Source organism: Neobacillus sp. plas4 (genome assembly GCF_057221695.1).
This window is the reverse complement of sequence record NZ_CM170152.1, coordinates 4813137-5043822: the sequence shown is the minus strand read 5'-3', so window position 1 is coordinate 5043822 and position 230686 is coordinate 4813137. Positions and strand designations below refer to the sequence as shown.

Below are 230686 nucleotides of genomic sequence, written 5' to 3'. Positions count from 1 at the left end.
TAGGTTTTTTTCTGTTTGTCATTAATGCGATAACGCTTGAAATCACCGATTATTTAATGGGCGATGCCTTTGAGATTTCAGGTTTTGGGATGGCATTACTTGCTGCCATCATTATGTCAATCATAACTCTGGTTTTAGATAAAACGATACTTAAATCATCAAAAGAAAAATAAAGGCTGTTCTAAGAAAATGAGCCTAAAAAAAGAAGCAATTGGCCGGGAGGGCTAATTGCTTCTTTTTTTATCGTTTCATGGTATGAATAAAGCGATAGCGGTCGGCACGAAAAGTGGATTTAACCAATTCAAAAGGTGTTCCATTGGCTAAATAAGAAATACGTTCGATTAAAAGGATAGGGTCACCTTCCTGAATCGCCAATCCTTCTGAGACATGACGATCTGCAATCGACGCTTCTATTTCCTGGATAGCTTCACTAATAGAAAGTAAGAGATTCTCCTCAATGTATTGGTAAAGGGAGAGGTTGCTATTCTCTTCTGTTAATCCGGGAACGATTTCAATTGGAATATAGGCAGTTTCAAGTGCCAATGGAGCACCGTCCGCTAAACGAATCCGCTTGATTTTATATACAGCAGAATTTTCATTTATCCTTAGCTTTTGGGCTACTTTGTTGACAGCAGGGATGATTTGAAAGGATAAAAGGTTACTGCTTGGCTGCATTCCCCTCGAAAGCATGTCCTCCGTAAAACTCGTCATTCCTAGAAGCTCTTGTTCCACCTTTTTCTTATTAACAAACGTTCCTCTGCCTTTTTGCCTCTTTAAATAACCTTCGGAAACCAAATTATTGATTGCCTGTCTTACAGTCATGCGGCTTATGTGAAACGTTTGTGCATATTCCCGCTCGGAGGGAATGAGTGCTTCTTCCTCTAGTGAACCATTATTGATTTGTTGTTTAATGATTTCTTCTAGTTGGTGATAGATTGGAATGGGTGAATTTTTATTAATCATCCTGAAAACTCCTTGCCCAGAACGCTAGATAAATTTACATGCGGCCCTATCTGCAATCACAGTGACTTGATGATGATTTTTTAAGGCAGACGCTGGGAAATCTTCGCTTATTTCTCCGTTCATGAACTTTAAAAGTGCTTCTGCTTTATTTTCTCCTGATATGAGGAGAAGAATTTCCTTACTTTCGAGTATGGTAGCGATCCCCATGGTTATTGCATGTGTTGGCACTTCGTTAATGGAGTTAAAAAATCTTGAATTGGCCTCCCTTGTATCTTGTGCAAGAGTGACGATATGTGTCCGGCTGGAGAAGGGAGTTCCTGGTTCATTAAAACCAATATGCCCGTTCTGACCAATACCGAGTATTTGGAGGTCGACTCCGCCTAGATCCTTAATCAGCTGTTCGTATCGCTGACATTCTAGCTTCAAGTCAGAAGCTGTTCCGTTTGGAATATGAGTATGAGCTTCGCTTATTTCAAGATGTTGGAATAAATTTTCTCTCATAAAATAATGATAGCTATTAGAATCTTCAGCAGGGAGGCCAATATATTCATCTAAATTAACCGTTTTGACCTCTCTATAGGAGGTGCCATTTGACTTATGGTCATGGATTAAATAATCATAAGTACCTTTTGGGGTGCTTCCTGTAGCCATCCCTAAAGTTATAGCAGGATTAGAGCGGATTTTTTCTACAATTATTTTTCCTGCTTCTAAGCTCATTTCTGTATAATCTTCTGTACGTATTAGTTTCAACTTCATTACCCCTTTTTAAATGCCGTTTCCTCACGGCAAAATGTCAATTAAACTTGATGGACTTGATGTCCCCAATAAAAATCGAAAAATCAGATTCTTTTCCTAATAGAAAGGCAAAACTTGATCACCATAAAATAAGTACACATGCGTTTATTATAATCTCTAGTGGTTTAGTTGTCTATACCAGCTGTGGATTGTCTTCTTATTTATTTTACCAATAAATGAGGAATGTAGTATTCGAATAACTTCCATGTTGGTATGAAATATAAATAGTGCTAAAATAAGAGGAAATTGAAATAAAATAAACATTGATTACTGTCTAGCAGCAGCGCCCAAGCGCTTCCGCTTTTCGAATAAGGAGGAAATCATTTGCCAAAGGTACGTACAAAAGATATTTACGAGAGATTTCATCTAGAACTTATTAGCGGTGAAGAAGGAATAAATCGTCCGATTACTATGAGTGATATTTCAAGACCAGGAATTGAATTGGCAGGATACTTTGAATATTATCCAGCTGAACGAATCCAATTATTAGGTAAAACAGAGCTGTCCTTCTTTGCGGAATTGTCTGACCATGAACGTGTGTCCAGAATGGAACGGTTATGCACCGATATCACTCCTGCGATTATTATTACAAGAGGATTAGATGTGCCGGAAGAGCTAATTGAAGCTGCAGAACGTGAATCTGTCCCAGTGCTGCGTACGAATATGAAAACAACGCGTTTTTCAAGCAGGCTCACAAACTTTTTAGAAAGCAGGTTAGCCCCAACTACGGCTGTCCATGGAGTATTGGTGGATATTTATGGGATTGGTGTCTTAATAACGGGAAAAAGTGGTGTGGGTAAAAGTGAAACGGCGTTGGAATTAGTTAAACGTGGACATCGGCTTGTAGCGGATGATTGTGTGGAAATTCGTCAGGAAGACGAGGACACACTTGTTGGAACCTCACCAGATTTAATCGAGCATTTATTAGAAATTCGCGGGCTAGGCATTATTAATGTCATGACCCTTTTTGGAGCTGGAGCTGTTCGCAGTAATAAACGAATTACTATGGTGATTAACCTAGAGATTTGGGATGCCGCGAAGCAATATGACCGCCTAGGACTAGATGAAGAAAAAATGAAAATCATTGATACTGAAGTTACAAAAATTACCGTTCCAGTTCGTCCTGGACGAAACCTGGCCGTCATCATTGAAGTAGCAGCCATGAATTACCGTCTAAAACGAATGGGTGTGAATGCAGCACAGCAATTTACAGAACGCCTATCGGATGTCATTGAAGATGGAGACCACGAGGATTAAATAAATAAAGGCTGTTTTCGGATAGATTGTTTTTAAAACTTTAAAGCCGATTTTAACGTGGAAATAGTTGTTTTACCCATAAGAATATTGTTTGCAGGCTCTTTTCTTAATAAGTATTGTTCATAAAAGCAGCAATGGTTAAGATAAGAGCCCTTAAAAAAGAGGAGAAGGGAGAAATGGTATGAATTCATCGATACAACCTCTGGATCCAGTTGCTTTTGCATTAGGACCTGTTCAAGTCCATTGGTACGGGCTGATTATTGGTTCCGGTTTAGCGCTGGCGTTATTTCTAGCGATTAGGGAAGGGGATAAGAGAGGGCTGCCGAAGGATACATTTGCCGATTTAATGCTTTGGGCAATCCCGATTGCGATCCTTTCAGCACGATTATATTATGTTATCTTTGAGTGGGGCTATTATGCTGAGCACCCAGAACAGATCATTCAAATTTGGAATGGCGGTATTGCCATCCATGGGGCCTTAATTGGTTCCGTCGTTACTGCATATGTTTTTGCTAAAAAACGAGCTATCTCATTCTGGAAGATTGCTGATATTGCAGCACCAAGTATAATTTTAGGTCAAGCTATCGGACGCTGGGGGAATTTCATGAATCAGGAAGCTCACGGCGGCGAAGTCACAAGGTCGTTCCTTGAAAACATGCAGCTGCCTGAGTTCATCATTAATCAAATGTATATAAATGGTGCCTACTATCATCCAACTTTCCTATATGAATCAATCTGGAATATCGTTGGGTTTATTCTGTTAATTTTACTGCGCCGTGTGAACCTGCGCCGTGGGGAGCTATTCCTGTCGTATGTAATTTGGTACTCTGTAGGGCGATTCTTTATAGAAGGTTTACGAACGGATAGTTTAATGATTGGCGGCCTTCGGATGGCACAAACGATTTCTATCGTTTTGATTATTGGTGCTGTTATTATTCTGGCTTACCGCAGGAAAAAGAATCTAGCAAAAGATCGATACTTAGACAAAAACAATCAAGCACTTACGCACTAATAAAAGGCTGTTTTCGTAAAGATTGTTGTTAAAATCTTAAAGCCGATTTTAACGTAAAAATATCTATTTTGAGCTTTTGAATTAAGTTTGCAGGCTCTTTTCTTATTAAATTTTTGCTGTTTTCTACGGATTTTTGCGCAATCATAAAATTTGGTTCCAAAAAGCAACAAAGTAAAGAAAAGAGCTTTAAAGGAGAAATTGGAGAAATGATTAACTCAATAAAAAAGGGCTTGCAGGTGGGGATAAAAACAACTTGGACCTTAGGTAAAGTTATTTTTCCAGTAACCCTGATTGTGGCTGTGCTCCAGTATACTCCCGTCTTGCCTTGGATCATTGAGAAAATTGCACCCATGATGAACCTGATTGGCTTATCAGGAGACGCAGCAATTCCACTCGTAATAGGGAATTTTCTCAATCTTTATGCGGCCATTGGAGCCATTTTAACACTCGACCTTACAGTAAAAGAAGTTTTTATTTTAGCGGTTATGCTCTCATTTTCTCATAATTTAATTGTTGAATCGAGCGTAGCCATGAAAGTTGGTATTAAGCTTTGGCTTGTCCTGGTTACGCGGCTGGGACTTGCGTTTGTATCTGCAATCGTCATTAATCTTGTTTGGCAAGGAGGCGGCGAAACTGCGCAATATGGCCTGATTCAAGCAAAAAGTGATGAGCAAGTATCCGGAATAGGATCCATAATCCTTTCAGCGCTTGAAAAAGCCGGACTAGGAATCCTGCAGTTAGCGTTGATTGTCATCCCGCTGATGATTGTGATTCAAATTTTAAAGGATCTGCAATGGTTAAAGAAGTTTTCACAGGGAATGTCCCCTGTTACGAGGAGTTTAGGAATGAATGAAAATACTTCTACTACTATGGCAGCAGGATTATTATTTGGACTGGCCTATGGTGCAGGAGTAGTGATTCAGGCTGTGGAGGAAGATGGAGTCAGTAAAAAGGATTTAACTCTTGCCTTTATTTTTCTCATGTCCTGCCATGCAGTAATAGAAGATACGCTTATCTTTATTCCGCTTGGAATACCGGTCTGGCCGCTCTTTTTGATTCGTCTGGGTGTCGCCATTGCTTTAACTCTGATAGTCGGATTCTTCTGGAGACGTTCAGGTAACCTAGGTAGAAAAGGAGCAGAACCAAATTATGAAAAGTAATATAAATACAATTTTATTCGATTTAGATGGAACGTTGATTGATACAAATGAGTTAATAATTTCAACCTATTTACACACACTTGAAAAGTACTACCCAAGTAAGTTTAAACGAGAGGACGTTCTGCCATTCTTAGGTCCAACCCTTCATGAGGTTTTTGGGAACATGGATCCCGAACGCGTGGAGGAAATGGTACTAGAATATCGGGCATACAATATCGCAAACCATGATGTGATGGTCAAGGAATTTGCTGGGGTTGTTGAAACTCTCGAGATTTTAAAGGAGAAAGGCTACAAACTAGGTATTGTTACCACCAAGCGTCACGATGTTGCGCTTAAAGGCATCCACTTAATGGGACTTGATAAATATTTCGATGTTATTATTGCTTACGACCATGTCAAAAAGGTAAAGCCTGACCCGGAACCTATTTACTTAGCGCTTGAACAGTTAGATTCAAAACCTGATGAAGCCATGATGGTAGGAGATAATTATCACGATGTGCTTGCTGGTCAAAATGCAGGGACAAAAACGGCTGGTGTTGCTTGGACTATCAAGGGCAGGGATTACTTAGCAAAATATGAACCAGATTACATGTTGGAGAACATGGAAGACCTCTTAGCGATTCTCGGAGAGAGGTAAGGATGAGAAGGACAACCCGTTACCCTGTCGAAGGAGCCAATTCCTTATGGCATGTATACAAAACCGTACCTTTCTGGAAAGTTGTCAAAAACTTCATGGTTATTCAACTTGCCCGTTATACCCCATTTCTCGGAGTGAAAAATTGGCTTTACAGGACTTTCTTAGGACTAAAGGTCGGCGAGCAGACATCCTTTGCCTTGATGGTGATGCTGGATGTGATGTTCCCTGAGAAAATCAGCGTAGGACGAAACACAGTTATTGGTTACAACACAACCATTCTAGCCCATGAATATTTAATAAAAGAATATCGACTCGGTCCAGTGGATATCGGGAGTGAAGTGATGATTGGTGCCAATTCTACCATCCTTCCGGGGGTAACGATTGGTGATGGGGCCATTGTCTCTGCTGGAACGCTTGTTCATAAAGACGTACCACCTGGTGCCTTTGTCGGAGGCAATCCCATGCGGGTTATCTATACAAAAGAAGAAATGGATAAACGCTGGGCTGAAGATCCGATTTATAGCAAATAAGAAAAATTGAATGGCAGCCTGGTTTTTAGAACCGGGCTCTTTTTTACATAATAAATGATATTTCGATTGACGAATATTCCACAAACAGGTAAACTTTAATTTATTAGTACATTAGCGAACTAAAGGATTCTGAAAATAAAGGATGATTTGGATGAGCCGTTTATTTATGTTTGAAAAGCCTTTAGGCATGAGAGATACGCTTCCAGAGTTATATGAAAAAAAGCACCATGTCAGGACCTTGATGGAAGAGTCAATCAAACAGTGGGGATATCGATTTATAGATACACCTACACTGGAATATTATGAAACCGTTGGAACCGCATCTGCCATCTTAGACGCAGAGCTGTTCAAATTACTTGATAAGGATGGGCATACTCTCGTCCTTCGTCCGGATATGACTGCACCGATTGCCAGGGTAGCAGCTGCAAGGCTTTTGGATAATGATACTCCACTGCGATTGGCGTATTCCGGTAATGTATACCGCGCACAACAGCGGGAAGGCGGCAGACCTGCAGAGTTCGAGCAAATCGGTGTGGAGTATATTAATGATGATACCGTTTCAAGTGATGGCGAGGTAATCGCATTGCTCGTATCTTCGTTACAAAAAGCCGGGTTGAGTCAATTTCAAGTTTCCGTTGGTCATATCGGTTTTGCACAGGAATTATTTATACAAATTCTAGGAACCAATGGACGGGCAACTGCCCTGAGACGGTTTTTATATGAAAAAAATTATGTTGGTTACCGTGAGCAAGTAAACTCTTATTCTCTATCTTCCATTGATAAACAGCGGCTGCTTCAGCTTCTAGAATTAAGAGGCGGTGAAGAGATCATTGGCAAAGCACTTGATATCATCGAGGATGGCTATGGTAAACAATCCCTTATTCAGCTTAAGGAATTGTGGGAAGTAATTAGCGACTACGGCCTTGAGGAATATGTGAAATTTGATTTTACGATTATGAGCCATATGAGTTATTACTCAGGAATCTTATTTGAAGCGTACGCTGGAAATGTAGGTTTTCCAATCGGAAATGGCGGACGCTATGGCTTGATTGAAAAATTCGGAAAAGATGCGAGTGCCACTGGTTTTGCAGTTCGATTGGATAGACTTTTAGAGGCGCTGGGCTCACAAGACGTTCTGACAACAGTAGAATGTATTTTTTTCAGTCAGGAAAGAAGAAAAGAAGCCTTTCAATTGGCAGAAACACTGAAGGCTGAAGGGAAAAAGGTTGTCCTGCAGGATATTAATGGTGTTAAAAATCTTGATGCCTTTACGAAGAAATTTACCAATACCACCTTTTTAATCGGGGGTGCTAACCAATGAATTCAAGACTAACGATTGCGATGCCAAAAGGTAGGATTTTTGAAGAGGCTTTAGTATTACTGCGTCATGCAGGCTACAAACTTCCGCCCGAATTCGATGATTCACGAAAATTAATTATTGATGTCGAAGCAGAAAATATGCGTTTTATCCTGGCAAAACCAATGGATGTGGCTACATATGTCGAGCATGGTGTTGCGGATGTCGGGATTGCTGGCAAGGATGTATTACTTGAAGAAGAACGAGATGTATACGAACTCCTTGATTTACAAATCAGTGCCTGTTATTTGGCCGTAGCTGGACTTCCAGGGACACCGATGAATGACGTCGCACCTAAAGTAGCAACCAAATACCCGAATGTTGCCGCAGCTTATTTTCGCGAACAGGGCGAACAAGTTGAAATTATCAAATTAAATGGCTCCATCGAGCTTGCACCATTGATTGGATTAGCGGACAGGATTGTTGATATTGTATCAACGGGAAGAACCTTAGTCGAAAATGGACTTGTGGAATATGAAAGAATTAAAGATGTGACATCAAGGCTGATCGTCAACCCGGTTAGCTACAGAATTAAAGACGAACGAATCAATGAATTAGTAAAAAGGTTAAGCGGTGTTGTCTCGTTGGAGGAAAAATAACATGAAAATTGTTAAAGTGAATGATCTTATCTCTATTAAACGTTCAATTGAATCCGGAACAACCGAGCAATTAGCGGTAGTTAAAAATATTATTTCAGACATTCGCAGCCATGGTGATAAGGCATTACGCGAATACACAGAAAAATTCGATCGCGTAATGGTTGAAACCTTCCTTGTAAAGGAAAAGGAAATAGATGAAGCCTATGAGAAAGTTGATTCCGAGTTTATTTCCATTGTTCAAGAGGCTGCAGCTAATATTAGAAGCTTCCATGAAAAACAATTGCGTCCTTCTTGGATGACAACAGAAGAAAATGGAAGTATTCTTGGTCAAAAAATCACACCGCTGGATTCAGTTGGTGTTTATGTACCAGGGGGAACTGCAGCGTATCCTTCCTCCGTGCTTATGAATGTGATTCCGGCGAAAGTAGCTGGAGTGAAAAGAATCGTGATGGTTTCACCTCCTGACTCTGATGGGAAACTGCCTGCAGCCGTTCTAGTTGCGGCTAAGGAAGCTGGAGTAGAAGAAATCTATAAAGTTGGCGGAGCTCAAGCCATTGCTGCATTGGCATATGGGACCGAGTCCATCGCTTCTGTTGATAAGATTACCGGTCCAGGTAATATCTTCGTAGCTTTGGCGAAGCGAGAGGTTTTCGGGGATGTTGATATTGATATGATTGCAGGACCGAGTGAAATCGCGATCATTGCCGATGAAAGTGCACGGGCCGATGAGATTGCAGCTGATTTATTATCACAGGCAGAACACGATCCGCGTGCATGCAGTGTCCTTGTTACTCCATCGCAGCAATTAGCCGAAGAAGTGGCTGCAGAAGTAGAGAGACAATTAGCAGAATTGCCTCGCAGGGATATCGCTTCAAAGTCCATCGCTGATTATGGTGTAATCTATGTGACTTCATCCATAGAGGAAGCAGTTGAAACGGTGAACCAGCTGGCTCCAGAGCACCTAGAAGTCTTAACTGAAAATGGGATTGAACTGCTTGGGAAAATCCGGCATGCAGGTGCCATTTTTATCGGGCGTTATAGTTCAGAGCCAGTGGGTGACTATTTTGCCGGACCCAACCATGTTCTTCCTACCAATGGTACGGCTCGATTTTCCAGTCCGCTGAATGTGGATGATTTTCAAAAAAAATCAAGTGTGATTATATATAGTGAAAAAGCTTTAAAGGATAATGGGGAAAAAATTGCAAAATTTGCCCGTATGGAAGGTCTTGAAGCCCATGCGCGTGCAGTAGAATTACGGCTTAAGAATCAATAAGGCTGTTTTCGCAACGATTATTGTTAAAATCTTAAAGCCGATTTTAACGTGGCAATAGCTATTTCGCGGCTTTGAATTCAGTTTGCAAGCTCTTTTCTTATAAAATTTTTACTGTTTTCGGCGAAAACACAGCACAATCATTGATTTTCGTTATAAAAACAACAAAGTTTAAGAAAAGAGCCATCAATAATTATTTTGCTAGGGGGCCCTTTCATGGAAAGATATGCAAGCATAGAACGAAAAACAAATGAGACTCAAATTAGTTTATCACTTGATATTGATGGCGAAGGAAAATCTGAACTTGAAACAGGGGTTCCATTCATGAGCCATATGCTTGATTTATTCGCGAAACATGGACAATTTAACCTCACTGTTGACGCAAAAGGGGATATTGAGATAGATGATCATCATACCACAGAAGATATCGGAATTGTTTTAGGACAGGCATTGCGCGAGGCCCTTGGCGATAAAAGAGGGATTAAACGCTATGGAAATGCCTTTGTTCCAATGGATGAAGCATTAGCACAGGTTGTGGTTGACCTTAGTAATCGCCCGCATCTTGAAATGAGAGCTGAGTTTCCAAATGCTAAGGTAGGTACCTTTGATACGGAGCTTGTCCATGAGTTTTTATGGAAACTTGCCCTAGAGGCACGCATGAATCTTCATGTCATTGTCCATTATGGACATAATACGCATCACATGATTGAGGCTGTTTTCAAAGCTCTCGGTCGCGCGCTTGACGAGGCGACAACCATAGACCCACGCATAAAAGGAGTTCCGTCAACGAAAGGGATGTTATAAATGATTGGTATTGTCGATTATGGTATGGGCAATCTCTTTAGCGTTAGTAAAGCATTAGAGAGGTTGAATGCTGATTATTTTATTTCAGGTGACCGGGAAGAGTTGTTAAGCGCCGAGGCCTTGCTGCTTCCAGGGGTTGGCTCTTTCCGGGATGCGATGGAAGTATTGCAAGCAGACACCATTAAGGAGTTTGCAGCAAGCGGGAAACCGCTGCTTGGCATTTGCCTTGGCATGCAGCTTCTGTTCGAGGATAGCGACGAAAATGGTTTGACGAAAGGTCTCGGTTTATTACCTGGCAAGGTTCGCCGTTTTCCGGGAAAGACAGCAGATGGGGAAATATATAAAGTTCCTCATATGGGTTGGAATAAACTTGAGTTTGTCCAGTCTTCGCCATTATTGGAAGGATTAGATGAAGACTATGTATATTTTGTTCATTCTTATTATGTAAGTGCGGAAAACTCTGAAGTATTATTGGCAAAGGCAGATTACCATGAAGAGGTTTCTGCTGTTGTCGGCAAGGATAATATTTTTGGAATGCAATTTCACCCTGAAAAAAGCAGTAAGCTGGGGATGGCACTGCTAAATAATTTTCTAAAATTAGTGGAAGAAAGGAAGGCGTTACGATGACTATCACAATATATCCAGCCATTGATATGCGCGGCGGGAATTGCGTACGCCTTCTTCAAGGTGATTACAATAAGGAAACCATATATGGTGATTCTCCTTTTGATATGGCAAAAACTTTTGCTGCAAATGGTGCGGAATGGATTCATATGGTTGACCTTGATGGGGCAAAGGATGGAAAAAGGGTTAATGATTCTTTTGTGATTGAAGCAGCCAAACAGCTGCCGGTAAAAGTCCAGATAGGCGGGGGGATTCGTTCTGAAGAAGATATCCTTCATTATTTGGAAAATGGCGTTACGCGAGTGATCATTGGCAGTATTGCTGTTTCTAATCCAAAGTTTGCGATTGAAATGATTCAGAAATACGGCGAACAAATTGTCGTAGGAATTGATGCGAAAAATGGCTATGTGGCAACTCATGGCTGGATTACCACTTCCGAAGTGAAAGCAGTTGAATTAAGTAAACGATTTGCGGACGCTGGTGCAGAGACGTTTATTTTTACCGATATTGCAACGGATGGTACACTTTCTGGTCCTAATATTTCAGCTGTATGTGAAATGGCTGAAGTAACAGGGAAGAATGTCATTGCCTCAGGCGGAGTAAGCAGTTTAGCAGATTTGCAGGCTCTTAATGCTGAGGGTGTTAAAGGGGCAATTGTGGGGAAAGCCCTATATGAGAATCGCTTTACGTTGAAGGAAGCTCTAGCAATCGGTGAGGTGAAAAGATGACGCTGACCAAACGAATCATTCCATGTTTGGATGTAAAAGAAGGAAGAGTGGTCAAGGGGATTCAATTTGTGCAGCTTCGGGATGCCGGAGATCCGGTTGAATTAGCCAGATTTTATGATGAACAGGGAGCAGATGAACTTGTTTTCCTTGATATATCTGCATCTGTTGAAGGACGAAAAACAATGGTTGAAGTCGTGAAAGCTGTTGCCTCGGAGCTTGCCATTCCTTTTACAGTCGGTGGCGGGATCAATTCATTAGAGGATATGAAACGTATTCTCCGTGCGGGTGCGGATAAGGTATCATTAAATACGGCAGCCGTTTTGAATCCTGCGGTAATTTCTGAGGGAGCAGACTTCTTTGGAACACAATGCATTGTCGTTGCCATTGATGCAAAGTATGATGAAGAAATTGGCACCTGGCGTGTTTATACACATGGCGGCCGGACGCCAACGGAGCGGACTGTAATTGAATGGGCAAAAGAAGCGGCAGAGCTGGGTGCTGGTGAAATATTACTAACAAGTATGGATAGTGATGGCGAGAAAAATGGCTTTGACCTAGAGTTGACAAAAGCGGTAAGTGAAGCTGTGACCATTCCGGTTATAGCTTCTGGCGGTGCTGGAAACGCCGGCCATTTTGAAGAGGCATTTGTAAACGGAAAAGCAGATGCAGCGCTGGCTGCCTCTATTTTTCATTATAAAGAAACATCTGTACACGAGGTAAAAAGCTATTTGCTTGAGAAGGGAGTGAGTGTCCGATGAATATTCGTTTTGATGAAAAAGGCCTAGTACCTGCGATTGTCCAGGATGCCGAAACGAAAGAAGTATTAACATTAGCCTATATGAATCAGGAGTCTCTTACCAAAACACTTGAAACGGGGGAAACATGGTTTTTCAGCCGCTCCCGACAAGAATTATGGCACAAAGGAGCTACCAGCGGCAACACGCAGACAGTCGTGAGTGTGAAATACGATTGTGATCAGGATGCGGTGCTTGTGCTCGTACAGCCAAAAGGTCCGGCTTGCCATACAGGAGCGGTAAGCTGTTTCTCAGAAGGCATTACCGAAAGAAGCAATAGTCTGGCAGACTATCAAATCTTACAAACATTAGAAAAGCTTATTACAGAGCGAGAAAAAGACCGTCCAGAAGGGGCTTATACCACCTATTTATTCGAAAAAGGCGTCGATAAAATTTTGAAAAAAGTCGGTGAGGAAGCTTCCGAAGTCATCATCGCAGCCAAAAACCGCGACAAAGAAGAACTAAAATGGGAAGCCGCCGACCTTCTATACCACCTGCAAGTACTACTAGTCGAACAAGGACTGCCATTCAAAGAAGTACTGCAGACATTAGAAGAAAGACATAAGAGATGATGCTGGTGATTTCACCATTGGTGAAATTACATTGGTGCCTGTCACCATTTATTCAAAAAACGCTGTTTATGCAGCGTTTTTTTGCATGATTTATCCATAGTGTGAATTGTGGTGGATTTCTTCTCGGACCGGCTGCAGTTGTGTTATACTACATAAGTTAGTATTTTTTAGATGGAGGTCCCCATGATAAAAGACAAGAAGGCAAGAAGCCAAAAGGGAAAGATCCTGTCGTTTGTTCCGACTGGGGAATATTATTTCACAAAAGGTATCAAGGTATACCATCGCCGAGATTTCAAAAAGGCAAAAAAGTATCTTCAACGGGCGATGCAGCTGGAGCCTGGTGAACCAATGATAACCTGTCAGCTTGCCATTGTGTTAACAGAACTTGGTGAGTATGAAAATTCAAATCGACTTTTGCATATAGTACTTAATGAACTTGATCAAGATATGAGTGAGTGTCATTATTTTTTAGCCAATAATTATGCCCATATGGGTTTCTTCAAAGATGCTTATCACCATGCGAATATGTATTTGACGTTGGAACCAAATGGTGATTTCAGAGAAGATACAGAAGAACTTCTAGAGATTCTTATGTTAGAAACGGATGGTTTAGAAGAGCCTCCTTATGAACAGGACGATCTTATCCTGAAGCAGGAGCAGGCTCGTGAATTATTAGAATCAGGATATTTTCCTAAAGCTATAGAGTTGTTAAAGGATGTTGTGGAAGAATATCCAGAATATTGGTCAGCTTATAACAATTTAGCTCTCGCTTATTTTTATTTAGGTAAAACAAAAAAAGCAGAATCGATACTCGATGATGTTTTAGATAGAAATCCAGGGAATCTTCATGCTTTGTGTAATCGAATGGTATTTGCTCATTATCAAGGTAAAAAGAAGGTAGTTGCCCAGTTAACGGAATCCTTAAAGAAAATCCAGCCGATTCTAATTGAACATCAATATAAATTAGGGGCAACCTTTGCCATGGTTGGTGAATATCAAGCAGCGTACTACTGGTTGAAAAAATTATATAATATTCGTTTTGATGGTGACGGTCCATTCTATTATTGGCTCGCATATTCAGCGTATTATTCAGGCTATGTTGAATTTGCAGAAACGATATGGAAAATTGCACTTGAGCATTCCCCTGATAAAAAGGGTATGGAACCATGGGTTTTAAAAAGACCTATTAATAGTGAATTTGAAGATCACTCTGGTTCAATTTATCAAAAATTAGAAAGTGATTTTATTGAGGAGCGTTTATTTGCAATATTCTTGGCTTCTATTACAGGAAAAGCAGGAGAAATTTTAATTTCTGAGCGTTTTTATGAAAATCAAAAGCTCACGACAATAGAAAAGAATTATGCTTCGTACCTAAAGACCGGAACACCCTCTGAGTTAAAAGCTGCGCAGGAAATTGCTGAGTTACTTTATAAAAATCATAACCCCTTCGAAACGGTTGAGTCAGGTTTATTCCTTAAGTGGTTTTCTGTTTTTGTTGAAATTTCAAAAACAGGGATGAACTTGAATAACAGACATGCGTGGGCTGGGGCAATAGAATATGTCTGGTATAAGGAAAGCAATGAAAAAGTTTCCCAACAAGAAGTTGCGACCACTTATGATATATCACCAGCAACCATAGGAAAATATGTGAAGCTGCTAAATGATTATCTGTGTCCAGCTCCGCTTTTCGTCGATTAATAAGCAGATAAATGGACTTCAATACAATTGTTTTATACGATTAAGTAGGGAATACTATACTTAATCGTATTTTTTATATATTATATCTAGCTGCAGCGCCTAGGGGCTCGGGGTCATAAGCTTGTCTAGTTGCGGCTCCTTGGGACTCGAGGAATAAGCCACCCCATGAAGAAGGCAAAAAACGCCTTCTTGCATGGTTTGTCTTATTCCTTCGTCCCAGGGCAGTCGCCTCCACATTTCTGACAATCCGTCAAGTAGGTTAAAGGGAGCAACCTTCATGCCGGCTCGTCTTATGCCTCTCGTCCCTGACCAAGGCGCTTCCGCTTTAAATGGAGGATTGATCCTGATGTCTGAGGAAAAAATTTATGATGTAATTATTGCAGGTGCTGGTCCAGCAGGGATGACAGCTGCTGTTTATACTTCTCGTGCCAATCTTTCAACACTTATGATTGAACGCGGGATGCCTGGCGGTCAAATGGCGAACACGGAGGATGTTGAAAACTATCCTGGATTTGAAAGTATCCTAGGCCCGGATTTGTCGACAAAAATGTTTGAACATGCGAAAAAATTCGGTGCCGAATATGCGTATGGTGATATCAAAGAAATCATCGACAATGGAGATGTAAAAACGGTCGTTGCAGGATCAAAACAATATAAAGCCTATTCTGTTATTATTTCGGCAGGAGCCGAATATAAGAAGGTAGGGGTACCAGGCGAAAAGGAACTTAGCGGACGCGGTGTATCGTATTGTGCGGTATGTGACGGGGCATTTTTTAAACAAAAAGAATTATATGTTATTGGCGGTGGGGATTCGGCAGTTGAAGAAGGTGTTTATTTAACACGCTTCGCTTCTAAAGTAACAATTGTGCACCGTCGTGATGAGCTTCGTGCCCAAAAAATACTCCAAGACCGTGCTTTTGCGAATGAAAAAATTGATTTTATTTGGAATCATACCATTAAGTCCATTAACGATAAGGATGGAAAAGTTGGCAGCGTAACACTTGTTTCAACACAAAATGGAGAGGAACAAGAACTTCCAGCTGATGGCGTATTTATTTATATTGGGATGATTCCACTTTCTAAACCATTTGCCGACCTCGGAATCACCAATGAAAATGGCTATATTGAAACGAATGAGCGGATGGAAACAAAGGTAAAAGGTATTTTTGCCGCTGGTGATATTCGTGAGAAAACATTAAGACAAATTGTTACTGCAACAGGTGATGGCAGTATCGCAGCACAAAGTGCACAACACTATGTAGAAGAAATAAAAGAGGAACTAAAAATAAGACAATAAATTTACAAAATTTTCATAAACGTAATCCTCTTTTAACTCTTCTGTAACAGTGGTGAAATAATAATAAGGTAGAATAAAAATTAAGAATTGACCCCCTTTAAAATATTCACTTGGTGCACAGGCTCAGGGAGCCTGTGCTATTTTTTTTACAAAATTTTTTTTTACAAATTTTTAACATGATTGATTTCATTGTGACCGCTTACCAAAAGGAGTATAATGAATAAAATAAATATACGTTATTTAGCTTGTTATATAGAGGGTGAATGTTGTGCAGCGAGTCACCAATTGTGTATTAATTAGAGATAATCAAGTGTTAATGTTAAAGAAACCGCGCCGTGGATGGTGGGTAGCGCCAGGAGGAAAAATGGAGCCTGGTGAATCTGTTCGAGACTCCTGCATACGGGAGTACCGGGAAGAAACCGGAATCTATTTGAAAAACCCAAAATTGAAGGGCATTTTTACATTCATTATCAAAGAAAATGATCAAGTCTTATCTGAATGGATGATGTTTACCTTTTTTGCAACAGACTCTGATGGAATGGGATTAGATGAATCTGAAGAGGGTAAGCTTGAATGGCAGCAGCTCGATCAGGTGAAAAATCTGCCAATGGCGGCGGGAGATTATCATATTATTGATTATATGATTCATGGAAAAGGGATCATTTACGGTACATTTACCTATACAAAAGATTTTCAACTTATTAGTTATCGGTTAGACCCTAGTTGAGGAGGAATAAACGATGAGTACAGGTTCAGCCAGTGAAACTCAAATGGTCATTATTACAGGGATGTCTGGTGCTGGAAAAACAGTTGCCATCCAAAGTTTAGAAGATCTGGGATTTTTCTGCGTAGATAATTTGCCTCCAACATTGCTTCCAAAATTTCTCGAACTTATGAAGGAATCTGGGAATAAAATGAATAAAGTAGCATTAGTAATGGATTTAAGGGGAAGAGAGTTCTTTGACCATTTGTTTAAAGCACTCGATGAACTCGCAGAAACCTCATGGGTTACTCCACAAATTCTGTTCTTAGATGCAGATGACGCTACTTTAGTGCGAAGATATAAAGAAACTCGAAGATTTCATCCACTGGCACAATCTGGTTTGCCGTTAGAAGGTATCAAATTGGAGAGAGAGCTGCTTGATGAGTTAAAGGGGAGAGCCCAGCTTATTTATAACACTTCGCAAATGAAACCGCGTGAATTACGAGAAAAGATTATTACTGAGTTTACAACAAATAAAAAATCAATTTTTACTGTCAATGTCATGTCTTTTGGATTTAAGCATGGAATTCCAATTGATGCTGATCTTGTATTTGATGTACGTTTCTTGCCGAATCCCCATTATATTGATCATATGAGGCCGAAAACAGGATTAGATGAAGAGGTTTCTAGTTATGTGTTGAAATGGAATGAAACGCATAAATTCCTAGAAAAAGTTACAGATTTGCTTAGCTTTATGCTTCCGCATTATAAGCGGGAAGGAAAAGCCCAGCTGGTTATCGCCATAGGGTGTACGGGCGGTCAGCATCGGTCCGTAACTCTTGCAGAATATCTTGCTAAATTCTTTAGTAATGATTACAAGACCCTAGTTTCACACCGTGACATTGAGAGGAGAAAGGACCAGACCACATGAGAGAGTTGGGACAGCCGAGAATCGTCATCATTGGCGGTGGAACAGGATTGCCGGTTTTATTGCGGGGGTTAAAACAATATCCAGTCGATATTACCGCTATTGTTACAGTTGCGGATGATGGCGGAAGTTCAGGAAGACTCCGTGATGACTTGCAAATTCCGCCTCCAGGAGATATCCGTAATGTGTTAGCTGCTTTATCCGATGTTGAACCCTTAGTAGAAGAAATGTTTCAACATCGTTTTAAAACCTCCAATGAATTATCCGGTCATTCGCTGGGGAACTTGATTTTGGCGGCCATGACATCGATAACAGGGAACTTTGTTCATGCTATTCAAGAAATGAGTAAGGTATTAAATGTGCGAGGGAAGGTTCTGCCTGCAGCCAACCAAAGTGTTGTACTTCATGCAGAAATGGAGGATGGGACAGTCGTATCCGGTGAATCTAAAATTCCTTATTCCGGAAAGAAAATAAAAAAAGTTTTTTTAACACCAGAAGTGATCACGCCGCTGCCGGAATCAATACAGGCCATAAGACAGGCGGATTTAATCATTTTAGGTCCGGGGAGTTTGTATACAAGTATTTTACCTAACTTACTTGTACCAAGATTAGGAGAAGAAGTCTGCCGTTCGCATGCTAAAAAGGTGTATATTTGCAATTTAATGACACAGGCAGGAGAAACACACGGATTTACAGCGAGTGACCATGTGAAGGCTATTTATGATCATATGGCATGTGCCTTTATGGATACAATTCTGGTTAACAACAAAGAAATTCCTGAGGATATTCAGCTCCGGTACAATGAAGAACTTGCAAATCCTGTTTATTATGATTTGAACACCATTATGGAACTTGGTCTAGAGGTGGTTCACGCAGATATAGCCATACAGGAAAACGGGGCCCTTAGACACGATCCAAAAAAGGTTGCGAAAATATTGTATAATATCCTTATAAGTGAAACCAAAAGGCGTTATGAAGCGTAATACTATTTGGGATAAAAGGGGGTGAAGGGATGTCTTTCGCTTCGGAAACGAAAAAAGAATTAACGAATTTGGAAATAAAGCCATGTTGTATTCAAGCAGAGCTTTCTGCCCTCATACGAATGAATGGGTCTATGTCCTTTTCTAACCGTAAGTTAATTGTTGATATTCAGACCGAAAATGCTGCGATTGCTAGAAGGATTTATACATTAATAAAAAAGAGCTATGATGTACCTGTAGAACTATTGGTTCGGAAAAAAATGCGTTTAAAAAAGAACAATGTCTACATTGTCCGTCTATCACAGCGTGCGAAGGAAATACTAGAGGATATGAGGATCCTTGGTGAAGGATTTACCTTCATCCATGATATATCCGATGATCTAGTAAAAAAGAAATGCTGTAAACGTTCTTATTTACGCGGTGCATTTCTTGCTGGCGGTTCCGTTAATAATCCGGAGACTTCTTCTTATCATTTGGAAATTGCTTCGCTATATAAGGAACATAACGATTCCTTGTGCGAATTAATGAATAAATTTGGTCTTAATAGTAAAACGCTTGAGCGAAAAAAAGGTTATATTACTTACTTAAAAGAAGCAGAAAAAATTACTGAGTGTTTAAATATCATTGGTGCAGTCAATGCTCTTCTTCGCTTTGAAGATATACGGATTGTACGGGATATGAGAAATTCAGTTAATAGGCTCGTTAATTGTGAAACTGCGAACTTAAATAAGACCATTGGTGCGTCCATTCGTCAAGTTGAGAATATACGATATATTAACAATACGGTTGGATTGCATATTTTACCTGAAAAGTTAAGAGAAATAGCAGAACTCCGGCTCCATTATACGGATGTAACTCTTAAAGAATTAGGAGAAATGGTTAGCGGAGGTACAATTAGTAAATCAGGAATTAATCATCGGTTAAGAAAGATAGATGAAATCGCTGATAAGTTACGCTTAGGCGAAATGGCTTCAAGAAATTAGAGAACAAACGAGGAGGATTTAAAAATGGTAGAGAAACAAGTAGAAGTAAAATTGAAAACAGGTCTTCAAGCACGACCAGCAGCATTATTTGTGCAGGAAGCAAACAGATTTTCATCTGATATCTTTTTAGAGAAAGATGGTAAAAAGGTAAATGCAAAAAGCATTATGGGGCTTATGAGTTTAGCTGTTGGTTCAGGCGTGGCTGTAAATATTGTCGCTGAAGGCGATGATGAAGAAAAAGCAGTTGAAGCATTATCTCTTTTTGTTCAGAATGAACAATAAACCTTGAAAGAGTTTGACCTAAAATTGGTCAAACTCTTTTCCTATATATGGGTAGGGGAACTATGTGGTTCATAGTGACCGAGATGTAAATTTGGATGAATCTGTGTAACTATGGGGGGTTCATAGTGACCGAGATATAAAATTTAGATGGATCTGTGTAACTATGGGGGGTTCATAGTAACCGAGAAATAAAATTTGGATGGGTCTGGGTAACTATGAGGGGTTCATAGTTACCGAGATGTAAAGTTTGGATGGATCTGGGTTACTATGAGGGGGTTCGTAGTGACCGAGATGTAAAGTTTGGATGGATCTGGGTAACTATGGGGGGTTCATAGTGACCGAGATATAAAATTTGGATGGGTCTGGGTAACTATGAGAGTTCATAGTTACCGAGATGTAAAGCTTGGATGGATCTGGGGAACTTTGAAGGTTCATAGTGACCTAAAGAGATTCACTAAATGAGTTTAGGTCACTCGAGCAGCTCTGCAATGCCCGAGAACTTATCCAAGCAACAGTCCGGTCACTCCACCTCAGGCAATAGGCACAAAAAAACAGCCGTCATAAACCAACGGCTGCTCCACTTTTACTTATCTTTCTTTTCTTCTGTAATGCTTCTAGTGATAATATGGTCAACAAGACCGTATTCTTTTGCTCTTTCAGCAGTCATAAAGTTATCGCGGTCTGTATCCTTTTGGATGACCTCTAAAGGCTGACCAGTACGATCGGCTAAGATACCGTTTAATTTTTCACGAAGGAATAAAATACGTTTAGCAGCTATTTCAATTTCAGTCGCTTGACCTTGTGCACCGCCTAGTGGCTGGTGGATCATTACTTCTGCATTTGGTAACGCATAGCGCTTGCCTTTTGTTCCTGCTGCAAGTAGGAAGGCACCCATTGATGCAGCCATACCGATACAAATCGTTTGTACATCCGGCTTAATGAACTGCATTGTGTCATAAATTGCCATACCAGCAGTAATACTTCCGCCAGGGCTGTTAATATAAATGGATATATCCTTCTCAGGGTTTTCAGCTTCAAGGAAAAGTAATTGTGCGACAATGCTGTTCGCAACATGATCGTCAATACCACTGCCAAGCATAATAATACGGTCTTTTAACAGACGAGAATAAATATCGTATGCTCTTTCACCACGGTTTGTTTGTTCAATAACTGTAGGAATCAAATTCATTTTTCTTCCTCCTTTAAGTATGAAAAATATTTACTTATGTATTGTAATCATACACTGATGGTCAATTAAGGTCAAACAATTCGTCTTTAAAATGTTCGACAACTTTCACTACTACAGCATAACCACTGAAAGACAATTTTAACCCTAATCTGTCTTGCAAAATTTCTTGAAATGGCATATAATATATAAGTCGCACATATGCGCTCGTGGTGCAACGGATAGCACGTAAGATTCCGGTTCTTAAAATGGGGGTTCGATTCCCTCCGAGCGCGTCATAAACTTTGTTAATTAAAAAAGTGCCCTACGCTTTATAAAGCATAGGGCACTTTTTTTAATTTTTTTCTGCAATAAAGTTACGCTCACTTATCTCCCTTGAAGCTCGTTAAAGAACTGTATGAAGTGGATAGGATGGGAAAGCAGCAGTTTCTGTATCATTAAAAAAGTACTATTATTCTAACGAGATCTTGAATACTCCCATCTTGAGGACTTCTTGTAAAAACTCGAAGTTCTCCTGTGCTTACAGTTGGTGTTCTGTCAAATGGTAACGTACTGCTGAAATTACCATACTTGGGACCTCCAGCACCCGTCAATGTAAAACGCTCATTGGATACGATCACTCCATTTGCATCTATTAGTTCATGATTAAGAACTGCTTCGAAAGCTCTTGCTTGTCCTTCTATTCGCTGATTGCTAACAACTTTTGTCCCGGGAAGTGGAGTCCATACAACAATATTTCGGGAAGTTGGCAAAGGGAGTATTAAATGAAAATTTGGCCATATTATGTCTTTTTGAAAACCAGGTCTGTCTAGATTTGCTTTGATAATACTAGAAAGCGATATTCCAAATCTACGCGAAATGTCAAAAAGGGAATCCCCGGATTGGATTTCATAGATAAAAACAGGAACCAGAAATTGTTGATCAGGAAAAATAAGGTTAGGGTTCGCCAAGTTGTTGATACCTGATACTAAATCGGTAAATGTGCTAAATCTCGAAGCAATCCCACTTACTGAATCTCCGGATTTTACTACATAAAATACCTTTCCTAATTTTGATAGATTTGGAACGACTAATACATTTCCGGGAAAGATAACCCCAGAATCGGTAACTGGTGAAAATAAGTGGTTTGCTTGTACGATTGCTCTTACCTAGCTTCCAAATCTCCTAGCTATCCGAAAAAGAGTGTCCCCTTTACGAACTGTATAAATAAATTCCTTTTTTGCAACTATTGTCAATTCATACACCGCCTTCTTCTTGTTCAATTAGCTACAATATATGAATTTATAATCAAAATAGATTGGACGAGTTTACCCTGTAAACGATAAAATTGCCGACCGGCCGCCTCCTTTAAAGATTAAACGATAATCAAATTTTCAAATTACATACTAATAAACGTCTGTACTTAAAAATAAAGAGGTATTAAGCCGAAGGTTCACTTCCAGCTGATTGCCTTATGAAAAAAATTAAGAATGAATCAATATAATAATTTTAAAACAATCAATAAATCCTTGTGAAATTCACATTTCCCAGGAGGTTTTTTATTTGTAAATGTTATTTACCATACACGAAACAGCCATCATCATGTAAAATAGAGCAAGGGGGGAATAGTAATGGATCTAAAGGCAGGTTTATGGCAACAGCAAACATTGAAATTGGCAATGACACAGGAATTGACACAAGCGATTGCACTATTACAATATACAGCTCAGGAGCTTTCTTCTTTTTTAGAAAACAAGGCACTTGAAAATCCCCTTTTACAGGTTGAGAATCAAAACATTCAGCCTATTAACCCATTAATAGACCGCAATCGGAGGAAACATACGAACCATACAGAAAAAGAGTGGATTGAACAAATTGCTGCAAAGTCGTTTTCTGTGGAAGAACAACTGATCAATCAACTTACCCTTCATAAATACTCTAGTATTCAATTAAAAGTAATCAAACATCTTATTGAGCATCTAGATGTAAACGGATACTTAACTTCAGAGCCGAAGGAAATTTCCGAACAATTGTCTGTTCCTTTAGAATTGGTAGAAGAGAGCATTATCGTCATCCAAACGCTAGAGCCTGCAGGTATAGGTGCTCGAAACCTTCAAGAATGCTTATTAATTCAAGTAGAACGGGAAAACCTAGAGGATGATTTGGTCATTACCATCCTTACTTCTTACTTCATCCCATTCGCGGAAAAGAAATGGAAGCAAATTGCGAAGGAATTGCAAATCCCTATTCAAAAGATTCAAGAGGTATTTGATACCATCCAGAAGTTGAATCCACGTCCTGGCGCACTTTTAGGTCAGGAAAATGCCTCCTACGTTATCCCTGATGCGATTGTTGAACGATTTGGGGATGGATTTTCAGTCAGACTTTGTGATGACATTATTCCGAAAATCAGCTTTAACAATCAATATTATCAAAAACTCACTGCCAGCCAGGATCATCAGGTAGGTCGTTTTTTACAGGAGAAAGTACAGGATTATCAATGGATAATGAGAAGTATTGAACAAAGGAAGGAAACGTTAATCCGGGTTGTAAGGATGATTGTCGAAAAGCAATCACAATTTTTCGAAAAAGGGCCTGAACACTTAGTTCCCATGACAATGAAGGAAGTAGCAAGTGAACTTGAAATACATGAATCAACCGTCAGCCGTGCAGTAAAAGAAAAATATGTCCAGACACCCATCGGAACTTTCGCATTGAAATCCTTCTTTACCAGCACGATTCAGACGGTTTCAAATGAAAATACTTCATCGAGCCAAGTGAAAAATGCAATCGCTTCCTTGATTGATACGGAAGAAAAACAACGTCCGTTATCAGATCAAGAAATTGTAGAAATACTAAAGAGAAATCAGGGAATTGTGGTTTCAAGAAGGACCGTTGCAAAATATCGAGATCAACTTGGAATCCCATCCTCTTCAAAAAGAAAACGGTTTGATTGAAAGGAAAGAAAAATGCCAGAAACAATAATTACCTTATATACCAGAAAACGCTGTTCACTATGTGAAAAAGCGAAACAAGCAATCCTTGAGTTAAAAGAAGAAAAGTGGGAATTTACTTTAGAGGAAAAGGATATCGATGAAAGCGATGAATTAACAGAATTGTATGGAATAATGATTCCTGTGGTTCATATCAACGGAGAAGAAATTGCTTTTGGGATTATCAACAAATTAGACATACGTAACCGTTTACAAGAAAAATCGGAAAACTTTTAGGTTGAAATAGGTTTTCACTCCTGTTAAAATGAAAATTGTTAGCAGGGGTGATTTTTTTTCGGTGAAGTGGGACATAATTTGTCTAGGGTGGACATTTTACGACCAATTACATATCATAAAGGAGCAAGGTGTAATGCAGTCACTCATCGATATTCAAAAAAGATTATTACCTGATCTCCTTCAAGTGCTACATAAACGATATTCTATCCTGAGGCATATTGGTTTTATGCAGCCTGTAGGAAGAAGGAGTCTGGCTGCCAACCTTGGTTATACAGAACGAGTCCTTCGCGGCGAAGTTGATTTTCTAAAGGAACAAAATCTTATTTCGATTAACAATATTGGAATGAGCTTAACCTCTGAAGGGAAAAATCTGCTAGAGGACTTAGAAGGTCTTATCCGCGAATTAATCGGGATTGATGTAATGGAGCTAGAGTTAAAACACCGCCTTAAGATTCGTAAAGTAGTGGTTGTACCTGGTAATAGTGATGAATCGTTAATGGTCAAAGATGATCTAGGCAAGGCTAGTGCAATTTGTATGAAAAAGTATTTGACTGGGAAAAATATTATCGCTGTTACAGGCGGTTCGACAATGGCGGCTGTCGCAAAAGTACTTACACCAGAGCTAGGCAAAAAGGAATTGCTATTTGTCCCAGCTCGCGGCGGAATTGGCGAGGATGTCCAAAACCAGGCTAACACAATAAGCTCAATTATGTCTAAAAATACGCAGTCAAAACACCGTGTGTTTTATGTACCTGATCAAGTTAGTAACAAAATTTATGAATCCCTTATTAAAGAGCCAGAAATCCATGAAGTGTTAAATTTAATTAAATCTGCAAGCATGGTTCTTCACGGCATAGGGGATGCTATCACAATGGCTGATCGAAGGAACTCTAATCCCGAAATCATGCAGAAGCTTTTAGCGAATGAAGCAGTGGGAGAAGCTTTCGGCTATTATTTTAATGAACATGGTGAAATCGTCCATAAAGTTTTAACCATTGGACTGCAGCTAGAAGACCTTGCACATATTCCTAATGTGATTGCTGTAGCAGGCGGCGCTTCTAAAGCGAAAGCGATTAAGGCATACATGAAACAAGCACCAGCATCGACGATTTTAATTACAGATGAGGGTGCAGCAAGAAAGTTATTAAAAGGTTAATCCCTTTTTAAATAAGGCTATTTTCTAACAAAAGAGCCTAAATAAAAAACCTTTTTTCAAAACAAGGAGGAAATTTAAATGACAGTAAAAGTTGGTATTAATGGTTTTGGTCGTATCGGCCGTAACGTATTTCGCGCGGCATTAGAAAATACAGGAATTGAAATCGTAGCGATTAACGATTTAACTGATGCAAATATGCTTGCACATCTCTTAAAATACGATACTGTACATGGCACTCTTAAACATGACGTTACAGTTGACGGTCAATATTTAGTTGTTGGCAACCAAAAAGTAAAAGTACTAGCTGAACGCGATCCTGCTCAATTAGGTTGGGGAGAATTAGGTGTTGAGGTAGTAGTTGAATCAACTGGACGTTTCACAAAGCGTGAAGATGCAGCGAAACACCTTGAAGCAGGTGCGAAAAAAGTTATTATCTCTGCTCCAGCTTCTAACGAAGATATTACAATTGTTATGGGTGTTAACGAAGACAAATACGATGCAGCTAACCACCACGTATTATCAAACGCATCTTGTACAACTAACTGTCTAGCTCCTTTTGCAAAGGTTTTAAATGATACTTTCGGAATCAAACGTGGAATGATGACAACGATCCACTCTTATACAAATGACCAACAAATTCTTGATTTACCACATAAGGACTACCGTCGTGCACGCGCAGCAGCTGAGAACATGATTCCAACTTCAACTGGTGCTGCTAAAGCAGTTGCATTAGTTCTTCCTGAACTTAAAGGCAAATTAAATGGTATGGCAGTACGGGTTCCAACACCAAACGTTTCTATCGTTGACCTAGTGGCTGAATTAGAAAAGAATGTTACAGCTGAGGAAGTTAATGCGGCATTAAAAGCAGCTGCTGAAGGTCCATTAAAAGGAATTTTAGCATATAGCGATCTTCCATTAGTATCAACTGATTATAACGGTGCAACTGTTTCTTCTACAGTTGATGGATTATCAACAATGGTCCTTGAAGACAATATGGTAAAAGTATTATCTTGGTACGATAACGAAGTTGGTTACTCTAACCGTGTTGTTGACCTTGTTAAATATATCGCTCAAAAAGGACTTTAATCTTAGCTGACGTAGATTGGAAAATTTTTAATCAAAAAGCTATAATGATTTAGGGTATTTCAAAGGGGAGCGGGGAACATTCCCCCTGCCCTTTTTTTGTGTAATTAGCTGTCAATACATAAGGAGGCTTTTCCGCATGAACAAGAAAACATTAAAAGATGTTGATGTAAAAGGGAAACGCGTTTTCTGCCGCGTTGATTTTAACGTTCCTATGCAGGATGGGAAAATTACCGATGAAACAAGAATTCGTGCTGCACTACCTACCATTCAATACTTAGTGGATCAGGGCGCTAAAGTGATTTTAGCGAGCCATTTTGGACGGCCGAAGGGTAAAGTAGTAGAAGAAATGCGCTTAACTCCAGTAGGTGTAAGACTTTCTGAACTTCTAGGTAAAAATGTTCAAAAAGCAGATGAAGCCTATGGCGATTCTGTTAAATCTTTAATTCAATCTATGAATGAAGGCGATGTTCTTCTTCTTGAAAACGTCCGTTTTTATCCAGGTGAAGAAAAGAATGATCCTGAACTGGCGAAATCCTTTGCAGAACTTGCAGATGTATATGTAAATGACGCATTTGGAGCAGCACACAGAGCTCATGCTTCTACAGAAGGTATTGCACATCATTTACCTGCTGTATCCGGTCTTTTAATGGAAAAAGAACTAGATGTATTAGGAAAAGCTCTATCCAATCCTGAACGACCGTTTACTGCGATTATTGGCGGAGCGAAAGTAAAAGACAAAATTGGTGTTATTGAAAACCTATTAGAAAAGGTTGATAACCTCATTATTGGCGGCGGTCTTGCGTATACCTTTGTTAAAGCTCAGGGACATGAAATTGGTAAATCCCTTCTTGAGGCAGATAAAATTGACTTAGCGAATTCTTATATAGAAAAAGCAAAAGAAAAAGGTGTCAATTTCTATATGCCGGTTGATGCAATTGTGGCTGATGATTTTTCAGCAGATGCCAATACTAAAGCAGTTGCTATTAATGAAATTCCAGCTGATTGGGAAGCACTTGATATCGGACCGAAAACGGCTGAAATTTACCGTGATGTAATCCAAAAGTCTAAATTGGTTATTTGGAATGGACCAATGGGTGTTTTTGAAATCGATAAGTTTGCTGGCGGAACAAAGGCAGTTGCCCAAGCACTAGCAGATGCAGAAGGTACATACTCTGTGATTGGCGGCGGAGACTCTGCAGCAGCAGTCGAAAAGTTCAATTTAGCGAAAAAAATGAGTCATATTTCAACAGGCGGCGGCGCTTCACTTGAATTTATGGAAGGTAAAGAACTTCCAGGCGTTGTAGCTTTAAATGATAAATAGAAAAGCGGAAGCGCCTTGACCAAGGAAAAATGCAGTTCAATTTTTCCCAGGGGCGACAGGCATAAGACGAGCCGGCGGGAAGGTTGCTTTTTAACCTTTCTGACGGATTGGCTTATGACCCGAGCCCCTAGGCGCTGCAGCTAGACAAATAATTAAGTAAAAAGGGAAGTGCTAGAAATGCGTAAACCGATTATTGCAGGTAACTGGAAAATGAATAAAACTCATGCAGAAGCAAAAAGTTTTGCAGAAGAAGTAAAAGGATTAGTTCCAGATTCTCAAAAAATCGACTCTGTTATATGTGCACCTGCTTTATTTTTGCAGAATCTTGTAGAAGTAACAGAAGGCAGCGACGTAAAAATTGGAGCTCAAAATATGCATTTCGAAGAGAGCGGGGCATTTACTGGAGAAATCAGTCCAAAACCTCTTTCCGAAATCGGCGTTCAATATGTGATTATTGGTCATTCTGAGCGTAGAGAAATGTTTAATGAAACAGATGAATCTGTTAACTTAAAGACGCTTGCAGCTTTTAAATATAACTTAACACCGATTGTTTGCTGTGGTGAAACGCTAGAGCAGCGTGAAAATGGCGAAACAATGGATTTTGTGGGCACTCAGATTCAAAAGGCACTAGCAGGTTTAACCGATGAACAGGTAAAACAGACTGTCATTGCTTATGAACCTATTTGGGCAATTGGAACAGGCAAATCTTCGACTTCACAAGATGCAAATGATGTATGTGGACATATTCGTCAGGTAGTTGCCGGGCAGTTTAATGAAGAAGTTGCAAATGCTGTTCGCATTCAATATGGCGGAAGTGTAAAACCTGAGAATATTAAAGAATATATGGCTCAACCAGATATTGATGGTGCTCTTGTAGGCGGAGCAAGTCTTGAGGCTCGCTCATTCTTGCAGCTATTGGAGGCAGGAAGCTATGAGTAAGTCTCCCGTTGCCCTCATCATTCTAGACGGATTTGGATGCAGGGATGAACAAAAAGGGAATGCAGTCTATCATGCGAAAAAACCGAATTTTGATCGTTATTGGGATAGCTTCCCGCACTCTCATTTAACTGCTTCTGGAGAGGCAGTTGGACTTCCTGAAGGACAAATGGGTAACTCAGAGGTTGGTCACTTAAATATCGGTGCTGGCCGGATTGTCTACCAAAGCCTAACGCGTGTGAATATCGCCATTCGTGAAGGTGAATTTGAAAAAAATGAAACCATCTGCAGTGCGATGGATCATGTAAAGAAAAATGGAACCAACTTACATTTATTCGGATTATTGTCCGATGGCGGAGTTCACAGCCATATTAACCATATGTTTGCTCTGTTAAAGATGGCTAAAGAAGAAGGCGTAGAAAAAGTCTATTTACATGGCTTCCTTGATGGACGTGATGTTGGTCCGAAAACTGCAGCTAAATATATTCAGCAGACTTTGGATAAAATTAATGAGTATGGCGTTGGTGAATTTGCTACCATTTCTGGACGTTACTATTCAATGGACCGTGACAAGCGCTGGGAACGTGTTGAAAAGTCTTATTGTTCCATGGTTTATGGCGATGGACCAACCTACACCAACCCATTAGATGTTGTTGAAGATTCTTACCAACATGGAATTTTCGATGAATTCGTCATTCCGTCTGTGATTACAAAAGAAGATGGTAAGCCTGTTGCGACGATTCAAGATAATGATGCAGTTATTTTCTATAACTTCCGTCCAGACCGTGCGATTCAAATTTCCAATGTATTCACAAACGAAGATTTTCGTCCGTTTGACCGTGGTGAGAAACATCCAAAGGATTTATTCTTTGTGTGTTTAACGCATTTCAGTGAATCGGTAAATGGGTATGTTGCGTTTAAGCCTTCAAACTTGGACAACACCTTAGGAGAGGTATTGTCGCAAAATGGATTGAAACAATTAAGAATAGCCGAAACCGAAAAATATCCTCATGTTACATTCTTTATGAGCGGCGGCCGTGAGGACAAGTTCCCTGGGGAAGAGCGTCTTCTAATCAACTCACCTAAAGTTGCAACTTATGACCTGCAGCCAGAGATGAGTGCTTATGAATTGACAGACGCCCTGCTTAAAGAAATTCAAGACGATAAATTTGATGCGATTATCCTAAATTTTGCAAATCCTGATATGGTTGGTCATTCAGGAATGCTTGAACCAACAGTTAAAGCGATTGAAACGGTTGATGAATGCTTAGGTAAAATTGTTGATTTGATTCTTGAAAAGGGCGGAACAGCTATTATTACAGCTGATCATGGAAACGCAGATGAGGTTATCACTCTTGAAGGTGAGCCTATGACAGCCCATACTACAAACCCTGTTCCAGTCATTGTGACTAAGAAGGACGTAGAATTGCGTGAAGGTGGAATCTTAGGAGATTTAGCTCCGACAATGTTAAAATTACTGGGTGTCGAACAGCCAGAAGAAATGACAGGAAAAACATTAGTAAAATAATTTTTTTATATTAAAGGAGAGAAATTAAATGCCATTTATTGTAGACGTTTATGCTCGTGAAGTATTGGATTCCCGTGGTAACCCAACAGTTGAGGTAGAAGTATTTACAGAATCAGGCGCTTTTGGCCGTGCTTTAGTTCCAAGTGGTGCATCTACTGGTGAATACGAAGCAGTAGAACTTCGTGATGGAGATAAAGGGCGTTACTTAGGTAAAGGTGTATTAAAAGCAGTAGACAACGTGAACGAAATTATTGCTCCACACCTTGTTGGCGAAGAATTTAGTGTTTTAGATCAGGTTGCTGTCGATCACGCTTTGATCGAACTTGATGGTACTGAAAACAAAGGAAAATTAGGTGCCAATGCAATTCTAGGTGTTTCTATGGCAGTAGCTCATGCAGCAGCTAACTACTTAGATATTCCTTTATATCAATACCTTGGCGGCTTTAACTCTAAGCAGCTTCCAGTTCCAATGATGAACATCGTTAACGGCGGTGAGCACGCGGATAACAACGTTGATATTCAAGAGTTCATGGTTATGCCTGTTGGAGCTCCTAACTTCAGAGAAGCACTTCGTATGGGTGCAGAAATTTTCCACAGCTTAAAATCAGTTCTTAAAGAAAAAGGACTTAACACTGCAGTTGGGGATGAAGGCGGATTTGCTCCAAACTTAGGATCTAACGAAGAAGCACTTCAAACAATCGTTCAAGCAATCGAAAAAGCTGGCTACAAGCCTGGCGAAGAAGTATTCTTAGCAATGGACGCAGCATCTTCAGAATTCTATAACAAAGAAGATGGAAAATACCATCTAAAAGGTGAAGGTGTTGTTAAGACCTCTGCAGAAATGGTTGATTGGTACGAGGATATGGCTACTAAATATCCAATCATCTCTATCGAAGATGGTTTAGACGAAAACGACTGGGAAGGCCACAAACTTCTAACTGAGCGTCTTGGTAAAAAAGTTCAATTAGTAGGGGATGACCTATTCGTTACAAATACGAAGAAGCTTTCTGAAGGTATTGAAAAAGGAATCGGCAACTCAATCCTTATCAAAGTGAATCAAATTGGTACATTAACTGAAACATTTGACGCGATTGAAATGGCGAAGCGCGCTGGTTACACAGCAGTTATCTCTCACCGTTCTGGTGAAACAGAAGATAACACAATCGCTGACATCGCTGTTGCAACAAATGCGGGTCAAATCAAAACAGGTGCACCTTCACGTACAGACCGTGTAGCGAAATATAACCAATTGCTTCGCATTGAAGACCAATTAGGTGAAACAGCACAATACAACGGACTAAAATCTTTCTATAACTTGAAAAAATAATCAACAAAAACTAAGGCACTCATTGACGAATGAGTGCCTTTTTGTTGGCTGGAGTGCCCGACAGTTGATTTGAAGAGATGATGGGGTGCTGGAGTGACCGAAGAGCGGAAAGAAAATACATTTGGGTCAATGCAGAGGTGCTGAAGTGACCGAAGGGCATGAAGAAAATACATTTGGGTCAATGCAGGTGCTGGAGTGACCGAAGAGCATGAAGAAAATACATTTGGGTCAATGCAGAGGTGCTGGAGTGACCGAAGGGCATGAAGAAAATACATTTGGGTCAATGCAGGTGCTGGAGTGACCGAAGAGCATGAAGAAAATACATTTGGGTCAATGCAGAGGTGCTGGAGTGCCCGACGAGCATGAAGAAAACGCATTTGGGTCAATGCAGAGGTGGTGGAGTGACCGGCAAGCATGAAGAAAACGCATTTGGGTCAATGCAGGATTTATCGTGCTTGGCCACTATAATTTCCCTAAAGCTGCCACAAAGACTGTATTGTTAAAAAGGCAATAATATGGTACATTAAAAATACTGTGAAATGTACGAACTAACAGGAGGTAGCTTACATGCACGCATTGGTTGTAACACTATTAGTAATCGTTAGTATTGGACTTATTCTTGTTGTTCTTTTGCAATCAGGTAAAAGTGCCGGCTTATCTGGTGCCATTTCAGGTGGTGCCGAAACATTATTTGGTAAGCAAAAAGCGCGTGGACTTGATTTGATTCTACACCGTATTACCGTTGTTTTATCTGTTCTTTTTATTATCCTTGCAGTTTTAGTTGCATACTTCGAAGTATAATAGAGAATGATCAAAAACCTGGCTTATTTGTCAGGTTTTTTTTATGCTCAAAAACTGAAGGCTTTTTTCTGGAATGTTACCCAATTGTTTGCTTAAACTAAGATATTGGATTCTATTGATTTGAAGGAGTTTTTATTATGAAAATTGCAGTACCGAAGCCCTTTACCTTTAAGGGAGGAAAACGAGCGGTTCTATTGCTTCATGGCTTTACAGGCAATTCTGCTGATGTCCGAATGCTGGGGCGCTTTTTAGAAAAACGGGGATATACTTGCCATGCTCCCCACTATAAAGGGCATGGAGTTCCGCCTGAGGAGCTTGTGCATACTGGCCCCGAAGATTGGTGGCAGGATGTTGTAAATGGCTATAATTTTTTAAAAAATCAAGGCCATGAAGAAATCGCTGTAGGAGGACTTTCGCTCGGCGGCGTATTTTCTTTAAAATTGGGTTACACTGTACCTATAAAAGGCATTTTTCCAATGTGTGCACCTATGTATATAAAAAGCGAAGAAGTCATGTACCAAGGAATTCTCGAGTATGCCCGCGAATATAAGACACGTGAGGGGAAAACCGAGGAACAAATCGAAGTGGAAATGAATGAGTTTGCAAAAACACCAATGAAAACCTTAAAGGCGCTGCAAGAATTAATTTCTGAAGTCCGCGACCATGTAGATATGATTTATGCCCCTACTTATGTGGTACAGGCCCGCCATGACAAAATGATAAACACGGAGAGTGCAAATATCATTTACAATGAAATAGAGTCTGTGGAGAAAGAAATAAAATGGTATGAAGAATCTGGACATGTAATTACGCTAGATAAAGAACGTGATCAACTTCATGAAGATATTTACACCTTTTTAGAAAAATTAGATTGGCAAAATTAACCCTATGAGGAGGGATTTGATTGGAAGATAATATTCAACTGCACGTTGATAAACTATTACAATATATGAGAGATGAGGCTTATAAGCCATTAACCGTTCAAGAATTAGAAGCGGCATTTGGTATCTCTGATTCGAGTGAATTTAAAGAATTTGTAAAAGCACTTGTACAAATGGAAGAAAAAGGATTAGTTGTCCGCACTCGCAGCAACCGTTATGGTTTGCCGCAAAAAATGAATTTAATTCGTGGGAAACTTATTGGTCATGCAAAAGGATTTGCTTTTGTCGCTCCAGATGAGCCTGAGATGGACGATATTTTTATTCCACCAAATGAAACCAATACCGCCATGCATGGAGATACCGTACTTGCCCGCATTTCATCCGAAAGCTCAGGGCAGCGCAGGGAAGGCAGTATTATTCGCATTCTTGAGCGCGGAGTCCAGCAAATTGTTGGTACGTATGTGGAAAGCAAAAGCTTTGGTTTTGTGATTCCAGATGATAAAAAGTTCGCAAGTGATATTTTTATCCCAAAATCAGCATCTAAAGGTGCGGTCGAGGGTCATAAGGTAGTCGTTAAATTAATTACCTATCCAGAAGGCAGAAAGAGTGCGGAAGGGGAAGTCATTAACGTCCTTGGCCATAAGAATGATCCAGGTGTTGATATTCTCTCTGTGATTCATAAACATGGTCTGCCGATGTCCTTCCCAGATGAGGTATTGAAGCAGGCAAATGAAACACCCGATACGATTGATGAAAGTGAATTGGAAAACCGCCGTGATTTAAGAAATGAAACGATTGTTACCATCGATGGTGCGGACGCTAAGGACCTTGATGATGCGGTTACTGTCACAAAACTTGAGAATGGCAATTATAAGCTTGGCGTACATATTGCAGATGTCAGCTACTATGTAAAAGAAGGAACGCCAATTGACTTAGAGGCCGAAGAAAGGGCAACAAGTGTTTATTTAGTAGACAGAGTAATCCCGATGATTCCACATCGTTTATCCAATGGAATCTGTTCACTAAATCCGAATGTGGACCGTTTAGTGCTTTCCTGTGAAATGGAAATCACGGGTGAAGGTCAAGTTGTGAATCATGAGATTTTTCAAAGTGTCATAAAGACAACGGAGCGAATGACCTATTTCGATGTAAATAAGATATTAGTGGATAAAGATGAAGAAACACGTTCCCGATATGAGTCATTAGTTCCTATGTTTGAACAAATGGAGGAACTTGCTCAAATCTTACGTGGGAAGAGAATGAAACGTGGCGCGATTGATTTTGATTTTAAAGAATCAAAGGTTTTGGTAGATGAAGAAAGTAAACCAACAGATGTTGTTCTTCGCGAGCGTTCGGTTGCGGAAAGGCTCATTGAAGAGTTTATGCTGGCTGCAAATGAAACGGTCGCCGAGCACTTTCACTGGATGGAAGTACCGTTTATTTACCGAATCCATGAGGATCCAAAGGAAGATAAGCTAAGAAGATTTTTTGAGTTTATCACCAATTTTGGCTACCTTGTAAGAGGGACAGCGAATGATGTTCACCCTAGAGCTCTTCAGGAAATTATTGAAGCTGTTCAAGGAAAACCGGAAGAAATGGTTATTTCAACTGTTATGCTTCGCTCTATGCAGCAAGCGAAATACGATCCTGAGAGCCTAGGGCACTTTGGATTATCAACAGAGTTTTATACCCATTTCACATCGCCAATTCGACGCTATCCTGATACCATTGTTCACCGGTTAATCCGGACATATTTAATTGAAGGAAAGCTTGATGAGACCACCCGTGAGAAATGGAATGCCAGATTGCCTGAAATTGCTCAGCATTCATCCAAAATGGAACGCCGTGCCGTTGATGCCGAACGTGAAACGGATGAACTAAAGAAAGCTGAATACATGGAAGACAAGATTGGTGTTGAGTATGACGGTATTATTAGCTCCGTCACCAATTTTGGGATGTTTGTCGAGCTGCCGAATACGATTGAAGGTCTCGTTCATGTCAGCTATATGACAGATGATTACTACCGGTTTGACGAGCGCCATTTTGCAATGATTGGTGAACGGACAGGGAATGTGTTCCGAATCGGGGATGAAATTACCGTTAGAGTCGTAAAGGTTAACAAAGACGAGCGTTCTATCGACTTTGAAATCGTTGGTATGAAAGGTACTCGCCGCGAGCGGTCAGAGACACCAAAAGTGGTGATTAGGACTGGCAGCGATACGAAAAAACCGCGTCGTAATAAAACCCAAGAAGGCAAGGGCGGGCAAAAGTCTGAAGGACGTGGCGGCGGATCTGGTCAAGGATCAGGAACGCGTAAGAAAAAGAAGTTTTATGACAATGTTCCTAAAAACAAAAGTACAAAGCGGAAAAATAAAAAGAGATAATATTTTGATTAGGCCTTTATAGCGACCGAAACCTTTGTTTGAATGGGGTTTCGGTCACTATAGGGGCTTTATAATGCCCGTAATCCTGCTTCGGGAGGGGGGTGGATAACTATAGAAGCTTTATAATGCCCCTAATCCGGTTTTGAGAGGAGTTTGGGTAACTATAGAAGGTTTATAATGCCCGTAATCTAGGTTTGAGCAGTATTTCGGTCACTATAAATGTTTTCATGAAAAAGGCATTTTTCCTGTTGTTGGCTTTCAATTGTTATGAGTAACGTTTTCTGCTAAAATTAACCCATAACGAGGTGAGAGACATGCCAAAAGGTATAGGGAAAGTGGTTGCCCAGAATAAAAAAGCATACCATGATTACTTTATTGAAGAAACATACGAAGCAGGAATTGTTCTTCAAGGAACTGAAATAAAGTCCATTCGTGCTGGAAAAGTAAACCTTAAAGATTCCTATGCGAGAATCCATAACGGTGAAATGCATTTATTAAACATGCATGTAAGCCCTTATGAACAAGGAAATCGCTACAATCATGATCCATTAAGACAAAGAAAGCTTTTGCTTCATAAACGGGAAATTAATAAGCTTTTTGGTGAAACAAGGGAAGCAGGGTATGCACTAATTCCTTTAAAGATCTATTTAAAAAATGGATTTGCCAAGGTTTTGTTAGGGTTAGCAAAGGGTAAAAAGAATTATGATAAACGTGAGGTATTAAAGCAAAAAGAAGCTAAGCGCGATATCGAGCGTGCATTCCGCGAGCGTCAAAAAATGTAATTACAAAAACTTACAATTGAAAAAGACGCAAAGTGTGTTATAATAGGTTTGTCGCTAAGGAGCGACGATAACTTTTGCTCAAACTATTGTTGAGCATCCGACGTCTGCAGCTTTAATCTTTAAGTAGATTTCAGCTCATTTTATAATGGGGGCGCTACGGATTCGACAGGGGTAGTTCGAGCTTGGGTTGCGAGTCGAGGGGATCGGCCTCGTTAAAACGTCAACGCCTATAACTGGCAAAACTAACAACAACCTAGCTTTCGCAGCTTAATAACTGCATAGCTGTTCGCCCCTCCATCGCCTATGTGGTAGGGTAGCGGACTCACTCTTAGTAGGCTACGCCGGAGTCCACCGTCTGAGGGCGAAGGAAGAGAACAACCAGACTAGCTGACCGGCCGCCTGTCGATAGGCAAAAGGATCAGCGAAGCGCCAATATGTCGACTACACTCGTAGAAGCTTAAGTGCCGATATCTTTGGACGCGGGTTCGATTAGTAACTTAGTCGCCTTATGTGGTAACACATAAGTGAAAATTCGGCTTTATCGGTGAAACCTACGTCGCCAAACTGGCGATAAGGCAATGCCGAGCGGTATGTGGAGTAATCCAACAGCCGTGTATCGACTTATAGGCTGCCATTTCTAAATGGTAGTACTAGGATGCGAAATCCTACCTAATGAAAGGTAAAAATTATATTTCGCATAATACGCCGAGGGACCTGGTAGTATGCAGGTTCAAGATATAGTCAGTGCCATGACGAAAGCATGGAAACGCACGTCCCGCCGTCTCCACCATACATAAGGTGGATAACAATACCAGTAGAGATGTGACTTGAAACATTTGAAGCATAATATTGCCGCTTTGGCAACGTTATGCTTCAAAAAACTACTGGCAAATATATACTTCAAAAATAAAAAGAACTGTAGTGAAGACTACAGTTCTTTTTATTTTGGGGCTGTTTTCGTATAGTATGAAGCCTCGGATATCACCAACTCAAAGGAAACATAAGTGTATTTATTAAATGACCTCATAAATTACATACATTAGATGATAAAGGACAAGATGTGATTGATTTAACTTACGAGTGGATCGTGACTAAACCTCCAAAACATACGTTATGGACAACAGAAATAATAATGAAAGCTTTGGAATGTTTAAACTGTTTGTTATGTTAAATTAATGAAATGGTGGCGGCGTGTCAATCCTACTATAGTAAAGAATATGTCACTGCTTGATTATTTCCAATTGGAGGCCAAACACATAGGTCAAAAGGAAAATCAGATCCTGGTACCACCCGATCTTCACCTACGCTTTTGATTAAGAAATCCAAACTATCCTGACTCCACAGAACCGAATCATACCAAAAGCGTTTCAAATATTCAGATGGTGGAGCCTGTAATTTAGACGAAACAAGTTCCCATTGTTCAAACCCCTTGTTAAGTCTACCAATCTGATATGGCAGGAAGCCTCCCCCATGGGCAAATAAAATCTTTAAATTAGGGTATTGATCAACGATCCCGCTTAACAAAAGATCAGTTGCGCAAATCGTTGTTTCCCAAGGTACACCAATTAAATTTGGCATCATTCTTCTTTTTAATCTGGAATCCTCACATAATAATGGATGAATGAAAACAATTGCTTTTAGTCGATTCGCTTCTTCAAAAAAAGGTGTAAAAAATTCATCTGATAACATATGATCTGATAATCCAGGTCCGATAATGACTCCTTTTAATCCAGCGCTAATACCATCGCGTAGAACGGCTGCCGCTTTCTCAGGGTTTGTAAGTGGGACAGTGCCTAATGCTGATAGTTTTGTAGGATTTGAATTTGTCCACTGTGCTAAAGAACGATTGTAAACAGTAGAAATATCCGTGCTTATTTCTTCAGGGAAATCATACATGAATAGTTGTGGTATTGGCGATAGTAGTGAATGTGTAACACCTGCTTTTTCCTGCTCGGATATATACAGGTCAGCATCAATAAACGCTTTTTTTAGCTCAAATCCCCATTTATCATTTACTAGTAAGAATTCATCTTTGTTTTCTTCTTTTTTAATCCATTTTGCATTAACAGTATGTTGGTGATCCTTAATCCAGCTGATCACATCAGGAGGAATAAAGTGTGTGTGAAAATCGAACATAACAAATCTCCTTTTTGGTTGAAATTTTTTTTTAGCTCCTATATCCCAACCGAATGGAAATCTCCATCGCGGAGTTCATAACCATTTTTGCATATCCCTAGACTTTTTGCGGCTGGATCCTTGGTCCGACAATTAATAATAGATAAATTACATCTAAATGGTCCAAAGCAGAAATGTGAGCGGTTTCACCTATGGTTTCAACCAGCTTATTAAGGATAGGATAGGCTGGTACTCTTGATATACATCCATATTGTGATTGACGATGCCGCTTAAAAGATAGAATTGACAGGCCTAAACGATATTTCTTTGATTCAGGAGGTTTTCTAAGTTTCATTATAGAAAACAAAGTTGTTCTATAGTACGCAATATATCAAAAAATACACGATTTGAAAAGTGAAAATTATAAATATTTAGACAAATAAGTGAATATTTTGCATTTTTTGAAATTTTTTTATGATTGTTGCATATAGAGAAACTGCAGCGTTGTATGTGAAATTCGTAAGCGTTACCATAATAGTAAGAAAATACAAAAAAATTGTAGATTACTAGGAGGAACATTGACATGCAAGTAGAAACTAGAGTAAGAGCGATTAATTGTTTACATTTTATTAATGGTCAATTTGTTGAATCACAAAACAAGAAAACGTTCGAAAACATCAACCCTGCTTCAGAAGAAGTATTAGGGACAGTTGCCGAAGGCGGGAAGGAAGAAGTAGATTATGCTGTTGCCGCAGCTCGTAGAGCGTTAAATGGAAAATGGAAAGGAATAACTGTCGGAGAACGTTCAAAAATCCTTCGCCGCATTGGTGATTTGATTCTTGAAAGACAAGAGGAATTAGCTCACTTAGAATCGTTAGATACTGGAAAGCCATTCTGGTTAGCCAACAGTATCGATATCCCGCGTGCTGCCTATAACTTCCACTTTTTTGCAGATTACATGATTTCCGTTAACACAGATGCCAATCAACAGGATGATTTGGCGCTCCATTATTCATATCGTCGTCCTGTAGGCGTAGTGGGAATCATTAAGCCTTGGAATCTTCCATTATTACTACTTACTTGGAAATTAGCACCTTGCTTGGCTATGGGGAATACAGCCATTATTAAACCTGCAGAATGGACTCCTATGACTGCAACGGTGTTAATGGAAATTTGTAAAGAAGCAGGAGTTCCAGATGGCGTTGTAAACCTCGTTCATGGATTCGGACCAAATTCTGCTGGTGGAGCGATCACAGAACATCCAGATGTAGATGCTATTTCATTTATTGGTGAGCCAAGTACAGGGACAGCAATTATGAAATCTGCAGCAGCATCATTGAAAAAGCTATCCTTTGAATTGGGCGGTAAAAATCCAAATATTATTTTCGCAGATTCTAATTTGGATGAGGTTATTGAAACAACACTTAAATCTAGTTTTATTAATCAAGGGGAAGTTTGTCTTTGCGGATCACGTATTTATGTTGAGAGACCTGTATATGAAAAATTCTTATCCAAATTTGCTGAAAAGGTAAAAACATTAAAGGTTGGCCATCCTTTGAACAATGATTCCAAAGTAGGAGCATTAATAAGCAAAGAGCATTATGACCGAGTTAATAGTTATATTGAGATTGCTAGAAAAGATGGAGCCACTATTTTGACAGGTGGAAAACGTCCGGACGGCTTTGAAAAGGGATATTATTTAGAGCCAACAATTATTACGGGATTAGATCGGAATTCGCGCTGTGTCCGCGAAGAGATTTTTGGACCTATTGTTACTGTAATGCCATTTGATATGGAAGAGGAAGTAATCATGCAGGCGAATGATACGCATTATGGGTTAAGTGCAACGATTTGGACCAATGACCTAAGACGTGCACATCGGGTTGCCCATCAAATTGAAGCCGGGATTATTTGGGTGAATACATGGTTTTTACGTGATCTTCGTACACCATTTGGCGGGATGAAGCAAAGCGGGATTGGTAGAACAGGCGGTATGCATAGCATTGATTTTTACTCAGAATTATCCAATATCACGATTAAGTTATAGGGAAGGGAGTAAGAAGAGTGACGAATAAAGTACAACAATATGCAGAACAATTAGTCGAAGCAGAAAACACTAGGATAGGTACTGCTCCACTTACAGCAATTGATCCTGACCTTACAGTAAAAGATGCCTATTATATTCAGTTAGAAAATATCAGTAAAAAGGTTACTAAAGGGCAGAAAATTGTTGGAAAGAAAATTGGCTTAACTTCAAAAGCTATGCAAAATTTGCTTGGAGTGGGTGAGCCAGATTATGGACACTTACTAGATAGCATGGTTGTGGAAAACAACGGTAGGATTTCCATTGAACAAGTTCTCCAACCAAAAGTAGAAGCAGAAATTGCCTTTATTTTGAAAAAGGAGTTAAGAGGACCGAATGTAACCACACTTGATGTCCTTCAGGCGACAGAGTATGTCGTTCCTGCACTCGAAATTGTAGATAGCCGAGTGAAGGACTGGAAAATCAAGCTGGTCGATACCGTAGCGGACAATGCTTCATCGGGTTATTATGTCCTTGGTGGTAAACCGACAAAAATTGAGGATATTAATCTTGAACTAATTGGCATGGTATTTACGAAAAATGGTGACATAGTCAATACGGGAGTGGGTGCAGCAGCATTAGGGAATCCAGCAAGCTGTGTCGCTTGGTTAGCCAATAAACTATCAGAATTTGATATTCCCCTTCGAGCAGGTGAAGTGATTTTATCAGGTGCGCTATCAGCAGCCGAGGTTGCAACTGCAGGAGATACGTTTACGGCTAGATTTGCTCATATCGGGCAAGTAAGTGTTAACTTTTAACGGTTTACTAAAATAATTTTAGGAAAGCAATGTGTCTTTGTGTAGGGAGGAACGGGAATGAGTCAATATAGAGATTTAGCGGAATATTTAGTTGCTGCTGAAGTAGAAAAACGGGAAGTAGTAAAGGTTACAGCAAACTTAAAGCCCGATTTAACTGTTGAAGAAGCATACCTGGTTCAACATGAACTTGTTAACATCAAGTTAAATGAAGGTAGAAGAATCGTTGGTCCTAAAATGGGTTTAACCAGTCATGCAAAAATGAAGCAAATGAATGTAGATGAGCCTATCTATGGTTATGTGTTCGATTATATGTTAATAGAAAATGGTGGCCAGGTTCCTTTACATGAGCAAATTCATCCAAAAGTTGAAGCAGAAATCGCTTTTGTGATGGCTGAAGATATTGAAGGTCCAGGTGTGACTGGGGCTCAGGTCTTAGCAAAAACACAATATGTTCTACCAGCATTGGAGATTATTGATAGCCGTTATGAAAATTTCAACTTTACTTTACCTGATGTAATTGCAGATAATGCATCCACCTCGAGAGTTGTATTTGGTACATCATTGAAAAAGCCAGAGCAATTTGAATTGGATTTAGTTGGCGTTACCTTATCCATCAATGGAGAGATAAAGGATTTAGGGGCTGGAGCTGCAGTCGTAGGGCACCCAGCTAATTCTGTTGCAATGCTCGCAAATATGCTCTCAAGAAGAGGGGAAAAGGTACGTAAAGGTGATGTTATTTTAACTGGTGGAATTACCGGTGCAGTCATGTTGAAATACGGAGATGTCGTAAGCGGAAAATTTGATGGTTTAGGTGAAGTTACCTTTACTGTTACTGATTAAAAGAAAGTAGTTTTTGAAAAGGAGGGATTCGGTGCCAATTATCAACGTGCAAATGATGGAAGGAAGACCTAAAGAAAAAGTGGCAGAGGTTATTCAAAATATTACCAATACAGTTTCAGAAACATTGGATGCACCGAAAGAGACTATTAGAGTGATTGTAACCGAGATTTCAAAAACTCACTGGGGAAAAGCTGGAAAACCGATGTCTGAAGTATAGAATGCTAAAAACGAAGGTTGGTAGCATGGCGATATACCCCTGCTACTAACGTCATGTCTAAAAAGGTTAAGAACTATCTTTATATTTATGAAAGCGGTTGCAAAAAAATATATTTTTAGGGAGAATCATATGACGATTGAATTGAGTATGTTGGTCCCACATGTCCCAAGTATTTGCCATGAAAAAGATGTACCTGAGTTTCAAAAGGATATGGTTTCAGCTATGAAAGAAGTGGCCAAGGAGATTGAAACAATAAAACCAGATGTACTAGTGTTAGTTTCATGTCACTGGCCATCAACATTTTTTCATTATGTTGACTGTACTCCTGTCCATAAAGGGATTCTAACTGCATTTGAGGCGCCAGATTTGATTAAAGATGTTCCTTATCACTGGCCAGGTGACGAAGACTTAGCCAATCAATTAGTAAACGCTGGTAAGGAAGCTGGTTTGCAAGTCCAGGGGGTAAATGATCCTTATTATATTTGGGATTATGGAAGTGTCGTACCTTTACGCTATCTTGTTCCAAATGAAGATATTCCGGTTATTAATTTATCTGTTACATTAGCAGCAAGTTTAGAAGAAACCAATAAGTGGGGGCAAGTTATTGCCAAGGTTTTACGAGAAAGTGAGAAAAAGGTAGTATTTGTTTCGAGTGGTGCCTTATCTCATAATTTAGTTCGTGGAAGACACAATAAGCCGACAGTAACGGAACATGCTATGGACAAGCAATTTGTGGAATACATCATGAAAAAGGATTATCAAGCAGCCTATGATATGCTTCCGCAGTATGCAAGGTTTGCAAAGGTTGAATCTGGTGGACGTCACCTAGCAATGCTATTTAGCATGATTGAGGATGGATGGGAACCAACCTATTTAGCGGACGGACAATCTTCTGGAAGTTGGAATGCCATGCTTACTTTTGGGAATAAAGAGTCAGTCAAGATAGAGGCTGAAGCAGATAGCGAATATGTCAAGTAAAGAAAGAGACTGTAGGAACTTACGTAAGTATCTTCCTACAGTCTTTATTATATAGAAGGGATGATTATATGCGTACACAGGTTGGGATTATTGGAGCAGGTCCGGCAGGGCTTTTGCTTTCTCATTTATTACATTTACTAGGGATAGAATCTATTATTCTTGAATCACGGTCACGGGAGGAAATTGAGGGTACCATTCGTGCAGGTGTGTTAGAGCAGGGCACAGTAAATCTATTAAAGGGAACAGGTGTGGGAGAGCGGTTGATGAAGGAAGGTCATGTCCATCGCGGTATTGAATTACAATTTAAAGGTAAACGGCACCGGATTGATTTACATGAGCTTTCAGGTGGAAAAGAAATAACCGTCTATGCCCAGCATGAAGTAATTAAAGATTTAGTAGCCGCTCGTCTCCAAGCTGGTGCAAAAATCTTCTTTAATGTTAGTGATGTTAGTCTACATGATATTGAAACATCTACACCGAAAATTCAATTCTGCCATGGTAATTATTTGCAGGAATTAACGTGTGATTTTATTTCTGGCTGTGATGGTTTCCATGGACCTAGCCGTAAAGCCATTCCAGCTGATGTTCGATCAGAAAAACAAAAAATTTATCCATTCGGTTGGCTAGGAATATTGGCGAAAACAGAACCTGTAAACCCTGAGTTAATTTATACAAATCATGAAAGAGGATTTGCCCTACTTAGCACACGCTCACCTGAAATTCAACGTCACTATATCCAGGTTGACCCGAAGGATAATATCGCAAATTGGTCAGATGATCGAATTTGGACGGAGCTGCATGCAAGAGTTGATATGGCAGATGGCTGGACGTTAAAAGACGGCCCAATTATTCAAAAGAACATTGTTTCAATGCGCAGCTTTGTCTGTGAAACCATGCAATTTGGAAGGCTGTTTTTAGCAGGTGATGCTGCCCATATTGTTCCTCCGACGGGTGCAAAAGGTCTAAACTTAGCGGTGGCTGACATCCAAGTTTTGGCACGTGGGATAAAAGAGTTCTATCAATCGAACCAGGAAGAACTTTTAAATCGCTATTCTGAAATTTGTACACGTCGAGTTTGGCAGGCTCAACGTTTCTCCTATTGGATGACTTCCATCCTACATCGGAATTTCGACCATAGCCCATTTGACGTCGGGATTCAACTAGCAGAATTGGATTATGTCATTTCATCAAAGTCAGCATCAACGAGTCTTGCAGAAAACTATGTTGGATTACCAATGGAATGGTAGAAATAGTAACAGGGTTATAATATTCGATTAACTACACTTTAGCAGGAGATAATCTCTCCTATTAAAATGTAGTTTTTTACTCAACTTTCGCAGAGTGAAATCGGCAAACCTTAAATGAAACCAAAGTTCCCGAACGACCCTAATACCTTATATCTAACCTAAAAATCGCTTATCATACCCCATCCTTTCAGAAGCTTCCTCGCCTGCATTCATAACCTTTTTAGCGATATCCGGCACTTTATAATCCATCATGCGTTGGAGAGGGCCGACCACATTTATGGCTGATACAACCTTCCCAGTATAGTCACGAATAGGTGCTGACACGGATCTTGTTCCTACTGTTAATTCCTCGGTACTAATTGCATACCCTCTTTTTCGGATTAACTCCAATTCCTTCCGTAACTTATCGGGATCTGTAATACTTTTGCTTGTGTATGCATGCAAACCTGCTTTGATTACCTCTTCAACTAGATTATTTTCATCAAAAGCAAGCAGTACTTTCCCAGAACTTGTGCAGTATGTTGGATTTTTTCTCCCCAGATGTGTGAGGATTCGAACCGGGTGGCTGCATTCTTCTTTATGAATATAGATTGTATCCAGACCGTCCAGAACCGATAAATGTGCTGTTTCCCCGGTATCATGCACTAATTTAAATAGTAGTGGTGATACCTCTTTATGGATTTCCAGGTTATTTGTAACAATACCGCCAAGTGTCAAGACTGATATTCCAAGTTTATACCTGCCAGTGTTTTTATCTTTTATAACAAAACCTTCATGAGCAAGTGTAGTAAGTAAACGGCTTACAGTACTTTTTGCAAGACCGAGAGATACTGCGAGGTCACCAACCTTTTGTGTTGGTTCAAATGTAGAAAAACTCTTGAGTATACGAAGTGCATTACTGACGGATGAAAGAATTTGTGGATTATTACTTTTTTCAGACATTTTCCATTCCCCTTTCTTTAGCTGTTCCATATACAGAAACATTTTTGTTATGTTTTGAATATTCTATCATTTCAATATAATAATGTACACATTTTCTGTCATCGCTTACAAAATATTCAATAGAAAATTGCATAGAAGTTCTTTAAGGGTTCACGCAGAGGAATTCACATTCTTTAAAATAATTTGGACTTTTTGAAATTTTCTTAATTTCATTCCACATAGAGGAATTCAGCACTTTTGTTTGCCCCATCGACCCCATATAATTAGAACTAGTTAAAGAGGATATTTTATAGTAAATTATTTGAATTATCGAAATCAATTTCTTCTTTGGATTCATGTAAGCGATTTCCGATATAAAATAATTTACTCAATAGCAAAATAAACACTGGAGGTATGAAAAGATGGCTATATCAAATGCAAAACAAAATGAGGTAGAACTAACTGAACTAGATCTTAAATTATCGAATGTTGCACACATAGGCCACGCATCAATCAATGTGACTAACTTGGAAAGATCTACATGGTTTTTCACAGAGATTCTGGGCCTGCATGTAACCGCAGAGGAAGACGGCAAGGTTTATCTACGAGCATGGCAGGACTGGGATCACCACACATTAGTTCTCAATCAAGCTGAAAAACCTGGACTGGACCATTTTGGTTGGAGAGTTAACTCAGAAAAATCACTTTATGCATTCGAAAAATCGTTAATAGAATCAGGAACTGACTATAAGTGGATAGACGGTGGTACTGAACTCGCACAGGGTGATGCCATCAAATTCTACAGTCCAGCTGGAATTCCTATTGAGCTTTATTGGGAAATGGAAAAGTATTCGAACCCACTGACAGCTTCCAAATTGCCTAGTCACCCAATGAAATACAGTGGGAAGGGTGCTGCGCCTCGCCGCTTTGACCATGTGAATGTGATGGTGAATGATGTTGCACATGAGCAGGAATGGTGGACTAATTTCCTTGGAATACATCATCGTTACTATATTCAAAATGAAGCGGATGTTCGTCTTGGATCATGGTTGAGCAAAACAAATATCGCACATGAAATTGCAATCATGCGAAACGGCAATCAATCAGGTGCACTTCTCCATCATGTAGCCTATTTCTTAGATTCACCGGATGAACTACTGCGTGCGTTGAATATCATGGCTGAAAATGACATCAAAATCGAGTGGGGACCTGGAAAGCATGGTACAAGTGGGGCTCAATTCCTGTATGCATTTGAGCCATCCGGTAATCGGATTGAGCTGTGGACAGGCGGAATGCTTATTTTTGCACCAGACTGGGAGCCGATTGAGTGGCAATCAGGCACGGGACAGTTTGGGCTTGATATGTGGGGAAGCACACCACCTAAAAGCTACTTGACTTATGGTACAGAAATAAAGAAATAGATTTGCAGTTTAGGTGTCTTAAAGAAGGGAGATTTTCAGCTTTGACAAAAAAATTACGAGTTGATTTTCATACACACATCATTTCCGAAGATTTTCCTGACCTGGCAGCAAAATATGAAGATGACCGGTTTCCGATACTTGAAAAGACCTGCAGCTGTGGTGCTGAAATTAAGATACAAGGCAAAACATTCAGGAAGATAACCGACCAGGCATGGGATCCCAAAAAGCGGATTGAAGACATGGATAAGGAGGGTGTGGATATTCAGGTGCTGTCACCGATTCCAGTCACCTTCTCATATTGGTCGGATCCGCAGGCCTGCCTGGAGCTTGCCCAGTCACAGAATGATTTTATCGCTTCTGTGGTAAAAAAGTATCCAGACAGATTTATAGGAATGGGCACGGTTCCACTGCAGGATGTGAAACAGGCGGTAGCAGAGATGGAAAGGGCTGTTAAAGAGCTCGGACTTAAAGGGATTCAGATAGGCTCCAATGTAAACGGACTGAATCTGGATGACGATTCCCTGTATTCATTTTTTGAGGCGGCCGCAGAAATGAATGTTCCACTTTTTGTCCACCCATGGGCAACTCTAGGACGAGAAAGGCTTCAACGTTTCAATTCAATGTATACTGTCGGAATGCCTTCAGAAACTGCGTTAGCAGCCGGAAGCATCATTATGAGCGGGATGCTGGACAAGTTGCCGAATCTGAAAATTTGCTTTGCACACGGAGGCGGGTCTTTGCCATATATCCTTCCAAGAATGGATAAAGGCTGGGAAGTTTGGCCGGATACCCGAAATACAGAAAATCCTCCAAGCTCCTATGCGAAAAAACTGTATTACGATTCACTCGTTTACGACCCAGATAATTTGAAATTCATGATCGAACGTTTTGGTGCAAAGCAAATTATTGCCGGATCTGATTATCCATTCCTTCTGCGCGAAAAGCCGGTAGGAAAGGTCATTGACAACCATGAGGATATTTCAGAAGTCGATGCAAGGTTAATGCTTGGACAAAATGCTTTGGATTTTCTTGGATTGAATAAATTGGTTAAATCCTGATTGTAAACTCTAGGGGAGTGTTTATGGAAACGAAAAATGCTTTGAAAACAGAAAGTCTTTCAAAGCATTTATTGAGCTAGTTTTATAGATTTTTTTCTTCATAAAAATAAGGATAAAATTAAGCAAAAGGTAGACTCGAGATAAGAGTCTACCTTTTTTGGAGCTACGAAACTCCTAAATATTTATGCTGAACATCCTTATTTTCTAACAATTCATCTGGTGCACCATTCCAAACAATCGTACCCTTGTTCATGATTAAGATTTCATCCGCTACCTGGCAGGCAAGTGAAATATTTTGCTCAACCATTAATATCGAAAGTCCGGTCTCTTTCAGCTTACAGACGATCTCACCTACTTGGTCAATAATAACCGGGGCGAGTCCTTCAGATGGCTCATCCATTAACAGAAACTGCGGATTAGTCATCAAAGCCCGGCCAATTGCCAGCATTTGCTGCTGTCCGCCGGATAGCTGCGTACCCATATTATTTTCGCGTTCCTTAAGAATTGGGAATAGCTCATAAACCTTGTCGATATCCCAGTTTACTGCTTGACTATTTCCTTTTCTTTTCCGAGCGGGCATCGTTAAGTTCTCTCTAATGGTAAGGGAAGGAAATATTCTTCTTCCTTGTGGTACTAAGCCAATACCATCACGAGAAATTTGGTGTGTTGGTAAAGTTTGTACTTGTTTATCATTAAAAGTGATGGTACCGCGTTTTGATTTGACCAGACCAGATATAGTATGAATCGTTGTTGTTTTTCCTGCTCCATTTCGTCCCAAAAGTGCGACACACTTTCCCTCTGGAACAGTAAATGTAACCCCTTGAAGGATATGACTTGTTCCATAATAGGAATGAACATCTTGTAACTCAAGCATGTTTTTTCGCACCCCCGCCGAAGTAAATTTCCTTTACCATTTCGCTATTTCTAACTTCTTCTGGAGCACCAGTTAATATTGGCTCACCATGGTGAAGAACAGTAATTCGATCTGCAATCGCAAAGACTACTTCCATATCATGTTCAATTACCACTAACGCCATGGAGCGCGGCAGTCTTTGAATCATCTCGGAAGTTTGAGTTGTTTCTGCCGGAGACATTCCAGATGTTGGTTCATCTAATAAAAGAAGCTTTGGTTTACTAGCCATCGCTAATAGTACTTCTAGTAAACGTTGTTCTCCATAGGATAGATTATTTATTTTCACATCACGGCGATGGGTAATCTTCCATTCATCCAATATCTGATTTGTTTCTTTTTTTATATCAGAACGACTTGTTAGGGAAAACCATACGTCATGACGATATTTTTTCTTGGCAGTTAAGGCAAGATGAATATTTTCTTCTACCGTTAAATCACCAAATAAATTATTCTTTTGAAATGTTCGTGCCATCCCTAAATGAACTAATCTATGAGCAGGAAGATTTGTAATATCTTTCCCTTCAAAATGCACCGTTCCTGAAGTAATAGGAAGATGGTTTGTTATAGAATTAAAAAGAGTCGTTTTCCCAGCACCATTTGGTCCAATAATAACATGGCGTTCGCCTGGCTGTACTTCCAACGATACATCATGTAGTACTTGTAGGGTACCAAATGATTTATTTATTTTATCTACTTTTAGTAAGCTCAACTGATAACCTCCTCCTTTTCTGGTTGAATAGTTGAGGAAACCTTATTATTTTTGGGTTTACTTTTAAAAATCATATCGACACCTAATTTCAACCACTGGATGATTCCGCCTTTTCCAAGAAGGACAAGGAAGATGAGAATGGCACCCAAAATCAATGGCCATCTTTCCGTATAGGTACTAATAAAGTTTTGCAGGAAGATGAATACACCCGCTCCAATGGCAGGTCCAAGCAATGTACCTACGCCTCCAACGATAACCATGATCATTACTTGACCAGAGAACAGCCAAGCAGATAACTCTGGAGAGACGAAAACGTTATAGAAGGAATAAAGTGAACCAGCAAACCCTGCTAATGCTCCGGAAAGGGTATAGGCTAATAATTTATAAACACGAACGTCATAGCCAAGTGCACTCATACGACCTTCATTTTCCATGACGCCTTTCGTAATTTTTCCTGCTGGAGATTCCACGAATAATCTTAGTAAAATATAGACAGCGACAAAAATAATTCCCATCACATAATACATGGTTTGCGGATCAAATATGTCACCAAATCCAAGATTCATAATAGCGGAAACAGACATCCCATCCGCTCCACCTGTCAAATCCTTCATTTGCCAGAATAGAGTAAATATCAATTGGCTAAAGGCAAGCGTAATCATAAGAAAGTAGAATTTAGAAGTACGGATAAATACTGCTCCAGTAATGAATGCAAGCAATCCAGCGATCGCAACCGCTATAATAATGATTAAATACGTATTAGTTACAAACTGCCCGATTAATGCAACAGAATAGGCACCAATTCCAAAAAAGGCAGCATGCCCTAGCGAATCTAAACCAGCATAGCCCATAATTAAGCCCAAACTCATAGCGAACATGGCCATGATAAAAATTTCAGTTGTTAAATTCGTTCCGAAATCAGAAAGTATTTGCGGTACTGCGAAAACGACGAGGAGAAGTAAAACAGCATAAAGTATATTTTTTTTCAATTATGCCACCTCTCTTCCAAATAGACCTTGGGGGCGAATGATTAAAATAACCATCATGATTAAGAATACAATGAGCATGGATAAGGATGGGAACCACACTTTTCCAAATATTTCAAGCACTCCAATAATTAAAGCGCCAATAAACGATCCCTTCCATGAACCTAAACCACCTATTACAACAACTATTAAGGATGTGACAAGGATCTCAGAGTCCATTCCTGTATACATACCTAAGAGTGGCCCACCTAATACTCCACTTAATCCAGCTAAAGCTGCTCCAAAGATAAATACGCCTGTAAATACAGCTCCTACATTAATACCAAGAGAACCAACCATTGCACGGTCATCTACCCCTGCACGAATGACTGCCCCTATACGTGTCTTTGCTTCTAAATACCATAGTAAAACTGCTAATAAACAACCAACAAATACGACAAATAAACGAAATACTGGGAATGCCATATCCCCAATTGGGATGGACACATCAAGCATTGCAGGTGCTGGAATCGTTTGCATTTCTGTTCCCCAAATCCATTTGACAGAGTCAGCAATAACAAGCATTAAACCAAATGTCAGCAACACTTGTTCCAGCACTTTTCCATAAACACGTTTGATTAATACTTTTTCAAGGATAATACCAAATATCCCTACTGAAATAGCGGATAATAGTAGTGCAAACCAAAAGTTAATCCCATTACTAATAAAGGTAAAGGCCAAATAGGAACCTAGCATGAACAGTGCTCCATGAGATAGATTGACAACATTCATAACTCCTAGAATAATCGTTAGCCCTGCTGCAATCATAAAGTACAGCATTCCATATGCAATGCCTGTTATAAGTTGAACTAGAATTATATCCAAGGACTCTCCCCTCTCTTCCTATTTAAAATGTAGTATAATAATATTAATAAATGGGGTTGTCTTTTGGGACAGCCCCATTTATTTAGTTAATCAGAAATTTTTAGTTAAAGGCTCTTTTTTTAAAACTTTGTTACTTTTTATAACAAAAATTAATGATTCTGCTGTATTTTCGTTGAAAACAGCAGAAAATTAATAAGAAAAGAGCTAGCAAACTATATTCGAAGACTCAAAATAACTATTGCAACGTTAAAATCGGCTTTAAGATTTTAACAACAATCGTTACGAAAACAGCCTTATTAAAATGGTGATTTTTCTGGCATTGTTACTTTTTCTTTTGTTTCAAGGATTTCAGGTACAAGTTTGCCGTCCTTCAAAACGTTTTTCGTGATATAGATGTTTTGAATAGGATTATGTGTTTTTTCATCAATCGTAATTGGTCCACGTGGACTATCATAAGAAATACCTGGTAATTCTTTGATTACTTTTTCGGCTTCCACGCTACCTGCTGCAGTTAGAGCTTTGTCAAGAACTGTTGCTGAGTCATATCCATTAACAGAGAACGTATTTGGAAGCTTGCCATATTTCTTTTCATAACCTTCAACAAATTTTTTGTTTAAATCATTCTCCAACCAAGGTGAGTATATAGTTCCAGCAAGAAATCCTTCCGAACCATCTCCAGTAGGCTCTATCATTAGTAAATCACCAAACTCTAATGTTCCAGACATTGGAATTTTATCTTTTAAACCAAATTCCTCGTATTGTTGAATATAACGAATACCGTCACTACCAGCAAAGAAGGAATAGATTACATCTGGCTTTAAGCTAGATGCTTCTTGTAAATAAGTAGAAAAGTCATTTGTTCCTAATTTCGGATAAAGTTCTTTTAATACTTTACCGCCTGCTTCTTCGTAGGCAGCCTTAAAGGATCTTAACACTTCGATACCAGCTGGGAAATCAGAACCCATAATAACTGCATTTTTACCAATATTTTCTGCTACATACTCTGCAAGAGGATTTCCATTTTGCCAGTTAGACCAAGAAACACGGTATACATAATCACTCTTTTTACTCCAATTAAGATCGTCTGCTGCTGCGTTTGGTACAATCATAGGAATTTTATCTTTATTTACTTCATCACGTAATGCAAGAGCAATAGAAGAGTTAGTAGGACCAACTAGAAGATCTACTTTTTCACTGTGGACTAATTGACGATATTTTCTTAGACCTACTTGAGGATTTCCTTCGTCATCTTCAAATTTAAGCTCTACATTTTTACCGCCTAATTTCCCATCATGTTCTTCTAAATAAAGTTCGAAACCTTGTTTAATACCTTCTGATAATGGAGCCAATGGACCTGTAAAGGATAGGACAAAACCAATTTTAATTGTTTCGCCTTCTGCTGATTGAGGTTTTTCCTTAGTTGTGGTAGATTGTTGTTTTGCTCCTTGGCAGCCTGCAACAAAAATCATCATTGATAAAAGTAGCAGGAACATTAATTTCCATTTTAATTTCGTTTGCTTATTCTCCATTTCAAATTCCCCCTATTGTAATTACAGATTGGCAACCATTTCAAAACTACACTTTATTAAGCGTTTACATTTTCGTTTTATGTAATATGACAAATTCCTCCTTTTTCGACACGTTTTCATTTTTTCAAAACGTTCAGAATCTTCTGTCTGAATAGATGTTAATATGAATTTGTTCCTACTGCAACACCTTTGTTCTGCTATACGCAACGTATTATATTTTTTTAATAAAAATATACACCCTAAAACTAGCTGAAAAAGAGGAGGTAGTAAGTAACTAAAAAAGCTACCCTTTCATTCGAGATAAGGATAGCTTTTCTGTCGTACAGTATTTTATTAATGTGTAACTCTTTGAATACGCCCCTCGGCTTTGTATTCAAATGGAGATGGTAATGTTTTGACAAAGTCAACCGTTGCTTGTAGATCTTCTGGACCTACCTCTAAACCAGTTGCCAAAGCACCAATTCCGTAGCTTGCATTACCATACATGTAATTGTTTACTACCACTGAATACTCTTGGGCTGGGTCAATTTTGCTGCCATCCGGTAAGAAAATGTCGACAACCTTACCAGTTCCAGTTGCAACGTCGTATGTGTAGGTATATTTAAAGCCAGCAATATGGTAATCTAGTCCACGTGCTGTGATTTGTTTATTTAATACTTCTTCTAAATCAGCCCCACTTAGGCTAATTTTGTTTAGAACATTTCCAAATGGTTGAATCGAGAATAAATCCCCGAATGTTACTTCACCAGCGTCAAGCTGTGCACGAACACCGCCGCCATTCATTAAGGCGAAGTCAGTGTCCATTGCTGCTTTCATACCATCAGCAATTAAGTTCCCAAGACCGTTATCAGCAAACTCACCAGCTGTTGACGGATAGGCTTTAGCTAATGTAGTTGCAGAGTTACCTACTACTTCCGCTTTTAAGGGCGCAACTAAATCTTCATACTTCTTCATAATCACTGAAACAGCAGGATCTGGCGTGTAATCAGCTTGATATACGGTTACCACTTCTGCTTCTTTTTTCACAATATCCCCTGTTTCAGGATTAATTACTAGATCCACATCAGAGAATGCTGATCCATAGGAATAGGCTTGAACAATTAACTTGTTATCTACTACTTTGTCATTGAAAGCATGGTTATGAGCAGCAAAGATAACATCTACTTCATCATCTACGTTTTCGGCAATTCTTGAAGCATCAAATCCATCTGTGTAGCCTTCTTGACTAGTAGGATTATGCGCTAAAACTACAATGGCTTCAATTCCCTGTTCTTTTAACTCTGCCGTATACTTATTAATTGCTTCCGCTTCGTCAGTAATTTGAAGATTTTCATTTCCTTTCGTCACGATCATATCTGGAGTTTCTTGTGTAACGACGCCGATAAAGCCAATTTTTTGACCAGCAACTTCCTTAACCACGTATGGTGCACCTGTAATTAATTCACCTGTTGATTTGTCAAAAGCATTGGCTGCAATAACGGGGAAATTCATTCCGTCGTAGCCTGTAGTGCCTTTTCCAAGTGGATGTTCACCACCATTGATCATACGGTGCAATTCGGTAATCCCTTCGTCAAATTCATGATTTCCTAGTGTACCGACATCCATGCCTAATGCTTCCATAACTTCAACCGTCGGCTCATCCTGGAACAGTGCCGACAACAACGGGCTGCCGCCAATCATGTCTCCAGCATGAACAAGCAAAGTATTTTCGTTTGTAGCTTCACGCTGCTTGATTGCTGCAGCTGTGTATTCCATACTTCCAGCCAAAACTTCTTGTCCATCTCTTTTTACTTTTGTATCCGTATCCAGCTGACCGTGTAAATCGTTTAAGCCAAGAAGCTGAATATGAACAGGAGTGAAACCAATGTCTAATTTAAAAATTCCAAAGCCAGCTTCATCTTTTTTACCAGAATAGGAAATATTACTTCCTTCTGTAATATACTTTTCAGCAATTGGTGATGTTGTAAAAGTTACGTTCACATCTCCAGCGATTGGTGCAATCGACCAGTTGTTATCTGCAGTTGGCGTAATTTCCTTCATCTCTGTGATATAGTCCATCAAAATTTGACGGTTTTCATCTGCAGAGTCAACGACTAATTCGCTTCCTTTTACTCCTGGGAAGTTACCGCCGCCGCCTGCACGATAGTTATTGGTTACAACAATAAAGTCTTGATTTGGATCAACAGGCTGACCGTTATAAGTTAGGTTCACTACACGGCTGGAATCTGGGTTGATAAGACTTCCATTTGGAGCATATTTAGCTGGAGCTGTAACATCGATTTGATATTGAACTCCATCAATTACATCAAAGTTATAAACAGCGAAAGCTGGATTTAATAATGCTTGTTCTTCCGTTTTATTAGGGTCAATGGTATTGAATTTGCCTGCAGTCATTTCAATCCATTCTTTTACTACAGAGCCTTTAATTTTGATTGCCTTTAATGTATTGTCATACAAATACAAATCGCCTGCACTGCGGATGGTTAAATCACCTTTTTGAATTTCAGTGTATTCTGCAACACCATTACGGCCAGCTTTGAAGGGAGCACCAACTGAAAGGATTGGCAGATCCTGATACTCCGGCTTGCTTTGGGCAATGTACTTTTCCACATACCATTTTTGTGCATTCGTCACTACTTGGATGGAAGGGTCGTCCTGTACAAGTGAAAAATAGCTGTGAATGTCATCCGTTGTTTTTCCGATAGGAGTATTTACGTAAGCTACCGTTGCTTCATGGTCAGCCTTTACTGCATCAACAATGGATTGAACAGGTTTTACTTGTGTTGGCGAAGAAATCTCACGGGTTAAAGATTGTGAGTTTACTACAGACCATTTCCCTTTTTCCTTTTTCAATGAAAGGTCAATAATTCCTAATGAACCGCCGCCGTAACCCGCCTGTACTGCTGGAACTCCGTTAATGGTTCCTTTTGCATTGTCTACACCAGGAAGCGGCAAGCCATCAGCACCCTTGAACAATCCATCAAGTGCAGCAGCGGATTTTGCCGGAAATAATTTATGTGTATGTGAGAAAGTTATCGCGTCAATTCCTTGTACTTCACTTAATGCATAAATGACATCTTCTGAATTGTCTTTATTACCGCTAAATCCGGAGTGCGTCATGGCTACAATAACATCAGCACCTTCTTCTCTCATTTGCGGAATAAATTTCTTTGCCGTTTCAACAATGTCTTTCGTAATTACTTTACCGTCAAGATTCGCCTTGTCCCACTCGTTAATCTGAGGAGGAACGAAACCGATAAACCCAACTTTGATTACATGTTTTTTTCCTTGTTCATCGACCACTTTTTTGTTGATGATTTTGTAAGGAGTAAATTTATTTTCGTCATTATCGGGATTCGTATCATGGTCATCTACATAAACGTTTGCGTTGATAACAGGGAAATTCGCATCATCATATGCCTCATCTAGGAAATCAAGACCATAGTTAAACTCATGATTTCCTAATGTTGCAATATCATAGTTCATTTGGTTCATCGCTTTAAATACTGGGTGAACTTCTCCATCTTTAAGTGGGTCAATTTTTGCTTTATACGTTCCTAATGGAGTTCCTTGAATTAAGTCGCCATTATCTACCAATACACTGTTTGCTGCTTCAGCACGAGCAGCTTCCACGAGAGCAGCTGTACTTGCCAAGCCGACTTTTTGGTAGTCTGCATTTTTGTAATAGTCATAGTTTAGCAGGTTTGTATGTATATCTGTTGTTTCCATAAGACGCAGCTCTAAAACAGGACTTTTGTCTGTTTTCGGTGCTGCGTTTACTTGTGTTGCTGAAAAGAATGGAGATGCAAGAAGTGTTACAGCTAGAGACGATGATAGAATTCTCTTTGCAGTACTTAATTGTGCCTTTTTCTTCAACATGTTCACCTTCCGAGTTATCTAGTATTTTTTCTCCAAGAAACATCCTGGGGGCATTCCTTCCTAATAATAAAAAAATTACTAGTGTTCCGTAAGGGGAATAAGTCATAGGTAAAAACAGGTGGAATTGGATAATTAAAATTAGGTATACACGCAATTAAATATGATTTGTCCTCTGTCCGTGGACAAATGTGTTTCTATGGTGCCTGTCACCATTTATTTTATTTGGATTATTATAATAAAGAATTCTGTTCTTAGAATTGTATGTATTTTTATGGTTCTTTTTACCTGGTTGTACCGAGAAAAAGGTAGGATGGTGTTTTAATAGTTTTGCTATTAAAATAAATAAAAATACATTACTTTGGATAAAAATTACATAATTGGAGGTTAATAATGAAGCAGAAAAAGAAGATTGCAGGCCTTATAGCTGTTAGTTTGCTAACCACTTTACCATGGACTGTGGGGTATGCAGACGCGCCAAAATGGACAAACGTTAATGTATATGAAGAACAGGATGGAAGTAAGTTTAATAGTGAAAACTATGACTTTGTGAAATTCTCGCAAATCGGTACAAAATTGAAAGCCCTTGAGAAACAGTCTAACCGTATTAAAGTGGAAGTTCGAGGTACGTCTGCGGATGGACATCCTCTTTATGTCGTGACGATTGCCGACCCAACAACTCAAGGGAAGTTCGGAAAAATCCAGTCACTCAGAAAACAAATGTTTAAAAATCCTGGGAAGGCTCAAGATTGGATTACCAATAATCCAGATTTTAAAGTGCCTATTATGATCAACGGATCGATTCATGGAACTGAATTTGCCGGAACTGATGCCATTCTGCAGTTAATTGAGCGTTTTGCAACTGAGAATGACCAAGAGACAAAGAACATTTTAGCCAATAACATTCTTATATTTAATGTGGTCCAAAACCCCGACGGACGTGTTGACGCAACCAGATTTAACGGTGAGGGGATTGATTTAAACCGTGATTTCATCACCCAATCTCAGCCGGAAACGAGAGAGACCGTTGAACTGATTAAAGAATGGAACCCGATGGTATTTCTTGATACACATGGATATGTGAAAAATTACAAACCAAATCTACAGGGATTAATTGAACCATGTACACCGCCACATAATCCAAACTATGAGTACGATTTATATAACAAGTGGGCTTATCAGCAGGCAGAGGCAATGGAAGCTCAGATAATGAGCCAAAAGGATAAATTCTCATCGAACACTTTATATCAAAATATGAACGGTGTTTACGTTCCTCAGCGTAATGATAAAGATGGATGGGATGATTATCCCCCAATCTTTACACCTATGTATGCTATGTACCATGGTGCATATGGACATACGTTAGAAACGCCAACAAATGATTGGGACGGCGTACGCTGGATGTATAACGCCATTATCGGCGCACTTAATTTTGCGACAGAGAACAAGCAAGCGATGATAACCGACCAAATTGAAATGTTTAAGCGTGGGATAAATTTTGATCATCCGTTCCACAAGGATGGGTTCTTCCCGAAAGCCTATATCCTTCCAGTTGATGAAAAAGACCCGACTGTAACGCATAAAGCCGTCAATCATTTAATAAATAATGACATTGATGTGGTTCAAGCGCCGAAAGCATTTACAGTGGATGGACAATCATATCCTAAAGGAACATACATCGTTAAGATGGATCAGGCAAAGGCTGGATTAGCCAACACGATGCTTTGGGATGGAGAGGACATCTCGAACGATACGGCTGCAATGTATGATATTTCAGCATGGAGTTTACCTGAGCTTTGGGGCTTTAAAGCAGTGGCAACACAAAGTTCAATTGATGTGACAACAACAAAGGTTAACCAGATTGCTAGTCAAGGTGCGGTTATAGGTAAAGGTCCATACTTGATTCCGAACAGTTCCGTAAAAGCTGTTAATCTAGTAAATACATTGCTTCAACAAGGTGTAGCAGTTAAACGTGATCCAAAAGGTAATTTTTACACAGAAGCAGCGGCGAATACTATCTCGGCAGCCGTAAAAGAATCTGGCTTGCAGATTGAATCGGCAGCTAAAGTACCAGCTGATGCAATGGCCTTATCAAGCTTAAAGGTAGCCATTTTGAAGGATGGAGGCATGGGGAAAGTACAGTCTCACAGCGGAACAAAGCTTGCTCTGAAACGACTTGGTTTCCAAGTAATAGAAGTGACGCCGGTTGAAGTAGCCGAGAACGGCCTTACTGGATTTGACGCTTTTGTTTACAGCGGAACCGAAAATCTCATTTCTACAAATCTATCAGCTTCCAATAAAGAATTTGGCTTGCAGGATGCTGGACAGTTAGATAAATTCAAGGCGAATGTGTCAAAATTTGTGAGTGATGGCGGCAAATATGTTGCTGTTGGTGCCGGGGCATCAAGAGCAACGAAAACACTAGGTCTGACGGATGACACGATTAATACGGGAGGGTCTAACTATAACGGAATCGTAAAAGTGAATTATGAAGGCACTGCTTTAACCGCGGGTTATGACCAGGATGATCTTGGGTTCGTTTACCGTCCAGCATGGTTTACTGGAACTGGGAATGACAAGGTCGTTGCAACCCTAGCAAACTCTGATGACTTCTTTGTAGCTGGCCATTGGAAAAATAGCAGTGCTGCTAAGGGCCAAGCCGTTATCGTGAAAGAGCAGGATAAAGATGTGACCTTGATTGGTTTAGAAGCGGGCTTCCGTGACCATACAGATTACCTATTCCGACTATTATCTAATGCGATTTTTGAAAAATAAAAGTCTGACAGCAAATCGTCTTGGCGGCCTATCAAATTTTTAAAAAGTAATATTGGTGGAGGGAGCCTGGTTCAGCAATGAATCAGGCTTCATCATTGTAGCGAAAAACTTTATCAGTGGCATAATAGAAAGTCTGTCAGTTTAAAGGTACCAATGAAAAAGGAGTTGACCCTGTAAGGCCAACCCCTTGCAAATCGTTATTTTATTGTAAGCGTTACAGAATTATAGTTATTCCCATTACTAAGTGGATTGTAGTTTTTCTCAATGTTTCCTGCGGCGTCTACAGCAAAATAATTGATGGTTGTTGTCTTTTCAATTTTTAATGTTTCTGCAAATTCACGGGTGCCGCTTAATTGAATTTTAGGCGATTGGAAAGTTGGGCGGCTGCCGTCAAGTGTATAGTAGACGGTGGCTGGCTCACTTGTGTCAATCTTAACATCAACCGGACCTGTGTATTTCCCATTTCCAGGTGATGCTTTTGAGGAGGGCGGCTGATGGTCTTTTGAACTATTGTAGGCTACTTTAATTAAGCCAATCAAACCATTGGAAAATTCCATTGCCTCTTCATGTCCCTCTGCAAACGCAGGCTGGAATCCAACTGCCTGCCATCTCTTCGTATCTTTATTCCATAAATCGGCTCCTACTTCAAAGTTCCAGGCGTAAATCCCCTTTTCATACCATAGGTAGTCCGCAGAGTTACCTGCAGCAGAGTATAGTACGTCAGGAATTGGACCTGTACGGCTAGGTAGAATGACAGTTCCGCGGTGGTCTTGAATATCATTTAAGATGTGATCAGAAGCTGCCCAGTAAAACGCTTCTTCACCAGCTGATGGGCGTGGCAATGTTGTACGTTTTGAATCGTAAGCACCAGGGGACCACATGAAGTAGCCGCCATAGCTATGAATATTCATTGCGAACTTTATGTTTGGATTTTTGTCTGCAAGCCAAACAAGGTTTTTGGCTTCTGGCTCGGAGTTTTCAGATGGTCCAGCGTACGTATCACTTCTACAGTTCGTTGCTGATGCACCGATATAGCCGTCAAAGGCGGAGCCGACAGAATGGTTGCGGTTAAGGTCAACTCCCCAAGAATTACGGTATCCTGGATCAGATTCAGTAGGACCACAGTGGTTTGTCATATTTCTACGCTGCATATTGTAATCATTAAAGCTGTAATTGGCTCCATCAGGGTTTACTGAAGGAACAAGGAATATATCAAGATTATCGACAAGCTTTCTTGTCTCACTATCTTGACTATAGTTTCGCAGCAGTCTTTCCGCCGTTTCGATTGTTACGAGTGGGGTCACCCATTCACGGGCATGCTCCTGAGCATAACCAAGAACCCCTGGTTTAGAGCCGTCACGATGCTTGCCGATTCGGATCGCTTTTACTGTAAAAGGATCACGGGAAACATCTGCTGGTGCTTTTAGATTATCTGTTAATTTCGTAGTCGTTGGTGCGACAACACCTGTTCCGGCATTACCGCGATATGTAGTCGCAGTGACAAGTTGGCTAGCATTCTCATTCAGTGCTTTAACCACTTGTGCGGCAGTACTTGTTGCTTTACCTGACGAATCAGTAGCCAACTCTACTAAAATCTTTTTACCATCCACAGTCACTTTTAGTGGTGCATTATTGATTTCAGGATTCTTGAATTCTACCGATACATCATTCCCGCCTTCATGCCCCCACGCTTTTGAGGAAACAACAACTGCGAGATTGGTCGTGCCGCCGATAGTTGCTTGGGCAAGACGTCTGTAACCATTTGTTTTGTTTGGCATATCAATGATTTCTACCAAGTTCGGGAATTCTTTTGCTAGTTTTTCGGCACGCTCATATAATTCCTTTGGTGCCATATAGTGATCAACAAAATCTGTGACATAGTCCGTTTTTGGATGTTTCGGTTCCTTTCCTAGCCATTCGGTGACGGAGCTCGTTGCGGTTCCGCCTAGATTACTATCAATTTTGACAGAAGTAGGTATTGCTGTTACTGGCAACATCAAATAGTGATAGATATATTCTCCGTAATCAACGAATCTAGAAAGTGTTGCTGATTTTTCAACTCCACCCTCGGTCCAAGTTGCTTTAAGTGCTGTACTTGCCGTAGCTCCTGCACTCGATTTCACTTCGAGATACAGGAATGTATCGGATTGATTAGTAAAATGGTTTGCCCGAAGAACCTTAAGTGTATCCTCAGAAGCTGCCAAATTGGCTTCCAGCTGGACAGCAGATTGCCGCTCTGCCACGCGTGTGTTCCATTGGTTTTCAGTGATCAGGGTCTCTTTTACATTGATACCAAAGGTCTTTAACATGGCAATTTCTGTTGGCGTGACAACGGCATCCACTTCATAGACTCCGTCGTGTGCTTCGATTCTGTGGGTAAGGTCAATTCCAAGTTCAAGAAGCTTGTCCTTTGCCTTATCATTTGGTACTACGAGTTGAACAATTGAGACAGATTCTTCCTTAGGAATCGGCAGGTCAGGCTGTTCAACAGCCGAAACCGGTATACTTAGGCTTGGATAAAATGTAGAGAACCCTAGTCCGGTTATGGCAGTCATCACCACTAAATTCCTTTTCCATTTCTGCTTTTTCTTTTTTACCAAAAAACTGCACCCCCAAAATCCAATGAATTTTACTACAAGCTTATTGTAAAATGTTTATTCATAACATTGTGTCGCAAAATCAGAGTTAGAATAATATTCTCTCTACAAAAAAATTTATTGGAATAATAAAATACTTTATTTTAAAAGATTAATTTAATAGGTTGTTTTCCCTATTCAAAAAGTACTGAGCTTCTCGACAAATCTAGTGATTTTTGGGGTCGTAAATTACTAGATTTTATACCATAATATCTTCTGAAAAATGTATGTAAATAATCAGCTATTTATTTGTGTTTAATATTGTTACTTTTTGTGTAGTTTTGTAAAAAGAAAGTTGTCATATATTTCAAGGGGATTGCGGCAACTTGATAAAATCATTAAATGTCTATCAACCTTTGTGCCAATCCAACATTAAATAAAGAAACGAAACATTATTATGAATAAAGATGATGGGAATGGCAAAAAGAAACCGAGGAAAATCAATCAGCTACTTTTGCCTTCAAATGGCAGAGGGAGTAAGTCGGTCATCCGTCGAATATTTATTTTTGGACCGAGTTATTAGCTGACCTAGAATCAAAAAAAGCTTTTAACAATATTTATGACTATAAAATTATTTCCGAGATTATTTATTTTAATAATTTTATGTTGGAATAACAGAGAATACCCTAAAAACAAAAAGCTATCCCTCTCAATGAAGGATAGCTTTTTGCTTTTAATGTGCCATATTGTTATTTGGCATTTGCCCCATATTCTGCCCCATCGGCATTCCTTGCGCTGGTGCGAAGGCATTTCTGTATTGATTCATGTCTGCTTCAGCCAACTGAGGTACTTGGTAGTAGTGATGTTTATTTTGATAAATAGACAGCTCATAGCCCATTTCAATACAATTTGGCACGGAATCTGCTAGCACACGGCGCACAACCGGATTTGTTGCTTCTAGGGCAGCCATTGTTTTCATAGAAGCTCCAGCTTTACAAGAAGAGAGCATACAGTTGGAAATGTATTCATCATTGATTTCAGACAGTGATTGAAAAGGTTTCTTTGGCTGAGCCGGCTTCATACCATAAATAAAGTCATTCCCTTGTGTCATCATATATTTTGAAGTAGGGTGTGAAGGGTTTTGTCCAGTTTTGAAACATTCTAAAGTGATATTATATTCATCAGCCATAAATTTATATTGGCGATCAAGAATATCAAGTAATTCTGGGTCTTTTATGTGTTGACGCAACATCATATACTGATTCATCGTGCCTACCGCTGCCCCTAAAACCTCGTTTAAATCAATTACCTCATGTCCCCCATGATTAAGCTGTGGAGGTACATTCCCTGTATGCATGTTTTGGTGCATTTGTCCTTGCTGCCCTTGCTGGTTTTGCATCATCTAATTTTCCTCCCTAATGGTTTGATAATAGCCATAGTTATTATGTATCAATACTCCTGAGTTATTCATGTAACCTATTTGTTCGAAAGATTGTCATATAAAGGTTTTAGAAAAGAAAATAAACGTCAATAATGACACGTAGTGAGGATTAGGAGGTACAGAAATGCAAGAAGAGTTAAGGGTTTTTTATCAAATTTTTACAACAACCAAAGATGCTATAGAAAAATTTATGAATATGCTGGAACCTGTCATACAAAATGCCACTGATGAACATGAGCGATTATACTATCATCATATTTATGAAGAAGAAGAACAGCGTCTATCCCGTTTAGTCGTACTTATTCCGCTCATTAATAAATTTCAACAAGTAAAAGATGAGGAAGATTTTTCTCCAAGCAACAATGAATTTAATCGACTTTTACAAGAATTGAATCTGGAAAAGTTCGGTTTACATAATTTCGTCGAACACTTAGATTTAGCATTGTTTCGATTTACAGATCCGGAGCGAAGCAGCCTATTAAATAGCCTACGAGAAGTTTCATATAAGGATTACCAACAAGTAAAGCAAATGTTAATTGAAATAAACAGTCGATTTGATACCAATTATGTGGATCCTCATGCCCACCACGATGAACATCATGATCATTTAGATAGATCAGACTCCCCAACTATGGATACACATTTCACATCATCTAAACAAAGAAAAGGCTTTACGGTTGGAAGCTTAATATAAAGGAAAAGAGAGGATAATCAAATGAACAAAATACAATTATACCCGGATGCCCCGTTATCAAATCAGGAATTTTCTCAATTGGATCAAACGGTTATCGAAGCAGCGAGAAGGCAATTGGTAGGGCGCCGTTTTATTGAATTATACGGCCCTTTAGGGAGAGGCGTACAAAGTATTTTTAATGATATTTTTTCAGACAACTTAGAAGCGAAAATGGATTTTCAGGGCTCCTTTGATACGGATATCGAGACAAGTAAAAGGGTGAACTACACCATTCCATTGCTTTATAAAGACTTCGTATTATATTGGCGTGACTTAGATCAGGCCAAAGTATTAGATATCCCGATTGACTTTTCTGCAGCAGCCAATGCAGCCCGAGATGTAGCAATCCTTGAAGATCAAATGATATTCCATGGAACGAGAGAATTTGACATCCCTGGGTTAATGAATGTTCCTGGCCGTTTAACACATTTAATCGGGGAATGGTATGAATCTGGAAATGCTTTTCAAGATATTGTTGACGCAAGAAATAAGCTTCTCGAGATGAATCACAATGGACCATTTGCCCTTGTACTTTCGCCGCAGCTGTATTCACTCGTTCACCGAGTTCATCGTGATACAAATGTATTAGAAATCGAACATATTCGGGAATTGGTTACAGATGGGGTGTTCCAATCACCTGTTTTAAAGGGGAAATCGGGAGTACTGGTTAATACAGGTAAAAATAATCTAGACTTGGCTATTTCTGAGGACTTTGATTCAGCTTACTTGGGTGTTGAAGGGATGAACCATCCATTTCGTGTGTATGAAACAATTGTTCTACGAATTAAACGCCCTTCTGCTATTTGCACATTGGAATCTATGGGGGACTAATGAATAGCCGCGTATTAACAGTAGGCTCTCTTATACCAGGAAAGCTGATGGTAAAACCTCCATCACCAGTACCGCCCGAAAGCAAAAAAACTGAGACAGTAGAAATCGTCGTGGAGCAAAACGGCAGTAAGATTGAAATAACCCCTGTAAAAGGAAAGCTATTGGACGCTGCCCTTAATCAAGGTAAGCCTATTCAATATAAGTGCCGTAAAGGAACATGCGGTCAGTGTACTGTCAAAGTCATAAAAGGTAAGGGGATATCCGTGCCTAACAAGCTGGAGCAGAAAAAGCTGAAGAATGAGATTCCAAATGGATATCGTTTGGCATGTCAGGCTGAAATAGTGTGACTCTCTTTTAATTAGATGTCTTGTCCTTAATCGAGTAACAAGCAAAAGTAAAATAAACGGAGATTTTCCGGTTAAATGCAGAATGAGCTCGTTTCGGGGGAAATAAGGGGAGTTTTTCCGCTTATGGAAAGCAAAAATCCCCTATAATCGAATTTTTCGAGTAAATAGGCGGAATCTCTCCGTCTATTTAAGCTTTTTTTGGTGATAATTACTAATTAAGCGGAATCTCTCCGTCTATTGAACGTCTCGGAATTTCGTAGAAAGCTTGATAAATAAAGAAAAAAAGGCATATGACAATTCATACGCCTTTAATAAGAAAGCACCAAAACGGAACCCTTTACTGCGAAAGGTACCTCGTCTTTATCATGCTAACTTGATGATTTTGTCTTCAACTGGGAATGGAAGTGAAATATTGTGCTTTTGCAATTCATTCACACTGATATCCTGAACGAGCCTTAATGCTTCCTTTTTAAAAGTTTTCGTCACGAATCCAGAATTCACTTCACAAAGCTTTTGTAAATATTGTAGTGTATCATGGACAAGCATTCGTTGAATATAAGTGTTCTTTAACTGGCAGATTAATTTATGTTCCAGCCCTTTAATCACTGCAATTTGATCAACATGAGCAATGATGTTTTGTCCTTCTTCATCAATAAATCCAATAGAAACATACTGACCTTTTGAGAAATCAACATTTGTAAACACTGGGTTTAGGTAGGTCTCACCTGAAGTAAGACGGATAGAGTCTGCCTCGGCAGCACCGCCAATTTTCCGCTGATTTGCAATAACGGTATGAATATCCTTTAACCCAAATAGCATGTTAAACATATGGATGATCCCCCATTTCCGAAGCTGTCTATAGGGTCATTCTATAGATAATGAGAATCATTGTCAATGGAATTCACCCCCTAAATTTGACGGAAATATGAATGTTATTCTATGGAAATGGAACTCAAATACAATATCCATTTATGTGTAAACGAAAGAAATGTAAGAAAGGTCAAACTGGCTGTAATGGAAAGTACAGACTTTATTCGTTCACTTTGAATAAACTGAAATAGAAACGAAGCTATTAAACTAAACCAACCGATAATTGAAAAGGTTATAAAACTATCAAGAACGTAATGAGATGGTTGTCCCAAATAAAAGAGTCCACCTATTAAAACACTTACCAGCAATGGAGCCAAAAAATCCATCCTGTTACTTATTACTGATTTACTTCCATGCAGAAGGGATCTTTTCGAGAGCAGTGGATAGATAAAATAAGGCAATACCAAACCAAAGGAAATGCCGGTGACCAAACGCCGTAAGTTATTCGATTCAAAGAGGTTAGAATAGGAACCAAGTCCATCTAAAATTAATGGAACAAGCATTAATAAAAGTAAAAAGCTTAATTTTATTGAAGGTATCGTAATGCTTTGACTCCGTTTGGTGAAATGTAAATAAATAAAGGTAGAAAAAACACCAATGTAAATGCCAGTATCCCTAGCACAGACAGCAAGGGGTCCGCCAGAAACCAGGAGTGAACGTTCCTCCAATTGATGACAAATTGCTCTCCCAAAAAAATGAAAAATTTCATGCAGCAATCAAATCACCCCTATTTAATTGGAACCCAATCCAAAATGAGAATTGGGTTCACTCTGATTAATAGGTCATAAATGCCGGGATAATGGATAGTGCAGAAGCAGCAAACCAGCAAATGCAACTAAGAACAATCGAAACAATACTGACAATTAAACATGTTTTTCCAACGGTTTTCTTTTCGATATCTTGGTCGTTCATCCAAACAATCCCTAAAATAATTCCGACAACGGGTATAATAAAGGACAAAATATATAATAGTGCTCTTTGACTTCCAGGCAAAAACAATCCCCTCCATTTCGATAATCTCGTTAAGCTTGTAAATTTCACACTCTTTGAATATGTATGAGAAGGAATAGGATTTTTTGCCTGTCTAGCCTTCAGAAATTTCTTTATCAATTTTCTATGACAAATGAATGAATCTTTTTAAAAAGATTCAGACTAAAAAGTAACATTCTGGAGCTTATTTGTTATAATAAAAATATTACATAGTCAGAAGACAAATAATGGGGTTTGGTAAAAAAATATGATAAATAAACTATTTCAAAGCAGCGGTTTTAAGAGGATAGCAATCTTTGTTTTACTAGCATTGGTTCTGTATGGCCTAAAAGATATGATTAATTTGATTTTATTTACGTTCATTTTTACTTTTTTAATGGATCGATTGGTCATCTTCTTAAACAGAAAAATACCTATTAACCGAAAGATACTTGTTATTGCTTCATATTCCACCATTGTAGGTCTTCTATCCTACGGGCTGGTTAAATACCTTCCAATGATTATTGGTGAAATTACTGCATTAATTAAGCAAATAACTTCGTTCTATACTCGAGAGCATGACAATCTGATCTTAAATTATTTGGTCAGCCGCCTTGAGGAAATTCAGATTTCAAGTTATTTGGAGAGAGGTTTTACCTTTGTCATTTCCTATTTCAGTGATATTAGTACATTTAGCTTACAAATACTTATCGCTCTTTTAATGAGCTTATTCTTCTTATTAGAAAAGCCTCGTTTAATTGAATTTACAAGTAAATTTAAAAAGAGTAAAATCGCTTCAATATATGCGGAAATTGAATTTTTTTCATTAAAATTTGTGGGAACATTTGGGAAAGTAATTGAAGCACAACTAATTATTGCGGTTGTTAACTGTATCCTTACTACAATCGCCCTATGGATTTTCGGATTTCCACAACTAGGTGGACTATCCATTATGATCTTTTTCTTAGGTCTAATTCCTGTTGCCGGAGTCATTATTTCCCTTATTCCACTTGCTATAATCGGGTATAGTATTGGCGGCATTATGACTGTATTGTATGTATTTATCGCAATCATGATTATTCATGCTATCGAAGCATACATTTTAAATCCAAATCTCATGTCATCTAAAACCAATTTACCTGTTTTCTATACTTTCTTAGTATTGATCTTCTCTGAACACTTTTTTGGAGTTTGGGGATTAATTGTTGGTATTCCTGTATTTGTATTCATTTTGGATGTATTAGAAGTAACCGATCATCAAAAGGTATAATAAAAGGAACCCATTCTTTTTTGGAATGGGTTTGTGTATGGTTGACTTATACTATCAATTAAGCAAAGGGAGGAAGACCAGAGATGAGCGAATGCAAATTGGATCATTCACAAGAAGATGTTCGAACGAAATATGAATCCCAACTAGAGTTTCTTCCAGAAGATATGAATTTCTTATTTGAACAATTCTTTACAAAAGAACATACGCAGGATCTATTAAATGAAGTGTTTCATTTATTAAAAAAATATGATTTAGTATCTGAAGAAGAAAGAAATGCAAGAAATAATCGGTTGTATCTAGTATTGAAAAACGTATAAAACTAAAAGCCCCCAGTAATGGGGGTTTTCTACTAGCAAATGGCGGTTTTTTTCTTCACGCCAATCTTATCCTTTTGAATCATTTTATCTATATATTGTGTGGCTAATGGTACTTTACAAGCTGTGTTTCCAACATCAACATGAACCTTGCCCATGTTTTCAGCCACTTTGAGTGCCTCTTCATGTAACTCCTTTACGTAGGCTCCAGCACCGATCACAAAGGTATTCATCGCATAACGGACACGATTTCGTTCCTCATGAATTGTTGTTTCTACCTGCTGTAATCGTTCACGAATTTCCTCTAGATCCAACTTTTCGTCTGGAGTAATTGAAATATAGTTTGTATATGTATTCCAGCCGCAAACCGCGATCATTTCATTTTCTGATTCCATCCATTCCTGTGCCAGCTCTAGTGCATAATCACTTTCTGCAGCAACCCCTGCCACTGTGTATTCTGCAGGCATATACCAATAGGCTTTATTTGCCCAGTCCTGTAGTGTTTCTTTTGTCATTAATTTTGGATTTACGGATAGACCTGCTAAATACATGGCATCATGGTTTCCGGTATTGTATAGTGCTAACGCAAGTTCATGATCCTTTTTTACATATTTAACGAGTTTTTTTAAGTCGCCGATTTTCACTCCAAAAAAAGGTTCCTTTACACCATGGTTTTGATAGATTTTTTTTATTTGTTCCGATCCAAGTTCCTCAAGCTTACTCATTATTTCATTTAAGTACATTCTCATTCCTCCTCAGCTCCAATAACCGTTCCTAAAGCCAATTTTACCAGCCTTTCTATCGTTAAGGAAAATTTTACTTATTACGATTGAGTAATTAATCCCAGACTATCTTCATGAAATTTACCCTTTTAGAAGATAGTAAAGATAACGAAAAATGCTGATAGAAAGAAGGAGTAGAATGGGAGAACTATTTCGTTTGTTAAGAAAAGGTAATAAATCGGCTATGATTGCAGCCATTGTCAATACGATTATTGCGATCGCAAAAGGTACTGCTTATATGTTTACCGGGAATGTCGCCATGTTTGCCGAAACCATGCATAGCCTTGGTGACGCGGCTAACCAGTTTTTTGTTTTTGTTGGTTCTGCCTTAAGTAAAAAGTCTCCAACAAACCGTTTTCCCAATGGATTTGGCCGATTAGTGAACTTAGTTTTATTAGGAGCTGTATTGATTGTTGGTATCATGGCATTTGAAACAATTCAAGAAGGCTATCATCATATTCTTCACCCGACCAAATCTGAAGGATTTTTAATCAATATAGGGGTTCTTGCCTTTGCTCTCATTCTTGAGATGTATGTTCTTTATAAAGCAATGAAGGAAGTTTTGCACGAAGTCGGAGCAGAAGCACAAGGACTTAGTGTTATATTCAAAAGTTTTGCCAATTTAGGAAGAGCAAAGCCAGCAACAAAGCTTGTATTTATGGAAGATTCAGTGGCTACAAGCGGCGGCTTGCTGGCAATAATCGCTGTTGTCATTTCTCATTATTCTGGAATCCTTTGGGTCGAGGGTGCTGCCTCTATTCTGATCGGGTTAATGATGTTTTTTGTTGTCGGCAGGGTCTTTTTGGATAATGCAGCGGGTGTTTTAGGTATAGCAGATGAGGAAATGGAAGAAAAAATCGGCAAATTAGTCATTGCTGACCCTGATGTAACAGATATTCAAGACCTGGCTGTAATAAAAGAAGGAGAAGATCTGCATGTGGAGTTGGAAATTGAGATTGATCCAAGCCTAACGGTTGCAGAAGCAGATGATATTAAGGACCGCCTGCAGGAAAAAATCATGGCCGAAAAAGGTGTTGTAGACGTAACGATTGAATTTGATGAGGAAGATGGAATCGAAACATGGAAACCAGGTGAGCCGAAAGAAGTGACCAACAAATAAAAGCAGGCTGCTTAGCAGTCTGCCTTTATTCCCAAGGTTTTTTTGTTGTAAAGTAATTAGCTAATTCTTTGCTGTTCTTTCGGTGTTCTTTGCGTTTTTCTGCTCTTATTTTTCCAGTTTCTTTAAAGCTTTTTTTCTTCCTCTGTTTCGGGGATGATGGCTGGAACTTTAGTAGGCTTTCCTTTTTCATCTAAAGCAACAAAGGTTAAAAACGCAGTTGCAGCGATTTTACGAGTACCTGTGATGAGGTTTTCAGCAATTACTTTTACAAAAACTTCTATTGAACTTGTTCCTGTCCAGGTAACAAAGGATTCGAAGCAGACGGAGTCATCCGGGGTAATAGGGCTTAGAAAGTCAACAGAGTCCGTAGAGGCGGTTACACATTCTCTCCTTGAAAGGCGAGCTGCTGAAATGGAGGCAAGCATGTCCATATCGCTCATTAATTTACCACCGAATAAAGTGTTATGGTTGTTTACATCATTTGGGAAAATTCTACTCGTTCTTACAACTCTCGTTTCATTGCATGTTTTTGAATCCATAAGTATCCTCCGATTACAGTAAAGATGAATTTATTTTTTGCTCTTATCGTATTCTATACTCATTTTGGAGAAATAAAAAGAATCCCGAATTTAAGCCAATATGATTCAAGTATGTTAAATTACTAATATGAATACATAGAATGGAGGTTCAAAGCAAGCAATGCAAAATGAAATTCAACAAACACTGCATGTAAAATCTGAAATAGACCCTAAGGCAGAAATAAAAGATCGAATTAACTTCCTAAAAAATTACTTATTAAAAACCAAAGCAAAAGGTTACGTTCTTGGGATTAGCGGCGGGCAAGATTCAACACTTGCTGGCCGCCTAGCTCAGCTCGCAGTTGAAGAGATGAGAGCGGAAGGTCATGAGGCATTATTTATAGCGGTACGGCTCCCATATGGTGTGCAACAGGATGAGGCAGATGCCCAGCTTGCTTTAGACTTCATTCAAGCCGACCAAGAGTTTAGTTTTAATATTAAACCCGCTGTCGATGCTGTTCAATCCGAGTATAATGCTGTTTCAAAAAATAAACCGTTAAGCGATTATCATAAAGGAAATGTAAAAGCGCGGATGAGGATGATCGCTCAATATGCATTTGGCGGTATGGAAGGATTGCTCGTCATTGGAACAGATCATGCAGCAGAAGCTGTTACAGGGTTTTTTACAAAGTATGGCGATGGCGGTGCGGATGTAGTCCCATTAACCGGACTCACAAAACGGCAAGGTAAAGCTTTATTAAAAGAACTTGGCGCAGATGAAAGACTCTATTTAAAGGTCCCTACAGCAGACCTTTTGGATGTCAAACCCGGTCAAGCGGACGAAACAGAATTAGGCATTTCTTATGATGAGCTCGATGACTATTTAGAAGGGAAAACAGTTTCACAAGAAGTTGCAGAAAAAATTGAACAGCGTTTCTTGGTTACAGCACATAAACGCCAAATGCCAGCATCGATGTTTGACACTTGGTGGAAATAAAGGAGGGAAGCTTTTCCTTCCTTTTTTATTGTCCAGCCCCACAAGAGTAAGCTTCGGAAGCGTTACCTCGCACGAAAGAAAAGCGTTAGCTTTTCTGATGAGCACCCTAGCGGCTAGTGTCCTTCGCTCTCCGCGAGTAAAAATCCCTTCAGGATTTTTACCTACCTACGATAAGTCAAGCACGAATGCGCCTCCGGCTCTTCGTGTTTCCTTTATCTCAGTTGGAGCGCTCCACAAGGAACGCTTCGTCAGCGTGTGCTTCGAACGAAGGAAAAGCGTTAGCTTTTACAAGGAGGCCATACGTCGCTGACCACTAAGGAAAGCTCCTTCGAATAAACATCGCAGGACCAAGCTGCACTTTGGCTTGGTCCGAGGGCGCTTCCGCTTTTCTATTTGTCATAAAACTGATAAATCTTACTCCGATTTATTTCCTTTTAGCGTTTTATAATAATAAATAAAACTTAGGAAAAAAAAGGATGTGAGGGTATGAAATCGTCCATAACTGAAACAAAGTTTATTCTGTCTACGGTTAGCGCCATTTTTCTTTTGATGATGGTACGTGTTTCCCTATTTCAGATTAATAACATATATAGCCCCGTTAGCTACGTTGGTATCCACTCCTTTTTAGAAATTATTTGTATTGCTATTTCCGTAACGATATTCTTATACGGAATAAAAAAGTTTAGGACATCTAAGTCAAATCGTCTTCTGTTATTGGCTTTTACCTTTTTTATAGTAGGAGTAATTGATATCCTCCACACTCTTTCTTACAATGGAATGCCTTTTTTTATAACCCCAAGTTCGGTCCAAAAAGCAACCTGGTTTTGGGTTACAGCAAGAGTAATCCAATCGATATTAATGCTATCATTGTTATTTCTTCCTGATCGGCCATTAAGGAAAGATTATCGATTCTTTTCCGTTGCTTTAGGGATACTGCTAACTTGTACAATTGGATATATTATTATTTTTTATGAAAATAAACTTCCGCTGCTTGTGATCGAAGGGAAGGGCACCACTTTATTAAAAAATAGTTTGGAGTATGGTGTAAGTTTTATTTTATTTGTGTCTCTGATGGTTTCCTTATATCAGTATTATCTTGATAAGAAGGAAGACAAATTATATTTCGCCTTAGCATTTGTGTTTTTGCTGTTGACTGAATTGATCTTTACCATCTATCAAAGTGTTTTTGATCTTGATAACTTTCTGGGACATATTTATAAGGTATTTGGTTTTTACTTTATCTTAAAAGGATTCTACTTCACCGAACTCAACACTGACTCGATAGGATCAAGTCAAGAAAAATTAACGTCCGACCAGCCGGGGTTGTTTTTTAGATTGAAGAAGCAAGGCAATCAATTTATTTGTACAAATATTGAGGGAGAATTGCTGAATGGTATGGAATTTATCCAAGAAGAAATTGTAGGAAAATCTATCTTGGAAATTCTTCCGGCACACGATGCCTCCATAAATGATTATTGCGATTTAACAAAGAAATTTAAAGAGTCCGTCACTTTTGAAATGATATGCCGGAATAAGCACTTATTAATTTCCATTAATCCATCAGTTGACGAATTTGGCGGAGATGTTATACTAGGAACGGCGATGGACATGACGGGAATCTTTCCTAAAAGGTTCAATCCAAAACAATTCAAGACAGAAGAAAATAGAAATGCAAAGATAGTAATGTAATCACCTTAATGGATTGCCTTACTATTTTTTTTTGATGATTGGAGGTTACATCTTTGACGAATTCACATAAATTAGGTTTTTGGGTTTTAACGGCACTAGTCGTTGGAAATATGGTCGGATCTGGAATATTTATGCTTCCACGGACACTGGCTGAAGCAGCAAGTCCTGCTGGAGTTTTGTTAGCTTGGCTTTTAACAGGTCTAGGTGTTTTAATGATTGCGCTTGTTTTTGGTAACCTAGCCATTCGGAAGCCGAATTTAACTGGCGGGCCACAAATTTATGCGAAGGAATTGTTTGACACAGGATCAAAAGCTTCGATTCTATCAGGTTTTATGGCGTCATGGGGTTATTGGATTGGGAATGTAGCCGGAAATGTTGCGATCATTACCACATTTGCGGGGTATTTATCTACCTTTTTTCCTATTTTAACGAGTCAAGCCGATTGGTTTACAATTGGCAGCTATACATTAAAAGTTGGTAACGGGTTAACGTTTATTGTCTGTACTGTTTTATTATGGGGAACCCACTTGATTATTTTACGAGGTTTAGAAAGTGCCGGAAAATTAAATTTTGCAGCAACAGCCGCAAAGGTCGCAGGTTTCCTAGTATTTATCATTGTGGGTCTATTTGCTTTCGAAAAAACAAATATTCTCCCGCTTCTTGAAACGAGAGTGGATGAGTCAGGTCAAGCATTCGGGCTGATGGCACAGGTAAACAATGCGGCATTAATAACATTATGGGCATTTCTTGGGGTAGAGTCAGCCGTTGTCTTTGCTTCACGAGCCAAGAGAAAAATCGATGTAAAGCGGGCAACCATCGTCGGTCTTTTTATAGCTCTATGTATTTATGTTGGAATCAGTACCCTCGTTATGGGGATGTTGGATCAAAATTCGCTTATCTCTTCTGAAAAGCCTTTAATAGATGCCATTCAGACAGTTTGGGGTCCAGCAGGTGGAAAAGTATTAGCAGCTATAGGCTTAATCAGCTTATTTGGTTCATCGATCGGCTGGATTATGCTCAGTGCTGAAGTACCCTATCAAGCTGCAAAGCAGGGACTATTCCTGCCGGCCTTCTTAAAAGAAAACAAAAAGGGATTACCAATATTTTCACTCGTATTAACAAATGGAATCGCGCAAATCTTTATTTTTTCCACGGTTTCAAAGTCCATTTCCGGAGCCTTTGATTTTATTATAGCGATTGCAACTTTGGCATATTTAGTACCCTATTTTATTGCGTCTATGTATCAACTAAAATTAGTTGTAAAGGGTGAGTCTTACCATCATGCAAAGTCTAGAATCATCGATGGTGCTATTGCATGCGCAGCCACCATTTACTCCGTTTGGGTAATTATTTCCGGGACATCAGATATAAAGACCTTTATTTTAGGAATAGTCCTTTTATCAAGCGGAATCTTATTCTCTAGGCCGCTGATGAAAACACGTACAAAAGATCAGTCAAAAAAAGAATTAGTATCTGCCTAATAATTTAGTTAAAACACCTGCCGGACATCTGGCAGGTGTTTTACATTTTAGTTGAAAAGATTGGGAAGGATAATATTATCAGAACCATAAATCTAGAAACCTGGAGGTAATCTTAATGAAGAAATTTCCCGTATTTATTGTGCTCTTACTAAGTTTTATCTTAATTTTGTCGGCATGTGGAAAAGAAGAGAAAGCGGAAGAAAAGAAAAAAGAGGACAATAAGACAGCTGAAAAGAAAGAAGATCAAGATTTATTCGCTAAGATTAAAGATGATGGAAAGTTACGTATTGGAACTGAAGGTACATACGCACCTTTTACGTTTCATGATCAAAGTGGGAATCTAACTGGATTCGATGTTGAGATTGCCACAGAAGTTGCAAAACGTTTAGGGGTAAAACCTGAGTTTAAGGAAACACAATGGGATGCGATCTTTGCAGGACTTGATTCAAAGCGCTTTGATATGATTGCCAACCAGGTCGGAATTCGCCCTGACCGTCAGGAAAAGTACGATTTTTCTGATCCCTACATCACTTCTGCCGCTGTTCTGATTACTCATAAGGATAATAATGAGGTCAAGGCATTTGAGGACATTAAAGGGTTAAATTCTGCACAGTCATTAACAAGTAACTATGGAGAAATGGCAAAAAAATATGGTGCAAATCTTGTAGGTGTCGAAGGGTTTACTCAATCGGTCGAACTGCTTGCTTCTAAACGTGTTGATGTCACGATCAATGATCGGATTACGGTTTTAGATTATTTAAAGCAAAAGCCTGACGCACCGATTAAAATTGTTGATACAAGTGAAGAAGCTTCTGTCAGCGGCTTAATGTTTAGGAAAGATAGTGGAACCCTCGTAGATGAAGTGAATAAGGCTCTATCGGAAATGATTGCGGACGGCACATACACAAAAATCTCGGAGAAATGGTTTGGTGAAGATGTACTTAAATAGTATTTTTGCTGACCCAGAGAGAACAGCCCGATTAATTGATATTGCTCAAAGTTCCTTTCAGCCCCTTCTGAAAGGGGCTATTTTTTATACGATACCATTAACGATCATTACTTTTATCATTGGGATAATCCTAGCGATACTTACTGCCTTAGCCCGGATTTCCCACGTGAAGATTTTTCAACTCATTGCACGGATTTATGTTTCGGTGATACGGGGAACCCCTTTGTTGGTACAGTTATTTATTATTTTTTATGGATTGCCAACCGTTGGTATTATCATCAATTCCTATATTTCAGCTGTAATCGGTTTTTCCTTAAGTGTCGGTGCGTATGCTTCTGAAATTATCCGGGCTGCCATCCTATCCACTCCAAAGGGACAGTGGGAAGCGGGTTATTCGATTGGAATGAGTTATACTCAGGTGTTAAAAAGAATTATCCTGCCCCAAGCAGCTCGCGTTTCCGTTCCACCGTTATCGAATTCATTTATCAGTCTCGTAAAAGATACGTCTCTTGCTTCTCTTGTGTTGGTAACCGAAATGTTTCGAAAAGCCCAAGAAATTGCTGCGAGCAATTATGAATTCTTATTAGTTTATTCTGAAGCTGCCCTCATTTATTGGGTCATCTGTTTTTTCCTGTCAATAGTCCAACAAGCGCTAGAAAAGAGGCTGGAGCGATACGTGTAAAAGAAAGGAGGGGTTATGCGATGATCGCCATTAAAGGATTATATAAACAATTCGGGAAGTTAGAAGTATTAAAAGGAATTGACCTTGAGGTAGAGAAGGGGAAGGTTGTCGTTGTCATTGGTCCGTCTGGTTCAGGAAAAACAACCATGCTGCGCTGCATGAATGTATTGGAAACACCAACAAAAGGGGTGATTTCGATTGAGGACCAGTCCCTTGATTTTTCGCAGACTGTGCAAAAAAAGAACATAGCGGCTTTTCGTCGATTAACTGGCATGGTGTTTCAAAGCTATAATTTATTCCCACATAAAACGGCCATCGAAAATGTCATGGAGGGTCCACTGGTGGTTAAGAATGAGCATAAAGATACAGCTCGAAAAAAGGCAGAGGGATTGCTTGAAAAGGTGGGTCTTGGCGATAAGAAGGATTATTATCCTGCACAGCTCTCAGGCGGACAGCAGCAAAGGGTTGGAATCGCAAGGGCATTGGCAATGGAACCGAAGGTTATGCTTTTTGATGAACCGACATCAGCGCTTGACCCCGAACTTGTGGGTGAGGTGTTAAAAGTGATGAAGGACCTTGCAAATGAGGGAATGACCATGATTGTCGTAACCCACGAGATGCGGTTCGCGAGAGAGGCCGCTGATGAGGTTATTTTCATGGATCAAGGGGTAGTGGTCGAAAGAAGCAAACCAGATAATATCTTTACGAATCCGAAGGAAGAGCGGACTCGGAAATTTTTAAATATGATTCAGTAAGTGCTATGGCAAAAGTCATAGCACTATTTTTATTATTTAGGTAAAATTTAATTATAAATTGTGAATCTTTTCCATAATTCAACCGTATTAAAGGTACAAACATATCGAAGGGAGTGGTGCCAATGGAAGTATTCAATCTGCCATTAGAAACAATCTATTTGTATGGATTAATTGGTGCAGGTATTTTGACCATTTTGTATGTGTTTTTTGCAGATGTTGCTCATTTCGACGGACCCGACTATTTGAATCCGGTCATCATCTTAGCGTTTGTTACGATTTTTTCTGCAAGCGGGTATTTATTTGAAAAAATCACCTCAATTCACTATTTACTAATAATTGGAATTTCAGCTTTACTCGCTATTATCCTTGTTACTTTTTTAAATGTATTTGTACTCATTCCATTGTCGAATGCCGAAGAGTCTTTAGTCTATAAAGAATCTGATTTACGGGGCAGAATTGGTGCAGTAATTACTGCTATCCCGTCAGATGGATATGGTGAGGTAATGATCGAAAGCATTAGCGGTAGGATTGCAAAACCAGCAACAAGCTTTGACCGTGTTCCCATTGAAAATGGTACGAAGGTGCTTGTGGTTGATATAAAAGATGGGGTCCTTTTAGTATCATCCCATCAAGAAGTAGAGACATATTTACTATAGGGAGGTTGGTTTCATGGAGTTAGGTTTTTGGATTGTTATAGGGATTGTTGCATTTATCTTAATTGCTTTAGTTGGTGTTTTTATCACGAAGTATCGGACAGCAGGGCCGGATGAGGCGCTGATTGTGACAGGGAGTTTCTTGGGAAATGGAAATGTTCATGTTGATGAATCAGGGAATAAAATTAAGATTATCCGCGGCGGCGGTAGTTTCATATTACCAGTGTTTCAACAAGCCAAACCCCTAAGCTTGCTTTCTAGTAAACTTGAGGTAACTACACCAGAAGTGTATACCGAGCAAGGTGTACCGGTTATGGCAGATGGTGTGGCGATCATCAAAATCGGTGGTTCGATCAGTGAAATTGCCACAGCTGCTGAACAATTTCTTGGTAAAGCAAAGGATGACCGTGAAAATGAAGCCAAAGAAGTCCTCGAAGGTCACTTACGTTCCATCCTCGGTTCGATGACGGTAGAGGAAATCTATAAAAACCGTGATAAATTCTCACAAGAAGTTCAACGAGTCGCTTCGCAGGACCTCGCCAAAATGGGCTTAGTGATTGTTTCGTTTACGATTAGGGATGTTCGTGATAAAAACGGATACCTAGATTCCCTCGGTAAACCGCGTATTGCTCAAGTGAAAAGGGATGCGGATATCGCTACAGCAGAAGCAGATAAAGAAACAAGAATTAAAAAAGCCGAAGCAGCGAAAGAAGCCAAGCGTTCTGAGTTAGAACGAGCAACAGAAATCGCAGAGGCGGAGAAAATTAATCAGCTAAAAGTTGCCGAGTTCCGTCGTGAACAAGATAGTGCTAAAGCACGGGCTGACATGGCATACGAATTGGAAAGCGCAAGATCGAAGCAGGAAGTAACAGAGCAGGAAATGCAAGTTAAAATTATCGAAAGACAAAAGCAGATTGAACTTGAAGAAAAAGAAATTCTGCGCCGAGAACGTCAATACGATTCTGAAGTCAAGAAAAAAGCGGATGCGGATCGATACTCAGTGGAGCAGGCTGCAGCAGCGAATAAGGCAAAACAAATCGCTGAAGCTGAAGCGAATAAGTACCGTATTGAAGCAATGGCAAAAGCGGAGGCAGAACGAGTTCGTCTAGATGGTTTATCCAAAGCCGAAGCCCAAAAGGCACAAGGTACCGCGGAGGCAGAAATCATCCGCCTAAAAGGTTTGGCGGAAGCAGAAGCGAAAGAAAAGATTGCAGAAGCATTCGAGCAATTCGGTCAAGCAGCTATCTTAGATATGATTATCAAAATGCTTCCTGAATATGCGAAGCAAGTGGCAAGCCCGCTTTCCAATATTGATAAAATCACAGTAGTAGATACAGGCGGTTCCGGTGAAAATGGCGGTGCCAATAAAATTACCGGCTACGCCACCAATCTAATGGCCACTTTACAAGAGTCATTAAAGGCCTCCAGCGGAATCGATGTCAAAGAATTAATTGAGAATTACTCTGGAAAAGGAAATGTTAAAAGCAGTATAGAGGAACTAACATCCACCATCAAAAAAACAGAAGAATAATACCTGGAAATCCTTATCAATTTGATAAGGATTTTTTTATCGTTTATGAAATTATAAATGTCCGAAAATGGGAGGACTTCGGACAAGGCAAGTGCCAATTTATTTGTAGGTGTCCGAAGCTGCCGGCACTAATGATGAAACAAAAAACTAAATCCAAGTTTTTAACTCAATATATTTTTCTATAAGACAATAAATTTGTTTTTTCTCAAAAAAATAAGGATACCCCCACGTTGGGATATCCGTATGTAAAAAAAGAGAGATTAAAATTGGGAGAGCAAGTGGTTAATGTCATCCATAACCTAAAGAGTTAAAAACCTCTTTCATTGCTACAAGTTCATCTTATCGGGAAATATTGTAGATGTTATGAAGAACTTGTGATGAATTTGTGAAGATGAAAAAAGGCAATCCCCGACATGATATATTATAGCTAAGGGGAGTGAGAACGGTGAAAATACTGCTTGTTGATGATGAAAAAAGAATTACAGAAGTTCTTGAAGCCTACCTCGAGAGAGAAGGATATGAAATTCATTGTGCCGATAATGGAATCGACGCATTAAAAAAAGCAAAAACCATAAATCCCGATTTAATTATACTAGATTTAATGCTTCCGGATATTTCAGGTGAAGAAGTTTGCCGCTTAGTTAGAAAAGAATCAGATGTACCCATTTTGATGCTGACAGCTAAGTCGGCAGAAGATGACCGCATAAATGGTATCGTCATGGGAGCTGATGACTATCTAACAAAGCCATTTAGTCCTCGGGAAGTAGTAGTGCGCGTACAAGCAATCCTTAGGCGAGTAAAGAAGGCAGAAAAAATAGAACGAATTGAATTTAATCACAAACAATTAGCGATCGACCTCAGCAAAAAAGAAGTAACGGTTAAAGGTAAGGATGTTATTCTGACTCCGATTGAATATAAGCTGCTTACGAATATGGCACTGAATCCGGGACGCGTATACAGCCGTATGGACCTGCTAGAAAAAATTCAGGATGAAGGTATGTACTATGAAGGATATGAGCGCAGTGTTGATACGCATATTAAAAACCTTCGCAAAAAAATTGAGCTGGATTCTAGGCAGCCAACGTTTGTCCTGACTGTGTTTGGAATGGGTTATAAATTTGGAGGGGTGTTAGATGCTTCAAACACTCCGGTCTAAAATCCTTTTTTATTTATTACTCAGCTCGATGATCGGAATTCTCTTTGTCAGTTTTTTTATGCAATGGGGATTTGAAGAAAGCTTTAAGAATTATTTAGACCGAAACCGAGATAAGCAGATTAGTAGAATTATTACAGAAATAGAAAAAGACTTTAAAAAAAATGGCCATTTTACAAGTGATCCTGTTTTTGGACTACTTCATGAACACGCCATGACGGATCAGCTCTATTTTCAATTATATGATCGTGTGGGACAGCTGCAAATGGATTCATCCAATATCCGAGGGATGCTGAATAGTTTAGGTCTGGCTGAGCCTGAACCGAACGGGGAAAAGTGGCATTCCGCTTCCTATACACTTCGAGTAGATAATCAAATCATTGGCAAGCTTATTGCGATTTACCCGGTTGGCTTAATTGATGATGAATACAATTTTTTAAAAACGATTCAATTATACATTTATGCAGCAGTGTGCTTAACGATTTTATTATCGATTCTATTTAGTATGTTATTTTCGAAAAAACTAACATCTGGTTTAAATAAGGTTTCCTTTGCAGCAACTGAACTGCAGCAGCATAATCTATCCATCCGAATCCCATTAAAGGGATTACCTACCGAGGTGAAACAGCTTGCAATATCCTTTAATAATTTAGCAGAATCATTGGCAAAGGGCGAAATGTTAAGAAAACAATTTACTGGTGATTTAGCCCATGAACTTCGTACACCACTCTCCACGTTAAGAAGTCAAATAGAGGCTTACCAAGATGGGATTTGGGAGCCCACTCCAGCACGCTTACAATCCAGTCATGAGGAGCTTATGCGATTAGTAAGGCTAGTGAATGAACTTGAAAAGCTGCTCGCAGCCGAAAATCCACAAATTCGATTGGAAAAAGTAGAGATAGAAGCTGGAAGCGTACTTGCTGCCTTATGGGAAATGTTTTTACCCTTGTTTAAGCAAAAGGGGGTACAGCTTCATATAGAAGAGCCTAATCAGGAACTCATCTTTCCAGCTGATAAGGACCGCTTAATGCAGATACTATCAAATATTTTAAACAATGCTCTAAAGTATACGCCTGAAGGAAGGAATGTTACCATCTCCGTATTAACCGAAAAAGAAGGGTTTGTTGGTTTTAAAGTCGAGGATGAAGGCTCAGGTATGGCTGAAGATGATATTCCACATATTTTCGAGCGCTTTTACCGCGGGGATAAATCACGTGATCGAAAAACAGGCGGTGCTGGAATAGGGCTTTCCATTGTGAAGGCATTAATGGGAGCACACAATGGTATCATCAAAGTAAAAAGTAGAATAAATAAGGGGACAACCATCATTTTATGGTTTCCGGAAGAAGATTATTAAGGAAAGCCGCTATCTCATCAGTGATAGCGGCTTTTCATTACTAGAACGTAAGGGATAGAATTTCTTCCATTCATTTAGAAATGGAGAAGTAGCGGAATTGGGGTGTTCCAGGACCCTCTGGGTAGGTCCATGCTGCTTAACTTCTCCATTTACAATGATGGCAAGAGAATTTGTTAAATAATTGATTTCCATCAGGTCATGACTCACAAAGGCGGTTGTGGTTCCCGAACGTTCAATAATTCCCTTAAAATCATCCATTAATTTAATTTTCGTAGGAAAATCTAAAGCAGAAAAGGGTTCGTCAAGGAAAAGGATCTCTGGCTCAACAATCATCGCTCGTGCAAGATTTACACGCTGTGCTTCACCGCCAGATAGAAAATGTGCGTTTTTCTTTGCCAAGTGGGTGATTTGAAATTGCTCCATCCATAGATTTACCTTTTCTTTGATGATAGACTTTGGTACTTTTCTGAGCTTTAAGCCAATTGCAATATTTTGAAATACCGTTCCTTCTAAAAGCAGTGATTGCTGCAGGGCAACTGAGAATTTCCTCCGTAGTTCAAGTGAGGGAGTTCCATTTGGAATGACTTGACCGCGGTAGAGAATTTCACCACTGCTAACAGTGTCCAGCAAGGCTATTACTTTTAGCAAAGTACTTTTTCCAGCACCATTGGGACCCATGATTCCCATAAATTCACCGTGTTGAATCTGGAAATTAGGAATGGTCAAAATGCTTTTGTTATGGGCCAGATACGTAATGTTTTTAAGCTCAATCAATGGGTTCATGATAATCGCTTCCTTTGCTGTAACATCGTCAACGCCGCCGTGATAAGTAACGCAACCGTTAATAGAATGAAAGAAATAGCAAGAGCTACATCAAAGTTACCCTTTGATACTTCCATTACGATGGTGGTGGTTAAGATTCTCGTATCACCTTGAATATTACCGCCTACCATCTGCGCGGCACCAACCTCCGCAATAACCCGCCCAAAGCCAGCCATAATGGCAGCTACTATGGCAATTTTTGTTTGTTTTAAGAGAATCATAATGGTTTGTATCTTGGTAGCTCCAAGCGCTTTAATTTGTAAAAGCATTTTATCATTGATTTGTTGAAAGGCTGAACTGGTTAAACCTGTAACGATCGGTAAAGAAACCAAGACTTGTGCCATAACAATTGCCGTCGGGGAATAAAGCAATTGTAAATGCCCCAGTGGACCGGACCGCCATAACAACATGGTAATCCATAATCCCGCAACAACTGGAGGTAAGCCCATGCCAATATTAATGAGTGTTAAAATAACTTTACGCCCTTTAAAGCGATTAAGGCCAAGAAACATACCGAGCGGCAAGCCTATTAGGGAACTGATAAGGATAGCCATAAAGCAGACTCTTAGAGTTAACCAGGTTATCTCAAAAATCTCTCTATCACCGGTAAGGATCATTTGTATCGCTTTCTTCAACCCATCCATAATAAGTTCCATCCCGCTTGCTCCCTTTCACTTTTACATGGTGCTATTCAGTATATTTAATAAATAAAGACTGTCCGAATTCTTCTTTACCGAAGCTTTCAATTACGTCTTGTGTTTCCGGGTTAACCATGAACTCAACAAATTTTTCTGCATCCTTGCTGTTAACCATATCGTGCTTCTCTGGATTAACCTGCATGACATGGTAAATATTGATTAGATCTTTGCCGCCCTCAACAACAATTGTTAGGTTGGTTAGGTTTTTCTCTTGTGCGAGCCATGTAGCACGGTCCGTTAAAATATAGCCATTTTTTTCATTGGCAATTTGTAAAGAAGCACCCATTCCTTGACCTGTTGAGATGTATGTGTCGCCTGTTGGCTGGATATTAGCAGTTGTCCAGATACCAAGTTCTTTTTTATGTGTACCAGAGTCATCGCCGCGCGTAACAAAGTTTGATTTTACCTCAGTAATTTTTTGAAACGCTGCTTTAACGTCGTCACCGCTTACATCTGCTGGATTATCTTTAGGTCCGACTAAAATAAAATCGTTATACATGACGCGTTTCCGATTAACAGCGTCACCGCTGGAAACAAGTTCTTCCTCTGACTTTGGAGCATGGACTAATAGGACATCTGCTTCACCTTTTGTACCCATTTCTAATGCTTGTCCGGTACCAACTGCAATCGTTTTTACTTTCACATTGTTTTCTTCTTCAAAGATTGGCAGTAATTCATCTAATAAGCCGCTGTCCTGAGTGCTGGTTGTTGTAGCAAGGATAAGTTCAGTTGGTTCGGCCTTCGGTTCTGTCTTTTTCTCTTTTGCACCATCTTGCTCAGTGGCATTGTTTCCACAAGCAGATAAAATAAGGAGCATGAATACAAATAGTGTAGCAAAAAAACGATTCCTTAACATGAAATTTCCTCCATACTACTAGTTTTGTAGATTACTTTTCCTAATTCCTGAATTTCATAGCCTTCTAAATCGGTTAAATTGTTTTTAAAACTGTCAGATTGAAGGTATTGAATCAATTGAACTAGACTTTCTTTGTTATCCTTTGTAAATCGAAATACAAGGTCAAATTGTTCCTTTGCCACAGGAATAAAATCGAGACCTAAATGACTAGCAGCGGATTGAATTCCGAAGGCAACATCCGCCATTCCTCTACTTATGTAAGAAGCAGTTGATAAATGGGTCCATTCTTCATTTCCGTAGCCATTAATAGCAGCAGGATCAATCTCTTGTTTGGCGAGCATGGAGTCTAAAAGAAATCTTGTCCCAGCGCCTTTTTGTCGATTAACAAACTGAACATCTTTTCTGGTGAGGTCCTTAAAGTCAGCTATAGCTTTTGGATTTCCTTTTGCTATGATAAAGCCTTGTTCTCTAGAGGCAAAACGAACAACACAAATGGATTCGTAAACAAAAAGCTGATTGATAAATGGCAGATTGTATTCTTGTGATGCAGGGTCTAATAAATGGATGGCTGCTATATCGGATTGGCCGCGATAAAGCATCATTAACCCCTCAAGGCTTCCTATGTACGTTGGCTGGATTTGCAGATGTAATTCTTTGGCTGTTTGTTTTACAAAGTGTTCTACAAGAAAATCGTGGCTGCCGGATATACGAACAGGTAAGGAATTATGTACCTCATGCTGTTCTACTTGGATTTTTTTCGCAGGTGCTTTTGTATTTTCCTTATATCTTTCAATCTCTTCATGTTCGATTCTCATTTTATTGCCGACTTTAAATGCTTGTAATTCACCTCGCTTAATCAACTCATAGACGGTATGTTTGGAGATTTGGAACAGTTGAGCTACTTCATCTGGTGTATATGCTTTTCCTTCCATTCGTAATGCCTCCTTCCTTTTAGCAGTATTAATATAAAATAAATATACAATAATAACTGTGATTTTTGTTAAGTTTTGTTGAGTTTCGTTAAGTTTCATTTGGAATTGTCACTTTTCGTTCACGCTATTCGGAAAAATTCACACTTTCTTCATAAACTTCACTGATTGTTCATCGGTGAACAAGGAAGTTTGTTGTACTATATGGATAGATGATATTTAAATAAAGGATGGGGATCAGATGTCAAAACTTCTATATATTACCGTTAATCCGAAAAATGATATAAAGCTTTCGAAGGGGATGCAGCTGGGTGAGGCTTTTTTAGAAGAGTTTAAAAAACAACGTCCAGAAGTAGAAATTGAACATATGCATTTATATGATATGGATATCCCTCAAATTGATATGGATTTGTTATATGCACGGGCGAAATTATCCTTTATGGGCAAGACATTTGAAGAGTTGTCAGAGGGAGAACAAAAACAAATCACAGCGATGCACGCACTTGCTGACCGATTTATTGCTGCAGATTATTATGTATTTGTTACACCTATTTGGAACTTCGGCTCGCCAGCCATTTTAAAAGCTTTTCTTGATAATTTGTTTATTGTGAACAAAACGTTTACTAATACGCATGAAGGAGCAAAAGGGCTCCTCACCAACCGCAAGGCGCTTCATATCCAGACACGAGGCGGTATTTACTCAACTGGACCAATGGTTGATTTTGAATTCGGCGATCGCTTCTTAACAAAGGTACTAGGTTTCTTGGGAATGGAAGTCATGCCAACTGTGTTTGCAGAAGGTATGGATCACTTTCCAAAGCAAGTACCTGAAATTATGGCAAAAGCAAAAGAACAAGTGATCGAAGCAGCAAGAGAAATGGCAAAAGAAACAGTTACCGTTTAATAGAATAAAAAAATGCGACTCTGACATCGAGTCGCATTTTTTATGAGGATATTCAATTTGATAAATTTAAGAAATAAGCACAAGCCTTTAGAATTATTGAACATATAGTGTTTAACAAAGTGAATAAGCAGTGGGAATAGGAGGTCTATCCTTCGATTACCATAGTTTTTTCATGGACAAAAAAAGGAAGTGTTTCAATGGATTCTAAAGGGCAACACCTTATTGTCGATGCGTTTAATTGTCAGCATGATATTCTAAATGATGCTGAACAATTAAAAGAGGTGCTCATTAAGGCAATTGATGATATAGGTATGGAGATATTATCAGTAAATTTCCATTCTTTTTCCCCTCAAGGAGTAACCGGAGTTATTGGTATTTCAACTTCTCATTTTTCCATTCATACATGGCCGGAAAAGGGATATGCTGCCTTAGATTTGTATACATGCGGTGAGCAGGATATCTGGCCAGCATTTAAAGATATTCTTCAAAAAATAAAAGCGAAACGTGTTGAAGTGTTTGAGGTGAACCGCGGTGAGGAAGTAAATCAATCACCTGTAAGGAAAATACTAAATCTTACATCTGACACTGTGAATGTCGATTTTAGTAACTCAAGCGAGTTATTTCAACTGCGAGACGACCAAGGAAACGTTTGGGACTTGATGCAGTTAAAGGAACTAGCCTTAGGAAAACACGATATACTTTACCATGGTTCTAGTCCATTTCAAGATATATTATTAGTTAAAGCCAATGATGTACGTCTATATTTAAACCAAGAGTTACAATTTTGTTCCTTAGATGAAAGGTATTATCATGAAGCTCTAATCTATCCAGTAATGGAGATGGCTGCTTCTCATGAACGTGTTCTCATTTTGGGCGGCGGGGATGGACTTGCATTACGAGAAGTGCTTAAGTATTCAGGCGTAGAGCATGTTGATCTAGTTGATATTGACCCAGTCATGCTTCAACTTTCTAAAACTGAACCAGTGCTGCTAGAACAAAACAATCAATCTTTTTTTGACGCCAGGGTACATGCCCATACTATGGATGCCAAGAAATATATTACAGGTAATCTAAAACCATATAATGTCATTATTATTGACTTTCCTGACCCTACTGACCCGATTATTAGTGCTTTGTATACAAAGGAATTATTCAGTCAAATTGCTAGCCATTTAACAGATGATGGTGTTTTAGTTTGTCAATCCAATTCACCGGAAGATGCTCCAAAAGCATTTTGGAGTATAGCGAAAACCTTTGAGGAAGCCGGTCTTTTTACGAAACCATATAATATTATCGTTCCTTCCTTTGGTTTATGGGGATTTCATTTAGCATCACATCGAAAATTCACTAAGAAGATTCCGCAAATATCTGTCCCTCACCAAGCGATTCAAAATATGGAACCTTTGTTTGAAATTTCGTCTAATCTCAAGTCCTTTCAGGGTAGTGCAATTGTGAATACTAAAGATAATTTAAGATTACATGAGTTATATCAAGAGGAGATTAATAGTTGGTCTTAATTAAGAGGAATAGGGGGCTGAACCAAAAAGACCCTACAGTGGTCTTAAGGAGCAGTTCCTTTCTTATTTTGTTTAAAATTTAAAGCTGCTTTATGGATAAGGTGATTTTCAGAGTTAGAAGGTGAATTAAATTGAAATTAACAAATGAGTAGGGTGCCCCTTGGGGAGGCTGGAAACAAAGTAATAAAGACATAGCACCTTTAGATTTTACTGAAATCCAAGAAAGGTCTTTGTTTATTGGAGTTAACATTGGATCTAGTTATCACAATGAAACAGATTGTGCGGTACTCCTGTATAAAGATAAAACAAATTGGAAATTGAAAACGAATGATAACGAAGACGCCTTTGAATTTTTGTATAATAATATTAGTTTTTTGTCAAAAAATAGATATAAAAATGCAGATAGTACTTTTTTAAAGGAGTATCTCATTTTTACAATAGGTGCTTGTTTAAGTTCTCCGATAAAACCTGAGTATACTATACGTGATGTCGATGTTGAAAGAAATAATGTAAATAAGATAAATCAAAGATGGGAATCAGAACGTTATCATAAGATAAGTGATTGGCTGAACCATTTTCCGATATCGGGAGCATCTAAGAGAGTTTATTTAGAAACATGCCCTCAAAGTAATTTTCCTTTTGACATAAAGGAAACAAGAGCAATAGTACAGGAAAAGTCATTCTTAGTGGATGCATTAAAAAAAATCAATGAATTTCCAGTTTCTATCCCAAATATACAAGGGTGGAATGAGGAGTATTTTAAGGATGAATATTTTCGAAATGCCTTTGTTTCAATGTTGGTCTCCATTGCATATACGAGATGGAAATCAGTAGATAAATCTGGAAAGCATGACTTCCTAAAAATCATTGCGGATCATGATGGACTATACTGGCTTCTTGATTATGAATCACTTAATCATTGAAACTCTAATTTGTAAAAAGCCTCTTTCAGATGAAAGAGGCTAAATGTTGTTCGAAAAATTTATACGGTATATCTCAATTATCTTTTGAACTCAGGATCTTCATAAGGGTGAGCAACCCAGCCTGATGAATCGATAAACAAGCGAACAGCCACAACTTGGCGGTTTTCCATTAAAGTAAAGAAATGCGGTGTGTTAACGGGAACAGAAATCACATCTCCCGGGGACAATTCTACATCAAAATAACCGGGTTCACCCTTGATTGTGAAAATCCCATTTCCTGCTGTAATAGCACGTACTTCATCCTCTGTATGCACATGTACGTTTTCAAACTTTTTTAATAGCTCGTCCAAGTTTGGAGTTGCATCTGACAATGCAACAACGTCCCATTCAGCATAGCCGCGCCGGGTTGCAAGGGATCTAATTTCGTCATCAAAGGTACTTAGAATTTCTTCTTTGTCCTCATTTGATAGTAAAAATTGATTATGCAGCCTGTTCGATAGCTTGTCCATGTCCCAATGCTCATAAAGGACACCATGTTTATCTAAGAAACTTGTAACCTCTTGTTCTTTTGTTAATCTTTTATTTGTATTACGAATCCGAATATTCGCCATAGTAAACTCTCCTTTTATATGATTTATTTTGACTTTTTTAGGAAATACATATTTATTTGGTATTCAAAAAGAAATTCAAATGCTTCTAAATGACGTTTAGCTGTAAAATCACTATCGCCCCAAACATATATGCCATGATTGCGGATTAATACCCCTGGAACCTCGGGTTGGATTACCTTGCTGATTTCTTCTGCTAATTTTGGAATGGAAAAATAATTTTCTACTATTGGGATGGTTATTGAAGCATCTTCTTTCCAAATATCAAATGCTTTAATAATTTCATGGTTCGTAAAAGTAACTTTTCCTTGATCCGCGTAAAGCTCCGAAATAAGGTTGTTAGGAATCGTATGGATATGAAAAACCGCTTGGCAATTAGGGATTTGTTGATAAATAGAGGTGTGAATTAAAGTTTCAGCTGAAGGTTTTAAATTGCTGGGAAGTACAAGGTTTCCGTCCATATTAACTAAAATATAGTCCTCAGGAGTATGAATAGACTTGTCTTTTCCACTAGAGGTTATGGCGATAATCGACTGATTTTTATCTAATGGGGGACCTTTAACTCGAATGGATAAGTTCCCGCTCGTAGCAGGAAACCATCCTTTTTTCGAGAATGTGTCTTTCACAGTTTGCAGCGTATTAAAGGCTTTTTGAATGGCTTCAAGATTAATTTTTTCCATTTTTTTATAGGTTTCACCTCCTTTCGTTATTAAACTGCTTTAAAATTTCTATTACATCGTAAAATGACACAAATTCTTTATAAGGAAGAGAATGCTCTTGGCATTTCTGTAAAAGAAAATCCCTTGCAATTACAAGATCAGCCATTTTGGATGCGGCCAAATCTGTAATACTATCTCCAATGACAATTTTTATATTATCTATACTTGAATGGGAACGGAGAATACTTGGTTTACACATTCCACAATCCATGCTGCAAAGTGCATCACAAGAATATGGCCAATGAATTTGAATCTGATTTTCGCTAAAATCACTCGAATTACAATATATATCTTGTTTTGGAACAGAATAGCGCGACAAAATTGGGTAGACGAAAAAGTCTATTCCTCCACTAGTAATTAACAGGCGAAGATTATGATCCTGACAAAATTGAATAAACTGATCAAAACCAGGTCGAATAGTTGCTTGCTTAATAGCGTAATTGGTGATTTCTTCTCGGCAGGAGGCAGGTAATAGCCCAAACATGCGTCCTACACCTTTTCGAATACTAATATTCCCAGCTAAAATATCATCCTTGATGGTTTCCCACCCAGGTGGATTATAATACTTCATAATATTAATAATGTTGTCATTTTCAGTGATTGTTCCATCAAAATCACAAAAAATAATCATTTTTTTGACGGTGCACACTGTTATAAAGCACCCCATTTGTCGATCGCCGAACGAAGTTCAACCGAGTTTTGTGCTGCTTGCATTAAAGTTTGGCCTGAAATAGCTGCTTGGATCGAGTCCCTAAAGGCTATTCCTCCAGCTGTTGTGCCTTGGGGGTGGCCATGAATTCCTCCACCTGCATTAATTATGATGTTATGACCAAAATCCCGAATAATGGTTGGAACTAGACCTGGATGGATTCCCGCAGAAGGTGTTGGAAAAGCTGTACGATGAATACTGTTTGGTAATTGAAGTTGATTTGCTATTTCCATAGCTGCATCTTTTGGCATCGCCACCGAACCGTAAGGAGAAGGAAAAAGAACAATGTCAGCACCTGAAAGTCGCATTAATTTACCAATAAGCAGAGAAGCAGATAGCCCAAAGTGAGGTGATGGATATAATGAACCTGTAAACGCAGGATGGGCTATAATTGGAACATTTACATCAGGATCGGCTGAAATTCGATGGAGAACATCAAATCCATAAGGAACCACATTTAGTAACAAACAAGATGCTCCAGCTTTAGAGAATTGTTTTGCTTTTTCAACTAGTTGAGTAACGGGTCCGGTTAGGTTCACTGCATATAATACTCTTTTTCCGGTAATTTCCTGTTGCTGTTGATTATATTTTTCAAATGCATCTATTCGCTTTAGAGCGGGTGCGTAATCATCACGAAAATAAATCTCATCATCTTTTACAAGGTCAACTTGTCCATCAACCTGGTTTTGGTACTCTTTTTCTAGTTCGTGTAGAGGAAGACCAATACATTGTTTAAAGATGCTCATTAATAAGGGACGGTTATGAACTCCTATCATTCTTCTTATTCCCTCTATTCCAAAGCGTGGACCTGGAAATTTCGATAGTAAGGAATCGGGCAGCTTTAAATCCATTAATTTTATCTGACCATCCATTGATAGTTTTCCAAATACGGTTGTTAGGATAGAGGGAATATCTGGATTTATATTAATAATTGGATAGCCGATCATTAATAATGCCTTTGGACTTTCATCTGAATTGTGTTTGAGCACTTTTACTTCGATTACTTTACCTAAATGTGGTATCATCTGTTCTTTTTTTGCCTTTGGGAGATCTGTCCACGTTCCAACAGTAAGCCCTACGGCGATTTCTTGTGCCTTTTTGTAAAAATTAAGATGTCCATGAACTAAATAGGTAGCAATCACAAAATCTTTTTCTATAGTCACAAACATCTCACCTCCTAAAATTAAATAGTAGAGAACATTAAAAGATTGATAGCTTAGAAATCCTCTGCATAGCTTCTCGAATACGTTCCTCTTCGGCAAGCAAGCCTAATCGAACATACCCCTCACCATGCTTTCCAAATCCATTTCCTGGTGCGACAACAACCTTTGCTTTCTCTAATAAGATATCGGCAAATTCGCTTGAAGTGTACCCTTTTGGAACTGGCAGCCAGGCAAAGAAAGATCCTTTAGGAAGTGGAGCACTCCAACCAAGCTTTTTTAGTTCTTCAAATAAGGCATTTCGTCGCGATTCATAGGTATTAACTAGTTTACGAACACATTCTTGTGATGAGGTTAATGCTGTAATGGCTGCATCTTGAATACCGCCAAACAAGCTGACAAAATAGTGGTCTTGTAATTGATTGATTAATTGAATCAGCTCGTGGTTACCAAGAGCGAATCCGACGCGCCATCCTGCCATATTATAGGTTTTTGAGAGTGTATAAAATTCGATGCCAACATCCTTGGCACCCGGACGGGATAAATAGCTGATCGATTTGTGCCCATCAAAGCCGATTGCCCCATAAGCAAAATCGTGGGCTATCACAATATTATTTTTCTCTGCAAAGACAATAGCTTCATCAAAGAAGGTACTAGTAGCGCAAGCTCCTGTCGGATTTGATGGATAATTAAGGAACATTAATTTGGCATGTTTACACTGACTAGATGTTATTTTAGATAAATCCGGGAAAAATCCATTGGAAAAATCTAACGGCATCTGAACCATTTCAGCTCCCGCAATAGCAATTCCAGACCAATAATCAGGATATCCTGGGTCAGGAACGAGTGCAATGTCACCTGGATTCAGTAATATTTGTGAAATTTCTACGAGTCCGGATTTTGTGCCAAATAATATAGCAACTTCTTTTTCTGGATCTAATGTAACTCCATATTCTGTTTGATACCAAGTACAGATCGCTTCCTTCAATTCACTCTTGCCTGTAAACGGTGGATACTTATGGTTGATAGGGTTTAGTGCAGCATTTTGTAACGATTGAATAATATGAGGCGGTGTAGGCAGGTCTGGGTTACCTTGTCCAAGATTAATCACGTCATACCCTGCAGCTATAAAACCATTCACTTTCCCAACTAATGTAGAAAAAAACTGAGTAGGCAAACGCTCCATTTGGTTAGAAGCATTGATCATAAAATTGTTATTTTTCACTAATTAATCACCCCCCTTTAGAAAATAACATATGATGGAATAAACTTTTTAGTGAGTAAACTGTAAAAACAAATGCTTGTCCACTATTGTAACCCTCAATGTTATTACCCTGCACTAGGTCAACATTTAGAGCTTCAATATCTAGATTTTGTATTATATGTAGTGGAAAAAATTTGGACAATCTTTAGAAAAAGAAAATGTGAATTTGGGAGATGAGATAATGTGAATAAAAAGCAAAGTCACCTTTTTACCTCAGAATCGGTTACTGAAGGTCATCCAGATAAAATGTGTGATCAAATTTCTGACGCTATATTAGATGCTATTTTTGAAAAAGACCCAAATGCGCGTGTTGCATGTGAAACTTCAGTTAGTTCGGATTTGATTGTTTTATCTGGGGAGATTACCACGACCGCCTCTGTTGATTTCTTAAGTATAGTAAGAAGCACGATTCGAAATATTGGGTATACAAGCTCAGAGTTTGGACTAGATGCAGATACTTGTAAGATTTTAATAGCGCTGAACAAGCAATCCTCTGATATAGCCATGGGAGTAAACCAAGCGCTTGAAGCCCGTGAAGGTTTAATGACGGAGGATGAAATAGACCAAATTGGCGCAGGTGACCAAGGGCTTATGTTTGGTTTTGCTTGCGATGAAACGGATGAATTAATGCCATTGCCAATTTACCTGTCCCATAAGCTTGCAAGGCGTTTAGCAGAAGTTCGAAAGTATGGTTTGGTTGATTATCTACGTCCGGATGGAAAAGTACAGGTGACTGTGGAATACGAAAATTCAAAGCCTGTTCGAATTGACACCATTATTATTTCGGCACAACATAACCCTGAAGTTGAGCTAGCACAAATCAAAAGAGATTTGCATCGATATGTCATTTCTTACGTAGTACCACCAGAATTGGTTGATGAGAGCACAAAATATTATATTAATCCAACTGGTAGATTTGTGATTGGCGGACCAAAGGGTGATGCAGGGTTAACGGGGCGTAAAATTATCGTTGATACGTATGGCGGATTTTCCCGCCACGGGGGGGGTGCTTTTTCGGGGAAAGACCCGACTAAGGTTGACCGTTCTGCGGCATATGCTGCACGTTATGTAGCTAAAAATATTGTTGCAGCAGGCATTGCAGATAAATGTGAAATTCAATTGGGTTACTCAATTGGAGTAGCTGCTCCTGTTTCAATAGCTGTTGAAACGTTTGGAACTGGAAAAATAGAAGAGTCAAAGATTGTTCAGCTTATAAGAAAATATTTTGACCTTCGCCCTGCAGGGATTATTCGAATGCTAAATCTTAGGAAACCTATTTATTTACAAACTGCTTGCTATGGGCACTTTGGAAGAGCGGATGTTCATTTGCCTTGGGAATACACAGATAAAGCAGGGATGTTAAAAAAGCAGGCAGAGAAAATATCTAAACAGGCGTGAGGCAAAGTAGTCACGGTTACCATAGGAGGTCTATAGTGACCGAAAATCAAAATGAGTAGTAGTCTCGGTCACTATAAGAGTTCTATAGTGACCGAGAATTAAAACGAGCAGGAGTCTCGGTCATTATAAGAGATCTTTATTGACCGAAATCCACAAATTATAACCGTCTTGGTCATTATAAAATAATCAACTTAGAATTTCCCCGTAAACTGAAAGAATAACACCGCAAATCCTAGCACCCATACATAAATCGCAAATGGTTTTAATGATCGTTTCTTTAAAAATCCGATCATCCACTTTACAGCAATATAGCCGAAAAAGGCAGAGGCACAAATTCCGACGAGAAGAGCAGATAAAGAGATTTCTTCACCGGCCCCTCCAGCTAAATCTAAAGATTGAAGCACGACCGCCCCAGCAATAGCTGGTGTAGATAAGAGAAATGAGAAATAGGCTGCCGTTTCCCGGTCTAATTTTCTCCATAAAGCAGCAACAATCGTAAACCCTGAGCGTGAAATCGCAGGAAAAATAGCAGCGGCTTGAAACGAGCCGATAATTAGGGCATCGGTATAACTAATATCATCCATTTTTTTATAGCCATTTTTTGCTAAATCTGCAATCCAGAGGAACAAACCTGTAACTAAAAACTCCCATCCAATGGTAACACCCGTCTTCGAAATTTCCTCAAAGTAGTCTTTAAAAAGCAGACCGATCACAACAGCTGGAATGGTTCCTACAATTAATAGGAAAGTAAGCTTGCTGAATGGATTTTTAATCATTTTTACAAACTCGTCCTTATAAAAAACAAAAACAGCCAGCAATGTTCCAATATGAAGCATTGTATCAAGTAATAATCCTGCTTCTTGTAATCCGAATAAATTCCGTCCTAAATACAAATGACCAGTAGAGCTAATAGGTAAAAACTCGGTTAACCCCTGAATGATTCCTAATATGAGTGCTTCTAATTTACTTAACATAAACAACCTCTCTTTCTGCCCCATAAGCCTGTACATAGTAAAGATATGCACGTAAAACTACATTTAGCCAATAAAAATTTTAAATATTACCAAGGCAAAAAAAGTGCAAAAGAAGCGGAATCTCCCATAAAATAGTAGTAAGGACTTTGGAGAGGAGCAGCACACTTGAAAAACAGCCATCTACATTTCAATACATCCATCGGAGTGAAAAAACCGGAAAATATAAGAAACAAACAGCAAGCATGCCCTTTTTGTGCACGGGAAGAACTGAGAGATCTCATTGAAGTGGATGGACCTATCATACTTTTGAAAAATAAATATCCTGTTTTAGAGAATGCCTATCAAACGGTTATCATTGAAACAGATGATTGCCATGGTGATTTATCTACCTACGAGCTTCCGCACCTACATAGACTACTAAAGTTCTCTATTAGGAATTGGCTTGATTTGGATAATACCAGAAAGTATGAATCGGTGATTTTTTACAAAAATCATGGTCCGTTGTCAGGTGGGACCATCGCTCATCCTCATATGCAGATTATTGGGTTAAATGATATTAACTATAAGGAAAATATAGAAGATGCAGTCTTTAAGGGTATTACAATAGAAGAAAAAGATGGAGTCACACTTACATTATCGACGAAACCGAAGGTAGGTTTTTATGAGTTTAACGTTGATATGGATGATTCTAGTTATAATGAAACTTTTGGTGTCCATCTTCAAAAAACGGTCCATTATATACTAAATAATTTTCCGTTTAAAGCAAGCAGCTACAATCTATTCTTTCATCATTATAATAAAAGAATCATTGTAAAAATTGTTCCGCGCTTTGTGACAACACCGCTTTATATTGGTTACGGAATTCCACAAGTACCCAATAATTTAGAGTGGATGGCGGATGATATTAAAAGTAAATATTTCGAAAAAGGAAGCGCCTAACAAGGGAGCTTCCATTTTTTAATACATGTAAATTAACCCATTCCCTGTTTAGAAGTTGTGCTTTGGGCAGATAAAAAATATAATGAGATAATGTACAAGTTCCTTATTGATGCTCAAACATAGGCTGTTTCGTAGATATTGTTGTTAAAATCTTAAAGCCGATTTTAACATGGAAATAGTTATTTTGTGCCTTTGAATTTAGTTACCATCTCTTTTCTTATTAAATTATATTGTTTTCTGTGATGACACAGCAGAATCATTAATTCTCGTTATAAATAGCAACATAGTGTAAGAAAAGAGCCTCTCATAAAGGAGTGTGAATAATGACATCATCTAAAAATACAACTTCAAAACTTGATTATAGTCTTGTTTTTATCTTACTTTTATTATTTCTTGCCAGCTGTGTATCAATTTACAGTGCGCAAGCAAGCGGTCAATATGTTGGTAACTTTTTATTAAAGCAGATTGTCGTTTATGGGATTGGATGCGGAATTATTGCTGTTGTAATTAGGTTTGATTCGGACCAACTAAAGAAATTATCTTGGTATGCCTATGGAATAGGTATATTCTTGCTCATATTTTTAATTTTTGCACCTGAAAGCATAGCACCAGTCAAAAATGGAGCAAAAAACTGGTTTAGAGTTCCCGGTCTCGGACAACTTCAGCCATCTGAGTTTGTCAAAATCTTTATTATTTTAACGTTAGCAAAGGTCATTGACGATCATCATCAAAAAAATCTGGTTAAAACAATTTCCTCTGATTTTTGGCTGTTAGTTAAGCTCGGCGTTATTACGATGGTTCCCTTAATGCTTATAATTAAGCAGGACTTAGGGACATCGCTCGTCTTTTTGGCTATTCTATTAGGAATGATTTTTATTTCAGGGATATCGTGGAAACTATTGGTACCAATTTTTTCTGTTGGGATAGGACTCATTTCGGTTATTTTTTATTTTGTACTTGTAAAACCAGAAATACTTGAAAAATATTTAGGTGTAAGACAGTACCAATTCAGCCGTATCTACTCATGGCTTGACCCATACAATTTCCAAAGTTCAGCAGGCTATCAATTAACGAGATCTCTTCTTGCCATTGGTTCCGGTCAAACAGGCGGAAAGGGATATGGGAATCGAGAAGTATATTTGCCAGAAAGTCATACTGATTTTATCTTTAGTGTCGTGGGTGAAGAGTTTGGTTTTATTGGTGCAAGTGTACTAGTGAGCTTGTTTTTCTTATTGATTTACCATATTACAAAGGTTGGTATGGAAACGAAGAATAACTTTTATACCTATATTTGTGTCGGTATCATTAGCATGATTACTTTTCACGTTTTCCAAAATATTGGGATGACGATAGGCGTGCTTCCGATTACCGGTATTCCATTACCGTTCATCAGCTACGGAGGAAGTTCGTTGATGGGGAATATGCTGGGAATTGGTTTGATTTTCTCCATCCGCTACCACTATAAAAAATACATGTTTTCAACAAGTGATTAACAAATATGGAACCCGTCGTTTAAGATAGTTGGACTGTATTTTGAAAATGAATAAAGTCATGACAAACTATAAAAGCAAAAAACGCGAGGACATTGTCCCCGCGTTTCTTCTTTTATTATTTCTTTAAAAAGATTTCCTCGATATCATCTAGCATTAAGTTTGCAGCTAGAACGCCGCCAGCCGTATTCCAAATTGTATCACTCACCTTGTGTACTTCCCCTTTTTTGGCTACTTCAAGATTTTTGAAAAGTGGGTCAGCAATCCATTCTTTTTCCAGCTCAGAGCCTTTCCCATCTCCTGTTTCATAAGTAAAATAGAAGAGGATATCTCCTTCCATTGCTGGAATTCGTTCTTTTGTTACGTTTCTTTCTGCAAAATCATCAACATTTTGGCTTTCTGGACGAGCAAATCCAAGGTCCCCCAAAATAACACCAGAGAAAGTATCTTTATGATAAATACGAACCTCGCCAGCCATAAAGCGAACCATTGAAACTTTCATCGCTAGTTTATCGCCAAGCTGCTCTTTTAGATCAGCAATTCGTCCCTCATACTTATCCAGTACTTCTTTACCTTTTTCTTCCTTATTTAATGCTTTTGCGTAAAGTTCAAAGTTTACCTTCCAGTCACCGCGAAGAGTTTCGGCAAAAACAGTCGGTGCAATTGCACTTAATTGATCATAAATTTTTTCTTGGCGCATTTTATTCCCAATAATTAAGTCTGGTTTTAAAGCTGCGATTGCTTCTACATTTACTTCACTTTCAACACCCACCACCTGAGTGTCTTTTAATTGATCTGCAATATGATCATACCAAGGATCACCAGTAAAGGATTTGACTGCACCTACAGGTGTAACACCTAATGCTAAAAGAGCTTCAGTTCCTTCATTCGTTAAAATGACTACTTTTTTAGGGGTACCTTTAATCGTTGTCGATCCCATTGCATGTTCAATACTGTAACTTGTTTCCTCCTTCGGTTTTTCTGTTTCTGGCTTTTCGGTTGTTTTCTCTTCGGCACCACCGCATGCTGCTAGTAATAAAACAGCGATGATTGAAAAAAGTGAAAATAATTTTTTCATATAAGTATGTATCCTCCTTGTTTTGATTGTAAATGATAATCATTTTCAATGACAATCTAATAATAAAATGGAACATAGGAAGATGTCAACGCTTTAATTGAAAATGATTTTCAAAATCAACGACAATTTTGTAAACATATACACATATAATTGAAAATGGTTATCAACCTCATTGACAATCATTATCAATTGAATATACACTTAAAGTAGTTAAATATATTTATAATATTAATTTGTTGAGAAAGGTTTACCCAAAATGCTTTTAAAAAATAGTGCACTGCGATGGATTGGTTTACTAACCTCCGTACTCTTATTATTGTTCTTCATGTGTGCAAGCATCGTTTTTGGTTACACTGAAACAACATTGGAGACGGCCATTGATGCCTTTACTGATTATAATGGCTCAAATGAACATATTATTATTCAAAGTGTAAGACTTCCAAGAGCACTCATTGCTGCCGCAGTTGGGGCAAGCCTAGCGATTGCTGGAACGTTAATGCAAACATTAACCAAAAATCCGCTGGCTTCCCCAGGTATTTTTGGTATTAATGCAGGTGCAGGTTTTGTCGTAGTGGCGGCAGTTACTCTTTTTTCCGTTTCAAGTTTACAGGCATTTAGTGGACTCGCCTTTTTAGGAGCAGCTATTGCAGCAATAAGTGTTTATGCAATTGGCTCTGTGGGACGGGAAGGTTTAACCCCGATGAAGCTGACATTAGCGGGTGCTGCCATCGCTGCCATGTTTTCATCGTTTACGCAAGGATTACTAGTTGTCGACGAGGCAGCACTTGAACAAGTGTTGTTTTGGCTGGCAGGTTCCGTTTCAGGCAGAAAATTAGAAACGCTTACGTCGGTATTACCATACTTGGGAATCGGATGGATCGCATCTATCTTGATAGCGGGGAAAATGAATATCCTCTCCATGGGGGAAGATGTAGCAAAAGGACTTGGTTTAAAAACAGGACTTGTAAAAATCTCTGTTGGTGTGATTGTTATTCTGCTGGCAGGAGGGGCCGTATCTGTTGCCGGACCAATCGGGTTTGTTGGAATTGTGATTCCTCATATTACTAGATCGATAATAGGCATTGACCATCGCTGGGTCATACCAATGTCGGGTATTTTGGGTGCAATTTTATTGGTCGCTGCAGATATCTCTGCACGATATGTTCTTATGCCTTCCGAGGTGCCCGTAGGGGTCATGACCGCCATCATCGGAACTCCATTCTTTATTTACATAGCAAGAAAGGGGTTCAATGCACGATGAGCAAATACAAAAATTTTCGTCTGTTAAACGGAAAAGTATCCTTTCTTTTCGATCGTAAAGCGGGCATAACCTTTACAGTACTAATGATTGTAGCTTTTATTGTTTTTGTGGCAAGCACAGCGATTGGTGAAATGAAAATGAACCCCCTCACTGTCTTGAAAGTATTTGTGGGCATCGGCCCTGAAATGGAAACGTTAATCATAACATCCTTTCGACTGCCTAGAATTATTATTGCACTGCTTGTTGGGATATCCCTTGCTGTTGCCGGTGGTATCCTACAGGGAATGATCAGAAATCCATTGGCTTCACCTGATGTACTTGGTATTACTGGCGGGGCAAGTGTTGCCGTGGTTGCCTTTCTGGCATTGTTCTCCGATGACAGTAATGCACTTACTGTAAGTATCAATTGGCTGCCCTTAGCTGCATTTTTAGGAGCAGGGATTGTGGCTTTCTTGGTTTACTTTTTAGCTTGGAAAAATGGGGTTTCACCTATCAGACTTGTCCTAATTGGGATTGGAATATCAACATTAATGCAAGCCTTAACAACCTTGATGATGATTATGGGTCCTATCTATCAGGCAAGTCAGGCAAACATATGGATTACTGGTACTGTGTATGGATCCAATTGGAGAAATGTTGCCACCTTGCTTCCGTGGGCGGTCATATTTCTATTGATTGCCTTTGCAGCAGCAAGAACGATTAATATTCAAGAGCTTGGTGACGAGGTTGCAACGGGTTTAGGCGGAAAGATTCAAAGACAAAGATTCTTTTTGTTAATGATCAGCACGGCCTTAATTGGCAGTTCTGTTGCCTTTGCTGGCGGAATTGGATTTGTTGGATTAATGGCGCCGCATATGGCAAGAAGACTGGTGGGGTCCTCATTTGGAGCATTACTTCCCGCTTCAGCCTTAATTGGCGGAATTCTCGTTATGCTGGCAGATTTAATTGGGAGAACGATGTTTTCTCCGCTGGAAATACCAGCAGGCGTTTTTACCGCGGGAATTGGTGCACCTTACTTTATATATTTACTTTTTAAAACAAGAAATGCTTAAAGGGGCTGAGAAGATGAAGAGTACGATTGAAACGAAAAATCTGTCACTATCTTACGGGGAGACATTAATAATTGATGATTTAAATATAAAAATTCCTCAAGGTGAAATTACCGTCTTTATTGGAGCCAACGGGTGTGGAAAGTCGACTCTTCTTCGATCAATAGCCCGTCTCCTTAAGCCCAAGTCTGGTACTGTAATATTAGAGGGTGAGGCAATTGCAAGGCTTTCTACAAAAGAGGTTGCCAAAAAAATGGCGATCTTACCGCAGTCACCAACTGCACCCGAAGGATTAACCGTGCTGCAGCTTGTAAAACAAGGGCGTTATCCACATCAATCATGGTTAAAACAATGGTCAGAAGAAGATGAAAGAAAAGTAAATAATGCCCTGAAGGCAACTCGACTTGAGGATTTGAAAGAGCGGCCGGTAGATTCTCTTTCAGGTGGTCAGAGACAGCGAGCCTGGATTGCAATGACGCTGGCACAGGATACAGATGTCATTCTTCTAGATGAGCCAACAACATATTTAGATATGGCCCATCAAATTGAAATTCTTGATCTCCTTTTTGAGCTCAATGAAAAAAGGAAAAGTACCGTTGTGATGGTTCTTCATGATCTTAATTTGGCCTGCCGCTATGCCCACAATATTGTGGCACTTAAGGATAAGAAGGTTTATGCCCAAGGAGAGCCTGAGTATGTGATGAATCGCAGCACTGTCAAAAATGTATTTGGGATGGATTGCGAAGTTATTTTGGATCCTTTATTTGGAACACCCCTTTGTGTTCCTTACGGAAAAGGAAGAAGTATCTCCCAAAAGGCGGCTGTGTCGAATGGATAATCTCCTAATGGAAAATAACCTAACCACTTTGCAAAAATATAGGCTAAGGTCAACTACAGAAAAATCATTTACTGTTGGCGATTTACTAGATAAAACCTATGCCATTGGCTTTATGAAAAATTTAGCTGCTGCGATTGGTGCTCCTTCAGAAAGAACAGCTGCTTCTATTTTTATAAAAAGATATGCTTTTATTGCAGTTATTTCCCTTTTTGCCATGACGACAGGTAATAAGAAAATGAATCTATCTTTGGACAATATTGAGATGGAAGAAGCGGAACGTGGAAAAGATTGGCTCCCAATGATTTCCTTCAAAAATTCGTCCATTGAGGAATGGAATGGTGAAGACCGCAAGGAGTGGCGGAAAAATGTTTATCGTGAACTTTTTGCTAAAAACCTCTATTCACTTATCAGCCATTTTGAAAAAACATTTAAAGTATCAAAACTAGTCCTGTGGGAAAATATTGCTGTATACTTATTTTGGCTTTACGAAACGGAGTTAAAAGAATATGAAAATCCTAATGTAAAAGATGATTTTCGTTTCTTACTTATGGAGGCAGAGGGAAACCTGTTTGGCCGGTATAATCATAATCCAATAACGAAGTATTATGATGAAAAAAAGATCGAAGATGAGGTTCGAATAAGAAAAACATGCTGTTTTACCTATCAGCTCGGGTCAAAACGCTGTAAAACATGTCCGTGTACTCATCTTACTCAGGATGGAAGGTGTTTTGATGGAGAAAGTATTTGCTCAGCAGTTCGAAGCGTTACTTGAAAAATATAGTGAACTGCTCGTCGGAGAGTCGAGTGAAGAGACAAAGGAAAAAGTAAAGGCTTGGGCACTTTATTCGCATATTGCGAAATCAATGCCAGCCCTAGCGAAACACTGGAATGAACTCTACCCGGAGGCCAAAGACGAAATGAAAGTAATTATAAATGAAATTAAACTGCTAAATGAACAGCATCGTAATGAATCGAAAAAATAAAACCGGAGGGCAGCCCCGGTTTTATCTCTATCTAGCTCCAGCGCCTAGGGGCTCGGTTCATAAGCCAATCCGTCAAGAAGGTTAAAAGGCAACCTTCATGCCGGCTCGTCTTATGCCTGTCGCCCCTGAGCACTAAGGAAAGCTCCTTAGAATAATCCTCGCAGAAACAAGCTGTGCTTGTTCCGAAGGCGCTTCCGCTTTTACCTTTTGAATTGGTTGTTTTGACTGTTCACTTTATCTTTCCCTGACTGTTCTCCGCCAGGACCGGCGTTACCTTGTACACTGGCTGCGCTAACGCCTCTTTTAGATGGGTTTTTCTTCATTTTACCCATGTTCATCACCTCGGTAATAGGATGCCCAATTCAACTTATTTATGTAATCTAGAGGAGAAAATCTACTTTGTAAAAAAAAGTTAATTTTTTCCGCATTTTATCATTGCGCAAATTTTTGAAATATTCTATAGTAATAGTTAGCAGGTTCATTCATTTGTGAATTTTTTTTGACATAAAAATGAATGAGTATTCATTCAAAATAAGTTAGGGGGAGACATTGTTGAACCAATTAATCAAAAAAGCAGCTGTTCTCGGGTCAGGAGTAATGGGATCAGGGATTGCTGCCCACCTGGCAAATATCGGTATACCAACATTATTATTGGATATTGTTCCTCGGGATTTAACACAAGATGAAAAAGCTAAAGGACTTACTTTAGAGGATATGCAGGTACGTAATCGTATTAGCACCCAATCCATCCAAAAAATATTAAAACAAAAACCAGCTCCTTTAGCGGTAAAAAAGAATCTTGCCCTTATTGAAGCAGGAAATTTAGAAGACGACCTCGTTAAACTGAGGGATGTAGACTGGGTCATCGAGGTTGTCGTTGAAAATTTAAATGTTAAGAAGCAGGTTTTTGAAAAAGTAGATCAATACCGTAAACCGGGAAGTATTATCAGTTCCAATACATCTGGAATTTCTGTAGAAGCGATGGCAGAAGGAAGGTCAGAGGATTTTAAAAAGCATTTCCTAGGCACACACTTCTTTAACCCGCCAAGATACTTAAAATTACTTGAAGTGATTCCTACTCAATATACCAGCCAAGAGGTCATTTCATTTATGAAAACTTTTGGAGAGGATGTCCTGGGAAAAGGAGTTGTATTCGCCAAGGATACACCTAACTTCATTGCCAACCGCATTGGAACCTATGGTCTTTTAATTACCGTTCAGGAAATGTTAAAGGGCGGCTATAGTGTTGGTGAGGTTGATTCTGTCACAGGACCATTAATCGGACGTCCATCAAGTGCAACCTTCCGTACCCTGGATGTGGTTGGTTTGGACACTTTCGCACATGTAGCAGGTAATGTATATGAGAAAGTTTCTGGCAAAGAAAAGGAAGTTTTTGAAGTTCCAGCATTTATGAAAACAATGCTTGAAAAAGGCTGGCTCGGAAGTAAGTCACAACAAGGGTTTTTCCTAAAAAAAGGGAAAGAGATTCTTGAACTGGACCCAGCGACATTAGAATATATACCTCGTAAAAAGTTATCAACGACAGCAACTGAACTAAGCAAGCAGGAAAAAGGTACTGCGAATAAATTGAAAGCGCTTGTATATGCGAATGACCGTGCTGGCGAGCTTTTGTGGAATATTTTTAGTCCTGTGCTTGTATACTCTGCCCAACTGCTCGGAGAGATAGCAGAAACCGTCGTTGACATTGACTCTGCCATGAAATGGGGCTTTGGCTGGGAAATGGGTCCTTTTGAAACATGGGACGCCATTGGAGTAGAAAAGTCAGTCAAAAAGATGAAAGAGAATGGATTGGAAGTTCCAGAATGGGTAACAGAGATGCTTTCTAAAGGGCATTCCTCGTTTTATGTAGAGGAAAACGGCGAACGTTTCTTTTATAAAAATGGTGAATATCGCTTAGTTGAAAACAATCCAAAAGTGATTGATCTGAAAAAGTTAAAAAAACAAAAGGGTGTTATTAAGAAAAATAGTGGTGCCAGTTTAATTGATTTAGGTGATGGTGTAGCCCTCCTAGAATTCCATTCGCCGAATAATGCGATAGGTCTTGATATTATTCAAATGATTAACTTTGCAATTGATGAAGTGGAGAAGAATTACAAAGGTCTTGTCATCGGAAACCAAGGTAAGAATTTCTGTGTGGGTGCCAACCTCGCCATGATGTTAATGGAAGCACAGGATGACAATATTTATGAGCTTGAAATGGTTATCCGTCAGTTCCAAAATGCGATGATGAAGGTTAAATATAGCTCAAAACCAGTAGTAGCAGCACCATTTGCAATGACGCTTGGCGGGGGCGCAGAGGTTTGTTTACCTGCAGCTCATATTCAAGCATCGGCAGAAACCTATATGGGGCTTGTAGAAGTAGGTGTTGGCTTACTCCCTGGAGGCGGCGGGAATAAAGAGCTATATATTAAACATTTAGAAGGCATGCCAAATGGTGTTACCTTTGATCTTCAAAATGTTGCGAATAAGGTATTTGAAACAATTGCGATGGCAAAAGTATCAACCTCTGGTGCCGAGGCTCGTGAGAATAATTTCTTAGGAGCAGCGGATGGAATTAGTGTGAACGGTGACCACTTGTTATACGATGCAAAGCAAGCTGTTTTGGCATTACATGAACGAGGATATGTACAAAAACCTCGCAGAAAGGTACCAGTGGTAGGTGAAACAGGATATGCAACACTTTTGTTAGGTGCACATTCCATGTTCCTTTCCGGATACATTTCAGAGCATGATTTAAAAATAGCAAAAAAAATTGCCTTTTGTTTAGCTGGCGGAAAAGTACCATTTGGAACTGAAGTCGACGAGCAATATTTATTGGATCTGGAAAGAAAAGCATTCTTAAGCTTAATTGCAGAAGGAAAAACTCAGCAGCGGATGCAGCACATGCTTGTGAAGGGTAAGCCGCTAAGAAATTAAAGAGATAAGCTTTAGCGCCTTTTGGCGCTAAAGCTAGACAAATAGATTGCGACTATAAGAGAAAGAGAGGGAATGAAATGAGAGAAGCGGTAATCGTGGCCGGAGCTCGGACCCCGGTAGGTAAAGCGAAGAAAGGTACGCTTGCCCATGTTCGCCCTGATGATTTGGGAGCATTGGTTGTTAAAGAAACTTTAAAGCGTGCAGGAAATTATGAAGGAAATATTGATGATTTAATCATTGGATGTGCCATGCCTGAAGCGGAACAAGGTAATAATGTGGCACGTAATATTGGTGCATTAGCTGGTCTGCACCATACAGTTCCAGCCATCACAATAAACCGTTTTTGCTCTTCTGGACTTCAAGCTATCGCTTATGCAGCACAAGGCATTATGCTCGGGTCTATCGATACTGCCATTGCGGGTGGTGCTGAATCCATGAGTATGATTCCTATGGCAGGCCATGTAATTCGCCCCAATGTAAAATTAGCAGAAACCGCTCCGGAGTATTATATGGGGATGGGTCATACCGCAGAAGAAGTTGCTAAGAAATATGGAATTACCCGCGAGGACCAGGATGCATTTGCAGTACGCAGTCATCAAAAAGCAGCGAAAGCCATTCAAGATGGAAAATTCGCAGACGAAATTGTCCCAGTTGAAGTTACTTTCCGTTCTGTCGGCAAAGACAATAAGCTAGTCGAAAAAACAATTCAGTTTTCCCAAGATGAAGGTGTCCGTCCTGATACAAACGTGCAATCACTTGCAAAACTTCGCCCTGCCTTTTCTGTGACCGGCTCTGTAACGGCAGGAAATGCTTCTCAAACAAGTGATGGCGCCGCTGCATTAATGATTATGGACCGTGAAAAAGCAGAAGCACTCGGACTAAAGCCATTAGCAAAATTCAGATCATTTGCAGTCGGCGGGGTGCCGCCTGAAATTATGGGCGTCGGTCCGGTGGTAGCAGTACCAAAAGCGGTAAAGCTAGCGGGATTAGAATTAGCTGATATTAATCTTTTTGAATTGAATGAAGCATTCGCATCTCAGTCTCTTCAAGTGATTCGCGAGCTTGGATTGGATGAAGAAAAGGTAAACGTAAATGGTGGTGCCATTGCACTTGGTCACCCACTTGGCTGTACAGGAGCTAAACTCACCTTAACCCTCATTCATGAATTAAAACGCCGGAAAGAACAATTTGGAGTCGTAACCATGTGCATCGGCGGCGGAATGGGCGCTGCTGGAGTATTTGAATTATTATAAAGGGGGAAATTTTTAATGGCACAACAAACTGAAAAAATCATTAAAGGCGGAAGCTTTTTACTCGATGATATCTCATATGACCGCATTTTAACACCAGAAGATTTTAACGAAGAACAACTAATGATAGCTAAAACAGCCGAAGACTTCGTTGAAAAAGAAGTTCTTCCACAGCTTGAACACCTTGAGAACCATGAATTTGATCGCACAGTTAAACTCTTAAAAAAAGCAGGTGACCTTGGCTTGCTGGCTGCCGATGTACCTGAAGAGTTTGACGGCCTAGGACTTGATAAAGTAACTTCTTCACTAGTGACGGAGAAAATGGCTAAGGCTGGTGGCTTCTCACTATCTTATGGCGCACATGTTGGTATCGGTTCATTGCCGATTGTTTTATTCGGAAATGATCAGCAAAAGAAAAAGTATTTACCAGCGCTTGCGTCAGGTGAAAAAATTGCCGCCTACGCTTTAACAGAGCCAGGTTCTGGTTCGGACGCTCTGGGCGCAAGAACAACAGCAAAACTAAATGCAGAAGGCACTCATTATATCCTAAACGGCGAAAAGCAATGGATTACCAATGCAGGCTTTGCTGATGTATTTGTTGTCTATACAAAAATTGATGGCGAACACTTTACGGCATTCATTGTCGAAAGAGATTTCCCTGGGGTTTCTACGGGAGCTGAAGAAAAGAAAATGGGGATTAAGAGTTCTTCGACACGTACCCTTATTCTTGAAGACGTTCCAGTACCAGTTGAAAATCTATTGGGTGAATATGGTAAAGGACACGTGATTGCGTTTAATATATTGAACATTGGACGGTATAAGTTAGCTGTAGGTGTGGTTGGCGGTTCAAAGAATGCATTTGAGTTAACAGTGAAATATGCGAATGGCCGTAAGCAATTTAATACACCAATTTCTCAATTCAATTTAACAAAAGAAAAGTTCGGGAGTATTGGCTCGAAAATTTATGCAGCAGAAAGTTCTGTTTATCGAACGGTTGGTTTGTACGAGGAAAATCAAGGTAAACTTACAACAGAAGAGCAAAAAGACATAAAATTAGTTGCAGGATCTATCGCAGAATATGCGATTGAGTGCTCCGTTAATAAATTCTTTGCCAGTGAAGTATTAGATTATGTAGTGGATGAGGGTGTACAAATTCATGGCGGATACGGCTTTATGCAGGAGTATGCCATCGAAAGAGCATACCGCGATTCGCGTATTAATCGTATTTTCGAAGGAACAAATGAAATCAACCGTCTGCTAGTGCCAGGCACATATATTAAAAAGGCATTCAAGGGGGAGCTTCCATTATTCCAAAAAGCAACGGCGCTTCAAGAAGAAATCATGATGTTAATGCCTGAGGAGCCAGGTGATGAGCCGCTTGCCCAAGAAAAACATTTAGTAAGCAATGCAAAGAAGATTGGCTTATTGGCCGCAGGTTTAGCCGCACAAAAGTTTGGTAAAGCCCTTGATAAAGAACAAGAAATCTTATCAAATATTGCAGATATTGTTTCAAATGCATATGCAATGGAATCTGTCGTTTTACGCACAGAAAAAGCGATCGCTAAGACAGGTCTCGAGAAAAACAAACAAAAACTTCTTTATACTCAAATCTTCTGTCAAGAAGCTTTCAACGAAATTGAACAGCATGCGAAGGAGACCTTGGTTGCAACGGAACAAGGAGATACTCTCCGAATGCTTGTATCGGCACTTCGTAAATTAACACGGCATACGCCAACCAATGTAATTGCAAAGAAACGGGAAGCTGCCGATGTTCTAATTAAGGCTGAACGATATTTCGTTTAATTCAGAAACTTTAGGCTCCCAGCATTTTCATTGGGAGTCTAAAGTTTTTTGTAATATTGCAGGAATTTGCGCAAATTGAGTCGAATTTTTAGATGAACTATTTTAACTTTTTTACATGTTATGTTACTATTCAAGTGACGAATACCGTCACGGATGTTTTGGCAAAGGAGAGTGAAATGGATGTCACTAACTTTTTACTGGTATCCGAAATGTGGTACGTGTAGAAAAGCAAAGAAATGGCTAGATGAACATCATGCTTCCTACAAAGAAATACATATTGTTGAAAATCCTCCATCTCGAGCAGAGCTTCAGCAACTGGTTGAAAAAAGCGGACTTGAATTAAAGAAATTCTTTAATACCAGCGGACAAAAATATCGTGAATTGGGTATTAAAGATAAGATACCCACCGCCTCTCAAGATGAGCTGCTTGAATTGTTGGCATCTGATGGGATGTTAATCAAAAGACCCTTGGTAACGGATGGAGAAAAAGTAACAGTTGGTTTTAGAGAAGAAGAATATGAAAAAATGTGGTTGTAAGCTAATTTTTTAAAATTAATGGAGGGATATTATCATGACAACACCAAAGGAATTGCGTTATTCTAAGGAACATGAATGGGTTAAGAATGAAGGAGAAACAGTTCGTGTAGGAATCACACATTTTGCACAATCTGAGCTTGGGGACATCGTTTTTGTTGAACTTCCTGAAGTTGGCGATGAAGTGACCGCAGATGAGCCATTTGGCAGTGTTGAATCTGTTAAAACAGTATCAGAATTATATGCACCAATCAGCGGCAAGGTTGTAGAGGTTAATGAAGATTTAAGCGACAGCCCTGAATTTGTTAATGAATCTCCATATGAAAAAGCTTGGATGATTGTGGTTGAGCCTTCTAATAGCGGTGAATTGGACAACCTTATGAGTGCAGAGCAATATGAAGAATTAATTAAAGAAGACTAAAGAGCCTCTATGAAACACCTTGATCTCAAGGTGTTTTTTTATGGGAAAAATTTGCACCTTCTATATTCTAAATCTGGGGGACACTAGAATAAACTTTAAAAAAGGGGCTCTTGGTATGACATTGAAACAGCAGAAGATTGACGTTACAGATCGAATCATTGGAAAAATGAAAAATGGAGAAATGGAATTATTCCTTGACAATACTTCCATTGGAAAGATACAACTTCCAGGGGATATGACGTTTCAGCTCGATCAACGATTTGAGGTAGAACAGCGAAAGATCTTTCAAAATGTGACAGTTACGGAGCAGCCTGACGCGAAATATACAGATTGTGATGATGGTGGATGGTGTTAAAGCCTTATCTTTAAGCAAACACCTATTATCAAAAAGATAATCGTGGTATAGTTAACTTGTTCACACGTTATTTACGTTTTCGAATATGTTAACAATAAACAAATAACTTTCTTTCATATAGGTGATGGATGATGAATGACTCGTATGGTGATAAAGTTCTGATTGTCGAAGGAAAATCAGATAAGAAAAAAGTAAAAAGTATCCTGAAGGAACCGATGGAGATCGTTTGCACAAATGGGACCATCAGTATGACGAAATTGGATGAATTAATTGATTCTCTTGAAGATAAAGATGTCTATATTCTCGTAGATGCCGATGATGCAGGTGAAAAACTGCGTAAACAACTGAAAAGGGAGTTTCCAAAAGCGGAACATCTTTATATTGACAGGATGTACCGTGAAGTTGCAACGGCACCCGTGTATCATCTGGCCACGGTCCTCCTAGGAGCAAATATCGATGTTCATTCTGAATTTTTAGAGATGGGATAAAAAATGAACGATTGGAACCTTGATGAGGTATCATCATTTATAAATCATCATTCATCCGGACTTATTTATTTCTATACGCCTTTGTGTGGTACTTGTCAGGTAGCATCGAGAATGCTCCAAGTTATTGAAAAAATGGTTGATGTGAATATAGGAAAAATGAATTTGAATTATTACCCCGAGCTAGCAGAAAAGTTTGAAATTGAAAGTGTTCCCTGCTTGCTATTTATTAAGGATGGAGAATTGGTTGAGATAATTTATGCCTTTCACTCTGTACCTTTTATATATGAAAAAATAAAACAATACTTTTACTAAAACAGATGTTAGCGCATCTGTTTTTTTGTGATTATTTGTCGATAGAATACCAAAGGATTTTTAGCTGGTTTACTTGAATTTAATAATGAATGGAAAGTAAATCGGAGTGATGACAAATGAACGAAATGATAGAGTTATTCCTTTCGGCTATAAAGGAACGTGGCCATGTTCTTAAACTTATTGAACACTTGGATGGTCTAAAAATAAAGCTAGTTTGCGAAGATCATGAGATATTTTTGATTTTTCATCGTGGAGAGGTTTCTGTCTTTGTTGACAATGGTGAGAAGCTCATAACACCTACCATTAGTGGTCAGAAGGAGTCCATTTTTTATCTGCTTCAGGGGAAGGAAACATTAAGAAATCTCATTAGAAATGGACAGCTCGTTGTTAATGCTCCATTTCGTATAGTTCTCCTCATCGAATCTATTTTTTACTTAACCAAACCAAAGGTTCAATTGTCTATTTCTTAAAAACTATTGACGGTATGTATTGATTTGGGGTAATATTTGTTTATAATATTCAAATAATTTTTTGCAATTTAATAGATTCTTATCCAGAGAGGCGGAGGGACTGGCCCTATGATGCCCGGCAACCGGTTAAACAACACGGTGCCAATTCCAGCAGAGTACGTCGCTCTGGTAGATAAGAAGAGAATCCCCTCTTCTTAAAGAGGGGATTCTTTGTTTGTTACTATATAAATATTGAGGAGTGTTTAGGCTATGTCAGAAAATCAAAAAAACTATCGTTTCGAAACCTTGAGTGTACATGGCGGATTGTCACCAGATCCAACAACAGGAGCACGCGCAGTTCCAATCTATCAAAATAATGCGTATCAATTTAAAAATACCGAGCATGCTGCGAATCTATTTGCGTTGAAAGAGCCTGGATACATATATACTCGAATCCATAACCCAACAACAACTGTTTTCGAGGAAAGGGTTGCGTTATTGGAAGGTGGAGTAGGAGCTCTTGCAGTAGCAAGTGGAATGGCGGCCATTACGCTGGCCATCTTAAATATTGCTGAAGCAGGAGATGAAATCGTATCAGCTTCTAATTTATATGGTGGAACTTACAACTTATTCGCAGTTACTCTTCCGAAGTATGGAATTAACGTAAAATTTGTAGATCCAGCAGATCCAGAAAATTTCCGTGCGGCTATCACAGATAAAACAAAAGCTGTGTTTGCAGAGACGATCGGTAATCCGTCTTTAAGAATTCTTGATATCGAAAAAGTAGCAGATATTGCCCATGAGGCAGGGGTTCCTTTGATTATCGATAACACATTCGCTACGCCTTACCTGTGCAGACCGATCGAATATGGTGCAGATATTGTTGTTCATTCGGCAACGAAATGGCTTTTAGGTAATGGAACAACAACAGGCGGGATTATTGTCGACGGAGGAAAGTTTGACTGGAATTCATCTAGGTTCCCTGGTTTTACTACTCCTGACTCAAGCTATCATGACCTTGTATATGCAGAAGCACTTGGTGCTGTCGCTTACATCATTAAAGCACGAGTACAGCTATTACGTGACCTAGGTCCTGCATTAAGCCCGCAAAATGCATTTCAATTCACCTTGGGACTTGAAACCCTTCATGTAAGAATGAAGGAACATATTGCAAATACGAAGGAAGTTGTTGAGTATTTAGTCAACCATCCTGCTGTAGAATGGGTATCTTATCCAGGACACCAATCTCATCCAGATCATGAATTGGCAAGCAAGTATCTTCCAAAGGGCGCAGGATCAATGATTGTATTCGGTATTAAAGGTGGAAGAGAAGCTGGAGCAAAATTAATTGATTCCATCACACTATTTGCCCATGTAGCGAATGTTGGAGATGCGAAAAGTCTAATTATTCATCCGGCAAGCACAACTCATCAACAGCTGGATGCAGAAGGTCTTAAAGCGGCTGGGGTTTCTGAGGATTTAATTCGTCTATCTATCGGTATCGAAAATGTGGAGGATTTAATTGAGGATCTGGAGTCTGCTATTGAAGCTGCAACAGGTGTATCCTCACTTAGAACAAAAGCATAATATATAATTCGAAATTTGTCGAAAATTTAGTTGACACTACTTTTTATCCATGCTAAGATTACTTTTGTACAAAAATAGTTACTTTAATCCATAAACGTATTAATTGAATATAGAATGCTATAGCTCTTATCAAGAGAGGTGGAGGGATGTGCCCGATGAAGCCCGGCAACCGTCAATATTAATTGAAATGGTGCCAATTCACACAAAGCGTAGGCTTTGGGAGATGGGAGAAAGGTTTTTATTTACGATGCCTTTCTGCCCGCTGCAGAAAGGCTTTTTAATTTTTCAATATAAGAATGTTTTTATGAATACAGTCAAACTCTATAACTAAGAAGTACGCGGTAATGGGATTAACGAACTGCAAAATATTTTATTGGATAAAAAGTAGGTGATGGAATGATTTCTATAAAAGATGTAGCTAAAATTTTCCCTTCGAAACATGGTCAGCTAAAAGCAGTTGATGATGTTACCTTAGAAATAAAAGAAGGAGAAATATTTGGCGTAATCGGATATAGTGGTGCAGGTAAAAGTACCTTAATTCGAATGCTTAATGGACTGGAGCTGCCGACACAGGGATCTGTTACCGTAGCTGGACGTGTTATATCAAAAATCAGCGGCCGTGAGCTTCGAAAGGCACGCCAAGAAATAAGTATGATCTTTCAGCATTTTAATTTACTTTGGTCTAGGACCGTTAGCGAGAATATTGCTTTTCCTTTAGAAATTGCTGGGGTAAAAGGTCCTGAAAGACAAAAACGAGTAAATGAACTCATTCAATTAGTGGGCCTTGAAGGAAGAGAAAATGCTTATCCATCTCAGCTAAGCGGGGGTCAAAAACAGCGTGTCGGCATTGCCAGGGCACTTGCGAATAATCCCAAAGTACTACTTTGTGATGAAGCGACATCGGCGTTGGACCCGCAAACTACCGATTCTATTTTGGAGTTGTTAGTGGATATTAATAATAGACTTGGATTAACCATTGTTTTAATCACCCATGAGATGCACGTCATTCGTAAAATCTGTCACAGGGTAGCTGTTATGGAAAGCGGTAGAATTGTGGAACTTGGTCAGGTTTTAGAGGTGTTTAAAAACCCTAAAGAGAAAATTACGAAGCGATTTGTCGAACAGGTTACGGAACCTGAAGAAACGAAAGAAACCGTTGATCATCTACTTGAACTTTATCCACATGGAAAAGTGGTTCAGCTCTCGTTCGTCGGGGAAGCAACAGAACAGCCTTTAATCACAAACATCATTCGTGATTTTGATGTGATTGTTAATATTCTTCAAGGGAAAATTTCACACACTCAAAACGGGTCATATGGAACCCTATTTATTCATTTAGATGGGGAAATTACCGAAATAGAGAAAGCCATTGATTATATTCACTCACAGCAAGTCGGCGTGGAGGTGATCAGTAATGGATAACTTTATGGAAATGGTTCAGTGGGAGAAACTACTATTGGCAACACGTGAAACCATTTATATGACATCTGTTTCAGTGTTAGCTACATTTATTTTTGGTTTACTCTTTGGACTGCTGCTGTTTTTAACAGATAAAGGGAATATATGGGCTAATCGGACTGTTAATGTTATTATTGCAGCATTTGTTAATATTTTCAGATCAATCCCGTTTATTATCTTAATCGTTTTATTAATTCCATTTACAAAATTATTGCTTGGGACTATTCTCGGTGCAAATGCGGCTTTGCCGGCGCTAATTATTGGTGCAGCTCCGTTTTATGCACGGATGGTGGAGATTGCCCTTAGGGAAATCGATAAAGGGGTAATTGAAGCGTCACAATCAATGGGGGCGACACATGGTCATCTCATATTTAAGGTCTTAATACCGGAATCTTTACCGGCATTAATTTCAGGGATTACTGTCACCGCGATTTCACTAGTCGGCTTTACTGCAATGGCTGGGGTCATTGGAGCCGGTGGTCTTGGTCATTTTGCTTATCTCGAAGGTTTTCAACGCAATAGACCCATTGTTACATTAGTTGCAACGATTGCAATATTAATTTTGGTATTTATCATCCAATTTGTTGGAGATTATTTTACAAAGAAAACAGATAAACGATAACTGGAGGAGTTAGAGGATGAAAAAAATAGTTAGTTTTATTTTATTGGCAATTATAGCCATCACAATAACAGCATGTGGCGGTGCAAAGAACGAATCTGCAGAAAAAGAAGATGGAAACAAAAAGTTAGTCGTTGGAGCATCAGCAGTACCACATGCAGAAGTACTTGACGCGGCAAAACCATTATTAAAGGAAAAAGGCATTGATTTAGAAGTTCAAGTTTTTCAAGACTATATTCTTCCAAACGTAACATTAAGGGATAAAGATTTAGATGCCAACTACTTTCAAACACCAGGGTATTTAGCCTTACAAATGGAAGAAAATAAGGACTTTGATTTTGTAAGTGTTGGTGAAATTCATAAAGAACCTATCGGCATTTATTCTAAAGAATATAAAAGTCTGAAAGACCTTCCAAACGGCGCTAAAATTATTATGAGTGATTCACTAAGTGACCATGGACGTATTTTACCGATTTTTGAAAAAGAAGGATTAATTAAACTTAAAGAAGGCGTTGGAGCAAATGCAAGAGTCGAGGATATTGTTGAAAATCCAAAGAATCTTGATTTCTCCACTTTAATTGAAGCAAAATTATTAGCTACTTCATTCGAAAGTGGTGAAGGTGATGCGGTCGTTATTAATACGAACTACGCTTTAGAAGGCAATGTTGACATTGGAAAGTATGGAATTGCCTTTGAAGGTGAAGACGTTGTACCGGCAAACCTTGTAGTTGTCCGTTCAGAGGATAAAGACCGAGAAGAAATCAAGGCTCTTGTTGAGGTCCTTAAGTCAAAAGAAATTCAAGACTTCATTCAAGAAAAATATCAAGGTGCAGTTGTAACGGTTACTGAATAATATATAAATATAAGAAATAGGGAAGTCAGTGAAATTAAACTCACTGGCTTCCTTCTGTTTATTATTTTAGTCACTGTACATGAAACGAATTTAATAGGAAAAAGTAGGGAGGGAACAATATTGCTGATACCTTGGAAAATAAATATAAATACGCTATGATTTTATTCGTAAGTGATTTACATAAAGGTGTCACAAGTATCAATTTTCTAAATTAGTATAGTACAAATACATCTTGTCTTATAAAACATTCTCATTTGGATTGAGTTGAGTGAAAATAAAATTCTTTTTCATTACCAAAAAAGTTATTACTCTTTATGAGTTGCTAACAGATTCTATTTGTTATAAGATTGTAATGAGAATAAAGTGAGAATGAATTTTGGGGCCAAGTGAATTTGGGCTACAAGATACAAAATTATCTTTGCGGAGGTATATATATGGCTGGATCAACATTAACGATCAAAGATTTACATGTAGCAATTGACGGAAAAGAAATTCTTAAAGGTGTAAACCTTGAAATAAAAGGTGGAGAAATCCACGCAATCATGGGACCAAACGGAACCGGGAAATCAACTTTATCTTCCGCGATCATGGGTCATCCAAAGTATGAAGTAACGAGCGGAAATATTACATTAGATGAACAAAATGTACTTGAAATGGAAGTAGATGAGCGTGCACGTGCTGGTCTATTTTTAGCCATGCAATATCCAAGTGAAATCAACGGAGTAACCAATGCTGATTTCTTGCGTTCGGCCCTTAACAGCCGTCTTGGCGAAGGAAATGAAATTTCATTAATGAAATTCATTCGTAAGATGGATAAGCAAATGGAATTCCTTGAAATGGACCTAGATATGGCACAGCGTTATTTAAACGAAGGATTCTCTGGCGGGGAGAAAAAGCGTAATGAAATCCTGCAATTGATGACGCTAGAGCCGAAAATCGCTATCTTAGACGAAATTGACTCAGGATTAGATATCGACGCCCTAAAGGTTGTTTCAAAGGGAATCAATCAAATGCGCGGAGAAGACTTTGGCTGCTTAATTATTACTCACTATCAAAGACTATTAGATTATATCACTCCTGACTATGTGCATGTTATGATGCAGGGCCGTATTGTGAAATCTGGCGGACCAGAACTAGCACAACGCTTAGAAGCAGAAGGATATGACTGGATCAAACAAGAGCTAGGAATTGAAGATGAAACAGTTGGGCAAGAAGCGTAAGAGTTAGCGTTAGGAGGATAATCATGACAACAGAAACGAATTTATCATTTGATAAAGATTTTGTTCGTTCCTTTTCAAAAGAATCGAACGAGCCTGCGTGGATGGAAGAATTTCGTCTAAATGCATTAGAACAGAGCGAAACCCTTCCAATGCCAAGACCTGATAAAACAAAAATTGATAAGTGGAATTTCACACAGTTTGAAACTCATACTGTAGCTAGTCAGGCTTTCACAGCACTATCGGAGCTTCCTGAAGAAGTGAAAACGTTAGTCGGTGTAGATGGAGTTCCTAAAAATTTATATATTCAACGTAACCAAACTCCTGCATATCTTTCTTTAACTGAAGATTTAAAGGAGAAAGGTGTTATTTTTACAGATATTTTTACTGCTGTTCGTGAGCATAGTGAACTGGTTCAAAAATATCTTATGGTTGACGGAGTTAAAAAAGATGAACACCGTCTAACTGCGTTACATGCAGCATTATTAAATGGTGGTGCTTTCTTATATATCCCTAAAAATGTAGAAATTGCTGAGCCAATTCAAGCCATTTATTTACATGATGACGTGGACGCAAACCTTATCAATCATGTTCTCGTTGTTGCAGACAATAATAGTTCTGTTACGTATGTAGAAAACTATATTTCCACTGTAGAAAATGCTAACGGTGTCTTTAATATTGTTACTGAAGTGATCGCAAAGGATGGTGCCAAGGTTCAATATGGTGCTGTTGATACTTTAGCAAAGGGCATCACAACATACGTGAATCGTCGTGGATCTGCAGGAAGAGACGCACGGATTGAATGGTCATTAGGATTAATGAATGAAGGAAATACAATTTCGGAAAATACAACCAATCTTGTTGGTGATGGTGCTATTGGTGATACTAAGACTGTCGTTGTTGGACGTGGCGAGCAGACACAAAACTTCACTACGAAGGTTGTTCACTATGGTAAAAACACTGAGGGCTATATTTTGAAACACGGTGTCATGAAGGATAGTGCTTCTTCTATTTTTAATGGAATTGGTCATATCTTGCATGGTGCTTCAAAATCCAATGCCGAGCAGGAATCACGTGTACTTATGCTAAGCGAAAAAGCACGTGGTGACGCAAATCCGATTCTTCTAATTGATGAAGATGATGTAACGGCTGGCCACGCTGCTTCAGTTGGACGTGTAGACCCTGTTCAACTTTACTATCTAATGAGCCGCGGCATTCCGAAAAAAGAAGCGGAACGTTTGGTTATCCATGGTTTCCTTGCTCCAGTAGTTAACCAGCTCCCAATTGAAGGAGTAAAGAAGCAGTTAACTGCTGTAATTGAAAGGAAAGTACGATAATGAATGTCCATGATATTCGTCGTCAATTCCCTATTTTAGATCAGGAAGTAAATGGAAAACCACTTGTTTATCTAGATAGTTCAGCAACTTCTCAAAAACCTTTCCAAGTCATTGAGACTGTGGAAAAATATTATAAAGAAATCAACTCCAATGTCCATCGTGGTGTTCATACTCTTGGCACAAGAGCAACGGACGCCTACGAAGGGGCAAGGGAAAAGGTTCGTAAATTTATTAATGCAAAATCAACCCAGGAAGTTATTTTTACTAGAGGTACCACTACTTCTATTAATACGGTTGCACAAAGTTATGCGGCCGCAAATCTAACTGCTGGTGATGAAATTGTTATTACGTATATGGAACACCATAGCAACATTATTCCTTGGCAGCAGGTAGCGAGACGTACAGGAGCAGTGTTAAAGTACATCCCGCTTCAGGAAGACGGAACAATTTCGCTTAGTGATGTTAAGGCTACAGTGACATCCAATACGCGAGTGGTTTCTGTTATGCAGGTATCTAACGTACTTGGCGTCATTAACCCTGTTAAGGAAATTGCGAAAATTGCCCATGAAAATGGTGCGATTATGGTAGTCGATGGGGCACAAAGTGTACCCCATATGAAAATAGATGTTCAAGATTTAGATTGTGATTTCTTTGCTTTTTCTGGACACAAAATGTGTGCACCTACGGGGATTGGTGTTCTTTATGGGAAAAAGCATTTGTTAGAAAATATGGAACCGATTGAGTTCGGCGGAGAAATGATCGATTTTGTTCATTTACAAGAATCAACATGGAAAGAGCTCCCATGGAAGTTTGAAGCCGGAACACCAATTATTGCAGGTGCAATTGGTCTCGGTGCCGCGATTGACTTTTTAAATGAGATTGGCTTAGAAAATATTGCAGAACACGAGCACAAGCTTGCTGCCTACGCATTAGAAAAAATGTCTACTGTTCCTGGAATGACTATTTATGGACCTTTGGACGCGGCGAAACGTGCAGGTCTTGTTACCTTTAATATTAGTGATGTACACCCGCATGATGTCGCTACTGTCCTTGACTCAGAAGGCATTGCTGTCCGTGCCGGACATCATTGTGCACAGCCATTAATGAAATGGCTGAAGGCATCTGCAACTGCTCGTGCAAGCTTTTATTTATACAACACAGAAGACGATATTGATAAGCTAGTTGAAGGACTTGTTAAAACAAAGGAGTATTTCAGCGATGTCTTCTAATTTAGATGCACTCTACCGTCAAGTTATTATGGACCACTATAAAAAGCCGCGCAACCGCGGGCTTTTAGAGGATGGCAGTCATACCATCAATATGAATAATCCTACTTGTGGCGATCGAATTCAATTGACCTTTAAAGTTGAAGATGGGATTGTTAAAGAGGTAGGTTTTGAGGGTGAAGGCTGTTCGATTTCGATGTCATCTGCTTCTATGATGACACAGGCGATTAAAGGGAAAAGCGTGGAGGAAGCAATTAAGCTTTCAAAGATTTTTTCCGAAATGATCCAAGGTAAAGATTATGATGATAATATTGATTTAGGTGATATAGAAGCTCTTCAGGGTGTTGCCAAATTCCCAGCACGGATTAAATGTGCCACGTTAGCGTGGAAGGCAATGGAAAAAGGTTTAGGTGAAGAGGAACAACAATAGAACAAAAAGGGAATGATTCCTTTTTTGTTTATGAAATGGAGGAACAGGTCAATGGCGAAAAAAATGCCGGAAATCAGTGATTATAAATACGGTTTTGCCGATAAGGATGTTTCCATATTTCGTTCAAAGCGTGGTTTAACAAGTGATATTGTAAAAGAAATTTCAAAGCTAAAAAACGAACCACAGTGGATGCTTGACTTCCGCTTGAAGTCACTTGAGCACTTTTACAAAATGCCGATGCCGCAATGGGGCGGAGATTTAGCTCCGTTAAACTTTGACGAAATCACTTATTATGTAAAACCATCCGAGAAATCGGAGAAATCATGGGACGAAGTCCCTGAAGAAATTAAAGCAACGTTTGACAAGCTTGGGATTCCAGAAGCAGAGCAAAAGTATCTTGCTGGTGTATCTGCTCAATACGAATCTGAAGTAGTTTACCATAACATGAAGGTAGAACTTGAAGATTTGGGTATCGTTTTTAAAGATACTGATTCTGCTTTAAGAGAGAATGAAGATATCTTCCGTGAACACTGGGCGAAGGTTATTCCACCAACTGATAATAAATTTGCTGCCTTGAATTCGGCTGTTTGGTCTGGTGGCTCATTCATCTATGTACCACCTGGCATAAAGGTAGATACTCCCCTGCAGGCGTATTTCCGTATCAACTCTGAGAATATGGGACAATTTGAGCGTACGTTAATCATTGTTGATGAAGGCGCACACGTGCACTATGTTGAAGGATGTACAGCACCTGTTTATACAACTAACTCACTTCATAGTGCTGTAGTTGAGATTATTATTAAAAAAGACGCTTATTGCCGTTATACAACGATTCAAAACTGGGCAAACAATGTCTTTAACTTAGTTACCAAGCGTGCAGTTTGTGAAGCGAATGCAACCATGGAGTGGATTGATGGGAACATCGGTTCAAAATTAACGATGAAATACCCAGCCGTTATCTTAAAAGGTGAAGGCGCACGTGGTATGACATTATCCATTGCAATTGCAGGTAAAGGCCAGCACCAGGATGCGGGGGCTAAGATGATTCACTTAGCACCAAATACTTCTTCAACGATTGTATCTAAATCAATTTCTAAGCACGGCGGTAAGGTAACTTATCGTGGGGTTGTTCACTTTGGACGTAAAGCAGATGGCGCCCGTTCAAATATTGAATGTGATACGCTGATTATGGATAATCAATCAACATCTGATACGATTCCATACAACGAAATCCTTAACGACAACATTTCCCTTGAGCATGAAGCTAAGGTTTCGAAGGTATCTGAAGAGCAGCTCTTCTACTTGATGAGCCGTGGTATTTCAGAACAAGAAGCAACTGAAATGATCGTAATGGGCTTCATCGAGCCATTCACAAAAGAACTGCCAATGGAATACGCAGTCGAAATGAACCGTCTCATCAAGTTCGAGATGGAAGGTTCTATCGGTTAATAGATTTTGGTCCGCTTGCCCTAGATGGCAAGCGGATTTTTTGTGGTTTGCGCCCCTTTACTCTCGGATGGCGGAGAATACTCGCGGATGGCGAGAAATACTGGCGGATAGCGAGAAATACTGGCGAATAGCGAGAAATACTGGCGGATGTCGAGAAATACTGGCGGATGTCGAGAAATACTGGCGGATGGTGAGAAATACTGGCGGATGGCGAGAAATACTGGCGGATGGCGAGAAATACTGGCGGATGGCGAGAAATATTGGCGGATGGCGAGAAATACTGGCGGATGGCGAGAAATACTGGCGGATAATAAGAAATACTTGCGGATAACGAGAAATACTGGCGAATGGCAAGAAATACTCGCGGATGACGGAAAATACTCTCGTATAGAAAAAACACTCCCGCCTAGCGAAAAAATTTATTAAACGATATGCTATTATTAACAAATAGAGGTGATGAACGTTGATTTACATAGGAGTAACTGGTTGGGGAGACCATGACAGTTTATATCCAAGTCCGATTTCTCCCCGGGATAAATTAAAAGAATATGCTGGGCATTTTCCAACAGTGGAAGTGGATTCGGCCTTTTATGCGATTCAACCTAAAAGGAATGCAGCGAGGTGGATGAAAGATACGCCTGAATCATTTCAATTCATAGTAAAGGCTTACCAGGGAATGACAGGGCACCAGCGCGGTGAAATTCCATTTGCAAACAAACAGGAAATGTTCCATGCCTTCAAGGATTCACTTGAACCATACATAGAAGCAAATAAATTAGCTATGGTCCTTTTTCAATTTCCGCCATGGTATGATTGCAAGCGGGAGAATGTTGAATACTTACGATGGTGTAAAAAAGAAATGGGGCATATTCCATGCGCACTTGAGTTCAGGCACCAGTCTTGGTTTACACCTCGCTACCTGCAGCAAACGCTTGATTTTATGAGAGAAGAAAAGTGGATACATAGTATTTGTGATGAACCTCAATCTGGTGAGGGCTCGATACCAGTAATTTTAGAAGCCATTAACGATGAAAAACTTCTTATCCGTTTTCATGGAGGTAACATTCATGGCTGGCAAAAACGTACAGACGAGAATTGGCGTGAAGTTCGATACTTATACCGATATAATCAACAAGAACTTCAGGAATGGGCAGATTCCATCCGGGAATTAGCCCGGGAGTCTAAAAGCGTCTACGTGCTCTTTAACAACAATTCTGGCGGGGATGCTGCAGATAACGCAAAAGAAATGATTGAGCTATTAGAGATAGAATACGAGGACCTTGCACCTAGACAACTTGATTTATTTTAAATCGTAAATATTTTGTTAAAATCTTAAAGCCGATTTTAACGTGGAAAAGGCTATTTTGCGCTTTAGTATTTAGTTTGCAGGCTCCTTTCTTCTTAAATTTATGCTATTTTCTGCGGAAACTTAGCACAATCATAAAAATTTCTTAAAAATAACAAAGTTTAAGAAAAGAGCCTTAAATAAAGGAGAAATAATATGGAATGGATTGTTTTAGTATTATTAGGGATAGCAGGCAGTTCCTTAGGCAGTTTAATTGGATTCGGCGGGGGAATTGTGATTGTGCCCTCTTTGCTCTTTTTAAGCTCTCTGTCTGCATTTGGTTATATCTCACCACAGACAGCTGTGGGAACCTCTCTGTTCACGATGATTTTTACCGGGCTCTCCTCAACGTTAGCCTATATGAAACATAAAACAGTTGATTACAAAAGCGGCTTTATTTTTCTAATCGGAAGTGGTCCAGGAAGTATTCTAGGAGCATGGGTAACGGAAGCGTTAAATTTGAAATCATTTAACTTGTTTTTTGGAGTTTTTATTATATTTGTTTCCTGTGTACTTTTATTAAAAGATAAACTTAAACCAATTCCTTTCCGTAAAGACAAGGGGATTGTCAGAACCTTTACGGATAACTCCGGTAAAAGTTTTGAATATGGTTTTAACCCGATAATAGGAGTGCTTATTTCTTTTGTTGTTGGATTTTTATCAGGAATACTAGGAATTGGCGGCGGATCGTTAATGGTGCCGACCATGATCTTGTTCTTTTTCTTTCCACCCCATGTAGCAACAGCAACATCTATGTTTATGATCTTACCTACATCCATCCTGAGCTCGATTACCCATATTACACTCGGAAATGTTGATTGGCTTCTTGCATTGGCATTAGTCCCCGGTGCATGGATTGGTGCAAAAGTAGGTGTCTACTTAAACACAAAACTAAAAAGCAAAACAATTGTTTTCATACTACGAACCATATTAATCATCGTTGGAATACGATTAATTTATCAAGGAATTATAGGCTAATAAAGGATGCGAAATATGCATGGAAATCATTCACATATATCATACAAATGACGTCCACAGCCATTTAAAACGATGGCCGCGGATTCAGAATTTCTTAACAAGCAGAAGGCCTTATCATGAAGAAGCAGGAGAAGAGTTTCTTCTTTTTGACATAGGTGACTTTATTGACCGCTGGCACCCGCTTTCAGAGGCAACCCATGGACAGGGAAATATTGAACTGTTAAATAAAAGTGGCTATACTGCTGTTACGATTGGTAATAATGAAGGAATCAATTTCCCATACGAAGTGTTAAACCATTTGTATGACAACAGCGATTTTGATGTGCTAGTTGCGAATCTCTACAATAGCAGGAAACAACACCCATCATGGTTAAAACCTTATAAAATTTATCAGACAAAAGGTGGTACCCGGATTGGCGTTATCGGGTTAACTGCTCATTTTTCTCTGCTATACGAATTACTCGGCTGGAAGCTGACTGAGCCGATAGAAGAGTTAAATAAATGGATGAAACCTTTAAAAGATGAATCTGATATTATCATCCTGCTCTCACATCTCGGACTAAATCATGATGAACAAATCGCTGCGGAATTTCCTGAGATTGATGTAATTCTCGGAGGTCATACCCACCATACTCTTCCGGAAGGCAAATGTGTGGGCAATACGCTGCTTGCCGGTGCGGGTAAGCATGGAAGGTATGTGGGGCATGTTACCCTTCAAGTTCATGACCGGGAACCTATCAGCCAACAGGCACAGTTGTATAATGTGATGGAGCTTCCAGCCATTCCAGCCGAGAAAGTGATCTCCAAGGAGCTTTTTGGGAGAGGAAAAAAATTACTGAATCGGAAAATTACAACACTTAAGGAAGAACTACCCTATGACCCATTTCAAGAAACTGAGCTAGCGCGGATTTTATGCCAAGCACTAAGAGAATGGTGCGATGCGGATTATGCCTTTATTAATGGAGGGCTGATTTTAGGTCCATTGTCAGGAACAGTAACAGCCTATGATTTACTTACCATCTGCCCTCACCCCATCAATCCTTGTAAAATCAAACTAACGGGAAGGGAATTAAAAGAGGTTCTACTTGAAACAAAGGCTGAAAGCTGGCCACAAAGACAAATCGTGGGCCTTGGTTTTAGAGGAAGTATTATGGGAGTCAGTGTTTATAATGGGATCACTTTTAAAGAGAACAACGCCATATATATTAATGAAAAAGAATTAGACTTAGAAAAAAACTATACATTAGCAGTTCCTGATATGTTTACCTTTGGGCATTTTTTCAAAGGCGTATTTCCTAATATGAAAAAAGAGTACTTTCTCCCTGAATTTTTACGTGATTTATTACAATGGAAATTACAAAAGTAGTCCTAAAGTATATACACGCTTTATCTTGCGCTTTCATAAATTGTTAGTGAAGAAAGGAGTGTGTAACTTGATAGAGCTATCGCCGGTAGAGATTAATGGCCATACGTTCTTGGCTGTTACTGTGTTACTGCCAAAAACAACACTGCTCTCTGTAAGCAATGATAAGGGATATATTATGTGCGGTGCTTTAGATGTTGGTTTATTAAATGAGAAGTTAAAGGATCGCAAAATCATAGCCGCCAGAGCGGTGGGGGTAAGGACGATTGAACAGCTCCTTAATGCACCAATGGAGTCAGTAACAGTTGAGGCCGAAAGCTTAGGCATAACGAAAGGAATGCTTGGCAGAGAAGCCTTGCTTAAAATGGTTTAAAAAGCTTGCATGCTTGCAGGCTTTTTATAATTATGAAGGCTAGTTCCCACCTTATACGCATACATATAACATGTAAGGGGGGATCATGTTTGGTTAAGTTTCGTGTTCGTCGCAGAAAAAGGGGACCATTACCTTTTAGATATGTTATGTTATTATCATTTGTTTTCTTTCTTCTCTCTACGGCATTTGGAATATGGCTGGTGAACAAGGGGATAGAACCTTCCTTAATGAGATATGCCGAATCAAAAACAAAACAAATTGCATCGCAGGTAATCAATAAGGCGATTAACAAAAAAACAGTAGAAGTGGGAGATGTCATTGCGGTTGAAGCAGGTCAAAATGGAGCACAGCCAAGTGCTAGTTTAAAGACTGAAGTGATAAACCAGAAATTATCTGAAATTACGAGTGAAATACAGAAAAACCTCAATGCAGCAGAGAAAGGGGATCTAGATTCCTTAGAGAAGCTAACGGACGTTGATATTGAGGTAAATACTAAGGAACAGGATGGAATTATTTGGAATGTTCCATTAGGGCAAGCCACCAACATGGCGTTGTTAGGAAACTTAGGTCCGAAAATACCAGTTAGGTTTCATGCAATTGGTGAAGTTCGGCCGGATGTAAAAATTAACCCGAAGCCAATGGGAATCAACAATACATGGATTGACGTGGCCATCCATTTAGAGGTTTCAGTGCAAATCATTACCCCGTTTGCAACGGAAATTACAAAATTAGAGCAGAATATTCCAGTGGGTGGAAGACTCATTCAAGGGGATGTACCGCAATTTTATAATAATGGCGGCGGTGGGGTTACTCCTTCTATTGAGATACCCAAGCCTGAAAGCTAAAAGGACTGTCAATTGACAGTCCTTATTTTTTCCTCAATGCTTGTCTTTCTTGTTGTTTCCACAATCTTAAATGTGGAGTCGGATCAAAGGACCATTCAGTATAGCCATTATCTTTATACATTCCATAGTGAAGATGTGGAGGGAATTTCCCGGATGTCCCTGGAGGACCATATCCAGAACTGCCGACACCGCCAATCAAGGTTCCTGGCTCAACGATTTGTCCAACTTTTAAATCTTTAGCAAAACCGCTGAGATGAGCAAAATAATGATACGTATTATTAATATCACGAATTCCTACTCTCCAGCCTCCGAACTTATTCCAGCCCTTCATTTCAACGATACCATAGTTGGTAGCACGGACAGGAACGCCATAACCTGCGAATATATCGGTGCCCTCATGAATTCGTCTGCCGCCCCAGCCTCTTGCGTCGCCCCATGTACTGCGATAACTGTGATTGCTTCGTAATGGCAGCGGGAATACATGTGTATCTAAATCTAACCGGCCAAAATGGCGGTACATTTTCGCCTTTCCAGCTATTATGCCCACTGTTTTATCACGGTGATAATAATTCCATAACCCAATTTTTAAATTATCTTCGTCTGTTCCATAGGAAAGAAGATAATTGGCGAAAGTATATAAAACATCTTCATCATTCTTTAAACTGGCCTTTCCATCTCCATCCCCATCTACACCCATACCATTAAAAAGCTGGATAATTGCGGGGTTCTCTTCATTTAGGTTTGGATTGGCTGGCCCTGCCCATTTTTCAGGGGTAAAATATATCCCAATTACACTTTCCGCCTTTGGCAAGTCCTTTCGAACCTGGCGGATATTTCTCTCGTATTGATCAACAGCAGCTAAGTAATACCAAGGAATTTGTGTAATGGTTTCAACCTTTTTGTATAGCTCCATTCTTTCCCGATATTCATCAGGACCTTTAGCATGAGCATCCCTGAGAGAAAAGCTCATTAATAAGAGGAAAGTTCCAATTATCAGAAATGCTCGCACAGGAATCCTCCTTCCGATTATTGTACGCTTTTAGTTTATGATTTCTAGGCAATTTCATTATGGTTAAAAATTGGAAATGTGACACTTGAAGCTGGTCTGCTTGTCCTTGTCACAAAAAGTATGATAAAGTGACCATAGAGCACCTCATTAAGGAGTGGAAACATGACCAGAAGTGAAGAATATTTACGTAAACCTGATTGGTTAAAAATAAAATTAAATACAAATGAACATTATACTGGTTTAAAAAAGTTGATGCGTGAAAAGAAGCTACATACGGTTTGTGAAGAAGCGCGCTGCCCGAATATCCACGAATGCTGGGCTGAGAGAAGAACGGCAACCTTTATGATTCTGGGTGATACCTGTACACGTGCCTGCCGTTTCTGTGCAGTAAATACAGGGCTTCCGACTGAATTAGACTTGCAAGAACCTGAACGCGTAGCAGATTCTGTTCAATTGATGAATTTAAAACATGTTGTGGTAACGGCCGTTGCCCGGGATGATTTAAAAGATGGCGGTGCTGCAGTATTTGCTGAAACCGTTCGAGCGATTAGAAGAAAGAATCCTTTTACAAGCATTGAAGTCCTGCCATCTGATATGGGCGGAAAAGAGGAAAACCTAGCGTTGTTAATGGATGCTAAGCCAGACATCTTGAATCATAATATCGAAACGGTACGCCGACTCACACCAAGAGTTAGAGCACGTGCAAAATATGACCGTTCCCTTGAGTTTTTACGTCGGGCGAAAGAAATGCAGCCTGCCATTCCAACGAAATCAAGCTTGATGATTGGGCTTGGAGAAACAAAAGAAGAAATTATAGAGGTCATGGATGATTTACGAGCAAATAATGTGGATATCATGACGATTGGACAGTATTTACAACCTTCTAAGAGCCATTTAAAGGTTGAAAAATATTATCGTCCAGAGGAATTTGCAGAACTGCGTGAAATTGCTCTATCTAAAGGATTTAGCCATTGTGAGGCTGGACCTTTAGTACGATCATCTTACCATGCAGATGAGCAGGTTAATGCAGCCGCAAAGCATAAGCAATTATTGGGCGAAACAGAAGCAAAAGAAGCATAAGAGAAAAGAGTTCAGTCACAAGGGCTGAACTCTTTTGTTTAGCGATTATTCGTATTCATGGTGTCCTCTTGTGTCGCACCATTTTCATCTTCGGTGTCGCTCATCCTGTTGCCTTGTGGGGATTTTTTCATTTGTGTAATTAAACTGTTGACCGAATTACGAGCATTTTTACTTGTAGAATCCATATTCGCAAGATTTTCCACATCTCGCATTAAGTTAGTATCATCCGTTACATACACATGATAATATCTTGGCACAACGGACATCGCTGTTCTTTTTACCTGATCTGCTGTTTGATTCCGATTCTTTGTGTCGGAACTATAGGCAATTAACACTTCTTGGTCTGTCACTAAAGTTGCTACATCGTTAACATTTGGAATATCTGTACTAAGTTGACTAATGATATTGGCAACTTGTTCACGATCTATAGCCGAATAGTGTTTTGTACCTCCCTGGTCACCTAGAACCGGGCTTCTTTGGTGACGAACAAAGCCATAATCTTCGCTGACATTTCGTACACCACGGCTGCCGCCTTCATTGTATAACTCTTCTCTTTTATTGTTAACATTAATGGTATCTCCACTTTCTTCATACACATCGCGATTTGCCATATCCTTTGAGCAGCCTGCTGCTGTTAAGAGCAAACAAAATCCAATGATTATCGACCACTTTTTCAATTAAAGCACCTCCTTTTTTTATAATGGCCAAATAACTGATTTTTTTTCTTAGTAATTGATGGTGAATCGGTTATAATGAAAGAAAGATTTACTGGTAAAATTTGAGGTGATTACATGATCAGTATCAACGGTTCCACATATGAAATGGTGCAGGAATATAGAGAAGGTTTTAATGAGGAAGCTCTCAAGGCGAGGTACAGTGATATATTATCTAGATATGATTATATTGTCGGAGATTGGGGATATGGACAGCTTCGGCTCAAAGGCTTTTTTGAGGATCAAAATCAAAAAGCTACATTTGATACCAAAATCAGTACATTAAGTGAATATTTGTTTGAGTACTGTAACTTTGGCTGTGCCTATTTTGTTCTAAAAAAAGTAAAAAAATAAAGAAGCCCGCCAATGGCGAGCTTTTTTATTTTATTGATTATATGGAGCTTGTCCATCACTCTCAGGGTCATCATGTGTGGGATGCGCACCTTCCATTTGTCGAGGAATATTCTGATGAAATGTTTTATCCTCATAATTAAAATTACTATAATAGCGCTGCCCTTCCTGCCATGGAGTGCTTTTGTTCTCGACCGGTTCGTCTTGGCGTATAGGCGATCCATATGGACCATCTGGAAATTCCTCAGCAGTTAGGAAGTTCTTTTGTTTTTCGACATTCGATAAATCAAAATAGTTTCTTGACTCTTTCTCAACCATTTATATCACTCCTTTATAGTAGTATGTAAAAAGGAGTGGTAAAAAATTAAATGGTTTCTAATAAAAAGCTGCGTAGTTCCTCAGCATCCTCTTCATTTAATTGAAAAGCGTATTCTAGGTACCCTTCCTCTTTTAAATCATCCTCACCAATTATAGCAAAGCGATTTCCTTGCAGGTCCATTATCAGCTGCTTTCCAAAATGACGATCGGTTTTAACAATGGCCAAATCGAAACGTTGGTTATCACCAACAAAGCTAACGAATCGAGTTTTAGTGTCCTCTGTATCATCGTATAAGAAAAAACGTTCTTTCATTGTAATGTTCTCCTTTAGTTAAATTATTCAACCTCTTTATCTTACCAAATAATACGTCCCCGGGGGAGACTTGCTTTTAATGGCTATCTTCGTAACGATTGATGTTAAAATCTTAAAGCCGATTTAACGTGGAAATATTTACTTTGCCCCTTTGAATTAAGTTTGCAAGCTCTTTTCTTATTAAATTTGATTTTTCCCACTAAAACACTGCATAATCATTATTTTATATTATAAAAAGCAACAAAGGTTAAGAAAGCGCCTTATTAATAGAATATTGTTAAAAATTTACTCAATGAAAACCGGAATCTGTCATATTGTGTTACAATATACTTATTGTTGTCGTATGGTGCTTCTGAGAGGGATGGATTGCATGGGCTGTCGTTACATGAAAAAGATTAAGAATGTAATGAAATGGGGAAAGATTATTTTACCGCTTTCGTCGATTCGCTATTACCCTCCTCAATTTATTTTGCGCAGCCCTTTAGAAGAAGGAGTAACGGACGCATTTGAGTCTGGGTATGAGGTTTGTGTAATCGTGTTTAAGATAGGAAATTGTAACGGTTTGATGGAAGAGATTACAATAAAGGAACATGCCAAATTAATGAAAAATATGAAAAGGCTGTTTCAAACTGCGGTGGAAAAAGAAGTGAACCCCATGGAAGTACTGACCTTGCATGATTATTTTGGTGAAGGTATCAGTCTTTTGTTAAAAGTCGATCATGACCGACATTCTATATCGAATATTGACGTTATTATAAAGAAGATAACCAGTGATGTGGAACAAAAATTCAGCAAGCTTTATTCTTCTGTTTATCCCGTTTTTGAAGTCGGATATATGTTTATAGAAAAAAATAATTATTCGATCGAAGCGTCAATCGTAAGGGCGCACAGACAAGCGATTGCAATGGCAGAAAAGAGGCAGCAGTCAGAGATTAATGAAATGATATTAGCGATTAACAAGATTGTTACCCAAAAGGCTATCACCCTTTTAGCACAGCCCATAATAGATGTAGCAACGAACGAGATACGTGCATGGGAGCTGCTTACACGCGGTCCAAAGGGGACTGAATTGGAATCTCCTCTTCAGCTTTTTACTGTTGCGAGACAATCGGGACGTTTGTACGAATTAGAAATGATTGTGCTGGAGAAAGTGCTTCAACAAATAAAAGCTTCTCGATGCCGCCAAGATATATTTGTAAATTGTACACCATTAACACTTGGGAATATTAAATTTACGAGTGACATAAAAAAATTACTGCAGAAATATAGAGGAATATCGCCAAAACAAATCACATTTGAAGTTACGGAACGGGATTCTATCGAGGGATTGAAGAATTTTGTCTTTAATATTAATGTTTTGAAGTTAATGGGATTCAAAATTGCCGTTGATGACACGGGAGCTGGGTATGCCAGCCTAAACACGATCAGTGAAATCATGCCTGATATTATTAAGATAGACCGCTCTGTTATTGAAAATATTGATAAAAACTCCGTAAAAGAGTCGATGTTAAAAGGGTTACTCTTGGTTGCTAAGGAAGCCGGTTCATTAGTGGTGGCAGAAGGAATCGAGAACCAAGAAGAAGCTTCCGTATTAACAAGAAATAAGGTTGACTTAGCGCAGGGTAATTTTTATGCTCGACCAGCGAGATTTTTCAATGAAATTGCAACATAGTAGAGGCTCTTTTCTTAGTCTGTGTTGCTGACTAGGTAAAAAAAGGAAGTGGATCAAATGTATTTTGTAGACCGTGAAAAATTGGAGACAACATTGGTTTTTTTGGAAAAACAAATCAGTCTATTTTCTAGTCAGACTGGTTGGTCATCTCCACTGGAAAAAGCAGCTTTGGAAAGAATAGCACATATTATGATCGAGTCGATGTTGGATGTGGGGAATGCCATTATAGATGGTTTTATTATGAGAGACCCTGGAAGTTATGATGATATTATTGATATATTAATCGATGAAAAGGTGATTACAGCTGAATCTGGGGAAAAGCTAAAAGTGCTCATCCAGTATCGTAAGGTTCTTGTTCAGTTATATACGGATATCGACCATGTAGAACTTCAAACCCAATTCTCACGTTATATTGAAACGTTAGCTTTATTTCCTAAGAATGTCCGTGACTACTTGACCAATGAACTGGGACCAGTATCAGCATTCAATTAATTAATCTCTATGGGCCGCGAAATGCGGTCCTTTTTATTGGTTGAAACAAAAAAGAACGGATAAGATACATATAGGAGTGATATGGATGAAAAGGTATAATGGGTATTTAATTGATTTAGATGGAACGATGTATAAAGGAACAGAAAAAATTGAGGCGGCAGGAGATTTTGTGAAAAAATTAAGGAAAAAAAATATTCCTTATCTATTCGTAACGAATAATTCATCCCGTACGCCAGCACAAGTTGCTCAAAAGTTAAGGGAATTTGATATTCCGGCTGAAGCAGATTTAGTTTTTACTACTAGTCAAGCAACTGCTAACTATATCTATGACCAAAAGAATGACGCGTCTATCTATGTTATTGGAGAAGAGGGGCTTCGTACTGCTTTAGATGAAAAAAAGTTTACATTTAGCGGAGAACATGCGGATTATGTTGTCATCGGAATAGACCGCGAGATTAGCTATGAAAAATTAGCAGTTGCCTGTTTAGCTGTCCGCAACGGGGCAGTCTTTATTTCTACAAATGGAGATATCGCGATTCCAACGGAGAGAGGTTTACTGCCTGGGAATGGTTCACTAACCTCTGTGATCGCTGTTTCTACACAAACAAAGCCGATTTTTATTGGGAAGCCTGAATCCATTATTATGGAACAAGCATTAAAGGTTTTAGGAACCTCTAAAGAAGAAACATTAATGGTTGGTGATTACTATGATACCGATATTTTAGCGGGGATGAATACAGGGCTTGATACACTTTTAGTTCACACAGGTGTTACAACAAAGGAATTACTCACAGCCTATGACCGAAAGCCAACCTACTCAATCGATTCATTGGATCAATGGGAGCCATAAGAAAAGGATGGATTGAATTCCATCCTTTTTTCACCCTTTATTCAACATGAGCTGCACGGTGGGCTAATCTGCTAGAAGCAGCAGCCGCTATTGCTCCGACAATATCGTCTAAAAAGGTATGACATTCACCGGTTGATTTATCATTTAATCGGGCTAGAATACCAGGCTTTTGTTTATCGATGTAGCCGTAATTGGTAAAACCAATGGATCCATACACATTAACGATGGACAATGCTAAAATTTCGTCAACTCCATAAAGACTTTCATCCGTTTTAATAATGGATTGAATAGGTTCTTCCAGCATCCCCTTCTCTGCGAGCATATCAAGCTGAATTCCCGTAATAATGGCATTTTGGACCTCTCGTTTTGATATAACACGCTCAACATTGGCAATACAGTCTTCCATTTTTAAGTTTTCATGGTATTTTTCCTGTAAGAAAAAGACTAAATCCGCAATATCCTGAATTTCAACGCCTCTTTCTTTTATCCATCTTCTTGCTGTTTCTTCTGTTAAATCCATTTTTTTATCTTCTGCCATTCATTTATCACCTTTTCCTTGAAAATTTTACTATTCTTAATTCATACCATATGCACGTCTCTTTGAAAAGGAACAATGAATCAATACCCTCCTAACAGATTTCTCCTAATACGTTTTTCTTATACTTATTCCTAAAACAGTCAACAAGTTTTTTTAACTACTACATATATATGACATAGGAGAAGAAAAGAGAAGAGGTGAAAGGGTGCTGCAAAAATTACTTGAAAATAATTATGGCATACAGGTCGATGAATACCTTAAATTAGATTCTTACGACGCGCTAAGAAGCAATGGATGGTTCTATTTAATTGCCAAACCGGAAGGAAGGAGTGCTGAAGATATTATTGAATTAGAGAATATTGCGGATCACCTGCGGAAGAGTGGAGATAAACATGTTCCAGCTTTTCTACAAGATAAGGAAGGGAACTATATTACAGCTTGGGAGGACCAACAGTATTGTGTCCTGGCAAATCGGCAAAGTGAGAAACATGTAAAAGTGAAATTGGGAAGAAAGTTGGCCAAATTTCATGAACGGGGAAAAAAAGTGCCCTTTAAAATTGAAAGATCAAGCAGGATAGGGCAATGGAAGCAATTATGGGAAAAGCGCCTTGATCAAATTGAAAAGGTATGGAGTGACCTTATGTTTCAAACGCCAGAAGATGAATTTGAAAAGATGTTTATTGACTCATTTCCTTATTATATCGGATTAACAGAAAATGCTATTCAATATCTTGTAGATACCGAGTTGGATGATGAACCAAAAGAAACAGATAGTGGAACGGTCTGCCATGAACGATTTTCAAAAGATTCGTGGGGAGCAAATTATTATATTAAGGACCCCTTAGACTGGGTTTTCGATCATCGGAGCCGTGATCTCGCAGAATGGACGCGAGAACGGTATTTTCAAAATACACAGACATACGAACTGGATGTGAGACAGTTTTTCAGTGACTACCAAACAGTTTCTCCATTAACCTCATTTTCATGGCGGTTATTATTTTCACGGTTACTCTTTCCATTACATTACTTCGAATGTATTGAAAATTACTATATAACGCGTTCGGAGCAGGACAAAAGACTTTTAGAAGAACAGTTAATGAGAATATTAAAACAATCAACTGAGTATGAGCGCTTTTTAGCTTACTTTTACCATACGGTAGGAGCGCCTATAAAACCATTAAAACTTCCTCAACTCGACTGGTTAGTGTTACGGTAATGAAAAAGCGATTGCTTCGATAAGCAATCGCTTTTTCATATATAATTTAAAATACTTGTTCTACTTCAACTACGCCAGGAACCTCTTCTAAAAGAGCTCTTTCGATCCCCGCTTTAAGGGTAATTGTTGAGCTCGGGCAGCTACCGCATGCACCTAGTAAACGAAGTTTAACGATACCATCCTCAACATCAACTAATTCACAATCCCCGCCATCGCGAAGAAGAAATGGACGTAATTTATCTAATACTTCCTGAACCTGCTCAAACATTTCTTGCACTTCTTGTTCTGCCATATTATATCGTCTCCTTTCCTACCTTATATTATAATGTCATTGAAGGGAAAAATCCATTATCATGAAATGGGAATTCGCACATTTACAACCATATTCTTATGGTTTACTAGTTTAAATGAGGTAAAATAAAAGAAAAAGGCAGGATTGATGGGAATGAATACTACTACAGTTGAAATTATCCTCTATGGTGCAGAACAACTTTGTCCAAGCTGCGTGAACTTACCATCCTCAAAAGAAACATATGAATGGCTGGAGGCAGCGATTTCAAGAAAATTTCCTGAGCAGCCCTTTAAAATGACGTACGTTGATATCTTTCAACCGCCGAATGACAGTGAAAAAGAAACTTTCTCCAAAAGGGTGATTGAGGAAGATTTGTTTTATCCTGTTGTTGTCATTAAAAATAAGATTGTTGGGGAAGGGAACCCAAGGTTAAAAACAATATTTGCGGAGTTGGAAAAATACGGGTATAAAGCAATTTAAACAGAAGCATTCCAGGCTGATACTGGAATGCTTCTTTTATCCGTTGTGGTACTTGTAAAGCCAAAGAACTCCGGACTTTAGTAAACGAGCAACACGGCCAGTAATTGCTCTATCTGCCATTACCCCAAAGCCATGTTTCTTACCTAGAGAACCAAGGACTCCTTTTAATTTAATGGTTGGGAAATCTGTTGGCGGTTCTTCTCCGTTCCAACGCTTTTTCAAGACTTCAGCAATTTGCTCTGCCTGTCCTTCCGCTAATTGAGCACTTGGAGCATGGGGAAGGCTTGCACAATCTCCCAATATAAAAACATGCTCATCATTTGGTAAATGGTGGCGAGGCGTAATAATCAGCCTGCCTGAGCGATCCATTTCTTCCCCTAATTCGCGAACAACCTTATTCGCCTGGATGCCAGCGGTCCAAACAATAACATCGCAGTCCAGTGGCTGATCATGATTGTAAAGCCGGTTTTCTTCAACTTTTGTGATATTTGAGTTATTAATAATTTCTACGTTATGTCTTTGAAACCAATTTTCAACATATTTACTTAATCTGTCGGGAAAGGCAGGAAGAATATGTTTTCCACGATCAAATAATTTGATTTTTAAATCTCCACGGCTTTCGCTAAGTTCACTTGCAAGTTCAACGCCGCTAAGCCCCGCACCCACGATACCAACGACAGAACCTGGCCCTAAATTGTTAAGTACAGAATAGGTCCTTCGGGACTTTTCGATGCTCTGAATGCTGTATGTGTATTGATCTGCACCTGGAACACCGTGATACTTGTCCTCACAACCTAAACCAATAATTAAGTCATCATAGGAAAGAGGATCGGTATCTTTTAAAATTACCTTTTTCTCGTATTTGTCAATTCCTATTACTTCCCCATATTTAATCGTTAATTGCGGATGCTCTGGAAAAGAAACACGTAATTCCTTATCGGAAACAGTACCTGCCGCCAATGCATAATATTCGGTTTTTAAACAATGGTATGGAACACGATCAACAAGCGTAATTATTACATCCTCTGGTAAGTGGTTAGGAAGAAGTTCACTTAAAATCTTCATTCCACCGTATCCGCCACCGAGAACTACAAGGTTTTTCATTTGTAATATCCCCTTTGTGTTTGAACCAGTAGTCACAACACTATTTTGAATAGAATATGGACCTAGCAAGCTAGGCAGTAAAAAAAATAATAGTTATATAGTATTTAATCCACTTTGAGTATAGCTGAATTGTGACAAAATAACAACAAATATGACGGTGTTATTGACAGTTATACCTGTGTCGTGATATTTGACGTAGCTATAAAAAGATAGTAGGATAATAAGCTATGGAGAGGTGATAACCATGATACAGCCCATTATTGAATTTTGCATGAGTAATTTAGCCAGCGGTGCTCAAAAAGCACTGGAGAAGTTAGAAAAAGACCCAAACCTAGATATTATTGAATATGGATGTCTTGGTTATTGCGGAAAATGTGCTTCTACTCTTTATGCACTTGTAAATGGGGAAGTCGTAACGGGTAATACACCAGATGAGCTGGTCGATAACATTTACAAATATTTAGATGAGAATCCTTGTGTTTAATACAAAGGGGCGGATTCCGTCTCTTTATTTATATTCTTTAGACTTAATTAGTTGAGTGATGAACACACAGTGTATATACTATAAGAGAGACCTCAATAAAAGGAGGAAAATATACATGAGTAACGAAGTTGTAATTTTAACGGAAGCTGCGGCTCTTCATATAAAAGAAATGATGAAGCATAATGAAGAAGAAGGTGCCCTATTACGCGTGAGTGTTAAAGGCGGCGGCTGCAGTGGATTATCATATGGTATGGGATTTGATCATGAAGTGAAGGAAAATGATCTTCAATCCGAACAGCATGGAATTCAAATTCTCATTGATAACGAGGATGCCCCTATTTTAAAGGGTACGAAAATTGATTTTAAACAATCGTTGATGGGCGGCGGATTTACCATTGAGAATCCAAACGCCATTGCATCATGTGGTTGTGGTTCATCGTTTAGAACAGCTACGGCAACAGGAACACCTGAAGAATGCTAAAATAAAGCAAAAGGCGCCTGCTTAAGGCGCCTTCTGCTTTATTTACCGAACATAGAAGAACTATGAAGCGGCTGGATCTTAGCCTTTGGATCAATATATGCCTTAGCGTTGTTGACAGCAGTAGGTGCTTCTCCAAATCCACAGGCAATTAATTTCACTTTGCCTTCATAGGTACAAATGTCCCCAGCGGCATAAATTCCCGGTACAGCCGTTTCCATTTTGGAGTTAACGACAATCGAATTCTTCTCGATTTGTAAGCCCCATTCTTTAATTGGACCGAGTGAGGAAACAAACCCGTAGTTACAAATAACGGCGTCAACATCAATGGCTTCTCTTCCGTCCCCGTTAACCCCCGTTAGGACCACTTGTTTAATACCGCTGTCATCACCAATTAATTCAGCAGGTACAAAAGGGGTTTTCACATTTACCTTTGAGTTATGCAGGTTTTCAACACTATGTTCATGGGCTCTGAATTTATCTCGACGGTGAACAATCGTTACCTCTTTGGCGATAGGCTCTAACATTAATGCCCAGTCTACAGCTGAATCGCCGCCGCCAAAAACGACAACCTTCTGCCCAGCAAACTTGTTTAGATCATCAATAAAGTAATGAAGGTTTTTACGTTCATATTGTGCAGCGCTTTCAAGTTCCAGCCGGCGTGGTTGGAATGCTCCATTACCTGCAGTAATAATAACCGTTTTTGAATAATGAATTTCTGAATTCGTTGTTAATTTGAAAGTGCCGTCTTCCTGCTTTTCTAATTTCTCGACTGACTGTTCCAAAGCGATAGCTGGGTCAAACTTTGCCATTTGTTCCTTTAGATTATTAATCAACTCTTGTGCGCGGACTTTTGGAAATCCAGCGACATCATAAATATATTTTTCCGGGTAAAGAGCCGATAATTGACCGCCTAATTGTGGTAAGCTTTCAATTATTTTTACTGAAGCTTGTCTCATTCCACCATAAAAAGCAGTAAATAGACCGGTAGGACCGCCCCCGATAATGGTTATGTCATAAATTTTTTGTGTCTCTTGCACCCTGTATCCCCCCAACTTATGTAGTAACAGATTCCTTTCCTTATAATAGCACAAATAAATAATGTCCTACAAACTATTGGGGGAGAGGCAGAGTGGTCATTGCAGGAAAAGTGAAGGCTGTATAAAAAATAATCAAATAAACTACTTGAAAATGTGAAGAGTTTAGCATAATATGTATTGAGGATAGATGTTAATTTTTTGTGACAAAAAGAGGAAACTTTTGTGTCGCTTTACGTGAATTATATCACATACTTTTTTTCCTCTTATCAAATAAAAATGGTAATAGCAGAGGAAGCTAAGAACAAGTATTTATATTTAAAATAAAAAAGGTGGAAGTGATCACTTTGAGAAAGCCAAAAATAGTTATTGTCGGTGCGGGATATGGCGGGCTTATGACAACAGTTCGGTTGCAAAAGCTTGTGGGAGTAAATGAAGCTGATATTATTTTAATTAATAAACATGATTATCATTATGAAACAACTTGGCTGCATGAAGCATCTGCAGGTACACTGCATCATGACCGGGTTCGTTATGACATTCGTGATGTGATCGACAGAAGTAAAGTTGATTTCGTTCAGGATACAGTAGTGGAAATAAAGAAGGATGAGAAAAAGGTAATTCTAGAAAAAGGCGAAGTTGAGTATGATTACCTAGTTATTGCTCTTGGCGGTGAACCAGAAACTTTCGGAATTAAAGGTTTAAAAGAGTATGCTTTTGGGATTACAAATGTTAACTCTTCACGTCAATTACGAGAGCATATTGAATATCAATTTGCTACGTACAATATGGAAGAAGAGAAAAACGATAATCGTTTATCAATCGTTGTCGGCGGTGCTGGATTTACGGGAATTGAGTTCTTAGGTGAATTAACAAATCGTATTCCAGAGCTATGCCATGAATATGATGTTGATTTCCATAAAGTGAAATTAACATGTGTGGAGGCAGCACCAACTGTTTTACCTGGTTTTGATCCGGAACTTGTAAACTATGCTGTATCTCAATTAGAACGTAAAGGGGTAGAATTCTTAATTGGTAATGCCATTAAGGAATGTACACCTGAAGGAGTTATTGTTGCTAAGGGTGAAGAGGAACCAAGGATGATTCCTGCAGAAACGGTTGTTTGGGCAGCAGGAGTACGAGGTAATTCAATTATCGAAAAATCAGGTTTTGAAGCAATGAGAGGCCGTGTGAAAGTACAGCCTGACCTTCGCGTACCAGGATTTGATGATGTCTTTATTATTGGTGACAGCTCACTCGTCATCAATGAAGAAATAAATCGTCCGTATCCGCCGACTGCACAAATTGCTATGCAGCAGGGGGAAGTTGTTGCTCGTAACATAGCTGCATTAATCCGCAACAAATTGGATCTTGAAACGTTTACGTTTGATAATAAAGGAACTGTTTGTTCTCTTGGACATGACGATGCAATCGGTGTTGTGTTTGGTAAAAAAGTAACAGGTGCTAAAGCATCCTTTATGAAGAAAGTTGTCGACAATCGTTCGCTATTTATGATTGGCGGAGCTGGACTTGTATTGAAAAAGGGTAAGTTTAACGTTTTTTAAATATGAAATTTTGCAAAAGGGCAGAGATATCTGTCCTTTTTTTGTTATTATATTAATAAATATTTTGGAGAGGGGGGTTCTTATGAGCAGTAAAGTGAAACGAGGCAAAGTTTGGTTAGCAGTAAGTGGGTTAGTCAAATCATCTGAGGGACATTGGCTCGTGGTTAAAAAGCGGTATGGCGGACTAAAAGGGAAATGGTCTCTTCCAGCTGGTTTTGTTGAAGAGGGAGAAACAGCGGATGAAGCAGTGGTTCGGGAAGTAAAGGAGGAAACTGGGTTGGACTGTACCGTTAAGGGTTTAATTGGACTTAGAACGGGGGTCATTTCAGAGGAAATTAGTGATAATTTGCTTGTTTTTCTGTTAGAACCACTGAAAGAAGCTGGTATTAAACATCAGGAAAACGAGCTATATGAGGCAAGGTTCATGGCGCCGGAGGAACTCCTTCAAGAAAAGGATGCTTCCATTATGCTTCACTACCTTATTAATTTACAGGAAACGGTTACGATACCAAGTTATGATGGTCTAAATCCTGGAGATCATTTTAAGTACAGCGCCTATAAATTATTTTTTTAATTATTAGAAAATTTAAGCGGCACCTAGAAAATGGAAGAAAGTTTAAGGTGTATCCGTTTTCCTTTCTAATTTCGGTTGATTTTCGTCCTTTTCATTTTGTCAGTTTTTTGATATATTATCAGAAAATTTAAATAATATTTTAAGGAGATGATTTGGATGAATACGACTAGCTTTGACAATAAAACATGCGATTATTGTTTAGGCACGGGATATTTTCAATTGCTGCTTGGAGGTTCTGAAACATGTACCTGCTGTGAGGGATCAGGGGAAAAGCAGGAATCCTAAAAATGAAAGATGCTGATATTTGCTAGAAATGCTTCCTACTAGAAAATTTGGGAAGCTGCTTTTTTTGCCATTTTTTAAACTGCAAACCGTTGTGTATGGATTGACTCCTTTTTGGACATTCAGTAAACTAATAAATGATGTGTAAAGGGGGTTTTTCCATGCAAATGAGCATAGTTGTTTTAATTATATCGATCTTGTTATTCTTTGTGTTATTTTTTGGAATTGGTTTTATTCTTAATATGCTTTTAAGAATGTCTTGGATTATGGCAATTATATATCCGATTATTGCTATATTTATTATTGATAAAGTAAAGTTTATCGAATACATTACAAATAGTAAAGCGGCGTTTCAAGAGCTTGGTCAAAAGTTAAGTTTATTAGCTGCTGCTGATATTCTCATACTGCTAAGCGGTCTCGCTGGAGCGATTGCAGCGGGTATTACAATCAAAATGTTACGAAAAAATGGATACCAAATGTTTTAAAAATCTTAACCGTGTTAGGTCTGCTCAGGCTTAACCGGTTAAGATTTTTTTGTGTCTGACAAATAAGTTTATACTCCTTTTTGAATAATTCCTATTTAGTTGGGAATGAATATTTTGGGAGGAGTGAAAAATATTAATGAATAGAACGAAAAATTGGATAAAACGTTTTACAATGACTTGCCTATTTTTGCTTGCCCTTTCTGTGACTGTTCAATCTATAACCGGTATTGATTTTCCATCATTCATTAAAAAAATATTTCAGCTTGAGTCACATGCTGCTGCAAGCCAGTTAGCCTCAGAGACCCCTCCACCGTTAGAGGAGGCCTTTGACTGGTCGAAATATCCAAAAACAACGGTGATTGCGACAGGTTATACAGCAGGTTATGAATCCACAGGTAAGAATGAAAGCCATCCCGAATATGGTATTACCTATTCAGGGGTAAAAGTGAAACGGGACTTATATTCTACAGTCGCAGCAGACTTATCGGTGTTTCCTATTGGAACGATTCTGTTTATTCCCGAATATGGCTACGGGGTAGTTGCTGACAAGGGCGGGGCTATTAAAGGAAATAAAGTGGATCTTTATTATGAAACAGTAGAGGATGTTTATACCAACTGGGGCAAAAGAGAAGTCGATGTGTATATCATTGAGCAGGGTAATGGGAAGCTGACGGAGGCCCAATTACAAGCATTAAACGAAAACAAATCCATGCAGGTATTCCGTCAACAATATATTTCGTCAGAGAGAAAATAGTGCAGGCTTTGTGCCTGCTATTTTTATTGTGTTGTTTTCGGGAAGATTATTGTTAAAATCTTAAAGCCGATTTTAACGTGGAAATAGTTATTTGGCTGTTTAGAATTTAGTTTACTAGCTCTTTTCTTATTAAATTTATTCATTTTTACGGAAATTTGGCGCAATCATTAATTTTGTTCCAAAATCAACAAAGTTTAGAAAGAGCTTTATTGTTGACAGTAAATACTTAGATAGTCGAAATATATTTATTTTTCCGCTATACTAAATAGGTAATATATACGGGGGTGGATAGACTATGTTTGATGTTAAGAACAAAGTTGACTTTTCAACAGCGCATGAAGGCGTAATTATTGGGTTGTTTGATAAGCATGAGAAGTTTGGCGGATCCTTAGCAAAGCTGGATGAAATCTTCGAAGGACAGCTAACGGAGCTTGTCAAAGCAGGTGATATTTCCGCTAAATTTAAAAATATTAGTAAAGTACATAGTTTTGGTAAGATAGGTGCAAAAAGAATTTGGTTTGTCGGACTTGGAAAGGAAAAAGACTTTAGCTTCGAAAAGTTAAGTGAGGCTTTAGGAAGGGTTTTTAAAGCTGTAAAAGCCAGCAAGCTTCGAGAAACGGCCATTCTTTTAGATACCTTTATTACAGAGTCAGTAAATGAACTAGAAGCGGCACATGCAGTCAGTGAATCATTTTCATTAGCTGTCTATCAATTCCAAGGGTACAAGCAAAAATCAAATGAACCAGAGAAAAAGGTAGAAAATATTACTGTATATAGTGAAAACATGGATAGAGAGGATATTCAGGCTGCTTTAACAGTTGGGCTTGCTTTTGGAAATGGGACGAACTCTGCACGTACACTTGTAAATATTCCAGGCAATCTTCTGACAGCGAAGGATATGGCAGATTATGCACTTAAGCTTGCTGCTAAATATGACTTTGAAGTGGAAATCCTTGATAAAGAAGAGATTGAGAAGCTGGGAATGGGCGCTTTCCTTGCTGTTAACCAAGGATCCACGGAGCCGCCAAAGATGATTGTTCTAAAATATCAGGGAAAAGAAGAGTGGCAAGACGTTATTGGATTAGTTGGAAAAGGAATTACCTTTGACACAGGCGGTTATTCCATCAAAACGAAAGCAGGAATTGTAGGGATGAAAACCGACATGGGCGGAGCTGCCGCTGTCCTGGGGGCAATGGAAATCATCGGTGAGATAAAACCCGAACAAAACGTGGTTTCGGTTATTCCTTCAACCGATAATATGATTTCTGGAAATGCTTTTAAACCGGATGATGTAATTACTTCAATGAGCGGCAAGACGATTGAAGTCTTAAACACAGACGCAGAAGGCAGACTGGTTCTAGCGGATGCTGTAACCTATGCTAAGCACCATGGTGCAGAATATTTAGTGGATGTGGCAACCTTAACAGGAGGGGTTATTACAGCGCTCGGATTACATACTACAGGTGCCATGACCAATCATGAAACATTATACGAACAAGTTCTTGAAGCTTCTATGGAGGCTGGAGAGCCGATCTGGCAGCTGCCTTTATTTGAGAAAGATAAAGAACGAGTTAGAAATAGTAAAGTGGCAGATTTAAATAATTCTCCTGGCAGTGAAGGACATGCCATTGTTGCCGGAGCCTTTATAGGTGAATTTGCTGAAGGCACCCCTTGGGTCCACCTAGATATTGCAGGAACTTCTACCACCTCTAAGGAACATGATCTTGGTCCTGCAGGGGCAACAGGTGTTATGACAAGGACACTCGCTTTATTCGTAGAACGTTTTGAACCAATTGGAAAATAAAGCTCAAAAAAAATCCCTGCTTGATTTTAGTGGGTTTTTCCAGGGATGCCCAACCCATCTCCTCTCTTTTCGCATATGAAATAGTGTAGGCAAGTATAGAGATTAAAAGGAGGTTTGTTGGATGTATCAATATAGAAGTCCGTATCCAGTTGGGGGTCAGAGATTTATTGGTTTTGGGCTGCCGTTTCTAGGCGGTCTAGTGGGAGGACTATTAGGAAGTGCTTTATTTTATCCTCGGCCATTTTATGGAGCTGGATTTGGAGCTGGATTTGGAGCCCCTGGAATTGGTTACCCTGGAATTGGTTATCCTGGATTCGGTTATGGTGGATTCGGTTATCCTGGATTTGGAGCCCCTGGTTTTTATTAAAATGGTAAAAAACAGCTGTAAAGGCTGTTTTTTCTTTTTTTACTACATATAAGAGGATATTTTAACTAAAAAAAGAATATATAGATGGACATTTACCACAGAAAGTTTTGAAGGGAGAAAAAAATGATAAAAAACACATTAATTGATACTTTAGGAATTAAAATTACTCATAGTGAACCGGGGAAAGTAATTGCAACAATGCCCGTAGATGGGAGAACACGCCAGCCATTTGGTTTGTTACATGGCGGGGCATCGGTTGCCTTGGCGGAAACGGTGGCAAGTGTTGGTGCATTTGAATTAGTCGATAAAGAAACTGAGGGTGCTGCTGGTCTTGAAATAAACGCCAACCATGTCCGTCCAGTTACCGAAGGATTGGTTACAGCGGTTGGGACAATTCTGCATCAGGGGAAAACAACCATGGTTTGGGACATCAAAATAACGGATGAGCAAGACCGGCTCGTTTGTGTTTCAAGGTGTACAATGGCAGTGATAAAATTGAAGAGGTAGCTTTTTAAAAAAGATGGGAGTATTCCATCTTTTTTTTGCTCTAATTGAAAAAATATTTAAAAAATTTATGTCAATTTCGTGATATAATATAAGAAATATAGAGAATTAGTACAATACTTTGTACAGGTTTCTTTATATAATGGTAGTAAGAAAAGTTTAAAAAAGGTGGTGAGAGAATGAAGGAAAAGAGACAAACTATCTTTATTGATTTTGAATTTACAATGCCTGAACGAAACGTCCGAATGAAAGATTTTTTTGCAGAAATTATCGAGGTTGGACTCGTTGCAGTTGTTGACGATCAAATTACAGAGCAATTCTCATCCTATGTAACACCACTTAAATTTCCGATTCTTTCTGAACGCTGCAAATCATTCTTACATATTTCACAGCAGCAGGTCGACCAAGGAATTTCATTCTATGAACTGATCCGAAAATTGGGAGAGTTCAATAATGAATATGAAACTACCATTGTCACCTGGGGAAATATGGATATGAAGGTTCTTCGGCACAATTGTTTAGAGGCTGGTGTGGCATTCCCCTTTAAAGCAGCTGAGTTAGATTTATCCATGGAATATAAACGGTTTTTTGGGGATCAAAATCAAACAGGATTATGGAAAGCAGTTCAAGAATATGGGAAGGAAGGTACAGGAAGACATCACCGGGCACTGGATGATGCGCTGACTACCTTTAACATATTCAGACTTGTTGAAAAGGATAAACGTTATTTAGAAAAGCCAAAGCCTACAACGATTGGTGACCGCATTGATTTTTCAAAACTATTAAATGAATTTGCATAAAAGGCCAAATCATTCAATCTGATTTGGCCTTAACTATTTATTTGAAATAATCTTTTTCTAGAGAAGCAAGGCTTTTTAAACTCATTTCAGCCCAAGGGGTTGCATGTTCTGTTAATTCATTTTTCATTTTTTCAACTGCTTGTTTTAATGACTCACGATAGTCCGGCACCTCATCATGAAAAGGCTTTACCATTTGCTTTGGAATATTGGTCTGCTCCCTGAAGGAAAGTGCTTTTCTTTCATGAAAAATAAGGACATCCGCATCTTTTGGATTATGTAAATCACCTTGCATGGGGTGTTTCACAACAGCTAATACCCTGACTAAGTAATGCTGCGGACGAACTTCGGTTATTTCCCCAATATATTTTCCTGTTTTATAAATTCCGGTAACAATTTGGCCAATCTGGAATTCTGACATTACGTTCCCTCCACTCTACTATCCTTCTTTTATTATATAAAAAACTATGTGCAAAAAACAAAAATATCGGTTAAATTAATTAAATGGAGGGATGATAAATGAGAAAGAAATTGCAACTTTTGCTCATAATACTACTAATTGGGGTTCTTGTCTTAACTGGATGTGGGACAAGCAAGGAGAAAGAGGAAACAGGATCTAACAGTTCTGCTCCAAACACTGAGGAAAAGGAAGGGAGCGATCAAGTGGAAAACGCAGTTTATCCCCAACTTTCAAAGGAAGTCTCAGAAAATGAGAAGCTTGTTGAAATGGAAACGACCATGGGCAATATAAAAATTAAGTTATTTCCAGAATATGCTCCAAAAGCAGTAGAAAATTTTGTGACGCATGGTGAAGAAGGGTATTACGATGGACTAATTTTTCATCGTGTCATTAATGACTTTATGATTCAGGGCGGCGACCCAAATGGTGACGGAACCGGTGGAGAAAGCATTTATGGAAAGCCATTTGAGGATGAATTCTCAAATAATCTTTATAACTTACGTGGAGCATTATCAATGGCTAACTCTGGTACAAACACAAATGGAAGCCAGTTCTTTATCGTTCAGAAAAAATCTGTAGACCCAGCAATGAAAACAGAAATGGAGAAAGCTGAATTTCCAAAAGAAATTATTGAAGCATATGAAGAACAAGGAGGCACACCTTGGCTTGACCGTCGTCATACCGTATTTGGCCAGGTAATTGAAGGAATGGATATTGTAGATAAAATTGCAGAGACTCCTGTAGACGCTAAAGATAAACCAGAAGAAGATGTGTTAATTAAAGGTTTCAAGGTATTGCAGTAACCTGGGGATTTTATCAATGGCAGGAAACTTTTTTTGTTGCTATAATTAAACTTTAGTAACATTCCTTTAAAGAAAGGGAGAAAATGATGTTTCAGCCATATGTATTATCGTTATTTTTATATTTTCCTGAGGATAAATCTGAATATGGACCAGCTGCAGTAACGTTTATTATCTTTATGATTGGTGCCATATTAACAATGCGCTTTATTATCAAGGTTTCAAAGCGGGAAGCAAAAAAAGCAAAAGAACTTGAAGAAAAAGTAATGTCTCAACATAATAGTCAAGGAAACAGTGAACATTAAGCTGTTTCTTTTTTTTACCAATAAAAACTAGGAGTAAAAATATGGGGAAAAAATTATTCTATCAAGATCCTTACATAAAATCTTTTACAGCACATATCGTAACAAAAGGGAAAGACGAAAAAGGGAATGACTATGTTGTGTTAGATCAAACTGCATTCTATCCTACAGGCGGCGGACAGCCCTACGATTCTGGGACGATTGAAAATATTAATGTTCTGAATGTTGAAGAAGTGGAGGGAGAAATCCGCCACTACCTCGAAAGTGACCTAGATGATTCCACGTCTTCGGTGGAAGCTATAATTGATTGGGAAAGAAGATTTGATCATATGCAGCAGCATACAGGACAGCATATTCTTTCTGCTGCATTTGATAACCTTTTCAACTACAAGACGGTAGGGTTCCATTTAGGCAATGAAATACTCACCATTGATTTAGATACCGAAAGCCTCACGGAAACAGAAGCTGAAAAAGCTGAACAACTGGCGAACCAAATTGTTTTAGAGAATGTATTGATCGAAGTGAAATGGGTTACAGAAGAAGAAGCAGCGAATTATCCTTTAAGAAAAGAAACAAAAGTGAAAGAGGATATAAGGCTGGTGATTATTCCGGATTTTGATTATAACGGCTGTGGCGGAACACATCCGAAAGCTACTGGGGAGGTCCAGGTAATCAAGATCTTGGATTGGGAAAAGCAAAAGAAAAAGACCAGACTACAATTTGTTTGTGGAAATCGAGTGATTAAACAGCTGAATCAAAAAAATAAGGTGCTTATGGGGCTCACCCAACTTCTTAATTCACCTGAACAGGAGATGGAAAAAAGTGTTGTTCGCCTTCTAGAGAAGGTGAAAAGTACAGAGAAAGAACTGGAACAAACGGTTGAAAAAATTCTTTATTATGAAGCCAGAAGCTTACTAAATAGTTCAATGGAAAAAAGTGTTGTAAGTGAAGTGTTTCAAAACAGAAGTGTTCAAGAACTCCAAAAATTAGCCAGGATCATCATTAATGAAGATGACAATGTTATTTGTTTATTAGTATCCCAAAATGAAAGGAGACTGCAGCTAGTCTGTGCGAAAGCCTCATCGGATGGGATAAGTATGAAAAAAATAACAGCAAATGCCCTGACAATGATAAATGGTAAAGGTGGGGGCAGTGATACTTTTGCGCAGGGTGGTGGAGAAGCCCTCGTTTCAGCTGACCAAATGCTGCAACATTTATTGGAGTTAGTACAAGGTGAATAAAAATAATTACAGGCAAAAGTAGTATAATAAAATATTAAGCTAGAAAGGGTGGTGGGATCATGGGATTTTTTGATGGAATGATGGGCAATGCAGCAGAGGTAAATCCAGCAGAAGCCCAAAGGGAATTCGCTAGAATCCTTGCTGTGGACGAAAGAATTGAAAAAGCGTATAAATTAATTAGAGATCTATTTATATTTACGAATAAGCGGCTAATATTAGTGGACAAGCAGGGATTGACCGGAAAGAAAGTGGAGTATCATTCTATTCCGTATAAAAGTATCACTCATTTTAGTATTGAGACGGCTGGGAGCTTTGATTTGGATGCAGAATTAAAAATCTGGATTTCAGGTAATGCGCTCCCCCTTCAGAAACAATTTAACAAGAACTTAAATATATATGAGCTCCAAACGGTACTAGCCGAATACGTTCTTAAATAGAAATGCAGAATGTTGGTGGCTTCTTGCGATAGACATATAAAAATAGAAGAGGAGAAAAGGATATGGAAAGTGAAAGGAATACGAATCTTCAATTTGTGGATGTATTAAACGAATGGGATCCCTTCCAGTTAAAAGGGGATAGCCAGTATGATACAGAAATTGCCGATACGATTCGGGCTATTCATGAGTTAGACAGCCCTGAAGATTTAGCGGAAAGAATTCAGAGTATCTATGAATTTTCCTTTGAAAAAAACATCCCAATGAATCAATGCCTTACAGTGGCAAAGCAGCTTTTAGCAATTAAGGAAAACGATTCCTGTATTATTTAAAACGACAGCAGAAGATTGCTGTCGTTTTTTTTAAGCCAAAAATTGTTTGATATGCTGAAATACATCCTCAGGCCGTTCCTCTGGGACTAAATGACCGGTTTCTTCTAGGATAACAAGCTCTGATTTTCTTAAATCGGTACTTAACCGCTTGCCTACGGTCAGTGGGACAACCTTGTCATGTTCTCCCCATATTAACAAACAGGGATGAGTAATTTGGTTCAGCACGCTAGTTGAGAGGTCGCCTTCATGGTCCCGAATCATTCTTGTTAACGCCAAGAAAATTTCATCCTTTAAAAAAGGCTGTAAATAGCCAAATAGCATTTCGTCACTGATTAACGAATGGTCATGAACGACATTCTGAAGATTTTGCACAACACCTGACCGGGCAAGATAAAACTTTACATATAAATGGAAATAAGGAATGTAACTTCCGATAATTAAAGGGAGTTTTGATCGTTTTGAATAAGAAGAACTGCATAGCAGAACGGCTTTTTCCGCAATATCCGGTTGCTGATTTAAGATATTTAGAACAATTTGCCCGCCCATGGAATGGCCGATTAGAGTAATCTCCTTTAAACCTAGTAATGAAATGAGCTGAATAACCGTTTGGGCAAGATTTCTATAAGAATAAATAAATTTATTGCTTTTCCCGCTCTTACCAAAGGGAGGAAGGTCAATCGACAGGACTTGAAACTCTTTGTTTAAATAAGGAATTAACCGTCGATAGCTAAAAGTGGAGGAAAGGAATCCATGAAGCAGTACGAGAGTCTTATTAGAATCAGAATTTGGATAGAATTCATAATAAATATCAATATTATTGACGAGCTGATTACGATAAAAGACTTTTTCTTCCACGCTTTTTTACCCACCTTTTATAGATATGTTCGTGATAATAATTTCTCCAGCATATTCATATTTCACACTAGCTTTTCGATTTTTTTCAAAAAAAAGAGGACACACCACATTAGGTTGTCCACTTCAAAAAGGGGGGAATACTAGAAAGCTTATACTTTTATGATTTCCCGTTTTTGATTGATGTATACAACAAATATAAAAATTAAGTGTGCTGATCAAGTTGGTCTAATGATAGTTCAGAAGCAGGGATATCGAGAACAGTAGATAACTTTAAAAGTGTTTGAGTGCTTGGGATTTGTTCACCAGATTCATATTTATCGATTGTATGAATCCCTACCCTTATTTTTTGTGCCAGTTCCTCTTTTGTCATTTTTAAATGTTCCCGATACATTTTAATTGTATTGCCAATTGTGTTCATTTGGTTCACCTCTCCTACTCAGACATTATCTCAGATTTATTTTAACATAAATTTCTTTTTTCTAGAAAAAAACCTATTTGAATGTTATGTTAACGTTTTCAATTAATTTGTAAGGAAAACCCTTTTGATTATATGTTTACAATGTGCTATAATTTCTTATTGCGTATATAAAAGATAAAATAATTTATTTCATAGGAGTGTTTTCATGACAGAAAAATTCGAAACTGGAAGTATTGTAACAGGAAAAGTAACCGGTATTCAACCATATGGAGCGTTCATCGCATTAGACGAAAATACACAAGGACTTGTGCATATTTCAGAAATTACACATGGCTATGTTAAAGATATCAATGAGCATCTTAAAGTCGGAGATGAAGTTCAAGTAAAAGTATTATCCATTGATGAAAATGCAGGAAAAATTGGTTTATCCATCCGTGCAACAGAAGAAGCACCTGTTCAACAGGCTATTGCTAAACCAAAAAAACCTCGTAAGCGTCAAGCAGCTGCTATTGTTCCTGAAGTTGAAGGACAACAAGGATTTAACACATTGAAAGATAAACTTCAAGAGTGGATTGACCAATCACAGCGCGAAGACCTAATCAAGAAATAAGTAAATGATAAAAAACCTAGTGCCATGCTAATAGCGGGTAGTAGGTTTTTTTTTATATTTTTATCGATAGTGTTCATTCTTTTTGCTACCTCGGCTACAATAGGTATATACATAATTAGCCTTTGAAACGGGGGAAAAATAGTATGGCTGCAGAAAAGAAAACAGGGGAAATCATTCAACAAACTGAGAAATACGGGGCACATAATTATCATCCACTACCTATAGTTATTTCACAGGCTGAAGGGGTTTGGGTAGAAGACCCTGAAGGCAATCGATATATGGATATGTTAAGTGCATATTCTGCAGTAAACCAGGGGCATCGCCATCCAAAGATTATACAAGCCCTAAAAGATCAAGCAGATAAGGTAACGCTGACTTCCCGTGCTTTTCATAATGATCAATTAGGTCCATGGTATGAGAAGATTTGCAAATTAGCAAAAAAGGAAATGGCACTTCCAATGAATACTGGTGCTGAGGCAGTAGAAACATCGTTTAAAGCTGCGCGCCGCTGGTCTTATGATGTCAAGGGTGTTGCTGAAAACCAAGCCGAAATTATCGCATGTATGGGGAATTTTCATGGCAGGACCATGACGGCAGTTTCCTTGTCATCTGAAGCAGAATACAAACGAGGTTTCGGACCCTTGCTGCCGGGGATAAAACTAATTCCTTACGGAGATTTAGAAGCTTTAAAAGCAGCCATTTCACCCAATACTGCAGCCTTTTTAATTGAACCTATTCAAGGGGAGGCTGGAATTATTATTCCTCCTGAAGGTTTTATAAAAGCTGCTTTTGACCTATGTAAAGAAAACAACATTCTCTTTATTGCGGATGAAATCCAAGCAGGGTTAGCTCGGACTGGAAAAATGTTTGCGTGTGAGTGGGAAGGAATTGAACCGGATATGTATATCCTTGGGAAGGCACTTGGCGGAGGTGTATTCCCCATTTCATGTGTCTTGGCAAACGAAGATATCTTAGGTGTATTCAATGCGGGATCTCACGGCTCCACGTTTGGAGGAAATCCATTGGCGTGCGCCGTATCCATTGCTGCTCTGGATGTTCTAATGGACGAAAAGCTTGCGGAAAACTCATTGGAATTAGGTAAATATTTTCTAAGCAAACTAAAGGATATTCAAAACCCAAGAATAAAGGAAATAAGAGGCCGTGGATTGTTCATCGGAGTTGAATTGACAGAACCTGCTCGTAAATATTGCGAAGAATTAAAGGAACTAGGGCTTCTTTGTAAGGAAACGCATGAAACAGTCATTCGGTTCGCTCCTCCTCTTATCATTACAAGAGAAGAACTAGATTGGGCAATGGAACGAATTAACAAGGTGCTTGGTTAAATGAAAAAACTGGGGTGTCAAAATGGGGGATAATATGGATAGAAGCGGTGCAGGGGATAACAATAAAGAAACAGAAACGTTAAATCTCCTTACATCCACACAAGTTGTTATTCAAGATGTTTTGAAAAGGCTTGGGCTTCCCCAAGGAGTGTTCGAAATATTGAAGGAGCCATTAAGAATGCTGGATGTCAGGATTCCTGTTCGTATGGACGATGGCTCAGTGAAGGTATTTAGCGGTTTTAGGGCACAACATAATGATTCAGTAGGACCGACCATTGGCGGTATCCGATTTCATCCTAAAACAAATAGCGATGAGGTAAAGGCATTAGCGATGTGGATGAGCATGAAATGTGGAATTGCTGATATTCCTTTTGGTGGAGGAAAGGGTGGGATAATCTGTAATCCACGAGCCCTTTCTTTTGGTGAACTGGAACGCTTAAGCCGTGGTTATGTTCGTGCTATTAGCCAAATTGTGGGTCCAACGAAAGATATTCCGGCACCGGATATGTATACAAATTCACAGATTATGGGCTGGATGATGGATGAATACAGTCGTCTCCGTAAATTCGACTCTCCAGGTTTTATTACAGGGAAGCCGCTTGTCCTTGGGGGCTCAGAAGGAAGGGAAGAAGCAGGAGCATTGGGAGCTGCTATTTGTATCGAAGAAGCTGCAAAAATAAAAGGACTCCCTCTAAAGGGGGCGCGTGTAGTTATACAAGGATTTGGTAACGCAGGCAGCTTCATTGCAAAGTTTATGCAGCAATCAGGAGCCATTGTCGTTGGAATATCAGATGTATATGGAGCACTTTACAACCCGGATGGCTTAAATATCGACTATTTACTTAGTCGTCGTGATAGTTTTGGAACGGTAACGTCTATGTTTGACGGAACCATTACCAATGAGGAATTACTTGAACAAGAATGTGATATTCTTGTTCCGGCAGCGGTCTCCAATCAAATTACAGCCTTAAATGCCCAAAATATTAGGGCAAAGATTGTGGTAGAGGCAGCCAATGGTCCTACAACCATAGAGGGGACAAGGATTCTTTCTGAGCGCGGCATATTGCTTGTTCCAGATGTTTTGGCTGGTTCAGGAGGTGTGACTGTTTCTTATTTTGAATGGGTTCAAAATAAGCAGGGATATTATTGGGATGAAGAAGAGGTCAAGAATAAATTACGAAAAAAAATGACCAAGGCATTTCAACAAGTATATGAAATCTCTCAAATTACGAATGTAAATATGCGTATCGCCGCCTATACGGTCGGTGTAAAAAAACTGATTGAAGCTTCCCAATTTAGGGGTTGGATATAAAAAATCCTTGCAAATGGATTGCAAGGATTTTTTTTCTTTAACGTGTAGTTTCTGTTTGAGGTTCTCTAACATGTGCCTCGTTTGGTTTGAAGAGTAATCCGAGATTTAGAAGTCCACATATTCCTACTAAACCATAAATAATTCTAGAAAGAGCTGTATTATCGCCAAAGATTGCTGCAACTAAATTAAACTGAAAGAAACCAATTAGTCCCCAATTAATCGCACCAATGATGGTTAGTATTAGGGCAATTCTCTGAATTGTACTCAAACTGCATTCCTCCTATCAATATTTACATTTATAGATTGCTTAAAATGAGGGATAAATATTCATTCACATATCCTTTGCAAAAAATAATTTTTTCGACAATAATGATGTATGGAAAGGATGGTGCCAAATATGCAAAATTTCACCTTTTGGAATCCGACAAAATTGATTTTTGGAAAAGACCAGCTTGATCAACTAAAAAATGAAATTCCTCGTTATGGGAAGAAAGTGTTAGTCGTTTATGGCGGCGGGAGTATTAAACGAAGCGGTCTATATGACAAAGTAATTCACTTGCTAAATGAGATCGGTGCTAAAGTGTATGAGCTCCCTGGAGTCGAACCAAACCCTCGAATCACAACGGCCCGTAAAGGGGTAGAAATCTGCAAAAAAGAAGGAATTGATTTGCTTTTAGCGGTTGGCGGCGGAAGTGTGATTGATTGTACCAAATTAATTGCAGCCGGAGCTAAGTATGATGGCGATGCATGGGATTTGGTTATTAAAAAAGCTGGGGTAAAAGATGCCCTTCCATTTGGAACCGTTTTGACCCTGGCGGCCACCGGATCAGAAATGAACTCAGGTTCTGTTATTACGAATTGGGAAACAAATGAAAAGTATGGATGGGGAAGTCCATTTACTTTTCCAAAGTTCTCTATTTTAGATCCTGTGCATACTTTCTCCGTTCCAAGGGATCAAACCATATACGGAATCGTTGATATGATGTCACATGTACTGGAGCATTATTTTCACTTGGATGAAAATACATTATTTCAGGATCGTATGTGTGAATCATTACTGATTACCGTAATGGAAACCGCACCTAAATTACTTGAAAATCTTGAAAGCTATGAACATCGAGCAACGATCCTTTATAGTGGAACAATGGCCTTAAACGGAATCTTAAATATGGGGTACCGCGGGGACTGGGCCACTCATAATCTCGAACATGCAGTTTCAGCTGTTTATGATATCCCGCATGGAGGAGGTCTTGCAATACTATTTCCACACTGGATGAAGCATAACCTAAAAGTAAAGCCAGAGCGATTTAAACAGCTTGCCGTCAGAGTGTTTGGTGTAGACCCTGAAGGTAAGAGTGCAGAAGAAGCTGGACTTGAAGGAATAGCAAAATTACGTGAGTATTGGAATCGTATCGGAGCACCCTCACGTTTAGCAGACTATGATATTGATGACAGTAAAATTGAGTTGATGGCAGATAAGGCAATGATTTATGGTGAATTCGGAAACTTTACGAAATTAAATAGAGAAGATGTTTTGGCGATTTATCGTGAATCATTGTAACACAACGAAAACGAGCATATTATGTATGCTCGTTTCATTTTTCGACAAATTTAGAACAATGTAAAAAATTTGACGAAAATGGGCACGCTTACAATGGGAGACGATTCTTGATTATCTGTCCAGCATTGGTTAAAGTGAGTAATGAAAATAAAATATTGGAGGATTGCATTCATGACACACATACGTTTTGATTATTCAAAAGCGTTAGCCTTTTTTGCAGAGCATGAAATTACATATTTGCGAGACGCTGTTAAGGTGGCACACCATTCCCTGCATGAGCAGACAGGAGCAGGCAGTGATTTCTTGGGATGGATTGACCTTCCTACAAACTATGATAAAGAAGAGTTTTCACGTATTAAAAAAGCGGCAGATAAAATAAAATCTGATTCTGATGTACTGTTAGTGATTGGGATTGGCGGCTCATATTTAGGAGCAAGGGCTGCGATTGAAATGTTACAGCACAGCTTTTATAATGCTCTTCCAAAAGAAAAGCGGAATACCCCGCAAATTATTTTTGTTGGCAATAACATCAGCTCCACGTATATGAGAGATGTTATGGATCTTCTGGATGGAAAAGACTTCTCTGTTAATGTTATTTCGAAGTCAGGTACAACAACGGAACCAGCGATTGCTTTTAGAATTTTCCGTAAGATGCTTGAGGAAAAATACGGTGCAGAAGAAGCACGTAAGAGAATTTATGCGACAACAGACGCAGAGAGAGGTGCTCTGAAGACATTAGCGAATGAAGAAGGCTATGAATCTTTTGTTATTGCTGATGATATTGGCGGCAGGTACTCAGTGTTAACAGCAGTTGGCTTACTTCCGATTGCTGTAAGCGGTGCTGACATTGATACCATGATGCAAGGTGCGGCAAAAGCACAAGAAGACTTCAGTCATTCAGAGCTTGAAGAAAATCCTGCATATCAATATGCTGCTGTTCGAAATGCACTTTATAATAAAGGGAAAACAATTGAGATGTTAATCAATTATGAGCCTGGACTTCAATATTTTTCTGAATGGTGGAAGCAATTGTTTGGAGAGAGTGAAGGTAAGGACCAAAAAGGAATTTATCCTTCATCAGCAAACTTCTCAACAGATCTCCATTCACTTGGACAATATGTACAAGAAGGTCGCCGTGATTTATTCGAAACAGTAATAAAGGTGGAAAATCCACGCCATGAATTAACGATTGAAGGTGCAGAAAGTGATTTAGATGGTTTAAATTATCTTGCTGGACAAACGGTTGACTTCGTTAATAATAAAGCATTCCAAGGAACAATGCTTGCCCATACAGACGGCGGAGTACCGAACCTAATCGTATCGATTCCGAAAATGGATGAATATACATTCGGCTATCTAGTCTATTTCTTTGAAAAGGCATGTGCAATGAGCGGGTACTTATTAGGCGTCAACCCATTTGATCAGCCTGGTGTAGAGGCTTACAAGGTAAATATGTTTGCATTGTTAGGTAAACCAGGATTCGAAGAAAAGAAGGCCGAACTCGAAAAAAGACTTTAAATCATAAATAAAAAGGTAGAGTACGAAAATCAGTACTCTACTTTTTATTATTTTTGGGGAAACTAATAAATAATGACGAAAAGGGGGCGAAAAGTTTGATTGAAATTCCATCGAGTGTAGAAGGTAAGCAATTTGATTTGTATAAGCTGGAACAAAAATTAAAGCCAATCGGGTATTCCATTGGCGGTAACTGGGATTATGACCATGGATACTTCGATTACAAACTAAATGACGAAGAAGGTTATCAGTATCTAAGACTTCCATTCACAGCCATAGATGGCCAACTTGACGTACGTAACTGTACGGTTCAGCTTGGACGTCCATTCTTATTGTCACATCAGTATCAAATCGGCCTAGATGACCATACTGGTGAAGCTGGCACCTTAAATCAGTTCTCAGAACCAGTGGATAAGGATGCAAGTTTTCCTGATCAATTTATTGAAACAGGAAAGACCCTAGTAAAAGAACTTGAATCGATACTGAGTTCCATTTGACTCTCCTTGGTATGAGAAAGATAACCAAGTTAAGTCAGTCCTGTCCGAGGTCAAGGCAACTTCGGACACAAGGTAACAAAATAACTACAGCCCTGTCTAAAGTCAAGGCAACTTCGGACACAAGGTAACAAAATTAAGTCAGTCCTGTCCGAGGTCAAGGCAACTTCTGACGCAAGGTAACAAAATAACTACAGCCCTGTCCGAAGTCAAGGTAAAATTGTAATAGTATAATGTTCACGAAAGATACAATTATTTTTTGTAAATATGCTTGTCTTATCGTGAAAAATTACTTAAATTTAGGTTAATAATATAAATATGTTATTAATAAGAAAAGGGGTTAAGCGATGGAAACAAGCATGAACTATTTGTTATCTAATATTGAAAAAGTCAGGATTGAAATGATTGATCTAGCACGACAATATGGATATTCAAATCCAAATGTTGTTCAATGCAGCCAAAAGCTCGATCTCCTTTTAAACGTATACGAAAATAAACAAATAAAGCATTAATGAAATAAGAAGAACGAACCTTCCGTAATTAGGCGGAAGGTTTTTTATTTTGTATGCACTTAAAACAGCAAAAAAGGAATAATTTCCATTATAGATGCAAACTTTATTAAACGAAGCAAGTTATGGAAGAAGGTTCTTACGAGGTGTAAACAAGTGGTAAACGATACGAAAAAAAGTTCAAGACTAATTATTTTTGCCTTGCTTATTATTGCTTTATATCTTTCCCCACTCTTTATTCTTCAAGAAAATGCTCATATTCGTGTTCATGATAACTTGGACTCAAATTTGGCCTGGTATAAAGTTCTTGCCAGAAGCGGTAAAATGTTTGGAGATGTCAATGCGGTAATCCCCCAAATGATTAACGGGGTGCCTAGGAATACATTTGGAACAGAATTTAGTATTATCGTTTGGCTCTATGCGCTGTTTCCCACTATGATTGCTTATGGGATTAGTCAGGCAATCACGAGGGTTTCGGCCTTTATAGGAATGTATTTGCTATTAAAAAAGCATTTTCTGCCTAATGAAAAGTGGATTTTTTTACAAGTTGGTACAGCACTTGCCTTTGCTTTAACTCCCTTTTGGCCCTCTGGAATGCTTAGTACTCTTGGTATGCCGCTTGCATTATGGGCCTTCCTTAATATTCGCAATGGAGAAGGTACTAAGAAAGATTATCTTGTTCTTGCCCTGCTCCCTTTTTACGCTAGTATTGTATTAGGTTTTTTCTTTTTTTTAAGTGCAATGGGAATCTTTTGGCTTGTGGATGTGATCCGGGGTAAAGGGTGGAATCTTCGATTTTTATTTTCGATTGCTTTTATGACAATGATTTTTATGATAGTAGAATACCGTTTAGTTTATTCCTTTTTATTCTCAACAGAATTAAATAGCCGTGACGAATATTTTCACGCATACTTACCATTTTGGAGAGCGGTCCGGTTAACATTCAAAAATTATGTATTTGGTCATACACATGTGATGACTGTACACGGTCTATTTATTTTACCTATAACATTAATTGCTTTTTATTTTGTTTTCTCTAAAAAACAGTGGAAACAAGAAAAACTTTTCGTATTTTTATTCACATTAAATTTCTTCTTATCTCTTTGGTATGCTTTTTGGTTTTATAAGGGATGGTTACCTTTAACGAAAAAATTTCATTTTATGGATACCTTCAATTTTGCCCGGTTTCACTTTTTAAGACCGCTTGTCATCTATGCTAGTTTTGCACTGGCATTAAGAATACTTTGGCAGCAAGGGCTTAGCTGGGCGAGGACTGCCCAATGTTTTGCTATCCTGCAAATTCTTTTATTGTTCTTATTTAATGATGAAATTATCTATCAAAAGAAACCAACCGTAAGAGAATTTTACGCAGAGGAATTATTTTCAGAGATAAAAGAGCATATTGGACAAGACCCAGAAAACTACAGGGTGGCTAGTATTGGCATTCATCCTGCCGTCCCCCAGTATAATGGCTTTTACACATTAGATACCTATAATAACTTTTACCCCCTAACCTATAAGCACAGATTCAGGAAAATGATTGAATCTGAATTAGCGAAAAATAAAACCATTCGCAAATATTTCGATCATTGGGGTGGACGTTGTTATATTTTTACGGCCGAGCTGGGAAAAAAGTATATGATCAAGAAGGATTCTAAGAGGAAATTAAAAAACTTGGAATTAAATACTACTGTGTTTAAGGAAATGGGAGGACAGTTTATATTATCAGCTCTTCCCATTACCAATGCAGAGGAAATACACCTTACTCTTGATAAAGTTTTTGAATCGAAAAACTCTGTATGGAAAATTTACTTATACAAAACTATGTAAAACACCGGGGGTAAATACAGATGATTGAACTAGAGACCAATTAATACCTTAAAAGAGCCTTCCTTTTTAAAAGATGGCTCTTTTTTAATAAAAAAGTGGTACAAACCCTCTCACCTGAATAAAAATTGATAGACGGGCTTCAATTTCGATTCAGGGAGAGATTAGAATGAATGTATTTTTAAGTTATATTTTGTTGGGATTGTCGCTGGCTGCTCCTATAGGGCCTATTAATGCAGCGCAAATCGATAAGGGGATACGGCATGGCTTTATGCATTCATGGCTTATTGGAGTAGGTGCGGTTGCAGCAGATGGGGTTTATATGTTAATAGTCTATTTTGGGGTTGTACACTTCCTTGAAATCCCCTTCATGAAAACATTTTTATGGCTTTTCGGTTGTTTTGTTTTAATTTATACAGGAATAGAGACCATGCTCTCTGCAAATAAAGTGAAAGTTGGAGAGCAAAGGAAGGCAGAACCATTGATCAAATCATTTTTATCTGGTTTCTTTATGTCCATCTCTAATCCGTTGACCATATTATTCTGGCTTGGTATATATGGATCAGTACTGGCGAAGACAGCAGCCACGTATGAAACGGCACAGTTAGTCCTCTATAGCAGTGCTATCTTTATTGGATTGCTTATTTGGGATTTTACCATGGCAGGAATTTCGAGTAATTTCCGAAAGTATTTAACTTCAAAGCTGCTGATTGGGATATCACTCTTATCAGGTATATCGTTAATTGGTTTTGGAATTTACTTTGGCTTTCAAGCCTTTAACGTTTTATTTGGTTAATTGGATAATTAAAAGAGCCAGCAAATTATTCGCTGGCAATGGGTAGTTTAAGCAGTTGGCCAAGGGCTGAGTACCTTCCCTTTTTTCTTTTTCTTTTTCCATTTGAGGTTCATTATGAGGGTAATGCAGCCTATAATCCCAATGAATCCCAGGCTGATAAAGAAGCCGGGCCGGCTTGTTTTATGAAATAATGTTCCACTGACGGCAATGAGGATTAACAAAATACCGATTGAATATTTTATTTTATCCTTCGCAGTCACCTCTAATAATTTCCATGATGAGGCTAAGATAAAAATCCAGTTATATAGAAGCATTAGCCCCGCAGCGGTTGTAATATACTCATAAACATGTCCTGGCATTAACAAGGCAGAAACAATCGAGAGGGATATTCCTAATACAGTAATAAGCAACGTTGGAATAGGTACTTTTAGTTTCCCTTGTCTGCAGAAAATTCCAGGTGCATCCCCTTCTTCAGAGAGGGTAACAAGAATGCTTGTTACTGCAAAAAGGGAGGCAACCATGGTCGAAAAACCAGCAATAATTAACGCCCCATTAAATAGATGGGGGATAAATGTTAAATCGTAATTATCTAATGCATTAACAAACGGACTTTTCTCGCCATTGAACTTATTCCAAGGGACCATTAACACAGCCAGTCCAATAGAAATAATATAGATAACCATTAGCGTAAACAACATCACTTTACCAGCCTTTGGAGCCTCTTTAGGGTTTTTTAATTGTGTAGCCATTAAACCTAATATCTCAATCCCCCCAAAGGCATAAAAGGCAAAGATGACTCCAGACCACAAACCTAAAACACCATGCGGTATTAAATCCTTTTGGCTAGTTGGATATTGAATAGGTCTGTCTCCATCAATCACTCCAAAAATAGCCAATAGTGCAATGATAACAAACATTAAAATTGCTGCTATCTTTAATATGGCAAGAACATTTTCTAATTTATTTAAGACACTCACACCAATTAGGACGACAACAAGACCGAGAAGAGCATAGAAACCAGCAAATACCCATAATGGAACCTTAGGGAACCAAAATCGTGAAAAAATTGAAAGTGCAGTCATTTGACTTCCCATAATTAGTACCTCTGCCACCCAATAGACCCAGCCGCTGCTAAAGCCAGCCCATCTTCCAAAGGCTTTCTTTGCATAAGAACGAAAGCCGCCCTTAAGCGGATCCTGCACCGTCATCTTTGCAAGAGCATCAAAGACGAAATAGGTTCCGGCTGCTGCAAAGATAAAGGCGATTAAAATGGCAGGTCCAGTCATTTTGATGGCTATACTAGACCCCAAGAAAAAACCGGTCCCAATTGTACAGCCAATCCCAAACAACGAAAGCTGCCACCACTTCATATCATTACTTTCTTCTCCATTACTCGATTTTACCATTTATGTTTCTCCCTGTAGCTCCTACAGCTTTATCCGTGTTTTCTTGGTTGTTATATTCTGGATCATTTATTCCAGGTGGTTGATTGGAACCTCCTAGGTACGGGCTCTGATGTTCCTGTTGTTCCTTTTTGAATTTATTAAAATTTTGATTTACCATAGTTATCCCCTCTTTTCCTTTCAAGTGCCTTTCTATATGTTAAGATACGCCCACTCAAAAAACTTATTCAATCTGTTCATATGTGCAATTTAGGTTTTTGTTGGCATCCTTAAATTCATTACATAATCGGCGGCGAAATCAATGAAAATAAAAGGGTACTAAATAAAGTTGAAATCATTAAATGGGCGATATAGATAACCAATAAGCCTTGAAAGGGGTTTACGATGTTAACGACAGAGCAGCTTGCTGGTTTTCGGTTGCAATTACTAAAGGAAAAAGAGGAAATAGAAGAACGACTTGAACAAAATGATCATTATGGTTTTGATCGAGCACATTACCATGAATCGATGGGTGAATTATCGAGTTATGATAACCACCCAGCAGATGAGGCTACGGATTTATACGAACGTGAAAAAGATCTTGCACTAAATCAACACACAGACTTGCAGTTATTAAATATTAATAAAGCACTTGAAGCAATGGAAAATGGGACATATGGAAAGTGTGAAGTTTGCGGGCAGGAAATCTCTTATGAACGATTAGAAGCGTTGCCAAATACCACCTATTGTAAAGAACACAGTCCGGATCAAGTGGTTTCACATGATCGTCCGATTGAAGAGGGGGTATTAATGCCGCCGTTTGGGAAGTTTGATATGGATTCCAAGGATGAAAATGTTGCCTTCGATGCGGAGGACTCCTGGCAGACAGTGGCGCAATGGGGTACATCCGATACACCTTCTGATTTGGCATTCCCGCAGGAGCATTACAACGATGTTAGTAATGAGCCAGATGAAAATGAGGGGTATGTTGAGGACTTCGAAAATTTCGTTGGGAATGATATGTATGGTAACAATATTACAGTTTACCCAAATTCACAACATGAACGCTACGAAGAGCAACTGGATGAGGAAGGAATCATGACAAGCTTTGGTGACTTACCGGCATATGAACATGATCCATATGTAGACGACGATAAGTAAAAAGAAAACAGCTTTCGTTTGGAAAGCTGTTTTCTCTGATTTTACTTGTCCAGCTTCAGCCTAGGCGCTTACACCTTTCTATTCATTTCTGTATGGCTTTTGGGCTATTGGGAGATCCTTTGCGTTTAAATCGTCATCCGTTGTTGGATCTATAGTACCCTCCATATAGCTATCACTTGCCTGTTCATGTGTGGTCGATAGGCCAGTAGCGATAACGTCGTTCTTCTGATAATCACTTGTTTCGTAAATCCTTCCAGCGAGATCCGTACTGTTTTTAGCAGAATTTTTTTTATCCATGCTGTTGCACTCTCCTTTAATTTAATGGGTACAACCGTATTTTCTACTTATTATTAAAGGATTACTCATACAAAAAACTTAATGGAGCTGATGATGATGAATAAAGAAAATTATCCTACAAGGGAACAATTGGATGAAGCCTTTCACTTTTTACATGACGCGATAAACAGGATTTCAGTAGAAGAGGAAGAAGAGATGATGGTGAAGGAAACTGGAAATAATCAAATAAAGAAATAGATATTTTGAGGTGGAGAAGGCAGATGAGGGAATCCTTAGCAAAGAAAATTGCTTGGATAAGTGTTGTCAGTAATATCCTCTTAACAGTAGGGAAACTTTTCATAGGCTGGTATGGGAATAGTGACGCTGTTTTTGCAGATGGAATTCATTCTGCTGCAGATGTTTTTGCTTCAGTGATTGTCTTACTTGTCATAAAAATTGCCAATAAGCCGGCTGATCAAGAACACCCATATGGTCATGGAAAAGCAGAGGTCATTGTTTCCGGTATTGTGGGTATTTTACTATTTCTTGTTTCCATATATGTTATGTATGAAGGAATCGCTGGTTTCTTCCATGAAGTAGCAACACCCAGCCTTTTAGCGATGTGGGTAGCGATTATTTCATATGTTACAAAGATTATTTTGTACCGTTCATCATTAAAGGTGGCAAATGAGCATAATAGTAAGGCAATTGAAGCTATTGCCTTTGACCATAAGGCGGATATTGTGGCTTCAATTGCTGCAGCAATCGGAGTATTTCTATCCATCCTCGGTGAACGCTTTGATATTTTTATTTTGCATTACGGAGACAAAGCAGCAAGTATATTTGTAGCCTATTTAATTTTTAAAATCTCTAAGGAAATGTTAACAGAGGCTTTCGATATTTTACTTGAACGGAATATTGACGCTGCTACATTACAAGCATACATTACTATTGTAAATGAATTTCCGGAGGTTAAAAGAATTGATCGAATCAGGGCGAGGGAACTTGGTCATTATGTTGTAGTGGATTTACGAATATCTATTGACCACTTTAAGACAATTAAGGAGGGACATGATCTTGCCAAATTAATCAAGGGAAGAATGATGGAACAATACGATAACATAGAAGAGGTATTAATCCACTTAAACCCTTATTTTCCTGAATAAAAACTTGGATTGTACTTTTTTATATTTCGGTTTATGATAATGGAGTACTTTATGTTTAAGGAGTTGATATTTTTGAGTTATGCAATAGACCCGGACCCTAGCCATAGGCGCGGGGAAGTCAGTGTTATCTTTGAATTGGATTCTTCAGGAATATCAGCTCTTTTAAGGTAGTATGGCTTCCTCGAACAAAGTGAGTGAGGAGGTTTTATTATGTTGGAGATTTATAAAAGCACAGAAACAAAAGTACTTGAAAAGGTAGATACGATTTCAAAAGGCTGCTGGGTGAATATGTATGCCCCAACAGAGGAAGAAGTGAATCGAGTAGCGGATGAAGCAAACATCTACGTTGACTTTATAAAAGACGCACTTGATGATGAAGAACGCCCAAGGATTGAACGGGAAGATGGGCAAGTATACATCATCGTGGACTACCCATATATTACTCATGATGATGCAGGTTTCCCAATCTATGAGACCATTCCTATTGGGATTGTGCTAACAGATGAATGTATCATAACGGTATCCTTAAAGGATACTCCTATTTTAGAAGTTTTTAAGAATAATAAAATAAAAGAGTTTTTCACTTTTAAAAAGAATCGATTTGCTTTGCAAATTTTGGCTATTATTACATCTTATTACTTAAGATATCTGAAACAAATTAATAAAAAAACAAATGAAATCGAACGTGGACTTCATCAATCAATGAAAAACAAAGAATTGTATGCGTTACTTGCTTTAGAAAAGAGTCTTGTCTATTTCATGACCTCCCTTAAATCAAATAAAGTAGTTTTGGATAAAATTCTTCGGTTCAGTTATATCAAAATGTACGAGGAAGATAAGGATTTATTAGAAGATGTGATGATTGAAAAAATCCAGGCGATTGAAATGGCGGAGACGTACAGCTCGATTCTCAGCGGGATGATGGACGCATTTGCTTCGATTATTTCCAATAATGTAAATATCGTCATGAAATTTTTAACATCATTCACGATTATCTTATCCTTCCCAACGATTGTGTTTAGCTTTTATGGGATGAATGTAGATTTACCGCTGCAAAATAGTCACCATGCATTTTGGATTTCTATTATTGTTGCTACTATTTTATCCACGTTAACAGCACTAATTTTTTGGAAAAAGAAATATTTCTAGCTAAAAAATCCGTCATTTCATAGAGATGATGGATTTTTTATGCCCTTTTTTTAATAAAATGGACAGACATATAAGCAAGTTTTTATTACAGCTATACACTATACCAAAAGGATGAAAGGGGGGATGACGATGGGAGTTGTTTGTTTATGTGGCGTACGTGTAGGACTTGATGGAGTTGCAGCCGTACGTGAAAATCAAGAGGTAACATTTGTAGGTGAATCAGGAACTCGTAGAGGAACCTTAACATATACTGCTGATGTTTGCTCTCAGGATCTTGAATCATCATTTGTTACAATAACTTTTGATCAGACAAGTAGTGAAACGCCAGATAGAAGTTTCACTGAAACTTCAACATCGATTACTTCTGTTACCTGTAACCAAGAAGGGGTAAACTGTGTAATTACTGTAATGGGGACAATGAATGTTAATGGGGTTACTCGTACATTCACTGCTGTGTTCCGGGATAATAATAACCCAAATGCGATGGACGATGTTCAAAGTTTTGTTATTACAGGGTTCTTCAGTCAACAGGGTGCATCACCAGTGCCGGGAGGTTCAATTGTGAACCAAGGCTGTCAAGAAACTGTTTGATCATGAAATGTGAAAAAATAGGAGGCTCTGAAGGTAATCTTCAGGGTCATTTTTGATTTTTGAAAAAATTTCCCAACTTTTCTAGGTAAATTTTCATTTTTATATTCAGAAAATTGAGAATAAAATGGAAAAACAGGTACAAGCCTGAAGTTTAGAAGTAGGGGAGAATGTGGATGAAAAAGAGAAAAGTTGTAGGAGCGTCAATACTTAGCTTTGTCATGGGGGTATCCATGTTTGCAACAGGTGCCTTCGGTCAACAGCCAAACAGTCAGGGGGAGGCCATCCGAGTTATCATTCAAGGGCCGACCGTTGATAAGGAACAAGCAAAGAAGAACGTCGGGATTCGATGGGATTTTGGGTCAGATGGGTTTACTACAACGGTCAACGGCAAGCAATACCAAGCATTATTGAAAAACAAAAATTTAACGATTGAAAGAGTAGAGGAAGTACAGTTAGCACCAAACTCTGAAGCTGCGGCAAAGCCAGGCGGTTCAACAAAATCAGGCCCAAGCGATCAAACACCATGGGGAATTCAAGCCATATACAATGATTCTGCCATTCAAACCACTTCAGGAGGGAATGGAATAAAAGTTGCTGTACTTGATACGGGGGCAAATACAAATCATACTGATTTAACCAATCGGGTAGAGCAATGTAAGGATTTTACACAAAATAAGTCGCCGCTCATTAATGGAAGTTGTTCTGATGGCAATGGTCATGGTACACATGTTGCAGGTACTGTACTTGCTGACGGCGGCAGCAATGGACAAGGTATTTATGGGGTGGCACCAGAGGCTGGCCTTTGGGCATATAAAGTGCTAAACAACCGTGGATCTGGTTATTCAGATGATATTGCATCTGCAATTCGTACAGCAGCAGACGAGGCAGTGAGAACAGGATCAAAAGTAATTATTTCAATGTCGTTAGGGTCAAGCGCTAAAGATTCCCTGATTTCAAGTGCAGTTGATTATGCCTATGGTAAAGGGGTATTAGTGATAGCTGCAGCTGGAAATGATGGGCCTTCAAGCAATACAATCGGCTATCCTGGTGCATTAGTCAATGCTGTAGCCGTAGCTGCGCTAGAAGATGTTCAGCAAAACGGTACTTATCGTGTAGCTGACTTCTCTTCACGAGGCAATCCAGCAACGGATGGGGACTTTGTGATTCAAGAACGTGATGTAGAGGTTTCTGCACCTGGTAGAGCAATCGAGTCTACTTGGCATGATGGTTCTTATAACACAATTAGCGGGACTTCTATGGCTACACCGCATGTTTCTGGACTAGCTGCAAAGATTTGGGCAGCTAACATGAATATGACAAATATTCAGCTGCGGGCAGAGCTTCAAAATAGGGCTAAGCTATATGATATTAACGGTGGAACAGGTGCAGCCATTGGTGATGATTATGCTTCAGGCTTTGGTTTCCCAAGAGTAAAATAATAGACAAAGAGCCATCTGGTTTTAGCAGATGGCTTTTAGATTTTCAATTTTAATATTTTTGAAATAGTCTGAACAAATAGGTGGAAGAGGTGATAATATTGGTATAAAATAGGAGAAAGGAAGAGCTTCTAGGGGTGTGAGATGATGGAATTTGGACCATTAATAAAATTCTACAGGACACAAAAAGGGATCACACAAAAAGAACTTGCTGCTGGAATTTGCTCGATCCCTCATTTAAGTAAAATTGAAAATAACTCAAAGGATGCTAACGAAGAAACTATTTCCTTATTACTTGAAAGGTTGGAAGTCAGCTTTGAAGAAATGGAGGAAAAGGAAGAGTTAATTAAAATCTTATTAAAGGACTTTGCCGAGAAGATTAACTTTTATTTACGAGAAGAAATTGAGGGAATCTATCAAAAACTCCAGATAATGGAGCATGTAATCCCTTTTTCTGCACATATGTATACATACGAATTATATAAGTATCGTTATCTATTATTCAAGGGGTTACTTACAGAGGCAGAAGCACAACGAGATATATTACAGAAACAAAGAAAAAATTTTTCCCAACATGAGAGTTATTTATTTCGATATTATAATGCTGTATTCTTAATATTAAAAGGTCAGTATAAAAAAGCAGATGCGATCTTCGATGAATTATTTGTGGAAAACAACAATGAATCTGTAAATGGCGAATTTCTTTACCACTGGACATTGGTAAAAAGTTCACTGGATCAGCCTGGTCATGCTATCCACTTTGGTAGGCAGGCACTTCAAATCTTTATGAATCAACATAATTTCTATCGGATTCTCCATACGTTGATGGTCTTAGGTATTAACTATTCCCGTTCTTGTATTTACGAGGAAGCACAGGTCTGTTTTAACCATTTGATACGGAATGCTGAACTGCTTAAGGAAGAAGGAATGCTTCCACAAATCTATCATAATATGGGCTACTTACAGGATAGAATGAACAACGTGAAGGATGCGTTAATGTATTATGAAAAAAGTCTATCTTTACAGCCTATAAAAAACCAGGATTACTGTATAACTTTATATGCAGTTGGCGTAATTTATTATAATTTAAATATAACAGAAAAGGCAAAGGAATGTTTTTTTCTTGTCAAATCTCTTGCCAATGAGATTATGGGTGTGAAAAAACAAATACTTCTGTCTAATTTTTATCTCATTTATATGGAATCACCTGATAGAGCAATGAAATTCTTAGAAGTTAAGGTAATTCCTTATTTAGAAAGTGCCAGAGAACATATGGACGATTTAAGCCGATATTATAAACTGCTATCAGAGCATTACAATCAAAATGGAAAGCACATGGAAGCATTAAATTATCTATCAAAAATTTTTTGAGGAGGAAGAAAATGAAAAAGTCTATTATATTATTTTTGTCACTCTCTTTACTGATTCTTTTATCACCTGCTACAAAGAATGCAGGTAGTTCAGCCTCTTCATATGAACTTGCTGCGAAGAGTATTAATGATAAATATGTTGACCCTATTCATCCTCCTGTTGGATAATAAAAAAATCCTTTTAGACACTTCTATTTGTCTGAAAGGATTTTTTTTAAATTAATATTTAAAATTAGGGAAAAGTAATACATATGTATTTAACAAGGAGGCAATTTTTATGAAATCATTTGTTGTTGGTTTTCATCAAGAGGATAATGTCGATTCTATGCAGATTCAAAAGTTAAGTCAAGAGGATTTTGAAAAGGCGACAGAAGGGGGAACAAGGCATTTATTTGATTTAGACACGAACATTGGCTTCTTTGTCTTTTTTGACGCGGAGGATGGTGATGGAGATGTTTCCTATATGGTGCTGCAATACGAGGACCCAACGGGGGAAGACGGAAGTGAAGACCCTGTTGGCTGCTATTCCTTCCAATTGAAGGATTTCTATGAGTTCACTGCCTTATATCTAAATGATCTTGAATTTAATGAGGAGGTAAGTGAAGAGGAAGAAGACTATGGACCGATTCACCATCTTGCCCATCTTCTTTACCATATCGTGGAAGAGGGAAAACATCTAGAGGTTTAACGACAAAAATCCCCAAAATGGGGATTTTTTCATTCAATTAAGCTTTTAAAACATCATGGTCAACATAACGTTCGCCATTCAATTCGCTTACCACATTAAAAGCAACCTTCGCACCGTCACCAGCTGTGATGATGGTATGTACACTTACGCCAGCAACTGTTCCTGCAGCCCAAACGCCATCTACATTTGTTTTTCCTTGTGCATTTACATCAATAATCGTTTTTACTCTAGGCTCTGTACCTGGCTTGGTAGTTAGACCAGATTTTTCAGCAACATCTACAAGGAATCCAGTAGCAACAATAACATGCTTTGCTTCATGTTCACCGTTATCTGTTTCTACCTTTAAGCCGCCTTCAACTTTACTAATGTTCGTAACTGCAGCTTGAATAATTTCGCCGCCAAATTTAGTGACTTGCTTCTTTCCGATTTCTATAAGGTCGGGACCAGAGATTTCTAACACGCCATAATGGTTTTCCACCCATGCACGCTTGGTAGCGCTCTTATCATTATCAATAACCAATGTTTTTTTACCAGCTTTAGCAGTAATTAAAGCAGCACTTGCTCCTGCTGGTCCAGCACCAATCACTATAACATCAAACATGTAAAAACCTCCATTCGAATAATTAATACAATAAAAGTGTACCTTAATAAAAAAGAAAAGTAAAAATCACTGCTCAAGGAAAAGCGGAGGCGCCCTAAAGTGCTTATGATAAAAAAGAACCATCGTTTGATGGTTCTTGAAGGTTATTGCTCTTTTACTTGTAAGGCTTGCTGGCTTTTTAATTTTGTTGATGTTGGCTTTCTGACTTGAAGGAAGTAGTACAGAATGGCTCCGATTAAGACGTAGAAGGAACACATTAGATATAAAGAACTAAAGTCCATTTTTGCTGCGATTAAACCAACCAAGAAGGAGCCTAGTGCAATACCAATATCATAGATTGATAGAAAAGTAGCTGTAGCTAACCCGCGTTTTCTTGGTGCAGCATTTTGAATAGCAATTGTTTGGAAGGTAGGAAAAAGTGTTCCCCAGCCCAAGCCAATCATACCAGCTGAAACAAGAAAGGTAGTGGCACTACCGCTTTGACTTAATACAAACATTCCAAATGCAAATAGAACAATGGACGGAAAAACAATCACGTTAGGGCCGTATTGATCCAGCCATTTTCCTGTGAACGGTCTAGACATTAATAAGATGATCGCATAAACAACAAAGAAAAGACTCGATACTTCGGTTAGATTTATTTCATTTGCATAGACAGATACGAAGGAAAGCAGGGCAGAATACACAATGGCTAAGAAACCGCCGACTATAGCAATTGATACCGCGGATGGTTCAATAAGACTTTTCAATGAGAAGGCAGGAAGTACGACCTTTTGATCTGGTACCTCTGGCTTCGCCAACTTCACGGTTAGACCGGTAATTAGTGCACCAATGGCTACGATAACAGACAGGATGAACATGGTTTCCGAACCCCATTGTTGGATCGATGTCAATCCCACGAATGGCCCCAATACCATTGCCATGTTTGTCGACATAACAAAGTATCCCATTCCTTCCCCTCTGCGTGAACTCGGAATAAGGTCCGCTACAATGGCTCCCACTGCGGTTGTTGCCATACCAAAGCCAATCCCGTGTAATAATCGAATTACTAGGAAACCTGTAACAGTTGTAGGGAAAAAATATAGAAGAGAAGAGACAGCAAATATCAAAAGTGCCGTTACTAAAACTTTTCGATTGCTTGTTCGCTCAAGCCATTGTCCAGCTAGCGGGCGGGATACAATAGCAGAAAGCAAGAATATAGTTGTCATTAATCCTGCTTGTGAGGCATTACTATCAAATTCCTGCAATGCAAAAATCGGCAGAGTTACGAGTAATATATAAAAGGTTAAAAATAAGAAAAAGTTACTCAAGGAAATATTAATAAAATCTTTTGTCCATAATTTAGGTTTGTTCATATGATCACTCCTTATTTTCCAAATGCAGTTTTACAATAGCTCTTTTAACCATAGACCTTGAAGTCTTGCTAATTCTTGTTGTGAGCTTTGCGGGAAATTTGTTAATAATGCCTGGTTGCACTCCGATACAGCATTCTCCCACTTTGGAAATTCTTTAATTGCATCCTCGGTTAATTGAATATACTTTTCTCGTTTGTCCTCACCAGGAATCTGTCTGACATATCCTTGTTTAACCAGCCGCTGAATCGTACGTGTCATAGGAGGGGCTTCAACAAATAGATATTCACACAGCTCTTTTTGAGTGATTGAGCCTTTTGTATGTAGTACGTAAATGACTGACCATTGGGAACTATATAATCCTAAGGGTTTTAGCGCTTCATTTAGTTGTTTGGTCAGTTGTCTAGAAAGTTGATGAAGAGTATGAAATAATGCGTGGTGCGTCAAATAACTTCACTCCAATAATAATATATGCATATTAGTTACCTGGGTAAGTAATATGATTACCTAGGTAACTATATAAGGTCCTGATTGAAATGTCAAGGAAAGTTCACTTGTAATGGAGTTGGAGTTGGGGGATTAACTCAATTTAACAAATGGCTGTTTTGGCATTGATTGTTGGTTTATAAAAAATTTTATTAGCATTACTAAAGAGGTGCTGATTCGGGCACAACTTTTTTTGAAAACTGTTTGAATGCTACCATAGAGATTTGTCGCTAATCAAGGGGGCTTGAGGACAAATCCGTGGGGAGTCAGAAAGATTTGTCTTTAATCAAGGGTCTTGAGGACAAATCACGTGAGCAGTCAGAAAGATTTGTCCTTAATCGAGTGTATTGAGGACAAATCGCTTAAGCAGTCAGGAGGATTTGTCCTTAATTAAGTGTCTTGAGGACAAATCGCGTGAGCAGTCAGAAAGATTTGTCCTTAATCGAGTGTATTGAGGATAAATCGCTTAAGCAGTCAGAAGGATTTGTTCTTAATTAAGTGTATTGAGGACAAATCGCGTGAGTAGTCAGAAAGATTTGTCCTTAATCAAGGGTCTTGAGGACTAATCGCAAGAGCAGTGCAGTAGGATTTGTCCTTAATCAAGGTTCTTGAGGACAAATCACGTGAGCAGTCAGAAAGATTTGTCCTTAATTAAGGGTCTCGAGGATAAATCGCGCCCACGCCACTTCATTCAGAAACAGTTACCTATGTACTCACCAAACCATCAAAAAAATCCGCGGAACTTAATCCGCGGATTTTTTTATCGTAATACATTAAAGTATCTTGCCTCAGGATGAGCAAATACCATAGCAGAAACAGAAGCTTCTGGTTCCATCATGCAGCCATCTGTTAATTCAATTCCAATTTCCTCTGGATGAATTAACGAAAATAACTTCTTCTGATCTTCTAAATCTGGACATGCTGGATAACCAAATGAGAAGCGCTGTCCTTGATATTTTGCGGTAAAGCGATCTTGCATGGTAAACGTCAGCGGGTCAGGGAATCCCCAACGGTCACGCATTTGACGATGGATTAATTCAGCGAAGCCTTCTGCTGTTTCAAGTGCTAAGGATTGCAGAGCGTGACTCTCAAGAAAACGGCCTTCTGCCTTTAACTGGTCCGCTTTAGCACGGATTCCTCTTCCAGCTGTAACGGTAAAGAATCCTACATAATCCTTCTCGCCACTGTCCACAGACTTTAAAAAGTCTGCTAAACATAAATGTGGTGCAGATTCCTGGCGAGGGAAATCAAATGTTTCAATAACGGTATTCGTATCTTCTGGATCATAAATATAAATTTTATTTCCATCAGATTGAGCAGGGAAGAATTGATAGACAGCAGCTGGGAGTATCCAATTTCCTTGTTTTGCATCTGCTAGTAACCCATCAACTACTCCTTTTACTTTTAACGCTTTTTCATCCTTTTGGGCAATGAGATTTGCAATTTTCCCTTTTACACCTAAGTGGTGACCGATTAACATTTGCATATTGATATACGGCTCAATATGGGCAAGGGAATACGTTTTAAGAACATGTTTCTTTGTATCCATTGGTGTGAAAACAGGTACTTCTGTAGAAACACTAGGTCTCGGCTTAACAGCAGTTGAGACGGCCGAACGGCCAATAAACTCACGCGGCTGATCCAGCGCGGCTAGCTTTTCTTGTTTTTCAGCCATAAGCTTTTCTTGCTCTCCTGGTGATTGAAGCTGATTGGCAAGTGATAAACCATTCATGGCATCCTTTGCATATAGAACGAGCCCTTCATATTCCTTTGCAATTTTGGTATCGGTGAACTTTCTAGAAAGTGCAGCGCCACCTACCATGATAGGTGTTGAAATTCCCGCTTCTTTCATATCCTGTGCGGTTAAAACCATTTGCTGTGCTGATTTCACCAATAAACCTGATAAGCCAACGATGTCCGGTTTTTCCTTTTGAATGGCTTGCACGAGTTCTGTTGGTGATACCTTAATCCCTAAATCAAGGACATCATAACCATTATTGCTAAGAATAATATCTACAAGGTTTTTTCCAATATCATGGACATCACCTTTTACAGTTGCTAGGATGACCTTTCCTTTGGAAGCAGAGACATCACCTTTTTCCATAAATTCTTCCAAGTAAGAGACAGAAGCCTTCATGACTTCAGCACTTTGAAGTACTTCCGCAACGATGAGCTGATTGTCGTTGAACAAACGTCCTACCTCTTTCATACCTTCCATTAGCGGTCCATTAATAATATCAAGCGGTGCAGGATAATTTTCAAGTGCTATCGCCAAGTCAGGTAATAACCCTTCTTTTGTACCTTCTATAACGTAGTATGAGAGTCTTTCTTCCAAACTCATGTCTGGTAATGTACTCTTTGTCTCTTTCTTTTTACCGCGATAAAATTCGGTAAAAGTAGCTAATGTTTCATCAGTTGTATTAAATAGAAGTTCTTCTGCTAATGAAACTTCTTCCTTGGATATCGAAGCAAATCGTTCTAGTTTTTCAGTGTTAACAATCGCATAATCAAGTCCTGCTAGTGTACAGTGATATAAGAAGACGGAATTTAGGACTTCTCTGCCCACAGGCGGAAGACCAAAGGATACATTGCTAATTCCTAAAATGGTTTGGGTTTTAGGCATGTGTTCTTTAATTAGTTTAATTCCTTCTACTGTTGCTTTGGCAGAGCCAATATACTGCTCATCTCCGGTACCGACAGGGAAAACGAGAGGGTCAAAAATAAGATCCTGTGGCTTTAGACCATATTTGTTCACAAGAAGGTCATGAGAACGCTTGGCAATCTCTAGTTTCTTTTCTGCTGTTACCCCCATACCTTTTTCATCAATCGTACCAACAACGACAGCAGCACCGTATTTATGAATAAGTGGAACGACTGCCTCAAATCTTTCTTCGCCGTCTTCAAGATTAATCGAATTTATAATGACTTTACCTTGAGAGTACTTGAGTGCTTGTTCAATCACTTTTTCATCTGTTGAATCAATCACCAGTGGTACTTTTATTTTCTTAACCACTTCCGGGATAAAATTCTTCATATCGCTCAACTCATCACGATCAGGGTCTGCTAAACAAATATCAATGACATGTGCACCGCCCTTAACCTGGGCACGGGCAATCTCTGCGGCTTCTTCAATTTTCCCTTCATTAATAAGGCGCTTGAATTTACGAGATCCAATAACGTTGGTACGCTCCCCAACCATAATTGGCCTTAGTGTTGGATCATCATAAACAAATGGTTCAATACCTGAAACCATATGGTGATCAGCAGGCTGTGCGCTTCGAGGTGAGAACTTTTTCATTTCTTCTGAAATTGCCCGAATATGATCCGGTGTTGTACCACAGCAGCCGCCTACAATGTTTAACCAGCCATGGGCAGCAAAATCAGCCAGCTTTTTTGCTAATGTTTCAGGAGTTTCATGATAATGTCCTTCTTCATCAGGCAGACCAGCATTTGGATAACAGATAATCGCTTTTGGCGAAAGATTGGAAAGGGAACGAATATGCTCTTGCATAAATTCCGGACCCGTAGCACAATTTAGTCCAACTGCAACTGGATTCATATGCTCTAGAGAAATATAAAAGGATTCAATCGACTGTCCTGCCAGGGTAGTACCCATTGGTTCAATCGTGCCAGAAATAATCAGCGGAAGCTTTTTACCAGTTTTACTAAAGGCATTTTGTATACCAATAAAACCAGCCTTAACATTCAACATATCCTGGCTTGTTTCAAGTAGAAGAAGATCGACACCACCGTCAATCAGTCCGATTGCTTGTTCCTCATAAGAATCAGCAAGTGCATCAAAAGTGGTTCCACCCGTAACACTTAATGTCTTAGTAGTCGGTCCCATTGAACCTGCAACATATCGCGGCCAATCAGCTGTAGAAATCTTCTCAGCTTCCTTTTTCGCAATTTGCGCAGCAATTTTATTTAATTCATAAGCTTTAAAACCGAGATTATACTCGTCAAGAACAATACTTGTTGCCCCAAAGGTATTCGTTTCAATAATATCGGCTCCAGCTTCCAAATATTCACGATGAATTTTTGCGATAACAGAAGGCGCTGTGATGTTGAGATTCTCGTTACAGCCTTCAAATTGTTCACCGCCGAAGTCCTCTGCCGTTAAATCTTCCTGCTGAAGCATGGTACCCATGGCACCATCCATCACAAGGATTCGTTTTTTTAGTTGTTCACTTAATGTAGCTTTAGACATAGATGTTCCCCCTAACTTGAGTTGCACGCTGTCTTGCATATGTCGCTAATTCAGTTGTTAGTTCGTATCGTAAGAATGGTGTGATTAAATAAATTCCATTGAATAGGTCGAGTGCTGCGTCAATTAATGACTTCGTAATTGCTATTCCCTCACGTGCAGCTTGTAATGGCTGGTCATTCAAGGCGGCCATTCTGTCTCGTATCGATTGAGCAATTTTAATTCCAGGTACCTCATTATGAAGGAATTCCGCATTTCTGCTGCCCGTTAAAGGCATTAAACCAATGTAAATAGGTGCTTTCAGGTGTTTTGTATGTTCATAGGCTTCGATTAATTTTTCCTCAGAGAAAACAGGCTGTGAAATGAAATAATCGGCACCGTATTCAATTTTTTTCTCTAGACGTTTCACTGCTTTTTCAACTGAACGGACATTTGGATTAAAGGCACCCGCAATGCTAAAGGCTGTTTTTTGTCCTAAGTCTTTTCCAGAAAACGATAAGCCTTCGTTTAATTGTTTAATCATTTGTATCAGTTCGAAAGATGATACATCGTAAACAGAGGATGCACCAGGGAAGTCCCCCACTCGGGCAGGGTCACCGGTGATGGCAAGTACGTCATGCATTCCAAGGGTATGAAGCCCTAATAAGTGAGATTGCAAACCAATAATATTGCGGTCTCTGCAGGCAATATGGATGAGCGGCCGCATTCCTAATTCTTGTTTTACCAGATAACCTAAAGTTTCATTGGAAATCCTCACCTGAGCTAACGAGTTATCTGCCATCGTAATCGCATCGATTCCTGCTTCTTTCAACGCCTTTGCGCCTTCAAAAAATTTGCTAGTATCCAGCTTTCTTGGAGTATCTAATTCTACGATAACGGAAGGACGTTCCTTCACGATTTCCTCAAGAGGCTGGAGATCTCTTTTTGCTGAACTTTGTTCTACGATAATCCTCTTCGTTTTTACTTTCACTACTTTTTCAGTGGCAGGCGCACTATTTTTTAACTCTGACGCAAATGCCTGGATATGCGCAGGAGTTGTTCCGCAGCAGCCGCCAATTAATCGTACTCCTTGTTGACGGAAGCTTTGTGCAGATTTCTTAAAATAATCTGAGTCCCCTTCATAAAGGAATTTACCATCTGTATAAGTTGGCAGACTCGCATTCGGATAGGCAGAAAGGAAAGCATTTTCTGGCAGCTCAATCTGCTCAAGTGTTTTCAGCATATGATGAGGTCCAAGCCGGCAATTCAATCCGATAACATCGGCACCGAGGTTTTCCAGACGAGTAAACGCCTCATTAATCGGTGTTTTGTCTTGCAGTACGTCGGGCTCTTGAAGTGAGACTTGGGCAATGATTGGGAGCTTTGTTTCCTTTCGAGCAATCGTAAGGACGGTTTCAAGTTCCTCAAGATCATAAAAGGTTTCCAAGAGGATCCCATCCACACCCTCTAGTAATAGGCAATATAATTGTTCACGAAAACTGCGTTTTAACTCTTCAATGGATAAGGCACTAGGCTTAATACCGCGGTTTCCGCCAACTGTACCTAGTACAAATGCATTTTCTCCTACAGCCAATTTTGCATTCTTGACAGCTGCACTATTGATGGCTTTGACCGAGTCTTCAAGGCCATAACGTTGTAGTTTTAGATAATTCGCTGCATACGTGTTTGTTTGGATCACGTCGGCACCGGCATCTAAATAGGCTTTATGGATTTCCTGAATTTTTTCCGGATAAGAGAGGTTTAACTCTTCGAAACAGCTGTCCTTTCCAAATGAATAAAGAAGGGTGCCCATGGCACCGTCACCTATTAAAATTTGATTTTTTAATTTATCTAATAAGGTCATTATTAATCTCCTTGTTGCAAGGCCAATAGTTTTTGGTTTACCTGTTCTAACGCTTGTGAGAAATCCTTTATAAGATCTTCCGGATTTTCCAAGCCAACGGATAACCGAATCAGGCTATTTTTAATTCCTCGTTTTTCTCTTTCCTCTTGCGACATTGCAGCATGTGACATTTTCGCAGGGTAGGAAAGAATGGATTCAACTGCTCCAAGGCTTACTGCAAATACAGGTATTTTTACGTTGGAAAGAAAGACTTGAAGTGCTTGTTCATCCATAAATTCAAAGGATAAAACCGCCCCTGGACCGCCCGCTTGACTCTTTTGCAGGGTGTACTGAGGATGATTTTCCAGACCAGGATAATAAACTTTTTCAATTAAAGGGTGAGTCTCTAAAAATTCTGCTAGTTTGATAGCTGATTTTTGTGATTGCTCAAGTCTGACATGGAGCGTTTTGATTCCTCTAAGAACCAGCCATGCATCCTGAACTCCTAGTATAGCACCAAAGGAATTTTGTAAAGAATACAGTTTCTTACCCAATTCCTCATCTTTTACTACCGCAAGACCTGCAACCACATCACTATGACCGGATAAAAACTTCGTTGCACTGTGAAGAACTACATCTGCCCCAAGCTCTAAAGGTCTTTGGTACTCAGGGGTTAAGAACGTGTTATCTACATAGGTAATTGCATTTATCTCTTTTGCTATAGCTGTAATGGCTGCAATATCTGTAACCTTTAATAAGGGATTTGATGGTGTTTCAACATAAAATGCTTTGGTGTTAGGCTTGATTGCATTTTTTACTTGATTAAGATCTGTCATATCGACAAATGTATGTTCAATCCCGAATCGAGTTAGTACCTGGGTGACCATTCGATAGGTACCGCCATACACATCATCGGTAATGACAATATGATCTCCAGCAGACAGAAGGAGGAAGGCTGTCGAAATAGCCGCCATTCCTGATGAGAAAGCAAAGCCTCTTGTTCCGCCCTCTAATTCCGCGATTACAACCTCTAGCGCTTCTCGTGTTGGATTTCCACTTCTAGCGTAGTCGTATTTTCCGTAATTATCTAAATCAAATTGATGGAATGTAGACGCATGTTGGATTGGCACACTGACTGCCCCAGTGGCTGGGTCAACTTTATGCTGATTATGAAGGAGCTTTGTTTCAAAACTATAATTTTCAGAACTCATTATCCAATCACTCCTTCTTTTAATTTTGCTAATGCCTGTTCAAGATCTTGAATGATGTCTGTTGGATCTTCAAGACCCACTGAAAATCTTAATAGTCGATTACAGACACCTGATTGAATTCGAACTTCTAATGGAATATCCGCATGAGTTTGTGTTGCTGGATACGTAATAAAGCTTTCTGTGCCGCCAAGGCTTTCTGCAAATGTAATGAGAGAAAGACTTTGAAGGAATGGATTCACCCAAGCTTCATCTTGTAAGCGGAAGGAAACCATTCCTCCTTTCCCTGGATACAGCACATCTGTAATACCATCATGGGTTGAGAGGTATTCAACAATGGCCTTCGCATTGCTTTCATGTCGTTGCATTCTTAGTGATAAAGTTTTCATTCCGCGCATTACCAGCCAGGAATCAAAAGGACTAAGGACTCCGCCCGCTCCATTATGATGAAAAGCCAATGCCTCACAAATTTCTTTTCCTTTCGCAACAATCAGACCTGCAAGGACATCATTATGGCCGCCTAAGTATTTAGTCGCACTATGAATGACAATATCAGCACCAAGCAAGATTGGCTGTTGAAGAAGCGGTGTATAGAATGTGTTATCAACAATCAGAATAATTCCGTGCTTTTTTGCTATTTTTGAAACAGCAGCAATGTCAGACTGCTGCATGAGTGGGTTCGTGGGTGTTTCAAGAAAGATCGCTTTTGTTTGCGGGGTAATCTTTCTCTCAATTTCTTCTGGACTACATGTATTAACATATTGCGTCTGGAGTCCCCATTTTTTAAAGCCTTGTTCTAATAAACGATAAGTACCTCCGTATAAATCTTCACTCACAATCCATTCGTCCCCAGACTCGAAAAGTGAGAGAATAGTAAATATCGCTGCCATTCCCGAACTGCATGCAAAGCCTTGGTCTGCACCTTCAAGGTTGGCAATCGCCTTTTCAAGCAGCTGACGAGTAGGATTACCCGTACGTGAGTAATCAAATCCGCTTGATTGCCCAATCCCTTCATGGCGGTAGGCTGTTGAGAAATAAACGGGAGGATTAACCGTTCCTGTTGCAGTTTCACTGCGATTTCCTAATTGCGCAAGCTTTGTATCAATTTTATACATAGTCAACCACTCCTATAAATGAATAATAAAAAAAGCCTTCTTATAAGAAGAAGACTTTTGGATGCATATTTGCATAGGTCATTCTTCTTATCTCACAAGTTACAAATAACTTGATGGACTTAGCACCTTTTCAATGAAAAAAACATTGAAGGTTGCTGAGACTTCATAGGGCCATTCCCTCAGCCTCTCTTGATAAGAAAGTATAGTATAATATTTTGACTTTTTATAAAATTTACTACACTAAAGCAGAAGTGTCAATTAATATTTTCAGTAATAGCTATTTGTATAAAAAAACCTTTAAGATATTATTTCGGTCGATGGTTGCCAGCAAGACATTGGTAAGGTTAGTTTGGTGCTGATTTTTCAGAGTGGAAATAAGCCAATCCTCTTTCCTGTTGATTTGTGCCAATTCCTGAAAATTAATCCTGCCTTCTTTAACAATCGTTTTAGGTAAATCAAAGGGTTCGGTATCCAAGTTATAGGTTGATGGAGTAATGGCCTCATATTTTGGATCCAAAAACACAGAAACTTTTCCATCAGCTTCCCACAATGCTAATGCAACTTTTTTAACATCCTCTACTTTTTTTTCCCTTAATTCTTCTAATAATATATCAATTGAAATTCTCGCTTTATTCAACCCATTGGAAATAATCTCTCCATCTTTAATAAGTGTAATGGGTGGAGGAGTAATTAAGTTTCTAATTCGCGGCCATTTTAACATAGAATACACACTGCCAATGTACAGAACTACCAATACCACTGTTGTCGTAATAGAACCTTTTAGTCCATGATGTGGATCAGACAATGGGTGGGCAATAATGTTTCCGATTAAAAGTGCCATAGCGAAATCAATTAATCTTAATTTTGCAATCGAACGCTGTCCCATCGCTTTTGCAACAATAATTAAAAAGAAATAGGCAACAATTGCACGTAAAATCCACTGTATTGTCGTTAAGGATTCCTGACTATGAATGAAATCCACCGAAGACACATCCTTTATTTAAGTTAAGTTTAATTTCCTAAAAACTTAACACAAACCGGGTATGGCACTGTAATATCTGATTGAAGCAGAGTTAATTTTCCAGTATTTTCATCTCTTGCAAACAGCACTAAATTACTGGATTCTTGATTTGAAGCAACAATATATTTACCGCTCGGGTCAATTTCGAAATCCCTTGGCCAATCTCCTTCAGTGGAAGTGTGTTCTAAGAAACTTAGTTCGCCTGTTTCTTCAACATGAAAGACAGCAATACTATTGTGACCACGATTTCCTGCATAAACGAAGCGTCCGTCCGCCGAAATATGAATAGCACTTCCTTGATTATTTTCATTAAAGTCTTCGGGAAGAGTAGAAATATATTGTACTTCTGTAAAATGACCATTTTCCGGATGATAGCGTAAAACAATTACCTCTGAACTAAATTCAGTCATTAGATACGCAAGTATTCCATTTGGATGAAAAGTTAGGTGACGAGGTCCACTACCAGCCTTCAATGGAAGAAGATGTGCTTTTGTAAGCTTTCCATCTGTTGCCACTTCATATGTGGTAAGAGAATCAGTCCCTAAATCCACTGCAGCTAGATACTTTTCATCAGGGGTTAACCCGGCATAATGCACATGTGGCTTTTCCTGTCTTGGGTCGGGTCCAGACCCTTCATGCTGCATTATAGAAGCAGCTGGCTGTATCGAACCATCTTCAGGATTAAGCAAAAATGATTCAACTGTTCCTTTATGATAATTTGCACTGAATACAAACTGCTGATTACTATCAATACTTACATGACAAGGAGAAGAACCCTCTGATAATTGACGATTAATAGGCATAAGATCTCCGTCTTCACTTATCGAATAAGCAGCAAGACCGCCAGCTGGACCATCTTTAACTACAGAATATAAATGTTTTTTATCATGGGACAAGGATAGATATGTCGGATTTTCAAGGGCTGCTACAGCCTGAATATCTGTAATTCTTCCTTCAGCACTATTTAATGTGAAACGATAGATTCCCTTACTGTCTCCTTTTGTATATGTACCGATATACCCTTGCTGTAAATTAGTTGTTGTCATCTTAAAATCTCCTTCTATTTTTGGTATTCTTTTATTTTAACCTTTGCATGGTACTTCAGTCTAATAACTGGAATTTTTGTGAAACCCGCTATATAGTTAGTACCATAAACATCAATTTAATAAGGAGTCGAATAATGGCAAAAAAGAAAAAGAACTCTAAAAAAGGGACGAAACAATCATCATCTTCATCAAAGTTTGTTTTTTGGATTATCGGGCTGATTGCAATTAGTATAATTGGCTTTATCTTTTTAGCGAATAATCAAAAGTCTGATAATACTGCTAAAGAAGAGATTGATTATGCCAATCAGCCTTTTTTAGGGGAAAAATCGGCGCCGGTTTCCATTGTTGAGTTTGGAGATTATAAATGCCCAAATTGTAAAAACTTTGCCGACAATGTTGTACCGCTGATTGTAAAAGATTTTGTTGATACAGGGAAAGCTAAATTTTATTATTTTCATTATCCTTTTATTAATGTTGACTCGGAACGAACGGCGAAATTTTCAGAAGCGGTTTATCATGAATTAGGAAATGATAAATTTTGGGAGTTCCATGAACTTATTTACGATAAGCAGCCAGAAGATACACGCTATGAAAAAGTGGACCTATTTACTGAGGATTTCCTAACAGAGACACTGCAAGAAATTGCCAGTGAGGCAGAAGTTAAAAAGGTAACTGCCTATTTTGATACGAAGGATCCGGAGGAAGCGTGGAAAAGTGATGAAGCTCTTGGAGGAAAATTAGGAGTTCAAGGAACTCCAACGATTTTCGTAAATGGAAAGCGTTTTGATGGAACAACGATGGAAGATTTAAATAAGTTGGTAGAGGAAGCTGCAAAGGAGCAGAAGGGGAATGAATAAACCATTACTGCTTGCTTGGGTGGCAGCCCTTATTGCCACCATAGGCAGTTTGTATTTCAGTGAAGTTCTTCATTACATTCCTTGTACCTTATGTTGGTATCAGCGAATCTTTATGTATCCATTGGCGATTATACTTGGAATTGCCTTTTACAGAAACGATAATGAAATTGTGAAATACACCTTACCATTGTCAATCATCGGAATGCTCATTTCAGGTTATCATACGGCACTTCAAAAGATTCCTTATTTACAGCAATTTGAAATGTGTAAAAGTGGAGTACCATGCTCGAAAGATTATATTAACTGGCTTGGTTTTATCACCATTCCAATTTTGGCATTTACCGCCTTTACGATTATTACCATCTGTTTATTAATCATTACTCGCAAAAAAGAGACTAATTAAATAGTCTCTTTTTTCGTAACAATTAAGAATTAAATTGATTTTCCAAGAAATGCTGTCAACATCCACACATGTTTTTCTAGGCCGGAATGAATCGCTAGGAGCATGTCACCCGTTGTTTCATCGCCCTTTTCTCCGGCTAAGCTCATACCTTCTTTCAGTTCTCCAATAATAATCGAAAAATCATTAATTATGGTTTGAACCATTTCATCAGCAGTTTCGCTTCCTTGTGCTTCTTTAACAGATGAAATTTCAAGATACTCTTTCATCGTTGCAACTGGATTTCCCCCGATTGCTAGTAATCGTTCTGCCAATTCATCTACATGAAGACCAGCTTCGTTATAGAACTCCTCAAATTTAGCATGCAGGGTAAAAAATTGACTCCCTTTTACATACCAGTGATAGTTATGTAACTTGATATACAATACAGACCAATTGGCAATTTGTTTGTTAAGTACGTTGACTAACTGATTTTCCATATTAAAACCCTCCAATATTTTGTCCTCTATTATATTATTACCAAACATTTAGATGGAATCCGCACTCTTTTTGAAGGATATTTTGTCAATTCCGTGAAGTCTCTTAATTGTTACAATGGGATTTTATGAAATATGCCTGAAATGAAATGTAATAAATTCACCTGAATTACCCATAAGTGGAATTCTATGGGATTTTAAATTTAATGGTTTATTATTCCAATTAATAGATAGATGCTTTCATAGCAGGAGCTGATTGGCCGGTTTTAGCAATGGTTTTTTTTGGTTAATGAATAAGAATGTTACAACTGATAGCCTTAGTAGTAGAGAAACAACAACGAGGAGGAATAAAACATGAAAAAACTAAAGAAACTTGTAATTGCAACCGGGTTAATCTTATCAATGTCAGCATTTACGGGTGTAACAAAGTCGGAAGCAGCTGGCAGTCATAAAGTACAATCCGGTGAAACATATTGGAAAATTGCTACAAAGTACGGTGTTCCTGTTAATAGTTTAATGAAGGCAAACAATGCGAAAAGTTCACTATTATATGCTGGATCTAATCTAGTAATCCCAAATGCTACTATTTCTGCTGCAGATAAAGAGCTTATGGCACGTCTTGTCCGTGCAGAGGCAGTTGGTGAACCTTATGCAGGGAAGGTAGCAGTTGCAACAGTCATTTTGAACAGGGTTGCAAGTCCGGATTTTCCTAACTCTGTAAGAGAAGTAATTTATCAGATTTCTAACGGACATTACGCATTCACGCCTGTACAAAATGGTCAAATTAATCAACCTGCAGATGCAGCGTCAAAACAGGCTGTTAACGAAGCACTTGCTTTTCAAGGACAAGGAAATGGTTCTTTATTCTTCTACAACCCTAGTACTGCTGTAAGCCAGTGGATCTTTTCTCGTGAAACAACAGTAACTATTGGAAATCATCGTTTTGCAAAGTAAACAGAAGCAAAGCTAGTCATTATTATGGCTGGCTTTTTTGTATTTTATTTTATTGTGCACTGTGTTACGATAACGAAATAAAGCGGACTGGGAAATGAGGGTTGTTTAAATGATTAAAACAATATTATTTGATGTAGATGGGGTCTTGTTAAGTGAAGAGCATTATTTCGATGCATCTGCATTAACCGTTTGGGAACTATTAATCAGCGATAATTATTTGGGATTGGCACCTGAGAAATTCAAGACGGATTATAATGCCGCAGAGATTAAGTCAATTCGAGAAAATGTATTCGGAAAAAATGATGAGGTCCTTAAGCTGATGAAGTCAAGGGGACTGAATGCCAATTGGGATATGATTTATTTATCCTTCGGGCACCAATTAATCCATCTTTTATCTCAGATCAAGGAAATCGAGAATAGCAGAATCAACAGTTGGCTGCAGGAACCCATTACGAGAGAAGTGCTGCTTGAAATGGGCAGAGTACTACATAATTATTCAGTCAACATGGATTTCAATCTGTTTGTAACTGAATTTGAACGTTCAAAGGAAACAAAACAAGAATTGTTCATCTATCTAAACGAACTCGCAGAAGAAAAGCTTGGGGCTAAAACCTCTATTTTTAGTGGGATTGGAGCACTATGGTCTGTATGTGAACATTCTAGTCAGGAATGGTACGTGGGCGATGAAAATGTTCAGAAATCTACAGGCAGACCATCTGTGCAGCTAGGAAAGAAAGGCTTTTTAGCAAATGAGACCACATTAGCAGCTAAAGAAGAAATTGCAGCTCTTTTTTCTTTTTTGAAAGAATCTGGGGTGAGGATTGGTATAGGGACGGGGAGACCTGAGCTTGAAACCATTCAGCCATTTCATCATTTGGACTGGTTAAAACACTTTGATAGCAATCATATTGTAACTGCTGACGATGTCCTTAGAGCTGAAAATGAGTTAAACGAAAGGGTGTCATTATCAAAGCCAAACCCTTTTACATACATTATGGGCCTTAAAGGCAGGGAAACTTCAGTTGAGACCTGTTTAAATACACCATTGCCGATTGAAAATGGGGAAGAGGTACTTGTTGTTGGTGACTCTTTGGCCGACTTGTTAGCTGCGAGAAAAATGAGATGCCAATTTGCTGCAGTGTTAACAGGATTATCTGGAAAAGATGCGAGAAGTGACTTTGAAAAGCACGGAGCAGATTATATTCTCGATAATGTACTTGATGTCAGAGGGATTATTGAGAATAAGTAGAGGGATTGCGGCTGCAATCCCTCTTTTTCTGGGTGTCTATATGTGTTTCTTGAAATATTGCCCATTTACTCACTAACCCTATCATAAATCATGGAATCTGATTCCCTCTAAAGAGATATTTCTGCCTTAGAGGTCATCAGATAGTGAATCTGATTCCCCCTAAAGAGATATTTCTGCCTTAAAGGTCATCAGGTAGTGAATCTGATGACCTCTGAAGCAATTTTTCAGCACTATTGGTCATCAGAAAAAAGACCAAATCATATCAGATTTGGTCATTCACATATTCTTTAGTTATTTCGTTTTCTCAAGCTCTAGTCTTCCTGGATAAAAGTGATCAACAATGGATAATTCTAATGATCGGGCTTCGTTTAATCCATCAATTTGTGTCAGGGCGTAAATAACCTCTGAAGTAATTTGCTTATCTAGTGTTAACATCATGATGGCTTCTCCGCCAACTGTTGTTCTGCCCACTTGCATGGTTCCGATATTGATCTGATAATCCCCGAGAAGGGATCCAACCTTACCAATCATACCAGGAACGTCCTGATGTTTGACAAGTAATAGATGGCTCTCTGGTCTTACATCAATCCGATACTCGTTGATCTTTACAATTCTTGCACCATAGCCATTTAATACTGTTGCACCAATTTTTGCGGTTTCATTGCCTTTTGTAATGGAAAGCTCCATATAATTGGCGAACCCTTTATTTGTTGCATTTTTTTGGACATTATAGGAAACTCCCTGCTCTTTTAAAAGATGGAGAGCATTAATTAAATTTACTGAATCACTTAAATGATGGGATAGAATTCCTTTAATCATCGTTCTTGTTAATAATTCTGTATCTTCTTCAATTAAATCCCCAAAGTAGTTGATTTCAATTTTTGAAGGAGCATGTTTTAATAATTGAACCACAAGCTGCCCCATTTGTTCACCCAGCAGTAGGTATGGCTGCATTTTTTGTTGTGTCTCTCCAGACATTTGCGGCATATTAACTGCATTCCGGATTGACTGTGTTTCAAGAATCTCAATAATTTCTTCACTAACCTCTTGTGCTACCTTTTCCTGTGCCTCTACAGTGGATGCTCCTAAATGCGGAGTTACAATAATATTTGGGTTATCCAATAATGCTTGGTCGGCAACTGGCTCTTTTTCAAATACATCGAGTGCAGCGCCTGCAACGTGACCTGCTTGAATCGCTCTTACCAACGCTTTTTCATCAATAATTCCGCCTCGAGCAACGTTGATAAATCTTACACCCTTTTTCGTTTTGCTTAAGTAGTCGTCGTTCACTAATCCTTTTGTGTCACTTGTAAGCGGTGTGTGAATGGTGATGAAATCCGACTCACGTGCAATTAAATCGAGACTTGCTTTTTTCATTCCAAGTTTCTCGGCTCTTTCCTCTGTTAAATATGGATCATATCCCAAGATAGTCATCCCGAAGCTTTTAGCACGTTTTGCAACTTCCGTCCCGATTTTCCCCATTCCAATGACACCGAGTGTTTTCTTGTACAATTCTACTCCCTTAAAGGAATTTCGATCCCATTCTCCGCCGACTGTTTTTTTGTGAGCTTGAGGAATCATTCTTGCCATTGAGAGCATCATCGCTAATGTATGTTCAGTAGCTGCGATCGTGTTGGCACCAGGAGCATTGATTACAATAATTCCTTTTCCAGTAGCAGCATTAACATCAATATTATCAACGCCAACTCCTGCTCGTGCGATTACCTTTAGCCGGTCCGCATACTCAAGCAGTTCCGCCGTCACTTTTGTTTGACTGCGTACGATTAAAGCCTCGTAATCTCCAATAATATTTTTTAGCTCTTCAAGCTTCAGTGTAGGCTGGCGCTCTACAATAAAATTAGGATGATCAAACAAGCTTTTTAAACCAGTGTCACTAATACCATCTGTTACAAGTACCTTAAACATTTTACTCCTCATCCTTTCATTTCTTAGTAAAATTATCATGCTATCCAGCTCCAGCGCCTAGGGGCTCGGGTCATAAGCCAATCCGTCATGAAGGTTAAAGAACAACCTTCACGCCGGCTCGTCTTATGCCTGTCGCCCCTGGACAAGGCGCTTCCGCTTTAAAATTAAAAAGCCCCTCATAACCAGACAGATTTGTCTGGTTATGAGGGACGTGATCTACGTGGTGCCACCCTCTTTTGCTGCAAAAATGTGCAGCCTCAGGTATGGTAACGGGATATCCCGGGCATTCCTACTAACTAAATTTCAGTCTGCCAGTTCAGAAGGGCTGGGTAAAAGTAAAAATTTGCACTGGTTCGCAGCAGCCACCAGCTCTCTGAAGCAATTTCTTACTACCGTCTTCATCATTACATTTATAGAATATTGTTTATAGAGTATAATAAGTTCAAATGGTTGGTCTGAATATAGTGAATATTCTACATGTTAACCTTTCGTGTTGTAAAGAGTTAAAATTAATAATTTTTTAAGTATTAGAATAAAAAAAAATATATAAATATCAGCCCGCTAATGGCGCGGCGGTAAGCGATTACATTGAATTTTTCAAAAAATTAGTCTATTGTAAATATATTAAGAGAATCATATAATGTCTACTATATAAATACAATTGTACGCATGTAGAAGACAGTTGCGGAGGGATAGATATGAAAGCAATCCAAATTGGCTTACTTGGTTTGGGAACAGTCGGCTCAGGTGTTGTAAAAATCATTGAAAATCACCAAGATAAATTAATGCACCAGGTGGGGTGTCCTGTCGTTATAAAGAAAATCCTGGTCCACGATGTATTGAAAACAAGATCAGTAGAAATTGATCCTGTTTTGTTAACATCATCCCCATCTGATATCCTAAATGATTCCGACATAGATGTTGTGATTGAAGTGATGGGCGGGGTTAAAGAAACAAAAGAATATTTGCTTAGTGCGCTCCGCAATGGAAAGCATGTTGTGACAGCGAACAAGGATTTAATGGCTCTTCACGGATCTGAATTATTAACTGTTGCCTCTGAGAATGGCTGTGACTTGTTCTATGAAGCAAGTGTTGCTGGCGGGATTCCCATCTTAAGAGGATTAGTCGATGGACTTGCCTCTGACCGAATTACCCAAATGATGGGAATCGTTAATGGTACGACTAATTATATTTTAACAAAAATGAGTCAAAACGGCTCAAGTTATGAAGATGCCCTAAAAGAGGCACAAGAACTCGGGTTTGCAGAGTCTGATCCTACATCAGACGTAGAGGGCTTAGATGCTGCCCGTAAAATGACCATTTTAGCGACGTTAGGTTTTTCAATGCATATAGAGCTTGATGATGTAAAAGTAAGTGGAATTTCTTCTGTGACAGATGAAGATATTCGATATGGAAAACAATTAGGTTATACAATGAAATTGTTAGGATATGCACACCGAGAAGGGGAAAAAGTAGAAGTAAGTGTCCAGCCTACCTTTTTATCCGATAACCATCCTTTAGCTTCTGTCCAAAATGAGTATAATGCGGTTTATGTCTATGGTGAAGCGGTTGGGGAAACAATGTTTTATGGACCAGGTGCAGGAAGCATGCCAACTGCTACTGCTGTAGTGTCCGACTTAGTAGGGGTAATGAAGAATTTACGGCTTGAGGTAAATGGACGCAGTGCAGTTACACCACAATATCCTAAACGTTTAAAAGATGATAACGAAAAGTACTCTAAATACTTCTTACGTATCCATGTACAGGATGAGGTTGGGGTGTTCGCAGAACTCACCTCTATCTTTGCAAAGTATGGCGTCAGCTTCGAAAAGATATTACAATTGCCAGTTAAGAAAAATGAAACATCAGAAATTGTCTTAGTTACACATCGTGCTTCGCTTACAAATTATGAAGGTATCCTTTATGAGTTAAATCATTTACCAGCAGTTAAAGAAATTAAGAGTGCATATAGAGTAGTGAGAAAATCGTTGTGAGATGGACCGGATTACTTAAAGCATATAAAGACCATATTAAGGGAGTTGTCCATCAATGATCGATAATGATGGAAAGTTTGTAATAAAAATACCTGCAAGTTCAGCAAATCTAGGTCCTGGATTTGATTCCATGGGAGTTGCACTTGATTTATATTTAGAACTAGAGGTAGAGAAGAGTGATGAGTGGAAATGTCTTTCATCTTCAGCAGACTTAAAAGATTTACCTCAAGATGAAAATCACTTCATTTGTCAAATTGCGATTCAAACTGCCGCGAAGTACGGCAAAGTGTTGACACCTTGTAAGATAAATGCAACCAGTAATATTCCTTTAGCACGAGGCCTGGGGTCTAGTGCTTCTGCGATAATTGCAGGTATTGAACTTGCTGATCATATCGGAGAATTAGCATTAACAAAAGAAGAAAAATTGCTGCTAGCCACTGAAATAGAGGGCCATCCTGATAATGTTGGGGCGTCTTTATATGGGGGTCTAGTCATTGGCAGTTATCAACAGGGTGAGGTTAATATCCTTTCCTTCACCAATAGTAAGTTTGAAGTGGTTGCTGTAATACCGCAAGAAAGTTTACTAACAAAGGATTCACGAGGTGTATTGCCAACGGATTTTTCCTATCCCGAAGCAATCCAAGCTTCTTCAACGGCCAACTTATTAGTAGCAGCCCTTCTTAGCCAAGAGTGGGAAATGGCTGGGAAAATGATGGAGCGAGATCTTTTCCACCAGCCATATCGGAAAAAACTAATCCCCTTCTACGAGTATATTGAAAATTTTGCCAAGGCCAGGGGCGCATTTGGTGTTGCCTTAAGTGGGGCAGGACCGACTGTATTATGCTTTTGTGAAAAAGGAAAAGGGAAAGCTCTTGAACATGAACTTGAAACTGCCTTTCCTGAAATGACCATTAAATTGCTAAACATTGATGATAGTGGCAGCACTGTCTACAACTTAAATACATGCAAATAAAAGTAGGGCCGAGTTTAAATCGGCCCTATTTTTGTTACCCCTTTACTCCTTGCAGCCATTCTTGATAACATTCATCACAAAGTGTTTCATCTCTTTCTGTGTTTGAGGAAAGAAAGGTAACATAGTGAAGTTGTTTTTCTTCAATGTCATTTACACAATAAAAGCATTTTTGCTGCACGTTAATCATCACCCTTTAATACAGATTCCACTTAGTTTTTCTTTAACAGTTGAATTCGTTACATAGTAAAAATCTCCACCTGAATAAAGGCGGAGTTAGGTCTATGGGTTAAACTATATATACATAACTCGAAACAGGGAGCTGATTTTTTTGACCTTTAAAAATAAAGTAGTGATTGTAACAGGGGCGGCAAATGGTATCGGTCGTGGAGTTGCTTTAGCTTATGCAGAAAAGGGTGCAAAGGTAGTGATTGCTGATGTGAAGGAGGAACCAGGCAGCCAGACAGTTTCTGAACTTAAACAACTTGGCGCAGATGTTCTTTTTGTAAAAACGGATGTAAGAAATGAAGTCGATATTATTAGCTTAATGAAAAGAGTTCAAAAAACATATGGCAGAATAGATATTATTATAAATAATGCTGGCAAAGGGCTATTTAAATCACTTTACGAGGTAACGTTAGAAGAATGGGATGATATCATACAAACCAATTTGAGAAGCGTTTTTCTTTGTTCTCGGGAAGCTGCAAAGTATATGCGTGAGAATGAAGAAGGGGGATCAATTGTAAATATGGCTTCAACCAGGGCAATCATGTCTGAGCCAAATTCAGAAGGTTATGCTGCAACAAAAGGCGGTATTGTTGCGCTAACACATGCGTTAGCAGCATCTCTTAGCGAGGATCACATTACGGTTAATGCGATATCACCTGGATGGATTCACACTGGAGACTATACTCAATTAACAGCCATTGACCATGAGCAGCATTTATCCAAACGTGTCGGAAAACCGGATGATATCGCCAGGGCATGCCTTTATTTAACGGCAAAGGAAAATGATTTTATTACGGGAATTAATCTGATTATAGACGGGGGAATGACTAAAAAGATGATTTACGAGGAGTAAAAATCAGTTTGAATGTCATTATCGCCAAATTGGACAATAATATGATAAAATAGTGTAAAAATTGGAAAAATTGAGAGAGGGGGGATAATAAATGAAGCTGCCAATTATTCAAACCAAGCTGCGGATTCCAGTTGTCAAAGATGAATTTATTAGACGTGCTAAGCTGACGCGAAAAATGAAGAAAATTCCAGAGTACCCATTGACCATTATTCATTCAGGAGCTGGATTTGGAAAAAGTACGGCACTGGCTTTATTTATGAGGGATGAAAAAATCTCTGGCTGCTGGTATTCCATCTCGTCCAATGATGACGACATCCTTCCATTCCTTTCCTATATTATTCATTCGATTAGAGGATTTGTTCCTGGCTTTGGACAGGAAATTGCTCAGTATATTGAAACTATGGACCGGTACATTCGGGAAGAGGATATAAGTTACTTGTGCTCGTTATTCATTAATGAAATTCTTGAAGTAAATTCAGATATCACATTAATTTTAGATGATTACCATCAAATCGAACATTCTTATACCATTAATAGCTGGGTTGAAAAATTACTTCAGCATATTCCTTTTAACCTGCATTTGGTTATCTCAAGCCGCAGCCGCCCGGGGTGGAAGCACCTAACGAAAATGAGGGTTAATGGACATTTATTAGAAATCTCAAGAGAAGATTTGGTCCTTACAATAGATGAAGTGGAATTGCTATTATCGGACCTATATGGGCTGGAAATAGAGCCTGAACATTTACAAACCATTTATCAATTAACTGAAGGCTGGATTATTGCACTTTGTATGATTGCCCAGCAAATTCCCCTAACTGGAAATTTATCAACATTGGTTGAGACCTCATACTCACTTCAAGATTTGTTTGACTACTTAGTAATGGAAGTCTTTTCAAAACAGCCTCCTATGATTCAACAGTTCTTGGAACAAACTTCAATTTTAGATGTCATTGAGGAAGAACTATGTGATGAAGTAATTGGAATACATGGAGCTTCCAACATGCTTGAACAATTGAAGGAAAGAAATTTGTTCATTCAAAAGATTGGGTTAAAACATTATCGCTATCACGCCCTTTTCAAAGAGTTTTTGGAAAACGCATTCTCAAAAAACAATCCTTATAACTATTCCTTATTGCATGAGAAGTGTGCACGCTTTTATGAAAGAAGATCGATGTGGGAAGAGGCACTCTATCACTATAAAAAAATTAATCAATTTCATGCAATAGCTTCTATCTTGCAAGACAACGGTATGAACATGCTCGAAGGCGGCAAACTTAAGAGCTTATCTGATTATTTAATGTTGATTCCTGTGTCTGAGTTAGATACGTATTACCTCCTTTGGTTTATAAAAGCAGAGGTCCATCGCTATCACTCTCAATATCAGGAAGCTGAAGCCTGTTATGAAAAGACGTTAATCGAGGCAAAGAAGCGAAATGATTTTCTCGGAATGAGTAAAGCATTGGAAGGGAAAGCGAAGATTTATTTAGATACCATCCAACCTCTTCAAGCTGAGAAATTATTATATGAAGCCATTGAAGCGAGAGAAAAGAGCATTGGTTCAGGGCAGGAAAAGGCCAAACTATACTATTTGCTGTCAGAAAATCTTTTGAATTCAGGAAAATCTTCAAAATCAGAAAAATGGCTGCAGAAGGCAAAAAAGTCTAATACAGAAGTATTGGAAGGAAATATTGAAGCAAGATTGTATTTGCGAACAGGTCGTTTTGAAGAAGCAAAAAAGTTTCTCTTCAGCCAAAAAGAAAAATTAGCAAGTAAAACTGGTTATGCCCTTCCAAAGGCACACAGAGAAACAGACTTATTATTGTCCTTAATAGACGCTTTTACGGGAGAGGGTTTACAGGCCAAGGAATTAGCACAAGCTGGAATTCAGCAGGGAATAAGTCTCAAAGCACCGTTTGTGGAGGCTTGTGGCTGGATTCGAATGGGTCATGCTGTTCAAATTCTCAATAAGTATGATTTAGATTTAGCTGAACAGTGCTACCATACGTCATTAGAAATTATGAGTACGCTTAATGTTGAAAGGGGAAAAGCCGAACCCTTAATGGGTCTTTGTATCCTTTATGGGACTCATGGAGACTATGAGCGGGCAATGGAAGTTGGTAAAAAGGCATTACAGGAGACTGAAAGGGTCCATGATGTTTGGCTTTCTGCTTTTATTCGTCTATGTATGGGGATTACCTGTATTTATAATGAAAGACTAGAAAAAGGACTATTCTACTTAGAAAAAACAGAGGCATTATTTTTACAATGTGAGGATACCTTTGGACAAATGGTAAGCAGGTTTTGGTTATCTTATATTTACTTTTTGGAGAAAAGAAAGGATTCATTTAAAGAGACTATGGATAAATTTTTATTTATGGTTCAGACATATGACTTCGAATTCTTTTTTCATAAAGTGTCATTATTTAGTCCGCGGGATTTACAAATGATCGTGCCATTATTAATCGATTGTGTAAAAGATAATATCCAAAAATCCTATTCTATTAAAATACTACAAGATATGAATATCGCAACATTGGAATCACACCCTGGCTATTCGATAAGGGTCCAAACATTGGGTCAATTTAAAATTTGGCTTGGAGAAAAAGAAGTTGGGGATAAGGATTGGCAAAGAGAGAAAGCAAAAGAATTGTTTCAATTATTTATAACCAATAGCGAGTTGATCGCAAAGGATGAAATTCTCCAAATCCTTTGGCCTAATCAAGATAAAAAAAGTGCAGACCGTGATTTCAAAGTTGCATTAAATAGTCTTCATCATGTACTGGAACCATTGCGTAAGGCGAGAGCAGCTCCCTTTTTCATTATTCGTGAAGGAATGTTCTATGGTTTAAATCCTCATGCTGTATTTGATTTAGACACTACCCGATTTCAATCCTGGATTCAAGGTGGTTTGAGCGAATCCTCCGATGAAAAAGTGATAAATCTTTTAGAAAAAGGTTTAAGGCTGTATATGGGAGACTATTTGCCGGAACGCCGTTATGATGATTGGTGTATTAGTAAACGCGAAAGCATGCTTGTGTATTTTTTAAGAGGGGCGGAAAAAATGGCTCAATTAATGGTCCGTCAAGAAAATTATAATCAAGCTATCTATTGGTGCGAAAAAATACTGCAGCGTGACCGGACTTGGGAAGAGGCCTATCGGTTATTAATGTATTGCTATTATCGAAAAAACAATCGGCCGCAGGCAATGAAATGGTTTCAAAAATGCAAGGTAGTTTTAGAAGAAGAGCTGGGAGTTTACCCGCTGGAACCAACAAAACAAATGTATGAATTAATCCTGGAATCTGAAGAGTATATAAATTAAATCGAGCAGCCTTAGGGCTGTTTTTTTTTGTCTAAATACAGTGTATATCGTTACTGCTTTTCCTTGTAACTTCTCTGTAACTCATTTTTTCTATTATGAATTCAACGCTATGCAAGTTTTTAATTTAAAGGGGGAAAAAAAGTGAAAGCATTTCGTGGAAAAGGGATTTTAGTTGGATTTCTTATTTTTATGATGATTTTTACAGCAGCATGCAGTTCAGACAAAACGGAAGGGGATACCAAGGATAGTGGGGAGAAGGCAGAGAGTAAAGAACCAATTAAAATTGGTGTTCTTGCCTCAACTACTGGTGCCCTAGAATCTTATGGTAAACAAACATTAAGAGGATTTGAATTAGGACTTGATTATGCAACGGAAGGAACAATGGAGGTTGCAGGCAGAAAGATTGAGTTTGTTGTCGAAGATACGGAAACGAAGCCAGAAGTAGCTGTTCAAAAGGCTACAAAGCTATTAGAAGAAGATAAAGTAGACTTTTTAGTAGGATCTTCAAGTTCAGCTGATACTTTAGCTGTCCTGCCGTTGGCTGAGGAATATCAAAAAATTATGATTGTTGAACCAGCCGCGGCTGATAGTATTACAGGATCTGAGTTTAATAAGTATATTTTCCGATCTGCACGTAATTCTTCCCAGGATGCTGTAGCTGGTGCAGCAGCAATTGCTGGTAAAGATGTAAAAATTGCCACGCTTGCCCCAGATTATTCATTTGGACGTGATGGCGTAGCCGCCTTTAAAGAAGCAGCGGTTAAACTCGGTGCTGATATTGTATTAGAAGAATATGCTGACCCGGCAGCGACTGACTTTACATCTAACATTCAAAAAATTATTGACGCAAAACCTGATTATTTATTTGTGGTATGGGCGGGGGCAAACTCTCCTTGGAAACAAATTTCTGATATGAAGGTTCAAGACAAAGGTATCAAAATATCAACAGGTGCCCCAGATATCGCAGCTTTAGCAACAATGGAGCCGCTTGTAGGCATGGAAGGATTTACGGTTTATTATCATGACCTTCCTAAAAATGAAATTAATGATTGGTTAGTAACGGAACATAAGAAGCGATTTAATGGCGATGTTCCTGATTTATTCACGCCAGGCGGTATGAGTGCAGCAATTTCCATAGTAGAAGCATTGAAGAAGACGGAAGGCGATGCCGATGGTGACAAATTAATCGAAACAATGGAAGGCATGAGCTTTGAGACACCAAAAGGCAAAATGACTTACCGTCCTGAAGACCACCAGGCTCTTCAATCCTTATATGCAATTAAGCTGGAAAAGAAAGATGGTGTACCATATCCAGTTCCAGTGTTAATCAGAGAACTGAAACCAGAAGAAACAGCACCTCCAGTTCGTAATTAAAAAAGTGCTTCTTTAAAAAATATGAGGGTTCGACCTGCTGTTTTATGGTCACCCTCTTCCTTATTTCTATCTACAAGATGGGTGGTGAAAGCGTGACAACCTTAATTGAAACAAATAATTTATCGATAACTTTTGGAGGACACACGGCGGTTGATTCTGTCTCAATTTCCGTTCCTGAAAAACACTTTAAATCAATCATCGGACCAAATGGAGCAGGAAAAACAACTTTTTTTAATCTTTTAAGCGGTCAATTAGCACCTTCGAATGGAAAAATTTATTTTCGCGGAAAGGATATCACAAAGCTTTCTTCGACAAAGCGAACCAGAGAAGGAATTGGGCGCTCTTTTCAAATTACCAATGTCTTTCCTAATTTAACTGTTTTGGAAAATGTAAGACTGGCAGTTCAATCAAGAGCCGGAGTCCGCTACCAGATGTTTTTCCATTATAAGAAATATCGTGTATTTGAACAAAAGGCGCTAGAGTGGTTACGTCTTGTTTTGTTAGACGATAAGGTGGATTCTTTGGCAAGCAATTTGGCACACGGGGAAAAGAGAAAGCTGGAAATGGCAATGCTTCTAGCCCTTGAAACCGAAGTTTTGTTACTAGATGAGCCGACTGCTGGGATGTCCTTAGAAGATGTACCTGCGATTTTAGAAGTAATTAAAAGAATTAAGGAACAAGGGAACCGGACAATCATTTTAATCGAGCACAAGATGGATATGATTCTGGACTTATCTGATTCTGTAATGGTGCTATTTAACGGCAGGCTCTTGGCGGATGGAACACCTGAGGATATTATGAAAAATGAAACGGTCCAGTCAGCTTATTTAGGAGGTATCAGCGAATGAACGAGCTGCTGAAGCTTAATCAAATTGAGACGCATATTGGACAATATCATATCTTACAGGGTGTTTCAGTTGAAGTGAAAAAGGGTGAAGTAACGGTCTTACTTGGAAGAAATGGTGCAGGAAAAACAACCACATTACGGACCATCATGGGTCTAAATCCTGCATCCAAAGGCAGTGTAGTTTTTAAAGGAGAACAGATTCAAGCACTCCCAACGTACACGATTGCCCAAAAAGGAATTGGTTATGTACCAGAGGACCAAGGAATATTTGCGGGATTAACAGTCGAAGAGAATATGAAAGTTGCCATTCAAAAAGAAAATGAAGAAACACATAAACGACTTGACTATATATTAAAACTATTTCCTGACTTAAGTAAGTTCTGGAAAAAACCAGGGGGCTTACTGAGCGGCGGTCAAAAACAAATGCTTTCCATTGCAAGGGCTTATGTAAACGAAAATGAACTTCTACTTATTGATGAACCTAGTAAAGGTTTAGCACCAATTGTCGTGGAGAAGGTTATGGAATCCATTATGCAAATGAAGGAACAAACCACCATTGTCTTGGTAGAACAAAATTTTTATATGGCAAGTACAATTGGAGATTGTTATTACATTATTGATGATGGAAGAACCGTTAGCAATGGAGCAATGAAGCAGTTAAAAGAAGATGAGGAAATGAAACGAAAGTATTTGGGAATTGCCTAGGAAAGGAGGAAAGTTTGTATGGAGCTATTATTCAATTTAACATTAAATGGATTGGCAACAGGCATGCTGATCTTCCTATTAGCTGCAGGCTTAACGCTTATCTTTGGTTTGATGGATGTACTTAACTTTGCCCATGGCGGATTGTTTGCATGGGGAGCTTACAGTGGTATTTGGATTTATACTACTACTGAAAGCTTCATTATGGGGATTGCTGGTGCTATTCTCACCGGTTTTATACTTGGGATCATTACAGAAAAGTGGATTATCAAACCTGTCTATGGAAACCATGTTCAACAAATTTTAATTACACTGGGCCTAATGCTCGTTCTTTCAGAAATGCTCAAGGTTATTTGGGGACCTAACCAATTGACGGCTAATCCACCGGAGTATTTGCAGGGAAGCTGGGAAATTGGCAATATGATCATCATTAAATATCGAGTATTTATTATCGCGGTAGGATTATTGGTATTCGCCGGCGTTCAGTTTTTGCTCAAAAAAACCAAAATCGGTCTGGTAGTCCGTGCAGGAGTTATGAATAAAGAAATGGTCCAGGCATTGGGGATTAATATCAAAAAGGTATTTATGTTTGTATTTATGATTGGTTCAGGTATGGCTGCGCTAGGAGGGGTTTTATTCGGTCCCTATTCTGGTGTTATTCATGCGGGGATGGGAATGGAATTCGCCATTTTGGCGTTTATCGTTGTAGTCATAGGCGGGATGGGGAATTTCAAAGGGTCCATCATGGCTGCGATATTAGTTGGATTATCAGGTTCATTTATGGCCTATTATGTTCCAGAATTATCCTTGGCGGTAAATATGTTATTAATGGCGGTTGTCTTAATTGTTAAACCCCAAGGACTATTTGGCGGGAAGGGGTGAGAGGATGAATTGGGTTTTAAAGAATAGAGCGAATACGATTTACATTATCATTGCTGCTTTTCTGTTGATTTTACCTTTCGTTTATGAATCTAGAAACATGTTAATCCTGTTGACTCAGATATTCGTGTTTGCCATCCTAGCGATGAGTTATGATTTATTATTAGGTTTTACCGGAATTGTATCCTTCGGTCATGCGATGTTTTTTGGTATCGGTGCATACTCGATTGGGATATTCATGAAGCGCTTTGAGCCTACGATGCTTCATTTCACGTATGCTGTATTGGCAACAATTCTGATTACAGCGATCGTCAGCTTTATTGTTGGCTTACTAACCCTTCGCTTAAAAAGTCACTTTTATGCGATGTTAACGATGGCACTTGCGGGATTGTTTTTAGTATTAGCAGAAAAATGGCGGACATTAACATTCGGAAATGATGGATTTACTTTTCGTGTCCCAGAATTATTCATTGATCGGACTAATTTCTACATCATCTGTTTAGTTTCCATGATAGCTGTGTTTATGATCCTTAAACGCTTCACGAACTCCCCGCTTGGGAGAGTTTTGCAGGCTATCCGGGAAAATGAACAACGAACGGAGTCTTTAGGGTATCACGTTTTACATTATAAAATTGCAGCCAGCGTCGTTTCTGGTGTATTAGCGGGAATTGCAGGTATCTTTTATGCGATGTCCCTCCGATATGTGAATACGAGTGTATTCACGATGGATATTACCTTAGATGCGTTATTAATGACTATCATTGGCGGTGTAGGTACATTAGTTGGTGCCATTATTGGAGCAGGCCTAATTGAATTCGCCCATGATGGGTTAACGGAGCTGGCGAAAGAACATTGGATATTTGAACGCTGGATTATTTTCTTCGGCATTATTTATATTTTGGTTGTGATTTTCTTCCCGCTAGGTATTGTTGGGACATTAAAGAAGTTTACATGGAATCGAAAAAAACAACATACTGCTAAGAAAAAAGAAAAGCTAGCAGGATAGGGGGAGCATTCATGGATCCGTTACAAATTGCTTCTTTTGTCGTTCGTTTCCAATTGGCGGCTGTGGAAAAAGGAACGGGTAAAAAACAATGGAGAATAAAAGTTACCCATGTTCAAGAAGAGAAGGAAACATTATTTGAGAGTATCGAAGAGGCGACAGCTTTTATGATGTCAATGGTGGAGGACTCCTAGAATAGGGTGGTGAAAGTCTTGCAGATTGGTATTGTCAGTACGGGAGTTTACCTGCCAGAGAAATTTGTAACTGGGATAGAAATCGCAGAATTAGCAGGTATCCCACCACATATTGTCGAAGAAAAGATGGGAATAAAGAAAAAATATGTTCCGGGTCCTCATGACCATACATGTGCAATGGGAATTATTGCTGCCAATCAAGCGATTGAAAAAGCTGGAATCAATCCATTGGAGATCGATGTAGTTATTTATATTGGGGAAGAACATAAGGAATACCCGCTATGGACTGCTGGCATCAAGCTGCAGGAAGCAATTGGTGCCACTAATGCATGGGCATTTGATGTTGCCTTACGCTGTGGAACGACTGTCATGGGTTTAAAAGTAGCGAAAAGTTTAATGATTGCAGATCCGGCGATTCAAACAGTACTCCTGGCTGGGGGTTACCGGAATGTGGACTTTATTGATTATCAGAATCCAAGGACACGGTTTATGTTCAACCTAGGTGCTGGAGGTGGAGCCATTCTGCTGAAAAAAGGCCATAAAGAAAATGTTCTATTAGAAACAGAGTTGATAACAGATGGTTCTTTTTCAGAGGATGTTGTTGTCGTTTCTGGAGGTACAAAGAATCCGATTACGAAAGAGGCAATTGAACAGCGCTTGAATAAGCTGGATGTCTTGGATCCGGCGGGAATGAAACAGCGCTTGGAACAAAAATCAATGGTCAATTTTATTAAAGTGATTCGGGAATCTGTGAGAAAAAGTGGTTACAAAGAAGAAGACATTTCGTATATCGCCATGCTCCACATGAAAAAGTCTGCACATGATTATGTATTAAAAGAATTAAGATTAACGGAGGAGCAATCCATCTATTTAGAGGAATATGGACATATTGGTCAAATTGATCAAATTCTATCGCTAGAGCTTGCCCTTAAGGAAGGGAAAATCAAAGAAGGGGACCTGATTGTTTTTGTAAGTGCTGGTATTGGTTATGCTTGGGGAGCGTCAGTAATTAAATGGGGGAAGGTGGTCTAAATGGTGAATGTGACAATGAAAGAGGTTCAGCTGGCAAATGGGGAAACAATCGCCTATCGTGAGCGGGAAGGCGGAGAAAAAAAGGTCCTGTTAATTCATGGAAACATGACATCATCCAAGCATTGGGATCTTGTTTTAAATAATATGGATGGTGCATATAAAATATATGCTGTGGATTTACGTGGGTTTGGGAAGTCTAGCTACCATACACTGATTACTTCTATAAAAGATTTCTCGGATGACGTCAAGCTCTTTGTGGATGAAATTGGCTTACGGGATTTCGCGATGATCGGCTGGTCAACAGGCGGTGCGGTCGCCATGCAATTTACGGCTGATTATCCAGGCTATTGCAATAAGCTGATATTATTGGCCTCAGAATCAACCAGGGGTTATCCTTTTTATGGGAAGTTAAGCGAGAATGATGTTCCTCGAAGATTTTCATCCTATGAAGATATTAAACGGGACTTGATTCGGACTATACCTGTCCAAGCGGCTTATGATACGAATAATGTAGAATTATTAAAATTGATATGGAACGCTGTTATTTATACAAAAAATCAACCGGCACCCGAGCTTTATGATGAGTATGTACAGGATATGAGAACACAGCGTAACTTAGCGGAGGTACATCATTCTAACAATACCTTTAATATAAGTCATCACCATAATGGTCTTGTGGAAGGGAATGGACTGGTTGATCAGATTAATGTACCCGTTCTTGTTTTGCGGGGTGACCGTGACTTCGTTGTCACGGCAGAAATGACAAAAGAATTGGTTGAGGAATTAGGTGCAAAAGCTAAGTTTGTAGAGTTAAAGGATTGCGGACATTCACCGCTTGTGGACGACTTACCGCAATTCCTAAAAGAGGTAACCAGTTTTTTAAATACGGAGGTGTATAAATGAGGTTAAAAGATAAAGTAGCCTTGATTACAGGAGCAGCAAATGGTATAGGGTTAACAGCTGCAGAACTCTTTGCCAAAGAAGGGGCAAAGGTAGCGATGGCAGACTTTAATGCTGAAATAGGTGAAAAAAGGGCAGGAGAGTTAAGGGAAAAGGGGTATGAAGTAACCTTTTTTCAGGTAAATGTGACTGACCGTTCAAGCGTCGATAAAATGGTGGGAAAAGTCCGAGATACTTACGGGAATATCGGTGTGCTGATAAATAATGCGGGAATTACTAGGGATGCGATGCTGTCCAAAATGTCCGTAGAGGATTTTCGAGCGGTTATGGATGTCAATCTGACTGGAGTCTTTCATTGCACACAAGCAGTTTTACCGTCGATGATTGAAAATGGAAAAGGAAAAATTATTAACACTTCTTCTGTTTCTGGTATATATGGCAATGTCGGGCAAACGAATTATGCGGCATCAAAAGCAGGCGTGGTAGGTATGACGAAAACCTGGGCAAAAGAACTTGGGCGCAAAGGGATAAATGTAAATGCAGTTGCTCCAGGGTTCATTGAAACAGGAATGACAGCAGTTGTTCCTGAGAAAATAATAGACCAAATGAAACAAATGATACCGCTGGCACGCTTAGGAAAACCTGAAGATATTGCAAATGCCTACTTGTTCCTAGCCTCTGACGAATCCAATTATATCAATGGAACCGTCCTGCAGGTTGATGGCGGAATTATGATGTAACCAAAAGACGACCTTTTAAGGGTCGTTTTTTGATTTGTTTTTATGTAACTTCGCTGTAACTAGCTTTCAGTAAGATGTTCTCATCTAGTGGTGAAGGAGAGATCGATCGGTGAGGTGGGAACTCGATTGGCTGGATAATAGAGCAAGATTATCGCCAAATAAGCAGGCAATTATAGATGAAGATACAAATAAAACATGGACATATCAAGAGATAAATACACGTGCGTCATCAGTAGCAGGATGGTTAAAGGAACAAGGAGTAAAAAAAGGAGATCGGGTAGCTCTTTTATCGCCCAATCATATCAGTTATTTTGATTTGCTTTTCGCCTGTGGGAAAATTGGTGCGATTTTTGTCCCGCTAAATTGGCGTCTATCACTTCGTGAATTAATTGAAATTTTGCAGGATTGTACACCCTTAGTAATAGGAATTCATCAACAGTTTCGAAACATGTTTACTTTATTGGAAAACACCATATCTACATCAATTATTGTTGGTGGCTCCGAATATGAGGAAGTCCTGAAATCCAGGATAGAAACGGATGATACTAATGCCATTTCAGAGAATGATCCATTAGCAATGATTTATACAGGAGGAACTACCGGGAAACCAAAAGGTGTCGTATTAAGTCACCAATCTATACAATGGAATGCGATTAATACCATTCTTAGCTGGAACCTTTCTGAGGAAGATGTAACGATTAACTATATGCCGATGTTTCACACAGGAGGATTAAATGCTTTATCGCTGCCTCTATTAATGACTGGTGGTACAGTGATTATTGGGGATCAGTATTCAGGTCGAAAAGTGGTACAGTCTATCAATCGATACAAGTGCACGATTATTCTCCTTGTACCAACCATGTACCATTCGCTCATTCAAAGTGTTGAATTCCAAGATAGTAAATTTCCATCCATGAAAATATTTTTATCCGGTGCGGCACCTTGTCCTATGCAAGTGTATGAAGCTTTTCAGAAAAAGGGATTAGCTTTTAAGGAAGGATATGGATTAACCGAAGCCGGCCCAAATAATTTCTTTATTCATCACGAGGATGCACAAGTGAAACGCGGGTCAGTGGGAAAACCCATGCTTTTTAACGCTATAAAGCTAGCGAGGGAAGATGGCCAAGAAGCGAAGGAGAATGAGGTTGGGGAACTTTTAATAAAAGGGAAGCACTCCTTTTCTCATTATTGGAATAATGAACTCGCCACAATGGAGACAAAAAGGTTTGGCTGGGTTCATACCGGTGACTTGGCGAAAAAGGATGAAGATGGATTTTATTATATTGTCGGCAGAAAAAAGGATATGATCATCACGGGTGGTGAAAATGTCTATCCTCTAGAGGTTGAACATTGGCTCGCTGCACATTCCGAAGTGGATGAAGTGGCCGTCATCGGACTTCCAGATGAAAAGTGGGGAGAAATCGTTACAGCTTTCATTGTTCAAAAAACCCAAAATCTGCTGGATGAACAGGAACTTAGAGCATATTGTGAAAAAAAGTTAGGCAAGTACAAAATTCCAAAGAAATTCATACAAGTAGATGAACTTCCGAAAACGCATGTTGGAAAAATTGATAAAAAGAAATTAAAAGAATTAAGGAAACATGCTTAGAGGAGAACCAGTGGTTCTCCTCTTCGTTATTTCTGTGCTAGTTTTAGGGCTGTATCCGCTACCGTCAAATCGACATTCAACTGGTCAGCCAAATCATGTGGATGATAAAAGCCTTTCGCAATCATATAATTCGTGATTTTTTCATGGGTTGCAATCGCAGTATTTAATTGTTCTCTTAATGCTGCTTTTAATTCAGGTGTACCTGTTTCAGTAATGGCCACCGCGTAATTTCTTACCCCTGCTTTAGCTGAAATGAGGAAATCGGTTGCGATGACCTGGTCTGTCATTCCGCCCATCCCCATAAGGTTTTGAATTAAATTATTCACTCCTGCCCACCCCTTTGCGTTAGGAATTTCTGAAGCTGTTGTATGTGCTTTGTGCCAGTGGCTGCATCTTCGGACAGGATGGTTTTTAATTCTTCATCTTGAGCCAAGACACTCATTGTTGTAGCTTTCGTTAAGCAAAGATTTTTAAATGTCAGCAGTTCATGAAGGTCAAGTGTTTCATGAAGACCTAAATATTTTGTCATTCTATTTCCCTCCAAACGATCATACTTCATCCTCTTTATATTTTCTTTGTCCAATCTTGATTATTCATTCTTGTATAAAACCAATTACGAATAGGGGAAAATACGTGTTATTACCTGGAGGTGAATGTAGTGGTCGATGAAACCTTAGCCTTACATGAAACAATGGAAACACATGAAATCCTAAATTTTAAAACAGTTTGCTTACTACGCTCAAAACTAATGCAGGGCATTTGCTTTGATAATGAATTAAAAGTACTGATGGAAAAGGATGTTCAGCAATCCATAAAGGATGTAAATGAACTGCTGACCTTTTATAAGAAAAGCCAATTGTTACAATAAGTGAGGTGATAGGAATGGAAGATTATTTAGACCCAAGAAACGCTGAGGGGATGCCGAGTTTAGCTGATTCTGCTTTTGCCATGGATTTTTTATTATCCGTAAAAAATGGAATTCGTAATTATGGGTTTGCGATAACGGAAACAGCGAATCCAGAGCTTAGAAGAATCTTGCATAAACAAATGGAGGCAGCCATCGATTTGCATACAGAGATTTCAGATTTAATGATAAAAAAGGGCTGGCTTCATCCACATAATTTTAAGGAGCAATTTCCAATTGATTTAAAAGCTGCAGAGACAGCGGTTCAGATAGCGAAATTAGAGCTTTTCCCTAATGATACAGACCGTCAAGGGATGTTTGCCACACCAAATCAATAAAAGGAGGGATAGAGAGATGAAGGCTGTTACATACCAAGGAATTAAGAATGTCGAAGTCAGAGAAGTGAAGGATCCGAACATTAAAAACCCAGATGATATTATTGTGAAAATCACATCCTCAGCTATTTGTGGATCTGACTTACATCTAATACACGCGATGATACCCAATCTGCCGACAGATTTTGTTATTGGCCATGAACCAATGGGGATTGTGGAAGAAGTAGGTCCCGAGGTTACCAAATTAAAAAAAGGCGACCGAGTAATTATCCCTTTTAACGTGAGTTGTGGTCACTGCTGGTACTGTAATCACGACTTAACGAGCCAATGTGACAATGGTAATCCTCATGGTCAAGGCAGCGGATTTTTCGGATATTCTGAAACCACCGGAGGCTATGCTGGCGGTCAGGCAGAATTCATGCGGGTACCTTTTGGGAACTTTACCCCCTTTAAAATCCCAGAAAATTGTGAAGTGGAAGACGAGAAATTAGTGCTGCTTGCTGATGCTGCACCTACAGCCTACTGGAGTGTTGACCATGCTGGGGTAAAGGCAGACGATACGGTAATCGTCCTAGGTTGTGGTCCAGTGGGGTTACTTGCACAAAAGTTTGCATGGCTAAAAGGAGCGAAAAGGGTAATAGCAGTAGATTATATAAACTATCGATTGCAGCATGCAAAGCGTACCAACAAAGTGGAGATTGTAAATTTAGAGGAGCATGAAAATGTGGGAGACTATTTGCTGGAAATTACCCAGGGTGGAGCAGACATAGTTATTGATGCAGTAGGAATGGATGGGAAAATGACGCCATTGGAATTTTTGGCATCAGGAATGAAACTTCATGGCGGGGCTATGGGAGCAATTGTAATTGCCAGCCAAGCAGTTCGAAAAGGCGGAACCATTCAACTGACAGGCGTATATGGAGGAAGATATAATGCTTTTCCATTAGGGGACCTTTTCCAAAGAAATATCGATTTAAAAATGGGACAAGCCCCAGTTATACCATATATGCCATTTTTATATGATTTATTTTCACAAGGGAAAGTAGATCCTAGTGATATCATCACACATACCTTACCATTAGACCAGGCGAAGCACGGGTACGAAGTGTTTGATACGAAAACCGAAGACTGTATAAAAGTGATTCTAAAACCATAAAAAAAGGGCTGGAGAATTCCGCCCTTTTTTCACTGTTTTAGATGGGACTATCAATTAGCTCTTTCCATTTCTCGATAAATAAATTTGATAGCATGGATTGAGTTTTATTTAGGTTATAGACAAGGTAGAAATATCGTTCATCATTAAACCCTTCAATCTTGTGAACCTTCAATAAATGACTGAAGGAATATTCTGTTGCCGCCATTTCTGAAATGATGGCAATACCAATCTCATGAAGAACAAATTGGATTAAACTTTGTCCGCTTTCTGTATAGGCGACAATATTCATTTGGTCTTTGGGTATATGATTTTTTTTTAGGAATTTTTCGATTTGAGAATTTGTACCTGAATCAGAGTTTCTCATCACAAATGGGTACTTCAATATATCTTGAAAATTAACCGGTCCGTTAATTTCTGAGTGCTGAGAGGTAATGAGGACTAATCGTTCTTTTAATAAAGGAATATAGCACAGCTTATCATTTTCATATTTTTCCCCTAGTATGCCTAAATCTACGGAACCGTTTAGAACTTTTTCGGCAACATTTTTTGAGGATGATTGGTTTATATGAAAGGTTGCTTTCGGAAATTGATCTCTAAAGCGCTTTACCATTTTGGGGATCATAAATTGCCCAGGTACAGAACTAGCAGCGATGCGGATCATACCTCTCAGTTCTGTCGCTCCCTCCTTTAAGTCCAGCATTGCCTGGTCCTTTAACAATAAAAGCTTTAACGCCCATTGATACAACCGCTCTCCCGCTGGGGTAAGAATATTCTCTCTGCCAACGCGATCAAAAAGATTCACGTTTAATGTTCTCTCCAACGCCTGAATATGCGAGCTTACCGTTGATTGACTTAAGAAAATATCTTCGGCGGCTTTAGAAAAGCTTTTATGTTCAACAACCTTCGTAAACACAAACAATTGGTGTAAATCCATCGAATTGCCCTCCTTTATATCCGAAAAATCGATTTATAACCATAGATAGAATAGATAAATTGAATTTATCTAATCATACCATTTTCTTATAATAGAACTGACTCGATGTTTGAACAGTTTTCGAAATAAATCCTGTGAAACATTATTATTTGATGGGAGTTGTATACATGTCACTCCAATATATACCAGATCATATCTATGACGCGGGACCAACAGGGTGTGGTGAGCTGATTATGAACCTATTCTTAACCATGAAAAAGTTGAATCGGGGGCAAATAATCGAAGTTATATCCTATGACCCAGGTGCCAGAGAGGATCTGCCTGCATGGTGTAGAATGCAAAAGCACACCCTGCTCGATCGTAAAGATTTTGGGAAAATCAGTTATTACTATATTGAAAAAGGCTGATTTTAGTCTTTTACATAGGCTGTTTCCTTGAAATAGTTGTTAAAATCTTAAAGCCGATTTTAACGTGGAAGTAGTTATTTTACACTTTTGAATTTAGTTTGAAGGCCCTTTTCTTATAAAACTTTGTTTAAAAAAGCAGCAGATTTTAAGAAAAGAGCCCTTACATAAAATGAATTTATGGAGGAATAAAAAATGGCTGGGAAATTTTTAGTTAGTTTAACGAATGCAAAGAACAATCCTGACAAAGCAACTGTTGGCTTTGTTGTAGCAAATGCAGCAGTAGCATCAGGTCAGGAAACGGTTGTTTTCCTAAATGTTGAAGGTGCATATTTAGGATCAAAGGGATATGCCGATGATATTCACGAGCCAGGATTTGCCCCATTAAAACAATTAATGGATAACTTTGTTGAAGCTGGCGGCACACTTTGGGTTTGCAGTCCTTGTTACAAGAAAAGAGAATTGGATGAAGAAAACCTTGTTGAAGGTGCAACCATTGTTGGGGGAGCTAAATTAGTAGAGTTTCTAAGCCTCGGTGCAGCATCGATTACATATTAAGCAGGGTGACGAACATGCATAAAGCACATGCAATTTGTGATGGCGGGGATTTAGATTGCGGCTCAGGTTTACTATTGATTATTAAAAAGTCAATGGATCCCCTTCTAAATGGTCAAATTCTTGAAGTGCGAAGCAGGGAAAGAAGTGTTGTGGAAGATCTCCCTGCTTGGTGCAGAATGGTCGAGCATGAATTTCTTGGTTCAGAACCAGGAAATAATACCATGCGCTTTTTTATCAGAAAAGGATCAAATCAGGCAGAATTAGAGATGGATTTGCAAGCAGCAAAGGGTTATGAATGGAGTGTACGTGTACGGGGAGAAAAAGATTTAACGGCAAAAGTCCATTCACGAAACCACACATTTATTGCAGGTAAGCCTGCTGATTTTAGTCCAAAGGTTAATGCACCTAGCGCCATTGATTATTTGCTAGCCTCACTTGCGTCTTGTTTGACTGTGGGTTACAAGGCGCAAGCTTCACGAAAAAATATCGAGATTGATCATGTGGAGCTTTCATTAAAAGGGAGTTTAGAAAACGTCTTATTTCACATGGAGTTAGAGGATGAAGGAAGTCCAAAAATCAAGCAAATTGTTGGTACATTTTATGTTTCTTCACCGGAATCAGAAGAGGTGTTGGAGGAATTATGGAACCATACCCTAGTTCGGTCACCTATTTACCAAACGCTTAAACAAGTTTGTAGGATTGAAATAAAACTTTCAATTGTATTTTAACAGGGAGGAAAAAACGTGAATTTACCTAAATTCCCTACCACTGTTATTGGCAGCTGGCCAAGAACCAATGAAGTAAAAAGGGCAATGCGAGATAAACGAGCTGGAAGAATGACTGAGGCGGAGTTTGATTCTATTGCGGATCAGGCTGTCTTACAATGCTTAAAATGGCAAGAAGATGCAGGAATTGATATTGTCACTGATGGAGAACAACGACGAGATAACTTTATCTCTTTTGTTGCCGAGCACCTAAATAATGTCCGAATGCTAACGGTATCTGAACTTTTAGATTACGTTGAAGATAAAGCTAGCTTTGAGGAAATTCTCGGAACATTAGATGTTCCTGCTTTTTCAATGTCAAATCCAGCAGCCACTGGGAAAATTAGCCGTAAAAAGCCATTAGCATTAAATGACTATTTATTTCTAAAAAGACATACGGACAAAGCGGTTAAAGTGGCACTGCCTGGTCCTTATCTATTAACAAGGTCCATGTGGGTAGAGGGATTATCGAAGGACGCCTATCCGACGAAAGAGGATTTGGCTGTTGATATTATACGTGTTTTACGAGAAGAATTGGAAGACTTAATTGCAGCTGGCGTAGAATTCGTACAATTTGATGAACCGGTTTTGACAGAGCTGGTATTTACACAAAAAAATGCAAATAGAACTTTTATGTGTGGAGCTTTGACAGCAAAGGCTGATGCTGAAGAAGAAATTGAATTTGCTCTGGACTTAATGAATCAGGTTACAGATGGAATGCAGGGAAGAGGAACAAGAATCGGAGTCCATGTTTGCCGCGGTAACTGGAGCACTCAAGAGGAAGTCTTGTTAAAAGGTCCATATTTTCCGTTGGTTCCCTATTTTTCTAAGGTAAATATCGACCAGTTAATTCTTGAATATGCTACTCCTCGTGCTGGGGAGATTGCTGCAATTCGAGAATTTGGCGGAAAAGAAATCGGGTTCGGAATCGTCAATCCACGAACAGAAGCTGTTGAAACCGTTGAAGAAATCATAGAGCGTGTTCAGGAAGTAAGAAAATACGTTTCAGATGAAAAAATCTTTTTAAATCCAGACTGTGGATTTGGAACATTTGCACAACGACCAATGAATAGTGATGAAATTGCCTTTGAAAAATTAAAAGTCATGTCGTCCGCAGCAAAAAAGTTGAGGGAAATTATTTTAGTCTAATAACCAGTGAAGTGAGGTAGTGGTATGGGGAAAATAATGAGCTTTAAGGTAGAAGGAAAAGGTAATGGCATGCGTACAGACGCATTTGCAGGAAAACATACAATTGCTATCGATGAACCAGAGTCATTTGGCGGCAAGGATTCTGCAATTGATCCAATGTCAGCGCTTTTATCATCCCTAATTGCCTGTGAAAATGTTATGGCACAATTGATTTCTAATGAAATGAAGTTTGATCTTCGAGGAATTTCTTTTGAAGTGGATGGAAGCTTAGATCCTGCAGGATTAATGGGAGATCTAAGTGTAAAGCCATACTTTCAGCACGTTACGGTGAAAGCATTTATAGAAACCTCTGAATCAGAGGAGCGCATTCTTGAATTACAAAAAGCGGTCGATCAGCGCTGCCCTGTATTTAGAACCTTAAAGGACGCTGGAATTCCAATTGAAAACCATTGGGTAAAAGCGAAGGCTACAGTTTAATACCACTTAAAAGATCTTATCAATTGATAGGATCTTTTTTTAAAAAAAAGAATATTTGCTATTTATGTGTTAAACACTCAATATTAATAAGACTAAATTTTTGTAAGGATTGAGAAAGTAGGGATTTTTTTGCCTGATTTTGTTTCATTAGGTATTTCACAAGTAGTGGTAAATAAATTAAAAAGTTACGGTATAGCTAAACCAACACCTATTCAAGAAAAAGCAATACCTTTCGTTATGGATGGTAAAGATGTTATTGCACAAGCGCAAACGGGAACAGGTAAAACATTTGCCTTCATCTTGCCTATTTTAGAAAAAATAGATCAACAAGCAAATCATGTTCAAGCTCTTATTGTTACTCCGACAAGAGAATTAGCTTTACAAATAACAGATGAGTTTGAAAAATTGACGAACAATCTCCCTGGAGTCGATGTACTAGCCGTCTACGGGGGGCAGGATGTTGATAAACAGTTAAAGAAACTGAAGAAAAATGTTCAAATTGTGGTAGGGACGCCAGGAAGATTATTGGATCATATTAGAAGAGGGACGGTACAGTTATCGGATGTATCTTTTCTTGTTCTTGACGAAGCAGACCAAATGCTTCATATTGGCTTTCTAAATGAAGTAGAGGACATTATCAAGGAAACACCAAAGACGCGTCAAACCATGCTTTTTTCTGCGACGATGCCAGAGGAAATAAGAAGCCTTGCCACTAAGCATATGCGGAAACCTGAATATATCCAAGTTGAAAAAACACAGGGTCCTGCGGAAAATGTAAAATTAATTGCTATTCATACAATTGATCGGGCTAAGCAGGCCACTTTAATTCAATTAGTAGAAACACATAGGCCCTATTTAGCTGTTATCTTTTGCAGAACCAAACGCAGGGTTTCTAAATTGTATGAGGTTCTAAAATCACATAAATTTTTGTGCGATGAACTGCATGGAGATTTGTCACAATCAAAAAGAGAGCAGGTAATGAAACGTTTCAGAGATGGTGAAATCCAATTATTAATTGCAACAGACGTAGCGGCAAGAGGTCTTGATGTTGAAGGTGTAACGCATGTATTTAACTATGATATACCTCAAGACGCTGAGAGCTTTGTCCATCGGATTGGAAGAACAGGAAGAGCCGGTACGAAAGGATTGGCCATCACCTTTTATTCATCGGATGACCGCCCGACTCTTGATATGATTGAAAAAGAACTAAACATTACCATTGAAAAACAAAACACAGGTAATAATGAAGTCAAGAAGACCAATAACTCAGATACTTCAAGGAAGCAGGGAAGGAAAAATAATAGTAAGACGAAGAGCCGTGGTTTTACTGATAAAAAAGGTGGAAATAAGAAAGTAAGTTCTAGGAAATCCTCTGGAAGTTCACACCCAGTTAAAGCAGAACATAAGAATAAAACGTCTGGAGTAAAAGGCAGAATGAAAACGAATAAAAGATAAAAAAAAGAACCCTTGCTAGATAAGCAAGGGTTCACTTTATGATGGAGACTATCGGGATCGAACCGACGACCTCTTGCATGCCATGCAAGCGCTCTCCCAGCTGAGCTAAGCCCCCGTATATATGGTACAAGAAAAATTATAGCTGTCTCGTACCAATCTTGCAAGTGTATTTTATACGTTTTTAAGAAAAAGTTGTGTTTAGCCCATACTTTCAATTTCAACCTTATGGACTCCTTCTAGATTTGAGACAGACTCATAAACTTCAGTTGTCTTCTCTCGGTAATCTACTGCCACTAATATTTGAACAAGATGGTCGCCATTGTCTAAATCCTTTATTCGGATCCTGCGAATGATGTACTTTTTCTCCATAATAAAAGATATAACCTTTTCAATCTGGATTTTTTCTCGCATAAACAATTGGAGACTAATTTCTTTTTCTCGTAATTGTTTAGGTCCGATGTACTTCATCACGTAAGGTACTAGTTCCACACTAATTATTAGTAATACAACACCAGCAAGTGCTTCGATAAAAAAACCTGCTCCTACTGCAATTCCAATTCCGGCTGCTCCCCATATCATTGCGGCGGTAGTAAGTCCAGAGATACTATCATTTCCTCGTCTAAGGATTACACCCGCCCCTAAAAAACCAATTCCTGAAACAATCTGTGCTGCAAGACGAAGAGGGTCCATGGTGATTTTAACATTATCGGAATCAGGAAACATATAAGCCGATTCAATTGATACAATGGTTAGCAGACAACTTACTACGGATATTACAAGACTTGTTTTAAGACCAACAGGCTTTCTTTTTAATTCCCGTTCTAATCCGATAATTAGTCCAAAAATCGCAGAGATGCCTAGCTTTATTAATATATCGTAATCTATATTCTCCATTGGGTTCACGTCCATTACTATTTTGGATAATACTTTGACTTTTCTATTATATGTTATCCATGGGTTCTAAAAAAAGAAATATCCTTTTACAAAATAATAGTAGTGAAGATGATTAAAACTGTTTGATTGAGTTATCCTAGTTAGGAATCTTAGTTGATAAAGTCCTTTTATTATTACATATACATTAATGATGGATTTTATGAATCAGTCCCTTGTTTGTTTTACCTATTGAAGTGATTATCAAACAACTTTCAAGAAACTAATTATAGATGAATCAAAAAAAGTAATAAATTATTAATAAATTATATTGCAATCATTTTTCTAACATGGTATATTAATTCTTGTCCTCTTCGAGAGAGCCAACAGCGAAAAAGAAATTCAAAAAAGTTGTTGACATCACGATGAAGGGTATGTTAAATTAAAGAGGTCGCTTTCGAGCTATTAAGTAAGATCAGCTCATAATGTGATTGATAATTGTTCTTTGAAAACTAAACAAACAAGAACGTCAACAAACAATTTTTTAGCTTTTAATAAAAGCTAAGCCAACGTAACAGAATGAGCTATATCAACTTTCTTGGAGAGTTTGATCCTGGCTCAGGACGAACGCTGGCGGCGTGCCTAATACATGCAAGTCGAGCGAATCTTGAGGTGCTTGCACCTCTTGATTAGCGGCGGACGGGTGAGTAACACGTGGGCAACCTGCCTGTAAGACTGGGATAACACCGGGAAACCGGTGCTAATACCGGATAATTCTTTCCCTCTCATGAGGGGAAGCTGAAAGTCGGTTTACGCTGACACTTACAGATGGGCCCGCGGCGCATTAGCTAGTTGGTGAGGTAACGGCTCACCAAGGCGACGATGCGTAGCCGACCTGAGAGGGTGATCGGCCACACTGGGACTGAGACACGGCCCAGACTCCTACGGGAGGCAGCAGTAGGGAATCTTCCGCAATGGACGAAAGTCTGACGGAGCAACGCCGCGTGAGCGATGAAGGCCTTCGGGTCGTAAAGCTCTGTTGTTAGGGAAGAACAAGTACCGGAGTAACTGCCGGTACCTTGACGGTACCTAACCAGAAAGCCACGGCTAACTACGTGCCAGCAGCCGCGGTAATACGTAGGTGGCAAGCGTTGTCCGGAATTATTGGGCGTAAAGCGCGCGCAGGCGGTCCTTTAAGTCTGATGTGAAAGCCCACGGCTCAACCGTGGAGGGTCATTGGAAACTGGGGGACTTGAGTACAGAAGAGGAAAGCGGAATTCCACGTGTAGCGGTGAAATGCGTAGAGATGTGGAGGAACACCAGTGGCGAAGGCGGCTTTCTGGTCTGTAACTGACGCTGAGGCGCGAAAGCGTGGGGAGCAAACAGGATTAGATACCCTGGTAGTCCACGCCGTAAACGATGAGTGCTAAGTGTTAGAGGGTTTCCGCCCTTTAGTGCTGCAGCTAACGCATTAAGCACTCCGCCTGGGGAGTACGGCCGCAAGGCTGAAACTCAAAGGAATTGACGGGGGCCCGCACAAGCGGTGGAGCATGTGGTTTAATTCGAAGCAACGCGAAGAACCTTACCAGGTCTTGACATCCTCTGACACTCCTAGAGATAGGACGTTCCCCTTCGGGGGACAGAGTGACAGGTGGTGCATGGTTGTCGTCAGCTCGTGTCGTGAGATGTTGGGTTAAGTCCCGCAACGAGCGCAACCCTTGTTCTTAGTTGCCAGCATTCAGTTGGGCACTCTAAGGAGACTGCCGGTGACAAACCGGAGGAAGGTGGGGATGACGTCAAATCATCATGCCCCTTATGACCTGGGCTACACACGTGCTACAATGGATGGTACAAAGGGCTGCAAGACCGCGAGGTTTAGCCAATCCCATAAAACCATTCTCAGTTCGGATTGTAGGCTGCAACTCGCCTACATGAAGCCGGAATCGCTAGTAATCGCGGATCAGCATGCCGCGGTGAATACGTTCCCGGGCCTTGTACACACCGCCCGTCACACCACGAGAGTTTGTAACACCCGAAGTCGGTGGGGTAACCGTAAGGAGCCAGCCGCCTAAGGTGGGACAGATGATTGGGGTGAAGTCGTAACAAGGTAGCCGTATCGGAAGGTGCGGCTGGATCACCTCCTTTCTAAGGAATATACAGTCCTTGTGGACTGATAAACGTTGACTGTTACTTGTTTGTTTAGTTTTGAGAGTACAATTCTCTCAAAGCTTTTTTTAATCGTTCTTTGAAAACTAGATAATCGTAAGAAGAAGAAACCAAGTAAAAACCGAGTGAATTGCCATTTTAGTTTTTCTCTCTTATTAAATTAAGAGAATAACCATTTAGGTTAAGTTAGAAAGGGCGCACGGTGGATGCCTTGGCACTAGGAGCCGATGAAGGACGGGACTAACACCGATATGCTTCGGGGAGCTGTAAGTAAGCTTTGATCCGGAGATTTCCGAATGGGGGAACCCACTGCTCGTAATGGAGCAGTATCTTTACCTGAATACATAGGGTATTGAAGGCAGACCCGGGGAACTGAAACATCTAAGTACCCGGAGGAAGAGAAAGCAAACGCGATTCCCTGAGTAGCGGCGAGCGAAACGGGACATAGCCCAAACCAAGAGGCTTGCCTCTTGGGGTTGTAGGACACTCAACATGGAGTTACAAAGGAACGGGGTAGATGAAGCGGTCTGGAAAGGCCCGTCATAGAAGGTAAAAACCCTGTAGTTGAAACTTCGTTCCCTCCTGAGTGGATCCTGAGTACGGCCGGACACGAGAAATCCGGTCGGAAGCTGGGAGGACCATCTCCCAAGGCTAAATACTCCCTAGTGACCGATAGTGAACCAGTACCGTGAGGGAAAGGTGAAAAGCACCCCGGAAGGGGAGTGAAATAGATCCTGAAACCGTGTGCCTACAAGTAGTCAGAGCCCTATGTTTTTTCTTTCGAAAAAACCCGGGTGATGGCGTGCCTTTTGTAGAATGAACCGGCGAGTTACGATCCCATGCAAGGTTAAGTTGAAGAGACGGAGCCGCAGCGAAAGCGAGTCTGAATAGGGCGAATAAGTATGTGGTCGTAGACCCGAAACCAGGTGATCTACCCATGTCCAGGGTGAAGTCCAGGTAACACTGGATGGAGGCCCGAACCCACGCACGTTGAAAAGTGCGGGGATGAGGTGTGGGTAGCGGAGAAATTCCAATCGAACTTGGAGATAGCTGGTTCTCTCCGAAATAGCTTTAGGGCTAGCCTCACGTTGTAAGAGTCTTGGAGGTAGAGCACTGTTTGGACTAGGGGCCCTCATCGGGTTACCGAATTCAGACAAACTCCGAATGCCAAAGACTTATCCGTGGGAGTCAGACTGCGAGTGATAAGATCCGTAGTCAAAAGGGAAACAGCCCAGACCACCAGCTAAGGTCCCAAAGTTTACGTTAAGTGGAAAAGGATGTGGAGTTGCTTAGACAACCAGGATGTTGGCTTAGAAGCAGCCACCATTTAAAGAGTGCGTAATAGCTCACTGGTCGAGTGACTCTGCGCCGAAAATGTACCGGGGCTAAACGTAACACCGAAGCTGTGGATTGACATCTACGATGTCAGTGGTAGGAGAGCGTTCTAAGGGCGTTGAAGCTAGACCGTAAGGACTGGTGGAGCGCTTAGAAGTGAGAATGCCGGTATGAGTAGCGAAAGATGGGTGAGAATCCCATCCACCGTATGCCTAAGGTTTCCTGAGGAAGGCTCGTCCTCTCAGGGTTAGTCGGGACCTAAGCCGAGGCCGAAAGGCGTAGGCGATGGACAACAGGTTGATATTCCTGTACCACCTCTTTATCGTTTGAGTGATGGGGGGACGCAGGAGGATAGGGTAAGCGCACTGTTGGATATGTGCGTGTAAGCAGGTAGGCTGGTGAATAGGAAAATCCGTTCACCGTAAGGCTGAGCTGTGATGCCGAGGGAAATATAGTACCGAAGTTCCTGATTCCACACTGCCAAGAAAAGCCTCTAGCGAGATAAAAGGTGCCCGTACCGCAAACCGACACAGGTAGGCGAGGAGAGAATCCTAAGGTGAGCGAGAGAACTCTCGTTAAGGAACTCGGCAAAATGACCCCGTAACTTCGGGAGAAGGGGTGCTTTTTGAGGTGAATAGCCTCGAAGAGCCGCAGTGAATAGGCCCAGGCGACTGTTTAGCAAAAACACAGGTCTCTGCGAAGCCGCAAGGCGAAGTATAGGGGCTGACGCCTGCCCGGTGCTGGAAGGTTAAGAGGAGGGGTTAGCTCTAAGCGAAGCTCTGAATCGAAGCCCCAGTAAACGGCGGCCGTAACTATAACGGTCCTAAGGTAGCGAAATTCCTTGTCGGGTAAGTTCCGACCCGCACGAAAGGCGTAACGATCTGGGCACTGTCTCAACGAGAGACTCGGTGAAATTATACTACCTGTGAAGATGCAGGTTACCCGCGACAGGACGGAAAGACCCCGTGGAGCTTTACTGTAGCCTGATATTGAATTTTGGTACAGCTTGTACAGGATAGGTAGGAGCCTGAGAAGCCGGAGCGCCAGCTTCGGTGGAGGCGTCGGTGGGATACTACCCTGGCTGTATTGAAATTCTAACCCTCACCCCTGATCGGGGTGGGAGACAGTGTCAGGTGGGCAGTTTGACTGGGGCGGTCGCCTCCTAAAGAGTAACGGAGGCGCCCAAAGGTTCCCTCAGAATGGTTGGAAATCATTCGCAGAGTGTAAAGGCACAAGGGAGCTTGACTGCGAGACCTACAAGTCGAGCAGGGACGAAAGTCGGGCTTAGTGATCCGGTGGTTCCGCATGGAAGGGCCATCGCTCAACGGATAAAAGCTACCCCGGGGATAACAGGCTTATCTCCCCCAAGAGTCCACATCGACGGGGAGGTTTGGCACCTCGATGTCGGCTCATCGCATCCTGGGGCTGTAGTCGGTCCCAAGGGTTGGGCTGTTCGCCCATTAAAGCGGTACGCGAGCTGGGTTCAGAACGTCGTGAGACAGTTCGGTCCCTATCCGTCGTGGGCGCAGGAAATTTGAGAGGAGCTGTCCTTAGTACGAGAGGACCGGGATGGACGCACCGCTGGTGTACCAGTTGTCTTGCCAAAGGCATCGCTGGGTAGCTATGTGCGGACGGGATAAGTGCTGAAAGCATCTAAGCATGAAGCCCCCCTCAAGATGAGATTTCCCATAGCGTCAAGCTAGTAAGAACCCTGAAAGATGATCAGGTTGATAGGTCAGAGGTGGAAGCGCGGTGACGTGTGGAGCTGACTGATACTAATCGTTCGAGGACTTAACCAATTTTTAAAAGATGAACTCGTTTTTACTAACTTCTTCTGAAATTATCTAGTTTTGAGGGAATGAATTTTTTCAAAAACCTCTTGAAAAATCTCTGAAAGACAGTATAATAAAGTATGTCTTTGAGAAAACAGTCTGGTAATAATGGCGAGAAGGTCACACCCGTTCCCATACCGAACACGGAAGTTAAGCTTCTCAGCGCCGATGGTAGTTGGGACAAGCGTCCCTGTGAGAGTAGGACGTTGCCAGGCTGTATTATATGGAGGATTAGCTCAGCTGGGAGAGCATCTGCCTTACAAGCAGAGGGTCGGCGGTTCGATCCCGTCATCCTCCACCATATTTTTCACGATAGTAAAAATAACTATTCTTTGCCGGTTTAGCTCAATTGGTAGAGCAACTGACTTGTAATCAGTAGGTTGGGGGTTCAAGTCCTCTAGCCGGCACCATTTTCATTATTACTTATATTAAGTAATAATGAGCCATTAGCTCAGTTGGTAGAGCATCTGACTTTTAATCAGAGGGTCGAAGGTTCGAGTCCTTCATGGCTCACCATAGTTTTTCACGCTAGTGAAAAAAACTTTCCTTTTGCGAAAGCAAATAAAGTAACCTTTGGCTGCAGTAATTAATTTTCAATATGCGGGTGTGGCGGAATTGGCAGACGCACCAGACTTAGGATCTGGCGCCGCAAGGCGTGGGGGTTCGACTCCCTTCACCCGCACCAAAGTTATTTTGAGTAAAATAACTAATATTTTAAATGAAATAACATTATCAAATATTGCGGAAGTAGTTCAGTGGTAGAACACCACCTTGCCAAGGTGGGGGTCGCGGGTTCGAATCCCGTCTTCCGCTCCAATATTGCCGGGGTGGCGGAACTGGCAGACGCACAGGACTTAAAATCCTGCGGTAGGTGACTACCGTACCGGTTCGATTCCGGTCCTCGGCACCATTTTTAAAAGTGTAAATAGATTTATAATATGCGCCCGTAGCTCAATTGGATAGAGTGTCTGACTACGGATCAGAAGGTTATGGGTTCGACTCCTTTCGGGCGCGCCATATTTTATCGGGAAGTAGCTCAGCTTGGTAGAGCACTTGGTTTGGGACCAAGGGGTCGCAGGTTCGAATCCTGTCTTCCCGACCATCTTCAATTAAAAGATATGGGGCCTTAGCTCAGCTGGGAGAGCGCCTGCTTTGCACGCAGGAGGTCAGCGGTTCGATCCCGCTAGGCTCCACCAAGGTTGTTTTACAATTTAATTATCTATTTGGCGGTGTAGCTCAGCTGGCTAGAGCGTACGGTTCATACCCGTAAGGTCGGGGGTTCGATCCCCTCCGCCGCTACCAAGTATTTTTATGAAGTAAAAACACAAAAGTTTTTTTGCGCAGCAAAATAACCAAATAAATTAGTTTTTAATACTTTATCTGGACCTTTAGCTCAGCTGGTTAGAGCAGACGGCTCATAACCGTCCGGTCGTAGGTTCGAGTCCTACAAGGTCCACCAGTAATCTTTATAATATGGAGGAATACCCAAGTCCGGCTGAAGGGATCGGTCTTGAAAACCGACAGGCGGGTTAAACCGCGCGGGGGTTCGAATCCCTCTTCCTCCGCCATATTATTCTTCAGCAAAATGAAATTCTTTTTATTGTCGCGGGGTGGAGCAACGAGCGTTACTTCACAGAATTAACTGCGAGTTGTATCAATCGAACTGCTGCTTGAATAAGCTTTCTGAGATTGATACAGTCCATACAAACTATGGGCATGAGTAAGTGTAATAATTTCTATTGTCGCGGGGTGGAGCAGTCTGGTAGCTCGTCGGGCTCATAACCCGAAGGTCGCAGGTTCAAATCCTGTCCCCGCAATACGGTCTGGTAGTTCAGTTGGTTAGAATGCCTGCCTGTCACGCAGGAGGTCGCGGGTTCGAGTCCCGTCCAGACCGCCATTTTTTTAAAAATGGCATTATTTAAGTGGCTCAGTAGCTCAGTCGGTAGAGCAAAGGACTGAAAATCCTTGTGTCGGCGGTTCGATTCCGTCCTGAGCCACCATTTATAATTGGTGGATAATAAAATAATGGCGATTGTGGCGAAGTGGTTAACGCACCTGATTGTGGTTCAGGCATTCGTGGGTTCGATTCCCATCAGTCGCCCCATATAATAATTTATGATATGCGGGTGTAGTTTAGTGGTAAAACCTCAGCCTTCCAAGCTGATGTTGTGAGTTCGATTCTCATCACCCGCTCCAATTTATGGGCCTATAGCTCAGCTGGTTAGAGCGCACGCCTGATAAGCGTGAGGTCGATGGTTCGAGTCCATTTAGGCCCACCATATTCTTTTAAAAGAAAAATAAACTTCTATTGTTCCGCAGTAGCTCAGTGGTAGAGCTATCGGCTGTTAACCGATCGGTCGTAGGTTCGAGTCCTACCTGCGGAGCCATTTTTTTATGGGGAAGTACTCAAGAGGCTGAAGAGGCGCCCCTGCTAAGGGTGTAGGTCGGGTAACCGGCGCGAGGGTTCAAATCCCTCCTTCTCCGCCATAAATTTAAGGCCCCTTGGTCAAGTGGTTAAGACACCTCCCTTTCACGGAGGTAACACGGGTTCGAATCCCGTAGGGGTCATACAAAAAGGCTGATGATATTATATCATCAGTTTTTTTGTGTCTAATAAATAATGGAAAACTTATTCTTTATGAGCGGCCTATAAAAGGTCTATAGTGACCGAACCGTAGGAAGAAACTAGATTAGGGTAACTATAAAAGAGCTATAGTGACCGAACCGTAGGAAGAAACTAGATTTGGGTAACTATAAAAGAGCTATAGTGACCGAATTGTAGGAAGAAACTAGATTTGGGTAACTATGAAAGCTATAGTGACCGAACTGTAGGAAGAAACTAGATTAGGGTAACTATGAGCAGAGCTATAGTGACCGAACCATAAAATAATACTAGATCTGGCTCACTAAAAAAAGAATATATACCGCCACAACAAAAAGTGAGATCACAGGTTCACTCCAAAGGATCCTGAGAAACCAAATGTGAAGCTGCCTCCATTCGCCATGCTTGACGTGATTAATCCATAAAATCACCCCGCTTTTATCACAAAAAATATGTTGTTATATAAAAAAAGTAAACATATCGATCCCCAAACAGGACCATTCGCTTGTACATCCTATAAGGCGAGATTCTCTAATGTGATACCTATATCAATATAATATTATTCCTTCCCCGATTTTTTTAAAAATCGTTGTGAACGCTTACAGACAATGGTTTTTAGTAAATTAACTCGTTAAAGTTATACAAAAATCAAATAATATTTTTCCCCTATGAACTTAAAAAATTTTATATATTTTTGTCTATTCTCGATGGAATTATTGTGGATTGGTGTCGAAATAACTCGCAATATACTGTAATATGACAGTTTATATCCTTTGTTGTCAGAAAAGATAAAAAAGTTTTTGAGAATTATTAGTAGTTTGCACTTATAATTAACCCTTGAAATACATTTTCACAAGGATGAGGTTATTAATGGCAGTGAATACTTTATATCCAACAGACTATCAGTTGCATTTATTTCATGAAGGCAACCTTTTTCAAAGTCATCAACTATTTGGTGCACATGTATTTAGGGAATCAGAGAAAGTTTCTACTCGCTTTTGTGTGTGGGCCCCTAATGCTAAAGAGGTTCGGCTAGTTGGAGATTTCAATAGCTGGGATGGTGAAGGTTACGATTTACATAGGGTAAACAATGAAGGTGTATGGATTATAGTCATTAATCAAGACCTAAGTGGTTGCCTTTATAAGTATGAAATAATTACAGCACAAAATGAAAGAATTTTGAAAGCAGATCCATTTGCCTTCTACTCGGAGCTGAGACCAAATACTGCCTCTATTGTCCATTCTTTGAAAGATTATGATTGGCAGGATAATCACTGGTTGCAGCGAAAGGAAAAAAGGAACTTCTTATCTGAAGCACAGGTAATCTATGAAGTGCATTTTGGTTCCTGGAAAAAGCATGAAAATGGAGACTTTTTAACATATAAGGAAATGGCAGCAGAACTTATTCCTTATGTGCTTGAACATGGATTTACACATATCGAGATACTACCCCTTATTGAGCACCCCTATGACGGTTCTTGGGGATACCAGGGAACTGGGTACTTTTCAGCAACCTCGCGTTATGGCACACCACAGGACTTTATGTACTTTGTGGATCAGTGTCACCAAAATGGTATTGGCGTTATCCTAGATTGGGTACCAGGTCATTTTTGTAAGGATTCTCATGGTTTATACCGTTTTGATGGTTCCCATATTTATTCTTATGAAACAGAGAGTGACAGGGAAAATCAGGTTTGGGGAACAGCAAACTTTGATCTTGGAAAAGGTGAGGTCCAAAGTTTTCTCATTTCGAATGCATTTTTTTGGATTGATTATTTCCATATTGATGGATTTAGGATGGATGCGGTTGCCAACATTATTTATTGGCCAAATTCAACGGAAAATCTTGAAAACCCATTTGGAATCGAATTTCTAAAAAAATTAAACATTGAAGTTCATGAATATGATCCAACCTTTGTCATGATTGGGGAGGATTCAACGGATTATCCGAATGTTACTGCCCCAATTCATTATGGTGGATTAGGTTTTGATTATAAATGGAATATGGGATGGATGAATGACACTTTGGAGTACATTGAAACTCCTCCATTTTCCCGTTCAAATGTTCATTCTAAAGTGACTTTTTCGCTTCTATATACCTTCAGTGAAAACTTTATGCTACCGTTTTCCCATGATGAAGTTGTACATGGAAAAAAGTCATTATTAGATAAAATGCCAGGCGATTATTGGGAAAAGTTTGCTCAATTACGTCTGCTCCTAGGTTACATGTTTGCACACCCGGGTAAAAAATTATTATTTATGGGATTTGAAATTGGACAGTTTTCAGAATGGAAATATAAAGAGCAGCTCGATTGGAACCTATTAGACTATGAAATGCATCAAAACGTAAATCAATATGTTAAACAATTAACAAAACTCTATAAACGTTCCAAACCACTTTATGAGCTAGACCACATGCATGAAGGCTTTGATTGGATTGACTGCAATAACACTGACCAATCCATCTTTTCTTTTATCAGGAAAGGTAAAAAAGAGAATGACTTTTTAATCATCATATGCAATTTTACAGGTGTTCATTATCCTGAATATAAAATTGGCGTACCTGTACAAGGCGAGTTCCGTGAGATTTTAAACAGTGATCATACAGACTTTGGCGGCGCAGGATTTATTAATAAGAAAACATTTATGGCTTTAGAAGAGCCATTCCATGGTAAACCATATTCCGTTAATGTGACGATACCGCCTTTTGGCTTTCAGATCATACGACCAGTGAAAAAACGAAAGGAGAGAAAAGGTAATGGTAAAGAAAAAGTGCGTAGCCATGCTATTGGCAGGAGGGAAAGGAAGCAGACTTAATTCGCTGACGAAGGATTTGGCGAAGCCTGCTGTCCCTTTTGGCGGGAAGTACAGAATCATTGATTTTACATTAAGCAATTGTGCCAATTCCGGAATTGATACTGTAGGAGTGTTAACGCAGTATCAACCATTACTTTTAAACTCGTACATTGGTATCGGGAGTGCTTGGGATCTTGACCGTAAAGACGGAGGTGTTACCGTTTTACCGCCATATGCTGAGTCCTCAGAGGTAAAATGGTATACCGGCACGGCAAGCGCCATCTATCAAAATCTCAATTATTTAAAGCAATATCAACCGGAATATGTATTAATTCTATCGGGTGATCATATTTACAAAATGAACTACGAAAGTATGCTAGAATACCACATCGAAAAAAGGGCTGATGCAACGATTTCTCTTATAGAGGTTCCTTGGGCTGAAGCAAATCGTTTTGGAATTATGAATACAAACGAAGAATTAAGAATAACAGAGTTTGAGGAAAAGCCTGCAGAACCTAAAAATAATTTAGCATCAATGGGAATTTATATTTTTAGCTGGAATATACTTAAAGAATATTTGGAAATGGATGCTAGAAATACTAAATCCTCTCATGATTTTGGCAAAGATATTATTCCATTAATGTTAGAAGAGAATAAGAAGTTATATGCCTATCCTTTTAAAGGCTATTGGAAAGACGTAGGTACAGTTAGAAGTTTATGGGAAGCAAATATGGACCTATTAAATGATGAATGTGATTTAGATCTGTTTGATCATGATTGGAGGATCTATTCTGTAAATCCAAATCAGCCTCCACAATATATTTCTCCAGAAGCTATTGTTAAGGATTCATTAATTAACGAGGGCTGTACGATTGAAGGGGAAATTGAAAATTCTGTCCTTTTTCAAGGGGTAAGTGTTGGAAAAGGGACTACCATCAAGGAATCTGTCATCATGCCTGACGCTGTTATTGGTGAAAACGTAAAGATTGAAAAAGCGATTGTACCAAGCGAAGTTGTTATTCCTGCTGGAACAGTCATTCGATCACTTGATGATGAAATTATCCTTGTAACGGAAGAAATGTTAAGTGGATTTTATCCTGCTTTTTAATAAGACTTTTATGGAACTTTGAGTATTTTCCAGCTTAGGGCCCGCCCGGCTCTATTGTTTTAAAGCCAAGCACTCCGGATGGCAGCAAGACGCCTTCCGTCAGTGCTTGTCTTATGCATGCCGCAGGTGAACAGGCCCTAGCTTAAATTTTGGGAGGGACTAGTATTGAAGAGAAAGTTATTAGGTGTTATTGATGCAACTACTTATCACGAGGATTTAGAGGATCTTTTGACACATCGTTCGCTGGCAGCCCTGCCATTTGCAGGACGCTATCGCATTATTGATTTTGTCCTTTCCAGTATGGTGAATTCCGGAATTAAAAGTGTAGCGATTTTTCCTAAAATGACTTATCGTTCGTTAATGGATCATCTTGGTTCAGGGAAAAACTGGGATTTAAACCGCAAGAGTGATGGTCTATTCTTCTTCCCAACTCCAGTTGTAGATTCAGATATCAATAAAATTGGTACGTTTGAAAACTTTGCAGCTAACTTAGACTTCTTTTACCGCAGTTCTCAGGAGTATTCCATTATTACAAATTGCTACACTGTTTTCAATATGGATTTTAGACCATTGCTTGATAGTCATATTCAATCAGGTTGTGATATTACTGAAATTTTCCATGAAAATGGGTCTCCAATGAAGATGTATTTAGTAAAAACCTCCTTACTAATTGAGTTAATTGAAACAAGAAATGAAACAGGATATACATGCATGAAGGATGTCGTGTTAGACAATGAACATCATTACACTGTTTGTACCTATAAGTACTCCGGTTATGCTGTTATGATTAACTCAATTCAAAACTATTTTTCTACTAGTTTAAATCTATTAAATCCTGATGTTTGGAAGCAATTATTTATAAAAGAACAGCCTGTCCTAACCAAGGTAAAGGATGAGCCGCCAACAAGATATTTAAAAGGTTCTGTTGTTCAAAATGCAATGATTGCGAATGGCTGCTTAATTAATGGCAGTGTTGAAAATAGTATTATTTCCAGAGGCGTTAAGATCGGCAAGGGTACAGTGATTAAGAATTGTATCATCATGCAAAAATGTGTCATCGAAGATAATTGTTACCTAGATTCCGTTATTTTAGATAAAGATGTAAAGGTTGAAGCTGGTACAAACTTGACTGGTACTGCCAGTGATCCTTTTGTTGTACGGAAAGGTACGAAACAAGGAGCGTTGATGAATTCGTGAAAGTACTATTTGCAGTTTCTGAGTGTGGTCCATTTGCTAAATCAGGGGGTCTTGCAGACGTTGCAGGCTCCCTGCCTAAAGAGCTGAAAAGTCTTGGGACAGATGTTAGGGTGATTCTTCCAAAATATGGAACCATTGCCGAACAGTATAAAAGCGATATGAAAAAAATAAAAGAGTTCACCGTTCCTGTTGGTTGGAGAAACCAGTATTGTGGAATCGAGGAACTTAACTTTCAAGGTGTAACGTACTACTTTGTGGATAATGAGTATTATTTCAAACGCGAAGGTTTTTATGGATATTATGATGATGGCGAAAGATTCGCTTATTTTAACCGCGCTGTTTTGGAAGCATTGGAACACTTAGACTTTTATCCAGATGTCCTCCATTGTCATGACTGGCATACGGCTATGATTCCGTTTTTATTGAGGATGGATTATTACAAACGAAAAGGCTACGGGCTGATTCGAACTGTGTTTACCATTCATAATCTTCAATTCCAAGGCATTTTTCCAAGAGAAACACTTGGGGATTTACTTGGATTAGATGGGGAAGCCTTCCATCCTGAACATTTAGAGTTTTTTGGATGTATTAATTTTATGAAGGGTGCCCTTGTTGCAGCGGACGATATCACAACCGTAAGTCCGACTTATAAACAAGAGATTCAAACGCCTGAATATGGTGAAAAATTGGATGGACTTTTGAAAACAAGGGAAGAGGATCTTGTTGGGATCTTAAATGGAATTGATGACAAATTTTATAATCCAGCGGATGATCACCTAATTTATAAAACGTATACGTCAAAGACTCTTAAAAATAAAGCAGTAAACAAAAGTGAAATTCAAAAGTATTTTGGGCTGCCGCAAAGTCCGAATACACCTCTAATGGTTATGATTACCCGCCTAACGAAACAAAAGGGATTAGACCTAGTTAAGTGTGTTTTACAAGACATTCTTCATGATGATATTCAAATGATTGTCCTTGGGACTGGCGACTATGGATATGAAGAATATTTACGTCAGGCAGGAAATACCTATCCGGATAAATTAAAAGTACATATAGGTTTTAGTGAAGCTTTGGCTCATAAGCTATATGCAGCTGCAGATTTGTTTTTAATGCCATCTCTATTTGAACCATGCGGCCTTGGTCAATTAATTGCTATGAGGTACGGTGCAGTGCCAATTGTACGCGAGACAGGCGGGCTGAATGACACAGTACAATCCTGGAATGAGACTACCCAAGAAGGTAATGGTTTTTCTTTCAAAAACTTTAATGCTCATGACATGCTTTATACCATTAGGAGGGCATTACACTTTTATCATGACCCGTCTTGGGAATCAATTGTTCAAAAAGCGATGGAGAAGGATAACAGTTGGGCACAGTCGGCGTTTAAGTATAATCAACTTTATGCAGAGCTGATCTCGAGGAGTGAAACCCATGTTTTCTAGTACAACGGAATTCAAGAACACCTTTCTAAAAAGGTTGAATATGGTTTGCGGAAAGAGCTTTTCTGAAAGCTCCGACCGAGACCATTACCAGACACTTGGAATTATGATTCGAGAATATGTAAGTCATGACTGGATTACAACAAATGAGCGATATTTGGCAGCAAAGGGGAAACAAGTCTATTATCTCTCGATAGAGTATTTATTAGGAAAGTTGTTACGGCAAAACTTAATTAATTTAGGGATTGAAGAAACTGTACAAGCAGGTCTCAGAGACCTTGGGATAGATTTAGGCAATCTAGAGGAATTAGAGAGTGATGCAGGCTTAGGAAACGGCGGCTTAGGTAGATTAGCCGCTTGTTTTCTGGACTCCCTTGCTTCATTAAACCTTCCAGGACACGGCCATGGAATTCGTTACAAGCATGGTCTTTTTGAACAGAAAATAGTGGATGGATATCAAGTAGAACTCCCAGAGCAATGGCTTAGGAGCGGGAACGTTTGGGAAGTTCGGAAGGCAGACCTTGCTGTAAAAATACCTTTTTGGGGTAAGGTTGAAGGGAGAACAGAAAACGGACGCCTTGTGTTCCACCATTTACATGCAGAAACCGTGACAGCTGTACCG

Annotated in this window: 227 protein-coding genes, 23 tRNA genes, 3 rRNA genes, 1 other RNA gene, 1 pseudogene, 3 riboswitches and 1 other annotated feature (2 of these 259 only partly in view); of the genes and pseudogenes, 192 read left to right on the top strand and 63 right to left on the bottom strand. The window is 39.2% G+C overall.

Going from position 1 to position 230686, the window contains the following annotated elements:
• A protein-coding gene (locus AC2TFD_RS25540) for a phage holin family protein (protein WP_335516420.1) crosses the window boundary here: on the top strand, positions 1-173 show its 3' end. Its footprint begins 187 nt before the window's first position; 173 of the gene's 360 nt are visible here — the last part of the coding sequence; its start codon lies beyond the left edge, outside the window; its stop codon occupies positions 171-173.
• 67 nt (positions 174-240) lie between these two features.
• On the opposite strand, the gene AC2TFD_RS25535 is transcribed toward AC2TFD_RS25540, so the two are convergent.
• Both AC2TFD_RS25535 and nagB read right to left on the bottom strand, forming a co-directional pair.
• Positions 241-963, bottom strand: coding sequence for a GntR family transcriptional regulator (locus AC2TFD_RS25535; protein WP_484674177.1), 723 nt, complete (start codon positions 961-963; stop codon positions 241-243).
• Between the two features lie 24 nt (positions 964-987).
• Positions 988-1713 (bottom strand): glucosamine-6-phosphate deaminase, encoded by a 726-nt coding sequence (gene nagB, locus AC2TFD_RS25530; RefSeq protein WP_484674176.1) that lies wholly within the window; start codon positions 1711-1713, stop codon positions 988-990.
• A 369-nt stretch (positions 1714-2082) separates the two neighbouring features.
• On the opposite strand from nagB, the gene hprK reads away from it, so the two are divergent.
• The 20 genes from hprK (at position 2083) to AC2TFD_RS25430 (ending at position 19973) form a co-directional block, all read left to right on the top strand.
• A complete protein-coding gene (gene hprK / locus AC2TFD_RS25525; RefSeq protein ID WP_335516413.1) occupies positions 2083-3015 on the top strand; it encodes an HPr(Ser) kinase/phosphatase in 933 nt (310 codons plus the stop codon).
• Between the two features lie 181 nt (positions 3016-3196).
• Positions 3197-4027, top strand: coding sequence for a prolipoprotein diacylglyceryl transferase (lgt, locus tag AC2TFD_RS25520; protein WP_335516410.1), 831 nt, complete (start codon positions 3197-3199; stop codon positions 4025-4027).
• A 206-nt stretch (positions 4028-4233) separates the two neighbouring features.
• Complete coding sequence (locus AC2TFD_RS25515) at positions 4234-5187, top strand: nucleoside recognition domain-containing protein (protein ID WP_335516406.1); 954 nt, start codon at positions 4234-4236, stop codon at positions 5185-5187.
• Positions 5177-5824 (top strand): pyrophosphatase PpaX, encoded by a 648-nt coding sequence (gene ppaX / locus AC2TFD_RS25510; protein WP_484674175.1) that lies wholly within the window; start codon positions 5177-5179, stop codon positions 5822-5824. The genes AC2TFD_RS25515 and ppaX overlap by 11 nt, the downstream gene beginning before the upstream one ends.
• A 2-nt stretch (positions 5825-5826) precedes the next feature.
• On the top strand, positions 5827-6354 hold the full coding sequence (locus AC2TFD_RS25505; protein WP_335568876.1) for an acyltransferase: 528 nt from the start codon (positions 5827-5829) through the stop codon (positions 6352-6354).
• A gap of 151 nt (positions 6355-6505) precedes the next feature.
• Complete coding sequence (locus tag AC2TFD_RS25500; protein WP_484674174.1) at positions 6506-7675, top strand: ATP phosphoribosyltransferase regulatory subunit; 1170 nt, start codon at positions 6506-6508, stop codon at positions 7673-7675.
• Entirely contained in the window at positions 7672-8310 is a 639-nt protein-coding gene (gene hisG / locus AC2TFD_RS25495) for an ATP phosphoribosyltransferase (RefSeq protein ID WP_335516395.1), read from the top strand. The genes AC2TFD_RS25500 and hisG overlap by 4 nt, the downstream gene beginning before the upstream one ends.
• A gap of 1 nt (position 8311) precedes the next feature.
• Positions 8312-9583 carry a histidinol dehydrogenase gene (gene hisD, locus AC2TFD_RS25490; protein ID WP_484674173.1) on the top strand — a complete coding sequence of 424 codons (1272 nt, stop codon included), beginning with the start codon at positions 8312-8314 and terminating at the stop codon, positions 9581-9583.
• 213 nt (positions 9584-9796) lie between these two features.
• A complete protein-coding gene (hisB, locus tag AC2TFD_RS25485) occupies positions 9797-10384 on the top strand; it encodes an imidazoleglycerol-phosphate dehydratase HisB (RefSeq protein WP_335516389.1) in 588 nt (195 codons plus the stop codon).
• The gene (gene hisH, locus AC2TFD_RS25480; protein WP_335568879.1) at positions 10385-11011 is read left to right on the top strand and encodes an imidazole glycerol phosphate synthase subunit HisH; all 627 of its coding nucleotides are present in this window, start codon (positions 10385-10387) and stop codon (positions 11009-11011) included.
• On the top strand, positions 11008-11736 hold the full coding sequence (hisA, locus tag AC2TFD_RS25475; protein ID WP_484674172.1) for a 1-(5-phosphoribosyl)-5-[(5-phosphoribosylamino)methylideneamino]imidazole-4-carboxamide isomerase: 729 nt from the start codon (positions 11008-11010) through the stop codon (positions 11734-11736). The genes hisH and hisA overlap by 4 nt, the downstream gene beginning before the upstream one ends.
• Positions 11733-12494, top strand: a complete 762-nt coding sequence (hisF, locus tag AC2TFD_RS25470; protein ID WP_335516377.1) for an imidazole glycerol phosphate synthase subunit HisF — start codon at positions 11733-11735, stop codon at positions 12492-12494. The genes hisA and hisF overlap by 4 nt, the downstream gene beginning before the upstream one ends.
• A complete protein-coding gene (gene hisIE, locus AC2TFD_RS25465; RefSeq protein ID WP_335568882.1) occupies positions 12491-13102 on the top strand; it encodes a bifunctional phosphoribosyl-AMP cyclohydrolase/phosphoribosyl-ATP diphosphatase HisIE in 612 nt (203 codons plus the stop codon). Before hisF ends, hisIE begins: the two co-directional genes overlap by 4 nt.
• Positions 13103-13285: 183 nt before the next feature.
• Positions 13286-14800: a tetratricopeptide repeat protein gene (locus AC2TFD_RS25460; RefSeq protein ID WP_484674171.1), complete on the top strand. Its 1515-nt coding sequence runs from the start codon at positions 13286-13288 to the stop codon at positions 14798-14800.
• Between the two features lie 346 nt (positions 14801-15146).
• Positions 15147-16097, top strand: coding sequence for a thioredoxin-disulfide reductase (gene trxB / locus AC2TFD_RS25455; RefSeq protein ID WP_484674170.1), 951 nt, complete (start codon positions 15147-15149; stop codon positions 16095-16097).
• Between the two features lie 268 nt (positions 16098-16365).
• Positions 16366-16824, top strand: a complete 459-nt coding sequence (locus tag AC2TFD_RS25450) for an NUDIX hydrolase (protein WP_335512501.1) — start codon at positions 16366-16368, stop codon at positions 16822-16824.
• A gap of 13 nt (positions 16825-16837) precedes the next feature.
• Positions 16838-17731 (top strand): RNase adapter RapZ, encoded by an 894-nt coding sequence (gene rapZ / locus AC2TFD_RS25445; protein ID WP_335512503.1) that lies wholly within the window; start codon positions 16838-16840, stop codon positions 17729-17731.
• A complete protein-coding gene (locus AC2TFD_RS25440) occupies positions 17728-18711 on the top strand; it encodes a gluconeogenesis factor YvcK family protein (protein WP_335512505.1) in 984 nt (327 codons plus the stop codon). The genes rapZ and AC2TFD_RS25440 overlap by 4 nt, the downstream gene beginning before the upstream one ends.
• 29 nt (positions 18712-18740) lie before the next feature.
• Positions 18741-19691, top strand: a complete 951-nt coding sequence (whiA, locus tag AC2TFD_RS25435) for a DNA-binding protein WhiA (protein WP_335512506.1) — start codon at positions 18741-18743, stop codon at positions 19689-19691.
• A 24-nt stretch (positions 19692-19715) separates the two neighbouring features.
• Positions 19716-19973 carry an HPr family phosphocarrier protein gene (locus AC2TFD_RS25430; protein WP_335512509.1) on the top strand — a complete coding sequence of 86 codons (258 nt, stop codon included), beginning with the start codon at positions 19716-19718 and terminating at the stop codon, positions 19971-19973.
• 583 nt (positions 19974-20556) lie between these two features.
• Here the strand turns inward: AC2TFD_RS25430 and clpP are convergent.
• A complete protein-coding gene (clpP, locus tag AC2TFD_RS25425; RefSeq protein WP_335512511.1) occupies positions 20557-21162 on the bottom strand; it encodes an ATP-dependent Clp endopeptidase proteolytic subunit ClpP in 606 nt (201 codons plus the stop codon).
• A gap of 200 nt (positions 21163-21362) precedes the next feature.
• Between clpP and AC2TFD_RS25420 the strand changes: the two genes are divergently transcribed.
• A tRNA-Arg gene (locus AC2TFD_RS25420) sits at positions 21363-21434 on the top strand.
• Positions 21435-21596: 162 nt separating this feature from the next.
• Here the strand turns inward: AC2TFD_RS25420 and AC2TFD_RS25415 are convergent.
• A complete protein-coding gene (locus tag AC2TFD_RS25415; protein ID WP_484674169.1) occupies positions 21597-22109 on the bottom strand; it encodes a LysM peptidoglycan-binding domain-containing protein in 513 nt (170 codons plus the stop codon).
• A 660-nt stretch (positions 22110-22769) separates the two neighbouring features.
• Between AC2TFD_RS25415 and rpoN the strand changes: the two genes are divergently transcribed.
• The 13 genes from rpoN to ssrA all read left to right on the top strand — a co-directional run bounded on the left by rpoN (position 22770) and on the right by ssrA (position 37062).
• Positions 22770-24095 (top strand): RNA polymerase factor sigma-54, encoded by a 1326-nt coding sequence (gene rpoN, locus AC2TFD_RS25410; protein WP_484674168.1) that lies wholly within the window; start codon positions 22770-22772, stop codon positions 24093-24095.
• A 12-nt stretch (positions 24096-24107) separates the two neighbouring features.
• On the top strand, positions 24108-24368 hold the full coding sequence (locus AC2TFD_RS25405; protein ID WP_335568530.1) for a glutaredoxin family protein: 261 nt from the start codon (positions 24108-24110) through the stop codon (positions 24366-24368).
• 133 nt (positions 24369-24501) lie between these two features.
• Positions 24502-25524: a sugar-binding transcriptional regulator gene (locus AC2TFD_RS25400; protein ID WP_335512523.1), complete on the top strand. Its 1023-nt coding sequence runs from the start codon at positions 24502-24504 to the stop codon at positions 25522-25524.
• A 78-nt stretch (positions 25525-25602) separates the two neighbouring features.
• Complete coding sequence (gap, locus tag AC2TFD_RS25395; RefSeq protein WP_335512525.1) at positions 25603-26610, top strand: type I glyceraldehyde-3-phosphate dehydrogenase; 1008 nt, start codon at positions 25603-25605, stop codon at positions 26608-26610.
• A 136-nt stretch (positions 26611-26746) separates the two neighbouring features.
• Complete coding sequence (locus AC2TFD_RS25390) at positions 26747-27931, top strand: phosphoglycerate kinase (protein ID WP_335512528.1); 1185 nt, start codon at positions 26747-26749, stop codon at positions 27929-27931.
• A 177-nt stretch (positions 27932-28108) separates the two neighbouring features.
• The gene (gene tpiA / locus AC2TFD_RS25385; protein ID WP_484674167.1) at positions 28109-28870 is read left to right on the top strand and encodes a triose-phosphate isomerase; all 762 of its coding nucleotides are present in this window, start codon (positions 28109-28111) and stop codon (positions 28868-28870) included.
• The gene (gene gpmI / locus AC2TFD_RS25380) at positions 28863-30395 is read left to right on the top strand and encodes a 2,3-bisphosphoglycerate-independent phosphoglycerate mutase (protein ID WP_484674166.1); all 1533 of its coding nucleotides are present in this window, start codon (positions 28863-28865) and stop codon (positions 30393-30395) included. Before tpiA ends, gpmI begins: the two co-directional genes overlap by 8 nt.
• A gap of 28 nt (positions 30396-30423) precedes the next feature.
• A complete protein-coding gene (gene eno / locus AC2TFD_RS25375; protein ID WP_484674165.1) occupies positions 30424-31722 on the top strand; it encodes a phosphopyruvate hydratase in 1299 nt (432 codons plus the stop codon).
• Positions 31723-32289: 567 nt separating this feature from the next.
• Positions 32290-32523, top strand: a complete 234-nt coding sequence (secG, locus tag AC2TFD_RS25370) for a preprotein translocase subunit SecG (RefSeq protein WP_335512537.1) — start codon at positions 32290-32292, stop codon at positions 32521-32523.
• A gap of 137 nt (positions 32524-32660) precedes the next feature.
• On the top strand, positions 32661-33407 hold the full coding sequence (locus AC2TFD_RS25365) for an alpha/beta hydrolase (protein WP_484674164.1): 747 nt from the start codon (positions 32661-32663) through the stop codon (positions 33405-33407).
• 20 nt (positions 33408-33427) lie between these two features.
• The gene (rnr, locus tag AC2TFD_RS25360) at positions 33428-35788 is read left to right on the top strand and encodes a ribonuclease R (protein ID WP_484674163.1); all 2361 of its coding nucleotides are present in this window, start codon (positions 33428-33430) and stop codon (positions 35786-35788) included.
• A gap of 314 nt (positions 35789-36102) precedes the next feature.
• Positions 36103-36570, top strand: coding sequence for an SsrA-binding protein SmpB (gene smpB / locus AC2TFD_RS25355; protein ID WP_484674162.1), 468 nt, complete (start codon positions 36103-36105; stop codon positions 36568-36570).
• A 155-nt stretch (positions 36571-36725) separates the two neighbouring features.
• Positions 36726-37062, top strand: a transfer-messenger RNA (tmRNA) gene (gene ssrA, locus AC2TFD_RS25350).
• 711 nt (positions 37063-37773) lie between these two features.
• On the opposite strand, the gene AC2TFD_RS25345 is transcribed toward ssrA, so the two are convergent.
• Positions 37774-38706, bottom strand: a complete 933-nt coding sequence (locus tag AC2TFD_RS25345) for an amidohydrolase family protein (protein WP_335512545.1) — start codon at positions 38704-38706, stop codon at positions 37774-37776.
• A 562-nt stretch (positions 38707-39268) separates the two neighbouring features.
• On the opposite strand from AC2TFD_RS25345, the gene AC2TFD_RS25340 reads away from it, so the two are divergent.
• The 6 genes from AC2TFD_RS25340 (at position 39269) to pobA (ending at position 44808) form a co-directional block, all read left to right on the top strand.
• Complete coding sequence (locus tag AC2TFD_RS25340; protein WP_335512547.1) at positions 39269-40732, top strand: aldehyde dehydrogenase; 1464 nt, start codon at positions 39269-39271, stop codon at positions 40730-40732.
• Between the two features lie 17 nt (positions 40733-40749).
• A complete protein-coding gene (locus AC2TFD_RS25335; protein ID WP_335512549.1) occupies positions 40750-41526 on the top strand; it encodes a 2-keto-4-pentenoate hydratase in 777 nt (258 codons plus the stop codon).
• A gap of 57 nt (positions 41527-41583) precedes the next feature.
• Complete coding sequence (locus AC2TFD_RS25330; protein WP_335512552.1) at positions 41584-42366, top strand: 2-keto-4-pentenoate hydratase; 783 nt, start codon at positions 41584-41586, stop codon at positions 42364-42366.
• Between the two features lie 13 nt (positions 42367-42379).
• On the top strand, positions 42380-42583 hold the full coding sequence (locus AC2TFD_RS25325) for a 4-oxalocrotonate tautomerase (RefSeq protein WP_335512554.1): 204 nt from the start codon (positions 42380-42382) through the stop codon (positions 42581-42583).
• A 129-nt stretch (positions 42584-42712) separates the two neighbouring features.
• The gene (locus tag AC2TFD_RS25320) at positions 42713-43561 is read left to right on the top strand and encodes a DODA-type extradiol aromatic ring-opening family dioxygenase (protein ID WP_484674161.1); all 849 of its coding nucleotides are present in this window, start codon (positions 42713-42715) and stop codon (positions 43559-43561) included.
• Positions 43562-43629: 68 nt separating this feature from the next.
• Positions 43630-44808: a 4-hydroxybenzoate 3-monooxygenase gene (pobA, locus tag AC2TFD_RS25315; RefSeq protein ID WP_335512557.1), complete on the top strand. Its 1179-nt coding sequence runs from the start codon at positions 43630-43632 to the stop codon at positions 44806-44808.
• 153 nt (positions 44809-44961) lie between these two features.
• On the opposite strand, the gene AC2TFD_RS25310 is transcribed toward pobA, so the two are convergent.
• Positions 44962-45750, bottom strand: a complete 789-nt coding sequence (locus AC2TFD_RS25310) for an IclR family transcriptional regulator (RefSeq protein WP_335568539.1) — start codon at positions 45748-45750, stop codon at positions 44962-44964.
• A gap of 401 nt (positions 45751-46151) precedes the next feature.
• On the opposite strand from AC2TFD_RS25310, the gene AC2TFD_RS25305 reads away from it, so the two are divergent.
• Positions 46152-47150 carry a VOC family protein gene (locus AC2TFD_RS25305; RefSeq protein WP_335512561.1) on the top strand — a complete coding sequence of 333 codons (999 nt, stop codon included), beginning with the start codon at positions 46152-46154 and terminating at the stop codon, positions 47148-47150.
• Positions 47151-47191: 41 nt separating this feature from the next.
• Complete coding sequence (locus AC2TFD_RS25300; protein ID WP_335512563.1) at positions 47192-48208, top strand: amidohydrolase family protein; 1017 nt, start codon at positions 47192-47194, stop codon at positions 48206-48208.
• Between the two features lie 163 nt (positions 48209-48371).
• On the opposite strand, the gene AC2TFD_RS25295 is transcribed toward AC2TFD_RS25300, so the two are convergent.
• The 6 genes from AC2TFD_RS25295 to AC2TFD_RS25270 all read right to left on the bottom strand — a co-directional run bounded on the left by AC2TFD_RS25295 (position 48372) and on the right by AC2TFD_RS25270 (position 57088).
• Positions 48372-49082, bottom strand: coding sequence for an ABC transporter ATP-binding protein (locus tag AC2TFD_RS25295; RefSeq protein ID WP_335512565.1), 711 nt, complete (start codon positions 49080-49082; stop codon positions 48372-48374).
• Positions 49075-49830 carry an ABC transporter ATP-binding protein gene (locus tag AC2TFD_RS25290; protein ID WP_335512567.1) on the bottom strand — a complete coding sequence of 252 codons (756 nt, stop codon included), beginning with the start codon at positions 49828-49830 and terminating at the stop codon, positions 49075-49077. Before AC2TFD_RS25290 ends, AC2TFD_RS25295 begins: the two co-directional genes overlap by 8 nt.
• Positions 49827-50819 (bottom strand): branched-chain amino acid ABC transporter permease, encoded by a 993-nt coding sequence (locus tag AC2TFD_RS25285; protein ID WP_335512569.1) that lies wholly within the window; start codon positions 50817-50819, stop codon positions 49827-49829. Before AC2TFD_RS25285 ends, AC2TFD_RS25290 begins: the two co-directional genes overlap by 4 nt.
• The gene (locus AC2TFD_RS25280) at positions 50820-51680 is read right to left on the bottom strand and encodes a branched-chain amino acid ABC transporter permease (RefSeq protein ID WP_335512571.1); all 861 of its coding nucleotides are present in this window, start codon (positions 51678-51680) and stop codon (positions 50820-50822) included.
• Between the two features lie 296 nt (positions 51681-51976).
• Entirely contained in the window at positions 51977-53209 is a 1233-nt protein-coding gene (locus AC2TFD_RS25275; RefSeq protein WP_335512573.1) for an ABC transporter substrate-binding protein, read from the bottom strand.
• Positions 53210-53542: 333 nt separating this feature from the next.
• On the bottom strand, positions 53543-57088 hold the full coding sequence (locus AC2TFD_RS25270) for a bifunctional 2',3'-cyclic-nucleotide 2'-phosphodiesterase/3'-nucleotidase (RefSeq protein WP_484674160.1): 3546 nt from the start codon (positions 57086-57088) through the stop codon (positions 53543-53545).
• A gap of 390 nt (positions 57089-57478) precedes the next feature.
• Between AC2TFD_RS25270 and AC2TFD_RS25265 the strand changes: the two genes are divergently transcribed.
• On the top strand, positions 57479-59860 hold the full coding sequence (locus AC2TFD_RS25265) for a M14 family zinc carboxypeptidase (RefSeq protein ID WP_484674159.1): 2382 nt from the start codon (positions 57479-57481) through the stop codon (positions 59858-59860).
• 197 nt (positions 59861-60057) lie between these two features.
• On the opposite strand, the gene AC2TFD_RS25260 is transcribed toward AC2TFD_RS25265, so the two are convergent.
• Together AC2TFD_RS25260 and AC2TFD_RS25255 are read right to left on the bottom strand one after the other, a co-directional pair.
• A complete protein-coding gene (locus AC2TFD_RS25260; protein WP_484674158.1) occupies positions 60058-62460 on the bottom strand; it encodes a M14 family metallopeptidase in 2403 nt (800 codons plus the stop codon).
• 709 nt (positions 62461-63169) lie between these two features.
• Positions 63170-63838, bottom strand: a complete 669-nt coding sequence (locus AC2TFD_RS25255; RefSeq protein WP_484674157.1) for a spore coat protein — start codon at positions 63836-63838, stop codon at positions 63170-63172.
• A gap of 163 nt (positions 63839-64001) precedes the next feature.
• Here AC2TFD_RS25255 and AC2TFD_RS25250 point away from each other — a divergent pair, with 163 nt between their 5' ends.
• The 3 genes from AC2TFD_RS25250 to AC2TFD_RS25240 are packed head-to-tail and all read left to right on the top strand — an operon-like array spanning position 64002 to position 65788.
• Positions 64002-64571, top strand: a complete 570-nt coding sequence (locus tag AC2TFD_RS25250) for an IMEF encapsulin system ferritin-like cargo protein (RefSeq protein ID WP_335512257.1) — start codon at positions 64002-64004, stop codon at positions 64569-64571.
• Between the two features lie 21 nt (positions 64572-64592).
• Entirely contained in the window at positions 64593-65441 is an 849-nt protein-coding gene (locus AC2TFD_RS25245; protein WP_335512256.1) for a family 1 encapsulin nanocompartment shell protein, read from the top strand.
• Positions 65441-65788 carry a 2Fe-2S iron-sulfur cluster-binding protein gene (locus AC2TFD_RS25240; protein WP_484674156.1) on the top strand — a complete coding sequence of 116 codons (348 nt, stop codon included), beginning with the start codon at positions 65441-65443 and terminating at the stop codon, positions 65786-65788. Before AC2TFD_RS25245 ends, AC2TFD_RS25240 begins: the two co-directional genes overlap by 1 nt.
• Positions 65789-66151: 363 nt before the next feature.
• Here AC2TFD_RS25240 and AC2TFD_RS25235 read toward each other — a convergent pair whose 3' ends face one another.
• The 3 genes from AC2TFD_RS25235 to AC2TFD_RS25225 all read right to left on the bottom strand — a co-directional run bounded on the left by AC2TFD_RS25235 (position 66152) and on the right by AC2TFD_RS25225 (position 67651).
• Positions 66152-66616, bottom strand: coding sequence for a hypothetical protein (locus AC2TFD_RS25235; protein ID WP_335512254.1), 465 nt, complete (start codon positions 66614-66616; stop codon positions 66152-66154).
• Positions 66617-66720: 104 nt separating this feature from the next.
• Entirely contained in the window at positions 66721-67374 is a 654-nt protein-coding gene (locus tag AC2TFD_RS25230) for a DUF2085 domain-containing protein (protein ID WP_484674155.1), read from the bottom strand.
• A gap of 58 nt (positions 67375-67432) precedes the next feature.
• Complete coding sequence (locus AC2TFD_RS25225; protein WP_335512252.1) at positions 67433-67651, bottom strand: hypothetical protein; 219 nt, start codon at positions 67649-67651, stop codon at positions 67433-67435.
• 244 nt (positions 67652-67895) lie between these two features.
• On the opposite strand from AC2TFD_RS25225, the gene AC2TFD_RS25220 reads away from it, so the two are divergent.
• Together AC2TFD_RS25220 and AC2TFD_RS25215 are read left to right on the top strand one after the other, a co-directional pair.
• Positions 67896-68897: an AI-2E family transporter gene (locus AC2TFD_RS25220; protein ID WP_335512251.1), complete on the top strand. Its 1002-nt coding sequence runs from the start codon at positions 67896-67898 to the stop codon at positions 68895-68897.
• 83 nt (positions 68898-68980) lie between these two features.
• Positions 68981-69214, top strand: coding sequence for a hypothetical protein (locus AC2TFD_RS25215; RefSeq protein ID WP_335568544.1), 234 nt, complete (start codon positions 68981-68983; stop codon positions 69212-69214).
• 32 nt (positions 69215-69246) lie between these two features.
• Here AC2TFD_RS25215 and AC2TFD_RS25210 read toward each other — a convergent pair whose 3' ends face one another.
• On the bottom strand, positions 69247-69954 hold the full coding sequence (locus AC2TFD_RS25210; RefSeq protein ID WP_335568545.1) for a DNA alkylation repair protein: 708 nt from the start codon (positions 69952-69954) through the stop codon (positions 69247-69249).
• Between the two features lie 178 nt (positions 69955-70132).
• Between AC2TFD_RS25210 and AC2TFD_RS25205 the strand changes: the two genes are divergently transcribed.
• On the top strand, positions 70133-71113 hold the full coding sequence (locus AC2TFD_RS25205; protein WP_335512250.1) for a cation diffusion facilitator family transporter: 981 nt from the start codon (positions 70133-70135) through the stop codon (positions 71111-71113).
• A 25-nt stretch (positions 71114-71138) separates the two neighbouring features.
• On the opposite strand, the pseudogene AC2TFD_RS25200 reads toward AC2TFD_RS25205, so the two are convergent.
• Positions 71139-71652 (bottom strand): annotated as a pseudogene (locus AC2TFD_RS25200) (acyl-CoA thioesterase).
• Between the two features lie 160 nt (positions 71653-71812).
• Here AC2TFD_RS25200 and nadE point away from each other — a divergent pair.
• The 10 genes from nadE to AC2TFD_RS25150 all read left to right on the top strand — a co-directional run bounded on the left by nadE (position 71813) and on the right by AC2TFD_RS25150 (position 82878).
• Positions 71813-72628 (top strand): ammonia-dependent NAD(+) synthetase, encoded by an 816-nt coding sequence (gene nadE / locus AC2TFD_RS25195; RefSeq protein ID WP_335512248.1) that lies wholly within the window; start codon positions 71813-71815, stop codon positions 72626-72628.
• 486 nt (positions 72629-73114) lie between these two features.
• Positions 73115-74317 (top strand): membrane-associated sensor domain-containing protein, encoded by a 1203-nt coding sequence (locus AC2TFD_RS25190; protein WP_335568546.1) that lies wholly within the window; start codon positions 73115-73117, stop codon positions 74315-74317.
• Between the two features lie 53 nt (positions 74318-74370).
• Positions 74371-75798 (top strand): amino acid permease, encoded by a 1428-nt coding sequence (locus AC2TFD_RS25185; protein ID WP_335512246.1) that lies wholly within the window; start codon positions 74371-74373, stop codon positions 75796-75798.
• A 115-nt stretch (positions 75799-75913) separates the two neighbouring features.
• On the top strand, positions 75914-76747 hold the full coding sequence (locus AC2TFD_RS25180; RefSeq protein ID WP_484674154.1) for an amino acid ABC transporter substrate-binding protein: 834 nt from the start codon (positions 75914-75916) through the stop codon (positions 76745-76747).
• Positions 76734-77429 carry an amino acid ABC transporter permease gene (locus AC2TFD_RS25175; RefSeq protein ID WP_335512259.1) on the top strand — a complete coding sequence of 232 codons (696 nt, stop codon included), beginning with the start codon at positions 76734-76736 and terminating at the stop codon, positions 77427-77429. Before AC2TFD_RS25180 ends, AC2TFD_RS25175 begins: the two co-directional genes overlap by 14 nt.
• A gap of 20 nt (positions 77430-77449) precedes the next feature.
• Positions 77450-78184: an amino acid ABC transporter ATP-binding protein gene (locus AC2TFD_RS25170; protein WP_335512244.1), complete on the top strand. Its 735-nt coding sequence runs from the start codon at positions 77450-77452 to the stop codon at positions 78182-78184.
• A 122-nt stretch (positions 78185-78306) separates the two neighbouring features.
• Positions 78307-78840 (top strand): NfeD family protein, encoded by a 534-nt coding sequence (locus tag AC2TFD_RS25165; RefSeq protein ID WP_335512243.1) that lies wholly within the window; start codon positions 78307-78309, stop codon positions 78838-78840.
• A 13-nt stretch (positions 78841-78853) separates the two neighbouring features.
• Positions 78854-80368, top strand: a complete 1515-nt coding sequence (floT, locus tag AC2TFD_RS25160; RefSeq protein ID WP_484674153.1) for a flotillin lipid rafts scaffold protein FloT — start codon at positions 78854-78856, stop codon at positions 80366-80368.
• 445 nt (positions 80369-80813) lie between these two features.
• A complete protein-coding gene (locus tag AC2TFD_RS25155; protein WP_335512241.1) occupies positions 80814-81524 on the top strand; it encodes a response regulator transcription factor in 711 nt (236 codons plus the stop codon).
• Entirely contained in the window at positions 81502-82878 is a 1377-nt protein-coding gene (locus AC2TFD_RS25150) for a HAMP domain-containing sensor histidine kinase (RefSeq protein WP_335512239.1), read from the top strand. The genes AC2TFD_RS25155 and AC2TFD_RS25150 overlap by 23 nt, the downstream gene beginning before the upstream one ends.
• A 9-nt stretch (positions 82879-82887) precedes the next feature.
• Here AC2TFD_RS25150 and AC2TFD_RS25145 read toward each other — a convergent pair whose 3' ends face one another.
• From AC2TFD_RS25145 to AC2TFD_RS25130, 4 genes are read right to left on the bottom strand one after another with little or no spacing between them, the layout of a single operon-like run.
• On the bottom strand, positions 82888-83661 hold the full coding sequence (locus tag AC2TFD_RS25145; RefSeq protein WP_335512237.1) for an ABC transporter ATP-binding protein: 774 nt from the start codon (positions 83659-83661) through the stop codon (positions 82888-82890).
• On the bottom strand, positions 83658-84356 hold the full coding sequence (locus AC2TFD_RS25140) for an ABC transporter permease (RefSeq protein ID WP_335512234.1): 699 nt from the start codon (positions 84354-84356) through the stop codon (positions 83658-83660). Before AC2TFD_RS25140 ends, AC2TFD_RS25145 begins: the two co-directional genes overlap by 4 nt.
• A gap of 31 nt (positions 84357-84387) precedes the next feature.
• Entirely contained in the window at positions 84388-85254 is an 867-nt protein-coding gene (locus AC2TFD_RS25135) for an ABC transporter substrate-binding protein (RefSeq protein WP_484674152.1), read from the bottom strand.
• Positions 85248-86186 carry a substrate-binding domain-containing protein gene (locus AC2TFD_RS25130; RefSeq protein ID WP_335512230.1) on the bottom strand — a complete coding sequence of 313 codons (939 nt, stop codon included), beginning with the start codon at positions 86184-86186 and terminating at the stop codon, positions 85248-85250. Before AC2TFD_RS25130 ends, AC2TFD_RS25135 begins: the two co-directional genes overlap by 7 nt.
• Before the next feature lie 238 nt (positions 86187-86424).
• Here AC2TFD_RS25130 and AC2TFD_RS25125 point away from each other — a divergent pair, with 238 nt between their 5' ends.
• The 3 genes from AC2TFD_RS25125 (at position 86425) to AC2TFD_RS25115 (ending at position 89527) form a co-directional block, all read left to right on the top strand.
• Positions 86425-87087: an FMN-dependent NADH-azoreductase gene (locus AC2TFD_RS25125; RefSeq protein WP_335512228.1), complete on the top strand. Its 663-nt coding sequence runs from the start codon at positions 86425-86427 to the stop codon at positions 87085-87087.
• A 197-nt stretch (positions 87088-87284) separates the two neighbouring features.
• The gene (gene speD / locus AC2TFD_RS25120; RefSeq protein WP_335512226.1) at positions 87285-88604 is read left to right on the top strand and encodes an adenosylmethionine decarboxylase; all 1320 of its coding nucleotides are present in this window, start codon (positions 87285-87287) and stop codon (positions 88602-88604) included.
• A 230-nt stretch (positions 88605-88834) separates the two neighbouring features.
• Positions 88835-89527: a hypothetical protein gene (locus AC2TFD_RS25115; protein WP_484674151.1), complete on the top strand. Its 693-nt coding sequence runs from the start codon at positions 88835-88837 to the stop codon at positions 89525-89527.
• Between the two features lie 77 nt (positions 89528-89604).
• On the opposite strand, the gene AC2TFD_RS25110 is transcribed toward AC2TFD_RS25115, so the two are convergent.
• The 5 genes from AC2TFD_RS25110 to AC2TFD_RS25090 are packed head-to-tail and all read right to left on the bottom strand — an operon-like array spanning position 89605 to position 93930.
• Positions 89605-90138, bottom strand: coding sequence for a 1,2-dihydroxy-3-keto-5-methylthiopentene dioxygenase (locus AC2TFD_RS25110; protein WP_335512222.1), 534 nt, complete (start codon positions 90136-90138; stop codon positions 89605-89607).
• A gap of 23 nt (positions 90139-90161) precedes the next feature.
• Positions 90162-90815: a methylthioribulose 1-phosphate dehydratase gene (locus AC2TFD_RS25105; RefSeq protein ID WP_335568550.1), complete on the bottom strand. Its 654-nt coding sequence runs from the start codon at positions 90813-90815 to the stop codon at positions 90162-90164.
• Between the two features lie 13 nt (positions 90816-90828).
• Entirely contained in the window at positions 90829-91485 is a 657-nt protein-coding gene (locus tag AC2TFD_RS25100) for a 2-hydroxy-3-keto-5-methylthiopentenyl-1-phosphate phosphatase (RefSeq protein WP_420489193.1), read from the bottom strand.
• 20 nt (positions 91486-91505) lie between these two features.
• Entirely contained in the window at positions 91506-92720 is a 1215-nt protein-coding gene (locus AC2TFD_RS25095) for a 2,3-diketo-5-methylthiopentyl-1-phosphate enolase (RefSeq protein ID WP_335568608.1), read from the bottom strand.
• 43 nt (positions 92721-92763) lie between these two features.
• Positions 92764-93930 (bottom strand): pyridoxal phosphate-dependent aminotransferase, encoded by a 1167-nt coding sequence (locus AC2TFD_RS25090; protein ID WP_335568609.1) that lies wholly within the window; start codon positions 93928-93930, stop codon positions 92764-92766.
• 240 nt (positions 93931-94170) lie between these two features.
• Between AC2TFD_RS25090 and metK the strand changes: the two genes are divergently transcribed.
• Positions 94171-95385 carry a methionine adenosyltransferase gene (metK, locus tag AC2TFD_RS25085; protein WP_335568552.1) on the top strand — a complete coding sequence of 405 codons (1215 nt, stop codon included), beginning with the start codon at positions 94171-94173 and terminating at the stop codon, positions 95383-95385.
• Between the two features lie 191 nt (positions 95386-95576).
• Here the strand turns inward: metK and AC2TFD_RS25080 are convergent, their stop codons facing one another.
• Entirely contained in the window at positions 95577-96359 is a 783-nt protein-coding gene (locus tag AC2TFD_RS25080) for an undecaprenyl-diphosphate phosphatase (protein ID WP_484674150.1), read from the bottom strand.
• A gap of 165 nt (positions 96360-96524) precedes the next feature.
• On the opposite strand from AC2TFD_RS25080, the gene AC2TFD_RS25075 reads away from it, so the two are divergent.
• Together AC2TFD_RS25075 and AC2TFD_RS25070 are read left to right on the top strand one after the other, a co-directional pair.
• Positions 96525-97298, top strand: coding sequence for a DUF4931 domain-containing protein (locus tag AC2TFD_RS25075; protein WP_335512208.1), 774 nt, complete (start codon positions 96525-96527; stop codon positions 97296-97298).
• Between the two features lie 323 nt (positions 97299-97621).
• Positions 97622-98791 carry an FtsW/RodA/SpoVE family cell cycle protein gene (locus AC2TFD_RS25070; protein ID WP_335512206.1) on the top strand — a complete coding sequence of 390 codons (1170 nt, stop codon included), beginning with the start codon at positions 97622-97624 and terminating at the stop codon, positions 98789-98791.
• A 115-nt stretch (positions 98792-98906) separates the two neighbouring features.
• Here AC2TFD_RS25070 and AC2TFD_RS25065 read toward each other — a convergent pair whose 3' ends face one another.
• Positions 98907-99866 (bottom strand): ABC transporter substrate-binding protein, encoded by a 960-nt coding sequence (locus tag AC2TFD_RS25065; RefSeq protein ID WP_335512204.1) that lies wholly within the window; start codon positions 99864-99866, stop codon positions 98907-98909.
• Between the two features lie 256 nt (positions 99867-100122).
• Here AC2TFD_RS25065 and AC2TFD_RS25060 point away from each other — a divergent pair, with 256 nt between their 5' ends.
• From AC2TFD_RS25060 to AC2TFD_RS25040, 5 genes are read left to right on the top strand one after another with little or no spacing between them, the layout of a single operon-like run.
• Positions 100123-101127, top strand: coding sequence for a FecCD family ABC transporter permease (locus AC2TFD_RS25060; RefSeq protein ID WP_335512203.1), 1005 nt, complete (start codon positions 100123-100125; stop codon positions 101125-101127).
• Positions 101124-102179, top strand: a complete 1056-nt coding sequence (locus AC2TFD_RS25055) for a FecCD family ABC transporter permease (RefSeq protein WP_335512201.1) — start codon at positions 101124-101126, stop codon at positions 102177-102179. The genes AC2TFD_RS25060 and AC2TFD_RS25055 overlap by 4 nt, the downstream gene beginning before the upstream one ends.
• 13 nt (positions 102180-102192) lie before the next feature.
• Positions 102193-103014 carry an ABC transporter ATP-binding protein gene (locus AC2TFD_RS25050; protein ID WP_335512199.1) on the top strand — a complete coding sequence of 274 codons (822 nt, stop codon included), beginning with the start codon at positions 102193-102195 and terminating at the stop codon, positions 103012-103014.
• 7 nt (positions 103015-103021) lie between these two features.
• Complete coding sequence (locus AC2TFD_RS25045; protein ID WP_335568553.1) at positions 103022-103786, top strand: IucA/IucC family C-terminal-domain containing protein; 765 nt, start codon at positions 103022-103024, stop codon at positions 103784-103786.
• On the top strand, positions 103746-103997 hold the full coding sequence (locus AC2TFD_RS25040) for a DUF2573 family protein (RefSeq protein WP_335568554.1): 252 nt from the start codon (positions 103746-103748) through the stop codon (positions 103995-103997). Before AC2TFD_RS25045 ends, AC2TFD_RS25040 begins: the two co-directional genes overlap by 41 nt.
• 200 nt (positions 103998-104197) lie before the next feature.
• Here AC2TFD_RS25040 and AC2TFD_RS25035 read toward each other — a convergent pair whose 3' ends face one another.
• Positions 104198-104329 carry a YuzL family protein gene (locus AC2TFD_RS25035; RefSeq protein ID WP_335512193.1) on the bottom strand — a complete coding sequence of 44 codons (132 nt, stop codon included), beginning with the start codon at positions 104327-104329 and terminating at the stop codon, positions 104198-104200.
• A 220-nt stretch (positions 104330-104549) separates the two neighbouring features.
• Here AC2TFD_RS25035 and AC2TFD_RS25030 point away from each other — a divergent pair, with 220 nt between their 5' ends.
• From AC2TFD_RS25030 to yunB, 24 genes are all read left to right on the top strand, one after another.
• Entirely contained in the window at positions 104550-106934 is a 2385-nt protein-coding gene (locus tag AC2TFD_RS25030; protein WP_484674149.1) for a 3-hydroxyacyl-CoA dehydrogenase/enoyl-CoA hydratase family protein, read from the top strand.
• 77 nt (positions 106935-107011) lie between these two features.
• Positions 107012-108187: an acetyl-CoA C-acetyltransferase gene (locus AC2TFD_RS25025; RefSeq protein ID WP_484674148.1), complete on the top strand. Its 1176-nt coding sequence runs from the start codon at positions 107012-107014 to the stop codon at positions 108185-108187.
• Positions 108188-108202: 15 nt separating this feature from the next.
• A complete protein-coding gene (locus tag AC2TFD_RS25020) occupies positions 108203-109987 on the top strand; it encodes an acyl-CoA dehydrogenase family protein (RefSeq protein WP_484674147.1) in 1785 nt (594 codons plus the stop codon).
• A 180-nt stretch (positions 109988-110167) separates the two neighbouring features.
• The gene (locus AC2TFD_RS25015) at positions 110168-110524 is read left to right on the top strand and encodes an arsenate reductase family protein (RefSeq protein ID WP_484674146.1); all 357 of its coding nucleotides are present in this window, start codon (positions 110168-110170) and stop codon (positions 110522-110524) included.
• A gap of 34 nt (positions 110525-110558) precedes the next feature.
• On the top strand, positions 110559-110942 hold the full coding sequence (gene gcvH, locus AC2TFD_RS25010) for a glycine cleavage system protein GcvH (RefSeq protein WP_335512184.1): 384 nt from the start codon (positions 110559-110561) through the stop codon (positions 110940-110942).
• 115 nt (positions 110943-111057) lie between these two features.
• The gene (locus AC2TFD_RS25005) at positions 111058-111297 is read left to right on the top strand and encodes a YusG family protein (RefSeq protein ID WP_335512182.1); all 240 of its coding nucleotides are present in this window, start codon (positions 111058-111060) and stop codon (positions 111295-111297) included.
• A 131-nt stretch (positions 111298-111428) separates the two neighbouring features.
• Complete coding sequence (locus AC2TFD_RS25000; RefSeq protein WP_335512179.1) at positions 111429-111785, top strand: toprim domain-containing protein; 357 nt, start codon at positions 111429-111431, stop codon at positions 111783-111785.
• A 3-nt stretch (positions 111786-111788) separates the two neighbouring features.
• Positions 111789-112097, top strand: coding sequence for a thioredoxin family protein (locus tag AC2TFD_RS24995; protein WP_335512177.1), 309 nt, complete (start codon positions 111789-111791; stop codon positions 112095-112097).
• A 116-nt stretch (positions 112098-112213) separates the two neighbouring features.
• Positions 112214-112567, top strand: coding sequence for a hypothetical protein (locus AC2TFD_RS24990; RefSeq protein ID WP_335512174.1), 354 nt, complete (start codon positions 112214-112216; stop codon positions 112565-112567).
• A gap of 76 nt (positions 112568-112643) precedes the next feature.
• Positions 112644-112746: riboswitch (SAM riboswitch) on the top strand.
• Positions 112747-112816: 70 nt separating this feature from the next.
• The gene (locus AC2TFD_RS24985; protein ID WP_335512172.1) at positions 112817-114133 is read left to right on the top strand and encodes an O-acetylhomoserine aminocarboxypropyltransferase/cysteine synthase family protein; all 1317 of its coding nucleotides are present in this window, start codon (positions 112817-112819) and stop codon (positions 114131-114133) included.
• 123 nt (positions 114134-114256) lie between these two features.
• A riboswitch (SAM riboswitch) is annotated at positions 114257-114363 on the top strand.
• Positions 114364-114529: 166 nt separating this feature from the next.
• Positions 114530-115555, top strand: coding sequence for a methionine ABC transporter ATP-binding protein (locus AC2TFD_RS24980; protein ID WP_484674145.1), 1026 nt, complete (start codon positions 114530-114532; stop codon positions 115553-115555).
• Complete coding sequence (locus tag AC2TFD_RS24975) at positions 115548-116213, top strand: methionine ABC transporter permease (protein ID WP_335519175.1); 666 nt, start codon at positions 115548-115550, stop codon at positions 116211-116213. Before AC2TFD_RS24980 ends, AC2TFD_RS24975 begins: the two co-directional genes overlap by 8 nt.
• Before the next feature lie 16 nt (positions 116214-116229).
• A complete protein-coding gene (locus AC2TFD_RS24970; protein WP_484674144.1) occupies positions 116230-117063 on the top strand; it encodes a MetQ/NlpA family ABC transporter substrate-binding protein in 834 nt (277 codons plus the stop codon).
• 434 nt (positions 117064-117497) lie between these two features.
• Positions 117498-118283, top strand: coding sequence for a Fe-S cluster assembly ATPase SufC (gene sufC / locus AC2TFD_RS24965; protein ID WP_335509872.1), 786 nt, complete (start codon positions 117498-117500; stop codon positions 118281-118283).
• A 23-nt stretch (positions 118284-118306) separates the two neighbouring features.
• On the top strand, positions 118307-119617 hold the full coding sequence (sufD, locus tag AC2TFD_RS24960; protein WP_484674143.1) for a Fe-S cluster assembly protein SufD: 1311 nt from the start codon (positions 118307-118309) through the stop codon (positions 119615-119617).
• Positions 119617-120846, top strand: coding sequence for a cysteine desulfurase (locus AC2TFD_RS24955; protein WP_484674142.1), 1230 nt, complete (start codon positions 119617-119619; stop codon positions 120844-120846). Before sufD ends, AC2TFD_RS24955 begins: the two co-directional genes overlap by 1 nt.
• Complete coding sequence (gene sufU, locus AC2TFD_RS24950) at positions 120836-121273, top strand: Fe-S cluster assembly sulfur transfer protein SufU (protein WP_484674141.1); 438 nt, start codon at positions 120836-120838, stop codon at positions 121271-121273. Before AC2TFD_RS24955 ends, sufU begins: the two co-directional genes overlap by 11 nt.
• 51 nt (positions 121274-121324) lie before the next feature.
• Positions 121325-122722, top strand: a complete 1398-nt coding sequence (sufB, locus tag AC2TFD_RS24945; RefSeq protein ID WP_484674140.1) for a Fe-S cluster assembly protein SufB — start codon at positions 121325-121327, stop codon at positions 122720-122722.
• A 207-nt stretch (positions 122723-122929) separates the two neighbouring features.
• The gene (locus AC2TFD_RS24940; protein ID WP_484674139.1) at positions 122930-123148 is read left to right on the top strand and encodes a hypothetical protein; all 219 of its coding nucleotides are present in this window, start codon (positions 122930-122932) and stop codon (positions 123146-123148) included.
• A gap of 37 nt (positions 123149-123185) precedes the next feature.
• Positions 123186-124031: a DUF72 domain-containing protein gene (locus AC2TFD_RS24935; protein ID WP_484674138.1), complete on the top strand. Its 846-nt coding sequence runs from the start codon at positions 123186-123188 to the stop codon at positions 124029-124031.
• A gap of 192 nt (positions 124032-124223) precedes the next feature.
• A complete protein-coding gene (locus AC2TFD_RS24930; protein WP_335509881.1) occupies positions 124224-125045 on the top strand; it encodes a sulfite exporter TauE/SafE family protein in 822 nt (273 codons plus the stop codon).
• A 19-nt stretch (positions 125046-125064) separates the two neighbouring features.
• Positions 125065-126411 carry a bifunctional metallophosphatase/5'-nucleotidase gene (locus AC2TFD_RS24925; RefSeq protein ID WP_484674137.1) on the top strand — a complete coding sequence of 449 codons (1347 nt, stop codon included), beginning with the start codon at positions 125065-125067 and terminating at the stop codon, positions 126409-126411.
• Between the two features lie 67 nt (positions 126412-126478).
• Entirely contained in the window at positions 126479-126781 is a 303-nt protein-coding gene (locus tag AC2TFD_RS24920; RefSeq protein WP_335515725.1) for a YunC family protein, read from the top strand.
• An 89-nt stretch (positions 126782-126870) separates the two neighbouring features.
• Positions 126871-127626, top strand: a complete 756-nt coding sequence (gene yunB / locus AC2TFD_RS24915) for a sporulation protein YunB (protein ID WP_335515723.1) — start codon at positions 126871-126873, stop codon at positions 127624-127626.
• Positions 127627-127648: 22 nt separating this feature from the next.
• On the opposite strand, the gene AC2TFD_RS24910 is transcribed toward yunB, so the two are convergent.
• The gene (locus AC2TFD_RS24910) at positions 127649-128596 is read right to left on the bottom strand and encodes a M23 family metallopeptidase (RefSeq protein WP_335515728.1); all 948 of its coding nucleotides are present in this window, start codon (positions 128594-128596) and stop codon (positions 127649-127651) included.
• A 201-nt stretch (positions 128597-128797) separates the two neighbouring features.
• On the opposite strand from AC2TFD_RS24910, the gene lipA reads away from it, so the two are divergent.
• Positions 128798-129715: a lipoyl synthase gene (lipA, locus tag AC2TFD_RS24905; RefSeq protein ID WP_335568561.1), complete on the top strand. Its 918-nt coding sequence runs from the start codon at positions 128798-128800 to the stop codon at positions 129713-129715.
• 38 nt (positions 129716-129753) lie between these two features.
• Here the strand turns inward: lipA and AC2TFD_RS24900 are convergent, their stop codons facing one another.
• Positions 129754-130392, bottom strand: coding sequence for a YhcN/YlaJ family sporulation lipoprotein (locus tag AC2TFD_RS24900; protein WP_335568562.1), 639 nt, complete (start codon positions 130390-130392; stop codon positions 129754-129756).
• Between the two features lie 114 nt (positions 130393-130506).
• On the opposite strand from AC2TFD_RS24900, the gene AC2TFD_RS24895 reads away from it, so the two are divergent.
• Positions 130507-130782, top strand: a complete 276-nt coding sequence (locus AC2TFD_RS24895; protein WP_335515715.1) for a YutD family protein — start codon at positions 130507-130509, stop codon at positions 130780-130782.
• Positions 130783-130812: 30 nt separating this feature from the next.
• Here the strand turns inward: AC2TFD_RS24895 and AC2TFD_RS24890 are convergent, their stop codons facing one another.
• On the bottom strand, positions 130813-131097 hold the full coding sequence (locus AC2TFD_RS24890) for a cytosolic protein (protein ID WP_335515712.1): 285 nt from the start codon (positions 131095-131097) through the stop codon (positions 130813-130815).
• A gap of 46 nt (positions 131098-131143) precedes the next feature.
• Positions 131144-131410, bottom strand: coding sequence for a DUF3055 domain-containing protein (locus AC2TFD_RS24885; RefSeq protein ID WP_335515709.1), 267 nt, complete (start codon positions 131408-131410; stop codon positions 131144-131146).
• A 385-nt stretch (positions 131411-131795) separates the two neighbouring features.
• Between AC2TFD_RS24885 and AC2TFD_RS24880 the strand changes: the two genes are divergently transcribed.
• From AC2TFD_RS24880 to AC2TFD_RS24870, 3 genes are all read left to right on the top strand, one after another.
• Positions 131796-133082 (top strand): EAL domain-containing protein, encoded by a 1287-nt coding sequence (locus tag AC2TFD_RS24880; RefSeq protein ID WP_335515705.1) that lies wholly within the window; start codon positions 131796-131798, stop codon positions 133080-133082.
• A gap of 57 nt (positions 133083-133139) precedes the next feature.
• Positions 133140-133574 (top strand): DUF86 domain-containing protein, encoded by a 435-nt coding sequence (locus tag AC2TFD_RS24875; protein ID WP_335515702.1) that lies wholly within the window; start codon positions 133140-133142, stop codon positions 133572-133574.
• Positions 133575-133659: 85 nt separating this feature from the next.
• Entirely contained in the window at positions 133660-134424 is a 765-nt protein-coding gene (locus AC2TFD_RS24870; protein WP_335515700.1) for a TIGR01457 family HAD-type hydrolase, read from the top strand.
• 37 nt (positions 134425-134461) lie between these two features.
• On the opposite strand, the gene AC2TFD_RS24865 is transcribed toward AC2TFD_RS24870, so the two are convergent.
• Positions 134462-134962 carry a phosphatidylglycerophosphatase A family protein gene (locus tag AC2TFD_RS24865; RefSeq protein ID WP_335515697.1) on the bottom strand — a complete coding sequence of 167 codons (501 nt, stop codon included), beginning with the start codon at positions 134960-134962 and terminating at the stop codon, positions 134462-134464.
• A 205-nt stretch (positions 134963-135167) separates the two neighbouring features.
• Here AC2TFD_RS24865 and yutH point away from each other — a divergent pair, with 205 nt between their 5' ends.
• Complete coding sequence (yutH, locus tag AC2TFD_RS24860) at positions 135168-136178, top strand: spore coat putative kinase YutH (protein WP_484674136.1); 1011 nt, start codon at positions 135168-135170, stop codon at positions 136176-136178.
• A gap of 46 nt (positions 136179-136224) precedes the next feature.
• Here yutH and AC2TFD_RS24855 read toward each other — a convergent pair whose 3' ends face one another.
• Entirely contained in the window at positions 136225-136470 is a 246-nt protein-coding gene (locus AC2TFD_RS24855; protein WP_081954428.1) for a NifU family protein, read from the bottom strand.
• Positions 136471-136623: 153 nt separating this feature from the next.
• Here AC2TFD_RS24855 and AC2TFD_RS24850 point away from each other — a divergent pair, with 153 nt between their 5' ends.
• Positions 136624-136950, top strand: coding sequence for a YuzD family protein (locus AC2TFD_RS24850; protein ID WP_335515690.1), 327 nt, complete (start codon positions 136624-136626; stop codon positions 136948-136950).
• Between the two features lie 36 nt (positions 136951-136986).
• On the opposite strand, the gene AC2TFD_RS24845 is transcribed toward AC2TFD_RS24850, so the two are convergent.
• Positions 136987-138054 (bottom strand): NAD(P)/FAD-dependent oxidoreductase, encoded by a 1068-nt coding sequence (locus AC2TFD_RS24845; RefSeq protein ID WP_335515687.1) that lies wholly within the window; start codon positions 138052-138054, stop codon positions 136987-136989.
• A 244-nt stretch (positions 138055-138298) separates the two neighbouring features.
• On the opposite strand from AC2TFD_RS24845, the gene AC2TFD_RS24840 reads away from it, so the two are divergent.
• Together AC2TFD_RS24840 and AC2TFD_RS24835 are read left to right on the top strand one after the other, a co-directional pair.
• Positions 138299-138538 carry a YuzB family protein gene (locus AC2TFD_RS24840; protein ID WP_335568564.1) on the top strand — a complete coding sequence of 80 codons (240 nt, stop codon included), beginning with the start codon at positions 138299-138301 and terminating at the stop codon, positions 138536-138538.
• A 115-nt stretch (positions 138539-138653) separates the two neighbouring features.
• On the top strand, positions 138654-139019 hold the full coding sequence (locus tag AC2TFD_RS24835) for a HesB/IscA family protein (RefSeq protein ID WP_335515680.1): 366 nt from the start codon (positions 138654-138656) through the stop codon (positions 139017-139019).
• A gap of 38 nt (positions 139020-139057) precedes the next feature.
• Here AC2TFD_RS24835 and yumC read toward each other — a convergent pair whose 3' ends face one another.
• The gene (gene yumC / locus AC2TFD_RS24830) at positions 139058-140056 is read right to left on the bottom strand and encodes a ferredoxin--NADP reductase 2 (protein WP_335515677.1); all 999 of its coding nucleotides are present in this window, start codon (positions 140054-140056) and stop codon (positions 139058-139060) included.
• Positions 140057-140400: 344 nt separating this feature from the next.
• Between yumC and AC2TFD_RS24825 the strand changes: the two genes are divergently transcribed.
• From AC2TFD_RS24825 to kapD, 9 genes are all read left to right on the top strand, one after another.
• Positions 140401-141618 (top strand): NAD(P)/FAD-dependent oxidoreductase, encoded by a 1218-nt coding sequence (locus tag AC2TFD_RS24825; protein WP_335517357.1) that lies wholly within the window; start codon positions 140401-140403, stop codon positions 141616-141618.
• 82 nt (positions 141619-141700) lie between these two features.
• Positions 141701-142192: an NUDIX hydrolase gene (locus AC2TFD_RS24820; protein ID WP_335517355.1), complete on the top strand. Its 492-nt coding sequence runs from the start codon at positions 141701-141703 to the stop codon at positions 142190-142192.
• Between the two features lie 156 nt (positions 142193-142348).
• On the top strand, positions 142349-142477 hold the full coding sequence (locus AC2TFD_RS24815; RefSeq protein ID WP_335517352.1) for a YuiA family protein: 129 nt from the start codon (positions 142349-142351) through the stop codon (positions 142475-142477).
• Between the two features lie 158 nt (positions 142478-142635).
• Complete coding sequence (locus tag AC2TFD_RS24810; protein ID WP_335517350.1) at positions 142636-142959, top strand: YuiB family protein; 324 nt, start codon at positions 142636-142638, stop codon at positions 142957-142959.
• Between the two features lie 136 nt (positions 142960-143095).
• A complete protein-coding gene (locus AC2TFD_RS24805) occupies positions 143096-143713 on the top strand; it encodes a 3D domain-containing protein (RefSeq protein ID WP_484674135.1) in 618 nt (205 codons plus the stop codon).
• A gap of 295 nt (positions 143714-144008) precedes the next feature.
• Entirely contained in the window at positions 144009-145517 is a 1509-nt protein-coding gene (locus AC2TFD_RS24800) for a leucyl aminopeptidase (RefSeq protein WP_484674134.1), read from the top strand.
• 121 nt (positions 145518-145638) lie between these two features.
• Positions 145639-145884, top strand: coding sequence for a hypothetical protein (locus AC2TFD_RS24795; protein WP_335568567.1), 246 nt, complete (start codon positions 145639-145641; stop codon positions 145882-145884).
• A 123-nt stretch (positions 145885-146007) separates the two neighbouring features.
• Positions 146008-146391 carry a hotdog fold thioesterase gene (locus tag AC2TFD_RS24790; RefSeq protein ID WP_484674133.1) on the top strand — a complete coding sequence of 128 codons (384 nt, stop codon included), beginning with the start codon at positions 146008-146010 and terminating at the stop codon, positions 146389-146391.
• Between the two features lie 176 nt (positions 146392-146567).
• A complete protein-coding gene (kapD, locus tag AC2TFD_RS24785) occupies positions 146568-147188 on the top strand; it encodes a 3'-5' exonuclease KapD (protein ID WP_335517335.1) in 621 nt (206 codons plus the stop codon).
• 37 nt (positions 147189-147225) lie between these two features.
• Here the strand turns inward: kapD and kapB are convergent, their stop codons facing one another.
• Positions 147226-147606, bottom strand: a complete 381-nt coding sequence (gene kapB, locus AC2TFD_RS24780) for a kinase-associated lipoprotein KapB (RefSeq protein ID WP_335568568.1) — start codon at positions 147604-147606, stop codon at positions 147226-147228.
• Positions 147607-147704: 98 nt separating this feature from the next.
• Between kapB and AC2TFD_RS24775 the strand changes: the two genes are divergently transcribed.
• The 5 genes from AC2TFD_RS24775 to AC2TFD_RS24755 all read left to right on the top strand — a co-directional run bounded on the left by AC2TFD_RS24775 (position 147705) and on the right by AC2TFD_RS24755 (position 150754).
• Positions 147705-148448, top strand: a complete 744-nt coding sequence (locus AC2TFD_RS24775; RefSeq protein WP_484674132.1) for a peptidylprolyl isomerase — start codon at positions 147705-147707, stop codon at positions 148446-148448.
• An 86-nt stretch (positions 148449-148534) separates the two neighbouring features.
• A complete protein-coding gene (locus tag AC2TFD_RS24770; protein WP_335568570.1) occupies positions 148535-148750 on the top strand; it encodes a hypothetical protein in 216 nt (71 codons plus the stop codon).
• A gap of 41 nt (positions 148751-148791) precedes the next feature.
• Positions 148792-149988, top strand: coding sequence for an alanyl-tRNA editing protein (locus tag AC2TFD_RS24765; RefSeq protein ID WP_484674131.1), 1197 nt, complete (start codon positions 148792-148794; stop codon positions 149986-149988).
• A gap of 59 nt (positions 149989-150047) precedes the next feature.
• The gene (locus tag AC2TFD_RS24760; protein WP_289342824.1) at positions 150048-150425 is read left to right on the top strand and encodes a PH domain-containing protein; all 378 of its coding nucleotides are present in this window, start codon (positions 150048-150050) and stop codon (positions 150423-150425) included.
• A gap of 62 nt (positions 150426-150487) precedes the next feature.
• Positions 150488-150754 carry a DUF1871 family protein gene (locus AC2TFD_RS24755; protein ID WP_484674130.1) on the top strand — a complete coding sequence of 89 codons (267 nt, stop codon included), beginning with the start codon at positions 150488-150490 and terminating at the stop codon, positions 150752-150754.
• A gap of 30 nt (positions 150755-150784) precedes the next feature.
• Here the strand turns inward: AC2TFD_RS24755 and AC2TFD_RS24750 are convergent, their stop codons facing one another.
• Positions 150785-151609 (bottom strand): alpha/beta fold hydrolase, encoded by an 825-nt coding sequence (locus AC2TFD_RS24750; protein ID WP_335568574.1) that lies wholly within the window; start codon positions 151607-151609, stop codon positions 150785-150787.
• 202 nt (positions 151610-151811) lie between these two features.
• The gene (locus tag AC2TFD_RS24745; protein ID WP_335511549.1) at positions 151812-152027 is read right to left on the bottom strand and encodes a helix-turn-helix transcriptional regulator; all 216 of its coding nucleotides are present in this window, start codon (positions 152025-152027) and stop codon (positions 151812-151814) included.
• 205 nt (positions 152028-152232) lie between these two features.
• Here AC2TFD_RS24745 and yugI point away from each other — a divergent pair, with 205 nt between their 5' ends.
• The 3 genes from yugI (at position 152233) to AC2TFD_RS24730 (ending at position 155292) form a co-directional block, all read left to right on the top strand.
• Positions 152233-152637 (top strand): S1 domain-containing post-transcriptional regulator GSP13, encoded by a 405-nt coding sequence (gene yugI / locus AC2TFD_RS24740; protein WP_335511552.1) that lies wholly within the window; start codon positions 152233-152235, stop codon positions 152635-152637.
• Between the two features lie 143 nt (positions 152638-152780).
• Positions 152781-153980 (top strand): ornithine--oxo-acid transaminase, encoded by a 1200-nt coding sequence (locus AC2TFD_RS24735; protein WP_484674129.1) that lies wholly within the window; start codon positions 152781-152783, stop codon positions 153978-153980.
• 34 nt (positions 153981-154014) lie between these two features.
• A complete protein-coding gene (locus AC2TFD_RS24730; RefSeq protein ID WP_420489194.1) occupies positions 154015-155292 on the top strand; it encodes a Glu/Leu/Phe/Val family dehydrogenase in 1278 nt (425 codons plus the stop codon).
• Positions 155293-155329: 37 nt separating this feature from the next.
• On the opposite strand, the gene AC2TFD_RS24725 is transcribed toward AC2TFD_RS24730, so the two are convergent.
• Positions 155330-155560 carry a DUF378 domain-containing protein gene (locus AC2TFD_RS24725; RefSeq protein ID WP_335568577.1) on the bottom strand — a complete coding sequence of 77 codons (231 nt, stop codon included), beginning with the start codon at positions 155558-155560 and terminating at the stop codon, positions 155330-155332.
• A gap of 129 nt (positions 155561-155689) precedes the next feature.
• Between AC2TFD_RS24725 and AC2TFD_RS24720 the strand changes: the two genes are divergently transcribed.
• The 6 genes from AC2TFD_RS24720 (at position 155690) to AC2TFD_RS24695 (ending at position 161994) form a co-directional block, all read left to right on the top strand.
• A complete protein-coding gene (locus AC2TFD_RS24720; protein WP_335568578.1) occupies positions 155690-156853 on the top strand; it encodes an iron-containing alcohol dehydrogenase in 1164 nt (387 codons plus the stop codon).
• A gap of 171 nt (positions 156854-157024) precedes the next feature.
• Complete coding sequence (locus AC2TFD_RS24715) at positions 157025-158371, top strand: glucose-6-phosphate isomerase (protein WP_335511562.1); 1347 nt, start codon at positions 157025-157027, stop codon at positions 158369-158371.
• A gap of 95 nt (positions 158372-158466) precedes the next feature.
• Entirely contained in the window at positions 158467-158865 is a 399-nt protein-coding gene (locus AC2TFD_RS24710; RefSeq protein ID WP_484674128.1) for a YugN-like family protein, read from the top strand.
• Between the two features lie 344 nt (positions 158866-159209).
• Positions 159210-159374, top strand: a complete 165-nt coding sequence (locus tag AC2TFD_RS24705) for a Spo0E family sporulation regulatory protein-aspartic acid phosphatase (protein WP_335511566.1) — start codon at positions 159210-159212, stop codon at positions 159372-159374.
• Positions 159375-159527: 153 nt separating this feature from the next.
• Entirely contained in the window at positions 159528-161201 is a 1674-nt protein-coding gene (locus AC2TFD_RS24700) for a DUF6044 family protein (RefSeq protein ID WP_484674127.1), read from the top strand.
• Positions 161202-161367: 166 nt separating this feature from the next.
• Positions 161368-161994, top strand: a complete 627-nt coding sequence (locus AC2TFD_RS24695; protein ID WP_335511572.1) for a LysE family transporter — start codon at positions 161368-161370, stop codon at positions 161992-161994.
• A gap of 47 nt (positions 161995-162041) precedes the next feature.
• On the opposite strand, the gene AC2TFD_RS24690 is transcribed toward AC2TFD_RS24695, so the two are convergent.
• Both AC2TFD_RS24690 and AC2TFD_RS24685 read right to left on the bottom strand, forming a co-directional pair.
• Positions 162042-163400, bottom strand: coding sequence for an amino acid permease (locus AC2TFD_RS24690; protein WP_335511574.1), 1359 nt, complete (start codon positions 163398-163400; stop codon positions 162042-162044).
• On the bottom strand, positions 163384-163557 hold the full coding sequence (locus AC2TFD_RS24685) for a hypothetical protein (RefSeq protein WP_335511576.1): 174 nt from the start codon (positions 163555-163557) through the stop codon (positions 163384-163386). Before AC2TFD_RS24685 ends, AC2TFD_RS24690 begins: the two co-directional genes overlap by 17 nt.
• A gap of 224 nt (positions 163558-163781) precedes the next feature.
• On the opposite strand from AC2TFD_RS24685, the gene AC2TFD_RS24680 reads away from it, so the two are divergent.
• Complete coding sequence (locus tag AC2TFD_RS24680; RefSeq protein ID WP_335511578.1) at positions 163782-164537, top strand: TraR/DksA C4-type zinc finger protein; 756 nt, start codon at positions 163782-163784, stop codon at positions 164535-164537.
• A gap of 78 nt (positions 164538-164615) precedes the next feature.
• On the opposite strand, the gene AC2TFD_RS24675 is transcribed toward AC2TFD_RS24680, so the two are convergent.
• The gene (locus AC2TFD_RS24675; RefSeq protein WP_335568580.1) at positions 164616-164834 is read right to left on the bottom strand and encodes a YozQ family protein; all 219 of its coding nucleotides are present in this window, start codon (positions 164832-164834) and stop codon (positions 164616-164618) included.
• A 96-nt stretch (positions 164835-164930) separates the two neighbouring features.
• On the opposite strand from AC2TFD_RS24675, the gene AC2TFD_RS24670 reads away from it, so the two are divergent.
• From AC2TFD_RS24670 to AC2TFD_RS24635, 8 genes are all read left to right on the top strand, one after another.
• The gene (locus AC2TFD_RS24670; RefSeq protein ID WP_484674126.1) at positions 164931-165071 is read left to right on the top strand and encodes a hypothetical protein; all 141 of its coding nucleotides are present in this window, start codon (positions 164931-164933) and stop codon (positions 165069-165071) included.
• A 23-nt stretch (positions 165072-165094) separates the two neighbouring features.
• A complete protein-coding gene (locus tag AC2TFD_RS24665) occupies positions 165095-165979 on the top strand; it encodes a cation diffusion facilitator family transporter (RefSeq protein ID WP_335568582.1) in 885 nt (294 codons plus the stop codon).
• 210 nt (positions 165980-166189) lie between these two features.
• Positions 166190-167128, top strand: coding sequence for a magnesium transporter CorA family protein (locus AC2TFD_RS24660; RefSeq protein ID WP_484674125.1), 939 nt, complete (start codon positions 166190-166192; stop codon positions 167126-167128).
• A gap of 129 nt (positions 167129-167257) precedes the next feature.
• On the top strand, positions 167258-167719 hold the full coding sequence (locus tag AC2TFD_RS24655) for a hypothetical protein (RefSeq protein ID WP_335511588.1): 462 nt from the start codon (positions 167258-167260) through the stop codon (positions 167717-167719).
• Between the two features lie 173 nt (positions 167720-167892).
• Positions 167893-169158 carry a S8 family peptidase gene (locus AC2TFD_RS24650; RefSeq protein WP_335511590.1) on the top strand — a complete coding sequence of 422 codons (1266 nt, stop codon included), beginning with the start codon at positions 167893-167895 and terminating at the stop codon, positions 169156-169158.
• A gap of 144 nt (positions 169159-169302) precedes the next feature.
• Positions 169303-170526 (top strand): helix-turn-helix domain-containing protein, encoded by a 1224-nt coding sequence (locus AC2TFD_RS24645; protein ID WP_335511592.1) that lies wholly within the window; start codon positions 169303-169305, stop codon positions 170524-170526.
• Positions 170527-170537: 11 nt separating this feature from the next.
• On the top strand, positions 170538-170693 hold the full coding sequence (locus AC2TFD_RS24640) for a hypothetical protein (RefSeq protein ID WP_335511594.1): 156 nt from the start codon (positions 170538-170540) through the stop codon (positions 170691-170693).
• A gap of 109 nt (positions 170694-170802) precedes the next feature.
• Entirely contained in the window at positions 170803-171213 is a 411-nt protein-coding gene (locus AC2TFD_RS24635; RefSeq protein ID WP_484674124.1) for a cytosolic protein, read from the top strand.
• Between the two features lie 37 nt (positions 171214-171250).
• Here AC2TFD_RS24635 and AC2TFD_RS24630 read toward each other — a convergent pair whose 3' ends face one another.
• The 9 genes from AC2TFD_RS24630 to AC2TFD_RS24590 form a co-directional block, all read right to left on the bottom strand.
• Positions 171251-171814 carry an FAD-dependent oxidoreductase gene (locus tag AC2TFD_RS24630; protein WP_335511598.1) on the bottom strand — a complete coding sequence of 188 codons (564 nt, stop codon included), beginning with the start codon at positions 171812-171814 and terminating at the stop codon, positions 171251-171253.
• A gap of 143 nt (positions 171815-171957) precedes the next feature.
• Positions 171958-173169, bottom strand: coding sequence for an MFS transporter (locus AC2TFD_RS24625; protein WP_335511599.1), 1212 nt, complete (start codon positions 173167-173169; stop codon positions 171958-171960).
• Between the two features lie 30 nt (positions 173170-173199).
• Positions 173200-173613 carry a MarR family winged helix-turn-helix transcriptional regulator gene (locus AC2TFD_RS24620; protein WP_335511601.1) on the bottom strand — a complete coding sequence of 138 codons (414 nt, stop codon included), beginning with the start codon at positions 173611-173613 and terminating at the stop codon, positions 173200-173202.
• A 799-nt stretch (positions 173614-174412) separates the two neighbouring features.
• The gene (gene metH / locus AC2TFD_RS24615; RefSeq protein WP_335568587.1) at positions 174413-177862 is read right to left on the bottom strand and encodes a methionine synthase; all 3450 of its coding nucleotides are present in this window, start codon (positions 177860-177862) and stop codon (positions 174413-174415) included.
• Positions 177855-179702 (bottom strand): bifunctional homocysteine S-methyltransferase/methylenetetrahydrofolate reductase, encoded by a 1848-nt coding sequence (locus AC2TFD_RS24610; RefSeq protein WP_335568588.1) that lies wholly within the window; start codon positions 179700-179702, stop codon positions 177855-177857. The genes metH and AC2TFD_RS24610 overlap by 8 nt, the downstream gene beginning before the upstream one ends.
• Before the next feature lie 2 nt (positions 179703-179704).
• Positions 179705-180892: a cystathionine beta-lyase gene (metC, locus tag AC2TFD_RS24605; RefSeq protein ID WP_335568589.1), complete on the bottom strand. Its 1188-nt coding sequence runs from the start codon at positions 180890-180892 to the stop codon at positions 179705-179707.
• Positions 180892-182004: a methionine biosynthesis PLP-dependent protein gene (locus tag AC2TFD_RS24600; protein ID WP_335568590.1), complete on the bottom strand. Its 1113-nt coding sequence runs from the start codon at positions 182002-182004 to the stop codon at positions 180892-180894. Before AC2TFD_RS24600 ends, metC begins: the two co-directional genes overlap by 1 nt.
• A gap of 84 nt (positions 182005-182088) precedes the next feature.
• Positions 182089-182203, bottom strand: a riboswitch (SAM riboswitch).
• Positions 182204-182281: 78 nt separating this feature from the next.
• Positions 182282-182986, bottom strand: a complete 705-nt coding sequence (locus tag AC2TFD_RS24595; protein WP_335568591.1) for a DUF421 domain-containing protein — start codon at positions 182984-182986, stop codon at positions 182282-182284.
• A 29-nt stretch (positions 182987-183015) separates the two neighbouring features.
• Positions 183016-184071 (bottom strand): lactonase family protein, encoded by a 1056-nt coding sequence (locus AC2TFD_RS24590; RefSeq protein WP_484674123.1) that lies wholly within the window; start codon positions 184069-184071, stop codon positions 183016-183018.
• Positions 184072-184205: 134 nt separating this feature from the next.
• On the opposite strand from AC2TFD_RS24590, the gene AC2TFD_RS24585 reads away from it, so the two are divergent.
• Positions 184206-184928 (top strand): DsbA family protein, encoded by a 723-nt coding sequence (locus tag AC2TFD_RS24585; protein ID WP_335568593.1) that lies wholly within the window; start codon positions 184206-184208, stop codon positions 184926-184928.
• Positions 184921-185331, top strand: a complete 411-nt coding sequence (locus AC2TFD_RS24580) for a disulfide oxidoreductase (RefSeq protein ID WP_335511618.1) — start codon at positions 184921-184923, stop codon at positions 185329-185331. The genes AC2TFD_RS24585 and AC2TFD_RS24580 overlap by 8 nt, the downstream gene beginning before the upstream one ends.
• 29 nt (positions 185332-185360) lie before the next feature.
• Here the strand turns inward: AC2TFD_RS24580 and AC2TFD_RS24575 are convergent, their stop codons facing one another.
• The gene (locus AC2TFD_RS24575; RefSeq protein ID WP_335511620.1) at positions 185361-185807 is read right to left on the bottom strand and encodes a Dps family protein; all 447 of its coding nucleotides are present in this window, start codon (positions 185805-185807) and stop codon (positions 185361-185363) included.
• 351 nt (positions 185808-186158) lie between these two features.
• On the opposite strand from AC2TFD_RS24575, the gene AC2TFD_RS24570 reads away from it, so the two are divergent.
• Positions 186159-186758 carry a cell wall hydrolase gene (locus AC2TFD_RS24570; protein ID WP_484674122.1) on the top strand — a complete coding sequence of 200 codons (600 nt, stop codon included), beginning with the start codon at positions 186159-186161 and terminating at the stop codon, positions 186756-186758.
• A 109-nt stretch (positions 186759-186867) separates the two neighbouring features.
• Positions 186868-188007: an HAD family hydrolase gene (locus tag AC2TFD_RS24565; RefSeq protein ID WP_484674121.1), complete on the top strand. Its 1140-nt coding sequence runs from the start codon at positions 186868-186870 to the stop codon at positions 188005-188007.
• A 291-nt stretch (positions 188008-188298) separates the two neighbouring features.
• Here AC2TFD_RS24565 and serA read toward each other — a convergent pair whose 3' ends face one another.
• Positions 188299-189933 (bottom strand): phosphoglycerate dehydrogenase, encoded by a 1635-nt coding sequence (gene serA, locus AC2TFD_RS24560; RefSeq protein WP_484674120.1) that lies wholly within the window; start codon positions 189931-189933, stop codon positions 188299-188301.
• 202 nt (positions 189934-190135) lie between these two features.
• Positions 190136-190347: a binding site (T-box leader), on the bottom strand.
• Between the two features lie 284 nt (positions 190348-190631).
• On the opposite strand from serA, the gene AC2TFD_RS24555 reads away from it, so the two are divergent.
• Positions 190632-191927 carry a homoserine dehydrogenase gene (locus AC2TFD_RS24555; protein ID WP_484674119.1) on the top strand — a complete coding sequence of 432 codons (1296 nt, stop codon included), beginning with the start codon at positions 190632-190634 and terminating at the stop codon, positions 191925-191927.
• Positions 191928-191982: 55 nt separating this feature from the next.
• Positions 191983-192900, top strand: coding sequence for a homoserine kinase (gene thrB / locus AC2TFD_RS24550; RefSeq protein WP_335568597.1), 918 nt, complete (start codon positions 191983-191985; stop codon positions 192898-192900).
• Positions 192901-192934: 34 nt separating this feature from the next.
• Here thrB and AC2TFD_RS24545 read toward each other — a convergent pair whose 3' ends face one another.
• Positions 192935-193078 (bottom strand): hypothetical protein, encoded by a 144-nt coding sequence (locus AC2TFD_RS24545; protein ID WP_335511632.1) that lies wholly within the window; start codon positions 193076-193078, stop codon positions 192935-192937.
• A 150-nt stretch (positions 193079-193228) separates the two neighbouring features.
• Between AC2TFD_RS24545 and AC2TFD_RS24540 the strand changes: the two genes are divergently transcribed.
• The 12 genes from AC2TFD_RS24540 (at position 193229) to AC2TFD_RS24485 (ending at position 206580) form a co-directional block, all read left to right on the top strand.
• Complete coding sequence (locus tag AC2TFD_RS24540; RefSeq protein ID WP_335511634.1) at positions 193229-193978, top strand: SDR family NAD(P)-dependent oxidoreductase; 750 nt, start codon at positions 193229-193231, stop codon at positions 193976-193978.
• 91 nt (positions 193979-194069) lie between these two features.
• The gene (locus tag AC2TFD_RS24535; RefSeq protein WP_335568598.1) at positions 194070-197300 is read left to right on the top strand and encodes a winged helix-turn-helix domain-containing protein; all 3231 of its coding nucleotides are present in this window, start codon (positions 194070-194072) and stop codon (positions 197298-197300) included.
• Positions 197301-197489: 189 nt separating this feature from the next.
• Positions 197490-198674 (top strand): substrate-binding domain-containing protein, encoded by a 1185-nt coding sequence (locus tag AC2TFD_RS24530; RefSeq protein ID WP_335568610.1) that lies wholly within the window; start codon positions 197490-197492, stop codon positions 198672-198674.
• A gap of 92 nt (positions 198675-198766) precedes the next feature.
• Positions 198767-199522, top strand: coding sequence for an ABC transporter ATP-binding protein (locus AC2TFD_RS24525; protein WP_335511638.1), 756 nt, complete (start codon positions 198767-198769; stop codon positions 199520-199522).
• Positions 199519-200226 (top strand): ABC transporter ATP-binding protein, encoded by a 708-nt coding sequence (locus AC2TFD_RS24520; protein ID WP_335511640.1) that lies wholly within the window; start codon positions 199519-199521, stop codon positions 200224-200226. Before AC2TFD_RS24525 ends, AC2TFD_RS24520 begins: the two co-directional genes overlap by 4 nt.
• Before the next feature lie 18 nt (positions 200227-200244).
• The gene (locus AC2TFD_RS24515) at positions 200245-201105 is read left to right on the top strand and encodes a branched-chain amino acid ABC transporter permease (protein WP_335511642.1); all 861 of its coding nucleotides are present in this window, start codon (positions 200245-200247) and stop codon (positions 201103-201105) included.
• A gap of 4 nt (positions 201106-201109) precedes the next feature.
• A complete protein-coding gene (locus AC2TFD_RS24510; RefSeq protein ID WP_335511644.1) occupies positions 201110-202108 on the top strand; it encodes a branched-chain amino acid ABC transporter permease in 999 nt (332 codons plus the stop codon).
• A gap of 11 nt (positions 202109-202119) precedes the next feature.
• Positions 202120-202299 (top strand): hypothetical protein, encoded by a 180-nt coding sequence (locus tag AC2TFD_RS24505; protein WP_335511646.1) that lies wholly within the window; start codon positions 202120-202122, stop codon positions 202297-202299.
• An 18-nt stretch (positions 202300-202317) separates the two neighbouring features.
• Positions 202318-203331 carry a 3-oxoacyl-ACP synthase gene (locus AC2TFD_RS24500; protein ID WP_335511648.1) on the top strand — a complete coding sequence of 338 codons (1014 nt, stop codon included), beginning with the start codon at positions 202318-202320 and terminating at the stop codon, positions 203329-203331.
• A complete protein-coding gene (gene phaZ, locus AC2TFD_RS24495; RefSeq protein WP_484674118.1) occupies positions 203332-204234 on the top strand; it encodes an intracellular short-chain-length polyhydroxyalkanoate depolymerase in 903 nt (300 codons plus the stop codon). It begins immediately after the preceding gene.
• Positions 204231-204971 (top strand): 3-oxoacyl-ACP reductase FabG, encoded by a 741-nt coding sequence (fabG, locus tag AC2TFD_RS24490; RefSeq protein ID WP_335568599.1) that lies wholly within the window; start codon positions 204231-204233, stop codon positions 204969-204971. Before phaZ ends, fabG begins: the two co-directional genes overlap by 4 nt.
• 109 nt (positions 204972-205080) lie before the next feature.
• The gene (locus tag AC2TFD_RS24485) at positions 205081-206580 is read left to right on the top strand and encodes an acyl-CoA synthetase (protein WP_335511654.1); all 1500 of its coding nucleotides are present in this window, start codon (positions 205081-205083) and stop codon (positions 206578-206580) included.
• Positions 206581-206606: 26 nt separating this feature from the next.
• Here the strand turns inward: AC2TFD_RS24485 and AC2TFD_RS24480 are convergent, their stop codons facing one another.
• Positions 206607-206906 carry a spore coat protein gene (locus AC2TFD_RS24480; protein ID WP_335511656.1) on the bottom strand — a complete coding sequence of 100 codons (300 nt, stop codon included), beginning with the start codon at positions 206904-206906 and terminating at the stop codon, positions 206607-206609.
• The gene (locus tag AC2TFD_RS24475) at positions 206903-207109 is read right to left on the bottom strand and encodes a hypothetical protein (RefSeq protein ID WP_335511658.1); all 207 of its coding nucleotides are present in this window, start codon (positions 207107-207109) and stop codon (positions 206903-206905) included. The genes AC2TFD_RS24480 and AC2TFD_RS24475 overlap by 4 nt, the downstream gene beginning before the upstream one ends.
• 162 nt (positions 207110-207271) lie before the next feature.
• Between AC2TFD_RS24475 and AC2TFD_RS24470 the strand changes: the two genes are divergently transcribed.
• Genes AC2TFD_RS24470 through AC2TFD_RS24460 form a run of 3 tightly spaced genes read left to right on the top strand, consistent with a single transcriptional unit; the run spans position 207272 to position 208975 of the window.
• The gene (locus AC2TFD_RS24470; protein WP_438825533.1) at positions 207272-207448 is read left to right on the top strand and encodes a spore coat protein; all 177 of its coding nucleotides are present in this window, start codon (positions 207272-207274) and stop codon (positions 207446-207448) included.
• 14 nt (positions 207449-207462) lie between these two features.
• Positions 207463-207822 (top strand): spore coat protein, encoded by a 360-nt coding sequence (locus tag AC2TFD_RS24465; RefSeq protein WP_335511662.1) that lies wholly within the window; start codon positions 207463-207465, stop codon positions 207820-207822.
• A gap of 16 nt (positions 207823-207838) precedes the next feature.
• Complete coding sequence (locus AC2TFD_RS24460; protein ID WP_484674117.1) at positions 207839-208975, top strand: zinc-dependent alcohol dehydrogenase; 1137 nt, start codon at positions 207839-207841, stop codon at positions 208973-208975.
• Positions 208976-209012: 37 nt separating this feature from the next.
• Here AC2TFD_RS24460 and AC2TFD_RS24455 read toward each other — a convergent pair whose 3' ends face one another.
• Positions 209013-209909 (bottom strand): selenium metabolism-associated LysR family transcriptional regulator, encoded by an 897-nt coding sequence (locus AC2TFD_RS24455; RefSeq protein ID WP_335511667.1) that lies wholly within the window; start codon positions 209907-209909, stop codon positions 209013-209015.
• 167 nt (positions 209910-210076) lie between these two features.
• Between AC2TFD_RS24455 and AC2TFD_RS24450 the strand changes: the two genes are divergently transcribed.
• The 6 genes from AC2TFD_RS24450 to AC2TFD_RS24425 all read left to right on the top strand — a co-directional run bounded on the left by AC2TFD_RS24450 (position 210077) and on the right by AC2TFD_RS24425 (position 214716).
• Positions 210077-210316: a sulfurtransferase TusA family protein gene (locus AC2TFD_RS24450; RefSeq protein ID WP_335568601.1), complete on the top strand. Its 240-nt coding sequence runs from the start codon at positions 210077-210079 to the stop codon at positions 210314-210316.
• A gap of 192 nt (positions 210317-210508) precedes the next feature.
• A complete protein-coding gene (locus tag AC2TFD_RS24445) occupies positions 210509-210871 on the top strand; it encodes a DsrE family protein (protein ID WP_335518408.1) in 363 nt (120 codons plus the stop codon).
• 14 nt (positions 210872-210885) lie between these two features.
• Positions 210886-211599, top strand: a complete 714-nt coding sequence (locus tag AC2TFD_RS24440) for a sulfurtransferase TusA family protein (RefSeq protein WP_335518404.1) — start codon at positions 210886-210888, stop codon at positions 211597-211599.
• A gap of 15 nt (positions 211600-211614) precedes the next feature.
• Positions 211615-212784 carry a vitamin-B12 independent methionine synthase gene (locus tag AC2TFD_RS24435; protein ID WP_484674116.1) on the top strand — a complete coding sequence of 390 codons (1170 nt, stop codon included), beginning with the start codon at positions 211615-211617 and terminating at the stop codon, positions 212782-212784.
• A gap of 24 nt (positions 212785-212808) precedes the next feature.
• On the top strand, positions 212809-213261 hold the full coding sequence (locus AC2TFD_RS24430; RefSeq protein WP_335568603.1) for an OsmC family protein: 453 nt from the start codon (positions 212809-212811) through the stop codon (positions 213259-213261).
• A 129-nt stretch (positions 213262-213390) separates the two neighbouring features.
• Positions 213391-214716, top strand: a complete 1326-nt coding sequence (locus AC2TFD_RS24425) for a DEAD/DEAH box helicase (protein WP_335568604.1) — start codon at positions 213391-213393, stop codon at positions 214714-214716.
• Between the two features lie 42 nt (positions 214717-214758).
• Here AC2TFD_RS24425 and AC2TFD_RS24420 read toward each other — a convergent pair.
• A tRNA-Ala gene (locus AC2TFD_RS24420) sits at positions 214759-214831 on the bottom strand.
• Between the two features lie 83 nt (positions 214832-214914).
• On the bottom strand, positions 214915-215610 hold the full coding sequence (locus AC2TFD_RS24415) for an MgtC/SapB family protein (RefSeq protein ID WP_335568605.1): 696 nt from the start codon (positions 215608-215610) through the stop codon (positions 214915-214917).
• 571 nt (positions 215611-216181) lie between these two features.
• Here AC2TFD_RS24415 and AC2TFD_RS24410 point away from each other — a divergent pair.
• The 29 genes from AC2TFD_RS24410 to AC2TFD_RS24270 all read left to right on the top strand — a co-directional run.
• A 16S ribosomal RNA gene (locus AC2TFD_RS24410) occupies positions 216182-217731 on the top strand.
• Between the two features lie 200 nt (positions 217732-217931).
• Positions 217932-220886 (top strand): 23S ribosomal RNA (locus tag AC2TFD_RS24405).
• A gap of 131 nt (positions 220887-221017) precedes the next feature.
• Positions 221018-221134 (top strand): 5S ribosomal RNA (rrf, locus tag AC2TFD_RS24400).
• The 16S, 23S and 5S rRNA genes sit together here with 21 tRNA genes alongside, the layout of an rRNA operon.
• A 10-nt stretch (positions 221135-221144) precedes the next feature.
• A tRNA-Val gene (locus AC2TFD_RS24395) sits at positions 221145-221220 on the top strand.
• A 33-nt stretch (positions 221221-221253) separates the two neighbouring features.
• Positions 221254-221329: transfer RNA gene (locus AC2TFD_RS24390), tRNA-Thr, on the top strand.
• 30 nt (positions 221330-221359) lie between these two features.
• Positions 221360-221435, top strand: a tRNA-Lys gene (locus AC2TFD_RS24385).
• Positions 221436-221519: 84 nt separating this feature from the next.
• A tRNA-Leu gene (locus AC2TFD_RS24380) sits at positions 221520-221604 on the top strand.
• A gap of 56 nt (positions 221605-221660) precedes the next feature.
• Positions 221661-221735, top strand: a tRNA-Gly gene (locus AC2TFD_RS24375).
• A 5-nt stretch (positions 221736-221740) separates the two neighbouring features.
• Positions 221741-221829 (top strand) — tRNA-Leu (locus tag AC2TFD_RS24370).
• A gap of 30 nt (positions 221830-221859) precedes the next feature.
• Positions 221860-221936: transfer RNA gene (locus AC2TFD_RS24365), tRNA-Arg, on the top strand.
• Positions 221937-221944: 8 nt separating this feature from the next.
• Positions 221945-222021 (top strand) — tRNA-Pro (locus AC2TFD_RS24360).
• A gap of 18 nt (positions 222022-222039) precedes the next feature.
• Positions 222040-222115, top strand: a tRNA-Ala gene (locus tag AC2TFD_RS24355).
• Between the two features lie 29 nt (positions 222116-222144).
• Positions 222145-222221, top strand: a tRNA-Met gene (locus AC2TFD_RS24350).
• 80 nt (positions 222222-222301) lie between these two features.
• Positions 222302-222378, top strand: a tRNA-Ile gene (locus AC2TFD_RS24345).
• A 16-nt stretch (positions 222379-222394) separates the two neighbouring features.
• Positions 222395-222487, top strand: a tRNA-Ser gene (locus AC2TFD_RS24340).
• A gap of 175 nt (positions 222488-222662) precedes the next feature.
• Positions 222663-222736, top strand: a tRNA-Met gene (locus tag AC2TFD_RS24335).
• Positions 222737-222739: 3 nt separating this feature from the next.
• A tRNA-Asp gene (locus AC2TFD_RS24330) sits at positions 222740-222816 on the top strand.
• A gap of 27 nt (positions 222817-222843) precedes the next feature.
• Positions 222844-222919, top strand: a tRNA-Phe gene (locus AC2TFD_RS24325).
• A gap of 28 nt (positions 222920-222947) precedes the next feature.
• Positions 222948-223023: transfer RNA gene (locus AC2TFD_RS24320), tRNA-His, on the top strand.
• A gap of 18 nt (positions 223024-223041) precedes the next feature.
• A tRNA-Gly gene (locus AC2TFD_RS24315) sits at positions 223042-223115 on the top strand.
• 6 nt (positions 223116-223121) lie between these two features.
• A tRNA-Ile gene (locus tag AC2TFD_RS24310) sits at positions 223122-223198 on the top strand.
• A gap of 33 nt (positions 223199-223231) precedes the next feature.
• A tRNA-Asn gene (locus tag AC2TFD_RS24305) sits at positions 223232-223306 on the top strand.
• Positions 223307-223315: 9 nt separating this feature from the next.
• A tRNA-Ser gene (locus tag AC2TFD_RS24300) sits at positions 223316-223406 on the top strand.
• 9 nt (positions 223407-223415) lie between these two features.
• A tRNA-Glu gene (locus AC2TFD_RS24295) sits at positions 223416-223487 on the top strand.
• A gap of 904 nt (positions 223488-224391) precedes the next feature.
• Positions 224392-226338 carry a 1,4-alpha-glucan branching protein GlgB gene (gene glgB / locus AC2TFD_RS24290; RefSeq protein ID WP_335569850.1) on the top strand — a complete coding sequence of 649 codons (1947 nt, stop codon included), beginning with the start codon at positions 224392-224394 and terminating at the stop codon, positions 226336-226338.
• The gene (locus AC2TFD_RS24285; protein ID WP_335509097.1) at positions 226280-227425 is read left to right on the top strand and encodes a glucose-1-phosphate adenylyltransferase; all 1146 of its coding nucleotides are present in this window, start codon (positions 226280-226282) and stop codon (positions 227423-227425) included. The genes glgB and AC2TFD_RS24285 overlap by 59 nt, the downstream gene beginning before the upstream one ends.
• Before the next feature lie 165 nt (positions 227426-227590).
• Entirely contained in the window at positions 227591-228622 is a 1032-nt protein-coding gene (locus AC2TFD_RS24280) for a GlgC family sugar phosphate nucleotidyltransferase (RefSeq protein ID WP_335509100.1), read from the top strand.
• Positions 228619-230067 (top strand): glycogen synthase GlgA, encoded by a 1449-nt coding sequence (gene glgA, locus AC2TFD_RS24275; RefSeq protein WP_335509102.1) that lies wholly within the window; start codon positions 228619-228621, stop codon positions 230065-230067. Before AC2TFD_RS24280 ends, glgA begins: the two co-directional genes overlap by 4 nt.
• Positions 230057-230686 carry the start of a glycogen/starch/alpha-glucan phosphorylase gene (locus AC2TFD_RS24270; RefSeq protein WP_335569848.1) on the top strand. It continues 1764 nt past the right edge of the window, so the window shows 630 of its 2394 coding nt (coding positions 1-630); it begins with the start codon at positions 230057-230059; its stop codon lies beyond the right edge, outside the window. Before glgA ends, AC2TFD_RS24270 begins: the two co-directional genes overlap by 11 nt.

Excerpts from the sequence above, each read along its gene's own strand:
- AC2TFD_RS24730 (WP_420489194.1), top strand. The coding sequence starts at position 154,015 with ATGGATAGAAGCGGTGCAGGGGATAACAATAAAGAAACAGAAACGTTA.
- AC2TFD_RS24635 (WP_484674124.1), top strand. The coding sequence starts at position 170,803 with ATGAAATCATTTGTTGTTGGTTTTCATCAAGAGGATAATGTCGATTCT.
- fabG (WP_335568599.1), top strand. The coding sequence starts at position 204,231 with ATGAGGTTAAAAGATAAAGTAGCCTTGATTACAGGAGCAGCAAATGGT.
- AC2TFD_RS25500 (WP_484674174.1), top strand. The coding sequence starts at position 6,506 with ATGAGCCGTTTATTTATGTTTGAAAAGCCTTTAGGCATGAGAGATACG.
- AC2TFD_RS24630 (WP_335511598.1), bottom strand. The coding sequence starts at position 171,814 with ATGTTTGATGTTATAGTGATTGGTGCTGGACCAGCAGGAGCAAGTGCT.
- AC2TFD_RS25130 (WP_335512230.1), bottom strand. The coding sequence starts at position 86,186 with ATGGAAGGAAAAGCATATACACCAGATGAAGTAGCTCAACTGTTCCAA.
- AC2TFD_RS25060 (WP_335512203.1), top strand. The coding sequence starts at position 100,123 with ATGCTTTTAAAAAATAGTGCACTGCGATGGATTGGTTTACTAACCTCC.
- hisF (WP_335516377.1), top strand. The coding sequence starts at position 11,733 with ATGACGCTGACCAAACGAATCATTCCATGTTTGGATGTAAAAGAAGGA.
- ppaX (WP_484674175.1), top strand. The coding sequence starts at position 5,177 with ATGAAAAGTAATATAAATACAATTTTATTCGATTTAGATGGAACGTTG.
- AC2TFD_RS25080 (WP_484674150.1), bottom strand. The coding sequence starts at position 96,359 with ATGTTAAGTAAATTAGAAGCACTCATATTAGGAATCATTCAGGGGTTA.
- metC (WP_335568589.1), bottom strand. The coding sequence starts at position 180,892 with ATGAGTTCTGAAAATTATAGTTTTGAAACAAAGCTCCTTCATAATCAG.
- AC2TFD_RS25245 (WP_335512256.1), top strand. The coding sequence starts at position 64,593 with ATGAACAAAATACAATTATACCCGGATGCCCCGTTATCAAATCAGGAA.
- rpoN (WP_484674168.1), top strand. The coding sequence starts at position 22,770 with ATGGATCTAAAGGCAGGTTTATGGCAACAGCAAACATTGAAATTGGCA.
- AC2TFD_RS25150 (WP_335512239.1), top strand. The coding sequence starts at position 81,502 with ATGCTTCAAACACTCCGGTCTAAAATCCTTTTTTATTTATTACTCAGC.
- AC2TFD_RS25400 (WP_335512523.1), top strand. The coding sequence starts at position 24,502 with ATGCAGTCACTCATCGATATTCAAAAAAGATTATTACCTGATCTCCTT.
- speD (WP_335512226.1), top strand. The coding sequence starts at position 87,285 with ATGGATTCTAAAGGGCAACACCTTATTGTCGATGCGTTTAATTGTCAG.
- AC2TFD_RS24670 (WP_484674126.1), top strand. The coding sequence starts at position 164,931 with ATGAATAAAGAAAATTATCCTACAAGGGAACAATTGGATGAAGCCTTT.
- AC2TFD_RS25390 (WP_335512528.1), top strand. The coding sequence starts at position 26,747 with ATGAACAAGAAAACATTAAAAGATGTTGATGTAAAAGGGAAACGCGTT.
- AC2TFD_RS24285 (WP_335509097.1), top strand. The coding sequence starts at position 226,280 with ATGGTAAAGAAAAAGTGCGTAGCCATGCTATTGGCAGGAGGGAAAGGA.
- AC2TFD_RS25025 (WP_484674148.1), top strand. The coding sequence starts at position 107,012 with ATGAGAGAAGCGGTAATCGTGGCCGGAGCTCGGACCCCGGTAGGTAAA.
- AC2TFD_RS25235 (WP_335512254.1), bottom strand. The coding sequence starts at position 66,616 with ATGTTTAACATGCTATTTGGGTTAAAGGATATTCATACCGTTATTGCA.
- AC2TFD_RS25055 (WP_335512201.1), top strand. The coding sequence starts at position 101,124 with ATGAGCAAATACAAAAATTTTCGTCTGTTAAACGGAAAAGTATCCTTT.
- AC2TFD_RS24880 (WP_335515705.1), top strand. The coding sequence starts at position 131,796 with ATGAAAAAGATTAAGAATGTAATGAAATGGGGAAAGATTATTTTACCG.
- AC2TFD_RS25145 (WP_335512237.1), bottom strand. The coding sequence starts at position 83,661 with ATGAACCCATTGATTGAGCTTAAAAACATTACGTATCTGGCCCATAAC.
- AC2TFD_RS24645 (WP_335511592.1), top strand. The coding sequence starts at position 169,303 with ATGGAATTTGGACCATTAATAAAATTCTACAGGACACAAAAAGGGATC.
- AC2TFD_RS24515 (WP_335511642.1), top strand. The coding sequence starts at position 200,245 with ATGGAGCTATTATTCAATTTAACATTAAATGGATTGGCAACAGGCATG.
- kapD (WP_335517335.1), top strand. The coding sequence starts at position 146,568 with ATGAAGGAAAAGAGACAAACTATCTTTATTGATTTTGAATTTACAATG.
- AC2TFD_RS24585 (WP_335568593.1), top strand. The coding sequence starts at position 184,206 with ATGGCAAAAAAGAAAAAGAACTCTAAAAAAGGGACGAAACAATCATCA.
- AC2TFD_RS24930 (WP_335509881.1), top strand. The coding sequence starts at position 124,224 with ATGGAATGGATTGTTTTAGTATTATTAGGGATAGCAGGCAGTTCCTTA.
- AC2TFD_RS24530 (WP_335568610.1), top strand. The coding sequence starts at position 197,490 with ATGATGATTTTTACAGCAGCATGCAGTTCAGACAAAACGGAAGGGGAT.
- AC2TFD_RS24990 (WP_335512174.1), top strand. The coding sequence starts at position 112,214 with ATGAACGAAATGATAGAGTTATTCCTTTCGGCTATAAAGGAACGTGGC.
- sufU (WP_484674141.1), top strand. The coding sequence starts at position 120,836 with ATGTCTTCTAATTTAGATGCACTCTACCGTCAAGTTATTATGGACCAC.
- AC2TFD_RS24575 (WP_335511620.1), bottom strand. The coding sequence starts at position 185,807 with ATGGAAAATCAGTTAGTCAACGTACTTAACAAACAAATTGCCAATTGG.
- AC2TFD_RS24505 (WP_335511646.1), top strand. The coding sequence starts at position 202,120 with ATGGATCCGTTACAAATTGCTTCTTTTGTCGTTCGTTTCCAATTGGCG.
- AC2TFD_RS24720 (WP_335568578.1), top strand. The coding sequence starts at position 155,690 with ATGCAAAATTTCACCTTTTGGAATCCGACAAAATTGATTTTTGGAAAA.
- AC2TFD_RS24565 (WP_484674121.1), top strand. The coding sequence starts at position 186,868 with ATGATTAAAACAATATTATTTGATGTAGATGGGGTCTTGTTAAGTGAA.
- AC2TFD_RS25255 (WP_484674157.1), bottom strand. The coding sequence starts at position 63,838 with ATGATGCAAAACCAGCAAGGGCAGCAAGGACAAATGCACCAAAACATG.
- AC2TFD_RS25305 (WP_335512561.1), top strand. The coding sequence starts at position 46,152 with ATGGCTATATCAAATGCAAAACAAAATGAGGTAGAACTAACTGAACTA.
- kapB (WP_335568568.1), bottom strand. The coding sequence starts at position 147,606 with ATGTCAGAATTCCAGATTGGCCAAATTGTTACCGGAATTTATAAAACA.
- AC2TFD_RS25045 (WP_335568553.1), top strand. The coding sequence starts at position 103,022 with ATGGAAAATAACCTAACCACTTTGCAAAAATATAGGCTAAGGTCAACT.
- AC2TFD_RS25215 (WP_335568544.1), top strand. The coding sequence starts at position 68,981 with ATGAGCGAATGCAAATTGGATCATTCACAAGAAGATGTTCGAACGAAA.
- AC2TFD_RS24810 (WP_335517350.1), top strand. The coding sequence starts at position 142,636 with ATGCAAATGAGCATAGTTGTTTTAATTATATCGATCTTGTTATTCTTT.
- AC2TFD_RS24875 (WP_335515702.1), top strand. The coding sequence starts at position 133,140 with ATGTATTTTGTAGACCGTGAAAAATTGGAGACAACATTGGTTTTTTTG.
- AC2TFD_RS25170 (WP_335512244.1), top strand. The coding sequence starts at position 77,450 with ATGATCGCCATTAAAGGATTATATAAACAATTCGGGAAGTTAGAAGTA.
- AC2TFD_RS25340 (WP_335512547.1), top strand. The coding sequence starts at position 39,269 with ATGCAAGTAGAAACTAGAGTAAGAGCGATTAATTGTTTACATTTTATT.
- thrB (WP_335568597.1), top strand. The coding sequence starts at position 191,983 with ATGATCGATAATGATGGAAAGTTTGTAATAAAAATACCTGCAAGTTCA.
- AC2TFD_RS24815 (WP_335517352.1), top strand. The coding sequence starts at position 142,349 with ATGAATACGACTAGCTTTGACAATAAAACATGCGATTATTGTTTAGGC.
- AC2TFD_RS24475 (WP_335511658.1), bottom strand. The coding sequence starts at position 207,109 with ATGACAAAATATTTAGGTCTTCATGAAACACTTGACCTTCATGAACTG.
- AC2TFD_RS24800 (WP_484674134.1), top strand. The coding sequence starts at position 144,009 with ATGTTTGATGTTAAGAACAAAGTTGACTTTTCAACAGCGCATGAAGGC.
- AC2TFD_RS24970 (WP_484674144.1), top strand. The coding sequence starts at position 116,230 with ATGAAAAAAATAGTTAGTTTTATTTTATTGGCAATTATAGCCATCACA.
- AC2TFD_RS24925 (WP_484674137.1), top strand. The coding sequence starts at position 125,065 with ATGGAAATCATTCACATATATCATACAAATGACGTCCACAGCCATTTA.
- AC2TFD_RS24760 (WP_289342824.1), top strand. The coding sequence starts at position 150,048 with ATGGGATTTTTTGATGGAATGATGGGCAATGCAGCAGAGGTAAATCCA.
- gpmI (WP_484674166.1), top strand. The coding sequence starts at position 28,863 with ATGAGTAAGTCTCCCGTTGCCCTCATCATTCTAGACGGATTTGGATGC.
- AC2TFD_RS24855 (WP_081954428.1), bottom strand. The coding sequence starts at position 136,470 with ATGGCAGAACAAGAAGTGCAAGAAATGTTTGAGCAGGTTCAGGAAGTA.
- AC2TFD_RS24415 (WP_335568605.1), bottom strand. The coding sequence starts at position 215,610 with ATGGAGAATATAGATTACGATATATTAATAAAGCTAGGCATCTCTGCG.
- AC2TFD_RS25535 (WP_484674177.1), bottom strand. The coding sequence starts at position 963 with ATGATTAATAAAAATTCACCCATTCCAATCTATCACCAACTAGAAGAA.
- AC2TFD_RS24685 (WP_335511576.1), bottom strand. The coding sequence starts at position 163,557 with ATGGTAAATCAAAATTTTAATAAATTCAAAAAGGAACAACAGGAACAT.
- AC2TFD_RS24465 (WP_335511662.1), top strand. The coding sequence starts at position 207,463 with ATGGAAGATTATTTAGACCCAAGAAACGCTGAGGGGATGCCGAGTTTA.
- AC2TFD_RS25405 (WP_335568530.1), top strand. The coding sequence starts at position 24,108 with ATGCCAGAAACAATAATTACCTTATATACCAGAAAACGCTGTTCACTA.
- trxB (WP_484674170.1), top strand. The coding sequence starts at position 15,147 with ATGTCTGAGGAAAAAATTTATGATGTAATTATTGCAGGTGCTGGTCCA.
- AC2TFD_RS24470 (WP_438825533.1), top strand. The coding sequence starts at position 207,272 with ATGGAAACACATGAAATCCTAAATTTTAAAACAGTTTGCTTACTACGC.
- AC2TFD_RS24650 (WP_335511590.1), top strand. The coding sequence starts at position 167,893 with ATGAAAAAGAGAAAAGTTGTAGGAGCGTCAATACTTAGCTTTGTCATG.
- nadE (WP_335512248.1), top strand. The coding sequence starts at position 71,813 with ATGCAAAATGAAATTCAACAAACACTGCATGTAAAATCTGAAATAGAC.
- hisB (WP_335516389.1), top strand. The coding sequence starts at position 9,797 with ATGGAAAGATATGCAAGCATAGAACGAAAAACAAATGAGACTCAAATT.
- clpP (WP_335512511.1), bottom strand. The coding sequence starts at position 21,162 with ATGAATTTGATTCCTACAGTTATTGAACAAACAAACCGTGGTGAAAGA.
- AC2TFD_RS25040 (WP_335568554.1), top strand. The coding sequence starts at position 103,746 with ATGGAGAAAGTATTTGCTCAGCAGTTCGAAGCGTTACTTGAAAAATAT.
- AC2TFD_RS25270 (WP_484674160.1), bottom strand. The coding sequence starts at position 57,088 with ATGTTGAAGAAAAAGGCACAATTAAGTACTGCAAAGAGAATTCTATCA.
- AC2TFD_RS24640 (WP_335511594.1), top strand. The coding sequence starts at position 170,538 with ATGAAAAAGTCTATTATATTATTTTTGTCACTCTCTTTACTGATTCTT.
- phaZ (WP_484674118.1), top strand. The coding sequence starts at position 203,332 with ATGGTGAATGTGACAATGAAAGAGGTTCAGCTGGCAAATGGGGAAACA.
- AC2TFD_RS24625 (WP_335511599.1), bottom strand. The coding sequence starts at position 173,169 with ATGAACAAACCTAAATTATGGACAAAAGATTTTATTAATATTTCCTTG.
- AC2TFD_RS24870 (WP_335515700.1), top strand. The coding sequence starts at position 133,660 with ATGAAAAGGTATAATGGGTATTTAATTGATTTAGATGGAACGATGTAT.
- AC2TFD_RS24745 (WP_335511549.1), bottom strand. The coding sequence starts at position 152,027 with ATGAACACAATTGGCAATACAATTAAAATGTATCGGGAACATTTAAAA.
- AC2TFD_RS24450 (WP_335568601.1), top strand. The coding sequence starts at position 210,077 with ATGTCACTCCAATATATACCAGATCATATCTATGACGCGGGACCAACA.
- AC2TFD_RS24600 (WP_335568590.1), bottom strand. The coding sequence starts at position 182,004 with ATGTATAAAATTGATACAAAGCTTGCGCAATTAGGAAATCGCAGTGAA.
- hisG (WP_335516395.1), top strand. The coding sequence starts at position 7,672 with ATGAATTCAAGACTAACGATTGCGATGCCAAAAGGTAGGATTTTTGAA.
- AC2TFD_RS24995 (WP_335512177.1), top strand. The coding sequence starts at position 111,789 with ATGAACGATTGGAACCTTGATGAGGTATCATCATTTATAAATCATCAT.
- AC2TFD_RS25105 (WP_335568550.1), bottom strand. The coding sequence starts at position 90,815 with ATGGAAAAAATTAATCTTGAAGCCATTCAAAAAGCCTTTAATACGCTG.
- AC2TFD_RS24940 (WP_484674139.1), top strand. The coding sequence starts at position 122,930 with ATGGCGAGAAATACTGGCGGATGGCGAGAAATACTGGCGGATGGCGAG.
- AC2TFD_RS24510 (WP_335511644.1), top strand. The coding sequence starts at position 201,110 with ATGAATTGGGTTTTAAAGAATAGAGCGAATACGATTTACATTATCATT.
- AC2TFD_RS24985 (WP_335512172.1), top strand. The coding sequence starts at position 112,817 with ATGTCAGAAAATCAAAAAAACTATCGTTTCGAAACCTTGAGTGTACAT.
- AC2TFD_RS24790 (WP_484674133.1), top strand. The coding sequence starts at position 146,008 with ATGATAAAAAACACATTAATTGATACTTTAGGAATTAAAATTACTCAT.
- AC2TFD_RS25505 (WP_335568876.1), top strand. The coding sequence starts at position 5,827 with ATGAGAAGGACAACCCGTTACCCTGTCGAAGGAGCCAATTCCTTATGG.
- AC2TFD_RS24445 (WP_335518408.1), top strand. The coding sequence starts at position 210,509 with ATGGCTGGGAAATTTTTAGTTAGTTTAACGAATGCAAAGAACAATCCT.
- AC2TFD_RS24570 (WP_484674122.1), top strand. The coding sequence starts at position 186,159 with ATGAAAAAACTAAAGAAACTTGTAATTGCAACCGGGTTAATCTTATCA.
- AC2TFD_RS24590 (WP_484674123.1), bottom strand. The coding sequence starts at position 184,071 with ATGACAACAACTAATTTACAGCAAGGGTATATCGGTACATATACAAAA.
- AC2TFD_RS25090 (WP_335568609.1), bottom strand. The coding sequence starts at position 93,930 with ATGATCAATGCTTCTAACCAAATGGAGCGTTTGCCTACTCAGTTTTTT.
- AC2TFD_RS24850 (WP_335515690.1), top strand. The coding sequence starts at position 136,624 with ATGAATACTACTACAGTTGAAATTATCCTCTATGGTGCAGAACAACTT.
- AC2TFD_RS24840 (WP_335568564.1), top strand. The coding sequence starts at position 138,299 with ATGATACAGCCCATTATTGAATTTTGCATGAGTAATTTAGCCAGCGGT.
- tpiA (WP_484674167.1), top strand. The coding sequence starts at position 28,109 with ATGCGTAAACCGATTATTGCAGGTAACTGGAAAATGAATAAAACTCAT.
- AC2TFD_RS24520 (WP_335511640.1), top strand. The coding sequence starts at position 199,519 with ATGAACGAGCTGCTGAAGCTTAATCAAATTGAGACGCATATTGGACAA.
- AC2TFD_RS25035 (WP_335512193.1), bottom strand. The coding sequence starts at position 104,329 with ATGGGTAAAATGAAGAAAAACCCATCTAAAAGAGGCGTTAGCGCAGCC.
- AC2TFD_RS25210 (WP_335568545.1), bottom strand. The coding sequence starts at position 69,954 with ATGTACTTAAATGAAATAATGAGTAAGCTTGAGGAACTTGGATCGGAA.
- smpB (WP_484674162.1), top strand. The coding sequence starts at position 36,103 with ATGCCAAAAGGTATAGGGAAAGTGGTTGCCCAGAATAAAAAAGCATAC.
- gcvH (WP_335512184.1), top strand. The coding sequence starts at position 110,559 with ATGACAACACCAAAGGAATTGCGTTATTCTAAGGAACATGAATGGGTT.
- AC2TFD_RS24440 (WP_335518404.1), top strand. The coding sequence starts at position 210,886 with ATGCATAAAGCACATGCAATTTGTGATGGCGGGGATTTAGATTGCGGC.
- glgB (WP_335569850.1), top strand. The coding sequence starts at position 224,392 with ATGGCAGTGAATACTTTATATCCAACAGACTATCAGTTGCATTTATTT.
- AC2TFD_RS25460 (WP_484674171.1), top strand. The coding sequence starts at position 13,286 with ATGATAAAAGACAAGAAGGCAAGAAGCCAAAAGGGAAAGATCCTGTCG.
- AC2TFD_RS25180 (WP_484674154.1), top strand. The coding sequence starts at position 75,914 with ATGAAGAAATTTCCCGTATTTATTGTGCTCTTACTAAGTTTTATCTTA.
- whiA (WP_335512506.1), top strand. The coding sequence starts at position 18,741 with ATGTCTTTCGCTTCGGAAACGAAAAAAGAATTAACGAATTTGGAAATA.
- AC2TFD_RS25100 (WP_420489193.1), bottom strand. The coding sequence starts at position 91,485 with ATGATTATTTTTTGTGATTTTGATGGAACAATCACTGAAAATGACAAC.
- AC2TFD_RS24665 (WP_335568582.1), top strand. The coding sequence starts at position 165,095 with ATGAGGGAATCCTTAGCAAAGAAAATTGCTTGGATAAGTGTTGTCAGT.
- secG (WP_335512537.1), top strand. The coding sequence starts at position 32,290 with ATGCACGCATTGGTTGTAACACTATTAGTAATCGTTAGTATTGGACTT.
- AC2TFD_RS25175 (WP_335512259.1), top strand. The coding sequence starts at position 76,734 with ATGTACTTAAATAGTATTTTTGCTGACCCAGAGAGAACAGCCCGATTA.
- AC2TFD_RS25070 (WP_335512206.1), top strand. The coding sequence starts at position 97,622 with ATGACATCATCTAAAAATACAACTTCAAAACTTGATTATAGTCTTGTT.
- AC2TFD_RS25050 (WP_335512199.1), top strand. The coding sequence starts at position 102,193 with ATGAAGAGTACGATTGAAACGAAAAATCTGTCACTATCTTACGGGGAG.
- rapZ (WP_335512503.1), top strand. The coding sequence starts at position 16,838 with ATGAGTACAGGTTCAGCCAGTGAAACTCAAATGGTCATTATTACAGGG.
- sufD (WP_484674143.1), top strand. The coding sequence starts at position 118,307 with ATGACAACAGAAACGAATTTATCATTTGATAAAGATTTTGTTCGTTCC.
- AC2TFD_RS24865 (WP_335515697.1), bottom strand. The coding sequence starts at position 134,962 with ATGGCAGAAGATAAAAAAATGGATTTAACAGAAGAAACAGCAAGAAGA.
- AC2TFD_RS24430 (WP_335568603.1), top strand. The coding sequence starts at position 212,809 with ATGGGGAAAATAATGAGCTTTAAGGTAGAAGGAAAAGGTAATGGCATG.
- AC2TFD_RS25205 (WP_335512250.1), top strand. The coding sequence starts at position 70,133 with ATGGGAGAACTATTTCGTTTGTTAAGAAAAGGTAATAAATCGGCTATG.
- AC2TFD_RS25140 (WP_335512234.1), bottom strand. The coding sequence starts at position 84,356 with ATGGAACTTATTATGGATGGGTTGAAGAAAGCGATACAAATGATCCTT.
- AC2TFD_RS24890 (WP_335515712.1), bottom strand. The coding sequence starts at position 131,097 with ATGGTTGAGAAAGAGTCAAGAAACTATTTTGATTTATCGAATGTCGAA.
- floT (WP_484674153.1), top strand. The coding sequence starts at position 78,854 with ATGGAGTTAGGTTTTTGGATTGTTATAGGGATTGTTGCATTTATCTTA.
- AC2TFD_RS24675 (WP_335568580.1), bottom strand. The coding sequence starts at position 164,834 with ATGGATAAAAAAAATTCTGCTAAAAACAGTACGGATCTCGCTGGAAGG.
- AC2TFD_RS25135 (WP_484674152.1), bottom strand. The coding sequence starts at position 85,254 with ATGTTAAGGAATCGTTTTTTTGCTACACTATTTGTATTCATGCTCCTT.
- AC2TFD_RS25430 (WP_335512509.1), top strand. The coding sequence starts at position 19,716 with ATGGTAGAGAAACAAGTAGAAGTAAAATTGAAAACAGGTCTTCAAGCA.
- AC2TFD_RS24770 (WP_335568570.1), top strand. The coding sequence starts at position 148,535 with ATGTTTCAGCCATATGTATTATCGTTATTTTTATATTTTCCTGAGGAT.
- AC2TFD_RS25330 (WP_335512552.1), top strand. The coding sequence starts at position 41,584 with ATGAGTCAATATAGAGATTTAGCGGAATATTTAGTTGCTGCTGAAGTA.
- AC2TFD_RS25125 (WP_335512228.1), top strand. The coding sequence starts at position 86,425 with ATGTCAAAACTTCTATATATTACCGTTAATCCGAAAAATGATATAAAG.
- AC2TFD_RS25365 (WP_484674164.1), top strand. The coding sequence starts at position 32,661 with ATGAAAATTGCAGTACCGAAGCCCTTTACCTTTAAGGGAGGAAAACGA.
- AC2TFD_RS25250 (WP_335512257.1), top strand. The coding sequence starts at position 64,002 with ATGCAAGAAGAGTTAAGGGTTTTTTATCAAATTTTTACAACAACCAAA.
- AC2TFD_RS25275 (WP_335512573.1), bottom strand. The coding sequence starts at position 53,209 with ATGGAGAATAAGCAAACGAAATTAAAATGGAAATTAATGTTCCTGCTA.
- AC2TFD_RS24975 (WP_335519175.1), top strand. The coding sequence starts at position 115,548 with ATGGATAACTTTATGGAAATGGTTCAGTGGGAGAAACTACTATTGGCA.
- AC2TFD_RS25240 (WP_484674156.1), top strand. The coding sequence starts at position 65,441 with ATGAATAGCCGCGTATTAACAGTAGGCTCTCTTATACCAGGAAAGCTG.
- AC2TFD_RS25440 (WP_335512505.1), top strand. The coding sequence starts at position 17,728 with ATGAGAGAGTTGGGACAGCCGAGAATCGTCATCATTGGCGGTGGAACA.
- AC2TFD_RS24805 (WP_484674135.1), top strand. The coding sequence starts at position 143,096 with ATGAATAGAACGAAAAATTGGATAAAACGTTTTACAATGACTTGCCTA.
- gap (WP_335512525.1), top strand. The coding sequence starts at position 25,603 with ATGACAGTAAAAGTTGGTATTAATGGTTTTGGTCGTATCGGCCGTAAC.
- AC2TFD_RS24715 (WP_335511562.1), top strand. The coding sequence starts at position 157,025 with ATGACACACATACGTTTTGATTATTCAAAAGCGTTAGCCTTTTTTGCA.
- AC2TFD_RS24835 (WP_335515680.1), top strand. The coding sequence starts at position 138,654 with ATGAGTAACGAAGTTGTAATTTTAACGGAAGCTGCGGCTCTTCATATA.
- AC2TFD_RS24955 (WP_484674142.1), top strand. The coding sequence starts at position 119,617 with ATGAATGTCCATGATATTCGTCGTCAATTCCCTATTTTAGATCAGGAA.
- AC2TFD_RS24455 (WP_335511667.1), bottom strand. The coding sequence starts at position 209,909 with ATGGATTTACACCAATTGTTTGTGTTTACGAAGGTTGTTGAACATAAA.
- AC2TFD_RS24795 (WP_335568567.1), top strand. The coding sequence starts at position 145,639 with ATGTATCAATATAGAAGTCCGTATCCAGTTGGGGGTCAGAGATTTATT.
- serA (WP_484674120.1), bottom strand. The coding sequence starts at position 189,933 with ATGTTTAAGGTACTTGTAACAGATGGTATTAGTGACACTGGTTTAAAA.
- AC2TFD_RS25345 (WP_335512545.1), bottom strand. The coding sequence starts at position 38,706 with ATGTTCGATTTTCACACACACTTTATTCCTCCTGATGTGATCAGCTGG.
- AC2TFD_RS24690 (WP_335511574.1), bottom strand. The coding sequence starts at position 163,400 with ATGGTAAAATCGAGTAATGGAGAAGAAAGTAATGATATGAAGTGGTGG.
- sufB (WP_484674140.1), top strand. The coding sequence starts at position 121,325 with ATGGCGAAAAAAATGCCGGAAATCAGTGATTATAAATACGGTTTTGCC.
- AC2TFD_RS25265 (WP_484674159.1), top strand. The coding sequence starts at position 57,479 with ATGAAGCAGAAAAAGAAGATTGCAGGCCTTATAGCTGTTAGTTTGCTA.
- sufC (WP_335509872.1), top strand. The coding sequence starts at position 117,498 with ATGGCTGGATCAACATTAACGATCAAAGATTTACATGTAGCAATTGAC.
- hisIE (WP_335568882.1), top strand. The coding sequence starts at position 12,491 with ATGAATATTCGTTTTGATGAAAAAGGCCTAGTACCTGCGATTGTCCAG.
- AC2TFD_RS25110 (WP_335512222.1), bottom strand. The coding sequence starts at position 90,138 with ATGGCGAATATTCGGATTCGTAATACAAATAAAAGATTAACAAAAGAA.
- AC2TFD_RS25295 (WP_335512565.1), bottom strand. The coding sequence starts at position 49,082 with ATGCTTGAGTTACAAGATGTTCATTCCTATTATGGAACAAGTCATATC.
- AC2TFD_RS24680 (WP_335511578.1), top strand. The coding sequence starts at position 163,782 with ATGTTAACGACAGAGCAGCTTGCTGGTTTTCGGTTGCAATTACTAAAG.
- AC2TFD_RS24765 (WP_484674131.1), top strand. The coding sequence starts at position 148,792 with ATGGGGAAAAAATTATTCTATCAAGATCCTTACATAAAATCTTTTACA.
- pobA (WP_335512557.1), top strand. The coding sequence starts at position 43,630 with ATGCGTACACAGGTTGGGATTATTGGAGCAGGTCCGGCAGGGCTTTTG.
- hisH (WP_335568879.1), top strand. The coding sequence starts at position 10,385 with ATGATTGGTATTGTCGATTATGGTATGGGCAATCTCTTTAGCGTTAGT.
- AC2TFD_RS25165 (WP_335512243.1), top strand. The coding sequence starts at position 78,307 with ATGGAAGTATTCAATCTGCCATTAGAAACAATCTATTTGTATGGATTA.
- AC2TFD_RS24845 (WP_335515687.1), bottom strand. The coding sequence starts at position 138,054 with ATGAAAAACCTTGTAGTTCTCGGTGGCGGATACGGTGGAATGAAGATT.
- AC2TFD_RS25220 (WP_335512251.1), top strand. The coding sequence starts at position 67,896 with ATGATAAATAAACTATTTCAAAGCAGCGGTTTTAAGAGGATAGCAATC.
- AC2TFD_RS24610 (WP_335568588.1), bottom strand. The coding sequence starts at position 179,702 with ATGACCTTATTAGATAAATTAAAAAATCAAATTTTAATAGGTGACGGT.
- AC2TFD_RS24885 (WP_335515709.1), bottom strand. The coding sequence starts at position 131,410 with ATGAAAGAACGTTTTTTCTTATACGATGATACAGAGGACACTAAAACT.
- metH (WP_335568587.1), bottom strand. The coding sequence starts at position 177,862 with ATGTCTAAAGCTACATTAAGTGAACAACTAAAAAAACGAATCCTTGTG.
- AC2TFD_RS24910 (WP_335515728.1), bottom strand. The coding sequence starts at position 128,596 with ATGAGCTTTTCTCTCAGGGATGCTCATGCTAAAGGTCCTGATGAATAT.
- AC2TFD_RS24735 (WP_484674129.1), top strand. The coding sequence starts at position 152,781 with ATGGCTGCAGAAAAGAAAACAGGGGAAATCATTCAACAAACTGAGAAA.
- AC2TFD_RS24460 (WP_484674117.1), top strand. The coding sequence starts at position 207,839 with ATGAAGGCTGTTACATACCAAGGAATTAAGAATGTCGAAGTCAGAGAA.
- AC2TFD_RS24775 (WP_484674132.1), top strand. The coding sequence starts at position 147,705 with ATGAGAAAGAAATTGCAACTTTTGCTCATAATACTACTAATTGGGGTT.
- AC2TFD_RS24535 (WP_335568598.1), top strand. The coding sequence starts at position 194,070 with ATGAAGCTGCCAATTATTCAAACCAAGCTGCGGATTCCAGTTGTCAAA.
- AC2TFD_RS24820 (WP_335517355.1), top strand. The coding sequence starts at position 141,701 with ATGAGCAGTAAAGTGAAACGAGGCAAAGTTTGGTTAGCAGTAAGTGGG.
- AC2TFD_RS24980 (WP_484674145.1), top strand. The coding sequence starts at position 114,530 with ATGATTTCTATAAAAGATGTAGCTAAAATTTTCCCTTCGAAACATGGT.
- AC2TFD_RS24705 (WP_335511566.1), top strand. The coding sequence starts at position 159,210 with ATGGAAACAAGCATGAACTATTTGTTATCTAATATTGAAAAAGTCAGG.
- hisD (WP_484674173.1), top strand. The coding sequence starts at position 8,312 with ATGAAAATTGTTAAAGTGAATGATCTTATCTCTATTAAACGTTCAATT.
- AC2TFD_RS25005 (WP_335512182.1), top strand. The coding sequence starts at position 111,058 with ATGACATTGAAACAGCAGAAGATTGACGTTACAGATCGAATCATTGGA.
- AC2TFD_RS25310 (WP_335568539.1), bottom strand. The coding sequence starts at position 45,750 with ATGTCTGAAAAAAGTAATAATCCACAAATTCTTTCATCCGTCAGTAAT.
- AC2TFD_RS24695 (WP_335511572.1), top strand. The coding sequence starts at position 161,368 with ATGAATGTATTTTTAAGTTATATTTTGTTGGGATTGTCGCTGGCTGCT.
- yugI (WP_335511552.1), top strand. The coding sequence starts at position 152,233 with ATGACAGAAAAATTCGAAACTGGAAGTATTGTAACAGGAAAAGTAACC.
- AC2TFD_RS24580 (WP_335511618.1), top strand. The coding sequence starts at position 184,921 with ATGAATAAACCATTACTGCTTGCTTGGGTGGCAGCCCTTATTGCCACC.
- AC2TFD_RS24755 (WP_484674130.1), top strand. The coding sequence starts at position 150,488 with ATGGAAAGTGAAAGGAATACGAATCTTCAATTTGTGGATGTATTAAAC.
- hisA (WP_484674172.1), top strand. The coding sequence starts at position 11,008 with ATGACTATCACAATATATCCAGCCATTGATATGCGCGGCGGGAATTGC.
- AC2TFD_RS25020 (WP_484674147.1), top strand. The coding sequence starts at position 108,203 with ATGGCACAACAAACTGAAAAAATCATTAAAGGCGGAAGCTTTTTACTC.
- AC2TFD_RS24895 (WP_335515715.1), top strand. The coding sequence starts at position 130,507 with ATGATCAGTATCAACGGTTCCACATATGAAATGGTGCAGGAATATAGA.
- eno (WP_484674165.1), top strand. The coding sequence starts at position 30,424 with ATGCCATTTATTGTAGACGTTTATGCTCGTGAAGTATTGGATTCCCGT.
- AC2TFD_RS24660 (WP_484674125.1), top strand. The coding sequence starts at position 166,190 with ATGTTGGAGATTTATAAAAGCACAGAAACAAAAGTACTTGAAAAGGTA.
- AC2TFD_RS25320 (WP_484674161.1), top strand. The coding sequence starts at position 42,713 with ATGACGATTGAATTGAGTATGTTGGTCCCACATGTCCCAAGTATTTGC.
- AC2TFD_RS25190 (WP_335568546.1), top strand. The coding sequence starts at position 73,115 with ATGAAATCGTCCATAACTGAAACAAAGTTTATTCTGTCTACGGTTAGC.
- AC2TFD_RS25065 (WP_335512204.1), bottom strand. The coding sequence starts at position 99,866 with ATGAAAAAATTATTTTCACTTTTTTCAATCATCGCTGTTTTATTACTA.
- AC2TFD_RS25015 (WP_484674146.1), top strand. The coding sequence starts at position 110,168 with ATGTCACTAACTTTTTACTGGTATCCGAAATGTGGTACGTGTAGAAAA.
- lgt (WP_335516410.1), top strand. The coding sequence starts at position 3,197 with ATGAATTCATCGATACAACCTCTGGATCCAGTTGCTTTTGCATTAGGA.
- AC2TFD_RS24655 (WP_335511588.1), top strand. The coding sequence starts at position 167,258 with ATGGGAGTTGTTTGTTTATGTGGCGTACGTGTAGGACTTGATGGAGTT.
- AC2TFD_RS25000 (WP_335512179.1), top strand. The coding sequence starts at position 111,429 with ATGAATGACTCGTATGGTGATAAAGTTCTGATTGTCGAAGGAAAATCA.
- lipA (WP_335568561.1), top strand. The coding sequence starts at position 128,798 with ATGACCAGAAGTGAAGAATATTTACGTAAACCTGATTGGTTAAAAATA.
- AC2TFD_RS25515 (WP_335516406.1), top strand. The coding sequence starts at position 4,234 with ATGATTAACTCAATAAAAAAGGGCTTGCAGGTGGGGATAAAAACAACT.
- AC2TFD_RS24555 (WP_484674119.1), top strand. The coding sequence starts at position 190,632 with ATGAAAGCAATCCAAATTGGCTTACTTGGTTTGGGAACAGTCGGCTCA.